Source organism: Novosphingobium sp., assembly GCF_965214355.1.
Taxonomy (GTDB): domain Bacteria; phylum Pseudomonadota; class Alphaproteobacteria; order Sphingomonadales; family Sphingomonadaceae; genus Novosphingobium.
Window position 1 is genome coordinate 1871687 of sequence record NZ_CBDCBI010000002.1, and the last position, 230686, is coordinate 2102372.

The following is a 230686-nucleotide window of genomic DNA, read 5'->3' on the forward strand; positions in this document are numbered from 1 at the left end:
CCCGCTGTTGCATGCCGTGTTCACCGCGCATCCGACATTTCTGCTGAACCCCGGCGATGCCGATGCCGTCGCCAGCGCGGCGCTGGCCGATGACCCACGCGCCGCGACCGTGTGCGCGGTGCCTGGGCCCGGGCCGCAGATCACGCTGGCCTATGAACATGCCGAGGCCATGGCCGCGATCGAGCGCGCCGGCGTCGCGCGCGATCGCATCACCATGCGGTTGCTGACGCATGCGCGGTCACGCTGGCCGGGGCGCTGGCTCGATTTCCAGCCGTTGCCGTTCCGGTTTGCGACCTGGGTCGGCTATGACATGGACGGGCGGACCGATATCGGCTGGAGCACGTCGATCCTGTTCCGGCTGCGCGAAAAAGCGCGCCGGTTGTCGAGCTATGCCGCGTGGCTGACGACGATCGATGCTGGTCATCCGCAATTGGCGGTGCTGCTCGCGGGGCGTGACCAGGCGGCCGCAATGGCCGACCTGTTCGATCAGCCGCTGACCGATCCGGCTGTCTTGTCCGATGTTGCCAACCGCATGACCGCCGATGATCCTGCGCGGCTGCTGTCGTTGCAACCGGTGATTGCGGCGCTGGCGTCCGACGCGCGCGGTACCCAGGGCGATGCCGCGATCGGCTATGCCGCGCTTGCCGCCGCGATGCGCGCCGATGGCCTCGGCATGGGCTGGGTGCATTTTCGGGTCAATTCGTCGCAATTGCACAATGCCCTGCGCCGGCGGATCGATCCCGACGGCACGCTCGATCTGGGCAGCCGCGGCGCGCTGTCGCGCCTGCGCGAACTGCTCGAGGCGGAACAGCCGTTGCGCATCAATTTCGGTGCGCTCGCGCTCGAGACCTCGACCGCGATGCGCCAGTTCCTCGTGATGGCGCAGATCCTGCACCATATCGATGCCGATGCGCCGATCCGCATGCTGATCGCCGAAAGCGAGCAGCCGCAGACCGTGCTGGCCGCGCTGTATTTTGCGCGGCTGTTCGGCATCGAGCGCAAGGTCGACGTCTCGCCGCTGTTCGAAACCGAAACCGCGCTCGAACACGGCGGCCGCTTTCTGGATGCGTTGCTGGCTGAGCCTGCCTACCAGGCTTATGCGCGGGTGCGCGGGCGGGTCTCGATCCAGACCGGATTTTCCGACGCGGGGCGGTTTCTGGGCCAGATCCCCGCCGCGCTTGCAATCGAGCGGTTGCAGGGGCGGCTGGCCGAAGCGATGCGCGCGCACGCGCTCACCGATGTTGCCGCGCTGGTCTTCAACACCCATGGCGAAAGCATGGGGCGCGGCGCGCATCCGTCGGGGTTTGTCGATCGGTTGTCATGGCCGCTCAGCCGCTGGGCGCGCAGCCGTTTCGTCCGCGCCGGCATTACCCTGGAGGCCGAAGTCACGTTTCAGGGCGGCGACGGTTATCTGTTTTTCCGCAACGACGATCTCGCGCTGGCGACGCTGACGCGCATTGCCGAGGCGCAGACCGCGCTGTCGGGCGAATACACGCGCGATCCGTTCTACGATCGCACCGATCGCAGTCTCGATTTCTACCGCTCGATCCGCCGGGTGCAGCGCGAATACCTGGGCAGCGCGACGTACGCGCGCGCTGTCACTGCATTCGGCCTGGGCATGCTGAAAGGCACCGGCAGCCGCGTGTCGCGGCGCCAGTCCGACATCAACGCCGACCGTTCGATGAGCCTGCGCCAGATTCGCGCGATCCCGCACAACGCGATCCTGCAACAGATCGGCTATGCCGTGAATGTGATCGCCGGCGCCGGCACGGCGGCGGGCGACGAAATCGAATCAATTGCCGATCTGCTGGCCAGTTCCGAGCGCGGCAACCAATTGGTGCGGTTGCTGCGCGCGGCCAATGGTATCGCGTCGATCAAGACCGTGGGTGCGTTCGGGGAGCTGTTCAATTCGGCCTATTGGGCGAGCCGTCCCTATCGCGGCACCGAAACCGCGCTGGAAACCGGATGCCTGGCGCTGGCCGAACATCTGACCAAGGACGACCGCGCCGGCGTATTCCGCCGGCTGGTTTCGCGGTTGCGCGTCGACTGGATGAAACTGCACCGGCTGCTGTCGATGGTGCCCGGTGCGCCGGTCGGGCGCGATGCCGCTGCGGACGATGCGCGGCGCACGATCGGCCTGTTGCAAGCCGTGCGCCTGACACTGCTGATGCATATGTTCCTGCGCGCGGTCCAGGTGCCGCCGTTTTCGCGCGCGAACGATATCAGCCGCGAGGATGTGCTGGAAATGGTGCTGTCGCTGCGCATCGACGATGCACTGGCGCAATTGCGCCGCGCCTACCCGGTCATCGAGCCCGATCTTGGCGATTTCCGCCTGGACGAGCCGAGCGATTATCCCGATGACAAGGCGGAAGACTACAGCGCGATCCGCACGCGGTTTATCGATCCGATCGAGCGCGCGCATGCGCTGAATATCCGCATTGCCGTGGCGATCGCGAATTATTTCGGCGCGCATGGATAAGGGAAGATGGCCTCAGGCAGCCAAGGGGCAAGGGCGCTTTTTTTCGTCTTCCCGGGCTTGACCCGGGATCCCGCTTTTTCGCGCCACGCACAATAAGCGGAACCCCGGGTCAAGCCCGGGGAGACGAAAATCGCAGAGACTACTTCGGCGCCAGGACCATCAGCATCTGGCGGCCTTCCATGCGGGGGAAGGCTTCGACTTTGGCCAGTTCCGCTACATCGTCCTGAACGCGGCGCAACAGGTTCATGCCCAGTTGCTGATGCGACAGTTCGCGACCGCGAAAACGCAGGGTGATCTTCACCTTGTCGCCATCTTCGATGAAGCGCGACACATTGCGCATCTTCACGTCATAGTCGTGATCGTCGATGTTGGGACGCATCTTGATCTCCTTGATCTCCTGCGTCTTCTGGCTCTTGCGCGCCAGGTTGGCCTTTTTCTGGGCCTCGTAGCGGAATTTGCCGACATCGAGATATTTGCACACGGGCGGATCAGCGTTCGGCGACACTTCCACGAGGTCGAGCCCGACTTCCGCAGCCTGGTCGATCGCTTCGCGCGTGTACATGATTCCAAGGTTTTCGCCGTTTTCGTCGATCACGCGCACTTTGGGCACATTGATCATCAGATTGAAGCGAGGCCCGCTCTTGACGGGGGGCGCCATCATGCGCCGGGGAGGGGGAGCTATGTTCAGTTCTCCGGTTGTGGATACGAATGGGTGAAATTAGGTCAGCGCTCATAACACATCGCGCCAACAGTTAAAGGGCGAAGCGTGTGTTCTGGCAATTCGTTCGCCCTAGCCCGGAAATGGTTATCAAACCGCGTAAATTCAAGCAGCGGCGCGCCACAGGGCGAACCGCGCGACGCGCCCGGCGGCAGGAATAAGCGCATCGCCAAACCGCGATGGCTCCAGCGCGGCGCGGATGACCGGCGCGCCCGCGTCGAGTCCCCCGGTCAGCGTGCCGAATGCGGGCAGCACCATGCGCGTTTCGCTGGCCACCACACAGGCGCGGGTGATCGCCCGCCCGCGCTGAACGACTCGCAGTTTCGGGTGGAAATGCCCGGACAGTTCGGGCCGTGTCTCACCGGGCCGCGCTTCGTGGCGCAGCACGACGCCAGCGACCGTGGTTTCGATCAGATGCGTGCCGGGCAGGGCCGGGCAATCGGGAGCGGACCCCTTGATATCGTGGTTGCCGGTGATCCAGACCCAGTCGGTTGCGCGAGTCAGCGCAGACAGCATGCCCGTGGCGTGATCGTCCAGCCGTTCGGGCCCTGCGGCATCATGAAAATTGTCGCCCAGGCAGAACACGCGGCGTGCCCCTGTCATGCGCAGCGCACAGGCCAGCCGTTCGAGCGTTTCGCGGCTGTCGTATGGTGGCAGCATCTGGCCGGTGCGTGCGTAGAAACTGGCCTTTTCCAGATGCAGATCGGCGACCAGCAGCGCGCGTTCCTCCGCCCAGTACAGCGCGCGCATGGCGTCACCACCGGTGCCGAGCGCAAACTCGTGATCGATAAAGCCGAACGGTGCGAACGAAACGGGAACCATGATCATCCCTTGCCGTATCGTCCGGGGCTTGGCAAGGCCCGAACCATGCAGGACCAAAACGCCCGAGCCCCGACATCCGCCGACCGCGCTGCGATCCCGACAAGCCTGCTTTGCAGAGCGGTGCGAACGTGATGGCGATTGCGCACGATCCCGGCACCGCGCCGTTGGGGCAAGGCTTTCATGCGATAGCGCCCGGCGATCTGGCAGCGGTGGTGACCGCATTGGAAATGCGCGAAATGCCCGCGGCGCTGCGCCGGCCGGGGATCGAGCCCGATGTGCCGCTGCAACTGGAACGCTGGACCGATTGTGCGCCCGAGCGGTATCGTCTGTTGTACAAGCGCGTCGGCGCGCCGTGGCTGTGGTGGTCGCGTCTGGCGCTCGATGATGCCGCGCTGATGGCGATTATCCACGATCCGGCCGTTGAACTGTACGCTGTCACCGATCGCGCGCGGATCGAGATCGGCATGCTCGAGCTGGATTTCCGCACGCCAGGCGCATGCGAAATCGCGTTTTTCGGGTTTGTGCCAAAGGCGACGGGGCATGGCTTCGGCAGGTGGCTGATGCGCCGCGCGCTGCAACGCGCGTGGACAGGTGCGGTCGAAAAGGTGTGGGTGCATACTTGTACGCTCGATGGCCCCGGCGCCGTGGCATTCTATGTAAGACAGGGTTTCGTGCCCCATTCGCGCTTCGTCGAGGTGTTTCGCGATCCGCGTGCGGCGGGGTTGCTGGGCGCCGATCTGGGCGCATTGCACCCGCTGATCGTCGACTGAACCAGCAGAATCCTTCCCGTGCCGGGGAGCATTTGTGGATTTATGCACCCTTTTTCCTTGCCCTCGGGCACGCTTGGCCCCCATCTTGGGTGACCATGTTGCGCCAGTACGAACTCGTCGAGCGTGTGCTCGCTTATGCCCCCGATGCGGACGAGGCGATGCTCAATCGCGCCTATGTCTATACCGTGCAGAAACACGGCACGCAGAAGCGCGCGAGCGGGGATCCGTATTTTTCGCATCCGGTCGAAGTCGCCGGCCTGATGACCGAGCTGAAGCTCGATCAGGAAACGATCATGACCGCGCTGCTGCACGACACGGTCGAGGACACGCTGGCCACGACCGAGGAAATCGAGCGGCTGTTTGGCCCCAATGTGGCGCGCATGGTCGACGGCGTGACCAAGCTTTCCAAAATCGAAACGATGACGGAAAACGAGCGCGCCGCCGAGAACTTGCGCAAGTTCCTGCTGGCGATGAGCGCGGATCTGCGTGTCCTGCTGGTCAAGCTGGCCGACCGACTGCACAATATGCGCACGCTCCATTTCATCCGCAGCGAGGACAAGCGCCGGCGCATTGCGCGCGAAACGATGGAAATCTATGCCCCGCTGGCGCAGCGCGTGGGCATGTACGAATACATGCGCGAGATGCAGTTGCTGGCGTTTCAGCAGCTCGAGCCCGATGGTTATGCGACGATAACCGGGCGGTTGGAGGCGATCCGCGCGGCGGGCGAGGGCCAGGTCGATGCCATCGCGCTGGAGATAAAGCAGGCGTTGGCGGGCAAGAACCTGCGCGTCGAAGTCGCCGGCCGCGAAAAGCACCCCTATTCGATCTGGAAGAAAATGGCCGAGCGCCATGTCTCGTTCGAACAGATCACCGACATCATGGCGTTTCGCGTGCTGACCGATGACGAAGACGCCTGTTACGTCGCGCTGGGCGTGTTGCACCGCACGTGGCAGATGATCCCGGGGCGATTCAAGGACTATATCTCGACGCCCAAGCGCAACGGGTACAAAAGCCTGCACACCACGCTGATCTACAACAATGCGATGCGTGTCGAAGTGCAGATCAAGACCGGCGACATGCACCAGACCAATGAATTCGGCCTGGCCGCGCATTGGGCGTACAAACAGAGCGGGGCGAAGCCCGACGGGCAAGTCGGCTGGTTGCGCGATCTGGTCGAAATCCTCGATGCCAGCAGCGATCCCGAAGAGCTGCTCGAAAACACCAAGATGGCGATGTATCAGGATCGCATCTTTGCCTTTACTCCGAAAGGCGCGCTGTTCCAGTTGCCCAAGGGCGCCACGCCGATCGATTTTGCCTTTGCGGTGCACACCAATCTGGGCGCCGTGGCGGTCGGGGCCAAGATCAACGGGCGGCATGTGCCGCTGCGCACGACGCTGAACAATGGCGATGTCGTCGAAATCATCCGCAGCCGCACGTCGGAGCCGCAATTGTCGTGGCTGTCGTTCGCCGTCACCGGCAAGGCGCGTGCGGCGATCCGCCGCGCCGTGCGGCAGAAGGAGCGCGCCGATATCGCTGCGACCGGGCGCAAGCTGTACGAGGAAATCATCGAGCGCCTGCCCGCCAAAGTCGGCAAGAAAATGCTGAGCGAAGGCATCCGCCGGCTGAAATTCAGCGGCGAGGACGAATTGATGATCGCGATCGGCCAGGCGCGCGTGACCGACCGGCAGGTCATGGAAGCGCTCGTGCCCGGCAGCGTCGCGCAATTGCCCGCAGGCGAAGACTGGCCGCAGGATGCCTGGCCGCGCCAGAGCCGTGCGATCGTGGTGCGCGGATTGTCGCCCGGCGCCGCATTCACGCTGGCGCCGTGTTGCCATCCGGTGCCCGGCGACCGGATCATCGGATTGCGGCGCCCGGGCATGGGGGTCGAAGTCCATGCGATCGATTGCCTCAAGCTGGCAGACGGGGTCGACGCCGACTGGATCGATCTGTCATGGGATACGCGGACCGATGGTGCGATTGGTCGCCTGCGCGCCGAACTGTATAACCGGCCGGGCACTTTGGCGGAAATGGCCGGCGTGTTTGCGCACAACCACGCCAATGTCGTAAACCTGGAAATGACCCAGCGCGAAAACCCGTTTCATACCTATATTGTCGACTTGGAAGTGCGTGATCTGGCGCATTTCACCCGGATCCTGACCGCGCTGCGCGGCAGCGATGCCATCGCGGATGCCGAACGGATCTAGGTTCCCGAAATACAGGTACTTAGTGCTGGTACGTACCCTTCTACCGAAACAGCTTAACGTCCCGGGGGTAAAACCCAAGCAATCGTTTGCGGCACCGGAAAGTTGAAAGATGTACACGGCCATGGACCACGAGAGTTCGTTTTCGGCGCTGACGGCGGATCATGGTGCGGACCGGGGCTGGCACATCAGCTTTCGCCTGACACCGGGCATGCGCTCGATGGGTTTCGATCCGCGTGACATGCTGGGTGCGCTGGCCGAAATGGGTGTGTGCCAGATTATCGGCCGCAACGAGCCGGCGCATATCCATGGCGATGCGGGCCTGCGCCCGATCGGGTGGGACATGGTGCTGGTCGGCAATACCACGCGCGCGGCGATAGAGGATGTGTTCCTGGGCATGCCCGCCGCCATGGAACTGGTGATCCAGCAGATTCACTAGCGCGTGCTGCATCGTAACGCGCAAATCCCAGCCATTACGGTATGCGGCGCACCGGCACCGGCACATTGCACGCATCGACACCGCCGGCCGGCGTGACAAAGAACGTGTCGCGCCTATTGGCGCGCGCTGCGGCGTAACGCGCAAATGCCTGGCCTTTGGTCGACAGCATCTGATACCCCGGCAGCCCCGGCACATCGCCGCCATTGCGCACGGCAATGATCGGCACGCGCTCGGCCGCGGTCTTGTAAAACCCGATTGGCCCGGTTCCGCGTGGCAGGCTGGACAGCCATTCGATCCCTTCGATCACGCGGCCGACCAGCGCGATATTGCGGTCGAGCTGGCGCGGTGCCTGGCCGATCACGGCATAAAGTTCCGCGCCGGTGCCAGTATCTGGCGGATTGTCGCGGCCGACACCGACCATGCCATAGCAATGCAATGGCCAGGCGTGATCCTTGTCCAGCCCCACCGCCCAGCCATCCACGATCCGCGTTTCGGGCGCATAGGCATCGTGGCCAAATGACGGCGCGGTGGCCGCGCTGGCCGGCAGGGCAAACCGGGCGGCAACGTACGCGGCCTGGCTGTTTTCGATCAGCCCTGCGGGCACGGGCCTGGCGTGCGCCTTGTCATCGCTGTTCGGGTCCCCCCATTGCGCGACGTAGTTGTCCTGCAACCGGTTCACGCTCGTCCCGTCCCACCAGTGCGCCGCGGCCAGCTTGCGGATATTGCCGATCCATCCTTGCGAAAACGGCGCGGGCAGCAACTGGATCACCACGCGGCGCGAATGTCCCGCCGCATCGGACGCCAGATCCATCACTATCAGATCGGACGGCGCAATCGCCACCCATTCGCCCGCAGGCGCCGCCGCCACGATTTCAGGCGGGGATAGCACGGGGGTATCCTGCGCGCGGCTTTCCTGCGCGCAGACCAGCAGCAGGCACGCGATCGGCAGGCGGGGGAGGGGCAGCCGGCAAAAACCGGACCGGGCGAAGCGCGTGGGCGAATATGACATTATCCCGTCATGCCACCGCCTGCGCCCTTGCGAAACCCCTGCCATGCCGCTAGTCGCGCCCTATTCCAGTGCATGCGGAGCGGTGGCCGAGTGGTCGAAGGCGCTCGCCTGGAAAGTGAGTATACGCCAAAAGCGTATCCAGGGTTCGAATCCCTGCCGCTCCGCCATTCAGTCTAAGTTTCTGATATGCAACGATAAATCATCTCAAAACGTGGCGCAATTCCGCCGTTTTTGCGGGTTTTTTTGCGACTCAGAGAATCAGTAAACCACCGCGGTAGGGGCCATTTTTCGGGCATATCTCTGGTGCCCTGGTCGGCACTACGGTTTGCAAATCACCGATTCCAAAGGGAAGGTTTGCGAAGTTGATATTTAAAAATATGCGACCTTACGCCCCGTCGGCCCGCGCTCAAAGATGGCTTGCGAGGGCTAGTCCCGGGCAAACTTCAGCGCCCTTTGGCACGGGCGTTAAGGCACGCCGATGTAACCTGCAGTTTATTATTTGAACCGGTCCCTCGTTGAACTGCGGCTGAGAGACTGCACCTGGGCCGTGTGGCCGGGTAGACCGTTAGGCGGCATTGCACCTAATTTTGGTCGTTCAAGCTGCCGAGCGCCGCTGCTGAAACCGCCCACTCCTAGCGACTGTCGTTAAGGCGCTGGGAATAGCCGCGTGTGGGACATTTCTGCCGGTCTGCGCCGCGACTGGGAACGTCGCGTTGCGCTGACACCGGCTATTCGTGGATTCGCCTAAGCCCTTTCTCATAGGTCCGGGCTGGTTGGACTTTCCCGAGATCTACTGTGGGATTGCGAAAGGGGAGAAGCTGCCCCTTTATCCACGCCCCACCAGCGTCACCAACGTGTCCCAAATGTTTGATCGGTTTCAGTGGTTGCATTTCAAAGCCCTACCGTTCGTCCATCTTCGCGATGCTTTTGCCGGAATGACGGGTGACGTCGGATTGAATCGGAGGTAGTTGTGAAGCAGAGAAAACAATACAACTGAATTGCGCCAGGGGGCTGCGTTGAAGATCTACGCCGTATCGATCGATAATTTCCGGGGCATCAGTTCTACGAAGCTGGTCCTGCCTGACCATGCCGTACTCATCGGCGACAATAACACGGGCAAATCCTCTGTCCTCGAAGCAATAGACCTTGCGCTGGGTCCGGATCGACTGAGCCGGCGCCCGCCAGTCGACGAGCATGATTTTTTCGAGGGCAATTATCTCGCTGTAGCTCCAGCGGCGCCCGAGGAAGGCGCTGAGCCGGTTGAGGGTGCGGACGCCCCCGGTGAGGCGCCGAAAATCACGGTTGAAGTCACCATTATTGGCCTGTCCGAAGAGCAGGAGGGCAGGTTTGGCGTGCATGTCGAATGGCTCAACGTCGCAACGGGCGATTTCTTCACCGATGCCAATCCGGCGGGCGTCGATGCTGTGGACATCAAGGCCGCGCTACGTGTCACCTTCATCGGCGCCTATGACCCGGACGAAGACGATTTTACCGGCAATACCTTCTATTCGCGCAGTCTGACCGAAGGCGACAAGCCCGAGCCCTTCTCAAAAAAGGACAAGCAACATTGCGGCTTCCTTTTCCTGCGCTCGCTGCGCACGGGGTCGCGCGCGCTCAGCCTGGAGCACGGCAGCCTCCTCGACATCATCCTACGCTTGAAGGAAATCCGGCCGCAGATGTGGGAAGGCACGATTGGTGCGCTCGCTGGCTTCGACGTCGCAAGCGATCCGGCGCTCGGCATTTCCGGCGTGCTAGACAGCATCGACAAGTCGCTGAAGAAATATGTGCCGCGCGAATGGGGCGTGAAGCCGCACCTCAAGGTGTCGAACCTGACGCGCGAGCACCTGCGCAAGGTCGTGACCGCCTTCATCGCGACAGGCGACGGTACTCACGCGGCGCCGTTCTTCCGGCAGGGCACCGGCACGATCAACATGCTGGTCCTGGCGATGCTGTCGCAGATCGCCGAGGACAAGCAGAACGTCATCTTCGCGATGGAGGAGGTCGAGACGGCCATCCCGCCCTACGCGCAGAAGCGGATCGTACACGAGCTGCGCAAGCTGGCAGCGCAGTCGATCGTCACGTCGCATTCGCCCTACGTCCTTGAGGAGTTCAAGCTGGACGAGACGGTGATCCTGTCACGGGACAATGCGGGCACACTGAGCCAGGCGCAGATCGCGTTGCCCGATAGCGTCAAGCACAAGCGCTATCGTCAGGAGTTTCGCACCCGCTTCTGCGAGGGCCTTCTGTCCCGCCGCGTGCTAATCGCGGAGGGGGCGACCGAGGCCAGCGCCTTCCCCGTGGCCGCGCGCCGGCTGTCCGAGCTTAATGCCGCGACCTATGCCTCGATCGAGGCGCTGGGCATCTGCATTATTGATGCAGGGACCGATTCGCAGATCGCCGACCTCGCGGGGCTATATAAGGGGCTTGGCAAGCGGACCTTCGGGCTATGCGACAAGCAGACCGATCCGGCGAAGGAGGCGATCGAAGCTCAGGTCGAGCGGCTCTTCATGCACGACGAAAAGGGGATCGAGGATCTGATCCTCAAGAATACGACCCAGGAGGCGCTCGAGCGGTTCTCGGACACGCTCGACTGGCCACCGCACGTTCTCGGCAAATATCCCGATCCCAAGGCCAATCTGATCCCGGCGCTCAAAGAGTATTTCGGTTGGGCCAAGGGCAATTGGGGCATCGCCGATTTTCTGGGTCAGTGTTCCGAGGCCGAGATTCCATCGTGGATCCGCGACGCGTGCATAACGCTGAAGGCCATCTGTGATCCGCCGCCCGCGCCCGTCGCGCCCCCGGCACCGCCAGTACAGCTAGCGCCTCCTGTCCCGCCGCCACCGCCAGCGCCGCCGGCTCCATCAGCTCCGCCCGCGCCTCTGGCCGGGAATGGTGGGCCGGCCGGCCTCGGGCCCGTTACTTAGAGGGCGCCATGATCGACCTAACGCTGGCGCAAAAGGAAGTTCTAACCGCAGAAGGGCCTCAACTCGTCGTCGGCGGTCCGGGCTCGGGCAAGACCACAGTGTCGATCCTGAAGGCGGCGAGGATCGCGCGTGAAAAACTGCGGCCCGGGCAGCGCATCCTTTTCCTGAGTTTCGCGCGCGCGACCGTCTCGCGCGTTTTCGAGGCGATCGACGAAGAGCGGTCATTCACCAAAGAGGAAAAGAAGCGGATCGAGGTCGATACCTATCACTCGTTCTTCTGGCGCATCCTCAAGGCCCACGGCTACCTGGTCGGGTTTCCGCGGCGGATGACGATCCTTACGCCGCCGAACGAAGCGATCGCGCTGTCGTCGATCCGCAGCGGCTTCAAGGCCCCGTCGAAGCTGTCGGACCAGGAAAAATCGCAGAAGGCGGCATTGGAAGTGGCCGAACGCATGCGGCTCGCGACTGAGGAAGGCAAGGTCTGCTTCGATCTGTTCGCCGAGCGCGTGGCCATCCTGCTGCACGGTTCGGTCAAGTTGCGCGAGCTCGTCTCGACCATGTACCCGTTCATCATTCTGGACGAATTTCAGGACACGAGCGCCGAGCAATGGCGCGCCGTCGAGGCGATCGGGAAGAGCAGCACGCTGATCGCGCTGGCCGATCCCGAGCAGCGCATCTTCGATTTCATCGGCGCCGATCCCGAGCGGCTGAACCACTTCAGGGCCGCGTTCACGCCGTCGGAGCACGACCTCGCCGGCGACAATCACCGCAGCAAGGGCACCGATATTGCCATTTTCGGCAATCATCTCCTCACGGGCAAGTTTCGCGACGAACCCTATCAGGGCGTGGAAGCCGAATGGTTCGCGTCGAACCCGGACCAGGCCTATGCCTCGCTTGTCGCTCAGGTGCTGAAGGCTCGGCAACGGCTCCTCGCGCTAGGCCAGCGCGATTGGTCGCTTGCGATCCTGGTCCCCACCAAGCGCATGACGCGTCTGGTGTCCGACAATCTGCGCGCGCCGTTCGGGAACGTGCCGCCGATCGCTCATACGGCGGCCGTCGATATGGAAGGGCCTATCCTGGCCGCCGAGGTGATCGCGTTCCTCCTGCAGCAGCGCAGTCATAATGGCTGCTTCGACGAGTTCGTCGACGTGCTTTGCAGCTTCTTCGACGGACGCGGCGGCGCGAAGCCGACGAAGGGCGACCTGGAGGAAGCCGGGCGGTTCAGGTCCGCGCTGGAAAAGTGGAACGGATGCCTTGCAAAGGGCAAGGCGACGTCGGCCAACAGCGTCCTGCAAGCGACGTTCGCCGTACACCAGGCTGCGAGCGCCTTGGTGCTGACCGGCCAGCCTGATGCTGACTGGACGGCGGTTCGCGCCGCCCTCGAGGCGGGTGGCTGCAAGCGGCTCGTGGAGGTTGCCCAGGAAGCCCGAAACGTTCGCCTGCTGGAACGGGGCATGCAGCTCCGTCAGAGCCTCTCGCAGGATTGGCGCGACACCGGCGCCTACAAGAACGCCCTTGCCATCACGCGTCAGTCATTCGTTCAGGAGCATTTCGCGACGGCGCATAAGCCTGAGTCAGGGGTTGTCGTGATGAACATGCACAAGGCAAAAGGTAAGCAGTTCGACGAGGTCATCATCTTTGAAGGCTGGCCGAAGCGGGCCAAAGGCGAGATCGTGGGTAACCCAGACCGGATCGCCGGCGGCAATGTGAACGCCGGCCGGATGACGCAGGCGCGCCAGAATTTCCGCGTTAGCGTGACCCGCGCGAAGATCCGAACGACAATCATGTCGCCCAAAGACGATGTCTGCGTCCTGCTGATCCCCGTGGAATAGAGTTGAGCGGTGAGCGCTGGCGATCTGAGTCCGGGTGGTGTCATGAGAGAACCCGAATGACAACTTTTGTTAGATTGCAACGTTTGCGCCGCTAGAAACAAACGTCGCAATTCGGTCGTAAGCAGCCGCAGCAAACAAACTCGCCAGCGTGCAGTGGTAAAGACCGAAACTGCGTTTGGAGAGTGCCATCGTAGTCGCAGTAATTCGGCCATCCGCTTATCCTCGTACGGAATGCAAAAAATATCTCTAATTTTCATAGACTTGTGCCGCACGCCTTGCGCGCGAAAGTGGCCGTATGATCGGCGCCGAAGCCCGGGCCAAGGGATTTAACGTGCTGCTGGCGGGCGGGGTCAATCTGGTGCGCGATCCTCGCGGCGGGCGCAATTTCGAATATCTGGGCGAAGATCCGCTGCTCGCCGGGCGCATGGTCGCCGCCTCCATCGGCGGTATCCAGTCGAACCGGATCATCGCCACGATCAAGCATTTTGCGCTCAACGATCAGGAAACCGGTCGTGCCACCGCCAGCGTCGATATGGACGAGGCAGCGATGCGCGAAAGCGACCTGCTGGCATTCCGCATTGGCATAACTGAAGGACGGCCCGGATCGGTGATGTGCGCCTACAACAAGGTCGGCGGGACATATGCCTGCGAGAACCGCTTCCTGCTGACCGATGTCTTGCGCCGCGACTGGGGTTATCGTGGCTATGTCATGTCGGACTGGGGCGCGGTGCATTCGACGGAAGCGCTCCACGCCGGGCTCGATCAGCAGTCGGGCGAAGGTATCGATGCCAAACGCTGGCTTTCCACAGAACTGCCCGCCGCGCTGGCCGAGCACCGGGTAACACCGGGCGATCTCGACACGGCAGTGAGCCGCATCCTGTGGTCGATCGAGGACAATCATCTGGGCAAGACCGGGCCGGTGCCGACCGCGATCGATTATGACGCCGATGCGAAAGTGGCGCTGGCTTCCGCACGCGAAGCGATCGTGCTGATGAAAAACGCGCATGATCTGCTGCCGCTGAAACCTGCGACCCGCTCAATTCTGGTGGTGGGCGGCCATGGTGACCTGGGTGTGCCATCGGGTGGCGGATCGAGCCAGGTGGTGCCGGTCGGCGGGTTTCGCAAAGTCGAATCCCTCAAGCAGGGTGCTGCCGCCATGTTCTCCCGCCGTGCCTGGGGCGGCGCAACGCCGGTCGATGGCTTGCGCGCTGCGTTCCCAGGGGCCGACATCCGCTACCTCGACGGCACCGATCCTGCCGCTGCTGCCAGTGTCGCACGTGCGGTCGATGCCGTGGTCGTGCTGGCGGAAAAATTCAGCACGGAGGCGCAGGACAACGCCGATCTTGGCCTTGGCGACGGGCAGGATGCGCTGATCGATGCGGTCGCAAGCGCCAATCCGCGCACGATCGTTGTGCTGGAAACGGGTAACGCCGTGGTCATGCCCTGGCTGGCGAAAGTGCCGGCGGTGTTGTCCGCCTGGTATGGCGGACAACGCGGCGGGACCGCCATCGGTGAGGTGATCGCCGGTACAGTCAACCCGTCGGGCCGGTTGCCCGTGACGTTCCCGCAATCGCTGGCGCAATTGCCACACCCGGTGCTTCCCGGATCGGACCTTCCGCCGCTCGGGGCAAAGGATCGGGTCGTCTATGGTGTCAATGCCAACAGCCCGCCGTTCACGATCACCTATCCCGAAGGTTCGGACGCGGGCTATCGCTGGTTCGACCGCAAGGGTGAGACACCGGTTTTCGCCTTTGGTGAAGGGCTGTCCTATACCCGGTTCGCCTATTCCGGCCTCAGCGTGCGCGGCGGCAAATCGCTAACCGTGCGGTTTACCGTTACCAACACCGGGTCGCGCCCGGGGGCCGATGTCCCGCAAATTTATGTCACCCTGGCGGGCAAGGCGCGGCGGTTGGTCGGTTGGGCCAAACCGCAACTGCAGCCGGGGGAAAGCCGCAGCATCACGCTGGTTGCCGACCCGCTTGTGCTGGCCAGTTTCGATACGGCCAGACAACGCTGGATCACTGCGCCGGGCACCATCCGGGTCGAACTTTCGCGCTCTGCGACCGATCCGGTACTGACCGCGCAGACCAGCCTGTCCGCCGCCAGCTATCGCCCCTGAAACCGGGCCCGCGAAAGGACCTGCCGTGAGGATCAATCGACGCGAAGCCATCGGGCTCGGGCTTGCCGGGACAGGCGCGGCAACCATGCCAGGCATGGCCCTGAGCCGGGCCGGGGTCGGGCCCGCGATTGTCCAGGCACAGGTCTGCGGGCTGGATACGCCGCTTGCTCTGGGCGATTTGACGCCGCGATTTTCGTGGGCGCTTGCGGGGCAGAGCGGCGCGCAAAGCACTTGGCGCGTTCGCGTGGCGCGCAACGCGCTGGATCTGGCTGCTGCGCGCAATCTGTTGTGGGATTCGGGCCGGGTGGCGTCGACCCAGTGTTTCGACATCGCCTATGGCGGTCCTGCGTTGCCCTCCCGCACGCAGGCGTTCTGGCAGGTCGAAGCGTGGACGGTACCCGGCCACGCTCCGTTGCGCAGCGGCGTAATGCGGTGGGAAACCGGCCTTGACCCAGCCGACTGGCACGCGGACTGGCTGGCCAGCGAAACGCAAACCGCCTCCATCGATCGGCTGGCCGGGCTTCACTGGATCACCGGCGCCGACAGCCAGAAGGCCGGCCAGGCGCGCGCCTTTCGCTGGACCATCGACTTGCCCAAGGCGGGCCCTGTCGAACTGTGCCTGTCCGGGCACGAAACGACCGGTGTCTGGATCAACGGAATGCCCGCGCCGCCACCGCGCGATGGCCCCGCACGCTGGACCGAAATGGCGGTGCGTCCCTTGAACCTGCCCGCCGGCCGAACCGTGGTGGCCGTTGCGGTGAACCGGCGCGTCGGATTTGGCGTGGCGCCCTGCATGCTCACCGCGCTTTTGCGCCACGGCGATGGTCTTGCGCAACGCCTGACGAGCGCGGATGCCGGTTGGAAAGTCGCGCTCGACGCGCCGCCGGGATGGCAGGCCGCCGACTTTGCCGACGCCGGCTGGGCCGATGCGGTTGCCGCGACCGGAAACCTTCCGATCGGGCAGCCCTGGCCGATCGCCCCTGCATCGCGCTTGCGCCGAAGCTTCGTGACATCGCGTACAGTGCGTTCGGCTCGGCTCCATGCCACCGCGCTTGGCGTCTATGACGCGATGATCAACGGCGTTCCGGTCGATGATCGCCGGCTGGCGCCTGAATTTACCGACCCCTCGCAGCGTATCTTGTACCAGACTTATGATGTGACGCACCTGATCCGGCAGGGTGCCAACATGATCGGGTTCGTCGTCGGCGATGGCTGGTACGGATCGCGGTTCAGTACCAGCGGCCGCTTTGCCTTTGGTCCAGCGCCGTGCCGCCTGCGCGCGCAGCTCGAACTGGAATTCGACGACGGCACCACCGCGATGATCGGTACGGGCGCGGACTGGCAAATCGCCGATTCCGAAATCCTCGCGCATTCGATCTATGACGGTGAAATCCACGATGCGCGGCGGGAACAGCCCGGCTGGGCGCTGCCTAGCGCCAGCGATGCCGGATGGCGCACTGCGGTCACTGTGGGTGCGCCGGCGATCGCGGTCGACCCGCAGCGCTGTCCCCCGATCCGGGTACGCCAGACGCTCGCCGCGCAGACGGTCCGCAGGATCGGTCCGGGGCATTTCGTGGTCGATTTCGGGCAGAATTTTGCCGGTGTGGCCCGCCTTTCGGTCGAGGCCGCCGCGGGCACGCGGATCGAACTGCGTTTTTCGGAATTGCTCCATGACGACGGCACCGTCGATCAGGCCAATTTGCGCACGGCGCGGGCGCGCGACATTTATATCGCCGCCGGGCGCGGGCGGGAAACCTGGGTGCCGCGCTTTACCTATCATGGCTTTCGCTATGTCGAAATCACCGGCGTTCCCGATGATCAGGCCGCGTGGCATGTCGATGGCCTGATGACCACGCAAGATCTGGCGATGACCGGCGAATTGCGGTGCGGCGATCCGGTCATTGCAAAGTTCTGGCGCAATTCGGTGTGGAGCCAGCAGGCGAATTTCCAGGGCCTGCCGACCGATTGCCCGCAGCGCGACGAACGGCTGGGCTGGATGGGCGATGCGGAAGTGTTCTGGCCGGCCGCCGCATGGAACATGGACGTTGCCGCTTACACCGCGCGGGTCATGGAAGACGTTCGCCACGGGCAAAGCGCCAAAGGCGCGTTTCCCGATTGTATCCCGCCGTTTGTCCCGACCTTGAAACTGTCGTCGCCGGGATGGGCCGATGCCGGGATCGTGCTGCCCCACACCGCCTGGATGCAATACGGCGACACCGGCGTGATCCGCGCGAACTGGGCCGCGATGGAAGCATATATGAACTGGATCGGGGCCGCCAACCCCGATCACCTGTGGCAGAAGAATCACGGCGCGGATTACGGCGATTGGCTGTCGGTCGATGCGCCGACGAGCAATCCCGGCGCGCCGACCACGCCCAAGGCGCTGGTCGCGACAGCCTTCTGGGCCGAAGACGCGCGCATGATGGCAGCGATGGCCACTGCCATCGGCGATCAAGCCGCAGCGGTGCGGTACCGCGATCTGTTTGCCGCGATTGCGGATGCCTTCCGGCGGGCCTACGTCGGCGCCGATGGCGCGGTCGGCAACGCCAGCCAGACCGGATATGTGCTCGCGATCCGCTTTGGCCTGCTGCCCGACGACCACCGGGCGCAGGCCGGGCAAGCGCTGGCGGCGGACATCACGCGGCGGGGCAATCACCTCTCGACCGGCTTTCTCGGCACGCCGCACATTCTCGACGCGCTGGCGATGTCGGGGCAGGAGGCCATGGCGATCACGCTGCTGTCGCAACGCAGCGCGCCGTCGTGGGGTTACATGGTCGACCATCGCGCCACATCGATGTGGGAACGCTGGGACAGCGACACCAGCGATCCTGGCATGAACAGCCGCAATCATTACGCCTTTGGCGCGATCGGCGCTTTCCTGTTTCGCCGCGTGGCCGGCATCGAGCCCGTGGCGCCGGGCTTTGCCCGCTTACGTATCGCCCCGATCATGGACCCGCGCCTGGGCAGCGGCGGAGCGACCTATCGCAGCGTGCGAGGAACGATCCGCACCGACTGGACCGCGCACGATGGTCGCTTTCGGCTGGATGTCGAACTGCCCGACGGCGTCAGCGCCGATGTCGCGCTGCCCCGCGGAATGGCGGCGCGGGCACAGCCAGGGCCCAATCGCTATTCCGGCGCGCTCTAATCAGGCAAAGATTTCCGCGCGGACCCAGTGATGCGAATTTTTCCCGTTTAAGTTTGACGGGAAATGCCGGTTATTACCCGCCATATCAGCAGTTTGCGCGGCACCGAATTGACCGGAATGCACCGTCCTGTGCCGAGTTCCCGCTTAATCGGCCTAAAAACGGGAATTCCGACCATAAACGGGAATTGGATGCGGAGAGCGGTTCGCGGATGACTGGATCCACCGCTCGGTTTAGGCAATATTTGGCCCAAAATAGCGGGCATTCTCTGCGGCCACTTGTTCGACTACGGAATGACCATTCGAGTCATGGTTTGCCGTGGCGTAGCAAACAGAAGATACGGCACATCGCACCGCCCTGTCAGGTGCAGGCCTTTCACGAAACTGGTCTGCAGTACAGGCGCGCCATTCGCTTTGCTCTGTCTGGCAAAGTCGCATTCCATGGCGCGGACGAATTTACCCTAGCATCGCGCGCCAACGCGTTACCGAAGCTCGGCGTCTACTTGTCACAATTCAACGCCAAGTTATTGCAAACCCATGAGCCTGTTGCACGCAAGTCGATCCAAAGACCAATCGGCCACGAAATATTGACTTGAAAGAGAAATGTTTTTCATCTCTTATCAAGAGACAGGTTCTGGATTCGTACCCGGAAACAGAACTCGCGATCTGTATCGCGCCAATTTGGGATATGCTGCGGGGACATCTTTGCAAAAGCTATAAGGGTAATAAATTGAGGAAATTCAATCGAAATCGATAGTGCAGTCTGTTCGTTCGGCCCAGTCGACGTTGAAACGGCATTTGATCATACCAATGGTGGGCGTTGGCAGTGATGGGTTGTGCCATGTCGGTTCTAATGGGGCGTTTTTATAAAATCATCAGCTTCAGACTGGATTTGGAAGCTGGTTTCAAAAAAACATTTCGGATGCAACGCAGGGGCGCAACTCGCTGGCGCAAGCCGTTAAAGGGGCTTGTCGCGGTAGCTACTTACTAAGCGGGGGCTTATGAATCGTACGGATAAATTTGTTTGCGCGGGCCTCTTTTCGGCGCTTGCGGTCGCGGTGCCGACGGCCAGGGCGCAAATCGCTCCTCCGCCGCCCGCAATCACCGCGCCGCAGGGTTCGTTGCCGACCAAGCAGGAAGCCAATCCGGATGTCCCGCAAGGTTCGCGCGAACGAGCGCGCGCAAGCGTGAACGAGAATGGCGGGTTCCAACCCGGCCCGTGTTCGATATCCGACTCGAATTTGAAGGTTTCGATCAGCCAGGTGCAGTTTACCGGATTGGGCGGCGGGAACGGTGAGCCGCTGGCGCCTGAAATTGTACGATTGCTGCAAGGGATCGGAAGCGAACTGGGCAAGCCCGGTGCGGCACCTGCAACCATCAAGCTCGTGTGCGAATTGCGCGATGAAGCGAATTTTAGGCTGCGTCGCGCGCGATACGTCGCAGCGGTCCAGATCCCGCAGCAGACCATCGACAATGGCGTGCTGCGGCTCGAGGTCATTTCGGGCAAGATTGTCGATGTTCATGTCCATGGCGATGCCGGGCCGTTTGAAAAACTGATCCTCAGCAAAATTGCGGCACTCAAGCGTCTGTCGCCGCTGAATGCGGCCGATGCGGAGCGCATATTGCTGGAAGCCAACGACATTCCCGGCCTGTCCATCCAGATGGGATTGTCGCCTGCGACGTACAATGCGAAACCTGGCGATCTGATCGGCGATATGAAAATCTCGTACCGTCGTTTCAGCGTGATCGGCAACGTTCAGAATTACAACAGTTCGCTGCTCGGACGCGAAACGGTCTACGCGCGGATCGAAGCCTACGATCTGCTGGGGCTGAACGACCGCGCCTATATTGCCGGGTCAACGACGTTCGATTTCAAGAAACAGCGCACGATCCAGGCGGGCGAAGACATCACGCTCGACGCTCAAGGCGATCACCTGTCGCTGGCCGGAACCGTTGCGGAATCGCGACCGGCGCTGCCCTCGCTCGATCTGCGCACGGTGTCTGAGATCGGCAGTGTTGCGGTCGATCATCCGCTGCTGCGGTCCTTGTCCGCCAATGCCAGGCTGACCGCCGGCTTTGAATTTGCGCAGCAGCGGACCAAGGTTTATCTGGCCGATGTCGGGACGCCGCTGAACCTCGACCGGGTTTCGACCTTTTTCATGCGCGTCGATGGCGACACGCGTTTTCTGCGTGCGGATGACAGCCGGCTGGCGCTGCTGTCCGGATCGCTGGAATTGCGCAAGGGCGCCGATATTTTCGGCGCGACGAAAAGCGGGCAAACGGTCGGCGGCTACAGCCCTTCGCGCTTCTACGGCAGTTCGGTGCCGTTCATCGTGCGCGGCAACATCTCGGGCGTGCTCGATATCGGCAGTTTTGTCGAACTGGCGAGCACGGCGCAGGGGCAATGGGCCAACCGCGAACTTCTCAATTACGATGAATTCGCACTGGGCAGCCTGACCATAGGACGCGGATACGACCCGGGCGCCAACACCGGCGACCGTGCGCTGGCCTCGGCGAACGAATTCCGGCTCAACAAGCCGCTGACACCGCGGACCACCGCGCAATTCTACGGGTTTTTCGACTGGGTTCATCTGTGGAATCTCGACCCGTTCACCACCGCGCCCAGCACGATCCAGCGCTCGGTCGGGGCGGGCGTGCGTCTGATCATGACCAGCGGCCTGAAGCTCGACTTCACGTATGCGCGCCCGCTCGATCCGCCGATCCTGGGGGTCAACAACAAGCAAACCGCGCCGGCGCGGTTCATGTTTTCGCTGACGGCGCAACTGTTTCCGTTCGGTATCAAGTTTTAAGCGCGGGTGTCTGACATGCTGAAACTGACCATAAGCTTTCGTCGCTCGCTTTCGTTCGGGACCGCGCTGGCCAGCAGCCTGATTGCGGCAAGCGTGGGCCTGGATGCGCATGCGGGAACAACGCTTCCGTCTGGCGGGACGATCGTCAACGCGCCCGGTCTCACAGGATCGCTGACCTACAACGGTGCCAATGCCGGTGGTGCGCCAGCAACGGCGGCCAATTCGACGGCCCTGAATGTCAAGACGAACGGAAATGCGGTCGTCACCTGGGATTCATACAATATCCCGACGAACCAGCTCGTGGCGTACACTGGCTGCACGACGGCATGCACCGTGGTCAACCAGATCAATTCGGCCAATGGCGCGTCGATGATTGCGGGGAAAATCGATGCGACCAATGCGGGCACGCCGGAAAACATCTGGCTGATCAATTCTGCCGGCATCACCTTTGGCAGTGGCTCTGTCTTCAGCGGTGGCAGCCTCGTTCTTTCGAGCCTCAATATCGCGGATCCGACTACGGCATTTGCGACGCCGCTCAACGTTCAATTCAGCGGCGGATTGGCGGGAAGTATAGTGCTGGAGGGCGCCAACGGTGGGGTGGCGGCAAGCAAGATAACCTCCAGCGGCCAAGTGCTGGTGGTGGGGCAGATGATTTCGCTCGGTGGAAGTCTGACGGCTACGGGAAATGTTGCGATCGTGGCCGGCTCCGATGTGACCGTCAAATCGGGTGTCGGCAGCCCGCTTTCGTATACAATCAACCAGGGCACCACCATTTCCGGTGGCGGGGTCAGTATCCTTGGCACGGTGCAGGGGTCTTCGGTGGCGGTCGGCGCCGTATCGCAGGCCACGGCGAACGACTTGCTGCTGCAGGTCAATTCAGGTGGCAGCCTGGTCGCGACGGCCACCAATGGCGTCGTGACGATTTCCACAACCAGCGACGGTACCAAAACGGGTACCGCCAATCCGTTTGACCAGATCCAGCTCGGCAGCACGGGACCGGCCGCCAGCGCGACCGCCACCGGTGGCTCGGTCAACATTTTCGGACCAACCGTTCTGGCGGCCGACACCAGCATCGCCACCAGCGGAACGGCCGCATTCAACGGGACGATCGACGGGACCTTTGGATTGACGGTCAATGGATCGGCCGCGTTCGGGAGCGCGGTCGGCGCGACCACGAAACTGGCCAGCCTGGCAGTCGCCGGAACAACGACGCTGAACGGCGCCGTGACGACAGCCGGCTTCCAGAAGTACCAGGGCGCGGTCACTCTGGGTGGCACGACCAGTCTGGCGACGACCAACAGCGATGTGACGTTCGGCGCGACAATCGACGGCGCCAATGCCCTGAACGTCGGCGCCGGAACCGGCACGATCACGCTGACCGGGCAGGCGGGACACCTTGCGCCGCTTGGTGCGGTCGCCCTGGCGGGCGGAGCGATTTCGCTCGCCGGGGTGGATGCCGCGTCGCTGATGTTGCCGATGAATGCAGCGTTGACGCTGAACGGTGGCAATTACACGATCGACACGACGCCGCCTTACAGATTCTATGCAGCCACCACCAACGGCACCCTGGTTCTGGGCCAGGCCACGACGTTTGATGCGATCAAATTGGCATCGGCGACTGCGCTCAACGGTAACGACGTCACGCTCGGAACGATTGACGGGCCCTCTGCCCTCTCGATCGAAAAAAATGCGACATTCAATGGCGCGATTGGCAGCGGCACAATGCTGGCGTCGCTCACCGTGACGGGCACAAGCGCGCTGAATGGCGGCGCCGTGACCACATCGGGCGCGCAGAATTACCAGGGCACGGCCACGTTGGGGGCCGCGACCAATCTGACCGGGTCGACTGTGACATTCGGCACGGCCGGCACATCGGTGAATTCGGTTCTCGAAGGCAATTACGGCCTGACGATCAACGCAAACGCCGTGTTCGATGGTCTGGTCGGCGACAGGGCCGCGCTCGCGCAAGTGATGGTCACCGGGACAACGCAATTCAATGCCACGCCCGCGCTGGCGCAATTGTCGTTCACCACGATGGGCGCGCAGAATTATGTGGGCGCGGTCACGTTGGGTGGGACGACCAGTCTGGCGACGACCAACAGCGCTGTAACATTCGGCGCAACGGTTGACGGCACGAATGCCCTGACCGTTGCCGCCGGGACGGGCACGGTCACATTGACCGGGCAAGCCGGCAAAATAACGCCGCTCGGCGCGGTCAGCCTGACGGGCGCGGCTATTGCGCTTGCCGGAGTCGATGCGGCGTCGCTGGCATTGCCGAGCAATGCCGCGTTGACGCTAAATGGCGGCGATTACACGATCGGCACGACGGCTTACAGTTTCAACGCAGTTTCGACCAACGGAACACTGGTCCTGGGCCAGGCGACGACGTTCGGTCCGATGACCATGACATCGGCGACTGCGCTGAACGGCAGCGATGTCACGCTTGGAATGGTCGACGGAGGCTACGCCCTGTCGATCGAAAAAAATGCGACGTTCAATGGTGCGATCGGCATGGGTGGGCCGCTTGCGTCGCTTACCGTGACGGGCACAAGCGCGCTGAACGGCGGCACGGTGGTTACATCGGGCGTTCAGGATTACCACGGCGCGGTCACGCTCGGTGCAACGACCGCGCTGTCGAGCACAGGCGCCACCAACAGCGGCATAACCTTTGGCTCTACGGTCAACACCGCCGGCGCGCTTTCGCCGGTTGCGCTTACCATCAATGCCGGCGACGGCATATTGAACACCGCGGCACAGGACGGTGTGGTCGATTTCAACGCGTCGGTGGGCGCGATCAATGCGCTCGAAAGTCTGCGCGTGACCGCCACCAACAGCGTGACCGACCATGGCGCAGGCGATGTCATCAAGACGACCGGGCTGATTTCGGTGGATGCGCCCGGTACAATCGCGCTTGCCGGGTTGTCGGCGGCCAACGCGACCAGCGACGTACTGATCGATCAGACCGTGATGGCACCCGGGCAAGTCACGGTTGCCGGCACCGTTACGGCGGGCCGCGATTACCTGGTCAGCGGGGCGAGTGTGCTGCTGGGCGGCGGTGCGCCGGCAGTCACGCAGAGCGCAGGCGGCAAAGTGACGATCATCGCGACGAGCGGCGACGTGACACAAGGCGCCGGGACGCTGACACTGAAGTCGGATATGACCGGTGCGGGGAATGCGCTGACGGTGACGGCAGGCGGGTCGGCCGGCGCGACCACCGGCAGCATCGCACTGGGCCAGACGTCGTTTTTCGGTGGCAGCTCGGGCACGACTGCTGCGGTGATGCTGTCGGCAGGCGCAGCGCCTGCTGCGGCAGGTTCGGTGCAGGACGTGGCGTTCAAGACTGTCACGGGCAAGTCGGCGACGGTGATTGCCGGGCGCGATATCGCGGGCACGGGCGTGATCACCAGCAACGGCGCAGCCAGCCTGACCGCAGGGCGCAATGCGGCGATCGACTCCGTTTCGGCGACCAACGGCAACGCCGTGATCAATGCGGTGGGCAATGTTACCGGCAATGCCGTCAGCAACGCGGCAGTGTCCGCGCTGACCGTACCGGCGGGTACCGACACGTTCGATGTGCAGGTCAACAACCTGACGGGCTACGGCCAGGGCACCGTCACATTGGGCACGGTCAACGCCAGCGGCAATATTGCGGTCCTGGCCACCGGCGCACCCGCCGGAACGGCTACGGTCGCCAACGGCACGGCCGCCAAGGGTAACTTTACGGTCACGGCCAGCGGCGCGGCGAGCGCCAGCGGGGTCGCGCTGGGTGACGGGACGACCACCGGCAACATCGTGGTGACATCGTCAACCGGCCTGGCCAGCGCGAACGGGACGTCGGTTGGGGGCATCTCGACTACAGGCATGGTCAGCGCCATGTCGACCAGCGGTGATGCGCTGGCCACCGGCACTGCCGGTACGTACATCAGTGCCGATGCGGCCTCTTCTGCCTCGGCCAGTGGACTTGCGGGCTATATTTCGGCAATTTCGCACCACGGCGATGCGTCGGCTTCAGGCACAGCCACGGCCGACTACATTCTGGCGCAAGGCGTCAGCAGCGCAACGATCACGACGGCCAACGCCGCGACTTTCGTCAAGGCGAATGCCAGCAATGGGCTTGCCACGGTCAGCGGCGATGTCACGGCCGGAACGGATTACCTGGTCAGCGGGACGAGTGTGCTACTGGGCGGCGGTGCTTCGGCAGTCACGCAAAAAGCGGGCGGCCTGGTGACGATCGGCGCGACCAGCGGCGACGTGACGCAAGGGTCCGGAACGCTGACTGTGCAATCGGATATGACCGGTGCGGGCAACGCGCTGACGGTGACGGCAGGCGGGTCGGCCGGCGCGACCACCGGCAGCATCGCACTGGGCCAGACGTCGTTTTTCGGTGGCAGCTCGGGCACGACCGCTACGGTGATGCTGTCGGCGGGCGCAGCGCCTGCTGCGGCAGGTTCGGTGCAGGACGTGGCGTTCAAGACTGTCACGGGCAAATCGGCGACGGTGATTGCCGGGCGCGATATCGCGGGCACGGGCGTGATCACCAGCAACGGCGCGGTCAGCCTGACCGCAGGGCGCAATGCGGCGATCGACTCCGTTTCGGCGACCAACGGCAACGCCGTGATCAATGCGGTGGGCAATGTTACCGGGAATGTCGGCAGCAGCGCGGCAGTGTCCGCGCTGACCGTACCGGCGGGTACCGACACGTTCGACGTACAGGTCAACAACCTGATGGGCTACGGCCAGGGCACCGTCACATTGGGCGCGGTCAACGCCAGCGGCAATATTGCGGTCCTGGCCACCGGCGCGCCCGCCGGAACGGCTACGGTCGCCAACGGCACGGCCGCCAAGGGTAACTTTACGGTCACGGCCAGCGGCGCGGCGAGCGCCAGCGGGATCGCGCTGGGTGACGGGACGACCACCGGCAACATCGTGGTGACATCGTCAACCGGCCTGGCCAGCGCGAACGGGACGTCGGTCGGGGGCATCTCGACCACGGGCATGGTCAAGGCGGCTTCGACCAGCGGCGACGCCATGGCCACCGGCACTGCGGGTGGTGAGATTTTTGCGACATCTCAATTCGGCAATGCCACGGCCACTGGCACCGCCGGCACCGCGATCACGGCCAATGCGGCGCTTACGGCAATCGCGCATGGCTTCGCCGCCACGGACATTTCTGCAACAGGCGGCGCCGCGAGCGCCTATGGTAATGCGGGCGGCTCCATTAATGCGCTGGCGGGCGGGACTGCCTTTGCCAGCGGTACGGCCGGAAGTCACATCTCGGCCATATCGCAGGCGGACGATGCAACGGCCTCTGGCACGGCCACGGCCGACTACATCCTGGCGCAAGGCGTCACCAGCGCAACGATCACGACGGCCAATGCCAAGACATATGTCAAGGCGAATGCCAGCAATGGGCTTGCCACGGTCAGCGGCGATGTCACGGCCGGAACGGATTACCTGGTCAGCGGCACGAATGTGCTGCTGGGCGGCGGTGCGCCGGCAGTCACGCAGAGCGCAGGCGGCAAAGTGACGATCATTGCGACGAGCGGCGATGTGACGCAAGGGTCCGGAACGCTGACACTGAAATCGGACACGACCAGCGCTGGCAACGCGCTGACTGTGACGGCAGGCGGGTCGGCCGGCGCGACCATGGGCAGCATCGCACTGGGCCAGACGTCGTTTTTCGGTGGCAGCTCGGGCACGACCGCTGCGGTGATGCTGTCGGCGGGCGCAGCGCCGGCAGCTGTAGGTTCGGTGCAGGACTTGGCGTTCAAGACTGTCACGGGCAAATCGGCGACGGTGATTGCGGGGCGCGACATTGCGGGCACGGGCGTGATCACCAGCAACGGCGCAGCCAGCCTGACCGCAGGGCGCAATGCGGCGATCGACAGCGTTTCGGCGACCAACGGCAACGCCGTGATCAATGCGGTGGGCAATGTTACCGGCAATGCCGTCAGCAGCGCGGCAGTGTCCGCGCTGACCGTACCGGCGGGTACCGACACGTTCGACGTACAGGTCAACAACCTGACGGGCTATGGCCAGGGCACCGTCACACTGGGCACGGTCAACGCCAGCGGCAATATTGCGGTCCTGGCCACCGGCGCACCCGCCGGAACGGCTACGGTCGCCAACGGCACGGCCGCCAAGGGTAACTTTACGGTCACAGCCACCGGTGCGGCGAGCGCCAGCGGGATCGCGCTGGGTGACGGGACGACCACCGGCAACATCGTGGTGACATCGTCAACCGGCCTGGCCAGCGCGAACGGGACGTCGGTTGGGGGCATCTCGACTACAGGCATGGTCAAGACGGCTTCGACCAGCGGCGACGCCATGGCCACCGGCACTGCGGGTGGTGAGATTTTTGCGACATCGCAATTCGGCAATGCCACGGCCACCGGCACCGCCGGGTCCGCGATCACGGCCAATGCGGCGCTTACTGCAATCGCGCATGGCGTCGCCACCACGGACATTTCTGCAACAGGCGGTGCCGCGAGCGCCGATGGTAATGCGGGCGGCTCCATCAATGCGCTGGCGGGCGGGACTGCCTTTGCCAGCGGTATGGCCGGAAGTCACATCTCGGCCATATCGCAGGCGGACGATGCAACGGCCTCTGGCACGGCCACGGCCGACTACATTCTGGCGCAAGGCGTCACCAGCGCAACGATCACGACGGCCAACGCCGCGACTTTCGTCAAGGCGAATGCCAGCAATGGGCTTGCCAGGGTCAGCGGCGATGTCACGGCCGGAACGGATTACCTGGTCAGCGGGACGAGTGTACTGCTGGGCGGTGGCGCTTCGGCAGTCACGCAAAAAGCGGGCGGCCTGGTGACGATTGCCGCGACGAGCGGCGACGTGACACAAGGCGCCGGAACGCTGACTCTGCAATCGGACACGAACAGCAGTGGCAAAGCGCTGACGGTGATGGCGGGCGGGTCGACAGGCGCGACAACGGGCAGCATTGCGCTGAAGAATACCGACTTTATCGGAGGAACGACAGGCGCGGTCATGCTGTCGGCCGGGATTGCTCCCGCGCAGGCAGGTTCGGTACAGGACGTCGCGTTCGGGACGATTGCGGGCGGGTCGGCGAACCTCATCGCCGGGCGCGATATCACGGGTCAGAGCGTCATTACGGGCGCAGGCGCGGCCAGCCTGACAGCAGGGCGCAATGCGACGATCGACACCGTGTCCGCGACCAACGGCAACGGCGTGATCAATGCGGTGGGCAACGTGGCCAACAACCTCGGCGGCGGGGTCACGATCTCGGCGCTGACTGTACCGGCGGGCCCTGGCGCTTTCGATGTGCAGGTCAACCAGCCGGCCGGATATGGCCAAGGCAACGTTACCTTGGGAACCGTTAAAGCCAGCGGCAATGTGCTGGTGTCGGCCACCGGCGCGCCTTCAGGAACCGTCACGGTCGCCAACGGCACGGCAGCCAACGGCAACTTTACGGTTATCGCCAGCGGCGCGGCAAACGCCAGCGGTGTGGCGCTGGGTGACGGGACGACCACCGGGAATTTCACCGTGACATCGTCGACAGGCCTTGCCACTGCGACCGGGACTTCGGTCGGCGGGGTGATGACTGCCGGCACGATCGGTGCCAATTCAACCAGCGGCGACGCGCTGGCGATCGGCATGGCCGGCAAAGCGATCACGGCGATGTCGCAATTGGGCAATGCCACGGCCACCGGCACTGCCGGCACCGCAATCATGGCCAATGCGGCGCTCACAGCGATCGCGACTGGCGGCGCCGGCACCAACATTTCGGCAACGGGCGGCGATGCGATGGCATCGGGCACGGCCACGTCCGGCTACATTCTGGCGCAAGGCTCCAACAGCGCGACGATCACGACGGCCAGTGCCGGGAGCTATGTCCAGGCAAACGCCAGCAACGGTGTCGCCACGGTCAGCGGCGCCATCACGGCCGGAACGGATTACCTGGTCAGCGGGGCGAGTGTGCTGCTGGGCGGTGGTGCTTCGGCAATCGCGCAGACCGCAGGCGGCAAAGTGGCGATTACCGCGACAAGCGGCGACGTGACGCAAGGGTCCGGAACGCTGGCATTGCAATCGGATATGACGGGCGCGGGCAACGCGCTGACGGTGACAGCGGGCGGTGTGTCAGGCGCGACCACGGGCAGCATCGCGCTGGGCCGCACGACGTTCGAGGGTGGTAGTGCAGGCAACACCGGCGCAGTGATCCTGTCGGCGGGGGCAGCGCCTGCTGCTGCGGGTTCGGTGCAGGACGTCACGTTCCTGACGATTGCGGGCAAGTCGGCAACGGTGACAGCCGGGCGCGACATTACGAGCGCAAGCGTAACCACCAGCGGTGGCGCGGCCAGCCTGACAGCAGGGCGCAATGTGACGATCGACAGCGTATCGGCAACCGGTGGCAACGCCGTGATCAATGCGGTGGGCAACGTGGCCAACAACCTCGGCGGCGGGGTGACGATCTCGGCGCTGACTGTACCGGCGGGCCCTGGCACTTTCGATGTGCAGGTCAACCAGCCGGCAGGCTATGGCCAGGGCACAGTCACCCTGGGCACTGTAAAGGCCAGTGGCAATGTGCTGGTGTCGGCCACCGGCGCGCCTGCAGGAACCGTCACGGTCGCCAACGGCACGGCAGCCAACGGGAACTTTACGGTCATGGCCAGCGGCGCGGCAAACGCCAGCGGTGTCGCGCTGGGTGACGGAACGACCACCGGGAATTTCACCGTGACATCGTCGACAGGCCTTGCCACTGCGACCGGGACTTCGGTCGGCGGCGTGATGACTGCCGGCACGATCGGTGCCAATTCAACCAGCGGCGACGCGCTGGCTACCGGCACGGCGGGCAAAGCGATCACGGCGATGTCGCAATTGGGCAATGCCACGGCCACCGGCACTGCCGGCACCGCAATCACTGCCAATGCGGCGCTCACAGCGATCGCGACTGGCGGCGCCGGCACCAACATTTCGGCAACGGGCGGCGATGCGATGGCGTCGGGCACGGCCACGTCCGGCTACATTCTGGCGCAAGGCTCCAACAGCGCGACGATCACGACGGCCAGTGCCGGGAGCTATGTCCAGGCAAACGCCAGCAACGGTGTCGCCACGGTCAGCGGCGCGATCACGGCCGGAACGGATTACCTGGTCAGCGGGACGAGTGTGCTGCTAGGCGGCGGTGCTTCGGCAGTCGCGCAGACCGCAGGCGGCAAAGTGGCGATTACCGCGACAAGCGGCGACGTGACGCAAGGGTCCGGAACGCTGGCATTGCAATCGGATATGACCGGCGCGGGCAACGCGCTGACGGTGACAGCGGGCGGGGCGTCAGGCGCGACCACGGGCAGCATCGCGCTGGGCCGCACGACGTTCGAGGGTGGCAGTGCAGGCAACACCGGCGCAGTGATCCTGTCGGCGGGGGCAGCGCCTGCTGCTGCGGGTTCGGTGCAGGACGTCACGTTCCTGACGATTGCGGGCAAGTCGGCAACCGTGACAGCCGGGCGCGACATTACGAGCGCAAGCGTAACCACCAGCGGTGGCGCGGCCAGCCTGACGGCGGGGCGCAATGCGACGATCGACAGCGTATCGGCAACCGGTGGCAACGCCGTGATCAATGCGGTGGGCAACGTGGCCAACAACCTCGGCGGCGGGGTCACGATCTCGGCGCTGACTGTACCGGCGGGCCCTGGCGCTTTCGATGTGCAGGTCAACCAGCCGGCCGGATATGGCCAGGGCACAGTCACCCTGGGCACTGTAAAAGCCAGTGGCAATGTGCTGGTGTCGGCCACCGGCGCGCCTGCAGGAACCGTCACGGTTGCGGACGGCACGGCAGCCAACGGGAACTTTACGGTCATGGCCAGCGGCGCGGCAAACGCCAGCGGTGTCGCGCTGGGTGACGGAACGACCACCGGGAATTTCACCGTGACATCGTCGACAGGCCTTGCCACTGCGACCGGGACCTCGGTCGGCGGGGTGATGACTGCCGGCACGCTCAGTGCCAGTTCAACCGGTGGCGATGCGCTGGCTACCGGCACGGCGGGCAAAGCGATCACGGCGATGTCGCAATCGGGCAATGCTACCGCCACCGGCACAGCCGGAACCGCGATCATGGCCAATGCGGCGCTTGCGGCAAGCGCGACGGGCGGCGCCGGCACCGACATTTCGGCAACAGGCGGCGCCGCGACCGCGAGTGGCACTGCGGGCGGCTTCATTGCGGCGCAGGCGGGCGGTACGGCCTCTGCCAGCGGTATGGCCGGAAGTCACATCTCGGCAATTTCGCAGGCAGGCGATGCGTCGACCTCGGGCACGGCCAAGACCGACTACATTCTGGCGCAAGGCGTCACCAGCGCCATGATCACGACGGCCAACGCCGGGACCTATGTCAAGGCGAACGCCAGCAACGGTGCGGCCACTGTCAATGGCGCAATCACGGCCGGAACGGACTACGTGGTCAGCGGGACGAGTGTGTTGCTCGGCGGTGCGTCGCCGGTGATGCAGACCGCGGGTGGCAAAGTGACGATTGCCGCGACGAGCGGCGACGTGACGCAAGGCGCTGGAACGCTGACACTGCAAGCGGACAAGAGCGCTGCAGGTAACACGCTTGCGGTGACAGCGGGCAGCGCGGCCGGGGCGACCACGGGCAGCATTGCGCTGGGCAACACCGATTTTATCGGAGGTGCTACAGGCGCGGTCATGCTGTCGGCCGGGACTGCTTCTGCGCAGCCAGGCTCGGTACAGGACGTCGCGTTCAAGACGATTGCGGGCGGATCGGTGGCGGTAACCGCCGGGCGCAATATCGCCGGACAGACCATAGTTTCCAGCGCAGGCCCGATTGCCGTCACCGCCGCCAATTCGGTCGCGCTGGCAGGATTGTCGGCGTCGGGCGCGACCGGCACGATCAATGTAAACGCGACCGGCGCGTCCGGCACGATTGCCGTGAGCGGTAAAACCACCACCCTGGGCACTGGCGATATCACTTTCGCCAGCACGGGCACCACGCAATTGAACAGTGTCAACTCTGGCGGCAAGATCGGCGTGAAGGCATCGTCGATGACGATCGCAGACACGGTTCAATCCACTGGCGACACCACGCTGACTGCAACCGACCTGGTGGCAGGGTCGGTCAAATTGAACAGCACGGTTTCTGCAGCGAATGTGACGGTTTCGTCCCCGGCAGTTACCTTTGGCGATACGGTCAAAGCGACGAACATCACGATCATCGACAGCAGCACGGCGGCCGGCTCCAAGATGGACCTGGGCGGGGGGTTCATCAGCGCGACCGACATTTCGACAAAGCTGCTGGCCACGCAGACCCTGACATTCGATGCCACTGCGGCCGGGACGGGCGGCATCATCAACGTAGGGGCATTTTCGCCCAATGGTTCGGTCAAAATGCTCAATATTTTTGGGCTGGGCAGCATCTTCGTCAACGGAAAGATCGCCGGGCAGTCGCTGGCAGCATTGCAGATCGGCGGCACATCGCCATCGGCACCGGCCGATAACACCGGTCTTGCGAAATTGGTGTCGATCCAGACCGCGCTCGACGGTTCGGGCGGCGCAATCGATATCGGCGGCGGCGCGCTGACCTTGAACGCGCAGACGATCGGCGCGGGCGTGACACCAGGGTTTGGGCATGCGCTCGGCTTGGATCAGGGCTCGAGCCTGACACCGTCGCAAGCCGCGACAGCGGCGGCGGCGATGGTCAACAACCCCAACTCCGCGCTCTACTATTCGGTCGATGGGGGCACCAATCCCTACCAGACCAAAGCCGCGACCTATATCACTGCCGGCACGCTGACGGTGAACTACGCGAATTTTGCACTGTTTCAGAACACCGGCATACCGGGACTGAATTCGGGCGTGGCGTTGTCGAGCGCAAAATCCGGCGCATTGACGCTGACGGGGATCGGTTCGGCGCCCGCCGGACCGTTTGAGGTATTTGGCACGATCAACGGTGTCAGCGGTGTTTCGACCGCGCTGTTGGGGTCATCGATCCTGTCGAAAAATGTCTCGCCGGGGACGGCACGCGTCAACGGCTGCATCATCGGGTCGAGCGCCAGCTGTCTGAACCCGGGCGTGCTCGATGCGGTGCTCAACATCGTCGATCCCGAACGTGTCTCGATCCTTTATGCCAATACCGATTTCCAGATATCGTTCGACTCCCTGATCGGCACCAACAACGACGTGCTGTTCAATGACTTCGACATTCTGGGAGTCGGGGACCTAGTTGGCCCGTTGCCCGACAGCACGCCGCCGATATGCGGCGCGGACAAGCGGACGAACTGCGCGCAAACCACCGGGGATGCACACCAATGACCAAGGCGTTACTCACCACTGTGTCAGTTATTGTGCTGATTGCAGGTGGCAGCCCGGCCTTTGCGCGGCAGCCCGATGTGCCCGACCATGTCGAATTGGGACGCAATGGCAAGGGCGATGCGTGCGTCGCCAATCGCCTGTGGCAGGATCCCGCTTCGCCCGATATCTTTACGGTCAGTCTGGCGATGACGTGCCGCGGCGGAACGGCCAGCCGCAATGTCGCGATCGTGCGGCGTGCGCGCGCTGCTAACGCAGCCGCTATCCGCAAATTCCTGACATGCGGGGCAGCAACCGATTTTACCGTATCGGGTCTCGGCACCGTTCATGCCCGGCAATGCTTTGATCGCCAGCTTGATTATCCGACCGTCGAGACATCGTTTGAACATAGCGGCTATATCTATTCGGCCAGCGCGATAGCGCCCGCCCAGGTCCCCGCGGAACAGGCGCTGCGGCTGTTGGCAAGCAAAAACTTGGCTGTGGAGACCAACCGGACTGCGGCACTGAAACCGCAAGTCGATGTCGGCACGCTCGCTGCCGCGCCGCCACAAGCGGTGCAGGTGGCAGTGGTAGGTGCCAATTCCGCAGAAGCGCTAGGCATTGGTCTGCGCGACATCCGCGCCGGGCTGTATCCCGAATCGTCGCGTATCCTGAACGATGCGCTCAGCCGGTTGCAACCCGATGCGCCGATCGCGACCCGTGTCGAATTGCTGTTGCTCGCCGGACTCGCCGATTCCAACCTCGGATATTTCGACGCGGCAGAAACCCGCTTTGCGATGGTACAAAATCTGCTCGACGCCAACCCCAAGCTGGCAAATGCTGCCGTGCTCGGGCGTGAACGTACGACGTACATCGCACTTGATCGGCTGAACCAGCAGAAATATGACGAGGCTTTGGCCAAGCTTGATAGCCTGACGATCCACGCCAACACCGATCAACCACTGCAGGACCTGGCGCGCATCAGCGAGATGAACAAGGTCATCGCGACAAACCGCCGTCATATCGAGGGGTCGACCGAGGCTCCCGACGGCAATGCGCTGTCGCAACTGGTGATTGATGGCCAGGTGAATTGGGCGCGCGCGGTCGTGCTGCTCAACAAGGGTAAACCGGACGAAGCGCAAAAGGCGCTTGATCAGGCCACCAACGATGTAAATCTGCTGATCCAGGAACGGATCGACAAGCAACCGATCCTGTGGCTCCAGGCCCGTATCGAGCGCGAGCGCGCGCGCGTGCTGCTGGCGACCGGCGATCGTGCCGGCGCACTGAAAGCCGTCGACGCGGCGATAGCCACGCTCCAGCTGGCGCAATCCTCGGGCGAGGTCGGACCTGTCATGATCGAAGCGGAGTTCGAAAGGGCGGCGATTACTGCGATGGCGCCATCCGGCAAGGACGACGCTATTCGTCGATTTGGCGAGGCGATGAAGGACCTGAGTGCAACCGATTCCCAGGGTGCGGTGCTGCCATCGTCGATCGAGAAATATCTTGATCTGCTGATCGATGATTTTCAGGCCAATCCGGCGGGGTCAGCGCCCGAGCAGTTTTTCAAAGCGGTACAATTGATCGGCAATCCCGCAATAGCGCGACAATTCATCGCATTGCAGACCGCAGTCGCGGCCTCGCCGGCCCTGGCTTCAAAATTCCAGGACGTGCAGGATCTCGAGCACGAGATCACGCGGATCCGCTACGAAGCGATAAGCGTGGAGGCGACCGCGCCCAAGACAGCCGCGGAACTGAATGAGCAGCGGGATGGTCTGGAAAAGAAACTGGTCATTCTGCAGACCGAGTTGCTGAAGGATCAGGCGTATAGCGCGGTCAATGATGCCCCTGCGACGATCAAGGACATTCAAGGGGTGCTCCAGCCGGGCGAAGCATATTTCAAGCTGGCGCGGGTGCATGACACGCTGTTCGGGGTGTTCATCGATCAGCAGGGGGCGGTGATCTACAAAGCGACCCGGCCTGCAAAAACGCTCGAACAACTGGCGACGCTGGTGCGCACGTCGATCGATGGTGACGAGCATCAGCTCAAACGTTTCGCCGTGGGCGCGGCCAACGCGCTGTTTCAACTGTTGACCGGGCCGATCACGGACCGTCTGCTGTCGGCAAAATCGCTGATTGTCGATCCTGCAGGGCCGCTGCAACAGGTCCCGATCACGGTACTGGTAGCCGACAAGGCCAGCGTCGCCGCATTTCTGGTCTCGAGCAAAAAGGATATTTACGACTACAGCAGGGTCGATTTCATCGCGCGGCGCATGGCGGTATCCGTGGCGTTGTCGCCGCGTTCGCTGATCGTCGCGCGCAGCCTGTCGAAATCCTCGGCGCCCTTGCCGTTCATGGGTTTTGCCCAGCATCAGCCAGCTCCGCTGGAAGCGCAAGTGGGTGACCAGCTGGTCAGCGTCGGCAGCGATTGCCTGGTCGAACGCAAGGCCATTGCCGAACTGACCCGGGAACTGGCTCCGATCAACGCAAGCGAGCTGGATCGTGCCGGCGCAGCGCTGGGCCTGGCCGAAGTGCCCAAGCTGACCGGCGCGGCATTTACCGATGTCGCAGTCATGAATGCGACCAACCTCAACCAATTTCAGGTCCTGCATTTTGCAACCCATGGCGCGACCGAAGGCCAATGGGGTTGCAAGTCTTCGCCTCCCGGCCTCGTGACCAGCCTGGGCGGCCCGCCATCAGCCGCGTTCCTGTCGTTCGACGAAATTGCCCGGCTCAAGCTCGATGCCAATCTGGTCGTGCTGTCGGCGTGCAACACTGCGGCGGGGATCAGTATCAGCCAGGCGCGCGCGACGGGTCGCGAGGACGCGGGCGCTTCGCTCGAAGGCCTGGTCCGTGCGTTTCTTGCCGCCAATGCGCGCGCAGTGATGTCGACGTACTGGCCGATTTCGAATGCGGGCGAAAGCGAACAGCTGATGGTCGATTTTTACCGTTCGGCGCGCACGTCGACGATCGGCGATGCCTTGCGCGTGGCGCAGACTGCGATCCTGTCGAACCCGGCAACTTCCCACCCGTTCCGCTGGGGCGCGTTCTTTATCGTCGGCGATGCACAGAAACCGCTGCTGACGGGTACGGCGCGTTCTGGTCTGGCGTTCGCTGGCGCAGATTTCTCGAACCAAAAGCAAAATGGAATGTAACCATCGGATTTTCGCTTCAAATTCTACGCATCATTGCAGATAGGGTCAGCGGATCAGTTGCCATGCACGATCGATTTTGCCGAGTTTCAGCTGCGCTCCTGAGCCCCTGGCGCCCGGCCGCTGCTTACGCAGCCATGGGTGACCATCAGAGCCCAGAAGCATGAGCAGGCGGCGCTCGCAGCACAACACAGGTTGCGGCGGAGGCAAATTCGGAACTGGTTCAGGAGGATCGCTTCGAATAGCGTTCGCAATCTGGGCTTTCTGTACCGCTACGGGAATGGAGGGAAAGGCCAGGGCCAAGTCAGCAAACTTGGCGCTGGAGGCATGTTCGATCCAGTCTGCGTCCGCAGCAAAGTAGGCCTTTACAAGATCGCGTACAAACGCAGCGGCATCGTTCAGCGCTTCGGCTGGCGTGGACCAAGTCGCGCAGCGGCCCCAAGACCATTGCAAGGGACCAAAGTCCGCCTGGAAATCGCGCGCGAGCATGGCCTGTCCAGGCGTACCATTCCAATCGAGCCTCACGAGCTCTTGCCCTGCATTCGAGAAGAAGCCGTCTCCTTCATCAAAACGCGCAATCCGTATGACGACCTTCGCCGCTGACGGTTGGTGTTCGGGGACGGCCATCACCCTTGCTGCCAGCCGGTTCGTGCCGCGGATTATGTAGTCGGGGACGGGAATGAACGCTTGGCCGGACCCTCCGGGCAGGCCGACTATTGCCACAGGAATATCATTCAGCCGTATATCGGCTGCCGCTCCCTTGGTATCGACCTCCAGCGCGTATAGGCCCAGGCCGGGTGGTTTGACGGTCATAAGTCCCACGCTCCGCCGTGCGAGATTTCGAACGGGTATTTCCAAGGGTCACACCAGCCGATCAGATAGGCTTCGACGATGCCGCCAATCGGATCAAGCGTCAGCGTCCACGTCCACTTTGGATTTTCAGCCATAATATCCGCGAGTTTGTTTTCCGTCGACAAACGTCCTGAACAATTTCCGCTGACGGAAACATGCGCCAGATTGCAATAAAGAACCGTGACTTTGCCCAGAAGGGAAGACGTGCCGGCAAAGGATCCCTGCATTTTCAGTTTGGTGTCGCGCCAGCTTGCCAACTCATCTGTGAAGATGTTGGGCGACGAGTATTCCGCACCAAGCGAAATGCTGGCGGTTGGGCTGAACATGATTTCAATGGTTGCGCCTGTTCCTACAACCCGCTTTCCGATAACTGCGCCAAGCGACCCGCTGATCTCCAGCGCCTTGGCGTTCATCTCGATATCGAAACACCGCGGCAGCGCGCGCCACCGCGCACCCTTGTAATGCTCATCGCTCGACAATTTGAAGCCGATGAAAAGCTCTACCTGAGACAGGGTAATGTCGATTTTGGCGATCGGTGCGACAACGCTTGGCGAATACGTCCGCAAGAAACTTAGTGCATTGGTCAGGCCTTCCAAAGTGCGCTGGGCTCGCCGCAGATTTGTAATCGCTTTTTTGACGGTCTCGTAAACCTCACCCGCCTCAATTTCTTCGTCAAACAGAACAATATTGAGCGAAAATGGAGAGGTTTCCATTTCCTCCTTGGCTTCTAGCCGGTGCTGCATCTCGGTTAACTCTTGTCGTGCCGAATGCAGTTTTACTTTATGGCCGGTAATTTTTTTGCCGCCGGTTGGACGCTTTCGTTCAAGCCTGGCATTGTTTGCCTGTATAGCGGTGATCCGGGCCTCGATAGCTTTTTCATCTGTGTTTTCGAGATAGTCTTCCTGGCTCTTCATGTACTTATCAGAGTATTTGTCGGCCGACGTCCAGCCAAACCCGAATGAAAATCCTTCAAAGGCAAGTTTTATTCCGGTCGTTCCCGACGGGAACGCTGTGACCAGCGCCGACAGGTTTGTGGTCGCAGGCCCCTTTGTGGTCACGCCACAGGACCCGGCGCCAATTACATAGGGATTACCCAACACTTTGGGGTTCAGGCCGCTGGTCACAAACTTCCAGATGTTCTTAAGACTGGCCTTTGATTTCGACTTGATCGGCAATGCAAAGGTCGCACCCTTCAATTCGACCGGCTTATCATCGATTTGCAAGGACGAGGCCGAATGCGCAAGGTCGCCGCAGTGCGCGCTCCAGGATGAAGCGACATGCAGAGTGGTAGTGCTTGACCCCGACGTTTTGGCCTTTGCCAGGGCCATGCGCTTTTCATGTTCCGCATCGACTTTGGCACCAGGAACTTTGGCTGATCCAACGCCCGCATCGCTGGTGGGGGCAATCACTTCAATCACCAGATCGTAAGTTGCCAATTGCGACCGGATCGGGTCGGGCACCTTGTCGGTAATCGGCAAATCGCGCGGACGCCGGCTTGGAGCGGCGCCGGCCGCCTTGATAGTCTCGAACACCAGCGTTTCTTCGGCTTTGTCAGTCGCGCCGGGTTCCGCGATCTGCACCTTGAGGTTCAGGACATCGCAAGGTTTTTTGGGGCGAACGGTTGCGGGTTTGACGGGCTGGTCCTTGAAGGGGCACTGAAAAACGATATCTTTGGGGCCGATCGATGGCGAAAAATTCGGCAGCGGCGGCAGTGGGGAAGCCGTGTTCGCGTCGCTGACCGACATATCGGGCGGCGCGCAAGGATCGTCACTGCTCACGGACGTTCGCCATGTAGCGCATAATAAATCTGAAATACCTTCAAGGGGCCCGCAGTCTGAGGATCGCGAACCAGATCGTCGACATGCTTTGGTCGGCCTGCGCGATCAACTGGTGCCAGCAAGAGCGTAAATTCGGCGATATCGCTATCTGTGGAGATACCTGCGGCAAGCGCCTCGTCTACATAATTTCGCGCGACCTCGAGCGAACCGAGCGCTGGCGCCACAGCAAGAATTTGCGCGGCAAGCCGCTCAGTTTGCGTCGTTTCAAACTGCTTCATAACTTGATCGCTGACTCGCAGCACTGTCTTATCAACCTTTCAGTTTTCGAACACAGGGTTGGAAAGATGAGAAAAGTGTACCCTGCCCTATATTACTTTGAGAGGTCTAGCCGGGGACGCATGCCTGTCAAGGCTATAGGCACTAGAGCGGTTTCGTGACGCTTTTGCATGCTGGAAGAATTGTGATGATTGCCTAACGCGGATTCTTGTAGTTTAAGGCGCTTGGACCGATCGAGCCTTAACTACTCAGAAAGTGCCATGCCCCCAGCCGCCCGCCTTACCGACATGCACGCTTGTCCGATGATTACCGGCGTGGCGCCACATGTGGGTGGGCCAATCCTGCCGCCATGCGAAGCGACCGTACTGACAGGCGGACTGCCGCAGGCGCGCGTCGGCGACATGCTCACGTGCGTCGGACCTCCGGATGTGATAGCGATGGGATCGTTAACAGTGCTGGTCGGCGGTCAGCCGGCAGCGCGAATGGGCGATCTTACCGCGCATGGTGGATCGATCATCCTCGGCTTGCCGACAGTTATGATTGGCGATGCCGGTTCGGGCACGGTGGCTGCGACAAGCTTTGCCGAAGCGCAGGCCAGCATGGGGCCAGTTGGCATCGAAGGACCTGCCGGCGATCAGGCAGAGACAGCCAAAGCCATGATTGCCGCAGGCTGGAAGGGCATGGCATTTTGCGAGCAGTGCCAGAAGTTTGTGGCTGCCAATGGCTAGCCGTGGTCCGGCGTGGTACGCCATTATTGACGGGTCGCGCGATCCGCGGCTCGAGGCGCTGGTCGGCGGTTGCCGCGATCATATCTGCCTGTTCAAGGGACGGCTCGATCCACAATTGAGCCAGGTCGCGCCCTGGCTTGTGCGGATCCACGAGAGCGAACCTTTGCTCGGCACCTGGCAACAGCATGGGCGCGGGTTGGCGTGGGGAATGATGGTCTATTCGTCGGCTTCGCTGGTCGATCTGCAACGGTTCTTTCGCCGGTTTCTCCAGGCACGGCTGCCCGATGGCATGGTCGCGCTGTTCCGGTTTTACGATCCGCGCGTGTTCAACACCTATATCCGCGCGGCACTGCCCGAAGAGCGCGCACCCTGGTTTGCCCAGGTGCAGCAATATGCGGTCGAATCCGCTGATGGCACTGCATTGCATCAATACCGGCTGAGCGAAGGACACCTGTGGGATGGCAATAGCGCAATCGGATAAACGGTCACCAGCGCCGGGCCTGGCAGCGGCATTTCCCTGGCTGATCCTGGCAGGCGGCCTGACGGCGGCGATCGGCTGGGTGCTGTTTGGCCAGAAACTTGGCGACACGATCGTGATCGTCGATCCTGGCGCGGCGATGGCGGTCTATTATCTGCTGCTGTTCCTGCCGCTGATCGCGCTGGCGCTGCTGCTGGGCATTGTCGGTGGGCAGAATGTGATCCGCATCGGCCGCGATGCCGGACGCTGGGCCGGGGCCGGGGTGGCGCTGGGGCTGATCGGACTCATGCTTACGCTCGGGCTGTCGTGGTTGAACGGCAGCGTGGCGTGGGGATCGGTCGCGCGTGCGGGTGTGGGCGGATTGGTGCTGGGGTCCGGCCTGACGCTGATCCAGGTTGCGGCGGAGGAAATCCTGTTTCGCGGCTGGTTGCAACCCGCGTTGATTGCCCGCATCGGGCCGCCGGCGGGGATCGCGGTGGGGGCGGTGCTGTTCGCCGCGTTTCATCTGACCGCCGCCGCGATGGGCCCCGTGGCCCTGGTCAACATCACGCTCGCCGGCATATGGTTCGGCGTGCTCGCGCTTCGCAGTGGGGGTGTGCTGGCGCCCTTGGCGGCGCATTTTGCGTGGAACGTGACCGAGGACATCGTGCTGGGGATGACGCCAAACCCGGGCACAGGCCCGCTGGGATCGCTGTTAGACCTAGATCTGGTCGGCGGGCCGTGGTGGGGGGCGCAGGCCGATGGGCTCAATTCCAGCATCGGTACGACCGTGGTCCTGATTGCGCTGGTGGTGCCGTTTGCCTGGCGCTGGCGCTATCGCGCCTGATCGGCGCGGGCGACATCGACACGGTTGCGCTGTGCGATAAATGCAGCGAGCGCCGCTCCGTCGAGTCGCTGGCGCTTGCTGTCGTCGGCGGGAATGCCCATCGGATCGACCGGTTGCCCCTGCATATGCACTTCGAAATGCAGGTGCGGGCCGGTGGAGCGCCCGGTGGTGCCGATTTCGCCGATCTTCTGACCCTGCGAGACATGCGCGCCCTTTTCCACGCCGGGCATGAACATGCTCTGGTGCAGATAATAGGTTTCCATGTTGTCGCTGTGTTGCACGATCGTCAGGTTGCCGTTGGGACCTTTCATCGCCGCCCATTCGACCGTGCCGTCTTTCGCGGCAAAGATAGGCGTGCCGGTCGGTGCGGCAAAATCGGTGCCTTTGTGCATCTTGTTGAATTTCAGCACCGGGTGAAACCGCATGCCGAACCCGGACGTGATTCGCGCCCCGTCGACCGGCGTGCGCATCAGCCCGCGCTTGGTCGATGCGCCATTCCCGTCGTACCAGCCGGTTTCGCCCCCCGGCGCCTGAAACCGGTATAACGCCAGGCTTTTTTCGTGGGTCGTCAGCGATCCATAGACCAGTTGCGGCAGGCCGACCGGATTGCCCTGGGCGTCGGTGGCCTGGCGATAGGCCACTTCGAATGTGTCACCGGGCGAGATTTGCGAGGCAATGTTGAAATCGTACGAAAATGCGTTGATGAATTCGGGGATCAGCGTGTCCTGCAGCCCCGCCGCGAGCGCCGACGAATAGAAACTGGTCGAATCGAGTTCGCCGCGCAGCACTTTGATCTGCTGGCTCAATTGCGCCGCAACATGCTGGCCGGCAAATGCGCCCGACGGATCGCGGTTGATGACCACGCCCGATCCGTCGGGCAGCGAGGCCTGCAACCGGTTCAGGTCCGCGCCGGACCCGCTGTGCACCAGTTCGAACATCGCGCGCACTTCGCCTTGGCCGGGCAGCAACTGGCCGGCCTGGGCGCCGACGCGCGCGGCTTCGTCATGCGGGACGCCATTGGCAATCAGCGCACCCGCGATATCGCCGGTTCCTGACAGCACCATGCGCAGCACGATCGCCGATGATGCGGGCGCAGCGGAGGCCGTAGTGGCGGCTGCCTGTGCCGGCGTCGGGGCGGGTTGCCGGGTCGACCATGCGGCCGCGCCGCCCGCAATCAGCAGACCCCCCGCAACGCCCAGCGGAAACCAGGAAAAGCGGGATGGGTCGGACGGCACGGCGGGTGCCGTGCTGCTTGCAAACACCGCAGTCTTGCCGGCAGAAGCGGCCGCGTCTTTTGCGACGTCGTCCCACGCCTGCGGCAACGATGTGGCAATGCCCTGCGGATCGAGGATCGGTCCCGATGTCGGTGTAACCGCCGAACCCGAGGGCTGCGGGGCAGGCTGTTGCGGCTGCGAAGACGTCGGTGGTTTTCGCCAGCTTCGAGGATCGAAAGTTGGCTCGTCCATATTTACCCCCGCAAATAAGTGGGTCTTGTCACAAACAAGCCCCAAGATCGCTATAACGTTGCTTTCGGATCATGTGAAGTTGTGCTTAAAACACATTGAACTGGCTTTGGGGGATTTAGATGGCGGGGGCGAATCGCGTAGCGTGGCGCGAGGGGCAATTTCTGCGGCCTCAGCATTTTCAGCAAGCCGATCGGTCGATCGACTGGCGGCTGAATTTGCGCGTAGGATTGGTGCGCCCCTATGCGTGGGGACTGTCGGAAATCGTTATTGATGAGGATCTTGCAAGTCTTGGAAAGTTTACCGTCGTGCGTGCGCGCGGTACTTTGCCCGACGGTACGCCGTTTTCGATTCCCGACGATTTGCCGCCACCGCCCCCGCTCGATCTACCCGAAGATACCCGCGATGCGATCATCTACCTGACATTGCCCCCGGCGCAGGCCGGCGCGCAGGAATTCGGCGAGGCCGAGAGTGCCGGGCTGGAGATCCGCTTTGTCGTAAGCGAAAGCGATGTTCCCGATTGTTTTTCGGAAGATCGAACAGCCGAGCCGGTCGAACTGGCGCGGCCCAATTTGCGCTTTGGCGTCACGCGCGATCAGACTTACGGGCGGGTGTTGTGCGGCCTTGCAAAAGTGCGCGAAGTGCAGGCCAAGCGGGTGATGTTCGACGACCGCTATATCCCGCCGTCGCAGGACATCGCCGCTGCCCGGCCACTGAAGCACGGCCTGATCGACATTCTGGGCCGGTGCGACCAGCGCGCCGATGAACTGGCGATGCGCGCGGTCGAGGCGACCGATGGCGGATCGGAGACATTCGCATCGTTCCTCCTGCTCCAGGCGATCAATCGCTGGATTCCGGTGCTGCGCCACCTCGACAGTCTGCCCAATGTGCATCCCGAGCGCATGTTCGAGCAATTGGCCAGCCTCGCCGGCGAAATTGCCACGCTCGCCCGGCCCGAGCGCAAGGCGCCGCCGTTGCCGCCGTACGACCATGAGGATCTGCGCGGGTCGTTTGCGCCGCTTTTCGATTTGCTGCAGTCGATGCTGTCGGCAGGGATCAGCAGTTCGGCGCGGCAATTGCCATTGGTACAGGCCGGTCCGGGCGCCTGGGTCTCCACGATTACCGATCGCAATCTGTACCAGCATGGGTATTTTTACCTTGCGGTGCGAGCTGCAGCATCGACCGACGAAGTGCGGCAGCTGTTTCCTTCGGTCGCCAAACTCGGCGCGGTCGAAAAAATGCGGCAGATCGTCGACGCAGCGCTGCCCGGCGTGCCCTTGCGTCACACGCCGACGCCGCCGCCGCAATTGCGGGTGATGCCCGGCTATATCTATTTCGAACTCGATCGCGGCGTTGCCGAATGGAGCGACTTTGCGACGGCGACGGCGATGGGGCTGCACGTGGCGGGTGACTGGCCGCGATTGCAGATGGAATTGTGGTGCGTGAAAGGACCGGCACGGTGAGCGGCGACGGAAATTCCGATAACGGCAACCGGACGGTGTTCCGTCCTTCGCCGCTGTCCGGCGGGCGGCCGGCTACGCCTGGCGGTGCGCCCCAGACGCCGCCGGCCGCGCCCGCGGCCGGCGGCTTCGGCGCACCACCGCCGGGATTTGGTGCGGCCCTGCCGATTGCGCCGGGGTTCGCGCCGGCGCAACCGGGTTTTGGCGCTCCACCCGCGCAACCGGCTTATCAAACGCCGCCCGCAGCATTTGGCGTTGCGCCTGCGTATGCGCCGCCCGGTGCCGGGCAGCCGGGCGGGACGGTGCTGAACGATGACGATATCCCGCTCGCCGCGCTGCCACCCGACACGCGTGAGCCGCTGGTGACCGAGGCGGGGCCGATCCTGGCGCTGGCGGCCAGCGTGCGATCGGGGCGGGCCCAGATTGCGATGCCCGATTTTCACACACGTGCGACCGAACTGATCGCAGCCTATGATCGCGCCATCGCGGCGATTTATCCCGAGGAGCTGCGCCTGCGCGCGCGGTATGCACTATGCGCGACGGTCGATGATATTGCGCAGAACCTGCCCAACATCGGCCAGGATGGCGCCGAATGGGCGCGCCGCAGCCTTGTCGTCTATTTCTTCCGCGAAAACATCGGGGGTGACAGGTTCTGGCAGCTGACCGACGAATTGCTAGCGCGGCCCGGGCAGAATGCCGCCGCGATCGAACTGTTCGTCGCGTGTCTGGCGGCGGGTTTCGAGGGTCGCATGCGCGTGATGCCCGACGGGCGCGCGCGGCTGCAGCAGGTCATGGCCAATCTGTATGCTGCGCTCGATCACCCGCGTTCGCAATCGGCGACCGTGCTGTCGCCGCAGTGGGAGGGCACGCAGGCGCCCCTGGTCAAAGTCGGGCTGTGGAACCGCGTAGCTTTGGCTGCGGCCGTCGCCGCCGCTTTGCTGCTGATCATCTACATCGGGTTGCGAATGATGCTGATGGCGTCGGGCGGCGATGCCTGGACTGCGACCCAGGCCCTGACTCCCGATCAGCCATTGCGACTGTCGCGGGTGGGCACGCCGCCCCCGACGCCGCCGCCCAGCCAGCAACTGGGCAGCCTGCAGCAATTCCTGAAACCCGAAATCGACCAGAAACTGGTCGTCGTCGAACAGGATGCGACGTCGGTGCGGGTGCGCACCACCGTCGGCCAGTTGTTTCAGTCCGCGTCCGATCAGCTCGAACCCGGTCGGTCGGAACTGTTTCAACGTATCGGCCGCGCGGTGGAAAGCCAGCCCGGCGCAGTCACGGTCGAAGGTCATTCGGACAGCGACCGCATCGCCAACGTGACATTTCCCGACAACATCGCGCTGTCGAAGGCGCGCGCGCAGACGGTGGCGACGATTCTGCAAAGCGTGTTGTCCAATCCGGGCCGGATCACGGTCGTCGGCTATGGCGACACCCGGCCAATCGCGTCGAACGACCAGCCGGATGGCAAGGCGCTGAACCGGCGCGTCGAAATCGTCATCCCGCGTCACCAGTGATCGCCCCAAACTTTTAGGACGACGGATCGTGAAGAGAATTTTCGGCAACTGGTGGGTGTTGACCGGCCTGATCGTGGCGTTGCTTCTGCTGGTGTTTTGCGTTGGTCTGCCTCTGGTGGTGCTGGGCCTGGCGCCGCTGTATGTGCGGCTGTTGCTGGGGCTGGTCATTGTTGGCGTATGGGCGCTGCTGGGCACGTTGCGCGTGTTGCGCGCGCGCAAGGCGGCGGCGGCGATCGAGGCGGAACTGGCCGCACCCTCGGCCGGTGACGCCGAAAGCGCCGCCGTGGCAGGCCGCATGGCCGAGGCGCTGGCGGCGCTGAAAGGCAGCTCCGGCGGGCGGCGAGACTATCTGTATAATCGTCCCTGGTATGTCATCATCGGCCCGCCAGGGGCGGGCAAGACCACTGCATTGCTCAATTCGGGCTTGCGCTTTCCGCTGGCGGACCAATCGGTCAAGGGTGTGGGCGGTACGCGCAATCTCGATTTCTGGTTCGCCGACGAGGCGGCGCTGGTCGATACGGCGGGGCGTTATGCCACGCAGGATTCGGATGCTTCGGTCGATGCCAAGGGCTGGCAGAGCTTTCTGTCGATGATGAAGAAGCATCGCCCGCGCTCGCCGATCAACGGGGTGATCGTTGCGCTGGGGGTGGACGAACTGATGCGCGCCGATCGCGCCGGTCTCGACCGGCACGCGGCGCTCGTGCGGCGCCGGCTCGGCGAAGTACGCGCCACGCTCGAAGTGGCGGTGCCGGTCTATCTGCTGCTGACCAAAGCCGACCTTCTCGCCGGCTTCGTCGAATATTACGGCGATCTCGATGTCGAAGGGCGCCGCGCGGTGCTCGGCGCCACATTGCCGCTGACCAAAACGCAACCGCGCATCGAAGATGTGCTGACCTCGTTCGATGCGATGGTCACCAGCCAAGGCGCGCGTCAGGCGAAGCGCCTGTTCGACGAGGCCGATCAGACAAGGCGCGGCCTGATCCTGGGCTTTCCGACCCAGCTGGCGGCGTTGCGCAACCGGCTGGCCCGGTTTGTCGACGGCGCGTTCATTGCCGGTGACAAGCCGCCCGCGACATTGCGCGGATATTATTTTGCCAGCGGGGTGCAGCAGGGCGCGCCGCTCGACCGCATTCTGTCGGGCGTCGCACAAGTCTATCAGGGGAGCGCACCAGCGGCTGCGAGCGGCTCGGGGCGGACCTATTTCCTCAACCGGTTGCTGACCGAAGTGATTTTTCCCGAGGCGGGGCTGGTCCAGGCCGATCCCGCCGCGCGCAAGCGGCAACAGCGCCGGATGATGATGGGCGTGGCGGGCGTCGCTGCTGCATCGGCGCTCGTGCTCGTCGCCTGGGCAGTCAGCTTTACGCGCAACCATGCGTTTCAGTCGGCACTGAACAGCAGCGCGGTGCAGGCGGCGCAGCAGATACATCAGACCGGTGATGACCTGGTCGAAGCGCGCGCGTCCGATCCCGATCTCGAACAATCGCTCAACGTGTTGAACACGCTACGCAATCTGCCGCAGGGTTATGCCGAACAGGCGGCGGGCGAGCCGGGCCTGACAATGCGCTTTGGGCTCTATCAGTCGGGTCTGGCGGCGCAGTCGGTCGAGGCTTATCGCGGCGGTCTGCGCCGGATCATGCTGCCACGCCTGTTGCTGCGGCTGGAACAGTTCATGGCCGGCCACAATGGCGATCCGCTGTCGCTGTACCAGGCGCTCAAGGTCTACCTGATGCTCGGCGACCAGGGCCCGATGGATACGGCCACGGTCAAGCAATGGGTGACGTCCGATTGGGCCAATCAGCAGTTTCCCGGCGCCGACCGCCAGATCGAGCGCAAGCAATTGGGCGAACACCTGGCCGCGCTGCTCGAGGGCGGGGACCTCAATATCGCCTGGGCCGGGCAAAAGGCGCCACTCGATGGCACGGTGATCGCCAGCGCGCGCGCCGCACTCGCGACACTCAGTCTGGCCGATCGTGCCTATGCGGTGCTGCGGCAGAAAGCGATCGGCAGCGGCGCGCCGTGGCAGGCCGATGCGGCGATTTCGGCTGGCGATGCGCAGGCTTTCGCCAACGGCCCGCTCGTCTTGCAGATGCAGGTGCCGTATTTTTACACCCGTGCGGGATATGATGAGGCCTATCTACCGGGCCTTGCGACCGTCGCCGAAGACATGCGCAAGGATATCTGGGTGATGGGTGATGCCGCCGGGACCGCCGGGGTGCAGGAACAGATGTCGCAGATCCGCCCCGGCGTCGCCGCGCTCTATGCCAAGGACTACATTGCTGCATGGGACAAAGTGGCGACGGTGCCGCAGCCGGCGAACTATTTCGCCGATCCTGCAGCAATGGGCGCGTTTGCCAAGGCGCCTTCGCCGCTCAAGGTGCTGCTGCTCGAATTGCGCAAGAACACGACATTCACAGGCGGGGCGCAGGCCGCGCAAGGCATGCTGGCCGCGCGTATATCGGCATCGAAAGTGGGCAAATTCGAGAAACTGCTGCCCTCGGGCGGGGGCGGGATGGACGCCAGCGCGCAGATCACCAACTATTTCAAACCGCTGCAGGACTATGTCGGCGACGGCAAGACTCCGGCTCCGCTCGATACCTTCATCGACGCGATCAAGCAGAACAGCGTCGCCGTTGCGTCCGCCAAGGCGGCAGGCGGCGGGCTGGGCGCGACCACTGCGCAAGGCGCGATGGCGACGGCGCAAGGGACGCTGGCCGGCGCCACGGTCGGTGCGCCGCCCCAGATGCAGGGCTTTGTCGCGGCGGCCGCAACGGGGGGCAAGACCGCATCGAACACGGCAGCACAGGGCGCGATCACCGAAGCCTATGCCAAGACGGTGCTGCCCGATTGCACCAGCGCGACGCAGGACAAGTATCCGTTCGTCGGCACATCGGCGGTCAATGCCTCGCTGATCGATGTGCAGCGCGTGTTCGGTATGGGTGGAAGCTTCGACGCATTTGCCCAGCAACGCGTGTTGCCGCTGCTCGATCGCAGCGGCCCGGTCTGGCGTTGGAGCGCGACCGACCCGACCGCCGCCAATCTGAGCCCGTCGAGCCCCGATGAATTCCATAAGGCGGCGGATCTGCGCGATACTCTGGTGGGCGGGATCACGGTCAAATTTGCCGCCAAGGGATTTGGCGGCGGCGTCGATGCGGTCGTGCTGACCGTGGGCGCGGCGACATACCGGTTCGATTCGATCAGCAGCACCGATCAGGCTGTCACCTGGTCCGCGCAAGGCAACGTGCCGCGCGCGATGGTCGAATTCTATGCCGCGGGCGCAAAAGTGGCGACAATTTCGGAAGACGGCCCATGGGCACTGTTCCGCCTGATGGACGCGGCGCACAAGGAAAATGCCGGGCCCCAGACGATTACCGCCACATTCGGCAGCGCGGCCCGCACCGCCGTCTTCAAGATCACGCTGCCCGGCGACAGCAACCCGTTTGGCCGAGGAGGCGTATGGAGCTTTCGGTGTCCGACCGCCCTTTAGGACGGTGGCTGTTCGGCAAATTGCCAAGCCACGGCGATTTTGTTTCACGCGGACTGTCGCACGATCTGCGTGATGCGTTCGATGTCTGGCTGTCGGCGGAATTGCGCGATGCGCAGGACCTGTTTGGCGCCGCGTTCGACGACCGTTATTTCGCCGCGCCGGCCTGGATGTTTGTCGATTGCGACGGCGCCGGGCGGTGGAGCGGCGGGGCGCTGTGTGCGTCGGTGGATGCGGTCGGGCGCATGTTTCCGGTCATCGCAGGCGCCCCAGCCAATGATGCGCACGATGCCGCGATCGCGGCGGCGGCAAGTATCGAATTGCTGTTTGCAACATTTTCAAACACATGGAGTGCCGATCAGATGATCGCAGCGCAAGCCGAGGCAACTGGTGGCCCACCCCCTGCACCGTGGCAGACCGAGCGCGCCGCCTGGGCGTTGATCGGCGAGAGCGGCCCGCCGATCGTCATGCCGGGCCGCTATCCGCGCGGGGTCATAGCGCGGATGATCGAGGTTGCCGCATGATCGGGCCCTATCGCACCGAGGCCGGGTCGAGCACGCACAAGGGGCTGGTCCGCTCGGCCAACGAAGACAGCCTGGCGAGCGTCGCGGCCCATGGCGTCTGGTTGGTCGCTGATGGCATGGGCGGACATGCGCACGGCCAGTTCGCCTCCCAGACGATCGCCGATGTGGTCAGCGGCGCAGTGCCGCTGATCGACCCGCAGGCGCCGTGGGAAGGCGTTGCGCAGGCAGTGCACGAAGCCAATCGCCAGATTTTTCTGCGCTCGGGCGAACTCGGGCAGCAGATGGGCTCGACGGTGGTCGCGCTCGTGCTGCACGATGCGGAATTCGTCGTGTTGTGGGCAGGCGACAGCCGCGCCTATCTGTTGCGCGGGGGTGATCTGATCCGCCTGACGCGTGACCATACCCAGGTCGAACAGATGGTCGAACGCGGAATGCTGACCCCCGATGAGGCCGAAGACCATCCGATGAAACACGTTCTGGCGCGCGCAGTTGGGGTTCAGGAAACGCTCGAACTCGACGCCATTCGTGATTTCGTGGCAGCCAACGATCTGTATCTGTTGTGCAGCGACGGGCTGTATGGCGTGGTCGACGATACCGCGATCACGGCTTTGCTACGCGAACACGGCGTACATGCCGCCGATCATCTGGTCGCGGCCGCGCTGGCCGCTGGCGGGCCCGACAACGTCACGGTCACGCTGGTCGCGGTCAATGAGCCCACTTTGCTGATATTGGATGGAATGGCACGATGAGCGGCGATGAAGACAACCTGCCGCCCGCAGAGCCGGATCGCACGGTGTTCAGCCCGTCGACCGGCATTTCGCCGGCGCCTGTGCCCGCACCGGCGCCAAGCGCTCCTTCCGTCGATCCGGTTTCCGAGCCGCCGGTGTCCGTGCCTGTGGGCGGCACGATGACGTCGTTCAAGCCCACGGGCGAACCGCGCCGGATCCAGGTTGGCGACGTGCTCAATCATATCTTCGAAGTGCGGCGGTTCATTGCGCGTGGCGGCATGGGCGAAGTGTTTGAAGGGGTGAATGTCAATTCCGACGAGCGCGTCGCGATCAAGGGCATTCTGCCGCATCTGGCCGCCGACCCTGCGGTCCAGGAAATGTTTCGCAAGGAAGCGCGCACCTTGACGCGGCTGAGCCATCCCGCGCTCGTGCAATACCGCGTGCTGGCGCAGGAGCCGCAGATCGGCGCGTTTTACATTGCGGCCGAATACATCGACGGGCCGAATTTGTCGGACCAGTTGCGCGAGATCAAGGCGACCCCGGCCGAACTGGCGATGCTGACAAAGCGCCTGGCCGAAGGGCTGGCGGCGGCGCATCAGCTGGGCGCGATCCATCGCGATATTTCGCCCGACAACGTGATGCTGGAAAATGGCCGGCTCGACCGGGCCAAGATCATCGATTTCGGCATTGCCAAGGATTTGACCCCGGGCAGCGCGACCATCGTCGGAGATGGCTTTGCGGGCAAGCTGAACTATGTCGCGCCCGAACAACTGGGCGATTTCAATCGTGAAGTCGGGGCCTGGACCGATGTCTACAGCCTGGGCCTGACCATTCTCGCGGTCGCGCAGAACAAGGATGTCGATCTGGGCGGCAGCTTTGTCGATGCGGTCGACAAGCGCCGCAAAGGGCCGGATCTCTCTGCGATCCCGGCTGAATTGCGCCCGATATTTGCGCGCATGCTCGAACCCGATCCGGCAAAGCGCGTGCGTTCGATGGAAGATGTGGTCGAATTGCTGGCGGGACGCACGATTGCGCCGCCTGTTGCGACCAAGCCGGTACGCCAGCCAAAAACACCCAAAGCCTTAAAGGAGCCAAAGGCTGCCAAGCCGACAAAACCACCCGTGGCGACTGGCGCCTGGCAGAAACCGGCGATCATCGGTGGCGGCGTGGCCGCGGCGTTGGTGGCGGCGATGGGCGTCTGGCACCTGGCCGCAGGCTCGGGCGCGCACGCGCCCGCCGCCGCCAACGTCGCACCGACGGCGGGGCCGGGCACTGGCGGTGCACCGGTCAATCCGGTGGCAACGGCGCGTGCCGCGATTGCGGCAGGGTTGGGGTCGGTGCAGTGCAGTTGGCTCGATCTCGGCAATGTCGAAGCCAGTGGCAGCAGCGCGCAACTGGCGTTCACGGGTGTTGCCGGCCGTCCGGCCGACGCGCAGGCGGCGATTTCGCGCTTGCTTGTGGCCAAAGGGCTCCAGGCTGCCTCGATCGATTTCAGCAATGTCTCGCTGCTCGATCCGCGCGATTGCGGCGCGATGGACGCATTCAGCCAGATCCGCGCGCCAGGTGTGCCCCATATTCGCGCGTTGCAGCCACGTTATGTCATGGCCAAATTGCAGGGCGACAGTGCGGGCGCCGATGCAGGCAAAATGGGCACCCAGGTCGTCGTCGATTTCGACGTGAAGGATTTGCCCGATGATTTTTCGATTGTCGGCCTGGAGCCCGATGGGGCGATGAGCCAGCTTTCGACAAGCCGCAATTCCGCCGAGTTCAAGGATCCGAGGGCTTTTCATGTGCAACCCTCTGGTACGGTTCGGCTGACGATTAATGTCACGCATTCCGGCACGTCGGGCTTTTTGCTGCTGACCGGCAAAGGCCCGTTCGATGCGGCGTTGTTGAACACGCATGATATGCCGCCCGGGCCTGATTGGCCGGCCCGGTTTCTGGCCAAGGCACGTCAGCAAGGATGGCACGCAGAATGGGTCTGGGTGCAATCCGTTGCCGGAACCGGCTGACTGCAGGCGTCAGCGGCGCGCTGTCGCCTCTTCATAGGCGATGCGGAATTCCTTGGCGAACATGTCCATGAACGCTTCGTCCGACCCTATGGCGACGCCCTGGAATTCCTTTTCGTACGCGGCCCACAGCGCGGCATCGCGCGCGCCGGGCATGATCTTGCGCAGGAAGCCGCCGCTTTCGGCGCGCGCGCGGATCGCACTGGGTGAAAACCGATCGAGCGTGGCGCGCAACGCGCCCTGCATCGCGCGCAATGTCGCCACCTGGTGTGCCTGCAGGTCGCGGAACGCGTCCTCAATGGCGCGTTCGGTGGTCATGAAACCGCGTTGCGCGGGATTGAGCATCTGAACCAGCGCCTGGTCGGGTGTCCGCGCGAACTTCAAGGGATTGTTGCCATCGAATTCGAGATTGGTGCCGGACGCACCGAGCTGGCTTTTGGCGCGCGCGCGCGCTTCGAGCATGACCACCAGCCCGGCCACCAATTGTCGCAGCATCGCCCCGACCTGGGCGCCAAGTTCGGCGTCGCCGACCGTGATGCGGTCGGGCTCGATCCCGGCGGCCGCCAGTAACGCGGCGCTCTGGCCCGTTCCCGCAGCCGGCGCCGGAGACGGCGCAGACGCAACTGTCGCGGGTTGTGCCATGGGTGGCGCGGTTTGTTCAGCGAATGCAGGCGTTTGAGAAGGGGCGAGGGCAGGCGCCGGGTCCGGCGCTGCAAATGCGAATGAGGGCGCAGGTATTGGGGGTGCGGCCGCAGCGGGAAATCCGGACGATGGCACGCTGCCGAATGATGCCACTGGTGGCGGGCTGTTGCTCTGGCCGAATCCGCCGCGCGCCCAGTCGACGACATTGCTTTGCGCGAATTTGCCCCACAGATCATCGCCGGTCGGCGGGGGTGGCGCAGATTGCGGGCTGGACCAGTCCGAGGCCGGTTGCGACGGGGGCGGGGGCGTCGCGACCTGGTTCCACGGCGATGCAGCGGGTTCGCTGACAGGCGTGACGGCAGGCGCAGCCCAGCTTTGCGACATCGGTCCGCCGCCCGATATTGCTGCCTGATCAGGCGGGCGACCCCAAGCCGACGCGCTGGTAGACGGCGCCGCATCGTGGGCATTGCCCGCTGCGCCCCATCCCTGCCACTGCGGTTCGACCGGTGCGGCATTGCGCTGGGCTGCTGCGGTGGCGCTGGCTTCATCGAGCGCGGCGGCCACTTCGTATTGCCCCACGACGAACACATCGCCCGATCGGACCACGTGGGGTGCCGACAACCGGTTCGCCTGGCCATAGAGGAACGTGCCATTGGTGCTATGGTCGACGAGTTCATACACATCGCCGGAAAAGCGCACTTCACAATGGCGCGACGAGACGTGCAGCGTCGGATCGGGGAGGCACCAGTCGGACGTCGCGGCGCGCCCGATGATCGCGCCGCGCCGATCGAGGACCAGCGACAGCGCCGAGCCATTGGCCAACTGGCCGACATTACGAATGGTCAAAGTCAATGGCACGCTGGCATCCTATCGCGGGCTGCAGATGTCTGCAAAGCTTAAACGCCGCGCGCGATGGCGTCACCCAGTACCAACGCCTGATCGAGCGCCCGCCCTGCATCGGGCAGGGCATGCGCCCCGCCCAGCACGGCGCCCGCCACCAGCGCGGCACAGGTTTCGGGCGGAGGCTGAACCGGCGGCAATTCGGGCGGCGCGATCGACCCACCCGACATCATCACTGCATGCGCCAGACTGCGAGCGGGGCTGTTGCGCCGGGTCGCATCAGCCAGATCGCCCGCGTGGCGGCGCAATTCGTCCGACGGCTGATCGATCCAGCGCAGCACCGCAACCATGAGCGGATCATGCCGATCGGCGATGCCCGCTTCGAGCAGAATTTGCGCGCCCCACACCGCGCATTCGTAGCGGGGCAGCGCATAGGCGACGAAAAACACGGCATCGGCGCGCCGGCCCTGCCGGACGAGATCGGCAAAGCGCAAGTGCGGCGGCAGGCGATCGGATTCATCGGGGCTGGAATCGGGGTTGATCTTGCGCGCGATCTGGCCGGAATCGCTCCATATCGAGCGCAGCCATGGCTGCGTGGCCTCGGCCGGGGCAAGAGCAGTTGTCGACATTGTGTGCGGCTCCGCCATCAGCAGTTGATCTTGACCATCGTGCCTTGCGCCGTAAGCACGCCACTGGCCTGGACTGTCGTCATCGCACCGCTCATCTGGGCGGTCGCGCTGCCGCTGACGTCAAGCTGGACGGTCGAAATGGTGACCCCGCTCGGTGTGATCTCGACCATGCTCTGGCCGCACTGCAGCGTGATCTTGGCGTTGGCGGTCATGCTGATCTTGCCGTCAACCTGCACAGTAAGGTCGCCCGAGACGGTGAGATTGTCCTTGCCCGAGATTGTGACCTTGCGATCGCCCGATACGTTTACGGTTTCGTTGATTTTGACCGTTTCGACCCGGCTGCCCTTGATCGTGATGCTTTCGTCCTGCTCAACCGTTTCGGTTCGGTTCTTGCCAATCTTGATGACTTCGTTCTCGCCGACTTCTTCGTTGCGATTCTTGCCGACGTAGATATCGACGTCCTTGCCGACCTTGTGCGTTTCGTTGTGGCGCACGCGCGAATTGAAATCGCGTTCGGCGTGCACGAAAAACTCCTCAGCGCCGGTCTTGTCCTCAAAGCGGATTTCGTTGGCGCCCGGCGCGCCGGTGTCGAGCGCGACGGAATCGGGCAATTGCGACCCGGTATCCTGCTTGTAGGTTTTCGACCGCCACAACGCCCGCGTCTTGTTGTCGGGCAGGCCGTAAATCGGCATCTGCGCGGCATTGAACACCCGGCCGACGACGATCGGCCGGTCGGGATTGCCATTAATGAAATCGACCAGCACCTCGTGGCCGATACGCGGGATTACGATATTGCCCAGCCCTCCGGTTTGCGACACCCGGATCCAGCAACTGCTTTTCTCGTTCTTCTGGCCGATCCGGTCCCAGTGGAACTGCACTTTGACGCGACCATATTTGTCGACGTAGATCTCTTCGCCGGCGGGACCCACCACCACGGCGGTTTCGGGCCCGCGTGCGACGGGTCGGGGTGTGGTCTGCGGCGCGCGGAATTTGGTACTGGCCGGGATCACGGTGAAATGGGTGTCGGTGCTGCCCCCGCCGGTGCTGCTGCGATAGGTTTCGGACGCCAGGCTGCTGTGCGCCGCGATCACCAGATATTCGCCGTTGAACCGGTTCACCGGGTGTTTGGCGAGATTGAATTTCTGGCCGGTCTGCAAGGCGGTACAGCCGGTCGACCCGTCAAAGCGCACGCGCTGTGCCCGGCGCGATTCGAGCTGATAGGTGCTCAGCTTCTTGCCCTCGTCGTCGGTGTAATAGCGGCCCGGCCAGGTATAGATTTCGATCGCGTCATCGACATGCGCGGCATTGTCCGAATAACTCACTTCGTGACGCTGTGACGGTGTCTGGAAGTCATAATCGCGCGCGGTTGCCTTCGCCTGGGCGCCGGAGCTCAAAAATTCCTGCCAATCGCTGACGTAATTTGCGTTACCGTCGCGCTGCAGCGACCCGGCATTGCCCATCGAACCGCCAAAAGCATTGAATTCGAGCGAGGAGATCGTGCACATTTCGTGCGAATTGGACGAGCTGCAGATGACGAGCACATGATCGGACTGATCGTGACGATAGAAGTAATACATGCCGTGCTCTTCAAGCAGGCGGCACACGAAGGCGAAATCGCTTTCGCCAAATTGAACGCAATATTTCATCACGCGGTTGGCGCCTGAGTCCGACTGTACTTTGACGTCATAGGTGATCTTGGTGCGGCCCAGCACATCTTTGACGATATCGAGCACCGTCATGTCCTGAAAGATCCGGAAATCGCTGCTCTGGCTATGAAAGAACGCGCGTGGCTGCAGCGTCAGGCGGTAATGATAGGACTGGCCCCGCCAGCTGTGCGTGCCGGTAGTGGCCTCGCCGATCATATGTCCGTCGGTGATGATGCCGTGGAAATAGCGCATGTGCGCGCCATCACGCAGGCCCTCGACCAGCGCAGGTTTGCCCAGGTGCGGCAAAAGGTCAAATTCTCCGAGCGTTGACAGCAAATCGACCGAAAACACGAACGGCTGGCTCAGCCCTTCGCTGGCCTCGAGCCCCGCCAATGTCAGCTGTTCGCCGTCGATACTGACCGTGAGCCGCGAATCGCGCTGTCCCCCAGCTGCCAATTGATCGGATAAATCGGCCAAAGTTTACGCCCCCAATCGACAATCAAGCCCGCTATCTGCGTTAGCTATTGAAAAAAAACTATAAATCAAAAATGCAACAAAGCACTGTCCGAAATGAATCGGTTGCTACCGGATCACCTTGGGCCTATACAGGATATGACTGAAAACATGCAAATATCCCAATGGGAAAATTTGGCTAATTTAATGGATACTTACGCGCCTGCTATGACGTGTCTTTGAAGTGGGGGTCGGGGAAATGTCGCGCTTGTGTGCTATTGCTTTTCGGACAGTGTTGCGGCCCATTGCGCTTGCACCATTGCCGCTTTTGCTTGCGCCCGCCGCAGCATTTGCGGCACCTCCGCCGAGTCCCGAACAACTGGTATGCGACCTGACCGGTGAATGCGGTAACCAGGCCAGTGCCCAGCCCGCGCAGGATAGGCCCGAAACGCGTGGTTTTTCAATTGCGCGCAGCAGTGCGCCGGCAAAGTCCGCTGCGACGCAGTTGGCCCCGGTCGCCGCAAGAACCGCGGCGCCGGCGCATGCTGTTCGCATGGCCACGTCGCATGCCGATCCGGCCGCGCCGGCCAAGCTTGCGCCGCGATTTGGTGTGGGTCACACGCAGTTTTCGCTCGATTTCATGTCGGGATCGTCGGATTTGTCAGACGCCGACAAACAGGCCGCCGACAAGTTTTCGGTGGCGCTCGCGAATCCGGCGCTTGCGGGCAAGCATTTTCTGATCGGTGGACACACCAGTGCGATCGGTTCGCGCGCGTCCAATCTCGATCTGTCGCAGCGCCGGGCGCAGGCCGTGGTCGACTATCTGGCCGCCAAGGGGGCCGATCGGTCGCTGTTTACCGTCAAGGGGTTTGGTTTCGACCAGCCTTTGCCCGGGACCAGCCCATCCTCTGCGACGAACCGGCGGGTTGACGTGACGAAGCTCGATTAATCGGGCATAGTTTGTGCGTCTTGACATTGATCAGCTTGTTGCGCCGTTAAGCGATGAGGCTCCTTCGGGGCCCGATCTCATATACGACCCGATGCGGCAGGAAATCGATTCCGCGTTCGAACGTCCGGACGATGCCGCGGGCGACGACGCGGTTTTACCCGACTGGCGTGCGACGATCAGGCTGATTGTCGATCAGTCGCACAAAACGCGGGACATGACGCTCGCGGTCTATCTTTTGCGCGCGGCGACGCTGGCGGGTGATACCGAACTGGTTGTCGATAGCGCGCAATGGTTGGCCCGTCTGGTCGAGGAGCGCTGGGACGACGTCCATCCGCAACTCGACGAGGTCGGGTTTACCGGACGCAAGGCGCTGTGCGAATCGCTGACGCGTGTTGGCGAATTCCTCAACCCGCTGTTGCGGGTGCCGCTGTTGGCGCATCCGCGGCTTGGCAAATATACCGGGGCGGATTTTGATCGGTTCCACAGTCAGGGCGCCGCCGCCGATGGCTATGGAATGTTTCGCGAATTGATCAAAGTCTCCGATCCGGCCGAGTTGCAGGCGGTGCTCGGCCAGGTCGATGCGATCCGCGCCAGTATTGCTGCGCTGGATGCCGTATTGGTTGCGCATGCCGGTAATGAGACCGCGACCAATTTCAAATCGACGTACGAGACGATCGACAAAATCCGCCGCGCTTTCGCGGCTTTTGTGCCGGGCGCGCATCAGATCGAGCCGGTCGAGGCAGCGACGGGAACAAGCGAAATCATCGGCGGGGGATATGGTACTGCGCACAGCGGCGCGCCCGGAAGCATCGCATCGCGCGATGATGTCGCACGAACGCTCGATGCTTTGACGATTTACTTTGACAAGTTCGAACCATCAAGTCCTATTCCGCTGCTGTTGCGCCGTGCGCGGGACTGGATCGGGCGTGATTTCTTGATGGTGCTGGAGGATATTGCGCCGGGCAGCCTCGATGATGCGAAGCGTGTTTTGATAAACCAGCGCAGTACCGAAGCGGTAGCGGGGGAGTTTGGCGGTAACCAGGCACCTGCAAACAGTCCATCGAGCGATTGGTAGGGGTCAGGCGGCGGTTTGCGCGGGGCAAGGCGGCCAGGGTGTTTGCAGGTGCGTTTGGGTAGCGGGTTCAACAGGGGTGCAATCCGGTCAGCCGGTGTTCCCTTCAGGAGGTGATTATGTCGACTAAAAGTGGCCAGCGCTTCATCAAGGAAAACCGCGCACCTCGCGTTCATATCGAATACGAAGTCGAAACATTCGGCTCGCTGCAGAAAGTCGAACTGCCGTTTGTCATGGGCGTGCTGTCGGATCTTTCGGGCAAGAGCCATGTCGAGAAAAAAGCACTCGGCGAACGCGACTTTGTCGAATTCGACATGGACAATTTCGATCAGCGCATGGCCGCGATTGCGCCGCGCGCGGCGTTCAATGTCGACAACACGCTGTCGGGCGACGGCAAGATGTCGGTCGATCTCAATTTCAAGACAATCGATGATTTTTCACCGGGTGCGGTTGCCAAGAATGTGCCCGCGCTCGCCAGCCTGCTCGAACAGCGTCAGCAGTTGAACGACCTGATGCTGTATATGGACGGCAAGGACGGCGCGCAGGAGCTGCTCGACAAGTTGCTCAAGGATCCGGACCTGATGAAGGCGGTGATCGCAGCCAAGCCGGGCAAAGCTGCCGAAGCCGAAGAAGGCGCGTAATCACGCACAATCCGATTTGGCCATCGTGATCGGTGGCACAGCAAGATGGGGGCAATTTTATGGCCAATGAGCAATTGCAGACCGCCGGCGGGGCAACCGAGACGAGTTTTGCGACCGACGATTTCGCGGCATTGCTGAAAAAGGAATTCAAGCCCAACGACGCGGTTCGCGCCACCCGGATCGAAAGCGCGGTCGCGACGCTGGCCCAGCAGGCGCTGGCTGACACCACGATCGTGGGCAACGACGTGTTCGGCACGCTTGACGCGATCCGCTCGGCGATTGACAAGAAACTGACCGATCAGGTCAACGCGATCATCCACCACGACGATTTCCAGAAGCTTGAGAGCGCATGGCGCGGGCTCAGCTATATGGTGATGAACACGTCGACCGGAAAAAATCTCAAGATCCGGGTGATGAATGTCGCCAAGGACGAATGCCGCAAGATGTTCCGGCAATACCGCGATGCGGCCTGGGACCAGAGCCCGCTGTTCAAACGCATTTATGAATCCGAATTCGGTCAGCTCGGCGGCCAGCCGTACGGCTCGTTCGTGTGCGATTACTATTTCGATCATTCAGCGCCCGACCTCGAGGTGATGAAAGGGCTCAGCAAGATTGCCGCGGCCTCGCATGCACCGATGATTGCCGCCGCGGCGCCGGGGTTGATGGGCATGGAAAGCTGGGAAGAGCTGTCCAATCCACGCGACCTGGGCAAATTGTTCGACGCGACCGACTATGCCGCGTGGCGGACGTTCCGTGATTCCACCGACAGCCGGTATATGGCTTTGACAATGCCGCGCTTCCTGGGTCGCCAGACGTATGGTGCCAAGACCGAGCCGGTCGAGGAATTCGATTTCGAAGAAGATACACGCGGCGCGCACGACAAGCATCTTTGGGTCAATTCGGCCTATGCAATGGGTGTGCGCATTACCGAGGCGTTTTCGACGTACGGCTGGGTCACGCGCATTCGCGGCGTGGAATCGGGCGGCACGGTCGAAAATCTGCCGACCGCGATGTTCCCGACCGACGACGGCGGGATCGATATGAAATGCCCCACCGAAATCGCGATCTCCGACCGGCGTGAGGCCGAACTGTCGTCGTCGGGGCTGATGGCGTTGATCCATCGCAAGAATACCGACCAGGCGACCTTTATCGGTGGGCAGACGTTGCATCGTCCCAAAGGCTATATCGACGCCGATGCCACTGCGAATGCGAACCTGTCGGCGCGTCTGCCGTATATTTTCGCCAGCTGCCGGTTTGCGCATTACCTGAAATGCATGGTGCGTGACTGGGTCGGCGGGACACGTTCGGCCGAACAGATTTCGAAGGATCTGAACAGCTGGGTCCACCAGTATGTCGATGGCCAGCCGGATTCTTCGAGTGAGGAAACCAAGGCCCGGCAACCCTTGAAGGCGGCCAGTGTCGAGGTCGTGCCGGACGAGGAAAATCCGGGGTTCTACAAGGGCAAATTCCTGTTCGTGCCGCATTACCAGATGGAAGGCATGGACGTTTCGCTGAGCATGGTTTCACGGTTGCCAAAGGCCGCCGGATAAAACCCGTATTACTCGTCCTATCAACCAAAACATCAAAGCAGGAGCTGAACCGTGGGCACCAATGTAGACATGTTCTTGAAAATAGATGGTATTTCCGGTGAGTCGCAGGATAGCGCTCACAAAGGTGAAATTGAAATCGACAGCTTTACCTGGGGAGTTTCCAACATCGGCACCGCGTCGAGCGGCAGCGGCCTGGGTTCGGGCAAAGCTTCGTTCCAGGATTTTACGGTGATCAAAAACGCGGACGCAGCGACCCCGGTGCTGATGCAGAATTGTGCCACCGGTACGCATATCAAGAATGCGGTGCTGACCATTCGCAAGGCGGGCGGCAAGAAGCTCGAATACTACAAGGTCAAATTCACCGACTTGCTCATTTCCAGTTTTTCGAACGCCGGATCGGGGGACAACTCGGTCCCGATCGAAAGCATCAGCATCAATTATACGAAAATTCAGATCGCCTATACCCAACAACAACAGGATGGTTCGGGCGGCGCAGTGTCCAACGGCGGTTATGATCTGAAAGCCGGTACGACTATCTGACCGGATTGACTGCTGCGCCATGACCGACGCCGATACTCTGTTGCGTGAAGGCGATCTCGACGGTGCCCGCCAGGCACTTGTCGGGATCGTCCGCACGCAACCATCGAACCAGCAGGCGCGGATGTTCCTGTTCCAGCTTTTGGCGATTGCCGGCGAATGGGACAAGGCCCACAGCCAATTGCAGGCCCTGGCGCAACTCAGTGCCGAGGCGCAGATGCTGGCCGTGGCGTATGGTCAGGCGATCGCTGCGGAAAAGCAGCGCGCGGCGATTTTTGCAGGTGCCGCGCCGATGCCACTGCTGCGTGGCGAAGGCACATGGGCACAGGACCTTGCACAGTCGATTACCGCGCTGGCCAAAGGCGATATTGCGCAAGCCGACGATTTGCGCCTGGCCGCTTTCGATGCCGCGCCCGATAACCCTGGGGGCTGCAATGGCGACCGCTTTGACTGGATAGCCGATGCGGACACGCGGTTTGGGCCTGCGATCGAGATTATCATGGGCGGGCGTTATGGCCTGATCGGGTTCGACCAGATCGCCGCGATCCGCAGCAAAGGTCCCCGCGATTTGCGCGATACCGTGTGGTACCCGGTCGAAGTGTTCATGCGCCAGGGCCAGTCGGCGGCGGCAATGCTGCCCGCGCGTTACCCCGGCAGCGAAACGGCCGACAGCGCGTTGCGCCTGGCGCGCTCGACCGACTGGATTGAATGCGATTGGGGGCAACAGGGGCTGGGCCAGCATGTGTGGACAGTGTCCGGGGGCGCTGACTGCGGCATTCTGGAAATCCGCGACCTCGTGTTCGACTGATGGCGCAACCGGCGGGGCGGGGGCGCCTGAATCCGACAATCTTTGATAAATTGGTCAGCGGCAACGTGGTTTCGGGCACGGCCGCGGGCAACGGTGCGCCGAGCGGTGAAAAAGCCACGACCCTGACCACGTTTTCAGAACACGAGATCGACCGGTTCAACGAGTCCGGGCTGCGCGCCAGCGTCAAGCGTGAGCTTGCCTGGTTGCTGAACACAACCAATCTGGGCGCTGCGATCGATCTCGAACCCTATCCGCACGTCAAGACCAGTGTGCTCAATTACGGGGTGCCCGATCTGGCGGGCAAATCGATTACACGCAGGCTGGTGATGCAGCGCGCGCGCGATATCCGCAAGGCGGTGCAGACGTTCGAGCCGCGTTTCGCCGAGAACAGCCTGACGATCGATGTGTCGGATTCGATCGAGCGTGAAAATGCAGTCACGTTCGTGATCCAGGGCAATATCGGTTCGGCGCTGCAGGCGATACCGGTCAAATTGCGGACCGATGTCGAAAGCGACACCGCCGCCGTTACAGTGCGGGACTGACCGGATGGACCCGCGTTTCCTGCGATTTTACAACGAAGAGCTCGCCTATCTTCGTGAAAGCGCGCGCGAATTCGGTGAAGAACATGAGGCCGTCGCATCGCGCCTCGGCCTGAAAACGCCGACCGACCCCGATCCTTATGTCGAACGCCTGCTGGAGGGCGTGGCGTTTCTGGGCGCGCGCGTGCAATTGAAACTGGCGGACCAGTACCCTGAATTTACCCAGCATCTGCTTGCGGCGGTGCAGCCGCATTATCTCGCGCCGATGCCATCGATCTGCGTCGCCGCGTTCGAACCCAAGGAGAACGACCCGGCGCTGGCGACCGGCCACGTGATGCCGCGCGGCACGCCACTGACCGCGATTGCGGCGCAACAAGGCAATGCGCCGGTAATTTTCACGACAGGCCATGCCGTGACACTGTACCCGCTGAAAATCACCGAGGCCGAATTCCTGGGATCGCGCGCGGCGGTGGCCAGTTTCGTGGCGACGTCAAATCTGCGCGCCGAATGCGGCCTGCGCCTGCGTTTTGAATCCACCGGAGGCATGGCGCTCGATACGCTCGATATCGACAGCGTGCCGATTTATCTGGACGGTTCCGAAGACATTCCCGGAGAATTGTACCGTCAGATGATCGGCGAAACGGTCGCCGCATTTGCCCGGCCAGCCGCCTCTGCCTCGGCGCGTGCGATCGAATTGCCCATGCCCGAACAAGTCGGCTTCGCGGATGACGAGGCGCTGCTCCCGCCCGAACAGCGTTCGTTTCGCGGCTATCGCCTGCTGGCCGAGTTTTTCGCCTGCCCCGAACGGTTTCTGTTTGTCCGGCTGGGCGGGCTGCGCAAGGCATTCGCTGCGGCAAAAGGGGGACCGTGCGATATCGTCCTGCTGTTTTCGCGCGCCGCGCCGGTGCTGACAGGCGCGGTTGCACCCGCCAATTTCCGCCTGTTCGCGACGCCCGCGATCAATCTTTTCGAAAAACAGCTGGGGCGCGTCGCGGTCAATGCCACCGATCACGAGTTCCATGTCGTGCCCGACCGCACGCGGCCGCTCGATTTCGAAGTGTTTCGCGTGCTTGAGATCGAGGCGCATTTGCGCGACGAGCTCCACCCGCGTCCGGTCGCGCCGCTCTACGCGCTGGGAGCGCTGCTGTACGATTGGCGCGAGGCACTGTTCTTTGCGCCGCGCCTGACCATGCGCCGGCTCTCGACCAAGGCGCAACGCTTGATGCGCCGCAATGACTATATCGGCACCGAGATGTATATCGCGCTGACCGCACCGGGCAATCCCGAGCGGCTGGACGCGATCAAGGAGCTCGCGATCAAGGCGCTGGTCACCAACCGGGACCTGCCGTCGGAATTGACGTTTCGCGGCGCCGAGCATTTCAGTGTTCCGGGCGGCCCGGTGCGCGGCGTGACCGTTTTGCGCAGCCCGACGCGGCCGCGCCCGCCGATGGGACTGGCCGATGGCGCGTGGCGGGTAATCGCGCACCTGACGCCGAATTATGCCTCGCTTGCGCCCGAAGATGGCGATGATCCGTCGATGCTGCGCGATCATCTGGCGCTGTACGGGCGGCAGGACGACGCGGGCATGCGGCGCCAGATCGACGGCATCAGCGCGGTCAGTTCGCGACCGGTGATGCGGCGCATCCCGGGCCGGGGCCAGATGGCCGTGGCCCGGGGCAGCCGCATCCGCCTGGTGCTGGATGAAGGCTCGTATCACAAAGGGCAGCTGTTTCTGTTTTCGGCGGTGGTCGAGCGGTTTCTCGCCGAATTCACCACGATCAACAGTTTTACCGAGACTATCGTCGAAACCCGCGGAGAGGGAGTGGTGATGCAATGGCCGGCACGGATCGGGCGCAAGTCGACGATCTGATCGACTGGACCGCGCTCGCCGCAAAGCTGCCCGAAGCGGGGCTGTTTGCGGTCGTGCGCCATATCGAAGCGCGGCGCGCCGAGCTCCCGCGTCTGGGCGCCGCGCGTCTGCCGTCGCAAAATGTTGTCGACCTCGCGCAACAACCGGCGATGGGTTTTGTCGGCGGGACACTGGCGTCGATCGAGCCGCATCACGGTCGCCACCAGTTGCGCGGGTTCTGGCTCGGGCTGACCGGGCCGATGGGGCCACTGCCCTCGCACATGACCGAATATGCGTGCCATGAACGGCGCCATGCCGCCCAGACGCCCTATAGCGACTGGCTCGACGTGCTGGCGGGCCGCATGCTGCAACTGTTCTACCGCGCATGGGCTGATTCACAGCCGGCGGCACAGGCTGACCGTCCCGATGGGGACAAGTTTGCGGGGTGGGTCGGCATGCTTACGGGTGCTTCGGCCGGCGCACGCGACGATCAGGACTTTTTTACGCGCGCGCGCGCGCACTATGCCCCGGTGTTTGCGGGATCGCGCAGTGCGGTGGCGATCGAGGACGCGTTGTCGCATCTGTTGCGCCAGCCGGTGCGGGTGTTCGAATATATCCCCAAGTGGCGCAGTTTCGAAGCCGAAGACCGCACGTGCCTGTCGCGCAAATTCGTGACGCTGGGCCGCGACGCGGTGCTTGGCCGGCGCGTGTTCAGCGCAGCCGACGCTTTCCGGGTGGTGGTGCGCGCGCGCAATTTCGCCGATTACCGGTCAATGCTGCCGGGCGGTACGCGCTTTGCCGTCGCCGCCGAAGCGATCGAGGCGTTCAAGCCGACGCATCTGGAATGGGACCTGTGCGTCGAAGTTGACGATCGAGACGCGCCGGCGGTTCGGCTCGACGGCTCGGTCCGGCTCGGCTGGTCGAGTTGGGTCAAGCGCCCGGCGCATGGCGTCGGACAATTCATTCGCGCCGACGCGCATCTTCGCAAATCGAGTCTTGGAAAAAGGAAACCGGCAGTATGACCGAGATCAGCCGCAGCGCCCTGTTCGGGCGGCTCAACCAGACATCGCTCAAGGCGGTCGAAACCGCGACCGGGTTTTGCAAGATGCGCGGTAACCCTTACGTCGAACTGGTCCACTGGCTTCACGTGCTGGTGCAGGATCCGCAAAACGACGTGGCCGCCATCCGCACGGCGTTCGGTCTCGACGACGAGGCCCTGGCGCGCAATATCGTGGCGACGCTCGACAGCCTGCCGCGCGGAGCCACCGCGATTTCCGATTTCTCGCCGTTGATCGAGGAAACGATCGAAAAGGGCTGGCTTTACGCGTCGCTGCAATTCGGTGCAGGTCGCATCCGGACCGGGCATCTGCTGTATGGCATGCTCAAGACCGCCACTCTGAAGAATGCGCTGTTTGCGATCAGCGGCGAATTCCGCAAGGTGCAAGTCGAGAAACTGGGCGATGAGTTTGAATCGCTGTGCGCAAGTTCGCATGAAACCACGCAAGTCGATGCGGGCAGCGGGGGTGGCGGCGGCGCTGGCGGTGACGGCGCTGCGCCCGTTGCCGAAGGCGAGGCGCTCGTCAAATTTTCGGTCGATCTGACCCAGGCTGCGCGCGATGGCAAAATCGACCGGATCATCGGCCGCGATGCGGAAATCCGACAGGTGATCGATATCCTGCTGCGCCGCAGGCAGAATAACCCGATCCTAGTGGGCGAGGCGGGTGTCGGCAAAACCGCCGTGGTCGAAGGTTTTGCAAAGCGGATCGTCGACGGCGATGTTCCGCCGGTGCTGCTGGGCGTGACCTTGCGCAGTCTCGATATCGGGCTGATGCAGGCGGGCGCCAGCATGAAGGGTGAGTTCGAAAAGCGACTGCGACAGGTGATCGATGAAGTCGAGGCTAGCCCGACCCCGATCATCCTGTTCATCGACGAGGCGCATACGCTGATCGGCGCGGGCGGGCAGGCGGGCACCGGCGATGCGGCCAATCTGTTGAAACCGGCGCTGGCGCGCGGATTGCTGCGCACGGTTGCGGCGACCACGTATGCCGAATATCGCCAGTATTTCGAAAAGGATCCGGCACTCACCCGGCGGTTTCAGACGGTCGATGTGGGCGAACCTGATACCGACAAGGCGATTGCGATGTTGCGATCGGTGGCGCCGATGATGGAGCGCCATCACGCGATCGTGGTGTTGGACGAAGCGGTCGAAGCCGCGGTCAAGTTGTCGCAGCGGTATGTGCCGGCGCGCCAGTTGCCCGACAAGGCGGTCAGCCTGCTCGATACGGCCGGAGCGCGGGTCGCGGTGTCGCAGCATGCGACGCCCGCCCAGGTCGAGGATCGGCGGCGCAAGCTGGAACTGCTGGAATTCGAACGCGACGTGGCGGCGCGCGAGGCGGGCGGCCAATATACCAGCGGCGACAAACTGCCCAAACTGGACGAAGCGATCGCAGAGGCCCGCGCGGCGGTGGACGAAATCACGGCCAAGTGGGATGCGGAAAAGGCTGCGCTCGTCGGCGTGATTGCGGCACGCGATGCCTTGGCGCAGGCGCGAACCGCAGCGGCGGATGGAGAGGTACCGGGCGAAGCCGAACTGAAAGGCAATCTGGCCACCGCCATCGCCACGATGTCGCACACGCAGGGCGATGCGCCGATGGTGTTTGCCGTGGTCGATCAGGATGCGGTGGCAGCGGTGGTCGGCGACTGGACCGGCATCCCGATGGGTCGCATGGTCAAGAACGAGATCGAAAGCGTATTGACGATTGCCGATCAGTTGAAAGCGCGTGTGATCGGCCAGGATCACGCGATGGACGCGATCGCCAAGCGCATCCAGACGAGCCGCGCCAAACTGGACAATCCGAACAAACCCGTCGGCGTGTTCATGCTGTGCGGCCCATCGGGCGTGGGCAAGACCGAAACCGCGATGGTGCTGTCCGAGCTACTGTTTTCGGGCGATGACAGCCTGATCGTGATCAACATGAGCGAGTTCCAGGAGGCGCACACCGTCTCGACGCTGAAAGGTGCGCCGGCCGGCTATGTCGGGTATGGCCAGGGCGGGGTGCTGACCGAAGCCGTGCGGCGCCGGCCGTATTCGGTGGTGCTGCTCGATGAAGTGGAAAAAGCGCATTCCGATGTCCACGAGATGTTTTTCCAGGTTTTCGACAAAGGGTTCATGAACGATGCCGAAGGGCGCTACATCGATTTCAAGAACACACTGATCCTGCTGACCAGCAATGTCGGCACCGACCTCATCATGACGATGAGCGAGGACGAGGAGATGAAGCCGGAAGCAGAGCCGCTGGCACAGGCACTGCGGCCCGAACTGCTCAAGGTGTTTCCGCCCGCATTGCTGGGGCGGCTGAATGTCCTGCCGTACTATCCGTTGTCGCCCACGATGCTGAAAGGCATCGTGCGTATCCAGTTGAACCGCATCGTGAAACGCGTCGCCGAAAGCCACGCAATCACGCTGACTTATGGCGAGGATGTGGTCGATCACATTGTCGAACGTTGCAATGAAAGCGCAAGCGGCGGGCGCATGATCGACAACATCCTGACCAATTCAATGCTGCCCGACCTGTCGATCGAATTGCTGGGGCGGCAGATGAATGGTGATGAGGTCAAGACGATTGCGGTACGCGCCGATGGGGATCGATTTGCTTACGAATTTGCATGATCAGCGGGTCGGTCGCGCTGGTTTCGGTTAATTCCGAAAGAGTTCACGCGGCGGTGCATTGGGGCCATCGGAAATAGCCTGCACTTGCCAGGTCGATGCTGGACTGATCAGATCAGCGGTCTCGAGCGCTGCTATCAGATCAGTCCAGGAAGGGTCGCCCATTGCCATCTCCGCTTTGCCTCCATCGACGAATTCCATTGAGAGAACGATGATATCGCCAACAAACGCGTCGCGGTGGAAAAGCGTGGCGCGTTTCAAGTGCGCCAAGGCATGACGATGCTGCAATGTTTCACCAGAATATACGCAAACATGGCCGTTCGCTACGACCGTGCGCGGTCTGCGCGCCTTCAAGCGATCGATGATCAACCTGTTGATCCGATTAACGAAGCTCATGGCCGTCGCCACCGAATTGTCGTTACGTAATCATATAACGCTTCTCCACCCTGCGAACCCGCCCAAGCGCCGATTGCACCCAAACCCAGACCGCCGCCGATACCGCCAACAAAACATGCCCCCGCTTCGGTTACCTCGCCGGCAATCGGGAGGACCAGCGAAGGTGAGGCGATCACTGCCGCCGTTGCGCAGCCCGCCCAAGCGCCGCCCCATCCGCCAACGGAACCACCCGCCAACGCACCGCCTTCACGCGATGCCACGCGTGCGCGCTGCTCAGGAGGCGCTTCCACGATGACAACAACGGTCAGGACAAGGCTCAAGACGATCATCCCACGACCGGCCATGCGCATGTTGACCGTCAAGCGGTCGACGATCTCATTTGTCTTCCCTACGCTGCGCAAGATGGCTTCATTGCTGCCTTTTCGCGCGATCAGGGCCTCGTAATCCGGCAGTTCATCGATCGGTTTTTTTATTTCCGAGTATAACTTGCCCATTGGACTCAAGGGCTTGCGTGCGTCTCTGACCAATGCATTGCGCTGATCGATGAGTGCGCGGGCTTCCGGTTCCGATATGTTACCGCGTTGCAAAAGCTGTTTGGCCTGCTTGGTGAACACAGAGTTTGATGTCTGGTATATTGCGCGTTGATACGCGTCCCAATCAAGATTTGTCCCCACCCCAATAGTTGCGCTAGACACTGTCTGCATTGCCGGGCTGTATAGGAACTGACGGTCATCCTGTTGGGCGGAGGCCATGCGTTTTTCCTCGTTCAGGAGAATTCATCGACGAACGTTTGTCTTTACCCGTGTCGCGTCCTCGTGCCAAACTGTTCCGACGCTTTGGCTGAGGCGGGCAGATAGAGACAATTCACTGGTGTGACGTCTATCGCTGGCGACGATATAGTCGCTATTTAGGGTGACTGCATGCTGTTGCAGCAAGTATCCTTGGAGTCGCCATGACCACCCCTTACGACAACGTCGCTTACCCATCGGCGGTCCATGCCATCACGCATCCCGAACGTCTGGGCGTCGCGGCTCGGTTGGCGGGGCTCCATCCGGCGACAATGAACAGGGCGCGCGTGCTGGAAATCGGCGGGGGCGATTGCCTGGGGCTGATCGCGTTCGCGGCGGCTTATCCGGACAGCGTGTGCCATGGCTTTGACCTGGCCCCCAGCACAATTGCGCGGGGGCGGGTCATCGCCGGCGCCGCCTGTCCCAATGTCACGCTCGCAGTGGCCGACATCATGACCGCGCACGAAGTCTATGCACCCGCCTCGTTCGACTATGTGATTGCGCATGGCGTTTATGCCTGGGTCCCGGCGCCGGTGCGGGCCGCGCTGATGACGCTGATCGCGCATGTGCTGGCGCCGCATGGCGTGGCGCTGGTCAGTTACAATGCGCTGCCTGGGGGACATATCCGGCAGATGCTGCGTGAAATGGTGCTGCATATGGTCGACGGCATCACCGATCCGGAGGAGCGCATCGGCCAGGCTCGCGCGTTTCTGAAAGCGTATGCGCGGCCCCGCGACGATGACGATCCACTGCAGGCGGGGTTGCGGTTGCAGGCTGCGTCGATGGCCGAGCGGCCTCCTACAGTGCTGATCCATGATGAAATGGGCGATTGCTTCGCGCCGCAATCGCTGTCGCAAGTGGTTGATGCGGCGAACCGTGCAGGATTGCGGTTCTTGACCGATGGCGGTCGCGATCGCCTGCTCCATGGCTTTCTCGACCACGGGGCAGGGCCCAGCGACGATCCCGATCGCGACGTTTTGGCCGCCGCGCAAGTATACGACTATGCCAATTTGACGTTCTTTAGATCAACCTTGCTGGTGCGGGCCGATGCCCCGATCGATCGCCGGCTCGATCCTGCGCGGCTCGACGGGTTATGGGCGAGTGCCGCATTCAACGCGCTTGGCGGGAAAGAATTTTCGGCCGGTGACGATCAGTTTACGATTGACGATCCGGATTTTGCCGGCCGGATGCGTGATCTCGCCGAAGTTGCGCCGGCGCGCCTGCCGGTCAGCGATCTGGCGACTTCGCCCGAACAGGCGATGGCGCTGATCGATCTTGTGCGCGAATGGTATGCCCACCTGCATTTCGGTCCGGCGCCTTACGCAATTGCTCCCGGGGAACGCCCCTGCACGAGCGCACTGGTCCGCCAGACCTTGGCGCGGGGCGAGGATCTGGTGGTGACGCTGGCGCACCGCATGCTGCACATCGACAAGCCCGCGCTGGCGGCGCTGTTGCTTGCGGCGGATGGCACCCGCTCGATCGAAGAGATCTGCGCGATGAGCCACGGTATTGCTTCAGCCGAGGTACGTCCGGCTCTGGCGAAGGCTGGCGGTCTCGGCTTGCTGATCGCCTGATCGTTGCGAGCGGGGCGCCAAGCGTTCATATGTACAGGCGGCCTTGCGGCATCGGGCTGGGGAATCCCGGCTGGTCGTATTTCGGGTCAGTCGCAATCTATCCGGCGGTCCACACCTTCGCGAAAAGTTCAAGTCTGGTTCTTTGAAAACAAAATGATACTTCTGATCCCAAAGGCACTTCCAATGCCAAGCCAGGATCGAGAAGCCTTATGAACGCTAGCCCCTTTTCCAATCCGTCACGGGTGTTCGAGGATCTCGCACAGGCGCGTAAACAGCCCGGTCTTACCTGGAGCGAGGTGATGAAACGTTGGGTCGTGTCACGCCACGACGATATCGTGACAGCCTTGCACGACCCCGCCACGTTTTCGTCCCGTCCGACGGTGCCGGATATGCCAAATCACGTTCTTGAAGCGTTCTCGGGCAAGGTTCCGCTGCGTGGCACGTTGATCGGCCATGACAATCCGATCCACGACCGGCTCCGTGCTGCGGTCAACACGTTCTTCATGCCACGTCGCATCGCACGTTTCGAAAGCTGGATCGAGGCGCAGGCCCATGCCTTGATCGACGCGTTCTACGAAGAAGGCGAGGTGGACTTCCGCGCTCGCTTCTCTTCGCCGCTTCCGCTCAAGGTCATCAGTCACATCGTGGGCCTCGATCCGGATCGGTCGGATGTGTATTTCAAGGCGCTGCAGTTCTTTTCGTCGCCGGGCCCCGAGAAGCTCCAACCGCTAATCGATTTCCATGACGAGGCGATGGCTGCGATCGAGGCACGTCGCTATCGGCGTCATGATGATCTGATGAGCCACGTCTGGAATCTGCGGGATTCGGGCGAGGCCGAGATGGACGATTTCGAGATGCTGTCGCTGTTCCCCGGGCTGATGCTTGCGGGTCACGAGACGTCGGCGAACCTGATTGTGATGGCGCTGACCCACATGCTCGCCCGGCCGGGCGTCTACGAGACCGCACAGGCCGGCAACGCGTCGCGGTCGCGCGCGATCGAGGAAGCGCTTCGTTTCGAAGCGCCGATCACGGGCATGCCGCGCCGTGTGACCTGTCCGGTCAATCTGGGCGGCACGGAGCTGAAGCCCGGCGATGAGGTATTCCTCGCCTATGCGTCCGGGAACAGGGATCCGCAATATTACGAACGGCCCGATGAGTTCGACGTGGAGCGCAGCGGAACGCAGCAGCACATCGGTTTTGCACAGGGCATTCATGCATGCCTGGGGGCCCCGCTCGCGCGACTTCTGCTGAAGGTGGAAATGCGGGTCATCGCTGATCGGCTGCCCAATTTGCGGTTTGGCAAGGCGTATGAGGACAGGCAATATCTGCCGGTGCGCGAGGTTCGCGCTCTGGTCGATACGCCGTTCGCCTGGGACGTGACCGACGAGGGTCGGGCCAAGGCGGGACGGCACCCCAAGCCGTCCGAGATCGGCAACGACGACGGGGGGATGCGTGGCCATGTCATAGCGCGGCGCAAAGTCGCGACCGACGTCGTGGAGATCGTCCTGGCTGCCGACGCAGGCGCTCTGCCGGCATGGACACCGGGCGCCCATGCCGAAATCGAGTTGCCCAACAGCGTGATCCGGCAATATTCCCTGACCGGTGAGCAGACCGATAATGGGCAGTGGACGGTTGCGGTTCTACGGGAGGCCGATGGTCGCGGTGGATCCCGGCTTATGCATGACGATTTGCCTGTCGGTTCGAAGATCAGAGTGAGGCCGCCCCGCAATCACTTTCCGCTCTCCGGCGAGGGGCCGGTATTGCTGATCGCGGGCGGCATCGGAATCACGCCGATGATCCCCATGCTGGCTGCGGCAGAAGCGCGTGGCAGACATGCTGAGCTTCTCTACCTTGGCAAATCCCGGGACGGCATGGCCTATGCCAGTGAGGCCCAGGCGCGTGGACAGGATCGTGTGACGGTGTGGCCTGCGCAGGAAAAGGGGCGGTTTGACCTAGCTGCGCGGTTGTCGACAGTGTCATCGGACACGACCGTCTATTGTTGCGGACCCGAGCGCCTGATCCAAGCCGTCGAGCAGGCATGCGAAAAATTCGGTCTTACCTGCCGGGTCGAGCGTTTTGTTCCCGCCCGGTTCGACGACAGCACGAACGAGCCGTTCGAGATCGAGCTTCGCTCAACCGGTGAAGTGCTGCCGGTTGGAGCCGGCGAGACGATCCTGTCGGTCCTCGGACGCCGTGGGATCTTTGTTCAGTCCACGTGCCAACAAGGCACCTGCGGCACGTGCGAGGTTGGCGTCGTTGAAGGCGATATCCTCCATCGGGATTCGGTCCTCACAAAAGAAGAGCGCGCCGCCGATGATACCATCATGGTGTGCGTATCCCGCTGTGCCGGGAAGCGGCTGGTTCTCAAACTGTGATTACGCAATAGGTTCGCCGCCTGTCTGGCAGGGCAATTGCCGGACGTGTATTTGGATAACTGCCGTCTTCTCTTGCCTGATTTATTGGGCAGAAAATTGGTCTGATGTTCGCCAATACTGGTTGATCGAACGCGTCTTTGCAGAGCCAGGTCATAGTACAAATAGACCAGAATTTTTCCGCACAAATACCAGGAACATCCCTTCATCCGATCGGTTTAACCGTTCAAGCGGATTGGGTGGCTGCAATCCGCTGTGAATTGCATTCTGCATGAACATTTCTTTGGTTATCTTTAAAGGAAATTATTGTGAACAAAGACGAATTTCAGGGCGGGGCTCGTTATGCCGGCGGCAAAGTCGAAAAGGCAGTGGGCGACGCTGTTGATAGCCGCAGCTGGACCGTCGACGGTGTCGTGGACCAGGTTGCCGGCGGAGCGCAGCATACCCTTGGCCGGGTAAAGTCGATTGCCGCAGACGCGATCGATAGCGCGCCGGAGCTGGCCGACGAAGCGCGCGACCGGCTGAAAGCCGCTGGCGGTCAGGTGGTCGATTCGGTCAAGCAAGGCAGCCAGGCGGCAGTGCAGACCGTGCAGGATCAGCCTGTAATCTGGGCCATCGCTGCGGCAGCGGTCGGTTATGGCCTGGCCTGGTTTATCCATGGTCGTCGCGATTGATAATCGTTGTGGGGCGTCGTGCAAATCCCTGCGCGAAAGCGCTGATCTGCGTCGTTTGCGCCAGATCATCGTCGGTATTGACGAAGGTGTGATTCGATCGATCCGGATCAGAGCATGCTGTGGGCGAACGACGCCGCCTTGGCCATGCACGGCGTGAACGAGCGGTGCCAATTGCGCTATCGCAACAACCACGTCGTCAAGGCGGACCCCACTCCGATCGAACGCGTCGTTGCGGGCGATTGCTTCCGATACGCGGACCTGCCACATTTCATCCGGCCGGGTCGTCCGCCAGTTCGATCCAGACCGGCGCATGATCGCTCGATTTCTCCCAGCCGCGCACATGCCTGTCGACCTGGGCATCGGTCAGGCGCGCGGACAGCGCGGGGCTGAGCAGCATGTGATCGAGGCGCAGACCCGCATTGCGCTGATAGGCGTTCCGGAAATAGTCCCAGAAGGTGTAGATCGTCTCGTCTGGATGGATCGTGCGTAGCGCATCGGTCCAGCCCTGATCGATCAGCCGCGCGAATGCGGCGCGGACTTCGGGCGCAAACAGCGCATCGTCGGTCCAGCGCTCGGACTTGTAGACGTCCTTGGCGGTCGGCATGACATTGAAATCGCCGGCCAGGATTACGGGAAGTCCGGTCTCCACAAGGCCGGCGGCGTGGGCGATCAGACGATCGAACCACGCCATCTTGTAATCGAATTTGGGGCCGGGCCGGGGGTTGCCATTGGGCAGGTACAGCCCGGCGATCAGCACGCCGTTGACCGCAGCCTCGATATAACGGCTCTGTGGCGGATCCTGGCCGATGCCGGGTTCGCCGGGCAATCCGCGCCGTGTCTCGTGGATTTCGCCGACCCGGCTGAGGATCGCCACGCCATTCCAGCTTTTCTGGCCGTGCCAGATTGCCTGGTAGCCAAGATCCTCGATCGGGCCTCGCGGGAATTTGTCCTGCGGCGCCTTCAGTTCCTGCAAAATGACGACATCGGGTGCGCTTTCGCGCAGCCAGCGCGTCAGCACCGGCAGGCGGCCGTTGACGCCGTTTACGTTGTAGGTGGCGATCTTCATTGCGCGGGCTCGGTCGCGCGGGCAAAGCGATAGCTGGTCTGTTCGAAGTGCAGCGCGCGGAAAAATCCGTGTGCATTGTTCACTTCGATGTCGCTCAGCGCTTCGAAGCGGGTACAGCCGCTTTTGCGCAGCGCGGCTGCGGCGCCCTCGACAAGGGCGGTGCCGATGCCCTTGCGGCGGTGCGGTTCGGCGACGTGAAGCAGCGTCAGGCGGCCGACCGGGCCATGCTGGAGCGTGGCGATCATGACAAAGGCGCAGCAGCCGATGGCATCGCCGCGTTCGGCGATGACCACGCCGCCGCCGGCTTTGAACATCGCAGCCAGATTGCGTGCCAGTGTTGCCTGGTCGAGTTTGACGCCGGGCATGTCGCGCAACAAAGGTGCGAGCAAGACCGCATCCGCCGGTTTTGCCGGGCGGATGATCGTTTCGGGCTCGGGCGCCGGCGCTGGCGGCTCGGGCGTCGCTGGCAATTTGGCGGCAGGCCGGGATTTTGGCGCGGATTTGGCATCGCGTGGGGGCGCATGATCCCGCTTGCTTCTGGCCGGCGTGCTTCGGGCCGAGGCTTTCCACGTGCCGATGGCATCGCCGCGCAAATAGCCCTCGATGTCGGCAGGCGATGATTCAAGGCCGTTCGCGCCGATCCCCAGCAGCGGTTTTCCGCCACCATCGGTCAGGCCATATTTACCGTAGTCGCCCGAGCCGGGCTTGCGCCGGCGCGACCTGACGAGTTTGAGACCGCGATGTTCGGCCATGTCGTGCAGGGTTTCGTCGCTTGTCGCTTGGGCCATGATGAAAGAACCCGCGATTGTTGCGCCGGTTCCCGAGCGGGGACGGCCGAATCCGGAACATCATCCGGTTTCGTCGGTTTCGATAAACAGGCTGAAAACTTGAAGCGGCAGCGGGCGCTCTTGCGGTGAGCACCGTGCACCCGGTTCAAAGGTTTGAAAACCGAAGCTGTTCGTCACTTAATGGAGGGATATCAAAATGCTTTATACTATCGCAATTGTGCTGTTGGTCTTGTGGGTACTCGGCTTTGTGGTCGTGCCGGTCGGCGGGGGTCTTATTCACATCCTGCTCGTCATCGCGGTGATCGTGCTCCTGTTCCAGCTGATCAGCGGCCGACGCGCAGTTTAAACTCCAGATATTGAACGTGGGGCGATGGCTGCGGCTGTCGCCCCTGTCATTGCCGGCCCGGCCCCCGGAACGATGATAGGTCGTTCAACAGCGGTCGATACGTTGGTCGAGCGCAAGCGCAAGGTGGTCGATCATCGCGCGCAGCCGGGCATTGAGCAGCGGTGTGGGCGGATGCATGGCAAAGATTGCGGCATCGTGCGATCCGGCAAAAATCGGCAACACGCGGACCAGCGCGCCCGATTTCAACGCGGGAGCGACATCCCACAGCGATCGCAGCGCGATGCCACAGCCATCCAGCGCGAGTTCGCGAACGAGTTCGCTCGAATTGGTCCGCACGTGGCTGATCCCGTCGTGGACTGTGCTGCCGCCGGGGCCGGCGAGATGCCAGGGCAATTGCCCGTCGGCGGCGAGCAGGCGGTGGCCGCGCAAGTCGGCCAGTGTAGCGGGCACGCCATTGCTTGCGAGATACGCGGGCGACGCGCACAGCACGCGCCCGCTGGTGGCAAGACGATGCCCGACCAGGCTGACCGGCACATTGGCGGTCACGCGGATCGCCAGGTCGTAATCGCTGGCAAGCAGATCGACGAACTGGTCGGTCAGGTCGAGCGTCAGGTCGATCTGCGGATGCTGCAACAGGAAAGCGGGGAGGCAAGGCGCAAGGTGCATGCGGCCAAACGATGTCGGCGCGGTCATGCGCAAGCGGCCGGCGATCGACGTGCCGCGCCCGGCAATGCGGTCCTCGACCGCTTGCAGCATCCCGCGTGTCTGGTTCAAGGTATCGTGCAAATCGCGCCCGGCCTCGGTCAGCGCGAGCCGCCGCGTGGTGCGATGGAGCAGGCGCACGCCCAGCCGATCCTCCAGCCGCGTCAGCCGTTTCGACAGGCTGGCGGGCGACAGTCGCAGCGCGCGGGCGGCCGCCGACAGGCTGCCGGCGGAGAGAACTTGCAGGAAACTGTCATAGTCGGGATCGAACATTGTTAACCTGGGAGCAAAGGTGCGTTGACCTTTTTCGCTCTACCGATGAAGTGCGCGAGACGCTAGACCCGCCATACTGGTCATCCCGGCCTTGGTCCGGGATCCATTTTGCGCCGGCGCTATGACGAGGCGTGTCGGGAAACGGGAGCGGATTATGGCGTATGTCGGCAAAGGTGCGTTGCAGGTTGCAGACGAGCTCGCGCGGTTTATCGATGGCGATGTGCTGCCCGGCACAGGTGTTTCGGCCGACGCGTTCTGGGGTGGCGCCAGTGCGATTTTTGCCCGGTTTGCGCCGATCAACCGGGACCTTCTGGCAAAGCGTGACGCGCTGCAGGCCACGATCGATACCTGGCACAAGCAGCGCGCGGGCAAGCCGACAGGCAGCGCCGAATACATCACGTTGCTGACCAACATTGGTTATCTCGTTCCCGAGCCCGCGCCGTTTTCAGTCGATCCGGCCCATGTCGATACCGAATTGTGCGCGATGGCCGGGCCGCAACTGGTTGTGCCGGTGCTCAACGCGCGATTTCTGCTCAATGCCGCCAATGCGCGGTGGGGCAGCCTGTACGATGCGCTGTATGGCACCGATGCCATTCCCGGCGCTATGCAGGGCAGGGGTTATGATCCGGAACGAGGGGGCCAGGTCATCGCCTGGGCCAAGGCGTTTCTCGATGCGGCGGTGCCGCTTGCGACGGGATCGTGGGCGCAATGGCCGGGCGGCGCGCCCGATCTTGCCGATCCGGCGCAACTGGTCGGCCATGCCGGCGACAATCTGCTTTTTCGTCACAACGGCCTGCATATCGAGGTCGTGATCGACCCGTCGCATCCGATCGGCAAGACCGATCCGGCAGGGATGGCCGATGTCATCCTTGAATCCGCGGTGTCGACGATCTGCGATTTCGAGGATTCGATCGCGGCGGTGGATGCGCAGGACAAAGTTGCGGCCTATCGCAACTGGCTGGGCGTGATGAAGGGCGATCTGGCCGAGACGTTCGACAAGGGCGGTACCGCGATCACGCGGCGGCTGAATGCCGATCGCGCCTATGTTGCGCCAGATGGCGTGCCGTTCACGCTGCATGGGCGGTCGCTGTTGCTGGTGCGCAATGTCGGGCATCTGATGACGACGCCGGCAGTGCTGCTGGCCGATGGCCGCGAGGCGCCCGAGGGCATTCTGGATGCGATCGTGACTGCGACGATTGCGCTGCACGATCTGCGCCGCGATGGGGGGGTAAGGAACAGTCGGACCGGATCGGTCTATATCGTCAAGCCAAAGATGCACGGGCCGCAAGAGGCCGCGATGGCCAACGACCTGTTCGATGCGGTCGAGGATATGCTCGGCCTTGCGCGGTATACGCTGAAAATCGGGGTGATGGACGAAGAACGCCGCACTTCGGCCAATCTGGCCGCATGCATCCATGCGGTGCGCCACCGGATCATGTTCATCAACACCGGGTTCCTCGATCGCACCGGCGACGAGATCCACACTTCGATGCAGGCAGGCGCGATGCTGCGCAAGGGCGACATGAAGACGACGCCCTGGATCAAGGCGTATGAAGACCGCAATGTCCAGATCGGGTTGGCCTGCGGGCTGTCGGGCAAGGCGCAGATCGGCAAGGGCATGTGGGCAATGCCCGATCGCATGGCGGACATGCTGGCGCAGAAAATCGGCCATCCGCAGACCGGCGCCAACACCGCCTGGGTGCCCTCACCGACTGCGGCGACGCTGCATGCCACGCATTATCATGCGGTGGATGTGTTTGCGCGTCAGGCGGAGCGGCGCGCCGAGCCTGTCGCCGATCTGGCCGCGCTGCTGACGATCCCGCTGGCGGCCGGGCACAACTGGTCTGCCGAGGAGATCGAGGCCGAGCTCGACAACAATGCGCAAGGGCTGATGGGCTATGTCGTGCGCTGGATCGACCAGGGCGTCGGCTGTTCCAAAGTGCCCGATTTCAACGATATCGGCCTGATGGAAGACCGCGCGACGTTGCGCATTTCGAGCCAGCATCTCGCCAACTGGCTGTTGCACGGGGTGGCAAGTGCGCAGCAGGTCGATGCCGCGCTGCTGCGCATGGCGGCCAAAGTCGATGCGCAGAACGCCGGCGATCCGCTGTACCGGCCAATGGCGTCGGACCCTGCGGGCAGCCTGGCGTTTCAGGCGGCGCGCGCGCTGGTGTTCGACGGGGTGGCACAGCCGAGCGGGTATACCGAGCCGCTGTTGCACGCCTGGCGGGCGCGGGTGAAGGCGGCGGAGTAAACGAGCCACTCATGAGCAAGAACCACCGCAATAAGGTGTGTGGGCGCCGCACGCTGTGGCATATACGATCGGCACCCCAACAGAAAGCAGCGCCGATGCAAGACCTGTCAGACCTCGTCGGCCCGCTGACCACCTTGCGGCGCGATATCCACGCGCATCCCGAACTGGGTTTTGCCGAATTCCGCACGGCGGCGCGCATCGCCCAAGTGCTGACGGACGCCGGCCTCGATGTCCACGAAGCGATCGGCGGCACGGGCGTAGTCGGGGTGCTGCGCGTGGGCGAGGGCACGCGCTGCGTGGGATTGCGCGCCGATATGGATGCGCTGCCGTTCGACGAACAGACGGGGCTGCCCTGGGCGAGCCGGACGCCGGGCAGCTTTCACGGCTGCGGCCATGATGGCCATGTCGCGATGCTGCTTGGCGCGGCGCAAGTCATGGCCAAAGCGCGCGATATTTCGGGCACGGTCAATTTCATCTTCCAGCCGGCCGAAGAGGGCGGCGGCGGCGCGCGGGTGATGATCGAGGACGGTTTGTTCGATCGTTTCCCCTGCGACCGGGTCTATGCGCTGCACAACTGGCCCTCGCTGCCCGCCGGCACGATCGCCACGCGGGCCGGGCCGATCATGGGTGCGGCGGACAAGTTCCGGATCGTCGTAACGGGCAGGGGCGGGCATGCCGCCTTGCCGCATGAAACGACCGACGCAGTGCTCGCGGCCGCGCACCTGGTGCAACAGTTGAACACGATCGTATCACGTAATGTCGCTTCGTCATCGGCGGCGGTGTTGTCGGTGACGATGATCCATGGCGGCGATGTGCACAATGTCATCCCCGCCAATGTCGGCGTGACCGGCACCGTGCGCACGTTCGATCCGGTGGTGCAGGACCGCATCGAGGAGCGCATCCGCCAGATTGCGCAAGGGATCGCGACCAGCTTCGAAGTCGCGTGTACGGTCGATTACGGCCGGTATTATCCCGCGACGATCAACGACGCCGCTGCCGCCGAAGATGCGCTGGCCGTGGCCGCGACCGTCGGCACGGCGCTGCGCGCGCCGGAGCCGGCGGCTACATCGGAAGATTTTTCGTTCATGCTGCAACAACGACCCGGCGCGTATATCTGGCTGGGCCAGGGCAAGGGCAACGATCCCGCGCCACTGCACAATCCGCATTATGATTTCAACGACGATGTCCTCGAAACCGGTGTCCGCCTGCATGTCGCATTGGCAAAGAATTGGCTGGGCCGGGAACTAGGTCTGGGGCTGGCCGCTTGATCGCGCAGCATTAATTTGCGGCGGAACTGGACGAGGGCTTTGCAAAGGACTATGTACCGAACGGTATGGAAAGCGAACTGACTTTGGAAGCTGCCGAATGCGTCGCGCCGTCACGTGGGCGTCCCCGGCAATTCTGTGCGGATGCCGCGCTGGCTGCCGCGCTGAAGGTGTTTTGGACACGCGGGTACGAAGGTGCCTCCATGGCCGAGCTGACCGAGGCGATGGGAATTACCAAGCCCAGCCTCTACGCCTGTTTCGGCAACAAGGAATCGCTGTTTTCCAAGGCATTGGATTTGTACGAGCGCGACAAGCTGGCCTATGTCCACACCGCGCTGGACGCGCCGACTGCCAAGGGCGTGGCGGAGCGTTTCCTGAAAGGCGCGCTCGCGCTGCAGACCGGTAGCGGCGATCCACGCGGGTGCATGGGTGTGATCAGCGTGGTGGCCTGTGCCAACTTTGCGGAATCGATTCGCCAGGACGTGATGGCGCGCCGTGTCTCGTCGGACCAGGCGATCGTCGCGCGGTTCGTTCGTGCCAAGGCTGAGGGCGATCTGCCCGACACGGTCACCCCGGAGGCGCTGGCGGCATACCTGTCGGCGATGATGCAGGGTCTCAGCGTGCAGGCCGGTGCGGGCATGAAGCCCGACCAATTGACGCAGCTGGTTGATACCACGCTGGCGCTGTGGCCCGGCCGCTAAAGGCGGTTGAGGCTCCCGCCGCCGGAGGCGGCATTCAGCGCTTGTTAAATTATATTACCAATCGGTACAGAAACTGGTTGACGACATCGGACTGACTTTCTATACCGCTTGGTATTGAATGTGTCCGGGCAACTGCAGCCCACTCGCAGACCGATCAGCGCGTTTTAATCCCGCGCGCTGACGCCCCGGCACATTCGAGACTTTTCGGTGGCAGGCAAAGTCTGCGCCGAGAGCGGCTTGCCGCCTGTCGCGTCCCTGGCGGAGCGATCGGTCGGTTCAGGCTGAGACCGACCCTCGTTTGCCGCGCGTTCCGCCTCCGTCCCCCCCGGAAAGGCAGGATCGGCGGCAAACAGGGTCGGTCAATCTGGAAGAGGCGCATCTTGTATTCACCCGGCCGGATTTTCCGGTCCGGCGCGCCTTTTGGTGTGCCTTCTATTCGCTATTTTCGGAGTTGCCCTGATGGATATGCGCACCACCATCGAAACGGATACGCGCCCCGCCGCGGAATTGCGGCCAGCCAGGCGTGCTGGCTCGCAAAGCCAGATCGCGATCGGCGTGCTGGTGCTGGCTGCGGTCGGTGCTCTTGGCTGGACCGCGCTGGTGCGCTCTCCGGCCAAGGCTATCGTTCCGCCGCCGGCGACGGTGGGCGTTGCGGCGCCGCTGGTCGCGCCGGTTGTCGAGTGGGACGATTTCGTCGGCCGGTTCGCGCCGAGCCAGTCGATCGAGGTGCGCCCGCGCGTCGCCGGGCAGGTGACCGCGCTGCATTTCCACGACGGCGATATCGTGCAAAAGGGCCAGGTGCTGTTCACGATCGACCCGCGGCCCTATCGCGCCGCGCTGGCCGAAGCCGCCGCCAATGTTGCATCGGCGCGCAGCGCACTGGTGCTGGCCAGGTCGGACTTGGCGCGGGTTTCGCGCCTTACCGGTGACGAAGCGGTTTCGGCAGGCGAAGTCGATGGTTTGCGCGCGCATGTCCAGGCCGCCGAGGCCGCGCTGGCCGGCGCCCAGGCCCGCGAGCGCACCCGCGCGCTCGATATGGAATGGACGCAGGTCCGCGCGCCGATCACCGGACGGATTTCCGACCGCCGGGCCGACGTCGGCAATCTGGTGGCGGCCGGCGAAGGCGCCAATGCCACGCTGCTGACAACGATCAACGCGCTCGATCCGATCTATTTCAGCTTCGATTCGTCCGAAGCGCTGTTCCTGAAGGCGCAGCGTGAAAAGGCGGCGCATGGCGCTTCGCCCGTGGTCGAGATCAAGTTGCAGGACGAGCCCGGCTATGCCTGGCACGGCCGGCTCGATTTTACCGACAACGGCCTCGATCCGCATTCAGGCACGATCCGCGGCCGTGCGGTGATCGCCAATCCCAAGCTGTTCCTGACGCCCGGCCTGTTCGGCAATATGCGGCTGTCGGGCGGCGGTACGGTCCAGGCGCTGCTCGTGCCCGATGAAGCCGTTCAGTCCGACCAGGCGCGCAAGACGCTGCTGGTGGTCGGCACTGACGGCACGGTCGTGGCGAAACCGGTGGTGCTGGGCCCTGTCGTGCGGGGCCTGCGCGTGATCCGCAGCGGACTGTTGCCGGGGGACAAGGTGGTGGTGACCAATGTTCAGGCGGCGATGCCCGGCGCGCATGTCGTGGTCCGCTCCGCGCCGATTTCGCCGCAGACCGTTTCGGCTGATGCGGGTGCGTCCGGTGCGTCCGCGCCGACTGCAGCCCAGGTGACGTTCGTACACTAACCGTTTTTTCCCGATCCGACCTTTTCAACCGGCGCGCCTGCGCCCGGGGGATGGGCCGCGCTCTCTTTCCGTTGGGAACCTTTCATGCGTCTGTCCCGCTTTTTTATCGATCGGCCGATCTTTGCCGCCGTGATCGCAGTGATCATCACGATCATCGGTGCGCTGGCGTTTGTCGGCCTGCCGATCTCGCAATATCCCGAGATCGTGCCGCCCACGGTGACCGTGTCGGCGCAATACCCCGGCGCGTCGGCCGAAACCGTGGCGACGACCGTCGCCGCGCCGATCGAGCAGGAAATCAACGGCGTCGACAACATGCTGTACATGAGCAGCCAGTCGACCGGTGACGGCAACCTGAAAATCACCGCCACCTTCAAGATCGGCACCAATCTCGATACCGCGCAAGTGCTGGTGCAGAACCGCGTCGCGGTCGCCGTGCCGCGCCTGCCTGACGAAGTGCAGCGGCTGGGCGTGGTCACGCGCAAGACCAGCCCCGACTTCCTGATGGTGGTCAATCTGCAATCGCCGAGCGGCAATCTGAAACGCGATTACCTGTCCAACTATGCGCTGACCCAGGTCAAGGATCGGCTGTCGCGGCTCGACGGCGTGGGCGATGTGACGCTGTTCGGATCGCGCGATTATGCCATGCGCATCTGGATCGATCCGGGCCGCGCCGCGTCGCTCAATCTGACCGCAGGCGAAATCGTGGCTGCGTTGCGCGCGCAGAACGTCCAGGTTTCATCGGGCGCGCTCGGCGCGCCGCCGATCGCCAAAGGCGACGCGTTCCAGCTCGGTGTGGAAATGCAGGGGCGCCTGACCACGCCCGACCAGTTTGCCGATATCGTCATCCGTACCGATGCCGACGGGCACCAGGTGCGCGTGCGCGATGTCGCGCGGGTCGAACTGGGTGCGCAGGACTATGGCACCAACACCTATCTGTCGAACCAGCCCACGGTCGTGATCGCGGTGCTGCAACGCCCTGGATCAAACGCGCTCCAGGCCGCCGCGCATGTCAAGGCGGAGATGGATACGCTGTCGAAGTCGTTTCCCAAGGGCATGGAATATTCGGTGATCTACAACCCCACCGAATTCATCAGCCAGTCGATCGATGCAGTCTATCACACGCTGGGCGAAGCGATCCTGCTGGTCGTGCTCGTGATCCTGGTGTTTCTTCAAAACTGGCGCGCTGCGGTAATTCCGATCATCGCCATCCCGGTGTCGCTGCTCGGCGCGGCGATCATGTTGCTGGCGCTGGGCTATTCGCTGAACAATCTTTCGCTGTTCGGCATGGTGCTGGCCATCGGCATCGTCGTCGATGACGCGATCGTCGTCGTCGAAAACGTCGAACGCAATATCGGCCTGGGTCAGACCCCGTTGCAGGCCGCGCGTTCGTCGATGGACGAAGTTGCCACTGCGCTGGTGGCGATCGTGCTGGTGCTGTGCGCGGTGTTCGTGCCCACGCTGTTCATCACCGGCTTGTCCGGCGCGTTCTACAAGCAGTTTGCGGTCACGATCTCGACCGCGACGGTCGTCTCGCTGGTGCTCAGTCTGACGCTGTCGCCGGCGATGGCCGCGCTGTTGCTGAAGCCGCATGCGCATGGCGTCGCCGACGATTTGTCGGTGCCGCGTTGGCGCCGGATGCTCGCGGGCGCTGCCGACCGGTTCAACGCCGGGTTTAAACGGTTGAGCGATGGCTATGCCAATCTGACCCGGCGGCTGCTGGCGGCGCCAAAGCGCGTGTTTGCGGTCTATGCCGCGCTGATCGTGGCGACGGTCGCCTTGTTCTGGGTCACGCCGAGCGGGTTTATTCCAGCGCAGGACCAGGGCTATTTCCTGGCGGTCGTGCAATTGCCGGCCGGCGCTTCGCTCGAGCGCACAGATGCGGCGACGCGCGAGGTTGCGGCAAAGATCCTGCCGATCAAGGGCTTGCGCGGGGCAGTGATGTTTGCCGGGTTCCACGGGCCGTCGCAGACGGTGGCGCCCAATTCCGCCGCGATCTATTTCCCGTTCAAGACGTTCGACGAACGCCGTGCAGAGGGTGCAACATACCAAGGCATCATGGCGCAGGCGCAGGCGGCTGTCGCAGGCTACGACAAGGCGCGTATCCTGATCCTGCCGCCCCCCGTCATTCAGGGGATCGGCCAGGGCGGCGCGTTCATGTACATGCTGCAGGATCATGAAGGGCGCGGCTATGGCGCACTGAACGATCAGGCGACCGCGTTGATCGCCAAGGCGCGGGCAACCGGCGAATTCAAGCAGATCTACACGCTGTTCGATGTCGGCACGCCGCGTATTTTTGCCGATGTCGACCGCCGCAAGGCCGATCTGCTGGGCGTGCCGCCCGAACGCGTGTTCGAAGCGATGCAGGTCTATCTGGGTTCGGCCTTCGTCAACGATTTCAACCTGCTTGGCCGTACCTACCGGGTCACCGCGCAGGCCGATCAGGACCATCGCGAAACCACGGCCGACATTGCCAACCTGAAGACACGGTCGAACACCGGACAGATGGTGCCGATCGGGTCGGTCGCGACGTTCCGCGATACGACCGGGCCCTATCGCGTGGTGCGGTACAACCTGCAACCGGCGATCGAGATCGCAGGTGACCCGGCGCCGGGTATATCGTCGGGCCGATCGCTGACGACGATCGAAAAGCTGGCGGATACGACGCTGGCGCCCGGATACGGTGGTGACTGGACCGATATCGCGTTTCAGCAGCGGCACGCGGGCAATACCGCAGGCGTCGTGTTTGCGATGGCGGTGGTGTTCGTGTTCCTGGTGCTGGCCGCGCAATACGAAAGCCTGATGCTGCCGCTGGCGATCGTGCTGATCGTGCCGATGTGCCTGTTTGCAGCGATGCTGGGCGTCAATCTGCGCGGGATGGACAACAATATCCTCACGCAGATCGGGCTTGTCGTGTTGATCGCGCTTGCCGCCAAGAATGCCATTCTGGTCGTCGAATTCGCCAAGCAGGCCGAGGACGAGCAGGGCATGAGCCCGGTCGAGGCCGCGATCCATGCGGCACGTACCCGGTTGCGGCCGATCCTGATGACCAGCCTGGCGTTCATCCTGGGCGCGGTACCGCTGGTGACCGCGACCGGGGCAGGGGCCGAACTGCGCCAGGCGCTGGGCACCGCGGTGTTCTTCGGCATGGCCGGGGTTACGGCATTCGGCCTGCTGTTCACGCCCTCGTTCTACGTCTTGTCCCGGCGCCTGAGCGGACGGAATTCGGGCCGATCGCGCCCGGGCCATCACGCCGCATCGCTGATGCCGGCGGAATAGGAACCATGATGATGACCAGATATTTCGTTCCGTTGCTGCTGGCAACGTCGTTGCTGACAGCATGTGCCGTGGGGCCGAACTATGTGCGGCCCCACACCGCGCTGTCTGCCGCCGCGCCGTTCATCGGTGCCGAAAACACGGCGGTTACCCGCGAAGCGGTGATCGACAAGTGGTGGATGATGTACAACGATCCGGTGCTGGACCGCGTGGTCGCCGATGCGATTGCTGCCAACACCGACATTCGCGTCGCCGCTGCGCGGGTCGATCATGCGCGCGCGCTGTTGCGCGATGCGAAATCGAACCGCCTGCCGACCACGGGCATCAATGTCTCGGTGCAGCGCGAACGCCTGCCGAGCTCGCAAGTGTTCCCCGGCGAAGGCCGGGAGCAGACGGTCTATGACGGCGGGCTGTCGCTATCATACGAGGTCGATCTGTTCGGCCGGGTCAGCCGCGGGATCGAGGCGGCGCATGGCGATGCCGCTGCGGCGCAGGCCGATGCCGATGGCGTGCGCGCGGCGGTGATCGCCGACACTGTGCGCGCGTATCTGGATATCACGACCAGCGCCGAGCAGTTGAAAGTGGCGCAGGACACGGTGACTCTGCTCGATACGTCAGTGCGGATCACGTCGGCGCGGTTCGATGTCGGACGGTCGGACCGGCTGGATGTGCTGCGCGTGATGGCGCTGCGCGACCAACAGGCCGCGCTGGTGCCGCAGATCCTGGCCGACCGGCGTGCGGCCCTGCTGCGTCTGGCGACGCTGACCGGGCGCGCGCCGGCCGATCTGCCTGCCGACCTTGCGTTGCAGGTGATCACGCCGCAGCCCGCCGCGCCGATCCCGGTGGGCGATGGCGCCGCGCTGATCGCCCGTCGCCCCGACGTGCGCGCAGCCGAGCGGCGGCTGGCGGCGGATTCCGCGCGAATCGGTGTGGCCACGGCCGAGCTGTATCCGCATATCAGCCTGGGCGGGTCGATCGGGTCGACCGCGCTTGGCGGCCAGAATGTGCTGGGCGACGGCGCCTCGCGGTGGGCGCTGGGGCCGCTGATCAGCTGGACCTTTCCCAATTTCAGTGCGGCGCGCGCGCGGATCGCGGCGGCGCGCGCCGATGATGCGGCCTCGCTGGCCCAATTCGACGGCACCGTGCTGATCGCGCTGGAGGAAACCGAGCGGGCGTTGACCCGGTACGCCCGCCTGCGCGAACGGATCGAGATCCTGACGCGCACCCGCGACGAAGCCCAGCGCGCCGCGCGCATCACGCTGGCCCGTCAGCGCGAGGGCCGGATCGACTTCCTGACCGTGCTCGATGCCCAGCGCACGCTGGCGTCGGCCGAAACCGACCTCGTCACCGCCCGTCGCGACGCCAGCTTTGCGCAAGTGGACCTGTTCCGCGCGCTTGGCGGTGGCTGGGCCAGAACATAACCAGAGAGGAGAACACCGATGGATATTCGTGCCGCATATGACTGGAGCCGGGTCATCGACTGGCTCGACAGCGATATCACCGCCTACACGATCAAGCACGCGATCGGATTCGTGATCGTGTGGTGGCTGGCGCGACGCTGGTTGCGTGCATCAGCTGTGGAGACGGCGCCCGCCCTGGCCACAACGAACCTGACAAGCGCAAGAGCGATCGCATCGGTGATGGCACCCGGATGCGCGCGCGCCAGGCAAATCGCGGCGATCGGCGATGCCGAAAAGGGCAGGCGGAGCGATTGCCCATGCGCGACCGCCAATGCGAACACGGTCCATGCCGACACGCAATGTGTAGCGTGGTCGGCCTGAATCAAAGCTGTTCGATGCTCATCGCGAGATCGCTTTGTTTGAACGGTTTGGTCAGGCGTTGCATGTCGGGCGAAATACCGTCGACGTCGGCATAGCCCGAAATGATCAGCACGCGCGTGCCCGGGCTGCGCTGGCGGATCGTGATGGCAAGATCGGTGCCGGTCATTCCCGGCATCAGATGGTCGGTCACCAGCAGTTCGATCACGCCAAGCTGATCGAGTTTCGACAGCGCATCTTCGGCCGATGCCGCCTCGATCACCTGATAGCCCAGCTCGATCAGCATGTCGGCGGTGCTGGAGCGCACGAGCGCTTCGTCATCGACGAGCAGCGCGGTGCCGCGCTCGACCGCGGGGCCAGTCGGCAGCGCGATTGGCGCGACCCGATCGGGCATTGCAGATGTGACGGGCAGCCACAGATGGATCGTCGTGCCTGCACCCGGCGCGCTTTCGATCGTCAGTCCGCCACCCAGCTGCGCCGCAAGGCCGTGCACCATCGACAGGCCGAGCCCGGTGCCCTGGCCCACGCCCTTGGTGGTGAAAAACGGCTCGATCGCTTTCGCCTGGGTCTTTGCATCCATGCCAAGGCCGGTGTCGGCAATCTGCAAATGGATATAATCGCCTGCAGCCAGATCGGCATGATCGCTGCCACGCACATGGTCTTCCGATGCGCTGATCGTCAGCTTGCCGCCATCGGGCATCGCGTCGCGGGCATTCACCGCCAAGTTGAGCAGCGCCATTTCGATCTGGTTCGCATCGGCATGCGCGCAGGGCAACAGGGGGTCGATGTCAATCGCCAGCCCGATGCGCGGCCCGCATGTGCTTGTCAGCAGCCCTGCCAGATTGCGCACCAGCATGCCCAGATCGATGGCGGTCGCCTGCAATGGCTGGCGCCGCGCAAACGCCAGCAGGCGCTGCACCAGGGTTCGCGCACGTTCGGCAGACTGGATCGCGCCATCGATCAGGCGGCGTTCGCGATCGCCGCCGACGCCGCGGCGTTGCAGAATGTCGAGACTGCCCACGATCGGAGTCAGCAGGTTGTTGAAATCGTGCGCCACACCGCCGGTTAGCTGGCCCATCGATTCAAGCTTTTGCGACTGGCGGAGCGCTGCCTGGGTCTGTTCCAGTGCGCTCGTTCGCTCGATAACCCGTTGTTCCAGCGTCTCGTTGAGCGCCAGCAGCCGCTCCTCGCTTTCGCGCAAGGCCATTTCCATCTTTCGCCGCTCGGAAATGTCGTTGAACAGCACTGCGACTTGCCCGCCGCCGGGTTCACCGACTGGAAAGGCATAGACATCGACCCAGACATCGCCAAGCGCTGCAGCATGGTCTTCCAGTCGTGCGGACTGGCGCGTTTGCGCGACCTTGCCATAGACGTCCAACCAGTGTTGCGACGGCGTTGCCACCATCGACCGGAATGTGCGGCCCGGCACGACGCTCATCCCGGTCTGGCGCTCGAACGCGGGGTTGGCCTCGTTGAAAACATAGTCGATGGCACGGCCATCGGTATCGAAGATCATCGTGATGATGCAAAACCCGGCTTCGATCGATTCGAACAGCGATCGGTACTTGGTCGCGCCGCGATGCAGATCTTCGAGCCGCGCACGCGCGTCGTATTGCCGCCGCCGCCCGCGCAGAGCCGATTGCGCGAGGCTGACCAGCGACGTGGGATGGAACGGCCGTTCCAGGAACGACACATTGCCCAAAGTGTCCAGAAATCGTTTGGCCGCCGGATTGCGTTCGAGACCGCCGCCCTTTTGCGTGAGCAATATGAATGGAAAATCAGACCATTCGGCCTGCACCGAAAGCCACTGGACGAGCGGTTGCAGATTGACGGTGCGCAGCGCTTCCTCGGTCACGACGGCAAGGCCCGCCCCTGCCGCAACGCCTGCAACAAGTGCGGGAAAGTCTGCGCATGCCACGGCGTTGAGGCCCGCCTCTGCCAGCAGGGCGGATGCGATCATTGAGTCGCGGCCGCCCGGTGCCAGGATCAGGGCGCGTTCGGAAAAATCGGGAATCACGGGGCCCCGGTTTCCAGCAGCGCTCCCGCACCTGTATTGCTGTCGCCCAACGACCCGTTGCCGCTGAATTCGGGGATGCCGCGCAAGATACCCTGGAAACCGATCAGCGGTTCACCGATGCGGAACCCGTTCTGGCCGATCTTGAACTCGCGGATGGTTGCCTCATGGGGCCCGGTCCGTTTCTTGATGACGGAAATGGCGCGGCGCACATGACCTGTCGCTTCAAAATACCGCAGCATGACCACGGTGTCGGCTAGATAGGTCACATCGACTGTGCTTTGCATGTCGCCAATCAGGCCATGTTGCGCCACGGTCAAAAACGTGGTCGTGCCCTGCCGGTTGAGATACTGAAGCAATTCGTGCATATGCAGGACCAGCGCGTTTTCCTGGGGCATCGCGGCCTGGTATCCGTTCAGGCTGTCGACGACGATCGTATGCACGCCGTGATGTTCGACGGATGTGCGCACACGTTCGGAAAATTCGCCCGGAGACAATTCTGCGGCATCGACCTGTTCGATAAACAGGCTTTTGCGATCCACCATCGCCTGCATGTCGATGCCAAGTTTCAGCGCGCGCTTGAACAGGATGCCGATTTCTTCATCGAAGACGAACATCGCGGCGCGTTCGCCGCGTGCAATCGCTGCTGCAACAAATGTCAGGCTCAGCAGAGATTTGCCGGTGCCCGCAGGGCCCAGGATGAGCACGCTCGATCCCCGCTCGATGCCGCCACCCAGCAGCGCGTCGAGCGGCGCTAGTCCGCTACACACCACATCCTGAACAAATTGCGATTTGTGCTCGGCCGAGACCAGCCGCGGAAACGCACGCACGCCGCCGGTGTCGATGGCAAAATCGTGGTAGCCACCGCGATAGCGCATACCGCGATATTTCGTCACACGCAGCCGACGGCGTTCCGCGCCATAGTTCGGCGCCAGTTCCTCCAGCCGGATTACCCCATGGGCGACACTGTGCACGGTCTTGTCCTGCGCGTCGGCGGTCAGATCATCAAGCATCAGCACGGTAACATGCTTGGTTGAAAAGAACTGCTTGAGCGCCAGGATCTGCCGGCGATAGCGCAGCGAGCTTTGCGCCAGCAGCCGGATTTCGGACAGGCTGTCGATAACCACGCGATCGGGTTGGACTTGTTCGAACGCCTCGAGAATGCCGCTGATGGTCTCGCCCAATTCAAGATCAGAAGAATAGAGCAGGCTTTGTTCGTGATCATTCAGCATGGTTTCCGACGGTACCAGCTCGAAAATGGTCAGCGCGTCAATATTCCATCCATGCGAACGGGCGGTGTCCAGCATTTCCTTCTTGCTCTCGGACAAGGTCACATAAAGGCACGCTTCACCGCGTGTCTTGCCCTCGAGCAAAAACTGGGTTGCGATCGTGGTCTTGCCGGTGCCGGGGCTGCCTTCGAGCAGGAACACATTCCCACGGGACAAGCCACCGCCGAGAATATCATCCAGGCCGCATACCCCGGTCATCGCCAGATCGGTCATTGGTTCGGTCACGGTGTGGTTCTCATGCAAAAGACTTTTGAACGTCTAGGAGCTTTCAATGCGCTATATAGCGGTGTGTTCCTTACCCTTTGGGACGGCGGCGGTTACGCGGATGCCCGAATATGATCGATGAACGCACGCAATGTCGCAGGAACCAGACGCCGCCCCGGATAATACAGATATGGCCCCGAAAACATCTGCCACCAGGGTTTCAGCACCGGTACGAGCGTGCCGTCGTGCAGATGGGGCGCCAGCCACTCCTCGAACAGATGCACGATGCCGTTACCTGCGACGGCGGCCGCGACGGCCAGGTCCATGGCGCCGCCAGGACCGACGATCAACGGGCCTTTGGGATCGACAAAGATCACTTCGCCATCGTGTTCGAATTCCCAATCGGGCATTGCGCCGCTGCGAAACCGGCCGCGCAGGCAGGCGTGGTCCAGCAGGTCGCGCGGGTGCTCGGGCGTGCCATGCGCGGCCAGGTAGGCAGGCGCAGCAGCGGTCGCCATGCGCTGGTGGCGGGGCCCTGTCGGCACCGCAATCATGTCGGCCTCCAGCCGTTCTTCATAGCGCATGCCCGCATCGCAGCCTTGCGCCAGAACATCGACAAAGCTGTCTTCGGCCGTGATCTCGACGCGGATATCGGGATAGGCGGCCATGAAACCGGGCAGGATCGCGGGCAGCACCAGCCGCGCAACACTGATCGGCACATTCAGCCGCAGCGTGCCCGAGGGGCGGTCGCGAAACGTGTTGACCACGTCGATCGCCGCGTCGACTTCGCGCAAGGCAGGGCCCAGCCGTTCGAGCAATTGCGCGCCTGCCTCGGTCGGCGTGACCGACCGGGTCGAGCGATTGAGCAGCCGCACGCCCAGGTCGGTTTCTAGCCGCCGGATCGCTTCGCTCAGCGTCGATGCGCTTTGCCGCCCCTTGCGCGCCGCCTCGCGGAATCCACCCGCCGTGGCCACCGCGAGCAGGGCGTTCAGATCGCTCAATTCGGGCTTGCGTGTTTCCATCGTGCGAATTTCCGTACAACCTGTGTGGATACCATGGCCTTATCATACACGCAGGTTTGTCCTAAATCATCGTTCAGACGCTTGTTCAGGAGTTTACCGCATGACCGACATCACAACCTATCCCATGGGCGACCGTACTGTACGGCGGATCGGCTATGGCGCGATGCAACTGGCAGGCCCCGGCGTGTTTGGCCCGCCGCGCGATCACGATGCGGCGCTGGCGGTGTTGCGCGCGGCGGTCGCTGCCGGGGTCAACCATATCGACACCAGCGATTTCTATGGCCCGCACGTCACCAACCGGCTGATCCGGGAGGCGCTGGCACCGTATCCCGACGATCTGGTGCTTGTGACCAAGCTGGGCGCACGGCGCGGCGATGATGCCAGCTGGATCCCCGCGCAATCGGCCGACGACCTGCGCCGGGGGCTGGAGGACAATCTGCGCCATCTCGGGCTCGACGCGATGGAAGTGGTCAACATGCGCTTCATGGGCGATGGGCACGGGCCCACGGACGAGCCGGTCGAACCGCAAATGCGCGCACTGGCCGAAATGCAGCGCGAGGGCCTGATCCGGCACATCGGGATCAGCACGGTGACAGCCGCGCAAGTCGCGGCCGCGCAGCAGATCTGCCCGATCGTGTGTGTGCAGAACCAGTACAATATCGTCCATCGCGGCGATGACACGCTGATCGACAGCTTGGCCGAACAGGGCATCGCCTATGTGCCGTATTTCCCGCTGGGCGGGTTTTCGCCACTGCAGTCGGACCGGTTGCAGGCGGTTGCGACGCGCCTGGCGGCCAGCCCGATGCAAGTTGCGCAAGCCTGGCTGCTGCGCCGCAGCCCGAATATCCTGCTGATCCCGGGCACGTCATCGCTGGCGCATCTCGAACAGAACCTTGCAGTCGCGTCGCTGGTCCTCGACGACAACGCTATGGCTGAATTGAATGCGATCGGTCGGGTTGCCTGATCCTATCGGCACAGGCGCCACTCGCTCATGCGTCATCCCGGATCAAGTCCGGGATGACGAGGATGACGGGGTGGCGCGCTTATCCGGCGTTTGCGGGTATCTGTCCGCGATCGTAATCCAGCACCGCCTGCAACAGCACATTGGCGCCGCGTTCCGCATCGGCCGGCGTGATGTTCTCCGCGACATTGTGGCTCAGCCCGTTTTCGCACGGGATAAAGATCATGCCGGTGGGCGCCACACGCGCGGTATAGACCGAATCGTGCCCCGCGCCCGACAGCATCGCCCGGTGCGAATATCCCAGCCGCTGCGTCGCGGCGCTGATCGCACCCAGCACGCCGGGGTCGAACGACACCGGCGGTGACGACCAGATCAGGTTGAGCGTCATGCCCACGCGCAACTGCGATTGCAGGGCGGACATGGCGTTGCGCAGCTTGGCTTCCAGCTGGTCGAGCCCGGCCACGTCCGGGTGACGCAGGTCGACGGTCATCCGCACTTCGCCAGGCGCGGTGTTGCGCGATCCGGGATAGGCCTGGAACAGCCCGATCGTTGCCAGGGAGGCGCCGGGATCGGACCGGCCTATCTCATCGACCGCGATGGCCAGCCGCGCCGCGGCATGCAGCGCGTCGCGGCGCAGCGCCATCGGCGTGGTGCCCGCATGGCAGGTCTGGCCCTTGACCACGACATCGAACCAGCGAATGCCCTGGACTCCGCTGACGACGCCGATCTCGAGCGCTTCGGCCTCGAGCACCGGGCCTTGTTCGATATGCAGTTCGAAATGCGCCGCGAGCGCATGCCCGCCTGGCGTCTCGTCGCCGGCAAAGCCCGATTGTGCCAGCGCCTCGCCCATGGTCACGCCGTCGCGGTCGGTCTGGGCCAGCGCGTAATCGAGCGTGAACACGCCGGCGAATACGCCCGATGCGACCATTGCCGGCGCGAACCGCGCCCCTTCCTCGTTGGTCCAGTTGATGATTTCGATCGGATGGCGCGTGGTGGTGCCGCTGGCCTGCACTGTGCGCGCAACTTCCAGTCCCGCCAGGACGCCCAGAATGCCGTCGAACCGGCCACCAGTGGGTTGGGTGTCGAGATGGCTGCCGATCGCGATCGGGGGCAGGGCGGCGTCGCTGCCGGGCAGGCGCGCATATTGCGTGCCGATGCGGTCTGTCGTGACGGTCATGCCGATGGCCTGGCACGCTTGGGCAAACCAGCGGCGCATCGCCGCGTCTTCGTCCGACAACGTCAGCCGGCACAGCCCGGGGCGATCGGGCGCGGGGCCGGCAATCGCGCCGTACTGTGCGGTTTCGGCCAGCGTCGCCCACAGGCGTGCGCCGTCGATACGCAAGTCCTGCGTCATCGCAGCGGCTCGCGCTTGAGCGGCATCGTCATGCAATGGATGCTGCCACCACCGCGCGCAAACACGTCGAGCGGCGGGTCGATCACGGTCACTCCGCGTGCGCGCAATTCGGCGTTGATCCGCACGCTGTGCGCCGGCGAAATCACGCGGTTTTCGCCCAGCGCGAGCAGGTTGCAACTCATCGCCATGACTTCGGGATACGTCGCGTGGACGATCTCGATCCCGTGTGCGGTCAGGAATGCAGCGAAATCGTCACCCAGCACATCGGTGCAGGCGACGGCTATGTTGTCAGTGGCCATACAGTACAGAACGTCGAGATGAAGGAAATGTTCGGGAAATTCTTCGGTGCGTGTGGTCCAGCCGGCGTCTTTGAACCAGCCGGTGAACTGCGCGGCGCCCGCGCGATTGGTGCGCACCCCCGAATGCCCGACGATCAGCAGGCCGGGGCGCACGATATGAATATCGCCGCCCTCGACCACGCCTTCGCTGGCAAAGCGGTGAAATCCGCCGGCAGCGAGATGAAAATCGAGCACCGCGCTGTATTCGCCGCGCCGCTGCGGCAATGCCAGTTGCGTGAGCACCGGGCCCCACGGCGTGGTCTGGCTCGAATCGCGGGTATAGACCTGGTACGGATGGGCGCCGGTGGGTTTGAGGAAATGCAGGTTGACCCCGGCCGTGCCCAGCGCCTCGGTCAGGCCGTCCCACTGGCGCAGCATCGCCGCGCGATCGAATTGCGCAGACGAGGCCAGGGTCGAGACTGCGACTGCGTTGGTTTCCATCCAGTGGTAGTGGTCAGGCGGGCATAACAGCACATCGGTCAATACGCCCGTTTCCGAATCCACAGTCCACTGCATCGTTCACTCCCGCTCGAAGACCAGCGACTATAGCGACGGGTCTGGCGGATGCAGTATCTTTCGTGGGCTAGTGGACTTTGGCCGAGAATTGCCCGCACGCGCGCATGCCGTTGGTCAGGCGGTCATGCGCCAGGCACAGGCCGTCACGCCCGCGCACTGCCGCCTGCGCCGAAGACATGACCGCCAGCCCGCCCATTTCGCGCTCGATCACGCGGGGATCGGTGCAGAAGTGGGCGCAGGGCGCGCACGGCTGATCAGCCACCCAGATGCTGCCAATAGCTGCCGAACACATAGACCGACAACACGTAGCCGAGCACGACATTGACCGCGACACCGGCGGAAAACGCCAGCAGCGGCTTCGACCCGGCGCGCGCAAGCTGATCGAACCGCGTCGTCAGCCCGATGCTAAAAAAGCAGAAGATGAACGCCCAGGTGCGCATATCCTTGATCGGGCCGACAAACGCCGGGATTGCGACCTTGTTGTACGCGGTCAGCGTCAGCCCCGCCGTCACCACCGACACGATCGCCGAGGCCGCCAGGAACCCGATCACGAATTTGGGAAAGCGGCGCCAGATTTCGCTGACGTCGGGCGCACCCGTGCCAGGCTGATCGCGCCAGCGCGTGGTTGCGACAACCGCAAGCGCCACCGCCCAGATGCCGATCCATACATCACGGCCAAGCACTTTCATCAGCGTGAATGCCTGCAACGCCTGGTCGGCGGTGCCGGTGATCCCGGGAACTTTGCCCGCAAGTCCGCCATAGGCCTGCGCCGCGGCAATGCCCGCCGCATCGGCAAATTCCGACGTGCCGATCCATGCGCCCGCGACGCCTGTCGGCAACAGCAGCCCGCGCGATACCAGTGGCAGCACGAATATCATCACGATCGCCCACAACACGACCGCCGAGATCGTTACCGAGGCGTTTTCCCGCTTGGCGCCGACCGCGCCCGCAATCGCGATTGCCGCCGATACGCCGCACACCGCGCCGCCGACGCCCAATGTGGCGGCAAACCGGCGATCGAGCCCGAGGCGTACCGCGATGAAATAGATCACGGCAAACGTGACGATCGACACGACCGCCGCCTGGCCCACCGCGACCGGCCCGGCGAGCACGATCAGCGTCAGCGGCACGGTCGCGCCGAGCAGCACGATGCCGACCTTTACATACATTTCGCCGCGCAGCCCCGCCGCGAAACGCGCCGGCACCCCGACGGTGTTGGCAACCAGCAGCCCCAGAAACAGCGCGACCAGCGGCGGTTCGAGATTGTACGCAACCGCCTTGTCCCATTGCCCGAGCACGAAAATCACATAGGCCGCCAGATAGAGCGGCACGAACGCAACCAGAAAGTCGCGCAGCCGGTAGCCCAGCGCCGACAACGCACCGCCGAACACCGCCGCCCAGAACACGAATTGTGCAAGGTAGCGGGGATAATTGGTCGCCAGGTCGGCGGTGACTTCGCCAAGGCTTTTCCAGCGGGGAGGCAGCACTGCGAGCCAGCGCAGCGACAGGCCGAGGTGCGACAGCACCAGCGCGGCGATGACGATGCCAAGGCCGATACCGACGGCCCACCAGTCTTCGTTGCCGGGCCTGACGGTCTGGCCGGGCGATGGGCTTGGTGCTGTGTCGGCCATGGTACGCTCCCGCGAATGCAGCACGCCCCCGTGCTGCCTTTGCGGGGGAATACTCAACCAGGTTTATTGAGTAAAGCCGGCGTTAGGTATCACGGACTAAAGCTGAGGTTGGCCGAACGTGCCTTCGTCGAACCCCTTCCTTGGTGTGCGGGCGGGCCGAACCGCGGCGTTTCACCCTGCGCCTTCCCCGACATAGATCGCGCCCCAGGCAGGCAGATGCGCGGGATCGGCGCCGTTGACCGAATACAACACGTCTCCGGCCGGGCTGGCATGATCATGCGCCGCCGCGCCGATGTTGAACGCGCAATGGATGGTATGGCCGTTGTGGCGGCGGGTAAACGACAGCAGATTGCCAAGAACACGGATATCGACGATCGCGCCCAGGCGCAGCGCCATATGCGTCTGGCGCAGCGCCAGCATATGCCGGGTGTGCGCCAGCATCGCGTCGGGATCGTGCTCCTGCGCAGAGACGGCGCGCGCGATATTGCCGGCGGACAGCGGCAGCCAGGGTCGCCCGGTGGTAAACCCGCCATGCGGCGCATCGGCATCCCACGGCATGGGCGTGCGCACGCCGTCGCGGCCCAATGTCTGCGGCCAGTTGGCGATCGCCTCGGGATCCTTCAGCATTTCGAACGGGATTTCGTCCTGCAACAGGCCCAGTTCCTGCCCCTGGTAGATAAAGATATTGCCGCGCAGCGCGCCCAGCAGCGCGATCACCATGCGCCCGAACGGCCCGCGATCTTCGCCCCCGGCCCAGCGCGACAGGCAGCGCGGGGCATCGTGGTTTTCGAATGCCCAGCTCGGCCAGCCCTCTCCAAGACCTACGCCCAGGCCATCGCCGCCCGCGTCACCCGCCCAATTGCGCAACGACGATGCGACGATCGCGGCGCTGAGCGTTGGCGCATACAGGAAATCGAAGCCATAGGCGCTCGACAGGCGCCGCGTGCCGGCGGTGTAGGCCTTCATCAGCGGCAGCGGATCGTCGCCGCCGACTTCGGCGACCGAAAACACCGCGCCGAATTCGTCGCACACACTGCGGATGCGCTCGACGAACCCGACGACATCGGGATGGCCCTGGCTGTGCTGCTTGATCTGGAAATCGAACGGTCGGGTGCGCGGCTTGTCATCGGTCGCGGGCGGATTGTCGGTGAAATCCGGGTCGAACATCGCATGGTTGAGCGCGTCGAAGCGAAACCCGTCGACACCACGCATCAGCCAGAACCGCACGACATCGAGCAGCGCATCCTGGACCACCGGCAGATGCACATTCAACTGCGGCTGTTCGGCAAGGAACTGGTGATAGTAATATTGCGCGCGGCGGCCGTCCCATGTCCACGCCGGGCCGCCGAACACCGATTGCCAGTTGTTGGGCGGGGTGCCGTCGGACTTTGCGTCGCGCCAGACGTACCAATCCGAATGATCGCCGCTGTGGCCCGAGCGGCTGTTGGCGAACCAGGGATGCTTGTCGGACGTATGCGCAAACACCAGATCGATCGTGACTCGCAGGCCCAGGTCGTGCGCGCGCGCGACCAGCGCGTCGAAATCGGCCAGCGTCCCGAAGATCGGATCGACATCGCGGTAATCGGCGACGTCGTAGCCGTAGTCGACCATCGGACTGGTGAAAAACGGCGAGATCCACACCGCATCGACACCCAGCCGCGCGACGTGATCGAGATGCGCGGTAATCCCCGGCAGATCGCCGATGCCATCGCCATTGCTGTCGGCAAAACTGCGCGGATACACCTGGTACACCGCCGCGCCGCGCCACCATTCGCCGCCGGCGATTATCTCTGCGTCACTCATGTTTGTCCGGGCCTTCCGCAAATGCGCGTGCAAATCACAGGTCGGGCGGGGGCAGGTCAAGCGCCAATCGGGGGGTTGGCCGTTCGAGGCGTTTTAAGGCGTGATGCAGTTTCGCCTGCTTTTGACGCAAGCATGAATGATCCAACGCCCCCACCACACGTCACCCCGGACTTGATCCGGGGTCCCGCTGCCTTTGCGACGGTGCATGCGGTTGCAACGTCAGCGTAAAAGGGAAGCGGGATCCCGGGTCAAGCCCGGGATGACGAGAAAGCGGGAGGATGATGTGATGTTCAGGGGCGACGCATGATCAATGCACTGCGGGTGCAGGACAGCACTTCCTCGCCGCGCTGATTGGTCAGCCAGTGGCGGAACGTGACGACGCCCGCGGTGGGCCGCGAGCGGCTTTCACGCGCGTCGATCACTTCGCTGTGGCAGGTCAGCGTGTCGCCGATGAATGTCGGTTTGGGGGTGACGATCTTGTCGAAACCCAGATTGGCGACGAGTGTGCCGACCGTCGTGTCACTCACCGACAGGCCGATGCACAGCGCAAAGGTGAAAGTCGAATTGACCAGGATCTGGCCGAATTCGCTGGTGCGCGCGGTTTCGGCATCGAGGTGCAGCGGTTGCATGTTGTGAGTCATCGCCGAAAACAGCAGGTTGTCGGTCTCGGTCACGGTGCGGCTGGGCTGATGCGCAAGGCGCGTGCCGATCGTCCACTCTTCGAAGAACCGCCCGGTCATGCCGCATCATCCTTTTCGATCCGGACCAGCACCGCTTCGGCGCCCACCTGCTGCCCGGCCCGCACCGGCAATTCGGCGACGGTGCCCACCACAGGGCTCTTGATCGCCTGTTCCATCTTCATCGCTTCGAGTGTCAGCAGCGTCTGCCCTTTGGCCACGTGGTCGCCAATCGCGACCATGACCGAGGTGACGAGCCCCGGCATCGGCGCGATGATGGCGCCCGCGCCATCTTCGGCACCGGCGGCGGCCGGGCGCCAGGGGGTGATCAGCCAGGTTGCGCCGCTTTCGCTTGCCAGGATGCCGCGCGACGTCGGCGTGATCGATCCGCTGCCGGCACCGCCCAGCATGACCGCATGCACCGTTTCGCCATCATCGAGCCGCAATTCGACCGGCACCGGCGGCGCATTCAGCCGCCAGCCGGCGAGATGCGGCGCGGGCCCTGCATCGGCTGCGCCATAAAATTGCTGCGCGATATTCTGGAGCAGCGGATGGCCCGGAACCGGACGCGCAGCCCAGTCATCGCCGCGCCGCCCGACCAGCCCGGTGTCGAGATGCCCGGCGACGACCGCGTCATCGGCAAGCGCATGCGCCAGAAACGAGGCATTGGTGCGCACCGGCCAGCATTCGACCGCGCCAGCCATGGCAGACAGCCCGGCAAACGCCTGGTCGCGCGTTTCGGCATGGTTGATCAATTTAGCGAGCATCGGGTCGTAATACGGGCTGACCGCGTCGCCTTGTTCGACGCCGCTGTCGACGCGCCCGGTTTGCGGCAGGCGCAAATGATCGAGCCGCCCGATGCTGGGCAAGAACCCGGCCGCAGGATCTTCGGCGTACAGCCGCGCCTCGACCGCATGACCGGTCGATGTAATCTGCTCCTGCGTCAGCGGCAACGGCTCGCCGCTGGCCACGCGCAATTGCCATTCCACAAGGTCGATGCCGGTGATCGCTTCGGTCACCGGGTGTTCGACTTGCAGGCGGGTGTTCATTTCCATGAACCAGATGCGATCGGCATCGAGCGGGCCCGAGCCGTCGGCAATGAATTCGATCGTGCCGGCGCCGCGATAGTTGACCGCCGCTGCCGCGCGCACCGCCGCCGCGCACAGGCGTCCGCGCGTTGTCGCGTCCATGCCGGGGGCAGGGGCTTCCTCGATCACTTTCTGGTGGCGACGTTGCAGCGAACAATCGCGTTCGAACAGGTGCACGACCGACCCAAGCGCATCGCCGAACACCTGCACTTCGATATGGCGCGGCGAGGCGATGTATTTTTCGATCAGCACATGCGCATTGCCGAACGCGTTGCGCGCTTCGCGCTGGCACGAGGCCAGCGCCTCGGCGAACTCCGCCGCAGCGGAGACCAGCCGCATGCCTTTGCCGCCCCCGCCGGCGACCGCCTTGATCAGCACCGGATACCCGATTTTCGCCGCTTCCTCCGCCAGCAGTGCAGGGGTCTGGTCTTCGCCCATGTAGCCTGGCGTGACCGGAACGCCGGCGGCGATCATCAGGCGCTTGGCCGCGTCCTTCAGGCCCATCGCGGTGATGCTGGCGGGATCGGGGCCGACCCAGACGAGCCCGGCCTCGATCACGCTTTGCGCAAAGGCGGCGTTTTCCGACAGGAAGCCATAGCCGGGGTGGATTGCCTCTGCGCCGCTTTCGCGCGCAGCGGCCAGGATGCGTGATCCCGCGAGATAGGATTCGCCTGGCCGCGCGGGCCCGATCGCGACGGCGGTGTCGGCCATCCGCACATGGAGTGCCTTGGCATCGGCTTCGGAATAGACCGCGATCGTGCGCACACCCAGGCGTCGCGCGGTGCGGATGACGCGGCAGGCGATTTCGCCGCGATTGGCGATCAGGACAGAACGGATCATCGCATCACATCCGGAACACGCCGAACTGCGCGTGTTCGGGTATGGGGGTTTCAAGACAAGCAGCGAGCGACAGGCCGATGACATCGCGGGTCTGCACCGGATCGATGATGCCGTCATCCCACAGCCGCGCCGAGGCGAAGTACGGATTGCCTTCGGTTTCGAAGGTGTCGCGGATCGGGGCCTTGAACGCTTCGGCCTGTTCGGGCGTCCAGGTCGCGGCGTCGCGGTGGACGGTGGCAAGAACGCTTGCCGCCTGTTCGCCGCCCATCACCGAGATACGCGAATTGGGCCAGGTGAACAGGAAGCGCGGATCGTACGCCCGCCCGCACATGCCGTAATTGCCCGCGCCGAACGATCCGCCGATCAGCACGGTGATCTTGGGCACGCTGGCGGTGGCGACGGCGGTGACCAGCTTGGCCCCGTCGCGCGCGATCCCTTCGGCCTCGTACTTGCCGCCGACCATGAACCCGGTCACGTTCTGCAGGAACAGCAGCGGGATCTTGCGCTGGCACGCCAGCTCGATGAAATGTGCGCCCTTCAGCGCGCTTTGTGAAAACAGCACGCCGTTGTTGGCCAGGATCGCGACAGGCATGCCGTGGATATGCGCAAAGCCGGCGATCAGCGTGGTGCCGTACAGCGCCTTGAATTCGTGGAACTCGCTGCCGTCGACGATCCGCGCGATGATTTCGCGCGCGTCGAAGCCTTCGCGCAGGGTTTCGGGGATCAGGCCGTAAAGGTCGTCTGCCGGGTAGAGCGGGTCCTTTGCCGGCTGGCGATTGACCGCGGCGGCTTGCGATGGGGGCAGGGTGCCGACGATATCGCGCAGGATCGCCAGCGCGTGATCGTCATTGGCCGCCAGGTGATCGACCACGCCCGATTTGCGCGCATGCAGGTCGCCGCCGCCCAGGTCCTCGGCACTGATGTCTTCGCCAGTCGCGGCTTTCACCAAGGGCGGCCCGGCCAGGAAGATCGTGCCCTGGTTGCGCACGATCACGCTCTCGTCGCTCATTGCCGGCACATAGGCGCCGCCGGCGGTGCAACTGCCCATCACGCAGGCGATCTGCGCAATGCCTTGCGCCGACATCTGCGCCTGGTTGAAAAAGATCCGCCCGAAATGATCGCGGTCGGGAAAGACCTCGGCCTGGTGCGGCAGGTTCGCCCCGCCGGAATCGACCAGATACAGGCACGGCAGGCGGTTTTCGGCGGCGATCGCCTGCGCGCGCAGGTGTTTCTTGACCGTCATCGGATAATACGTGCCGCCCTTGACCGTGGCGTCGTTGGCCACGATCATCACCTGGCGCCCCGCCACCCGCCCGATCGCGGTGATCAGGCCCGCGCCCGGCACTTCGTCGTCATACAGCCCGAACGCCGCCATCTGTCCCAGTTCGAGCAGCGACGAGCCCGGATCGAGCAGGCGCTCGACCCGGGCACGGGGCAGCAATTTGCCCCGCGCAACATGGCGCTCGCGCGATTTCGCCCCGCCGCCCTGGGCGATCTGCGCGACACGGTCGCGCAATTGCGCCGCCAGCGCGCGGTTGTGCGCATCGCGCGCCACGACTTCTGGCGCCAGGCGATCCAGAACCGTTCCGATAATGCTCACAAAATCCTCCCCGAAACGGGGAGGGGGACCACGCGAAGCGTGGTGGAGGGGCGGTGCCGCAAGGGATTCCCCTCCGATGGCGCGCCGTTCACACCGTGCCCCACATCACCCGCGCGCCATGACGCACCGCCACTGCACATCCCATCAAATATTTTGCCCAAGGCGAGGCCCCTCCACTGCTGCTTCGCGCGGTCCCCCTCCCCGTTCCGGGGAGGCTATCATGATCTTGCGCCAATCAGTTCGCGGCCGATCAGCATGCGGCGGATTTCATTGGTGCCGGCGCCGATGTCCAGCAATTTGGCATCGCGCAAAAACCGCTCGACCGGCCAGTCGCGGGTATAGCCCGCGCCGCCCAGCGCCTGCACCGCTTCGCCGGCGGTGCGGAACGCATTTTCGCTGGCCAGCAGGATCGCGCCCGCCGCATCGAACCGCGTCGTGCGGCCCCGGTCGCAGGCGCGTGCCACCGCGTAGACATAAGCGCGCGCCGACTGCAGCGCGACATACATATCGGCGACTTTGGCCTGGATCAGCTGAAACGTGCCGATCGGCGCGCCGAACTGCCGCCGTTCGCGCACATAAGGAATGACGGTATCGAGGCATGCCTGCATGATGCCCAGTTGCAGCCCCGCCAGCACCACGCGTTCGTAGTCGAGCCCGCTCATCAGCACGCCGACCCCGCCGTGCAGCGGGCCCATCACCGCATCGTCCGGCACGAAGCAGTCGTCGAACACCAGCTCGGCCGTCGGCGATCCGCGCATGCCCATCTTGTCGATTTTTTGCCCGATGGAAAATCCGGCAAAGCCTTTTTCGATCAGGAATGCGGTGATCCCGCGCGATCCGCCGTCGGGCGCGGTCTTGGCATAGACCACCAGCGTATCGGCGACCGAGCCGTTGGTGATCCAGTATTTGGTGCCGTTCAGCCGGAACCCGCCGGGCACCGCATCGGCGCGCAGCTTCATGCTGACGACATCGCTGCCCGAGCCGGCTTCAGACATCGCCAGCGCGCCGACATGGTCGCCCGCGATCAGTTTGGGCAGGTATTTTGCTTTTTGTTCGGGCGAACCCCAGCGGCGGATCTGGTTGACGCACAAGTTCGAATGCGTGCCATATGACAGCCCGACGCTGGCGCTGGCGCGGCTGATTTCCTCGACCGCGATCACATGATCGAGATAGCCCAGGCCGAGGCCGCCGTCTTCTTCGGCGACGGTCAGCCCGTGCAGCCCCAGCGCGCCCATCTCGGGCCACAAGTCGCGCGGAAACCGGTCGTCCCGATCGACCTCTGCCGCGATCGGCGCAATGCGTTCGTCAGCAAAGCGCGCGATGGTTTCGCGCAACATCTCGGTCTGTTCGGACAGGCCGAAGTCGAATTCGGGCGTGGCGCGCATGGCATCCTCTGGGTTCGATTTGCCCGGAGGGTATCGCATCGCGGATTGCACAGGAAATTGAAAGTGGGCGCGATGTCATATAGGTTTCATCTATGATCAAACGTCATCACATCCGCCAGTTCCTCGGCGTCGCCGATGCCGGCAGCTTCGTCCAGGCTGCGGCGCGGCTGCATATCACCCAGCCGTCGCTGTCGGCGGGGATTGCCGAGCTCGAGCGATTGGTCGGCACGCGGCTGTTTGTGCGCAACCGCCGGCTGGTGCGATTGACCGAGGCGGGCGGGACGTTCCTGCCGATTGCGCGCGATCTGGAGCGGGGGTTTCGCGCGGCCGACAGTTTCGGCCGGGGGGTGGTGCCCGATTGGCCGACATTGCGGCTGGGCACGATCCGCACGATCGCTGCGGGCGATCTGCGGCGCGTGGTCGAGCCGTTGCTGGGCGCTTATGGCGTCGAAGTGATCGAGGGGAGCGACCACGATCTGCGCGGCAATCTGGCCAATGGGCGGATTGCGTGTGCGCTGACGCTGCTGCGCGATGGCGAAGGGGCGCCGTTGTGGGAGGAACCGTATCGCATGTTCGTGCCGGCAGGACACCGGCTGGCACAAGCGGGCGAGGTCGCACCCGAGGACCTGGCCAGCGAGATCATGATCGCGCGGCGCGCGTGCGAAGTGCTGGAAGACACCAGCCGGTTTTTCACATCGGCAGGCGTTCGTCCGCGTTTCGCGCTGCGCAGTGAGAGCGACGAGCGATGCATGGCGATGGTCGCAGCCGGGTTGGGGATTACGACCGCACCAGTGTCGCTGGAGATTGCCGGCACAGTGGCGATCGATGTTGCGGGATATGCATTCAGCCGCAGGATCGGCCTGTTGTGCGACCCCGCGTTGGCGCAGGATCTCGCGACGCGAGGGCTGTTCGATGGGCCCATTGGCAAGGTACGTTAACCGCACTTCTTTCTCGCCGCCCGTTCAGGGGAGGGGCTGCAGGTCGCGATTGTTGCGACAATTTCATGCAAGCCTTGCACCGGGCGGCCAAGTGGTGTTCGACGCTGGCGGCATCCGGTCTGCGGATTCGCGCGTAATTCCTTTATGAGTGCTATCCCCGCCGTGACCGAAACGCCTTCCAATTCGTACGCCCCCAATTTGTACGACCGTCGCCTGGTGCTCCGGCACATGGGCACCGCCGGCGCTGTGGCGCTCGCATTGGCCGAAGGGGTGGGGGCATTGCCCGAAACGGCGCGGGGCGCGTCGGCGGCGCAGTTCGTTTCGCGCCGCCCGGCGCCCGCCGACCGGCGTTTCACCAGCCCGGCGGTCGAAGCCGAGATCGCGCGCGTCACCAAAAAGATCGGCGATCCCGAGCTCGCGTGGCTGTTTGCCAATTGCTATCCCAACACGCTCGACACCACAGTCGAGGTCGGGATGCGGGGCGGACGTCCCGACACTTTTGTGCTGACTGGCGATATCCCGGCGATGTGGCTGCGCGACAGCTCGGCACAAGTGTGGGGCTATCTGCCGCTCGCCAAATCCGATGCGGCGCTGCAACGGCTGTATCGCGGCCTGATCGGCCGTCATGCACGGTCGGTGCTGATCGATCCGTATGCCAATGCGTTTGCGCGCGATCCGGGTGCGAAATCGCCGCTGTTCTGGACCGCGCAGGACCAGACCGTGATGAAACCCGGTGTGGCGGAGCGCAAATGGGAAATTGATTCGCTGTGCCATGTCGTGCGGCTGGCGCGCGGCTATTGGCATGTGACCGGCGATACCACGCCGTTCGACGCCGAATGGCACCGTGCCGCGCAGCTGATCGTCGCGACCTTGCGCGCCGAACAGCGCAAGGACGGCACCAGCCCGTACCGGTTTCAACGATCAAGCCCCAACCCCTACGACACGGTGATGCTGGGCGGAATGGGCGCGCCAACGCGCAAGATCGGGCTGATCCATTCGATGTTCCGCCCGTCGGACGATGCCTGCGTCTTTCCGTTCCTGATTTCGGCGAACCTGTTTGCGGTACGCGCCTTGCGCTGGCTGGCGGAACTGGCCGGAAAGGTGTTGAACGATGCGGCGTTGGCGCAGGACGCCCTGGCACTGGCCAAGGAGGTCGAAACCGCGCTGGCCGAATTCGGCCGCATCGGCAAGGATGACGACGCGGTATGGGCTTATGAAGTCGACGGGTTTGGCAACACGCTGTTCATGGACGATGCCAATGCGCCCAGCCTGTCGTCGCTGGCCTATCTTGATTGCGTGCCGCGGTATGACCCGCTGTTTCGCCGTACCGAGGACCGCTGCTGGAGCGCGGCCAATCCGTATTTCTTTTCGAACGGCGGCCATTCCGGGATCGGCGGGCCGCACGAAGGGCTGGACATGATCTGGCCGATGTCGCTGATGATACGCGCGCTGTCTACCGACATGCCGAGCGTGGCGGCGGGGTGCATCGCACAGTTGAAAACCAGCCACGCCGGCACGGGTTTCATGCACGAAGCGTTCGAGGCAGGCAATCCGACGCATTACACCCGGCCGTGGTTCGCCTGGGCGAACGGGCTGTTCGGCGAATTGGTGATCAACCTGGCACGGCGCATGCCGCGTGTGCTGGCCGCGCCTTCGCCCTTGCGGCCGGGGTAAATCCTCTCCCTTTGGGGAGAATGTGTTGGCTTGCCCGCGATTTTGAAGCGGGTTAGGTGGCACGCACAACACTGTAAAAGGCATAACGCAATGGCCGGCATGACCAGGTTCGATTGGAGCGATCCGTTTTTCCTCGACGGGCAATTGACCGAGGAAGAGCGGATGATCCGCGATGCGGCCAAGGCCTATGCGCAGGACAAGCTGGCACCGCGCGTCATCTCGGCCTGGTCGGACGAGCGGATGGATGCCGAGATCTTTCTGGAAATGGGCGCGCTGGGTTTGCTCGGGCCCACGGTGCCCGAGGTCTATGGCGGGGTCGGCGCGTCCTATGTGTCCTATGGCCTGGTCGCGCGCGAGATCGAGACGATCGACAGCGGCTATCGCAGCATGATGAGCGTGCAGTCGAGCCTCGTGATGTTTCCGATCCTGACCTTCGGCTCGGAAGAGCAGAAGCACAAATACCTGCCGGGCCTGGCCAAAGGCGAGCTGATCGGCTGTTTCGGGCTGACCGAGCCCGACGCGGGATCGGACCCGGGCGGGATGACTACGCGCGCGGTGAAAACCGATGGCGGCTACCGTATTTCGGGCGCGAAGACGTGGATTTCCAACGCGCCTATCGCCGATGTGTTTGTCGTGTGGGCCAAATCCGATGCGCATGGCGGCGCCATCAGGGGCTTTATCCTGGAAAAGGGCATGAAGGGGCTGGTCGCGCCCAAGATCGGCGGCAAGCTGTCGCTGCGCACGTCGATCACCGGCATGATCCAGATGGACGATGTCGAAGTGGGCGAAGATGCGCTGCTGCCGCATGTCGAGGGGCTGAAAGGCCCGTTCGGCTGCCTCAATCGCGCGCGTTATGGCATTTCGTGGGGCGCCCTGGGTGCGGCGGAATTCTGCCTGCATGCGGCGCGGCAATACGGGCTCGATCGCAAGCAGTTCGGGCGGCCACTCGCTGCGACGCAATTGTACCAGAAGAAACTGGCCGACATGATGGCCGATATCGCGCTGGGCCTGCAGGCATCGTTGCGCGTCGGGCGGTTGATGGACGAAGGCCAGTTTGCGCCCGAGATGGTTTCGATCGTCAAGCGCAACAATGTCGGCAAGGCGCTCGAAATTGCGCGCGCGTCACGCGACATGCACGGCGGCAACGGCATTTCGGCGGAATACCAGGTGATGCGGCATCTCGCCAATCTGGAAACGGTGAACACCTATGAGGGCACGCACGATGTCCATGCGCTGATCATGGGCCGCGCGATTACCGGAATCGCCGCGTTCTGACGATCAGGGCCACCCTTTTTGGCGTAGTGTAATTAATGTCTATACATATTAGACCGGCCGTGTCAGGTTTTCCGCAGTGATGTGACAGTGGGGAATGCGGCAGGCGTGACCGGGGGCGACAGGACGATTGTACGCGCCGGTGCCCTGGTTGCGGTGCCCTGGGCCAATGGCGGCGGGGTGACTCGGATCATTGCGGAGCGGCCGGGCGCCTTCCGGCTAAGCCTGGCGACGATTGCCGATGCTGGACCGTTCTCGCTGTTCCCCGGGTTTACGCGCGTTTTTGCGCTTGTGTCGGGCCGGGTCGACCTGACCGGGCAGAGTGGCACACTCGATGCGCGCTCGGCACCGGTGATGTTTTCGGGCGATGAGCCCATGGCAGCCGCGCTGCCGGACGGGACAGCGCTGGCGCTCAATCTGATGGTGCCGGATGGCGCGCCGCGCCTGGCGATGGTGCGCCATAGCGGCGACGGACATCACGATGCGTTGGCGATTTTTGCCTGCGCGCCGGTCGTCGTCGATGGCACAGTCGCGCTGGACATCCACGATACCATGGTGTGCAATGGCGTGGTGCGCGTCGCAGGTTGCGCGCTGGTGGTGGTGCGATGATCAGGCTGGGGGTGATTGCGGCATTGCTGGCAATGGCGGCAGGGCTGGCGCTGGCCGGGTGTCACGCATCCGCGCCCGGCGGCGAACGCGAGCTCGTGATCGGCACCGAAGGGCTGTATCCGCCATGGAATTTCACCCGCGCCGATGGGCAACTGGCGGGGTACGAGCCCGACTACCTGCGCGTGTTGTGCGCGCGGGTGCACCGCCGCTGCCGGATGGTGGCAATGGATTGGGACGGCATGGTCGGCGCGCTGCAGACCGGCAAGATCGACCTGATCGCAGACGCGGTGCAAGTTACCGCCGAACGCGCCAATGTGCTGTGGTTTACCCGGCCTTATGCCGTCACCACCGGGGTCATCGCCACGTTGCGCGACGGGCCTATGGCCACGATGGCCGACACCGGTGCGCTCATGGATTTCGACCGTAAGGGCCCTGCGCTCGATGCGGCGATCGGCCGGTTGCGCGGCGGCCTGGCGGGCAAGGTGATCGGCGTACAGATGGCGGGCACGTTCGACAATTTCCTTAACCAGTCAATCGGGTCCGGCGCGAAGACAGGCGTAACGCTGCGGTATTATCGCACGATGGGCGAGCGCGATCTCGATCTGCTCAATGGGCGCATCGACGCCACGCTGGAGGATGAATCCTATCTGCGCCCGCTGACGCAGACCCGCGATGGCGCCGCGCTGGTGCTGACAGGGCCGCGCATGATTGGCGGGTCGATGGGGCGGGGCGAAGCGCTGGCGTTTCGCCCCGGTGACAAGGCGTTGCACGACGCGTTCGATGGCGCGATCGCCTCGACGCTGGCCGATGGCACCGCACGGCGGCTGGGGCTGAAATGGTTCCGCATGGATGCGACGCCCAAATGATCGACAGCAATCTCTCGCTTGCCGTACTGATCGGCTTTGGCCCCGATGGCTGGGGCTGGGCGCTGTTGGCGGGCGCAGTGCTGACATTGTCGGTGGCGCTGGCGGCGATGGCGATCGGGGCGGTGCTGGGCGGGGTCCTGGCGGCGATGGCGGCATCGCGGAGGCCGTGGTTGATGCGGATCGCGGCGACATACGGCCTTGTGCTGCGCGGCGTGCCCGAATTGCTGGTGGTGTTGCTGTTGTATTTCGGCACGCCGGAATTGATGGCCGCCGTCGCTGCGTTGCTGGGTCTGTCGGCGCCGGGATCGCCGCCCGCGTTCCTGACCGGCAGTATCGCGATCGGGCTGGTGTCGGCGGCATACCAGGCCGAGGTGTTCCGCGGCGGCATGCTGGCGGTGCCGCCAGGGCAAATCGAGGCGGCAATGGCGGCCGGAATGGGGCCTGCAACGCGGTTGCGCCGGGTGATCCTGCCGCAAGTGCTGCACCATGTGCTGCCGCCGCTGGGCAATATCTGGCAGTTCAATCTGAAGGATTCGGCGCTGGTGTCGATCACCGGGCTGGCGGAACTGATGCGCGTCAGCCTGGTCGCGGCGGGATCGACGCGGCGGCCGTTCGTGTTTTTTGCCGCCGCGATGGCGCTGTATCTGGTGATGACGAGCGCGAGCTCGGCGCTGTTTCGTTTGCTTGAACGGCGCGGCGCGCGGTGGGCGAGACGGTGATGGGTATGGGCATGCGCGCCGCCCCAACCCAGTTCGTCGCCCCGGACTTGATCCGGGGTTGTGCTTCTTCCTCGGACGTCGCGCAAAAGAAGCCTTGTCCCGGATCAAGTCCGGGACGACGAGTGGGGTGGGGTTTGTCCGCCATCGCCGGACGATTGGGTGAGGCGCGCGTCCAATATGCGGCCGCAATCTGATGGACTTCTTCGTCACCACCGCGCTGGGCCTGATTGCCGCCATTCCCGTCACGCTGCTGTTGTTCGTCGCCAGCGCGATAGGGGCAAGCGTGATCGCCGCCGGGCTCGTCGCGGCGCAGCAATCGCGCGCAACGCGCCCGATCGCGCAGGCGTGGATATTCGTGTTTCGCGGTACGCCGCTGCTGTTGCAGATATTCATGGTCTATTACGGGCTCGCCGCATTGGGGCCCGTCCGCCATGGATGGCTGTGGCCGGCATTTCGTGAACCGTTGTTTTGCGCGTGGCTGGCGATGACGTGTTGTTGTTCGGCCTATATCGCCGAAGTGTTGCGCGGCGCGTTGAATGCCATCCCCACCGGGCAGATCGAGGCGGCGCTGGCGTGCGGGATGAACCCGGCCGTGCGTTTGCGCCGCGTGATCGTGCCGCAGATGCTGCGGCTGGCGCTTCCTGCCTATGGCAACGAGCTGGTGATGATGATCAAGTCGACCTCGCTCGCCAGCTCGATCACGGTGCTCGATGTGACGGGCGTCGCCAGCCAGGTCATCGCCCACTCGTATCGCACGCTCGAGGTTTTTTGCCTCGCAGCGGGGGTTTATCTTGCGATGACCGCCGCGTTGACTGCGCTGTTGCGGCGTATCGAACGCAGCCTTGCGCCCGCTGGTTCCAGGAGAGCATGATGACGGCACCCGTTTTGCACGCGCGCGGCATAACCAAGAGCTTTGGGCCCCGCGCCGTGTTGAAAGGCATCGATCTCGACGCGCATCGCGGCGATGTCGTGTCGATCCTGGGTGGCAGCGGTTCGGGCAAAAGCACGTTCCTGCGCTGTCTCAACCTGCTCGAAATGCCCGACGCGGGCACGATCGAGATCGCCGGCATCCGGGCACCGCTGACGCATGATCGGCATGGGCGGGCGCGGATCGACAACCCGAGGGCGCTGGGCGTGCTGCGGTCCAAAACCGCAATGGTGTTCCAGGGTTTCAACCTTTGGTCGCATATGACCGTGCTCGACAATATCGTTGCCGCACCGGTGCATGTGCACGGGCTTGCGCGTGCGGCGGCGATCGAGCGTGCGCATGCCTTGCTGGAAAAGGTCGGCATGACCGGGTTTGCCACGCATTGGCCGGCGCAATTGTCGGGCGGGCAGCAGCAGCGGGTGGCGATCGCCCGGGCGCTGGCGACCGACCCGGATCTGATGCTGTTCGACGAGCCGACATCGGCGCTCGATCCCGAGCGGGTGCGCGAAGTGCTCGATCTGATGCGCGCGCTGGCGGACGAAGGACGCACGATGCTGATCGTCACGCACGAAATGGCCTTTGCGCGCGATGTGTCGAGCACGGTCGTGCATGTGCGCGACGGCGTGATTGAATCGATGGGGCCGCCGGGGGTGATGTTCGGCGCGGATGCAACGCCGGTGTTTCGCGGGTTCTTGTCAGCTTGATCTGATTTGCCCAACAAAGCTTCGTCATTCCCGCGAACGCGGGAATCCAGAGGTTGCGTCGATGACGTGGCGTTGGCGCGCGACTGCAACGTGAGACCTGGATTCCCGCGTTCGCGGGAATGACGAAGTTTTGTCGGGGAAGTCCGCTCTGTTTGGACGGTGACGGATATCGGAGGCCGATGCTGCATCAGGCGGGTAAGGGCAGCCCCGCGCGCACCAGATCGGCGCCCTGTTCGATCACTTCGTTCATCGGGCGATCGTCGGCGAACGGCGCGATTGCCGCACGCACATGCGCATGCAGCTTCGCAGTCGCCGGTGCGCGCGCATCGGGCGCCACGCCCAGATCATGCGCTTGCGCCGCAGCGGCCAGTTCGATGCCCAGGATCGTTTCGACATTGGCCACGATCGCCACCGCTTTCATGGCGGCGGCGGTCGGGTGCGACAGGTAGTCTTCCTGCAGCCCCGACGTTATGCCGCCGTCCAGGCTGGCGGGCGCGGCGAGGCGGCGATTTTCGCTGACGAGCGCGCTGGCGGTGTATTGCGCGATCATGAAGCCGCTCGATACGCCCGCTTCTGCCGCGAGAAATGGCGGCAGACCGCTGACGAGCGGATTGACCATGCGGTCGGTGCGGCGTTCGGACATCATCCCGATATGCGCGATCGCGATGCCCAGCGCGTCGAGCGCAATCGCCAGGCCGGTTGCGATCGCCTGCGCGGCGGAGCAGGCGCGCGGGGCCTCGGCGGTGCCCAGCATGACCGGGTTGTCGGTGACCGAGGCGAGTTCATCGTCGATCATGGTGCCGACATAGGCCAGCGCATCGCGCACACCGCCGTGGACTTGCGGGATCGAGCGCAAGCTGAGCGGGTCCTGCAACCGCGCGGCGCCCGACAGATGCGCGTTGCCCGCGAGCCATGCGTTCAGCGCGGCGCCGGTCTGCGCCACGCCGGCCGAGCGGCGCAGCGCCAGCACATCGGGCACAAACGCCGCCGGATTGCCGCCCAGGCATTCGAAGCTGAGCGCGGCAACGCCATCGGCGGCAAGAGCCGCGCGGGTTGCGCGCGCCCAGGCCACCGCGCCGAGCCCTGTCGCACACGGCGCGCCGTTCAGCAGGCTGAGGCCTTCCTTGGCATCGAGCACCAGCGGTGACAGGCCCGCGCGCGCCAGCGCCTGCGCGCCGGTCAGGCGTTGCCCCCCCTGATCCTGATCGCCGATCCGGGCATGGCCTTCGCCGATCAGCACCAGCGCGATATGCGCCATGTGCGTCAGGTATCCGACCGATCCGGCGCCGGGCACTTCGGGCACGATGCGGTGCGCCAGCAGCGCGAGCAGCGCCTCGACCACCGCGACGCGCACGCCCGAATGACCATGGGCGTGGTTGTTCGCCTGTGCAGCGATGATCGCGCGCACTTCGGCCTCTGACAAAGGCGCACCCACCCCGCAGGCATGGCTCATGACCAGCTGGCGCGACAGCCGGCGGTGCAGCGCCGGCTCGACCGCGCGGTCGAACAGCGCTCCGACGCCGGTGTTTACGCCATAGGCAGGTGTGCCGCGGCCCACGATCGCACGCACCAGGTCATGGGCTGCCGCAATCCGGCTGCGCGCCGCATCGCCCAGCACCAGCGGCGCGCCATGCGCCACGGCAGACAGCGCAGCGCCATCGAGCGGCCGGTCGAGCGTATAAGTCACAAGTGTCACCGGAATGCTCCACATGAATCAAAAACGGAATACCACCGCTAAAAAGGTGCCCGATAGACTTGTCAGCATCCCTCTTATGTATAGTCATATTAAAATTAGCCGCGTCGATGCAAGGAAGTTGTGCGGCGCGGCACATGTGCGACATGTTGCGATTGCCGGCCATGGCAACGCGGCGGCGCGGGGAAAATTTTCAGGAGGCCTGGTTTCATGAGGGATACCAACAACGTCGTGCCAAAAAAGGTCCTGCGCGATCTGATCCTGCTGACCGGTGCTTCGGCTGTTGCGCTGTTCGGCGCGCCGGTGCTGGCACAGACTGCCGACACGGCCCCGCAACCGGCCGATACCGCGCCGGCGGCCGGGTCGGGCGAAATCGTTGTGACGGCGCAGAAGCGTTCGGAAAGCATCCAGCATGTGCCGATCAGCATGCAGGCGCTCAGCCCGGCCGTGCTCGAACAGCACCAGGTCGCCTCGTTCGACGACTATGCCAAGCAGTTGCCCAGCGTGTCGTTCCAGTCGTTCGGCCCGGGGCAGAGCCAGCTGTTTTTCCGCGGCATCACGTCGGGCGGCGATGGCCTGGCCTTCGGCGCGCTGCCCACGAGCGGCGTTTACGTCGATGAAATTCCGGTCACGACGATCGGCGCGCTGCTCGACATGCATATCTATGACATGGCGCGTATCGAGGCACTGTCGGGCCCCCAGGGCACGCTGTTCGGCGCCAGTTCGCTGTCGGGCACGCTGCGCATGATCACCAACAAGCCGGTGCAGGACAAGACCGAGGGCAGCCTGGACCTGACCGGCGACAAATACGGCAAGGGCAATGCCGGCGGCACGATCGAGGGCATGATCAACCTGCCGGTGGCGCATGGCGTCGCGGTCCGCGCGGTCGGGTTCTACGAGCACCTGGGCGGGTATATCGACAACACGCCCAAGTCGCGGACATATGCCAACGTGTACAACACCAGCGACGGGCCGGAGGGCGGCACTGTAACCACAAGCGACCCCCTGACCGTCAACAACGGCAAGTATGTCAAGAACAACTTCAACGACGTGACGACATACGGCGGGCGCGTTGCGGTGGGGATCGACCTGGACAACGGCTGGAAAATTACGCCGCAGCTGATCGCGCAACATATGCACAGCAACGGCACGTTCCTCTACGACCCGGCGGTCGGCGATCTGCAGGTGCATGACTTCACGCCGGATTACGACACCGATCAGTGGCTGCAGGCAGCCCTGACGATCGAGGGCAAGATCGGCACCTGGGACGTGCTCTATTCGGGGGGGTATCTGGCGCGCAAGATCAATTCCGCTGCCGATTACAGCTATTATACCGTCGCCTATACCAATCTGCCCGGGTACACGCGCTTCACCGACAGCAGCGGAAACCAGATCGACCCGACGCAGCAGTTCAGTGTCTCGCAGAAACTGAGCAAGCACAACGAGGAACTGCGGATCAATTCCCCGGCGTCGTCGGTCGTGCGCGTGACCGCCGGGCTGTTCTTTGAAGAGCAGAAGAACCACAGCATCTACAACTACGCGGTCCCCGGTGCGGCAACGGCCAATTTCGCCAATTATGCCAACACCGTGAACGTGTATGGCGACGATCTGTTTCTGACCAACGCCAATATCACCGACCGCGACTATGCGGCCTATGCGCAGGGCAATTTCGACCTGACCTCGCATCTGACGCTGACCGGCGGTATTCGCGGATTCATCTACACCAACACGCTGACTGGATTTTCGGGTTATCCGTCATACGCGCCGCAGTGCACGTTCCCGCTCGCCACCCTCTATTCCTGCAGCAACAACGACAAGCGGTCGCACGGCTCGGGCGAGACTCACAAGGTCAACCTGACGTGGCAGATCGACACCGATCACATGCTGTATGCCACCTATTCGACCGGATTCCGCCCCGGCGGCAACAACCGCGACAAGGGTGCGCTGGTCGGCACGGTCTACCGGCCCGACACGCTGGACAATTTCGAATTCGGGTGGAAAACCAGCTGGCTGGATCACAAGATCCGCTGGAACGGGGCGGTCTATTACGAAAAGTGGAACAACCTGCAATATGCCGAACAGGCTGCGGGCGCGGGAATTACCAACATCATGAACGTGGGCGGTGCGCGCGTTTACGGGATCGAAAGCGATCTGCAGATCCGGCCAGTCGAGGGCCTGACATTGACGGCCTCTGGCGCGTACAACGATGCCGCACTGACCACCAATTTCGGCAACTTCGGTTTCGGCAACTACGCGCCGACCGGTACGCGCCTGCCGGTACAGCCGCGCTTCAAGGCCTCGGCCACCGCGCGTTATGAAATGCCGGTCGGGTCGGTCAATGCCTTTATCCAGGCGTCGGTCAACACCCAGACCAGTTCGAGCAGCCTGCTGGGCGTGATCGACGATACGGTGCTGGGCAACAGCCGGGGCTTTACCACCGCAGATTTCTCGATCGGCGGCAAGACGGGCAATTACACTTTCCAGCTGTTTATCCAGAACGCCTTCGATACGCGCGGATCGCTGTCGCACAACGCGCAGATCTCTCCGGCGGATTATGAAAACAACGCGGGGTTGCTGGGCAACAGCACGGCCGGGTACACGCGGACACTGCCGATCAAGCCGCAGTTCTTCGGCGTGAAGGTCGGCACGAAGTTCTGATGTGGCGGGCGCGGGGCTTTGCCTCCCGCTTGTTGCCTACCCCTCGTTCGTCACTCAGTCCTCGTTCGTAACTCAGGCCTCGTTCGTAACTCAGGCCTCGTTCGTCGTCCCGGACTTGATCCGGGACCAGGCTTCTTTTGGCGCAACGTTGGCGAAGAAGAAGCCTAAGCCCGGATCAAGTCCGGGCCGACGTGTTGGGTGGGGTGGGTAGGGTATAAAGGGCGGAGGGCGACGGCCGCGCTAGCTTGGCCCGAACCGCGCAATCAGCTCATAGCGATCCGCAACGAAATGCTGCCGCACGCGCGTCACCGTGTCGGGCCCGCGCCAGGTCAGGCGTTCGAGCATCAGGCAGGGTGCGCCGCGGGTAATGCCGAGCGCGCGGGCGATCGCGGGCGGCGCGGCGACGGCGCTGATGCGGTTTTCCGCTTCGGTCCAGGGGACGTGGGCGATCAGCCAGGATCCGGGCGGGGTTTGCGACAAGTCGGCATGGGCGATTTCGGGCACGAGGGTAAGGTTGATCAGGCGTTCCTCGTGCGCGAGGGGCAGGTCGTCGGCGTAGTGAATGCCGGCGATGTTGAGCACATTGCTGCGTGCGCCCAGCACGAGCGCGTCGGCGTGATCGGGGGCGATCAGCTTGCGGCTGACCAGCGACCAGCCATAGACCTGGCCGCGTGCGGCGATCGCGGCGGCCAGATCGGGAATATCGAGGACCATCGACTGCGCGCGGGGGCGCGCAACGAACGATCCGGCGCGTTTGCGACGATCGAGCATTCCGGTGGTGGCCAGGGCCGAAAGGGCCTTGTTTACCGTCATCCGGGCGCAGCCGTATTGCGCCATCAGCTCGGTTTCCTTGGGGATGCGGTCGCCGGGGCGGAGCTGGCCGCCCAGGATCGCGCCTTCGATTTCGGCACGGATGCGTTCGTGCAGGGGGATGGGCTTCATTCGAGCAATCCGGTGAGCGTGGCGCGATAGCGGCGGGTTATCGCTTCGCGCGCGTGATGACGTCCTTGCGTTACCAGCTTGGTGCCGTGGCGCCAGACGCAATCGATGGCAGTGCGGCCCGCCGCAAAGATCCAGCCGTCGATCAATGCGTCGCCCGAGCGGGCGAGCAGAGCGGGATGATCGCAGTTCAGCGTGACGATATCGGCGCTGTTTCCAACGGCAATGCCCGAGGGCGCGCCAAGCGCGCGTGCCCCGCCCGCGAGCGCGCCGGTGAAAAGCGCGGCGCCGGTGCTGGCGCCGGGCGCAGCCGCGAGCAGGTTGCGGCCACGATGGGTGAGGCGCTGGCCGTATTCGTAAAGGCGCAGTTCCTCGCTGGCATCGATCAGCACATTGGAATCGCTGCCGATGCCCCAGGCGCCGCCGGCGTAGCCGGGTGCGGGGAATACGCCGTCGCCCAGATTGGCCTCGGTGATCGGGCACAGCCCCGCGACGGCACCGCTTTGCGCGAGCAGGCGTGTTTCGGCAGGCGTCATGTGCGTGGCATGGACCAGGCACCAGCGGTGGTCGACAGGGGCATTGCTGAACAGCCATTCGACCGGGCGCGCGCCGCTCCAGGCGAGGCAGTCTTCGACTTCGCGGACCTGTTCGGCGATGTGGATGTGGATCGGCGCGGTGCCGGCCATGGCGACAAGGCCGGTCAGCTGTTCGGGGCTCGCAGCCCGCAGCGAATGCGGGGCGAGGCCGAGCACGGCGTCGGGCAAATGCGCGAGCGCGCGCCCGGCATTGTCGCGCAAAACTGCGAAACTGTCGAGATCGTGGAGGAACCGGCGTTGCCCCGCCGTGGCGGGTTGGCTGCCAAAACCGCCGTGGGCGTAGAATACCGGCAACAGCGTCAGCGCGATGCCGGTTTCGCCGGCGGCCTGCGCGATGGCGGCGCTCATGGCGGCGGGATCGGCGTAAGGCTCGCCAGTGGTGTCGCGATGGACATAGTGAAATTCGCCGACGCGGGTGAACCCGGTTTCAAGCATTTCGCTATAGGCGAGTGCGGCGATCGCGGCGAGATCGTCGGGGCCCATGCGTTCGACAAAGCGGTACATGACTTCGCGCCAGGTCCAGAAACTGTCGTCACTTTGCCCGCGCCGCTCGGCCAGGCCCGCCATCCCGCGCTGAAAGGCGTGACTGTGCAGGTTGGCCAGGCCGGGCAGGGCGATCGCATGGCGCTCATCGCCGGGCCGGGGCGCACTGTCGGTTTCGACTTGCGTTATCCGGCCCCCGGCGATCGTGACCCGAACGTTGCTGGCCCAACCCTGTGGCAGATAGGCCGTGGCAAAGTGCAGCGCCTGTGTCATGTGCGGGTCTTCCTTTCAGCCGGCGGTGCATTACGCACTTGCCGCGTTCAATATATGTCTATACATATTCGGGATAAGGGACAATGTTTCCAACGGGGTTTACCGATGTCCGGGTCATCAGCCATGCTTGAATGCGATACCGTGTGGACGGCCGCACGTCTGCTGCCAATGACCGATGTTGCGCAGCCGCTCGCTGTGATCGAAGACGCAGTGATCGCGGCATCGAATGGGCGGATAGTCTACGCCGGACCTGCGGCGGATGCACCGGCTTTTCAAGCGGCAAAAACGATCGATTGCGCGGGCCGTCTGGTTACGCCCGGGCTGATCGATTGCCATACGCACCTGGTTTATGGCGGCAATCGTGCGGGCGAGTTCGAAATGCGGCTTGCCGGCGCGCAGTATGAAGACATTGCCCGCGCCGGGGGCGGAATCGTCTCGACGATGCGCGCAACGCGCGGCGCAAGCGAGGCGGAACTGGTCGCGGCCAGCGCGCCACGCCTGGCCGAGTTGATCGCCGACGGCGTGACGACGGTCGAGATCAAATCGGGTTATGGCCTTGAATTGGCGGCGGAGCAGCGGATGTTGCGCGCGGCGCGGGCATTGGGCGAGCAGATGGGCGTCAGCGTGGCGACGACGTTCCTGGGCGCGCATGCGCTGCCGCCCGAATTTGCCGGGCGCGGCGATGACTATGTCGATCTGGTGATCGCAATGCTGCCGGTCCTTGCAGGCGAAGGCCTGGTCGACGCGGTCGATGCTTTTTGCGAAGGGATCGGGTTTTCACCGCACCAGGTGGAACGCGTGTTCATCGCGGCGCAGGCGCACGGATTGCGGGTGAAACTGCACGCCGAACAATTGTCGAACCTGCATGGCGCGGCGCTGGCCGCGCGGTATTGCGCGTTGTCGGCCGATCATCTCGAATACCTCGATGATGCGGGCATTGCGGCGATGGCTGCGTCGGGCACGGTCGCGACGGTTTTGCCGGGCGCGTATTATTTCACGCGCGAGCATCAATTGCCGCCGATCGCAGGCTTGCGCGCGGCGGGCGTACTGATCGCGCTGGCGACCGATTGCAACCCCGGCACCAGCCCGATGACGTCGCTGCTGCTGGCGATGAACATGGGCGCGACGCTGTTTCGGCTGACAGTCGCGGAATGCCTGATGGCGGTGACGGTCAATGCCGCGCGCGCCTTGGGGCGGTCGGATATCGGCGCGGTCGCGCCCAGGAACTGGGCCGATCTGGCGGTATGGGATGTGACGATGCCCGCCGAACTGGTCTATCGCATCGGGGCGCGGCCGCTCCATGCAAGGGTTTGGAGAGGTCAATGAGTATCCTGGTCCCGGGCAATGTCAGCCTGGCACAATGGCGCGCGATCTGGAACGGCGCCGACGTGCGGCTCGATCCGGCCAGCGCCCCCGCAATCGCCGAGAGCGCGGCAGCGGTCGCGCGCATCCTGGCCAAAGGCGCGCCGGTCTACGGTATCAACACCGGTTTCGGCAAATTGGCGAGCGTGCGGATCGAGGACGCAGACCTGGCGAAATTGCAGCGCAATATCGTGCTCAGCCATGCGGCCGGCACCGGTGCGCCCTCGCCGGTGGCAGTGGTGCGGCTGATGATGGCGCTGAAGCTTGCCAGCCTGGCGCAAGGCGCCAGCGGTGTGCAGCCGGGCACGGTCGCGCTGCTGGAGGCGCTGCTGGAGCGCGGCCTGACACCGGTTATTCCGTCGCAAGGCTCGGTCGGCGCGAGTGGCGATCTGGCGCCGTTGTCGCACATGACTGCCGCGATGATCGGCGTGGGCGATATCGACGTCGCTGGTGAACGGCTGCCGGCGATGGTCGCGCTCGAACGCGCGGGGCTGGCGCCGGTGGTACTTGGGCCCAAGGAAGGACTGGCGCTGCTCAATGGCACGCAGTTTTCGACCGCGAATGCGCTGGCCGGGCTGTTCGGCGCCGAGCGGCTGTTTCGCGCGGCGCTCGTCACGGGCGCGCTGTCGACCGAGGCGGCCAAGGGCACCGACACGCCGTTCGATCCGCGCATTCATGCGCTGCGTCGGCATGCCGGGCAGATCGAAACCGCAGCAGCCCTGCGCGACCTGATGGCGGGCAGCACAATCCGCGCGAGCCACCGCGAGGATGATCCGCGCGTGCAGGATCCGTATTGCCTCCGCTGCCAGCCGCAAGTGATGGGCGCGGTGCTGACCGTGTTGCGCCAGGCCGCGGCAACGCTGGAGGACGAAGCCAATGGCGTGACTGACAATCCGCTGATCTTTGCCGAATCCGACGAAGCGCTGTCGGGCGGCAATTTCCATGCCGAGCCGGTGGCCTTTGCCGCCGACATGATCGCGATCGCGGTGTGCGAAATCGGCTCGATCGCCGAACGGCGCGTGGCGATGCTGGTCGATCCGGCGCTGTCGGCCTTGCCGGCATTCCTGACACCGCATCCGGGGCTCAATTCGGGGTTCATGATCCCGCAAGTCACCGCCGCCGCGCTGGTGTCGGAAAACAAGCAGATGGCCTATCCCGCCAGCGTCGATTCGATTCCGACCAGCGCCAACCAGGAAGACCATGTTTCGATGGCCGCCCATGGCGCGCGGCGGCTGGCGGGCATGGTCGCAAATGCCGAGGCCGTCGTGGGCATCGAATTGCTGGCAGCGGTGCAGGGGTGCGAATTTCACCTGCCGCTGGCGTCGTCCCCGGCGCTGGAAGCGGCGCGAAAGGTGTTGCGCGATGTCGTGCCGCCGCTCGATGAAGACCGGCATTTCCACCCGGATATGGAAGCGGCCAATGCGATCGTGCGCGCCGGCACGCTGGCCGACGTCGTCGGGCGCCCCTTGCCGGGGGTGTGCGAATGAGCTGGCTGTCGGTCCACCGCGGCGAGGCGCCGCTGGTGATCGCGTTTCCGCATGGCGGGACCGATCTGGCGGGGTATGACGGGCAGTTCGCGTCGCCGTGGCTGGCCCGGCGCGATGCCGATTGGTGGATCGCCGAACTGTATGCGTTTGCGCGCGATCTGGGCGCGACCACGGTGACGACGTCGATCAGCCGCAGCGTGATCGACTGCAATCGCGATCCGTCGGGTGCGTCGCTCTATCCGGGCGCGGCGACGACCGAGCTGGTGCCGACGACGACATTCGATGGCGAGCCCTTGTATGCCGGTGCGGTGCCCGATGCTGCCGATATTGCTGCGCGGCGCACGGCGTATTTCGATCCGTACCATGCAGCGCTTGCCGCTGAGATCGAACGCCTGCGCGCCAGGCACCCGTGCATCGTGGTCTATGACGCGCATTCGATCCGCAGCCATATCCCGCGCCTGTTCGATGGCGAACTGCCGCAATTCAACATCGGCACCAACAGCGGAGCCAGTTGCGATCCTGCGCTGACCGCCGGCGTCGCGGCGCCGTGCGCCGCATCGGGGCTGGGCCATGTCGTCGATGGCCGCTTCAAGGGCGGATGGACGACGCGCCATCATGGTGACCCGCGGCGCGGCATTCATGCCGTGCAGATGGAGCTGGCCTTGCGCGGCTATGTCGCCGAACCCGCGCTTGTCGAGCCGGCAAACTGGCCTGCGCCGCTCGACCCCGCGCCCGTCATCGCCCCCACCTTGCGCAGCGTGATCGCTGCCGCACTCGCTTTTGCCAAATCCGGAGAGCCCGCATGAGCAACCGTCCAGAAAACACGCGCACCGACAACACCCGCGTCATCCGCCCCGCGACCGGCACCACGCTGACGGCCAAATCGTGGCTGACCGAGGCGCCGCTGCGGATGCTGATGAACAATCTGCACCCCGATGTCGCCGAACGGCCCGAGGAACTGGTCGTCTATGGCGGGATCGGCCGCGCCGCGCGCGACTGGGCCAGCTATGACAAGATCGTCGCCGCGCTGACCACGCTGGAGGATGACCAGACGCTGCTCGTGCAATCAGGCAAGCCGGTCGGCGTGTTCCGCACGCATGCCGATGCGCCGCGCGTGCTGATCGCCAATTCGAACCTCGTACCCAAATGGGCGACGTGGGAGCATTTCAACGAGCTCGATCGCAAGGGCCTGGCAATGTATGGCCAGATGACTGCGGGATCGTGGATCTATATCGGCACGCAGGGCATCGTGCAGGGTACGTACGAGACATTCGTCGAGATGGGCCGACGGCACTACAATGGCGACCTGGCAGGCAAATGGATCCTTACGGCAGGGCTTGGCGGCATGGGCGGCGCGCAACCGCTGGCGGCGGTGATGGCGGGCGCAAGCTGCCTGGCGATCGAATGCCAGGCCAGCCGGATCGAGATGCGCCTGCGCACCGGCTATCTCGATCGCAGCGCGGCGACGCTCGATGAAGCGATGGCGATTATCCACGAGGCTAATGCCGCAAAGACACCCGTCTCGGTAGGGCTGATCGGCAACGCGGCGGAAATCCTGCCCGAAATGCTCGCCAAAGGCATTCGCCCCGATATCCTGACCGACCAGACCAGCGCGCACGATCCGATCAATGGCTATCTGCCCGCCGGCTGGACTGTCGCCGAGTGGACGGAAAGGCGCGAGCGCGATCCTGAATCGGTCGCGATGGCGGCCAAGGAAAGCATGGCGCGCCATGTCGAGGCGATGCTGGCGTTCCAGGCGCTCGGCGTGCCGACGACCGATTATGGCAACAACATCCGCCAGATGGCGTTCGATGAAGGCGTGGCCGATGCGTTCGGATTTCCGGGGTTTGTTCCGGCCTATATCCGCCCGCTGTTCTGCCGTGGCATCGGCCCGTTCCGCTGGGCAGCGCTGTCGGGCGATCCCGAAGACATCTATCGCACCGATGCCAAGGTCAAGGAGCTGATCCCCGACAACCCCGCGCTGCACCGCTGGCTGGATATGGCGCGCGAAAAGATCCGGTTTCAGGGCATGCCCGCGCGCATCTGCTGGGTGGGCCTGGGTGATCGGCACCGTCTGGGACTGGCGTTCAACGACATGGTCGCGAGCGGCGAACTGAAGGCGCCGGTGGTGATCGGGCGCGATCATCTTGATTCCGGCTCGGTCGCCAGCCCGAACCGCGAGACCGAGGCGATGCTCGACGGATCTGACGCGGTGTCGGACTGGCCGCTGCTCAACGCCTTGCTCAATTGCGCGAGCGGCGCGACCTGGGTGTCGCTGCATCATGGCGGCGGCGTCGGCATGGGCTATTCGCAGCATTCGGGCATGGTCATCGTCGCCGACGGCACGCCCGAGGCGGCAAAGCGGCTGGAGCGCGTGCTATGGAACGACCCCGCGACCGGCGTGATGCGTCACGCCGATGCCGGGTATGACATCGCGCTCGATTGCGCGCGCGAACAGGGGCTGGATCTGCCGGGTATCCTGGGGTGAAGGCCTGCGCCGGATAGAGCACCCCCCGCTCGGCAAGCGCGGGGGGGCTCTGGATCGCGAAACCGTAAAGGTCTCAGTCTTTTGCGGCCGTTCCGGGCTCGGCCATCTTGCGGTGTTCTTCGGCCAGGATCGACGCCGGGGTCACATGCGCGACCGTGGCCTGGATCTTGTTCTTCCATCCCGAGACAATGTGCGCCTCGCCCTTCATCAGCGCATTCCACCCATCGCGCGCGACATCGGCGGGATCGCTCTTGTTGTCCGCCGCGCCCACACTGGTGTCGAGCATGTCGGCACGCGCAAAGAATTCGGTTTCGACAGGGCCCGGCATCAACGTGGTGATCGAAACGCCGTTGCTGTCTTTCAGCTCGTTGCGGATGGCATCGGCAAAACTGTCCACGAAAGCTTTCGACGCGTTGTAGACGGCCTGGAAACTGCCGGGGATGAAACCCGCGATGGAGCCGGTGATCAGCACCTTGCCCTCATTGCGATGCACCATGTCCTTGAGCACGGATTGCAGCAGATACAGCGTTCCGGTGATGTTGGTATCGATCACGCGGCGCCATTCGGCGACATCCTGATCGAGAAAGCCCCGGCCCAGGCCGCGCCCGGCGTTGGCGCACAGCACGTCGATCTTGCGCCCCTGCGTCGCGGCCAGCAACGCCTCGACGCCTTCGGTCGTGGACAGGTCGGCCTCGATCGATTGTACGTTGACGTCGAACTGTTCGAAATCGGCGGCGGCGGCATTGATCAGCGCTTCATCCGCCACGACCAGCAGGTCGTAGCCATTCTGGGCCGCCAGCGTGGCCAGTTCAAAACCGATGCCGGTCGAAGCGCCGGTGATGATTGCAAATTTTTCAGCCATGATAAATCCTATCGGGCAGGGGTGGTGGACAGGCTGGGTGCCTGCCCGGGCTTGAGCACGACTTTGGTGACTTCGTTCTGATGGTCATGGAACATCTTGTAGCCTTGCGGCGCTTCCTCGAGCGACAGCCGGTGGCTGATCAGGAACGTCGTATCGATCTTCTTGTCCATGATCGCGGCCAGCAGCGCCGGCATGTAATGCTGGACACTGGTCTGGCCGGTTTTCAGCGTCAGGCCTTTTTCCATGAACGCGCCGAGCGGGAATTTATCGACAAACCCGCCATAGACGGCGGGCATCGATACGCGTCCGCCCTTGCGACAGGCCAGGATCGCCTGGCGGATCGAATGCGTGCGATCGGTGCCGAGGAACGTCGAAGCCTTGATCTGGTCGATCACATTGTCGACAAAGAGCCCATGCGCTTCGAGGCCTACGGCATCGATCACCGCGTCGGGTCCTATGCCGCCGGTCATCTCCATCAGCGCCTCGTACGTCTTCGACACCTTGAAATTGATCGTTTCCGCGCCGAATTTTGCCGCCAGTTCCAGCCGGTGCGGAAAATGGTCGATCGCGATCACGCGCTGCGCGCCCAGCAGGAACGCCGATTGCACCGCAAACAGCCCGACCGGCCCGCAACCCCAGACGGCGACGGTATCACCCGGTTCGATCCCGGCGTTTTCCGCAGCCTGCCATCCGGTCGGCAGAATGTCGGACAGGAACAGCACATCATCGTCGTTCATCCCGTCGGGGATGACGATCGGGCCGACATCGGAATAGGGCACGCGCACATATTCCGCCTGGCCACCGGCATAGCCGCCGGTCAGGTGGCTGTATCCGAACAGGCCCGACATTGGCTGACCGTACAGCGCCTGGCCGATATCCTGGTTGTCGGCGGGGTTGCCGTTGTCGCAGGCGGAATACTGGTGCTTGCCACAATGATAGCAACTGCCGCAGGCGATCGTGAACGGCACGACGACGCGCTCGCCTTTTTTAAGCGTTGATTTGGGGCCGACCTCGACGACTTCGCCCATGAATTCATGGCCGAGAATATCGCCGGCTTTCATCGTCGGGATGTACCCGTCGTAAAGATGCAGGTCCGACCCGCAGATCGCGGTCGAGGTGATCTTGATGATCGCATCGCGGGGATTGAGGATCTCGGGATCGTCGACGGTGTCGACACGCACGTCATGTTTGCCGTGCCAGGTGAGCGCGCGCATCAGGCTTTCTCCGCTTCCAGTTGTTTGACGGTCCGGGCGTTGGTTGCAATTTCGCCCGTTTCCATCAGCTGTTTGAATCGGCGCAAGTCTCGCCGGGTCTGGATGGCAGGCTCGCGCTGGAACAGTTTGGCGATGATCTGGCCGATGACGCCGCCGGGCGGGTCATAGGCGATGGTCGCGGTCACGATCGTGCCGCGCGCGCCGGCATCGCGAAATTCGATCCGGCCCGAATTGCGGATGTCGGCGCCTTCGACCGATGCCCAGGCGATCAATTCGCCATCACGGTCTTCGGTTATATCGGCATCCCATTCGACGCTCCGGCCGCCGGGGGCGCGGACCACCCAGTGCGAGCGCGTGGCGGAGACCATCTCGATCCGCTCGACATTGTCCATGACGTCGGGAAGGCGGGAAAAATCGCGCCAGAACGCATAAAGCTCCGCACGCGGCCGGTTGATCGTCACCGATTTTCCGACGAGGGCGAAATCGTCAGGCGCGTTCAGGTCGGCCAGGCCCGGGGCAATGCCCTCATGCTGCTTGGCCGTGGTGGCGGGTGCGCTGTCTTCTTGGGTCATGGTGATACTCCACATGACTGCAATAGGGAAAAATCTGCCCGAACGATAAAATCGCCGAATACGGACGAAAAGCCCGTATTCGGTAATTTATGCGCGGTTTATTCAGGCGGCTTGCTTCATCAGTTCTTCCTTGCGCGCCGCCATTTCGGCACCGAGCGCCTTGAGATCGAGATCGGAATCCCGGCTTTCGGGGAACATCTCGCTCTCTTCTTCCTCGACGTGATGGTTGATGTATTCGCCCAGCACGGTCACTTTGGCATCGAACAGCCGATCGCCGGCCTTCATCGCCTTGATTTCGGCAATCAGCTGCTTGGCGCTGGCATGTTCGACTTCGGCCTCGTCCAGCAGATCGTCATCGTCGATCGCTTCGCGCGTCGCGGGATAATAGATCTCTTCCTCGATCTGGGTGTGAACGGTCAGCGCCAGGCAGATCTTGTCGGCCAGGGCCTGCTTTTCCGCGTCGTCTTCCAAGCTTTCATACTGCTTGAACCAGGTCTTTACCTCTTTGTGGTCATCCTTGAGCAGCTTGATCGCATCGATCGGCTTGGCCGCTGCACGCGCTGTCTTGCGGCCTGTCTTCGAGGCAGGCTTGCCAGGCTTGGCTGCGGTCTTCGCTTTGGCTTTGGGTTCGATCACAGGACGTCTCCGGGGCTGTCGGGGAATGAAGCCTGATGGGAGCAATGGGCGATCGTGACGGAAGTGCCGTCGTCGCGGCGCGATGTTAACCTGCATCAATACGATTGCGGATTTCGGTGCTCCGGCCGCAGCGCCATGGTGGCCCGACCCGGTCGGGTCAGGCGGATACCAGTTCGCGTGCGGAACTGGCGATGGCCGGCGCGGCGTCGATATAAAGGTACGCCGGATCGAACTGCGCCCGCAGCGCCAGTCTTTCAGGATCGGCAATTTCGACTCGCGACGAGCGAAACACACACAGGCGTTCCTGCCGCAGGTGGCGCAGCACGCGATTGACGTGCACCGTCGTCAGGCCGCAGATTTCGGCGAGGTCGGCCTGCGTGATGCCAAGCGCAAAGCGGGAGCCGTCGCTCAACCCCGCCGACACCAGCCGGGTGTTGATCTCGCACAGGAAATGCGCGACCCGCCCCACCGCATCGAGCCGACCCAGGCGAAACAGCCAGGCCCGATAGATCGCGGCATCGATCAATGTCGAAAACCACAATTTCTGGACGATGCCCGGCATGTCGTGAACGATCGTGTTCAATTCGGCGTGCGGCACGATGGCGATCGATGCGGCGGTCATGGTCGCGACATCATGATCCAGCACCTTGAGCGGGAAGGCATGCAGATCGACGAAATCGCCGGGCACATGCACCGCGACCAGCTGGCGCAGGCCTTCCCGGTCATCGATGTACCGCGACAGGAAGCCGTCGAGCAGCAATGTGCTGTAGTCGAGCGGATCGCCGGCGTGGACGATCGTGGTTCTGGGGCCGATCTGGCGCACCTCGCTGATCGCTTCTTCCAGCCTGGCACGTTCCTCGGGCTCGAGCCGGGCGCCGCGTCTGTGCCTGAGGAAACGTTCGGTAAGCATGGGTGTGCGGGTCCGTCCCTGACGAGCATCGAGGTTGCCTGGCAACCATAACGCCCGACAGGGTGGACCGTTGCGTGACGGCGAACAAAAATGACCATCGCGGAACGGGCCGGACATGCGCGGCCGGGCGATGGCGTGATGTCACATCGCGCCGGCGCCTTGCGCGATGACGGCAGCCTGCGCGGTCAATGTGCGGCCATCATCCAATGTGGCGGTCAGCGCGGCGGAATCGCCGGGTTTGATCGCGCCGTCGCCATCGAACAGCATGACGTGGAGGCCGCCGGGCGCGAACACGATCGCTTTGCCCGGTGTGATCGGCAAGCTCTCGACCGGACTCATCGTCATCGCGCCGCCTTCCATCCTGCTTTCGTGCAGTTCGGCGCGCGCAAAATGGGCGACCTTGACCGATACCAGCGCGCCGTGGGCGCCGGGGCCGGCGGTAAGGGTGAAATACGCGACCGCAGGTCGGCCGGGTACGGCGGGCAGTTGCACGCTGGCGTTCGACAGCGCGATCGGCGCGGTGGTGGCCACACTTGCTTCGGTTTGCGGGCCGGCATCACCGGTCGGCGCGCTCTGGCTATCGGGCGCTTTCGAACACCCTGCCAGCAACAGGACTGAAACAAACGCAACAAGACGGGCGGAAACGGGCATCGGCAGGCTTTCTCGATTGTATTTCGAAGGTGGCGTCATCTACGCTCTAACAACCCTTGTGCCAATGCAAATGGCACCTATATCCGGCGCATCTGAGCTGCGAGACGGTCGTTTGCCCGGCAGGGGGACGACCCAAAGGCGCGGTGTCGCGAATGATCAAGGAAGTGGGAAACAATGGCTAAAGTAATCGGTATTGATCTTGGTACGACCAACAGCTGCATCGCGGTGATGGATGGCGGCACGCCAAAGGTCATCGAAAATTCCGAAGGCGCGCGCACGACGCCGTCGATCGTGGCGTTTACCAAGGATGGCGAACGCCTGATCGGTCAGCCGGCCAAGCGCCAGGCCGTGACCAATCCCGACAACACGATTTTTGCGGTGAAGCGCCTGATCGGCCGCCGGTTCGAAGACCCGATGACGCAGAAGGATGCGGGCCTGGTTCCCTATGGGATCACCAAGGGCAAGAACGGCGATGCCTGGGTCAATGCGGGCGGTACGGATTACAGCCCGTCGCAGATCTCGGCCTATATCCTGCAGAAAATGAAGGAAACCGCCGAGAGCTATCTGGGCGAGACCGTCACGCAGGCGGTTATCACCGTTCCGGCGTACTTCAACGACGCACAGCGCCAGGCGACCAAGGATGCCGGGCAGATTGCGGGCCTTGAAGTGCTGCGCATCATCAACGAGCCGACTGCGGCAGCGCTGGCCTATGGCCTCGACAAGCAGGACGGCAAGACGATCGCGGTCTATGACCTTGGCGGCGGTACGTTCGATATCTCGGTGCTGGAGATCGGCGACGGCGTGTTCGAAGTGAAATCGACCAACGGCGACACGTTCCTGGGCGGCGAAGATTTCGACAACGTGATGGTCGAATATCTCGCCGACAAATTCAAGGCGCGCGAAGGCCTCGATCTCAGGACCGACAAGCTGGCATTGCAGCGTCTGAAGGAAGCATCGGAAAAGGCCAAGATCGAGCTGTCTTCGGCGCAGACCACGGAAGTCAACCTGCCGTTCATCACCGCCCGCATGGAAGGCGGCGCAACCACACCGCTGCATCTGGTGGAAACGGTGACACGGTCCGATCTGGAAAAGATGGTCAGCAAGCTGATCGAACGCACGCTGGAACCCTGCCGCAAGGCGATTGCCGATGCCGGCCTGACCGCCAAGGACATCGATGAAGTCGTGCTGGTGGGCGGTATGACCCGCATGCCGCGCGTGCGCGAAGTCGTGAAGGAGTTCTTTGGCAAGGAACCGCACACCGGCGTGAACCCCGACGAAGTTGTCGCCATGGGCGCGGCGATCCAGGCGGGCGTGTTGCAGGGTGATGTCAAGGACGTGCTGCTGCTCGACGTGACGCCATTGTCGCTGGGCATCGAAACGCTGGGCGGTGTCATGACCCGGATGATCGATCGCAACACGACGATCCCGACCAAGAAAGCGCAAGTGTTCTCGACTGCCGAAGACAATCAGCAGGCCGTGACGATCCGCGTGTTCCAGGGCGAGCGCGAAATGGCGGGGGACAACAAGATCCTCGGCCAGTTCGATCTGGTCGGCATTCCGGCTGCACGTCGCGGCGTGCCGCAGATCGAGGTTGCCTTCGACATCGATGCCAACGGCATCGTCAATGTGTCGGCCAAGGACAAGGGCACGGGCAAGGAGCAGCAGATCCGCATTCAGGCATCTGGCGGTTTGTCGGACAACGACATCGACCAGATGGTCCGTGATGCGGAAAAGTTCGCAGCCGAGGACAAGAAGCGCCGTGAATCCGCTGAAGCGCGCAACAATGCCGACAGCCTGGTCCATGCGACCGAGCGTCAGCTGGAAGAACATGGCGACAAAGTCGAGCCGGCGCTGAAGGAAGAAATCCAGGCGGCGGTAACCGAAGCCAAGGCGGCGATCGAAAGCGGCGATACCGACGCGATCAATGCCAAATCGCAGGCCCTGACCGAAAAGGCGATGAAGCTGGGCCAGGCGATCTACGAAAAGGAACAGGCTGGCGCCGCGTCGCCGGGTGCCGAGCATCCGAAGGCCGACGACGTGGTCGATGCCGAGTTCTCGGAAGTTGACGACAAGGCCTGATATTCGGGCATAAGTCTGACTTGAATTCGGCCCGCCGTTCGTATGCTTCAGCAGCGAACGGCGGGCCGCATACTATGACCGGGAACCCACGCGATGTCGGCCGAGATCGATTTTTACGAATTGCTGGAAGTCGAACGCACCGCGGACGACAAGATTATCAAGTCCTCGTATCGCCGGCTGGCGATGCGCTTTCACCCCGACAAGAATCCCGGCGATGCCGAGGCTGAAGCAAAGTTCAAGCAGATCAGCCATGCCTATGCCTGTCTGTCGGACCCGCAGAAACGCGCGGCCTATGACCGGTTTGGCCATGCCGCGTTTCAACAGGGCGGTGGCGGAAATGCCGGCGGACAAGGTGCCGAATTTGGCGATCTGGGCGATATTTTCGAGACGATTTTCGGCAATGCGTTTGGCGGCGGCGGTGGCCGGCAACAGGCGCGGCGCGGCGCCGATCTGCGCTATGACATGGAAATTTCGCTGGAAGACGCCTACCACGGCAAGACCACCGAGATCGCCGTCGAAGTGTCTCAGACATGCGAGCCCTGCGCCGGGTCGGGCGCTACGCCCGGAACCAAGGCGCGGCGTTGCAACACCTGCAACGGGCAGGGTAAAGTGCGCTCGCAGCAGGGCTTCTTCATGGTCGAGCGGGCATGCCCGACGTGCCACGGCCGCGGCGAAGTGATCGAAAGCCCGTGCCGTGCCTGTCGCGGCGAGGGCCGGGTCGACACGCCGCAGCGCCTGGAGGTGCAGGTCCCGCCGGGCGTCGACAATGGCACGCGCATTCGCCTGTCGGGCAAGGGCGAAGCGGGTCCGAATGGGTCGCCAGCGGGGGATTTGTATATTTTCCTGCATGTCGCGCGCCATGCCGTGTTCGAACGCGATGGCACCACATTGATGACCCGCGCGCCGATCAGTTTCACGATGGCGGCGCTGGGCGGCACGATCGAATTGCCGGGGCTCGATGGCTCGCGCAACGCGATCGACATTCCGGCGGGTATCCAGTCGGGCAAGCAATTGCGCAAGCGCGGCGCGGGCATGCCGGTGCTGCAGGGGCGCGGGCAGGGCGATCTGGTGGTCGAAATCCAGGTCGAGACCCCGACGAAAATGTCTGCGCGGCAGAAGGAATTGCTGCGCGAATTTCAGGGCAGCGAGACCGGGGACGAATGCCCGCAGTCGAAGGGCTTTTTCAACCGGATCAAGGACGCGTGGAACGATTTGACTGAATAGCGGGGCTTGCGCCGGAGATAAGACATGATCAGGCTTGGCAGATATTCGGGATTGGCTCTGGCGACGGCAATCGTGTTCGTCGCCGCACCCTCGTATGGGCAATCAGCAGAATCCCTGGCGTTTCTCAGAGATGTAAATGCGCGAATTGCTGCGCCGTCGCCCGATGCGATTGCAAGCTTGCTGAAAGACGGTTTCGAGAGAGGCCAGCAAAAGAATTCGCAGGTCTGCATTCCTGCGTCGATTGCGGTTTCGGATATCAAGCCAGCGACAGCCGATGCCGGTGTGTGGATTGCGATACGCAACAGCAAGATGGTAAACGCATGGACTGTTCGTGCAACGATGACTGGTTGTCCGGTCGGATCTGCCAATTACCTTGTCATCCGGTTTGCCGACGACAGTGCCGGACGGGCGGTATACCGTCCAATCGGTTTTTCGCGGGGCACGACCCACGCCGGATTTTCGATCAGCAAGGACGCCATGAACGCCGTAGTGGGCGGAATGGCGGGGGCTCTCACCAAAGCCAAGATAGACATAAAAACCTGCGGCGGGACTCTGATCGTCGGGCCGAGGGAAATCACGATGGATGGTGGTCTCGGTCCGGACATTTACGGGGTGCGGTTCCGCGGGGATTGGAAAGAGAAATGGCATTTTCAGGAATGTGGGCATGACGTGGCCGTTCCCGTTCATTTCATCGCGGACGGGCACGGCGGAGCGAATTTCGATGTGAATGCAAGCGACGTCGAATTGAAATAGGACCTGGATCAGGCTTCGATCGCAAAGGCTTGTTCCACCTCTGCCCTGATCCCCGGCACCAGCGTCGGATCGCTTATCAAACGCGGCTCTTCCTCTTCCAGTATCGCCAGAAACGCATCACGCTTGAACCTTGCGATCACTGCCTGGTCCAAAGCCGGTTCGACCGATGACGCGATGATGTCGATCACGCGTTCGGCGCCATGCAGCCGGCCCCACAGGTAGTCGTTTTCGCGGTACGCGCGGCTGAAGAACGCGCCGAAGTTGTAGAACCCCACGCCCTTCAGGCACGCCGCCGTACCCCCGCTGCGGATCGAGCGCGCGTCTTCGGGCGAGATCCGGTCGACCTTGATCGGGTCGAATTCTCCCAGACCGTTGCCTTCGCCGCCGCCCGCTCCGATACTGCTGTGCGACAGCGGCAGCATCGCGGTGTCGTACCAGACGAACCCGAGATAGGCGTGCAGGAACCGTCGGCGCAAAGTGCGGTCGAGCACGTGGAGTGCATCGACCATCATCGCATCGACTTCGACGTCGATCGTGGCAAGGTCGCGCCGCGCGGCGATCGCGGACAGCACGGCGCCCGGATCGGCCAGCACGACCTGCGCCGAATCTGCAAAGCCCGGCCCAAGCCCGCGTGCGGTTTCGCGCGACTGGTACAGCGCCTGCGCCTGATAGACGATCGTGCGCGCGGCTTCGCGGCCGGACCGGGCGCCCGGCTCTTCTTCGGCCCAGCCTTCGGTCAGGCGCCGCGCGAGCAGTTTCAACCGGCGGATGCGGTAGCCGATGTCGTGAGTGCGGAAGAACGCGATCGATTCGGGCGTTGCGCGGCCCCTGTCGGTGATCATCCGGTCCCGCCCGTTCTGCGCCAGATGCGCCGTGAGCACCTGGGCGATGCGATTTGCGGGCCCCGCATCGGGCGCAGCGGAGCAGATGGTGATGGCCAGATCGGCGATGATCGCGTCAAATTTGACGCGCGCATAGGCGTGATAGGCAAAGCCGGCGGCGGCTTCTGCGGCCTGCTGTGCCCGGGCGCGCCATGCTGTCAGTCGTGCGCGGCTCGGCGATTCGAACCACAGCGTGTGGCCGAACAACCGCGCCACTTGCGCCTCGATATCGGGGCGCAGCGTTTCGACGAGTGCGCGCAGGCGCTCGCGTTCGCGCGACTGGTGGGTGATGGTGTCGAGGTTGTCGCGGATCGGCTGCTCGCGCGGGATCGTCGACAGCGCGGCAAAGATCGTGGCGAAAAACCCGGGCGGCTTTGGCCGCACCTGCGTGGGCGCGATAGGGATCGGCAGCGCGGGATTGGGCTCGATGAACACGAACCGGCGGTCGACTTCGCGCCGCGCCGGGCGATCGCGCAAGGCGGTCATCGCTTCGGCAAACGGACGGTTGTTCAGCACCGCGCCATCGATCAGCGCGGCGTCATGCATGCTGCCTTCGCGCCAGCGTTCGGGCATGATCCGTTTGAGAAAAAGGTCACGGCCCGGCCATGGCCAGCCGCGTTCCTGGGCCAGCGCGTCGATTTCGCGAACATTGAGTGGCGGAAACGCGCCGGGGAAGCTGGCGGTCGCGCGTGCGGCCAGCACCAGTTCGGCCAGCGGTGCCAGTTTTGCGCCTGTATCGGTCGTGACATGAAACCCGATCGTCAGGCGGTGTTCGGTTTCTTCGACCAGCGGGGGGCTGTTCAGCACCAGCGCGGTGCGGTGCCCGGCCAGATCGGTGACGGTTACCACCAGGTCGAGCGGATGTCCCGGCGGCAACAGCGCGCCATCGGTGGTGTCTTCGTCGCGCACCTCCATCGCCGTCAGCGCATCGGCGAGCAAGCGCGAAAAGCCCAGGCCGCTGAACGGCGGCCTGAACCAGCGCGCGCGGATCAGGCGCGACACTTTGGCGCGCACTTCGGCGCGGGTGGCGCGCGACAGACGCGGATCGTCAAGCCCGGCATCGGGCGCGCGCAACGCCAGCCACACCACTGGCCAAGCCCAGATCTTGGCCAGCCGCCCCCAGGGCCGTGCTTCGGGCGCGATCAGTACGTCGCTGTCGGCGCATTTCAGCCATAGGGTGGTAAGGCCGTCGAGGCTTTGTCCGGTAATCAGGGCTTGCGCCAGAAACACCGCATTGATCCCGCCCGCGCTTGCCCCCGAGACGATGTCGGGCACGAACCGCAGCGCGAGCGCGCGCGACTGACCGATCGTATCGAGCATCGCGGCGTAGACGCCGGCCACGCCCGCAGGCACCGCTTCACCCGCGCGCCAGGCGCGGCTCGCGCGCGTGGCGTGCCAGATTTCCTTGGTCACGCCATGCATCGTGACCGCCAGGCTGATCCCGCCGGAACAGACCAGCGCGACCCGCAATTCTTTTTCCCGCATTGCGGCATTTTGCACGATCGGGCGGCCGATGGCCAGTGCCTAGTCGGTGACGTTGCGCAGGTTTGCCTGCGCGACGGGTGGCCGATAGTGTAAATCGCACCGACAAAGCCGGTGGCCGAGCGAAAAAACAGCCGCAATTCCAGCACTCACGACACGCAATGCATCGGTCGCCACTGTCAAATTTACCGACGCTTTACGCTTATGGGCGTACACGAAAATCCCGACACCGGACTGCAAAGGGCATCCGCGACGATGATCCGCCTGTTCAAACACTATATCCCCAATGCCGTGCTGTTGCTCGCGCTGTTCGACTTCGTGCTGCTGGTCACAGCGGGCGAGCTAGGCTGGATCGTGCGCGCGTGGCAACTGGGGATCACCGTCGGCGATATTCATGAACGCTGGGTGCCGCTGCTGATCTTTGCGGGCCTCGTGCAGACCGCGATGGTTGCGGTCGGCGTCTATGGCTCCGACGCGCTGCGGTCGATGCGCTATGCCGGCGCGCGGCTGCTGGTCGCGATCAGCCTGGGCATCATTGCGCTGTCGGCGGTCTATTTCATGCTGCCGTCGCACACATTGTGGCGGTCCAATCTGTTCTACGCGATGTTCATCGCAATCGCGCTGCTGCTGTCGATCCGCTTCCTGCTCAGCGGACTGCTTGGCACCGCGCCGTTTCGCCGCCGCATTCTGGTGCTGGGCGCGGGCGCGCGCGCGGACCGGTTGCGCAAGCTGGGCGATCGGCCCGAGGCGGGCTTTGTCATCGTCGGCTACGTCGGGATGAGCGCGGCGCCGCCGGTCATCGAGGAGGCGATCCACCGCGATGCGATCGCCAACCTGACGCGCTATGTCGACAATCTGGGCGTGAGCGAAGTCGTGCTGGCGCTGGAGGAACGGCGCAATGCGCTGCCGCTGAAGGATCTGTTGCGGATCAAGACCACCGGGGTTCACGTCAACGACTTCTCGACGTTTCTGGAACGCGAAACCGGCCGCGTCGATCTCGATACGGTCAATCCCAGCTGGCTGATCTTTTCCGACGGGTTTTCATCGGGGCAGATGGTGTCGAGCGCGATCAAGCGCATGTTCGATATCGTCGCCAGCCTGGCTTTGCTCGTGCTGGCACTGCCGCTGATCATCGTGTTTGCGATCCTGGTCAAGCTGGACAGCAAGGGTCCGGCGTTTTTCCGCCAAGTGCGCGTGGGCTTGTATGGGCAGGATTTCTCGCTGATCAAGTTGCGCTCGATGCGCCTCGATGCCGAGGCGGGCGGCGCGCAATGGGCGGCCAAGTCCGACCCGCGCGTCACGCGCATCGGCAAGATCATCCGCAAATTGCGCATCGACGAACTGCCGCAGGCATGGACCGTGCTCAAGGGCGAAATGAGCTTTGTCGGGCCCCGCCCCGAACGCCCCGAATTCGTGTCCGACCTTGAGGAAAAGCTGCCGTTCTATGCCGAGCGCCATATGGTCAAGCCAGGCATCACCGGCTGGGCGCAAGTCAATTATCCCTATGGTGCTTCGATCGAGGATTCGCGCCACAAGCTCGAATACGATCTGTATTACGCCAAGAACTACACCCCGTTCCTCGACCTTTTGATCCTGCTGCAAACCGTGCGGGTCGTGCTATGGAACGAGGGCGCGCGCTGAGCCAATGATCACCTGGGTTTCCACAGGCCGCTGGATGGATATGGTCGCGGCATTTGTCGCGATGCTGCTGGTCGTCTGGCTGATCGAGCGTCGGCGCCGCGGCAAGGGCAGTGGCCACGCAGATGTCGCAGCGGTTGCGCTGACCGCGTTGTGGTGCCTGCTGTGTTCGGTCTCCGGCGCGCAGAGTGTGGTGGCGACGCTGGGCGAGGTGGCGCGCAATCTGGCGTGGCTGCTGGTCGTGCTCAGGCTGTTTGCGCGCGACCATCGCGATGAAACGGTCAGCCCGGTGCGCCCGGTGCTGGCGGTGCTGGCGCTGGTCGAAACCTTTCAGCTGGCGCTGGTCGTGCTGGTTGTGCGCTTTGCCGATATTCCCGCGGCCGTGACGATGATCGGGCAGTTGTCCGATCTGTTTCACCTGTTGATGACGACCGGCGCGCTGGTGCTGGTGCACAACCTGTATGTCGGCGCGGTGGCGGGGCAACGCGGCGCGGTGCGGTGGAACTGCCTCGCGCTGGCGGTGCTGTGGGGCTATGATCTCAATTATTACACGATAGCGTATCTTGGCCATATGGTGCCTGACGAGCTGGTTGCGCTGCGCGCGCTGGCGCAGGGCGTGGCGGTGGTGATGATCGGCATTGCCGCACGCACCGGCGGCTCGCTGCGACTGTCGCCGTCGCGCACGGTGGCGTTTCAATCGCTCGTGCTGCTGGTCATCGGCATCTATCTGATCGTGATGGTCGGCGCGGCGCAGTCGGTCGCGTGGGCCGGCGGCAATGCCAGCGAGCTGGTGCAACTGGGCTTTGCCTTCGTTACCACCGTGGTGATCATCTCGCTGGTGCCCTCGGCGCGGTTGCGACGCTGGCTCAATGTGGTGCTGGCCAAGCATTTCTTTCAGCATCGCTATGACTACCGCGCCGAATGGCTGCGCTTTGCCCGGACGATCGGGCGGGTCGATGCCAATTCCCTGCCGCTGCATGCGCGCGTGATCCAGGCGGTCGCCGATATTACAGACAGCGCACGCGGGCTGCTGCTGGTGCCCGGCGAAGGCGGAACGCTGGTGCTTGCCGCGCAGTGGCAGTGGCCGACGATGGAACTTCCGGCGACTGCGATGGACCCGCGCGCGCTCGCGTTTCTGGAACGCACCGGGTTTATCGTCGATCTCGACCAGGTGCGCAAAGGAACCGATCACGCCGGCGAAGCCGCCTTGATGCCCGCGTGGATGATCGAGGAACAGGCAGTCTGGGTGCTGGTGCCGCTGCTCCATTTCGAGCGCCTGGTCGGCCTGGTCGTGCTTGGCCGCCCGGCGCTGGCGCGAGAGCTCGACTGGGAAGATTTCGATCTGCTGGGTGTCGTGGGGCAGCAACTGGCGAGTTTCCTGGCCGAACAGACGAGCCACGCGGCTTTGCTCGAAGCGAGCCGGTTTGACGAATTCAATCGTCGCATCGCGTTCGTGATGCACGATATCAAGAACCTGGCGAGCCAGCTGGCGCTGCTGGCGCGCAATGCCGAGCGCCATGCCGACAATCCGGCGTTTCGCGGCGATATGCTGGTGACCCTGCGCAATTCGGCGGACAAGCTCAATGCACTGATCGCACGCCTGTCGCGCTATGGCGCAGGGGCCGTGCCGGTCATCGAACCGGTCGATCTGGGCGACGTCGTGCGCACCGTGGCCGCGCGGTGCAACGTGGCGATCGGGCGCGAACAGGTCTTTGCGATCGATATCGAACCGTGCCGCGTGCTGGCTTCGCGCGAGACGCTGGACCAGGTGCTCAGCCATCTGGTGCAGAACGCGCTCGACGCCACCGACACCGCGCTGGGCGTGTTTCTGGGCACGCGGCTGTACCGCGACCACGAAGGGGCCTGGGGTGTGGTCGAAGTGGTCGACAGCGGATCGGGCATGAGCGCCGATTTCGTGCGCAACCGCCTGTTTACCCCGTTCGTATCGACCAAGCCCGGCGGGTTCGGGATCGGCGCGTTCGAGGCGCGCGAACTGATCACCGCGATGCGCGGCCGGATCGATGTCGAAAGCCGTGAAGGACTGGGCAGCCGGTTTACCGTGCGCCTGCCGCTGGCGCCCGCGCTCGACGTTCCTGACCTGTTACCAGCTTTGAAAGCAGCATCATGAGCTCGATCCAGCAATCGGCCGCCCACCAGGCAAAGTCGCTGCCAAAGCTGCTTATCGTCGAGGACGATCCGGGCCTGCAGGCGCAGTTGAAATGGGCCTATGAGGATTTCGAAGTGTTCGTCGCCGGCGATCGCCAGACTGCGATTGCGCTGTTGCGTTCGGAAGAGCCGGCGGTCGTCACGCTCGATCTTGGCCTGCCGCCGGATCCCGACGGGGTGAGCGAAGGGTTTGCCGTGCTCGACGAGATCATGGCGCTGAAGCCCGATACCAAGGTCATCGTCGCATCGGGCCATGGCGCGCGCGAATCCGCGCAGCGCGCGATCCAGCACGGCGCGTACGATTTCTATGCCAAGCCGGTCGATATCGACACGCTGGGCCTGATCGTGCGCCGCGCGCAGCATGTGGCAAAGCTGGAAACCGAAAATCGCCAGCTGGCGCAGCGTGCGCCGCAGGACAATCGCGTGCTTGGCCGCCTGATCACCGCCGCGCCCGAAATGATCAAGGTCGCGCGCACGATCGAGCGCGTCGCCAACACCAATGTGTCGGTCATGCTGCTGGGCGCAAGCGGCACCGGCAAGGAATTGCTGGCGCGCGGGCTGCACGAGGCATCAGGCCGCGCGCGGGGCGCGTTCGTGGCGATCAATTGCGCCGCGATCCCTGAAAACCTGCTGGAAAGCGAGCTGTTCGGCCACGAAAAGGGCGCGTTTACCGGCGCGGTCAAGATGACCGAGGGCAAGATCGAACAGGCCAGCGGCGGCACGCTGTTCCTCGACGAGGTCGGCGACATTCCCTTGCAGTTGCAGGTCAAGTTGCTGCGGTTCCTGCAGGAGCGCACGATCGAACGCATCGGCGGGCGCCGCGCGATCGAGGTGGATACGCGGATCGTTTGCGCCACGCACCAGAACCTGGAAGCGATGATTGCCGAGGCGCGGTTTCGCGAAGATCTGTATTATCGCCTCGCCGAAATCGTCATCCGCATCCCCGGCCTGTCCGAACGCGCGGGCGATGCGGCGCTGCTCGCGCGCGTATTCCTGACGCGCTATGCGGCGGAAATGAACCCGGCGGTCAAGGGTTTTGCCCCCGATGCGCTGGCCGCGATCGATGGCTGGGGCTGGCCGGGCAATGTCCGCGAGCTGGAAAACCGGCTGAAACGCGCGGTGATCATGGCCGACGGGCGGCTGGTGACGGCGGGCGATCTCGATCTGAGCGAGCCCGAACCCGAGGACCAGACGCTCAACCTGAAATCCGCGCGCGAGACGACCGACCGGCGGATGATCCGCCACGCGCTGTCGCGCAGCGAAGGCAATATCAGCAACACCGCGCGCCTGCTCGGGATCAGCCGGCCGACATTGTACGACTTGCTGAAGCAATATGATCTCCAGCATTGACGCTACTTTTTATGCCTCGTCCGCCCGTTCTTCGCGTCCCCGATGTCATTCCCGCGAACGCGGGAATTCAGGGGTTGCGTCGATGACGACACAAGGGCGCTCCTGCGACCCATGGGCGTGGATCCCCGCGTTCGCTGGGATGACGAAGGGTGGTGGGGCACCCGCATGAGACCGAAATTTGGGAAATTCGTCTTTGCCGCGCTCGCGCTGGCGGGCTCGGCGGTCAGTGCCGGCGATCCGGCGGTGTTTGCCGCGCGCCACGATGCCGACGAGATCGTCGGCAAGGATCCGCTCGCGGCCGAACTGCTGATCCGCAAGGCGATGGCGCGTACGCATGCCGACGATGCGCTGCGGCCCTGGCTGGCGGCGGCGCTGATGAAAAAGGGTGATCTGGTGGCCGCCACCGCCGCGCTTGATGCGGGCGGGTTTACGCCCGATGGCGCGGGTCTGGGCTGGCGCATCCGTGGCCAGATCGCGCTGATCGAAGGGCGCCTGCCGGCAGCTGCGACCGCGTTTGACCAGGCGCTGCGCTTTGCGCCCAACGATGCCGATTTGTGGGTGTCGATTGCCTCGTTGCGGTTTACCAGCGGGCAGCAGGTATTGGCGATTGCGGCGGCGGACCGTGCTGTCGCGCTCGATCCGCGCAATCCGGGCGCGCTGGCGCTGCGCGGGCTGCTGATCCGCGAACAATATGGCCTGGCCGCATCGCTGCCATGGTTCGAGGCCGCGTTGCAGGCCAATCCCGATCAGCCCGCGTTGCTCGATGACTATGCCTCGACACTGGGCGATATGGGGCAATACCGCGCGATGCTGATCGTCGCGCGCAAGCTGGCCGAAGTCGACCCCAAGAGCCAGCGGCCGCGCCTTATGGAGGCGGTGCTGGCCGCGCGCAGTGGACAGACCGATCTCGCGCGATCGATCCTGCAACGCACCGGCACGATGTTTCGCGAGATGCCCGCCGCGATGCTGCTGTCGGGGGTGCTCGAATACCGCGCGGGCAATTTCGACCTGTCGGTCGAAGTGCTGGAGCATCTGGTGCGCGTGCAGCCCGACAATATCGCCGCGCGCCCGGTGCTGGCGCGTGCGCTGGCGGCCAAGGGCGACTGGCGCCGGCTGGCCGATCTGTTCGACGGCGATGTCACGGCATCGCGCGCGGGTCCCGACCTGACCGCGCTGGTCGGGCAGGCCTGGCTGCACCTGGCCGCGCGCGAAAGTGGTGATCGCGCGAAGCAGGACCGCACGCGGGCGCAGGCACTGATGACGCTGGCTGCGACCACTCGGCGACAGGCGGCGGTGCCGCTGGCCAGCGATGGCACGCTGCCGGTGCTGGCGCAGCATTACGCCGAAAATCCGCAAGGCTCGGCCAATGCGGTGCCGTATATCCGCGCGCTGATTGCGGGCCATCAGGCCGATGCGGCGCAAGGCGTGGCGAACAAACTGCGCGACCAGAACACGGGCAATGCCGATGCGCGGATGCTGGCGGGCGATGTTCATATGGCGCACGGCGATGCGCGCGGCGCGCTGGCGGAATACACCAAGGCCGCCGCGATCCGGTTCAACGAAGCGGTGCTGGTGCGCATGGATGCCGGTTTGCGCAGCGTCGGACGCGGCGGGGATGCCGACGGCATGACATCGCGCTATCTGGCGCAAAACCCGCAAAGCGCAGTGGCGATGACGCTGCTGGCAGCGGGCTGGGCGGGCAATCCGGCGCGCAGCCGCGACCTGGCGGTGCTGCGCCGCGCGATGCTGGCGCGCGGTCTAGCCGGCGCGGCGTGACGCCAGCAGCGATAACCCGATCAGCACTGCGCCGACCAGCCCGGTAACGGTCTCGGGCACCGCGATCCGCGCCGAGGCGAGCATGATCGCGCCCAGCGCGATGATCGCCCAGAACGCGCCGTGTTCGAGATAGCGATATTCGCTCAGCGTGCCGTGCCGCACCAGCAGCAGCGTGATCGAGCGTACGAACATCGCGCCGACCGACAGCCCGAGCGCAATGATCACCATATTGTTCGACAGCGCAAACGCGCCGATCACCCCGTCGAAACTGAACGAACTGTCGAGCACATTGAGATAGACGAACCCGCCGAGCCCCGAGCGCACCATTGCGCCCGCCGCGCGGCGCGCCGCCTCCTGCGCTTCGAGCAAGGTCCCGATTGCCTCGACCGCGACATGCGCGATGATCCCGCCAAGCCCCGCCTCGACAAACACCAGGGCGGTCGCATGGGGCAGGGCGAGCGAAACCAGCATCAGCGTCGCCAGCACGATCGCGATGGCCAGCGCGCGGATCGGTGCGAGCGCCGCCAGCGCGCGCTCGATCCAGCCGACCCAGTGCACCGTCTTTGCGCTGTCGAGAAAGAAATCGAGCCCGACCAGCAGCAGGAACGCGCCGCCAAACCCGGCGATCGGAATATGCGCCCCGCTGACGATCGCCTCGTACCGCGCCGGCTGCGTCAACGACAGCGTGAGCGCGTCGATCGGCCCCAACCCCGCCGCCAGCGCGACGATCGCCAGCGGAAACACGATGCGCATGCCGAACACCGCGATCACCATGCCCCAGGTCAGAAACCGGCGTTGCCAGACTTCGTCCATATCGGCGAGCACCGCGGCGTTGACGACCGCATTGTCGAACGACAACGAGATTTCGAGCACCGCCAGCACGACAACGATCCACGCAAAGCTGGCGGTGGCGGCAATGGAATGCGTGTCGAACCAGCCGTACGCGAGCGCGGCGACCAGCGCGATGATGGTGAACACCAGGGACCCGGTGAATTGGCGCAGCAAATCGTATCTCCTGGAATTTACGCAGTCGCGCCGAATTTAACCCGATCGTCGTCCCGGACTTGATCCGGGATCCCGCTGCCTTGGCGACGTCGATGAGAAGAAGAAGCCTGACCCCGGATCAAGTCCGGGGCGACCTGTGGGGTGGGGTTGGCGCGCCGGTTTTGCGGCACGTTCGGGGTGGCGGTGGCACGGGCACTTTCAGATCTTGCGCGGTTGATAGGTCTGTTCAATGCCGGGGAATGTCCTTTGGCGCACGTCTTGGGCATAGCGCGCTGCCGCCGAGCCGATGGTTTCGGCGATGTTCTCGTACACTTTGACAAAGCGCGGTACGCGGTCGAACATGCCGAGCATGTCGTCGGTGACCAGCACCTGGCCATCGCATTGCGCCGACGCGCCGATGCCGATCGCAGGACACGCGATCGCCTGGGTGATGGCGATCGCGATCGGTTCGACCACGCCTTCGATCACCACCGCAAATGCGCCGGCGGTATCCAGCGCGCGGGCATCGGCCAGGATCGTTTCGGCTTCCGCGTCGCTGCGTCCGCGCGCGTTGTAGCCGCCCAGCACATTGACGGCCTGCGGGGTCAGCCCGACATGGCCCATCACCGGAATGCCCCGGCGGATCAGGAACGCGACGGTGGCCGCCATCGCTTCGCCGCCCTCCAGCTTGACCCCGGCGCACCCGGTTTCCTTCATGATCCGCGCGGCGCTGGCGAACGCGATTTCGGGCGAAGCCTCGTATGTGCCGAATGGCATGTCGACGATCACCGCGGCGTGATAGCTGCCGCGCACCACGGCGGCGCCATGCGCGATCATCATGTCCAGCGTCACCGGCACGCTCGATGCCAGGCCATAGATAACCTGACCCAGCGAATCCCCGACCAGCAGCAGATCGCAATGCGCATCGAGCAATTGCGCCTGCCGCGCGGTATACGCGGTCAGCATCACGATCGGCATCTGCGTCGTGCCATCGACCTTGCGCTGGCGCACTTCGGGCACGGTCAGTCGTTTCATCGGCGCGGGCGTCGGGTTTGCCCGGCTGGTCGATGTATCGAGCTGAAACGTCGTGGACATGGTCTTTTCCTGTGGGATTGCGATCCGGCTCACAGTGGTCGGGGGTTTTTGCATGGCGCACAAGGGCATTTGCGCATCCGCTTGACCAAAAAGCGCTTTGCCGCGCGCGTGCGTACGTCTAGCGTCGGTCAATTAACCTGGTTTCCGTTGCAACCAGGTCCGGCCAAGGCGTGCCCCAGGGTGGGTGGGCGCTGTTGTGGCCGGGCGATCTGCAATGGGCCACGGCGGGAGAAATCAATGTTTGGTCGCGTCAAATCACTCGACGCCATTCTAGCGACGGCCGAGAAAAAGTCGCTGCATCGTACACTCGGCGCATTCCAGTTGACCATGCTCGGCGTGGGCGCGGTGATCGGCACCGGCATCTTCGTACTGACCGCAGAGGCCGCGCAAAAGGCGGGGCCGGGCATGATGCTCAGCTTTGTCATCGCCGGGTTCGTCTGCGCAGTGGCGGCGCTGTGCTATGCCGAAATGGCCGCGATGGTCCCGGTTTCGGGATCGGCCTATACCTACAGCTATGCCGTGATGGGCGAGCTGGTCGCGTGGATGGTCGGCTGGGCGCTGATCCTGGAATACGCGATTGCGGCCGGTGCGGTTTCGGTCGGGTGGTCCGGCTATATGATCGGGTTTATCCAGAATACATTCCATGTCGTTGTCCCGCTGGCGTATATCCGCGGGCCGTTCGATGGCGGGATCATCAATATGCCGGCCATGGCGATCGCGGCGGTGATCACCTGGCTGCTGGTGCTGGGCACGAAGGAAAGCGCGACGGTCAATGCGGTGCTGGTGGCGATCAAGATCGCCGCGCTGACGCTGTTTGTCGCGCTGACGCTGCCGGTGATCCGCTCGGGCCATTTCACGCCGTTTGCGCCGGTCGGGTTTACCGGGATTTCGGGGGCTGCGGCGTCGATCTTTTTCGCTTACGTCGGGTTTGACGCGGTTTCCACTGCGGCCGAGGAAACCACCAATCCGCAGCGCAACATGCCGATCGGCCTGATCGGCAGCCTGGCGATCTGTACGGTGTTCTACATGTTGGTTGCCGCAGGGGTCATCGGCACGGTCGGCGCGCAGCCGATGTTCGGCCCGGGGCATGTCGCGCTCGAACCAGGCACGCCCGCGATGTCGCATGCGTGTTCGCTGATCCAGGACAACGCGGTCGTGTGTTCGAAGGAAGCACTGGCGTGGACGTTGCGCCAGGTCGGGCATCCGTTCGTGGGCTGGCTGGTCGGGGCTGCGGCGATCCTTGCGCTGCCATCGGTCATCCTGATGATGATGTTTGGCCAGACGCGCATTTTCTTCGTCATGAGCCGCGACGGGCTGTTGCCTGAATTCTTTTCCAAGGTGCACCCCAGATTTCACACCCCGTATGTGATCACGATTCTGACGGGCGTGTTCGTGGCATTGTTCGCGGCATTTTTTCCGGTCGGTTTGCTGGCAGATGTGTCCAATTCCGGGACATTGTTTGCGTTTGCCGCCGTGTCGATCGCGGTGATGGTCTTGCGCCGCACCGATGCCAACCGCGTCCGCCCATTCCGCACGCCGGGGGTATGGGTTATCGCGCCGATCTCGATCGCGGGCTGTATCTATCTGTTTTTCAGCCTTTCATTGGCAACGATGGAGCTGTTTGTGGGCTGGGCGGCAATCGGGCTGGTGGTCTATTACGCCTATAGCCGTAGCCGCAGCTATGTCGGACGCGGGATCACCGACGAATAAGCTTGTGCCGATTTGACACCGTGGTGGGCCGGAAACGCGGGGGCGTTTTCCGGCCCATTCCATATCCGCCTATTGCGCGATCGGAAAATGAGAACATAATAAGAACATGATCCGAATCGCCTCCTCTAAAATCCTCCCCGGAACGGGGAGGGGGACCGCGCGCAGCGTGGTGGAGGGGCGTTTCCCTACAGGCATCGCTCACGCAGACGTACTGAACGAAGCGCGCGAGTACGCGTCAGACAGGCCTGTCGTTGTTCCCTTGCGTCATGAGGCAACGCCCCTCCACCACGTCCCAAAGAAAGAGGGGCGCGGTCCCCCTCCCCGTTCCGGGGAGGATAACAGATGCCTGCACACCGAACTGTTCGCCTCGGCCGACGAGGCCGGCGGGGCCGCGCTGGCGCTGGCATTTGCGCATGTGCCTAATGACCATCGCCCGTGGCTGTGGGTGCAGGACAAGACCGCGATCCGCCTGTCGGGCCGGCCGTATCGTCCGGGCTTGCCCCGATCCTTGCGCCACCGGCTGATCCATGTCGCCGCCGACAAGGCGCAGGACGCGCTGTTTGCCATGGAAGAAGGGCTGCGCTGCCGCGACCTGGCATTCGTCATCGGCGAAATCGCGGGCAATCCGGCAGCGCTCGATTTTACCGCCTCGCGCCGGTTGAGCCTGGTTTCCACAAAGCATGGCGTGCCGCTGTGGCTGGTGCGGCTGGCGGCGCGCCACGATCTGGGCTCGGCACGGATGCGCTGGGACGTCGTCTCTGCGCCCAGTCCGCCGCCGCAATGGAATACCCAGGCGCCAGGCGATCCGCGCTGGCAGGCCGATCTGTTCCGCGCGCACACCTTTCAACCCGGTCAATGGATGCTTGGTCATGACGGACAGCACGAAGACTTGCGCGTCTTCACGCCGGATCATGGCGGTGTGGTTTCCGGCACTGCCGATCGATCGCTGGTGCCTGAACAACAGACGGCTTGAAAAGGGGCCGCCTGACGACGAACCCTTTGTGCTGGCCGGCGAAACCGCACATGGCCCGCGCATCACTGCCGTGTCCAGACCGGCGCGGCAGGCCGGCGCGCGTGTCGGCGTGCTGCTTGCCGATGCGCGCGCGGTCGCGCCCGGGCTGATCGTCTATCCGGCCGATCCGGCGGCCGACCGCGCCTTGCTCGAAACGCTGGCGCTGTGGGCGCAGCAATGGGGGCCGTGGTCTGCGCTCGACGCGCCCGATGGCCTGATCATCGATGTGACGGGCGTGCCGCATCTGTTCGGCGGCGAGACGGCGATGATGGCCGATGCGGGAACGCGCTTTGCCGCGCGCGGGCTGTCGGTGCGGCTGGGCATTGCGCCGACCGCCGGCGCGGCCTGGGCGATTGCGCATCATGGCGCCGATCATGGCACGCTGCCCCCCGATGCCGATCCGCTGGTGGCGCTGGCCGGTCTGCCGGTGGCGGCGCTGCGGCTTGACCAGCCGGTCGTGCTGCTGCTCGAACGGCTGGGGCTCAAGCGCATTGGCGATCTGGCGCAGGTCGGCCGCGCCGCGCTCGCGCGCCGGTTTCGCGACCGGCGCTCGCCAGTGGCCAATCCGTTGATCCGGCTGGATCAGATGGCCGGGCGCGTGCCCGAACCGATCCTGCCGGTGCAGGCCGTACCCGTGCCGATGGTCCAGCGCCGGCTGATGGAGCCGATCCGCCACCGCACGCTGCTCGACCGCGTGGTCGACGATCTGGCGACCGCGCTCGCACGCCTGCTGGAGGCAGGCGGGCAGGGCGCACGCCGGATCGAACTGGGCCTGTGGAAAGTCGATGGCGATGTGCTGGTGCGCCGGATCGAGCTGGCTGCGGCCACGCGCGATCCTGTGCATATCGCGCGGCTGTTTGCCGATCGGCTGGAGGATTGCGACGCCGGCTTCGGCTTCGAACTGGTGCGCCTGTCCGCGCCCTGGGCGCAGCCACTTGCGCTGACGCAGGATGACCTCGAGACAGCTGCGGCCACACACGGCACCAGCCTGGCGGCGTGTCTCGACCGGCTGACCGTGCGGCTGGGCAGCGACGCGGTCGCGATGCCGGTGCCGCGCGCCAGCCACATGCCCGAGCGTGCGCAACGCTGGGTGGCGCCCGATCCGGCATTGATCGTTCAGGAAGAGCTGGCGCTTCATCCGCGCCCGCTAAAACTGCTCGACCGCGCCGAGCCGATCGCGGTGATCTATGAAGCGCCCGATGGCCTGCCCCGCGTGTTCCGCTGGCGCGGCCACGTCCACGAGATCACCCGCGCTGCCGGCCCCGAACGCATCGCGCCCGAATGGTGGCGCGAAAAGGGCGGCGCACGGCTGCGCGACTATTACCGTATCGAAGACAGCAAAGGCCGCCGCTACTGGATTTTTCGTCGCGGATTGCCCGACGACGGGCGCGGCGGCATGCCCGAGTGGTTTCTGCAGGGGATGTGCGGGTAGGTACATCACCGCCCATAAACCTCCGACACCGATGCGATGCGTCATGCATCGACGCCCGGCACGATCTAGGCCTGTGCCATGGGCACCACAGCGAACAGACCCCGGATCGAATGGCTCGATATCGCCAGAGGCATGGGCATCGTGCTCGTCGTCGCCGGCCATGCCGAACGCGGGCTGGTCTCCGCAAACATCGCGCGCGCGCCGGTCTGGCATTGGTTCGACCTGGGGCTCTACACCTTTCACATGCCGCTGTTCATGCTGCTGGCCGGGCTGAACGTCACAGCATCGCTGCAACGCGGGCGCCGTGGGTTCCTGCAGTCCAAGGCCTGGACGATCGCGTGGCCTTATGTGCTGTGGTCGCTGGTGCAGGGCACTTTGCTGGTGCTGCTGTCGGGCATGACCAATGGCAAGGGGGACTGGTCGGCGCTGAGCAAGATCGGCTGGCAGCCGATTTCGCCATTCTGGTTCCTTTATGCGCTGATGATTTACATGGTGGTCGTCAGCTTTGTCGGTGTGCGCGCGCGTATCCTCGTGCCACTGGCGCTGGCCGGGATGATCGCCAGCCACTTTCTCGATGGCGATGCGATCGGGCATCAGATCTGTTATCAGGCGGTGTTTTTCGTGGCGGGCGCGCTGGGCGCATCGCGGATCAGGGCGCTGCCGGCCCATGCGCTGCTGCTCGCGCTATTTGCCGTGCTGTGGTGCGCCGCATTCGTGCTGATGCCGCACGGCGGGGCGACGCCGTATCTGAAACCCGCCGCCTTGCCTGCCGCCACCTGCGGCATCGCCTTCATGCTGGTGCTGGCGCGCATAGCGGCGGGCAGTGTGATGCAACCGCTGTTCCTGCGTCTCGGCCGCGCGTCGATGACAATCTACGTCATGCACATCCTGGGCACGGCCGGCGCGCGGATCGTGTTGACACGGCTGCATATCCCGCAACAGCCGCTCGTCTACTGGATCGCATGCACGGCGGTGGGGCTGGGCGTGCCTTTGCTCATTCACGAATTTCTCTCACGCCACGGCGGGCTGGCGCCGCTCGGCCTTGCTCCGCGCAAACGGCCGGCGCTGCGCTATGCCCCAACGGTAATCCGGCTGGCCTGAGCGGTTTTTCCGGCGGTCTCCCTTTTGGCCACTGGTATATGCGACGTTTGGAACATATATAGAACACATGACTCAGCTGACGACGATGGAAAAACTCGGGGTTCTGGCCGATGCGGCCAAATACGACGCCTCCTGCGCGTCATCGGGCACGAGCAAGCGCGACAGCCGAAACGGCAAAGGCATCGGATCGACCGAAGGCTCCGGCATCTGTCATGCCTATGCGCCAGATGGCCGGTGTATCTCGCTGCTGAAAATCCTGCTGACCAACCACTGCATTTTCGACTGCCATTACTGCATCAACCGCAAGAGCTCGAATGTGCGCCGCGCACGGTTTTCGCCGCAGGAGGTCGCCGACCTGACGCTGTCGTTCTATCGCCGCAATTATATCGAGGGCCTTTTTCTGTCATCGGGCATCATCAAGAGCTCCAGCCACACGATGGAACAGATGATCGAGGCGGCGCGGATCCTGCGCGAAGAACACCAGTTTCGCGGCTATATTCACCTCAAGACGATCCCCGAGGCCGATCCCGAACTGGTCCGCCGCGCCGGGTTGTTTGCCGATCGCGTGTCGATCAATGTCGAATTGCCCACCGTCGCCGGCCTGACCCGCCTGGCCCCCGACAAATCGGTGCCAGTGATCGAAGGCGCGATGAATGTGATCCAGGATGCGATTGTGGAAACGCGCGATGCCAAGCGCCATTTCCGCAACGCGCCGAAATTTGCGCCCGCGGGCCAGTCGACGCAGATGATCATCGGTGCCGATGCCGCCAGCGACGCCGATATCATCACGCGTTCGTCCGGGCTCTATGGCCGGTTTGGTTTGCGCCGCGTGTACTATTCGGCGTTCAGCCCGATCCCCGATGCCAGCGCGGTGCTGCCGCTCAAACGCCCACCGCTGATGCGCGAACACCGGCTATATCAATCCGACTGGCTGATGCGGTTTTACGGCTATCGCGCCGATGAAGTAAACGCCGCGGCCGATCCAGGCGGAATGCTGCCGCTCGATATCGATCCGAAACTGGCCTTCGCGCTGAAATTCCGCGACCGCTTTCCGGTCGATGTCAATCGTGCCGCGCGCGAAACGCTGCTGCGCGTGCCGGGGCTGGGCGTGCGCGCGGTTAATGCCATCCTGTCGGCGCGGCGCCTGCGCCTGCTGCGGCTCGAAGACATCGCGCGGCTGACCGTGTCGCTGATCAAGGTGCGCCCGTTCATCATCGCTGCCGACTGGCGCCCGGTGATGCTGGCCGACCGGGCAGATCTGCGCAGTGTGGTTGCACCGCGCGGGGGGGAGCAGCTTGAGCTGTTCGGGGCGTGAAGGGCAGAATCCTCCCCGGGACGGGGAGGGGGACCACGCGAAGCAGTGGTGGAGGGGCAGTGCCTCATGGCGATAACTTCGCGAAGACGCGCCAGGCAGACAGTGCATCATCGCGCGGTGTGCGTCGTGAGGCACCGCCCCTCCACCACCCTGCGGGCGGTCCCCCTCCCCGTGCCGGGGAGGATTTCTTGCAATGACCGCGCTCTATCGCGTGCCGATCGCGGCGCATGATGATTTCGAAGGCTGGCGCGACAGCGCGCGGCGGCTGATCCAGGCCGGCATTGCGCCCGACCGGGTGGGTTGGGCTCTGCCTGGCGCAGCGGCAGGCGATCTGTTCGATGCCGAAGTCGGCCCGCCGCCGCCGACGCCCGCCGGCACGCCGCCCGTGCGCGCCTCGCGCGGCTATATCGAACTGGCGCAAAGCGCAGCGCTCCACGCCGATCCGGCGCGGTTCGATCTGCTGTACCGGGTGTTGTGGCGCCTGCAATCGGCGCCCCGGCTGATGGAAGACCGCGCTGATCCCGATGTGCGCGCGATGGATGCGCTGGCCCGCGTGGTCCGGCGCGATATCCACAAGATGCGCGCATTCGTGCGGTTTCGCGTGATCGAATGCCCGGAGGTGGACCAGTATGTCGCGTGGTTCGAACCCGGGCACCATATCCTGGCGGCCAACGCGGGATTTTTCGTGCGCCGGTTTGCCGCGATGCGCTGGTCGATCCTTACGCCGCTGGGTGCGTTGCACTGGGATGGCGAAGTGCTGCACCAGGGCCCGCCGGCGAACCGCAGCGATGTGCCGGGTGGCGATCCGGCCGAGGACTTGTGGCGCACCTATTACGCCGCGATCTTCAACCCCGCGCGGCTGAAAGTCGATGCGATGGTCAAGGAAATGCCGCGGCGTTACTGGAAAAACCTGCCCGAGGCGGACCTGATCCCCGAACTGATCGCGCAGGCGCAGGCACGCGAAGCATCGATGATCGCGCTTGGCGGCGAAGAGATGGGCCGCCCGCCCGAAACGCTGGCGGCGCTGAATGACGCGGTATCGGCATGCCGGCGCTGCGCCATCGGCTGTAACGGCACGCGCGCGGTGCCGGGCGAGGGGGCATCGCCCGCCGCGCTGATGATCGTTGGCGAACAGCCGGGCGATACCGAGGAACGCACCGGGCGGCCGTTCGTCGGCCCCGCCGGGCAGGTGCTGCGCGATCACGCGCGGCGCGCCGGCATCGACCTGGCGACCGCGCGGCTGACCAATGCGGTGCGCCATTTCCGCCATACCCAGCAAGGCAAGCGGCGGCTGCATCAGACTCCGCAGGCGCGCGAAATCGATACCTGCCGCTGGTGGCTCGATGCGGAACGCGCGCTTGTTCGGCCCCGGCTGATCGTCGCGCTCGGCGCCAGCGCGGCGCGCGGCATCCTGGGGCGCACGGTCGGGGTGCAGCAGGAGCGCGGAAAACTGCTGCCGCTCGATCACGGCGCGCAATTGTTGATCACGACGCATCCCAGCTATCTGCTGCGGCTGGGCGATACGACGCGCGCCGAAGAGGAAGTGCGGTTTGCCGCCGATCTCGCTTTGGCCAAGCGGCACCTGGGCGAATGATCCGCGATGCCCGAAGCCGCGCTCACTCCTGCCCGCCGTCATGTCGCATCCGATGGCCCATCCGGTCCATTGGCCCGTGCGGATTTCGTCGAACTTGGTTTGATGAGCTGTTTCTCGTTTCTGCGCGGCGCGTCGGACCCGGTCGACCTCGTCACCGCCGCCCGCGCGTTGGGCTACGACGCTGTCGGGATTGCCGATGTCAATTCGATGGCCGGGGTGGTGCGGTTTCATGTCGAGGCGCTGGAACTCGGGTTGCGACCGGTCATCGGCTGCCGGATCGAAACGATCGAGGGACTGGCGTTCCTGGCATATCCGCATGACCGCGCGGGGTATGGGCGGCTGTGCCGCCTGATTTCGGCCGGGCGCATGGCGACGCCCGAGGGTGAGTGGCAGGAAAAAGGGCGATGCGACATCACGCTGGCGATGCTGGCGGCACACAGCGAAGGCATGACGCTGGTGCTGATCCCGCCGCGCGATCTGGATCAGGTCCTGACGATCACGATACCGGGCAACGTGATGCCGTTACCCACAGGTCATCCACGCCCGGCGCGCCTGTTGTCCACCGATATTGCCGGGATTATCGCCCATCTTGTCCACAGCCTGCGAGGTCTGCGCCATGTCGCGGCGGGGTATATCCATCGCGGCGATGATGTGGCGCGGATCAATGCGATCGACGCGATGGCGCGCAGCGCCGGCCTGACGATCCTGGCGACCAACGATGTCCTGTATGCCGAGGCAGCGCGGCGCCCGCTGCACGATGTGATGACCGCGATCCGCCACAAATGCACCGTTGCCAGTGCCGGCCACTGGCTGGAACCGAATTCCGAACGCCATCTGAAATCGCCCGAAGCGATGGCGCGGCTGTTCGATCGCTGGCCCCATGCGCTGGTCGCCGCGCGTGCGTTGGCCGATCGCTGCACCTTTGCGCTGATCGAGCTCAGCTATGAATATCCCGAGGAAATCTGCCCCCCGGGCCGCGACCCGCAAAGCTGGCTTGACGAACAGACGTGGATCGGCGCGAAGGGACGCTATCCCGCCGGCGTCCCCGAAAAAGTGGCAGAGACCTTGCGGCGCGAGCTCGCGCTGATCGCACAGCTGAATCTGCCGGCCTATTTCCTGACGATCAAGGACATCGTCGATTTCGCGCGGGGGCAAAACCCGCCGATCCTGTGCCAGGGGCGAGGCTCTGCAGCCAATTCGGCAGTGTGCTATTGCCTGGGCATCACCGCGGTCGATCCCGACAAGCACGCGCTGCTGTTCGACCGGTTCATTTCCGAAGAGCGCAAGGAACCGCCCGATATCGATGTCGATTTCGAACACGAACGGCGCGAAGAGGTCATCCAGTACATCTATCGCCGCTATGGCCGCCACCGCGCGGGCCTGTGCGCGACGGTCATCCACTATCGCCCGCGCATGGCGATCCGCGAAGTGGGCAAGGCAATGGGCCTGACCGAGGATGTGACCGGCGCGCTCGCGCGCACCGTCTGGGGCAGCTGGGGCACCGATCTGGCGGAAAACAATGTGGCGCAGGCCGGGCTCGATCTGTCCGACCCGCATTTGCGCCGGGTGATCCGGCTGGCCGAACAGATGATCGGCATGCCCCGCCATCTGTCGCAGCATGTCGGCGGGTTCATCCTGACGCGCGACTGGCTGATCGAAACCGTGCCCGTCGGCAATGGCGCGATGCCCGATCGCAGCTTTATCGAATGGGACAAGGATGACATCGACGCGCTGGGCATTCTGAAAGTCGATGTCCTGGCACTGGGGATGCTGACCTGCATCCGCAAATGCCTCGATCTGCTGGGCGCGCATCATGGCCGCGACCTGACCCTGGCGACGGTCCCGCGCGAGGATCCGGCGGTCTACGACATGTTGTGCCGGGGCGATTCGCTCGGCGTGTTCCAGGTCGAAAGCCGCGCGCAGATGAACATGCTGCCGCGCCTGCGTCCGCGCGAATTCTATGATCTGGTGGTGCAGGTCGCGATCGTGCGTCCCGGGCCCATCCAGGGTGACATGGTGCACCCCTATCTGAAACGGCGGCGCGGCGACGAGCCGGTCGTGATCCCCGCGCCCGATCCGCGCCACGGCCCGCCCGACGAGCTGACCTCGATCCTGGGGCGTACCTATGGCGTGCCGATTTTCCAGGAACAGGCGATGAAGATCGCGCTCGATGCGGCGAAATTCACAGGGCTGGAGGCCAACCAGCTGCGCAAGGCGATGGCGACATTCCGCAGCCGGGGCATGGTCGACGCGCTGGAAGAGCTGATGGTCGGGCGGATGATCGATCGCGGCTATGATCCCGATTTTGCCGGGCGCTGTTTCAACCAGATCAAGGGCTTTGGCGAATACGGCTTTCCCGAAAGCCACGCGGCCAGCTTTGCGCTGCTGGTCTATGTGTCTAGCTGGCTGAAATGCCATTACCCGGCGGCGTTTGCCTGCGGGTTGCTCAATTCGCAGCCGATGGGATTTTACGCGCCGGCGCAGATCGTGCGTGATGCGCGCGATCACGGCGTTGTCGTGCATGGCCCCGATGTCAACCACAGCGAATGGGATTGCACGCTGGAGGATGGCGGCACGGCGCTGCGGCTCGGGCTGCGGCAGATCGACGGGTTTTCCGAAATCCACGCGGTTGCTTTGATCGCCGCGCGCCAGCACGAGGGCGCATATGGCGATCTGGGCGATCTGCGCGCGCGGGCGGGGCTGTCGCCGGCGGTGATCGAGCGGCTGGCGGCGGCCGATGCGTTCGAATCGATCGGCATCTCGCGGCGCGAGGCGCTGTGGCACGCGCGCAGCCTGATCGCGGCGCCCGATCTGCCGCTGTTTGCCGCGATGGGCGCGCGCGACGAAGGCGCAGAAGCAGTGCGCACGCGCCTGCCGGTGATGCCCGCGAGCGAAGAGGTGGTGGCTGATTACCAGACCCTTCGCCTGTCGCTGAAGGCGCATCCGATGGCGTTTCTGCGCCCGCGCCTGGCCGAGCGCGGGTTTGTGCGCGCATGCGACCTGCGCGGCCGCAAGAGCCACGCGATGATCCATGTGGCCGGCGTCGTGCTGGTGCGCCAGCAACCGGGCAGCGCGAAGGGGGTGTGCTTCATCACGCTGGAGGATGAAACCGGGGTGATCAACCTGGTGATATGGCCCGATCTCAAGCAGAAACAGCGCAAGGTGGTGATGGGCGCGCGCCTGATGGAAGTGCGCGGCCGGGTCGAATACGACGAGGAAGTGGTGCATGTGATCGCCGCGCATATGACCGATGCCAGTGATGAACTGGCCCGGCTGTCGGATGAAACGTTCCGTCTGACGCTGGCGAATGCGGACCTGGTGGGCAGTTTGCATGCCGCGCCGTCGCACCGCCATCCGCGCGATGTGCGGGTTATTCCCAAGTCACGCGATTTTCATTGACGAGCGGGCAGGTGGGCCGACCAGGAGAGGCGGCTGAAGCGGCCTTGCCTATCCGACCTTTCAGTCGTCGTCCCGGACTTGATCCGGGACCAGGCTTTTTTGGGCGCAACAATGGAAACGAAGAAGAAGCCTAACCCCGGATCAAGTCCGGGCTGACGAGTGGGGTGGGGGCAGTGCGACGATGAGCGGTAGGGGCGACGATCACTTTTGGGCTAACCTAAGTCCGCAACCGCTCGATGCCTTGCGCCAGCGCCACATACAGCTTGCCCATGTCCGACGACAGCAGCGTCACGCCCAGCGCATTGCCGTCGCGCGTCGACAGCAACTGCCGCAGCATCGCTTCGAAATCATGGATGTAACGGTTCACATGCGCCTGGAATTCGCCATCGGTTTCATAATGCTGCTGCACCACGCGCGCATCGGATGCATCGAGCAGCGAGACCGCGCGGCGGGTGAAAATGCCGCGCTCGCCGCGCAGATACGAGGCCCACGCGCTTTCGGACACGTCGGATGACAGGATGCGCGCGATATCGATCGCGGTCGAATTGAGGCTTTCGGTGATCAGCGCGGTCCGTCTGGCGAAATCGCTGTCGACCTGTTCCTCGGCCTGTTCGCGCGCGCGGCCGACGCGGCTTTCCAGATTGCCCGCCAGTTCGTCGATCTTGGCCAGCTGGTCGCGCATCTGCACCGCGGTTTCGCGCGCGGAACTCGATGCACTGTCCATCGCCTCTTCCAGCCGCGCGATCAGCTGCGCGCCGCGCCCCTGCACGACTTTGGCCAGCGCCGCGCTCGTTTCCTCGCCAAACCGCGCGGCCAGGGCGCTGATCTGCGTGGCGGTCGTCTTGCTCAGATCCTCGCCCGCCTTGTGCGCGGCGGCCTCCAGCTCGGCGATCGCACCGGCCAGGCGCCGCTCGATCGATCCGCTCAGCGTATCGCTTTCGGCCTGTGCGCTGCGCAGGATGTCGCGGACATGCGCCAGGCGCCGTTCCTGTTCGGTGGCGCGCGCCAGCACGGTTTCGTTGATCGTGGTGATTTCGCCCAGCACGGTGCTCGCACGCGTGCCCGCACCGGCTATCGTCTCGGTCAGCACGCGCCCGGCATCGCCCGCCTGGTGGAGCGTGTCGCGCAAGGTATCCACGCGCGTTTCGATCCCGCCCAGCCCGGTCATCGCGTGGCTCAGCGCATCGGGGATGTGGGTGCGGGTGTGCCCGCTCGTCGCCTCGATCAGTTCGAGCAGGCGAACGGCCGAATCCGTCAGCAAGGCGATCGTCTCGTCGGTGCCCGCCAGCGCGCCGCGCGTGGCATTCAGGCGCGAGGTCAGCGTGGCCAGCGCCGCATCGACGATCGCGGCGGTGCGCGATCCTTCGTCGGCGGTGCTGTCGATAATCGTGGCGAAGCCGGCAACGCGTTCGGACAGCACGTCGCATGTCGCGGCCAGTTTCTCGATATTGTCGATCTGGCGCTGGCGCTGGGTATCGATCGTGTCGCCTGTCCGCACCAGCCGGGTGTCGATCGCATCGGCCATATCGGCGGCGGCAGCGGCCATCGCCGCGCGGCGCTGCCCGATCGCGCTGTCGATCGCGTCGAGCCGCGTCGCAAACCCGTCGGCGGTGGCATTCAGCGCGGCCTCGAGCGCATGGCGCCGCGCGGCCAGCGCTTCATCGACATGGCCCGCCTCGTCGACCAGCGTTCGGCCCAGCGCGCCAGCGCTTTCCTCGAACCGGCGCAGGCGATCGCGCGATGCGGCAACGAGGTCGTCATGATCGCGCCCGACTTCCTCGATCGCGCGCGCCAGCGACGCGGCGACTTTGCGCACATCGCCATCGAGCGCGGCAATCCGCGTGGCGAGCGCGCCCAGGCTGTCTTCCTCGGCGCGCGACAGCACTTCGCGCTGCCCGGCCAGTTCATGCGCCAAAGTTTCCGCGCGCGCGCGAATCCCGGCAAGCGCCGTAATTTCCTCGCGGTCGATACGCGCGCGCTGTGCTTCCAGCTCGTCGATCACTGCGCGCAGCCGTACTTCACCGGCGAGGCCAATCCGTTCAGTCGCCGACGCAAAGGCATCGAGCGCGGTATCGACTTGCGCCCGCACATCGTCGACCTTGCGCCCGCTGGCGGTGCCGAATTCGTTGAGCCGGTTGAACCCGTCGATCAGGTCGTCGAGGTGGCTCTCTGCCGTGCGCCCGGCATTGGCGATCGAATTGGCCGCATCCTTGGCCGAATTGCTGATCACCGGCAGATGCGCGCGCAGCGTTTCGATATTGTCGAGCGCCTTGGCCGCGACCACGCCGATATGGTCCATGTCGCGACTCTGGTCGGCAATCACGTCCTTCAGCGCTTCGGCCGATCCCGACAGGCGATCGACCGCGATCCGGCCCAGGCTTTCCAGATCGCGGCTTTGCGCCGCAATGAAATCGCGCGCCAGCGACAGTTCGACATTCATCGCGCGCAAACGATGATCGAGCTCGCGGCTTTCATCGGCCAGCGCGTGGATCACGACGGCATGGCGGCTTGCATCGCGCAAGGTCGTGCGTGCGATCAGCACGCCCACCAGCACCAGCATCACCGGCAATGTCCACCCGGCGACCATTTCGACCACCATTTCGGGCGTAACCCCGTGGCGAAGTCCGGCAGCCTTGCCCACGCCGAACAGCACCGTCCATGCAACGATCAACGCCGTGGCAAGCGCCGGAACGAGCCAGCGCAATCGGCCGACAGGCGCCTCATCGGCCATAGTGTCGTCGGCGAAATCATCATGCGCGGCAAGCGTGCGCGGAGCCCCAGTCTCGGCATGCTCGTCCGGCCCGCCATCGACCGGCCTGCCGTCGACCTCACTGCCGTCGAGCGCGATAATGCGTGATCCCCCGTTCATGAATGGGACACTATCACGCTTTGTGACCGAAGCGACAGTGTGCGCGTACGATTTTCCTGCGGTCTAACCCGGCGTTAATACTGATCGTGGCATAGCGTGCACCATGGCTTATCTGGGCGAAACGATCGACGCGCATCTGGTCGCGGCGCTGGGCGATGATCCTGCGCTGTTGCGCGAATTGCGCCGGGCGTTTCTCGACAGCGCGCTGTCTGCGCTCAATCTGCTCGAACGCGCACGCTGCGATGCCAACTGGCGCATGGCGGGCGAGCGCCTGAAGGGCCTTGCCGCGACATTTCACGGGGCGGAACTGGTCACGCTGGCCGAAGCCGCGATCGCCGGTGCGCCGGGCGATCCAACGGTGTTGCGCCGTATCCGCACCTTGCTCGCCGAAATCGATCCTGCGGCCTGATCGGATGATCTGACACGGCGGCTTGGCAGGTTGCCATGCTGCGCCTAGGGTCGCACTTGCGCGGGCGTGGGGTCATGCGGCTATCGGGAGATCGAGGTCCTTGCGGGTCGCATTGCTGTCACTGACTGATGCCATCGCGGGCGAACCATCCGGCGGCGCAGGCCTGCGCGGATATCTGACGATCGGCGGGCGATCGCTGGCGCGGCACCAGCTCGGGCTGGCCCTGGCACTGGGCTGTACCCGGATCATCGTGGTGACAGAGGCATTGACCGGCGAGGTCATTGCGCTGCAGCATGCGACGGAGGCTGGCGGAGCGCGGTTTCACGTTATTGCGCAACCCCATGCGCTGCTGCCGCTGATCACGGCCGAAGACGAACTGTTCGTGATGGCCGATGGCCTGCTTGTCCTGCCCGAGGCGGCGCTTGCACGGCTGGAAGAGGGCCCGGGCGTTCTCGCGCTGCCGGTCGAGGCCGGCACCGCCGCCGGTTTTGAACGGATCGACATCAACCACGCCTTCGCCGGAATGATCCGAATGCCCGGGCGGCTCGTCGCGGGGTTGGGCGAACTGCCGCCCGAATGGAACGCACATGCCGCGCTGTTGCGCCTGGCGGTGCAGGGCCGCGTGCCGCTGCGCCTGTTGCCCGAGGCGCTGCTCGGCGATGGCCGGTGGGTCATCGTGCGCAACGAGGATGAGGCGCATGCGGCCGAGCCGGTGTGGCTGCGGCTGCACACGCAAAGCGCGCATGTGCGCAGCCCGGGCGAATGGATCGCGGGGCAACTGGTGCACAGTGCCGGGCCGGCGCTGCTTCATGCCGGCACCCGGCCTTGGGTGGTGGCGATGGGCGGTGTGGTTGCGCTGTTGCTGGCTGTGGGGTCGGGCTGGTTCGGCTGGCCCACGGCGGGCTTCGTGCTGCTGGCGCTGGCCTGGGTGCTGGTGCGCGTGGCGGCGCTGATGACGCGGATCGAGCGACAATCGTTGCTCGAAACCGGCAAGACGCCGCCCACGGGTCTGATTTTCGAGCTGGCGATCGATGCCGCGTTTGTCCTGCTGGCGATCTGGCGCAGCGATCTGGCGCTGGTGCCGGGCGTGCCGTTCGGCGTAAGCTGGTTTCCGCCGGTAATCTTTATTCTGCTGCTGCATTTTACCCCGCGCGTCATGCCGCAGGGCCGCTGGGCGTGGTGGTTGCGCGATCGGCTGGTCACCGGGCTCGGTTTCGCGGTGGTCAGCGCCGTGCTGCCGTTCGATTATTGCCTGCGCGCGGTGATTCTCGCGCTGGTGGTATGGGCCATGGTCGTCACGCCCGAACATGGCGGCTCGGCTAACCCCGGGTTAACCACCCGCGAGTAAGCTGACGCGCATGGACCAGGCAGTATTTTCGGATAGCGACACGGGCGGGGAGACAGGCGGCGCGCTGGCAACAGCCGACCGGCGTCTTTCTGCTTGCGGTGAAACGCTGGAACGCATGGTCGTGACCGGGCCCAGCCGCCTGCTCGATGATGAAACGGTGGCGCGGGTGCGCGCGCTGACCGGCGATCTGGCGGCGCAACTGGCCGGCACAGACCGCGATCTGGCCAACGCGGTGCATGCGATGCTGGTGGGCAACCGCGCGATCCTGACGCATTGTCATGCACTTGCGGTCGAATGGCGTCTCGCCATGCGGCTGTCGGCGCGGCTGGCGCTCGATCCGGTGCTGCCGCCGCTGGTCCAGCGCCATTGCGCAACGATGATGGGCCTGATTGCGGCGCAGACGCGCTCGTTCGAGGCGACGCGGCGCATGCTTCTGGTAGCGGGAGATCTGCCGGCCGATCTGCAAAATCTTGCCTATGCGACTGTCCGTGCGGCGCGTGCCGATCATGCCCTGACGCACCTTGCCGACGCGCGCGCCGATGACAACGGTGGCCGGCTCGCATTGTTGCATCAGGCGGTCGCCGGGCTGGGCGAAGACCTCGATCACGCGCTGCGGGTCGATGAAGCGGGCGTCTCGCTGTTTTTTACCGCGCTGGCGATCGCCTCCGGGCATCCGCGCGAAACCGTCGTGCTGGCCACTGCCGAGGATGATCCTGTCCGGCTTGCGCTGTTGCTGTGCGCCACCGGGCTGCCGCGCGATGATGTCGCGCGGCAATTGCTGGCGTTGCGGCCCGATGCCGATATCGCGCTGGCCGATGCCGCACCCAATGCAGTGGCCGCCGAAGCGCTGCTGGGGGCCGTGCGATGAGCGCGATCGTCGCGGTAACGGGCCAATGCGATGCCGCCGATCGTCTGATCGAGGCGGACGAGGCGCTGGCCGGATTGCAGACACGCTGCGGCGGCGATCTGCCCGGCGTGCTGGCCGTGCCCGCATTGCTCGCGCTCGTGCGCCACACACGCGTATCGGGCGTGGCGCAATCGCGGATCATCGGCGCGCTCGATGATGGCAAGCCGGTCGGTTTTCTCGCCAGCGTCACGCCGGTCGCTGGCGGTACGCACATCGAGCTGAGCCAGTGGCGCCTGATGGGCGACGGCCTGCCCGATGCGGCACCGGCCGATGTGCTGTTGTACCAGACGGCGGCGCTTCACGCGCTGCTCGATACCGATCAGCGCGTGCTGTCGGTCGACCTGCGCGTGCCTGACAGTGCAATGGGCGATCGCGCTTTGGCCGACCTGGCCGCGCACTGGCGCGCCGATCGCGACAATGTCTGGTCGCGCAGCGTCGAACTGGTGGGCGTCGCGCATCGCCAGCCGTTGCACTGGCGCCTGATCGATGACACCGCGATCCGGATTCCGGGCTCGGCGCAGATGTGGCGTGCGCGGCTGTTGCCGCGCGGCGATGTCGGGTTCGACTTGCTGATCCTGCCTGATGCGATCGGCGATATAGCGGGGACTGCCGCGCCCAGGGCCGAACCCGAACAGAGCTGGTCGCGTATGATCGGCCGCGATCTCGCACCGGCGCTGCGCCAGCCGATCAATCGCATCGTCGCCAATGCCGAAACCATCCGCACCCGGCTCGCCGGGCCGCTGGTCGACGAATATGCCGGCTACGCTGCCGACATCGCCGAAGCAGGCCGGCACCTGCTCGCGCTTGTCGAAGACCTGGCCGATCTCGATGCCGTCGAGGCGCCCGAATTCAACCCTGCGCCCGACCGCATCGACCTGTCCGACTGTGGCCGCCGCGCGGCCGGCATCCTGGCCATGCGCGCCGCCGAACGCGGTATAACGCTGATTTCACCGAACGAGGATCATACCATTCCCGCAACGGGCGAATTCCGGCGCGTCCTGCAGATCCTGCTGAACCTGATCACCAATGCGATCCGTTACGGCCCCGAACGGTCTTCGGTGCAGATCGAAACCGGCGGCAATGCGCAGACCGCCTGGGTCGCAGTGAGCGACCAGGGTGCCGGGCTGAGCGCGGACCAGGCGGCGCACGTGTTCGACAAATTCGAGCGCCTGGGCCGCACCGGCGACGGCGGCAGCGGCCTGGGCCTGTACATTTCGCGCCGCCTGGCCCGCGCGATGGGCGGCGATCTGGTGGTGGCACAAGACGGCCCCGGCGCGCGGTTCGTGCTGACATTGCCGGGACGCGCAAACGCCTGACAACCGCCAGCGCCGGACACCCCTCCCCCAAGGGGAGGGGCTCAAGCAATCAGCGCTTGTCCATCGCCACGTAATCGCGCGCCGCGGCGCCCGTATACAGCTGACGCGGACGTCCGATCTTCTGGCCTGGATCGGAAATCATTTCATTCCATTGCGCCACCCAGCCGACCGTGCGCGCCAGGGCGAACAGCACGGTGAACATGGTGGTGGGGAAACCGATCGCCGACAGGATGATGCCCGAATAGAAATCGACGTTCGGAAACAGCTTCTTTTCCACGAAATACGGATCGTTGAGCGCAATTTCCTCGAGCCGCAGCGCGGTTTCGAACAACGGATCGGTGACTTTGAGCGCCTTGAACACTTCCTGCACGGTCGTCTGCATGACGGTCGCGCGCGGATCGTAGTTCTTATAGACGCGGTGGCCAAAGCCCATCAGGCGGAACGGGTCGTTCTTGTCCTTGGCACGATCGATATAATGCTGGATACGATCGGGAGTGCCGATTTCGCGCAGCATATTCAGCGCGGCCTCGTTGGCGCCGCCATGCGCCGGGCCCCACAGGCAGGCGATGCCGGCGGCCATGCACGCAAACGGATTGGCACCCGAAGACCCGGCAAGGCGCACGGTCGAGGTCGAGGCATTCTGTTCATGGTCGGCGTGCAGGATGAAAATGCGGTCCAGCGCGCGTTCGACTTCGGGCACCACTTCGTATTCTTCCGCCGGCACGCCAAAGGTCATGCGCAGGAAGTTGCCGGTGTAGGACAGGCGGTTGTCCGGATACATGAACGGCTGACCCAGCGAATACTTGTACGCCATTGCCGCCAGCGTGGGCATCTTCGCGATCAGGCGATGCGAGCTGATCGTGCGGTGCACGGGGTCGGCAATATCGGTCGAATCGTGATAAAACGCCGACAGCGCACCGACGACGCCGCACATGATCGCCATCGGGTGCGCATCGCGGCGGAAACCGCTGTAAAAACTGCTGAGCTGCTGATGGACCATCGTGTGGCGGGTGATCGTGCGCGAGAAATCGTCGAGTTCCGCCTGGCTGGGCAGTTCACCGTTCAGCAGCAGGTAGCTGACTTCCATGAAGCTCGAGTTTTCGGCGAGCTGCCCGATCGGATAGCCGCGATGCAGCAGTACGCCTTCGTCACCGTCGATATAGGTGATGGCGCTGTCGCAACTGGCGGTGCTGGTAAAACCGGGGTCATAGGTAAACGCGCCGGTCTGGCCATACAATTTGCGGATATCGATGACGTCGGGGCCGATCGTGCCGCTCAAGACCGGCATCGTCACGGTCTTGCCGGCGGCGTTCAGCGTAGCCTGGTTCTCGCTCACGTCTCAATCCTTCCTGTAAATCTGGCAATTCGTAATGAGATAACGCGTGGAAGGTGTCGGGGTTCTCATGGTCCTGACACCGCCGCATCCGCAATCGTCGCCTGGTCGCCAATCCGACCGAGCGTTTCATCGCGGCCGATCAGCACGAGCACGTCGAAAATACCCGGTGATGTGGTCTGGCCGGTCAGCGCCGCACGCAGCGGTTGCGCCAGCTTGCCCAGGCCCAGCCCGCGTTCGGTGGCCAGATCCTTCAGCGCAGCCTCGATCGCGTCGTGGGTCCAGTCGGTCAGTGCCGACAGGCGTTCATGCGCCTGTGCCAGCAATGCGCGGGCGTCGGGCGTCAACAGCGCTGCGGCCTTGGCATCGGGCTCGATCGGGCGCTTTGCAAACAGGAACCCTGCCGACTGCGCCAGTTCGTTCAGATCGGCGGCGCGCACTTTGAGCACGGGCATGGCCTGTTCGAGCAGAGCAATTTCGGTCTGGCCGAGGCGGCGCGCGACATCATCGGCCAGTCGCATATCATCGGCCAAGCGCAGATAATGCCCGTTGAGATTAAGCAGTTTTTTCAGATCGAACCGTGCCGCGCCCTTGTTGACGTCGGCGATGTCGAACCATGCGACTGCCTGTTCGCGGCTGATGATGTCGTCATCGCCGTGGCCCCAGCCGAGCCGCAACAGGTAGTTGATCACCGCCTCGGGCAGCATGCCGAGTTCGTCGCGATAGGCATCGACGCCCAGCGCGCCGTGACGTTTCGACAGCTTTGCGCCGTCGGCGCCGTGGATCAGCGGGATATGCGCATAAGCCGGGTCGGGCCAGGTGCCGTCGATTGCGTGCATCGCGCGGATCACGACCAGCTGGCGAAAGGCGTTGTTGATATGATCATCGCCGCGAATGACGTGGGTGACGCCCATGTCATGATCGTCGACGACCACCGCCAGCATGTAGGTCGGCGTACCGTCGCTGCGCAGGATCACGAAATCGTCGATTTCGCGGTTGCCGACGGTGATGCGCCCCTGGACCAGGTCTTCGATTACCGTCTCGCCGTCGCGCGGCGCCTTGGCGCGAACGACATACGCCTGATCGGCCGGCCAGGCCGCCGGATCGGCGTCGCGCCATTCGCTGTCGATGCGGAACGGGCGGCGTTCGGCCTGGGCGGCTTCGCGGCGGGCGGCAAGTTCGGCCTGGGTCAGGTAACAGCGATAGGCCTGGCCCGCATCGAGCAACTGGTGCGCGACTTGCGCATGACGATCGGAGCGCGCGAACTGCATCACCGGCGCTTCATCACCATCCAGCCCGAGCCATGACAGGCCGTCGAAAATCGCCTCGATCGCCGGCTCGGTCGAGCGTGCGCGATCGGTATCCTCGATCCGCAGCAGGTAAGTGCCGCCGTGATGGCGCGCAAACAGCCAATTGAACAGCGCGGTGCGTGCGCCGCCGATATGCAGATACCCGGTGGGAGAAGGAGCAAAACGGGTGACCACCGCGCGATTGCGGTCCGAAGCGGCAGAATTGGTCACAGTCGCGCTTGCCATTCCGGCCATAGTCCTATCACTGCGATGCCATGCCAGAACCGGCGCAAACCGCAAACCCGACCGCGACAGATCCGGACCTTTCGACAAGGCTCGGCAGGGGCAAGACTCGCGACATCCGGGGGCCGCGATGGCTTCGCAAACCCTGGCCCGCGCATTGGGACAGTTTCGATTACTTGTCCAGTGTGCAGCGCAATATCGAACGATTCCTGAGTGATCGGCCGCACGAGCGCGGGCCATGGCTGGTGGTGGCATTTGGCGCGGGAATCGCTGTGTGGATCATGCTGCCGGGGCCTTGGCAATGGGCCGCATTCCTGGCGTTGTGCGTTGCGGCCATGGCGTTGTCCGCGCTGATCGCCCAGGACGGCCGGGCGGACCATTGCCGCATGGCGATCATCGGGCTGAGCCTGATGGCCGCGGCAGGGTGTGCGACAATCTGGATGAAATCGTCGCTGGTCGGGCAGGTGCCATTGCCGGCCCGCGAAAACGTGATGATCGCGGGGCGGATCATCGACCGGCAGGACAATGGCGCGGCGGGGCGCGTGCGGCTGGTGCTAGCGGCGCGGATCGCCGGACGCGAGCAGCCTGCGCTGATCCAGGTCGATCTGCCTGACCAGCTCGATCAGCCCGGGCTCTCGCTCGGCGCGTCGATCGTGGCGCACGCGCGGCTGAGTCCGCCGGCGCCGCCGATGCTGCCCGGTGCGCGCGACTTCGCGTTTTCGGCATGGTTCGAAGGGCTGGTGGCGACAGGATCGATCAGCGGGCGGATCACAGTGCTGGCGCCGGGAAAAGCGCCGACATCGTTACGCGCAGTGCAAGCGGGTTTGCGCGATCATATCCTGGCGCATCTGGGCGGACCTGCGGGCGCGATCGCCGTGACACTGGCCACCGGCGACCGCGGCGCGATTGGGCGCGGTGATGCCGATGCGATGCGCGATGCGGGGTTTGCGCATTTGCTGGCGATCGGCGGTCTGCATGTCAGCGCGGTAATTGCCGCTGTGTATCTGCTGGTGTTTCGCGGCTTGGGGTTGGTGCCGTGGATTGCGCTGCGCGTGCGGCTGCCGCTGGTGGCGGCGCTGTGCGGTGCGCTGGCAGGCATCGGGTATTGCCTGCTGACCGGCGCGCAAGTGCCGACGGTGCGTGCGGTGGCGGGAGCGGTGCTGGTGCTGGGCGCGCTGGCGATCGGGCGCGATCCGCTGTCGATGCGGTTGCTGGCGGTAGCGGCGCTGGTTGTCCTGCTGATCTGGCCGGAATCCTTGATGGGCGCGAGTTTCCAGATGAGTTTCGGAGCGGTCGTTACGATAATAGCGATCCACGGCCTGGGATGGGCGCGCGAGTTCGGCGCGTGGCGCGACGAGGGGGTGCTGCACCGGCTGGCGCGGCGGCTGGTCATGCTGTTGCTGGGGGGGCTCGCGATCGAATTTGCCCTGATGCCGGTGGCGCTGTTCCACTTCCACCGCGCAGGGGTTTATGGCGCGCTGGCCAATCTGGTCGCAATCCCGCTGGTGACGGTGGTGACAATGCCATGCCTGGCGTTGGCGCTGGCGCTCGATACCGTGCACTGCGGCGGGCCGGTGTGGTGGGTTATCGGACGCTCGCTCGATCTGGTGCTGTGGATTGCGCATACCACTGCGGATATTCCGGGCGCAGTGACCACGCTGCCGGCGATGGCGGGCTGGGTCTATGCATTGTGGATTGCGGGCGCGCTATGGCTGGCGCTGTGGAGCGGGCGCGTGCGGGGATGGGGGCTGGTGCCGATCATTGCGGCCGTGATTGCGTGGTCGAGCGCGCGCCCGCCCGACATCCTCATTTCGGGCGACGGGCGGCATGTCGGGATAACAGGGCTGGGGCCCGACCTGGTCGTGTTCAGCCAGGGGCGCGGCGGTTTTGCGCGGGAGATAGTGTTGGAAACGGCGGGGATGTCGGGTGCCACACATGCGCTGGAGCAATGGCCGGGGACCCGCTGCTCGCATGATTTCTGTGCGCTGGCGATTGTGCGCGAACATCGCCGGACCGTGCTGCTGATCGCGCGCAGTCATCGGCGGGTCGAGGATAGTGCCTTGGCGCAGGCTTGCGCGCAAAGCGATCTGGTGATTGCGGATCACGCTTTGCCGGCAAGCTGCCGGCCGCGCCGTCTTCTGGCTGACGGTGCGATGCTTGCGCGGACGGGCGGTCTGACCATCGATCTGGCGAGCGGTGTGGTGCACACCGTGGCCAGCACCAGCGGACGGCATCCCTGGCTCGTGTGGCGGTGATCCGTATTCACAGGACCCGGCGCTTTTGCCGCGAGAGCAGGAAAGACGCACAACCCCGGATCAAGTCCGGGGTGACGGCGGCGAATGCTGGACCATTAGCCCCCAATCGCCGTCCCGGATATGATCCGGCCGATTACGCCTTGACGCGCGGGCGCCCAAGATAATCGCGCTTGCCGATCTGCATGCCCTTTGACCGAAGGATGTCATACGCAGTGACAGCGTGAAAATAGAGATTGGGTTGCGCAAACGACAACAGGAAGTCCTCGGCGACAAAATCCAGCACGAGCGCGCCGGCATCGAATCGCATGTCCTTGCCGACATAGCTGTTCAGATCTTCGGCATCGACAGCTTCAAGCGCTACGATCGTTCGACCGACCAGTTCGCGCAAGGCGACCATCGTCGCTGGCGGAGCAGAGCGGTCGGGATGAATCACCCCGGCTCGCAGAGCTTCGAGCGCGCCCAGTGAATGCGTGGTCGTTGCCCGGATCTGATAGGCAAACGGCAGCATGTCATCCGCCAGCCGGGCCTGGATCAGTTCGTCTGGAGCAAGGCCTGTTTCAGCGCAGAACGCCTCGGCTTTGTCCAGCAATCCGGAAATCGAGTGAAGGACCTGAAGCCACGCGGGTACGGTTGCGGAATAGAGCGTGATGGACATGATGATCTTTCTGACGGAGCCAGCGCCTTAATGATAGCGGCGCAGCAATCCGGCAAGCTTGCCCTGTACCTGGACTTCGCCAGCGGCATAGAATTGCGGTTCGTAGGCGGCATTGGCCGGATCGAGCCGCACACCGCCTTTTTCGCGGCGCAGGTATTTCAACGTCGCCTCTTCGCCGCGCACCAGCGCCACGACAATCTCGCCATCGCGGGCGACGTCGGTGCGGCGGATCAGCGCGAAATCGCCGTCGAGAATGCCCGCCTCGACCATCGAATCGCCCGAAACTTCGAGCGCGTAATGTTCGCCCGGGCCAAGCAGCGCGGCAGGGACCGGCAGCATCGCGTGGCCTTCCATCGCCTCGATCGGCATGCCTGCGGCAATGCGGCCATGCAGCGGCACTTCGATGACGTCGTTGGCGGGGCGCGGTGCCTCGATGCGAGGGAGCGCAATCGGCGCGGATTTGGGCACCAACACCGAAACCGGTGTGGCCGCGCGCGCGGCGCTGCGCGGGCTGGCCGTATCGGGCTCCCGGATCACTTCGAGCGCGCGGGCGCGGTTGGGCAGGCGGCGGATAAAGCCGCGTTCTTCCAGCGCCGAAATCAGCCGATGCACGCCCGATTTTGATTTCAAGTCGAGCGCTTCCTTCATTTCCTCAAACGAGGGAGAAATTCCGGAATCTTCCAAACGCACCTGGATGAACGACAACAGTTCATGCTGTTTTTTCGTCAGCATCGTCCGGTCTCCCGCTATGAGGCCCAACGCCCCGGAAACTGCCCACCATTTGGTGAACGAATGCGGAACGATTAGGCAACCAAGCGGGACAAGTCAAGCATTCTCAGGGCTTTCGGTCCATTTCCGCCTGGTCGTCAATCCAGCGCGGTCAGATAGACGGTAACCGGTGTTCCAGCAGGGACGGCATCGGCGCCTGCGGGACGCACGACCAGCGCATTGGCGCGGGCCAGCGGCGACAGCGCGCCGGAATCCTGCAGGCGATCGAGCGTCACGCCGGTGCCATCCCAAACCCCGCGCAGAAATTCCATGCGGCCGCCACCCCTGGCCATCGGCGTGGCCAGCGGGACCATGACCGGCACGGGCAGTACGCGGGTTGCGCCAAGGGCCGCACGCAACAGCGGCAGCAGAAACAGGAACCCTGTCACATAGGCCGCGGCCGGGTTGCCCGGCAGCCCGAGAATGACCTGGGCCCCGCGCTGTGCAATCAGCAACGGCTTGCCCGGCTTGATTGCCACGCGCCAGAAATCGGGTTCGATGCCCATCTTTGCGAGCGCGGGGCGGATCAGGTCGTGATCACCGATCGAAGCGCCGCCGCTGGTGACGATCACATCGGCATCGAGCGCAGCCTCGAACGCCGCAATCAATGCGTCGATGCGGTCGGGCACCGGCCCGATCCGCGTCGTTTCGACGGGCAGGCGCGCAGCAAGCGCGGCGAGCATCGGCCCATTGCTGGCGGGAATCTGGTGCCATGCGCGAACCGTTCCCGATCCCGCCAGTTCGTCGCCGCTGTCGATCACGGTCACGCGCAGCTTGCGGCGGACGGCCACGCGATCGTGCCCCGCCGCAATCGCCAGCCCGGTGGTGGCAGCATCGATGCGCCAGCCGGCCGGCAGGATGACGTCGCCCTCGCCGAAATCCATCGCGCGCGGACGAATATGACGCTCGGTCGGATCGGGCGCGGTGCCGTCGAGCAGCAGCGTATCGTTTTTGGCCGCACTATCCTCTTTCAGCAGGATCATGTCGGCGCCCCCGGGCAGGACCGCGCCGGTGCTGATCCGGACGGCCTCGCCTGTGCCCACAGTGCCGGCAAAAGGATGCCCGGCGGCGCTTTCCCCGATGATCCGCCACGGGCCGGGCAAATCGGTCGCGCGCATGCCGAACCCGTCCATTGCGGAAAGCGGGGCTGCGGGCTGGTCACGCCTTGCGGCGAGCGGCTCGGCCAGAAAATACCCCAGCGCCTGCGTGATGTCGCGGTGTTCGACGGAAATTTCGGGAGCCAGCGCAAGCAGCCGCGCCTGCGCTTGTGCGAGCGGTAGCGGAGGATCGCGCGCGATCATGCCGCCCGCCATGGTCCGGACTTGCCGCCGCGCTTTTCGATCAGGCGCACGGCGTCGATGACCATGCCCTTGTCGATCGCCTTGGCCATGTCGTAGATCGTCAACAGCGCGATCGAAACCGCGGTCATCGCCTCCATCTCGACCCCGGTCTTCGCGGTCAGCGAGGCGGAGGCAGTCACAACCACGCCCCGATCGTCGAGCGTGAAATCGATCGCGATCGCATCGAGCCCCAGCGGATGACACAGCGGGATCAATTCGGATGTGCGCTTGGCGGCCATGATCCCGGCGATGCGCGCGGTGGCGATTACATCGCCCTTGGGCACGGTGCCCTCGGCGATCGCGGCGCGCGCCTGCGCACTCATCGTAATGCGCCCGCCGGCGATCGCGGCACGGTGGGTCGGCGTTTTTGCGCCGACATCCACCATATGCGCCTGGCCATGTTCGTCGAGATGAGTCAGCCTGGTCATGCCGGCGTCCATGCCAGACCGCCGCGCGTTATGAAAGCGCCAGCGCAATGCCCGCTTGTGCATGCAGCGCGGTCGTGTCGAACAGCGGCACCGGGCTGTCGCCCGCGCCGACGAGCAACATGATCTCGGTACAGCCGAGCACGATCGCCTGCGCCCCGCGATCTGCCATGCGCTGCATGACGCCGCGATAAGTCTCGCGCGAGTTTGGCTCTATTCGTCCGGCAACGAGCTCGTCATAGATGATCGCGTGCACCAATGCACGGTCGGGTTCATCGGGTACGACCACGTCGAGCCCAAATCGTTCTGCCAGGCGGCGCGTGTAGAAATCCTGCTCCATCGTGAACCGCGTACCCAGCAGGCCGACCCGCGTCAGCCCTTTGTCAGCGATAGCCGCGCCGGTGGGGTCGGCGATATGGATCAGGCGAATTGCCGCCTTTGCTTCGATCGCGGGCGCGCATTTGTGCATCGTGTTGGTGCAGATCATCAATGCATCGGCGCCTGCCGCTTCGAGCTTCAATGCTGCGCCGACCATAAGCGCGGTCAATGTGTCCCAGTCGCCCGCCGTTTGCAGCGCGGCGATGTCGGCAAAATTGAAAGACCACACCAGCAGCTGCGCCGACGCCATCGGCCCGTTCGCATCGCGCACGCCCTGGTTGATCAACCGATAATATTCCGCGGTGCTTTCCCAGCTCATCCCGCCGATCAGGCCCAGTGTTTTCATGCGGTAATGCTAATCGGGAAATGTGGCCATTATGCGGCAAATCCGCCCGGAACCGGGGAGGTCACAGACCCGAAGGGGCTGACGGAGGGGTCTGGCCCCAGGCGCTGACCTGTCATGGTGCGACTATTCAGGCGTTTCCGCGTGGGGCAAGGCCCCTCCACCAGCTTCGCTGGTCCCCCTCCCCGTCTCGGGGAGGATCAGCTTGCGCGTCGCGGCTTCGATGTTGTCCTGTCGCATCAGGCTCTCGCCGACCAGGAATGTACGGACGCCGTGCTGCGCCAGGCGGAGGCAATCGGCGTGCGTGTTGATGCCGCTTTCGCCGACAACGAGTGCGCCTGTTGGTGCTAGAGGCGCGAGGCGTTCGGTTATCGCAAGATCGGTGACGAAGCGCTTGAGATCGCGATTGTTCACGCCGATCAGCCGCGATTGCAGCGCGTGGGCGCGCTCCATTTCGGCCTCGTTGTGCACTTCGACCAGCACGTCCATGTGGTGTTCGCGCGCGGCGGCCTCGATTTCGGCCATTTGCGTGTCATCAAGGGCGGCCACGATGATCAGGATCGCATCGGCACCGATCGCGCGCGCCTCTGCGCATTGCCACGGGTCGATCATGAAATCCTTGCGGATTACGGGCAAGTCGCAGGCGCCGCGCGCGGCGATCAGGTAGTCTTCATGGCCATGGAAATACGGTGCGTCGGTCAGCACCGACAGGCAGGCCGCGCCGCCTGCCTGATAGGCGCGCGCGTGATCGGCGGGATCAAAATCGGCGCGGATCAGGCCTTTTGACGGGCTGGCCTTCTTGATCTCCGCGATCAGCGCAAACCCTGTCGCGGCACGCGCACGCAGCGCCGCTTCGAACCCGCGCGGGGCAGTCTGTTCGCTGGCACGCGCAGTGAGCTCGGCGAGGCTGGTCATGGCCTTGCGCGCAATGACTTCCTCGCGCTTCGTGGCGCAGATTTCGGCGAGTTTATCGGTCATTTTGCATCCGTTACGGCAATCCAGCAATTCAGCAGCGCGTTGGCCAGGCCCTTGTCGATCGCTTCGGCGGCCTCTTCAACCCCGGCGTGCCAGTCGGTGACTTCACCTGCGACCATCAACGCGGCGGCGGCGTTGAACAGCACGGCGTCGCGATAGGCGCCGGTCTCGCCCAGCAACAGACGCCGTAGCGCCGCCGCATTGTGCATGGCATCGCCGCCGCCGATCGCGCCTGTCGGCGCAATCGGCAGGCCGGCATCGGCCGGCGCAATCCGCGTCATGTGCAGCGTATCACCCGCGACATCGGCAATCTCGTTGCCGCCGGCCAGGCTCAATTCGTCGAGGCCCTCGTCGCCCGACACGACAAATGCGCGGGTCGTACCGAGCCGCACCAGCGCGTCGCCATAGATCGGCACATAAGCCGGCCGCGCGATGCCGACCAGTTGCCGGGTCACCCCGGCAGGATTGGCGAGCGGACCCATCAGATTGAAAATCGTGCGTTCGCCGATTGCGCGGCGGATCGGCATGATCCGGCCGATCGCCGGGTGATGCCGCGCGGCGAACAGGAAACAGATGCCCAGATCGTGCAGCGTCGCCTCTGCGCTCTCGGCCGCGCGGTCGAGATTGAGCCCAAGCGCCTCCAGCGTGTCCGCAGCGCCGGCCTTGGAGCTGGCGGCGCGGTTGCCGTGCTTGGCCACGGGTACGCCGCAGGCCGCGACGACCAGGCTGACCGCGGTCGAGACGTTGAGCGTATGAAACCCGTCACCGCCTGTGCCGCAGACATCGATTGCGCCGTCGGGCGCGGTAATCGGGATCATCCGCGCGCGCATCGCCCGCGCGGCACCGGCGATTTCGGCTGCGGTTTCGCCGCGTCTGGCCAGAGCGATCAGGAACTGCGCGATCGCTTCATCGGCAAATCGTCCGTCGAGGATCGCGCCGAATGCGTGCTCGGCCTCATCCTCGGCCAGCGCTGCCGCGCCGACGTGGGGCAGGGCGGTCATATTGCAGCGAGTTCAGGCCCAGCAACGGGCAAGGCGAGCGGAGTGATGCCGCAAATGCTCAGGAAATTGGCAATCATCGCATGGCCATGCTGGGTCGCGATCGATTCGGGGTGAAACTGCACGCCGTGGATCGGCTTGGTCAGATGGCGGAAACCCATCACGTGCCCGTCGTCGGAGGTGGCGTTCACTGTCAGCACGGCGGGAATGTTCTCAACGATCAGCGAATGATAGCGCGTTGCGGTGACGGGCGAGGGGACGCCTGCAAAAACGCCGGTGCCATCGTGCGTCACCGGGCTGGTCTTGCCATGCATCAGCCCGCCGCGCACGACCTGGCCGCCGAAATACTGCCCGATCGACTGATGCCCCAGGCACACGCCGAGCAGAGGCAAGCCCGCATCGGCAGCGGCGCCGACCAGATCGAGGCTGATGCCCGCCTCATTGGGTGTGCACGGCCCCGGCGAGATCAGAAAACCGGTCGCGCCCGACGCTACCGCCTGCGCCGCGCTCAACGCATCGTTGCGCACGACATCGACCTTTGCGCCCAATTCCATCAGGTAATGGACCAGGTTCCAGGTGAAGCTGTCGTAGTTGTCGATGACGAGGATCATGGGCTGGTTCTTTCCATTAATTCCGGGCGACGATCAAGGGGGCGGCATCCCGATTCCAGCCGATTATGACCACTGGCCCATGCGCTTGGGCTGATGATCGACGATCTGATCTGAGCGTCGTTCGGCTCAACCCGCCAACTTCGCCTCATCGTCTTCCCGGATTTGATCCGGAAATACGACGAGGGCAGTGCAGCGACTATTGTCCGAACCGGGGCTCGCTGGCCACGCGGATCGCTTCGCGCGCGGCGGCGAACAAGGCGCCCGATTTGGCTTCGCATTCGCGGTGTTCGGATACCGGGTCGCTGTCGGCGACGATGCCGGCGCCGGCCTGGACGTGCATAACCCCGTCCTTGAGCACGGCGGTGCGCAGGACGATGCATGAATCGACCGAGCCGTCGGGCGCGAAATAGCCGACACCGCCGGCATAGGCGCCGCGCGTTTCGGGCTCGAGTTCGGCGATGATCTGGCACGCGCGCACTTTGGGCGCGCCGCTGACCGTGCCGGCGGGAAACCCGGCGAACAGGGCATCGACCGATGATGCGCGCGCGGTGTCGAGCCGGCCCACGACGTTCGAAACGATATGCATCACATGGCTATAGCGTTCGACATTGTAGCTTTCGGTCACGCGCACGGTGCCGGCCTGCGCCACGCGCCCGACATCGTTGCGGCCAAGGTCGAGCAGCATCAGGTGTTCGGCGCGTTCCTTGGGATCGGCGAGCAGGCTGGCTTCGTTGGCGCGGTCTTCTTCGGCGGTCTTGCCACGCGGGCGGGTGCCCGCGATGGGCCGGATGGTCACTTCGCCGTCGCGGATGCGCACGAGGATTTCAGGGCTTGATCCGATCAGCGCAAAACCTGGCATATCGAGGAAATACAGGAACGGCGACGGATTGATCCGACGCAGCGCGCGATACAGCGCCGAGGCGGGCAGCGGAAATGGTGCGGTAAACCGCTGGGCCAGCACGACCTGGAAGACGTCGCCGGCCTCGATGTAAGTCTTGGCCTTTGCCACCATCGCGCCATAGGCTTGCGGTGTCATCATCGCCTTGCGCGCCGGTTCGACCGGCGCACCGGCGAGGCGCGGCTCGGCGGGCAGCGGGCCATTCAGTCCGGCGAGCGCGGCGTCGATCCGCTCTGCAGCTTGCGCGATAGCCTGCGCCGGCTCGAGCATCGAGGCCCAGATCGGTGCGACCGCGAACAGTTCATCGCTCAGCCGGTCGAACACCAGGAGCACTGTCGGGCGCACGAACAGCATGTCGGGCAATTCGAGCGAACTGTCGGGCGCGCGCGGCAGTTTTTCGACCAGGCCGATCGTTTCGTAGCCAAAATAGCCGACCAGGCAGGCCAGCACCGGGGGCAAACCGGCGGGCACGTCGATCCGGCAACGATCGACCATCAGGCGCAGTTCGCGCAAGGCATCTCCCGCGAGCGGCACGAACGCCTGGCGGTCGGTCGCCCAGTCACGGTTGATTTCCGCCGCCGCGCCGCTTGCGCGAAACACCAGGTCCGGGGCGAGGCCGAGCAAGCTGTAGCGTCCGCGCACTTCGCCGCCCTGAACCGATTCAAGCAGGAAATCGCCGCGGCCTTCGTGCATCAGTTTCAGCGCAGCACCAACGGGCGTTTCGGTGTCGGCGATCAGCCGGCGCCACACCAGCGCAGGTTGCCCGGCCTGCAAGGCTTTCAGCGCGCCGGCGGCATTCTCGGGGGCTGCATCGGCAGCGACGTCGCTTAGCGCACCCGAAGCCATCACTGGCCCGCAGGCGCCGGCCCGCCGACCAGATTGCCGCGCACCGTGCGGATCGCGGTTTCATTGCGCTTCGATCCGATTTCGTGCGTGATCGCAGTGCGCAGCTGTTGCTCGTATTCGCGGCCGGTGGCCTTGCCCAGATCGCTCGACGCCTGGATCACCATCGGATCATTGGCCGCGATCGTGCCCGGCTCGATCGATGCCAGCGACAGCACCAGCCACCCGGCCTGGTTCGGCGCGGCCAGCTTCTTGGCACCCGGGTGCGTCATCGTGAACATCAGTGCGACGGGTGCAGGCACGCGCCCTTGCGCAGAGGCGACCTGTTCACGCGTGATCGCCAGGTGATCGACCGGCGCCAATGGCACGCCCAGCGCCTTGCCCGCAGCATCAAGCGGCGTGATCTTCGCCAGCGCGGCCAGGACTTTGTCCGCCGCCGCAGCCGCGCCATCGGCGCCCTGCTGGCGGGTCCAGTCGGCCGCAACCTGGGTCTTGATTTCGGCCAGCGGCGCGGGTGCCGCGCCACTGATCGCGCCGACGTCATAGACCGCAAAGCTTTCCCCGCCGGGCAACGCGGCGATCTGCGGCATGCCTTCGTGATCCATTGCAAACGCGGTCGCCAGCAGCGGCATCAATTGCGGCGGCAGCTTTGCGTCGGGCTTGCCCGGCTGCGAGCCGTCGGCGATCACCGGATCGGTCGTTTGCACAGTCAGTCCATACGTCTTGGCGACATCGGCCAGGCTGGTGCCACCCTCGACCTTTTCGCCGATCCGCGTCGCCATGTCGGTCAATGCGGCCTTGTGCCGTTCGGCCGTCAGCGCTGTCGCGATTTCGGCGCGCGCCTGGTCGAGTGTCTTGCCGGGTTTTTTGGTCACAGCATCGATACGCGCCACGACCCAGCCGAGGTCGCCCTTGGTGGGCACCATCGTCTGGCCCTGTGCGGTGGCAAACACGGCATCGGCGACCGGTTTGGAGCTGTCGATCGCGAATTTGTCATGCGTGGCATCGGTGATCTTGGCCGCGGACAGCCCTTTGGCTGCAGCTGCCGCCTCGATCGTCTTGCCGCCCTTGATCTCGGCGGCAAAGGCGGTTGCGGCCGCCTGTGTCGGCAGGATCACCTGCGTGACCGAGCGCAGTTCCGCCGGCGCATACAGCGCGGCGTTGGCCGCGTAACGCTTCTGGATATCGGCGTCGCTGGGGGTCGCCACTGTCTTGAGCGAAGCGCTGTCGATCACCGCATAGCGGATCGTGCGCCGTTCGGGCCGGTTGTAGCGCGCGATCTGCGTCTTGTAGAACGTGCCGATCTGCGCGTCGGTTGGCGCGGTTTTTGGCGCGAACGCGGCAGAGGGAATGAACAGCAGGTTGCCGGTGCGCTTTTCCTTGACCAACGCCGCATAGACTTGCGTGACGTTGGTGGGCATCATCGCACCTTCGTTGGCGCCGGCGAACACCAGGCGGCTCATCTGCCCTTTGGCGAGGTCGTCGCGCACCAATTTGTCGGTCAGTCCGCGCTGTGCCAGCAACTGGTTATAGGCTTCCTGGCTGAATTTGCCGTCCGGGCCCTGAAATGCAGCCAGCTTCGCGATCTCGCTATCGACCAGCCGGTCGCTGATCGCCACGCCGTATTTGCGGCCCCATTCCCAGCTGGCAGCACGATCGATCAGGCCGGTCAGCACTTCGTCGAAAGCGCCCTGCGCCAGGAAAGCCTTCATCGACAGTGTTGGCGAACGCTGGCGCTGGCTGTCGAACGAGGCGCGCACGGTCTTTTCGAGCTCGGCCGGCGCGATCGAGGTGCCACCCACTTTGGCTACGTAGTCCCCGTTCAGCAGATTGCCGCCGCTGATGCCGCTGACATCGGTACCGGCAAACGCGAGCACGATCAGAATGAGGAACACAAGGCCGACCACCGCGCCGATGCGCGATCTGGTCAGGGTACGGATAAAGTCGAGCATGACAGCCGATCGATAGCAGGAAAGTTGCAGGTGGCCTTAAAGTCTGATTCAATTTTCGCCAAGACTCGAATTGGGCGTTGCGGGATTTGCCGAAGGGCGCGCGATCGTTTCCCTGATAACGCCATTGCTGTTTTGCAATGCCCCTGTGCATTTGGTAGCGGCGCATTTGGTAGCGGCAATGACGCAGGCCGACTCCGCAGGACTTTTTTCGAGCATACGAATGCGGGCGCAGGCGCCCGAAACATGTAAGGCAAGACGAAACACATGGCGCAGCAACCCTACATCGTTGGCAACTGGAAGATGAACGGCAGCCGGGCCATGTTGGCCGAAGCGCGCGCGATCGATCGCGGCGCGCACCGCGTGACCACCGTGCAGGTCGCGCTGGCGCCGCCATTCCCGCTGATCGCGCTGCTGGCCGAGGAAGCGTCGGCGATCGGTGTCGGCGGGCAGGATTGCCATACTGCGATCAAAGGCGCGCATACCGGCGATGTCTCGGCAGCGATGCTGGCCGATATCGGTGCCGGTTTCGTGATCGTGGGGCATAGCGAACGCCGCCGCGATCACGATGAAACCGACGCGCTCGTGCGTGAAAAGGCACAGGCCGCGCTGGCGGCGGGCATCGGCGTGATCGTGTGCGTGGGCGAAACGCTGGCGGAACGCGACGGCGGCCATGCCGAAACAGTTGTCGGGCGCCAGGTGACAGGATCGCTGCCGTTGGGCGATGCCGCGATCGAGGCGGCGCTGCATGGCAATCTGTCGATCGCGTACGAGCCGGTATGGGCAATCGGCACCGGGCGCGTGGCCGCGGTGGCCGATGTGATCGCGATGCATGCCGCAATCGGCGCACGGGTGACCGATCTGCTGGGCGAGGCGGGCAGCAAAGTGCGCATCCTGTATGGCGGATCGGTCAATGGCGACAATGCTGCTGAACTGCTGGCTGCGCCGGGTGTTACCGGCGCACTGGTCGGCGGCGCCAGCCTTGCCGCCGAGACGTTTCTGGCGATCGTGGGCGCCGCAATCAAGGCGAACTCTTGAATCCGGATCCGGAGCCGGGGTTGCACTTGCACGACCCCGCGCTTAAGTGCGCACATTGTCCGGTCATGCGGAAACATCTTTCGGTCGAGGTACGATGACCTTTTTTCTTTTCCTTACCGTGGTTCAGGCGATCATTGCGGCTTTGCTGGTGACGGTAATCCTGATGCAGAAATCGGAAGGCGGCGGCCTTGGCGTCGGCAGCGGCCCGTCGGGCTTCATGTCGGCACGCGGCGCAGCCGATTTCATGACGCGCGCGACCAGCGTGCTGGCCACGCTGTTCGTCGGTCTGTCGGTCGTGCTGGCCACGCTGGCTGTCAACGCCACCGCGACGCACAAGATCGACACCTCGCTCAATCGCGCGGCCGCGCCGATCGATCCGCTGGCGGGTGTGCAGAACGGTGGGGGGGCACCGCCACAAGCGCCTGGTGCAACGCCAGTAGCGCCTGTATCGCCAGCTGCAACGGCGGCATCGCCAAGCGCAACGCCGGCATCATCCAGCGCAGCAGCGCCGGCACCGCGCAACCCGGCGCCTGCGCCTCAGCCTCACAACGCCGCGCCGGTTGTGCCAAAGGCCACGTCGGCACCACGCGTTGTCGCGCCGGTCCAGCCGAGCGCTGCACCCGCATCGCCGAGCCCTGCGCCGGCAGCGCCCAGCGCTGCGCCCGCGTCCACGCCGTCTGTTCCTTCGGGTGCTGCGACGAATTGACACTGTCCCGGTCGGCACGGCGTTTGCTACCGGGCTGATCATTGAGCGAATCGCAAGCGCGGCCATAACCGCCCCGTTCGCTGCGACTGAACTTTGTGCCGACGGATTCGGCCCGATCATTCATGACTTTTGGGGGTAAATGCGGATTGCGGGGGATATTCCCGCAAGTTCGCTTGCACCCCTGTAACCTTGGACATTAAGGCTCAACTCCCATGGCGCGGTACATATTTATCACCGGCGGCGTGGTCTCCTCGCTCGGCAAAGGTCTGATGGCGGCAAGCCTTGCGGCGCTGCTGCAGGCGCGCGGATATCGCGTGCGCATCCGCAAGTTCGACCCTTACCTGAACGTCGATCCCGGCACGATGAGCCCCTATCAGCACGGCGAAGTCTATGTGACCGACGACGGCGCCGAGACTGATCTCGACCTTGGCCATTACGAACGCTTTACCGGCGTTTCCGCGCGCCAGGCCGACAACATCACCTCGGGCCGCATCTATCGCGACATCATCATCCGCGAACGGCGCGGCGATTACCTGGGCGCCACAGTGCAGGTGATCCCGCATGTGACCGACGCGATTAAGGAATTCGCGCAGGCCGAAACCGACGATCTCGATTTCGTGTTGTGCGAAATCGGCGGTACGGTCGGCGATATCGAAGGCCTGCCGTTCATCGAGGCGCTGCGCCAGCTGCACAACGAAATGGGCCGCGAAGGTAGCTGTTTCGTCCACGTGACGCTGGTGCCCTACATCGCGGCAGCCGGCGAGCTGAAGACCAAGCCGACCCAGCATTCGGTGCGCGAGCTGACGGGCCTGGGCATCCAGCCCGACATCCTGCTGTGCCGCTGCGAAAAACCGCTGCCCGAAAGCGATCGCGCCAAGATCGCGCTGTTCTGCAATGTGCGCAAATCGGCGGTGATCCCCGCGCTCGATGCCAGCAGCATCTATTCGGTGCCGTTGCAATACCACCTCGAAGGGCTCGACAACGAAGTCCTGCGCCATTTCGGCCTGACCGCGCCCGAGCCCGGGCTCGACCGCTGGAAAGACATCATCGACCGCTTTCACAATCCCGAAGGCGAAGTGACGATCGGCGTCGTCGGCAAATACGTCGGCCTGCCCGATGCGTACAAATCCTTGAACGAGGCGCTCGTCCACGGGGGCTTGGCCAACAAGGTCAAAGTCAACATCCGCTGGATCGACGCCGAACTGTTTGAACAGGGCGATGCCGAAATCACCGCGCAGCTCGAACCGATGCACGGCATCCTCGTGCCCGGCGGCTTTGGCGAACGCGGCACCGAGGGCAAGATCGCCTCGGTCCGTTTCGCACGCGAACGCGGCGTGCCGTTCTTCGGCATTTGCCTGGGGATGCAGATGGCCTGCGTCGAAGGTGCGCGCAACACCGCCGGTATCGCCGGCGCCGGCTCGACCGAATTCGGTACGCCCGCCGACCCGGTCGTGGGCATCATCACCGAATGGATGACGCCCGAGGGCCTGCAAACCCGCGCCGAAGGCGGCGACCTTGGCGGGACGATGCGCCTGGGCGCCTATGAGGCGCAGCTCAGTGGCAACAGCCGCGTTGCGTCGGTCTATGGCGCCACCACGATCAGCGAACGCCACCGCCACCGCTACGAAGTCAACGCCGCCTACCGCGCCCCGCTCGAAGCCGGCGGCCTGGTGTTCTCGGGCATGTCACCCGACGGCCTGCTGCCCGAAATCGTCGAGCGTCCCGACCACCCGTGGTTCATCGGCGTGCAGTTCCACCCCGAACTAAAAAGCCGCCCGCTCGACCCGCACCCGCTGTTCAGAGATTTCATCAGCGCGGCGGTGAAACAGGCGCGGCTTGTGTAACTACGCGTTTTTTGTCGTCATTCCTGCGAACGCAGGAATCCAGTAGCGACGCCTCGATGCCACGCGAAATATCCCCGACGGTCTACCTGCTGGCCTCGCGCCGCAACGGCACGCTGTATGTAGGAGTCACGTCAAACCTGCTGCAACGCATCTCGCAACATCGCAACGGCCAGCCTGGCAGTTTCACTGCGGCTCATGATGTCAAAATGCTGGTCTGGTTTGAAGCGCATCCAACAATGGAATCCGCCATCTTACGAGAAAAGCGTCTTAAGGCGTGGAAACGCGGATGGAAACTCGACCTGATTGAAACGGTCAACCCCGACTGGCGCGATCTCGCAACGGATTATGGATTCGAACTGTTGCCCCTGGATTCCTGCGTTCGCAGGAATGACGAGTGAGGGGTTGAGTTTGTGAACACATTCGAAAAAAGGGCGGACCGTCGCCGATCCGCCCCGTCACTTTACACTACAACAGCAATTACGCCGCAGCGCTGGTACCGCCGTCGATCACCGCCAGCGGCTTCTGGCCACCGATCAGCACTTTCTTCGGCTTCATCGCCTCGGGCACTTCGCGCACCAGGTCGATCGAGAGCAGACCGTCGGCCAGTTCGGCATTGTCGACGCGCACGAAATCGGCCAGTTCAAACCGGCGTTCGAACCCGCGGTTGGCAATACCCACGTGCAGGAATTGCGCGACATCGGATTCGGGCTCGGCCCTGTTCCCTTTCACCACGAGCAGGTTCTGCTGCGCAGTGATGTCGATTTCGTCGGATTTGAATCCGGCGACGGCAAGCGTGATACGGTACTGGTCATTGCCGCGACGCTCGATGTTGAACGGAGGGTAATTGTCCCCGGTCTGTGCGCGCGCCTGGCGTTCCAGAAGGTCGAACAGACGATCGAAACCGACAGTGGTCCGACGGTAGGGGGTAAAATCAAGACTGGTCATGGCATATCCTCGCGTTAGAGCAATGTGCAGTTGCCGATGCGAACCCTTGTTTGGCGTCCACACCGACCATAGGTTGGATCATGCCCGGCTTGCGGCGCGTGATCCGATGCGTCATGTGTGGTGGCCGATCCTGAATTCAAGAGGAAAAAATGACAGAATCTGCGAGCCCCCACGTCGAAATCTACACCAAATGGGGCTGCCCCTATTGCTCGCGCGCCAAGGCGCTGTTCGAGCACAACGGCATTGCCTATGTCGAATACGACACCACGATGGGCGGCCCGAAACGCGCCGAAATGCAGGAGCGCGCTCCTGGCGCTAATACGGTGCCGCAGATTTTCATCGACGGTAAGCCGATCGGCGGCTGCGACGAGCTGATGGCGCTGAATGCCAAGGGTGAGCTGGCGGCCTTGCTCGGCAAATGAGCACGCCTTGTGTGAAAATTGCGCTGTTGCAGATGACCAGCGGCATCGATCCTGCCGCCAATGCCGCGACGATGGCCGACGCGGTGTCGCGCGCGGCGGGCGAGGGCGCAGCGATGCTGTTCACGCCGGAAATGGCCGGCTTGCTCGATCGCGATCGCAAGCGCGCGCGCGAACACATTGTGTTGGAGGCCGATTGCCCGACTTTGGCGACCTTGCGCGATGCGGCGGCGCAGGCAGGTATCTGGCTGCATGTCGGATCGTTGCCGGTGCTGGCGGACGGGGATGGCGAGGGCCGGTTCGCCAACCGCGCCTTCGTGATCGACCCCACCGGCGCAATCGTGGCGCGCTATGACAAGATCCACATGTTCGATGTCGACCTGGCCACCGGTGAAAGCTGGCGTGAATCCGCCGCCTACCGGCCGGGCGAACAGGTGGTGACAGTCGAATGCCCGGTCGGCAAACTCGGCCTGGCGATCTGCTACGACTTGCGCTTCCCCGCGCTGTTCAACGAATTGAGCGCACGCAAATGCGACGCGATCACGATCCCGGCGGCATTCACTGTGCCCACCGGCGTGCCGCACTGGCACGTGCTGCAACGCGCGCGCGCGATCGAATCCAGCGCGTATGTCATCTCGCCGGCACAGACCGGCGTCCACGCCGATGGCCGCGAAACCTACGGCCATTCGCTGGTGGTCGACCCCTGGGGGGAAGTCCTGCTCGACATGGGCACGTCGCCCGGATTGGGCTTTGCCATGCTCGATCGCGCGCGGACGGACGATGTGCGCCGCCAGGTCCCCAGCCTTGTCAACCGGCGCCCGATACCCCAACTGAGCGCATGATCGTTTTCGACCTCGAATGCAGGACCAACGGCCACCGTTTCGAAGGCTGGTTCGGATCATCCGATGATTTTGCCGAGCAGCAGGCACGCGGGCTGATCGCCTGCCCGATGTGCAACAGTGCCGACGTCGCCCGTGCGATCAGCGCGCCCAACATCGGCCGCAAATCCAATCAGCACACCGAGCCGGCACGCCAGACTGTTCTGCCCGCAGCGCCAACGCCTGCGCCCGCGCCAGCCGCCCATGCGAACACGCCGCTCCCTCCCCAAGCTGTCGCCGCGCTCAAAGCCATTGCGAAAATTCAGGCCGAAGCGCTGAAAACCTCGACATGGGTGGGCAAACGCTTTGCCGACAACGCCCGCGCGATGCACTACGGCGAAACCGACGCCGCCCCGATCCACGGCGAAGCGACGCCGCAAGAAGCGCAAGCCCTCCACGAGGAAGGCGTGTCCATCGCCCCGATCCTGTTCCCGATCGCTCCGCCCGAAGACCTGAACTGAACGTCCGCGCCGGTCGCTGCGAGCATTGCACCGCGCCGCCAACCGTCTTATGGAACGACCGGGGCGCCCGTAGCTCAGCAGGATAGAGCACCAGATTCCTAATCTGGGGGCCATGGGTTCGAATCCCGTCGGGCGCACCATTTCTTGGCGGGAGGGCTGGGCCCATTACGCAAAAGCCGGGTAAAGTTGCGGCCTTGGCAATAAAATCGGTATATTTGGACGAAAAATTGCGTATTCGGTATTCCGATGGGCAGGTTTAGCCCTGCCAGGAGCGTGAGGAGCCAACCTTGCGCACCATCGGGGTGAGGAGCAATGCCAATGAGCTGGACCAGACGATCGGTGCCATCGCGTCCCCGGGATCTGACGACGGCGGGAACGGCCTGATGGCGCAGGTCATCCCCGAAAGCGCCGACTATGTCATCATCGGCGGCGGATCGGCTGGCTGCGTGCTGGCCAACCGGCTGAGTGCCGACCCGCGCAACCAGGTCGTGATGCTGGAGGCGGGCGGGCGTAACACCGGCCTGCTGAACGTCATGCCGGCGGGTATGGCCACCTTGATGCGCGGCCCCAATGCCAGCAACTGGGCGTTTGAGTCCGAACCGGTCGAGGCACTGGGTGGACGGCGCATGTTCGTGCCGCGGGGCAAGGGCTGGGGCGGCTCGTCTTCGATCAACGGCATGCTGTATGTCCGTGGCAACGCGGCCGATTTCAACCAATGGGCGCAAATGGGCATGCGCGGTTGGGGCTATGACGATGTGCTGCCCTATTTTCGCAAGTCCGAGGACGGGCCCGATGGCGAAAATGCCTATCACGGCAGCGGCGGACCGTTGCATGTCCGCTTCGGGAAATCGCGCGAACCGATCTACCCCGCATTCATCGCGGCCGGCGTCGAGGCGGGTTACCCCGAAACATCCGATTTCAACGGTGCGGTACAGGATGGGGTTGGCCGCTATCAGGTCAATATCGAGGGCGGCAAACGTGCCGGCGCGCGGCGTGCATTCCTCGAACCCGCATTGTCCCGCCCCAACCTGGTCGCGGGCACGAATGTCCATGTGACCGCGATCGTGGTCGAGCAGGGCCGGGTCGTCGCGATCGACTATGCGCAGGGCAAGGACCGGGTGAAGCGGCGGATCGCGGTGAAAGGCGAGGTCGTGCTGTGTGCCGGTACTCTGCAATCACCCCAGATCCTGGGTCTTTCGGGCATCGGCGATCCCGAACGCCTGTCGGCGCTGGGCATACCACTGGTTGCCGCATTGCCCGGCGTCGGGCGCAATCTGCAGGATCATGTGGATATTGCGGTCACTTACACGTCGCGCCTGCCGTTGTTGTGGTCGCGGACCAAAGGTTTTCGCGCAGGCCTGATCGGCTTGCGCTACCTGCTGCGGCGCGACGGGCTCGGCGCCGAAAATTCGCTGGAATCGGGCGGATTTGTACGTAGCCGTCCCGAACTTGACCGGCCGGACCTGCAGATCCAGTTCATTCCGGGTGCGATGTTCAATCACGGGCAAAAGGGCATGCGCCCGTTCGACGGGTTTTCGATCGACATGATCGCGCTTCACCCCGAAAGTCGCGGCGAAGTGACGTTGCGTTCGGCAGACCCGTTCGATGCACCTGCCATCCATCCCAATCATCTCGCAACGCCCGGCGATATGGCCACGCTGCGAGCGGCGGTGCGGATCGCGCGTCACATTGGCGCGCAGCCTGCGCTTGCGCCCTGGCGCATCGATGAGGTCGATCCCGGGCCCGGCGTGACCGAGGATGCCATGGTCGATGCGTGGACACGCGATCATGCCGCGACAATCTTCCATCCCGTGGGCACCTGCCGGATGGGGGCCGCAGATGATCCGGGTGCTGTGGTCGACGCGGCGTTGCGCGTGCGCGGTGTCGACGGATTGCGGGTTGCCGATGCCTCGATCATGCCGACGATCGTCAGCGGCAACACCAACGCCGCGACCATGATGATTGCGGAGAAAGCCGCCGATCTGATTCTCCATGGACGGTGATCGGCACGAGCCCGGCTGCCGCATTGTGATGTTTATGGCTGGATTCCATGGCGCGCGCCAATCTCCAAGCCGAAGTCGTGCGGGAAAGCCCGTATTTGGGCATTACCCACAATGATGGCGTTCCGGCCAGCGCCCTTGGCAGCATAAAGCGCTTTGTCGGCAATCGCGAACAGGTCGTCTGCGTCATAGCAGTACGGATCTGGTGCAAACCCGATCCCTGCCGACGCACCCAGGACTAGGGTTTGGCCCTGCCATGCGATTGGCCGGGCAAGGCTTGCCAGCAACCGGGCAACCTGGGACTTGAGCGCAGGCGGTGAAGTGTCGGCGTGTGACAGCACAGCAAATTCGTCACCGCCGATGCGTGCGACGAGCGGCGCATCGGCAAATGCTGACGCCAGCCGCTGCCCGACCATTTTCAGGCAGGCATCACCGGCAGCATGACCGAATTGATCATTGATCTGCTTGAAATTGTCGAGATCGATCAAGAGTAGAGCACCGAGCGGGGTGACGCCCGGTTGCGCGCGCGAGCCGTTCAGGAAAAGGTCTTCGTACCGAGCCCGGTTCGCCAAGCCCGTCAGGGGATCACGCTCGGCAAGGCTGCGCAGCGCGTCCCATCGCTGCTTTTCGTCGGTAATATCCTGTTTCAGCCCGAACAGCCGCGAATGTCGTCCATTTTCGCGGACGACATCAGCGCGCAGCCGCATCCAGCGGCGCTGACCGTCGGGGCGTACGATCTGTGCCTCCATTTCGAACGGGCGTCCGTGCATGATTGCCTCGGCGCGCAACCGCTCCATGATTTCGCGCGATTGATCGTCGTAAAGCTTGACGATATCGCGTCGATCAACCCGATCGGTTTTGGCCAGGCCGAAGATATCATAGACACCCGGTGTCCAGGCGAGCGTGTTATCGGCCAGATCGCATGTCCACGCCCCGATGCCGGCCTGCACAAACGCCTGAGCAAAAAGCGCGTTGACATCACACTTCACGGCGGCGGCATCCTGCATGCCAATTACCTGATGCAGCATCGCATGCCCCTCAATTCCAGGGTCGTAGCCTATACCGGGGAAATCCTAACAAGCAGTAGCGTGAACGGCGCCATGCGGGACTCATGTCGTGTCGTAACGGTGGCTTTTGCTGCGCAGGAGCAAGCCTCCTCCGGCGCTATAAAGGGTGTGACCCCGCCGATCGACGCGGCGATTCTCGTGCAACAGCCATCAACTGACTGGGACAGGCCGCGACCAGGCGCGAGGGGAACGAAACCAGTGGCCCGTCTTTTTGCCCGTGAGCGGTTTATGCCTGGCGGCTTGTTCGTGAAAATGGGTGACCGGGACGAGGCACCGGTGGTGCGCTCGTCCGTGCGGGCGACCACGCAAAAAAGCTTGGCCTGTCTGATCCACTTACCATAATAACCGCCTGACCAGCGCCAATTCAAACGAAGTGAAAATTGGCACTGGTCAGGCTGGACGCAGTTACGCCGGTCAACCGGATGGTATCATTGGCATCGAGCGTGATCACCGTGTCCGAACCCTGCTGGGTGAGGTCGCCCGAGTTCAGCAGATAGCTGTAGTTCTGGAACGTGCTGGCACCGAGCTGGATCACGTCGCCAGAGCCGAATCCGATCACCGTATCCTGGCCGCCGATGCCGGGGGAGAACGCCAGGGTCTGGTTGCCGGCGTCGAGGCCGATACTGCTGTTGCCCGAAAGGTTTGCAGTGTTGCCGCTGTTCATGATCGTGGCTTGCGCGCTGACCAGGTCGATCGTGCCGCCCGAGCCCCATACCGTATCCCAGGTGCCGTTGGTACCCTGCAACGTCGCGACATTGCCGCTGCCGCCGCTGAAGCCGATCGTGTCGCCGCCGCCGGTGATCACGGCTTGCGCGCTGGTCAGGTCGACCGTTTCCCCGCCCGGTGCCCAGACCGTGTCGGCGGTGCCGCCGGTGGTATAGAGTCCGACGACGTTGCCCGAACCGCCGGCAAAGCTGATCGCGTTGCCGCCCCCGGTGATCGCCGCCTGCGCGCTGGTCATGTAGATGGTCTCGCCGCCTGGCGCCCAGACCGAATCCCACGTGCCGCCGGTGTTGTAGAGCCCGACGATGTTTCCGCTGCCGCCGGCAAAGCTGATCGTGTCGCCACCGCCGGCGACTGCCGCTTGTGCACTGGTCAGATAGATCGTCCCGCCACTGGGCGCATAGATCGAATCCCATGCGCCACCGGTGTTGTAGAGCCCCACAACATTGCCGGTGCCACCAGCGAAGCTGATGTTGTTGCCGCCGCCCGCGACCGCGGCCTGCGCGCTGGTCAGGTAGACCAGGTCGCCGCCGGGTGCGTAGACGCTGTCCCACGTGCCGCCGGTGTTGTACAATCCCACGACGTTGCCGGCGCCACCGGCAAAGCTGATTGCGGCGCCGCCGCCTGTCACGGCCGCCTGCGCATTGGTCAGGTAGACCGTGTCGCCGCTCGATGCCGTAACCGAGTCCCAGGTGCCGGCCGTGTCGTACAGCCCGACTGCATTGCCCGTGCCGCCGGTAAAGGCGATGGCATTGCCGCTGCCGATCAGCGCCGCCTGCGCGGACGACAGATTGAATGTGGCGCCCGAGCCGGTCACGCTGTCCCAGTTGTTGGCTGTGCCGGACAAGGCAAACGTCTGGCCGGCGTTCGCCAGCAGTGTATTGTTGCCACCGTTCAGCGCGACGGTGGTTGCGGACAAATTGACTGAGCCGTCGGCGAATTGGATGGTCTGGACACCGTTCAATTGCGCGACGCTGCCCGATGGGCCGAACAGCGCCACCCCGCTGGCGCTCTCGGTGATCGTGCTTGCGGCTTCATTGCCGGACGCCACGTATGTGGTCTGGCCATTGCCGCCGGTGACAGTGACCGGGTACGCGCCAGCATAGATCGTCGTGGTGCCGCTGCCGGTCTGGATGATCGTGTTGGCGGCATTCTGTGCGGCCAGATAGATCACGTCCGTGCCCGCGCCGCCGATGATCTTGGATACCGAGCCCCCGAACTTGCGCAGATCGAGCGTGTTGCCATTATCGGACAACACAAAGGTCAGCGCTGCGCCGGCATTGCCATAGGCCATGGGCGAGACGGTGCCGGCGTCGGTGATGGCAAAAGTGGTCAGCTGGGGGATATTGCCCAACGCCGTGTTGGCGATGCCGTTGATCCCGTCGGTGAAGGCGGCGAGCTGTTCTGTCGTCAGCTTGACCGTGGCGTTGGTCTCGAGGATCAGCGCCTGGACACCCGTCAGATGCGCGCCGGTCAGGTCGATGGTGTCGCCGGCAGAATTCCCGGAAAGCGTCAGCGCATTGTGCGCCGATGTGCCCGTGATCGTATCGGTAACCGCCGTCGTGGCGCCCGCCGCGTCGTTCATCGTGAGGTTGAACGTATCGGTACCCGCACCGCCGTCGAGCGTCGCGCCGGTTGCGTAAGCGTCGAGCGTGTCGTTGCCCGCAGATGCGATCAGCGTGCTGGTACCCGTGGCCGCAGCCTGCAGTGTCCAGCCGGGGCCATTGGGATTGACCGCTGCCTGGCTTGCATCGATCGTCTGCCCCGCGGTGGCCACGAAGACTGCGCCGATCGTGTAGGGATTGATCGGCCCGATAAGATCGGTGACCGTTCCCGGGCCGACGCTTGATTTGCCGGCCAGGCTGACATTCGTTACCCCAGCGACAGTGATGTCGCCGGAAAAATTGGTTATTTCGGCGAACTGCGCCGCGCTGATCGTGGCGGAGGTGATCGACGTTGCCGTCCTTTCCCATGCGGCAAGCGTCTGGATGTTGGTCAGGGTATCGCTGGTAAAATCCACGCTGTATCCGACAGGATTTTGATTGGACGTATTGAGCAAGATCTCGTTGCGTCCGGATCCGCCGTCGAACACCTGGCCAGCGGGAAAACCTGGACTGTTATTTATGTCCTCAGCAAACAGCACTATTGTATCGTTGCCCGTGCCGCCATAAAATTTGTTGAGCCCGGCACCAAGAAAATCAACATCGTTACCCGCGCCACCATAGACTGTATTGGCAAAATCTCCGACCGACACGACCTGGTCGGTGTCTGCCATCCAGATCGTTGCCGAAGTGCCTATGTCGGGATAAATGTTAAAGTACGCGACGTCTGAGGCCAGCGTAAATGCGCTCGTGCCGATGTTCGTTATCGAGTAGTTGGTGGTATAGTCGTTATAGAAATCTGGGTTCCCATCACCCACCACACCATACGATCCGTTGAAATATTTGATCGCTCCCATTTCGGTCGTACTGAGGAGGACGCCGTAATCGCCTTTCGTAAAGGTCGTGTCGTTGTCGGTGATTGCGGTGACGCCTACGATCGTCGCAGTGCTTAGGTCCACGGGAGTGGTCGGAGCATTGCCGGTGGCAACGGCAATCGCGTCCCTGTTTCCATCGCTGATAAACTTTGAATTCGCCGGGACCAGCGATGGGGACGAAATGGTGATCGTGTCCTGGTAGGGGCTGAAATAGAAAGTGCCGGGGGTGGTAGGCTGGAGACTGGCAGAAAGCGTATATGGAATATTGGCGACGTTGTCGCGGACCATAACGTCATATATGCCGGTTGTTGTAGCGGTAAACGTAGTTGTCACAGCCCCTGCGGAGGCGGCGTTCGAGCCCTCGAATTCAAGGGGCGTATCGCCGGCATCTGTAGCCGCATAGACCGCGAGCGTTACGCCCGGTGATAGCCCGCTTTCGCTGAAAGTGTAGGTGTCGCCCGCCACAAGCGAAATTGCGAACCAGTCCGCGTCGTCTTGGTTTTCTATCGAGGCATTGACCGATCCGCCTACCGTCAATGCGCCGGGGTTTGCCAGTGTGTAACTATCGACAGCATTGTTTGCGGCGATAGTATAAGCCACATTCGAGACGCCAGAACGTTCTGTAAGCTCTACCGCATAAGTCCCAGTTGTATCGGCAGTAAAATTGTAATTTATAACGCCGGTGCTCATCGTGACAGCTTCGACCGCATGGCCCAGATCGGATGCCTTTGCGAGCGGCTCGATGTTCAGGTAGGCTTCATTACCAAGGCCGCTCACAACAAAGTTGTAGGTATGGCCAGCTTGCAGGTTGATTTCAAACCAATTGGTATTGTTGGCACTTTCGATCGAAGCGTTGGTCGTCTTTCCGATGGTCAACGTGGTGGGGTTGGCGAGAGTATAACTGTTAGAAACCACTGTTGCAGTGAGGGTATAGGTGCGAAGCTGATTGTCCGAATTGTTGATTGATACATAATAAATTCCGGTTGTATCCGCGGTTAAGTTTTCGACAGCGTTCCCCGATCCGCTAGAAGCGTCCGCACCTGCGAAGTTCCCGGAAAAATCGTCTTCCGTAGTCGCCACCACTTCATCCGAATATGGCGCAAGACCTGCCACTGTAAAATCGTAGGTCGTGCCGGCGGTCAGTTCGACGGCAAAATATTGGGAGGTCGATGGCGTCCCGGTCGTCGCGGTCAGTGTCTGACCGACGATCAGCGTGCCTGGATTTGCCTGAGTATCTTGTGCCATCGCCGCATCTCCCAAACCATATCGCCGCGTCCCCTGACGACGCGAAGAGGGCGCACGCAGTAGGGTTTGCTCGGCAAGAATCTTTCGTCCGGCCGGACCATGCACAGCCGGGATGACGTTTGCAAGCCGTGGTCGTGCCGGATCAGACGTTTGTCGTCATTCGCCCGCGGGCGCGGTTATCGGCCCCAGATCCGGTAGCGGCCGATCCTTGTAGGCGCCGGACACTTTGGCCAGGTTCGCCCGGTGCGCATCGACATATGCCCACCACAGGCTGATGGTGCCGGCCTTGACCGCGTCGGCGATGTACGGCCCGATCGGCTGGGTCAGGTAATCGGGATCGTGCGCGTGTTCGACCATGCGGCGCAGATAGGCGCGGGTGGTGTCGATCAGGGCGAGGGGGTAGCCGCCCTTGGCAATGACATCGGGGTTGCCGTGGTTGGGATAGATGCGGTCAAAGCCCCATCCGCGCATGGCCAGCAGGTTGCGGTATTGGTCGGGAATGCTTGCGGGTTCCGAAATGAAGGTCACCGTGTCTTCCAGCGTGTCACCGGCCAGCAGCACGCGATCGCCAGGCAGATAGATCACCAACCCGTCGGCGGAATGGATCTGGACCGGACGCAATTCGACTGTGATGTCGCCGACGAAATAGGTCGTGTCGGCGGTGATCGTCAGGTTGGGGATCACCAGCGGGTCGATCGCCGGCGGGCCTTCGTCCCTGCCGCTTTCGATCGCGGCCTTGTGGGCGATCAGGGTCTGCCGGGTGCGGGCGGTCGCGATCCGGTCGCTGTCGGCATAGACGGCATTGCCGCCGACATGGTCGAGGTGCCAGTGGCTGTTGACCGTGACGAAATGGCGGATGCCCGCGCGCGTCAGATAATCGCGCACCCATTGCGCCTGTCGCACGCTGGGAAAGGTATCGTAGACCAGCGCGCGATCACCCTGGTGGATGACATAGGTCGCAACGCCGACGTTGTTGGCGCCGAAATCCGCCCAGTTGTGATCCGCCGGATCGACCTGCGCCTGTGGGGGGCGCCCGTCGTAGAAGCACCAAAGGTGATCGTTGATGGTGAAAACGCGCATGTTGATCGCGGCCGCGTGCGCCGCGGCGCCAGCGCATAGCAGGATCAGCAGAGCAGCGGTCCTGAGTGCCGGAATAATGTTCATGAAAACCCCAATGCTCGCATGCAACCCGAATGAGTTAATCGAACTTTCGTCATTATTTGGCCAATCCCGGGCTGCATGACCAAAAACCAGCAGGACACTGGCGCGGCCCCAGGCAATGCCTGCGCAACTCATCCGGTGCGAATGACGGTCAGGGATTGCCAAAAGCCGGACCCATGCGAGCAGGCGCACGAGCCTCGACAGGCGTTTTCGGCACTGGTGTGTTCGGAGATGGTGCCTGTGCCGGGCAAGCTTCTGCTTCGCTATCGTTCGGGTTGAATTTGAGCGTTACGCCATTCACCTGCAGATCATCGTGCGCCGGCCTGACCGATCGGGCGGCGCCTTTGCGCAGGGAGTCCATGATGCCTGAACAGTTTATGCGACCGATCGTACCGACGTTGCGCCATTGGCCATCGGTCCCGCGGCCGAATACCGGGATGAAGGGCGAAAACGCCACGTTCGCAGGCTTCGCTGATCTGCGCGTGAGTTTGCTGTTTTCAGCATCGTCCGAAGGTCCGCTGCTCCTGATTATCAGCAACGGAGACCCTTGTACCGCGCCCTTCCAGACAATGATGTCGCACGGGCTGCCATTACGCAAACAGTCGCTCGGGCCATACAATGCGCCATCGGCGATGTTCTTGGCAACGAAGTCTGCGGGTAGCGTTTCACCCTGAGGATAGACCGTAACATGCGACAGCGCCGGTTCCGTCGTGGCGGGATCGATGGTTTGCCGATAGCTTTTTTCGGCCGTCGCCTGCGCCTGGCGCGCGCGTGACGCGATGTCCGCATTGCGATCCGTGGTCATCACCGCAAGTGCATCGGTGCCATACCGACCGGCATCAAACCGCAGGAACTGATAGTCGAATTGCGATGAGGCAACGGCGCCCGATTTCAACCGCGCGACCTGGCTGTCGACCGCCAGCCGGCCCGGATCGGCCAGCGGCGAAAACAGAAGAACGAGTGTCGCCAGGATCGCCAGGCTGGCGATGACATTGATCTGCTCGAGCCGTTTGAGCCACGGCGTGCGCCCGACATTGGCCCAGGTGTACCCGACGCCATAGATCAACGCGATCAACCCGATCGCAAAGGATCGCACGCGCGCCGGAGTCCAGCCATGCTGCCCCACGCGCAGAATGATCGCGTAAGTGGCCAACAGCGTCAGGATCAGCATCATCGGCCCGGCAATCCGGCCTGCAACCCGGATCGGCAAGACGGGCAAATGCGCCGGATCGCCATCCTTGTAGGCGGCATTGACCAGCACGAGCGTCACCACAACCGCCCACAGCAGCATCGAAGCCGCAAAGCGCGTGCCCCACAACGGCGTCAGGCCGGTGAAGCCCAGCGCAACCAGAAACGCGCAGCCCAGTGCTACCACCAAAGGCAACAGCCATGACAGCAGCGTCAGGCCCAGATTGCGCATGCCGGTGACCAGCGCGGTGCGCACATCGGTGATCTGGACCGATGCCGCAAAAGCAATCGCCAGCGCGGGACAGCGGAACCAGTTGTGATCGATCATGCGGCCAAACCATTCGACGTGAATGAGATTGAACAAAGCGCTGCCAAGTTCCAGCACGCCCCACACCAGCAGCGTGAACACCAGCGAGATCACGAACTGGAACCCGCGCATCCAGCTGTCTTCGAAATGCGCGGCATATTCAGTAAACAGGCTGTGGCGGCGTGCGCGGTGTTCGATCAACTGGTTGACGATGAATGTGCCGAGGCCTGTGCAAAATATGAAACTGGCCGACGGCCAGATGCGCGGGGATGCACCGTTAAACGTATTATCGACCGGGTCGCTCCACATGTGATACCCGACCAGCGCAGCCAGCATTGTCGCCGCCGCCACGAGGTAGATCGCCAGGGGGCGGGCGCGCATCCGGCCGATTTCTGCGAGTGCCAACACCGGTATGAATGCGGCCAGCAGGCTCAGGCTGGCGAACCATATTGGATGCTGCTGTGACCACCACAATTGCGCCGCGGGCTTGCCCTGGATGTTCATGCGCCAGGTCGGGGCCGCCAGCTCAAGCAATAGCCAGGCCGCGATGCCTTGAGCAAACCCCACGGCGAGGCGGGTAATGCCTACCGTTGAAGCGCCATCGCTATCGCGGACATCGCCTTGATCGGCCATCAACAGTTCCCCGAATTTCAGGCGCGTCCTGCAATTCCCGTTACGCTATGGGGCCGCCCAACCCGTGTCAATGCGCGCGCCGTCGCTTGGCTAGGTGGCGTTGCGTATTCGCTGGGCCCACGCGGATTAACCATGCTCGCGTTAATCCCCACAGGTGCCCGATCGGTGATGCGGGCAGTATTCGGGGGTGCGTGGAATGGCGAAGTTTGATCGTGATGAACCGGTGATTTGGCTGCGCAAGGGCGGCGAGGCAGCGGGATCCCGGATCAAGTCCGTGGCGACGTTCGGGGCATGGGTTGCGCGTGAAGCCGCGCGGGTGGCGGCATGAGCGCGCCGATGCCTGCGGCGGCATTTGTGGCCGCTGCCGTCCAGCCAGATGGCGCCTGCGCGCCGCATGAGCTGGCGGGCCTGCTCGATCGCTATCCCGGTGTCACCATGCTCAGCCTCGATTGCTTCGACACGCTGTTGTGGCGCGACAGCCATGCGCCGACCGATGTGTTTGCCGCGCTGCCGGGTGTCCTGCCGTCGCAGCGCATGGCGGGCGAAAGCCGGGCGCGCCAGTTGGCAAAGGCGGCGCGGGGTGTGCTCGATGTGTCGCTCGACATGATTTACGGCGCGATCATGCCGCGTGCCGATACCCGCGCGCGAGGTCTTGCCATTGCCGCCGAGCTGGCTGCCGAGACGCGTCATTGTCATGCGTTTGCCCCGGTCGTGGCGCTGATGCGCGAGGCGCGGTGGCGCAAGATAAAAGTGATCATCGTGTCGGACACCTACTTCGATCAGCGGCAATTGCTGCAGCTGATCGGTGATGCGGCAGGCGCGGATGTCGCCGCGCTGATCGACCAGGTGTTCTGCTCGTCGAGTTTTGGCCGGCCCAAATCCGCAGGCCTGTACCAGGATGTGCTGGCGCGGGTGAAAGCGCGGCCGGACCAGATCCTGCATATCGGCGACAATCACAAGGCCGATGTCATCGGCGTGCGTCCGTTTGGCGTGCACACCGTGCATCTGGTGCAGTTCGAGCCCGACGTGGCCAAGCAATTGCGGATGGAAAGCACGATCGCGACGATGCTGTTCGGGGTCGGGCACGGCGTACTGACGCACCCGCAACCGCACCGCGCCGCGCTGGCGCTGGGGAGCCCGCAGGAAAGCAATCCTGCGCGCCGGCTGGGGCAGGGCGTGCTCGGGCCGTTGTTTTTCGGGTTTGACACCTGGTTGCGCCAGGAAGCGACCGTGCTGGCGAACGATGGCGGGCAAGTGCACTGGTTGTTCATGATGCGCGACGGGTTTCTGCCGATGCGCGTCCACCACGCGATCGGTGCGACCAACAGCGCGCATGATATCGAAATCAGCCGGCTGACCGCGACATTTGCCAGCATCACCGGCGATGCCGCGCTCATCCGGCTGCTGGCGGACCAGGCGCTGACGACGGCGCCGGCGCTGGGCCGGTTGCTGCGGCTCGACGATGCGACGGTCGAGCGGGTCTGCGGCACGCTGGCGCCGGTGCCCGCGCGCGCGGCGCTGGAGCAATGGTGCCTCGATCCGGCAAACCGCCGCCGGATCGTCGCCGATGCGCGCGCCCTGCGCGCACGCCTGATCGCGCATATTCGTCGCGCGGTCGATCCCGCGCCCGGCGATACGCTGATGCTGGTCGATCTGGGCTATAACGGGTCGGTGCAGAGCCTGATCGGGCCGGTGCTGGCCGCCGAATTGAAAGTCACTGTCGCGGGGCGCTATCTGTTGCTGCGCGAGACCGAAGTTTCGGGGCTCGACAAGCGCGGGCTGATCGACCAGCGGCATCTCGATCATGTCGCGCTCGATACGATGGTCGGCAATGTCGCGGTGCTGGAACAGCTGTCGACGACCGCGATCGGCTCGGTAATCGACTATGCCGATGATGGCACGCCGATCCGCGCGGCGAACAGTATCAAGCCGGGGCAGGGCGAAATCCGCGAACAGATCCAGGCAGGGTGTATCGATTTCCTGCGGCATCAGGGCGATGCGTCGATCCGCGCGGGTGTTGCGGACGATCATGACCGGCATTGGCGCGAGGCGTGTGCCGCGGCGATGACCCGGCTGATGTTCCTGCCGCTGCAATCCGAAATCGCCACGATCACCGCGTTCGAACACGATCTGAACCTGGGCTCCGACCAGACGGTCGCTCTGTTCGACAAGGCGGCTGCGCGGCGCGGGCTACGCCAGAAAGGATTGATCTATCAGAAGGGCACGCGGCGGATGTTTGTGCCGGCCGAACTGGCGGACGAAGGCATGCCGGTGCGGCTGGCCAATTTCGCGTCGATCCGGTTCGGATCGGAGATGACGTTCGGTGATGTCGGCGATGGCGGCGCGACGGTGCCGGTGGTGCTGGCCAAGCCCGAAGGCGAAGTGCAGGGGGTGTGTTCGGCGCGGCCGACGCACGACGGGTTTCATGCGGTGTGCATTCCGCTGGGACGTGAACGCTATCCGGTTGCGGTGCAGATCGGCGCGGCGGGGCATCATATCGAAGTCGAGACGATCATCGCGGTGCCGACGTGCGAATATCTGCATACCCGGCCCAACATGGCCTCGCGCGAAACGGCGGTGGCGCCGTTGCTCGACGGGATCGTCGAATATGCGCCGCGCTTGTGGCAGTGCCAGTCGGCCTATGCGTTTGCGCTGTTGCAGCCGCCGGCGATGAGCGATGTCGATGATCTGATGCTGGTGATGGTGTACCGGGTGCTGGGAGTTTGAGAGCGAGCGGGCGCCAAATCCTCCACCGGACGGGCTACGGCATTCACACACGTCGCGTGAGCGCCCAAAAAAGCAACCCCGCTCATCCTGAGCCTGTCGGCCGAAGGCCAGCGAAGCTAAGGACGCGCGCGACGCATGAATTTGCGCAGTTTTGTTCCCTGCTCGGCGGGCGTCAGCGCGTGTGCTTCGACAGGCTCAGCATGAGCGGATGTTGTTTGAAAACAGATGGTTAAAAGACTTGTGTGAACCCCGTAGCCGGGACGGGGAGGATTTACCGTCACTGTGCCTTGCGATGCTCCAGGATCAGGCCGTCCTGCTGCCCGCGCCAGAAGCCTTTCCACGTCGGATTGGTGCCGCCCTTGCTCATCGCGGCGTAATGCCCGCCGTCTTCGCCGGTCCAGCCGCCGGGGTCGGATGCGGGTGAGGGGACATCGAGATAGCTGCCTTTCGCGGTTTCACCCTTGACGTGGTCATCCAGGAACGCAGTGATGAAATGCGTTGCAATCGCGTTGATGCGCTCCTTGCGCCAGACCGCATCGGCAAACCAGCCCTGGTTCCAGATGCTGGTCAGCATTTCGGGCGGTGTCGGGTTGGTGCCGATGCTGTGCGCAGCGTTGACGAAGACCAGCATGTGGCGATCGGCGTGCGTCGCGCCGGCAAAGACCTGGGCTACGCCAGGGTCATAGCCGACCGTGCGGTCATGGCTGCCGACGATGACCAGCAAGGGCGCCGTCACGCCTTCGAGACCTGTGCCCCAGGCGTTCCACGGCGGGCCGCCGGCGGGCGAGATGGCCACGACCGCGCGCAGGCCCGGCACGACCAGTTTTGACGCAAGTTTGCCGGTATAATCCGCGACCAGCGAGGCCGGGTTTTTCATGACGGCGGCGCTTTTGGGATCGAGCCGGGCGCCTGCCACGGTCAGCACGCCGTATCCGCCCATCGAATACCCGACGAGCGCGATGCGCGACGGGTCGGTCAGTTTGCCCAGCCATCCGGCTTTCACCGCATTGATGCAATCGACGATATCGAGCGGGCGGGTCAGCAATGCGGCAGGGATCGTCGCCCGGTCCCAGATCGGTGGATCACGATGTTCGGGCGCGACCACGACATAGCCCTTGGTCGCCAGGTTTTCGGCCAGCCACGACAGCATGACCGGGTCGTTGTTATAGCCATGGCTGAGCACGATCAGCGGAAAATGCTCGCCTGCGGGCACCGCATCGGCATAGGCAATGCCGGGCACGGTAAACGCAGTCGTCAGCGGCACGGTGCCTTTTTCATTGGTCAGCGTGGCCGAATACGTAACCGGCGTTGCGCCCGGCTTGGCATGCGCGGGGTACCATACGCGCATCCGGATCACGCGATCGGCATGCACTTCGTGCCCGGCGACCAGCGAGGCCAGCGGGTCGAGCCGGTCGTGCACATCGAAGATCCGCATGGTCGTGCCGGCCGCATCGGGTCCGAGCGCCGCCAGTTCGGGCGCGTCGATCCCGGGTACGCTCGGTGGTTGGGCCATGGCCCCTCCGCCCGCGCAGACCGCACCGATCAGCGCGAGTGCGGCAACGCCAAGATGCTTCATGCCGCCACCCGCGCTTCCAGCTTGCGCTGCTGTTCGGCCAGTTCGGCAGGCAGATCGCCAAATTTTTCGAGATCGCGGCCATTGGCGGCGGCCTCTTCGCGCCAGGCGGCGGCATCGACCGTCATCAGTTCGGCAAAGGCTGCATCGCTGAGCGACAGCCCGGCCAGATCGAGATCGCCATCGAGCGGCACGCGCCCGATCACGCTGTCGCGCGCCTGTGCCTTGCCGTCGATACGGTCGACGATCCATTTGATCACGCGGATATTGTCGCCATAGCCGGGCCACAGGAATTTGCCCGCGGCGCTCTTGCGGAACCAGTTGACCAGGAACACGCGCGGCAGATTGACGCCGCCCTCGGGCGCGGTCTTGGCCAGGTTGATCCAGTGCGCGAAATAGCGGCCCATGTCATAGCCGCAGAACGGCAGCATCGCGAATGGATCGCGGCGCAGCGTGCCGATCCTGGTTTCCGCCGCTGCCGTCCCTTCGGATGCCAGGTTGGCGGCGAGATAGACGCCGTGGTCCCAATCGAACGCTTCGGTCACCAGCGGCACGTTGGTGGCGCGGCGGCCGCCGAACAGGATCGCGCTGATCGGCACGCCGGCAGGATCATCCCATTCTGGCGCGATCGACGGGCATTGGCCCGCAGGCACAGTAAAGCGCGCATTGGGGTGTGCGGCGAGCAGGCCGCTGGCCGGATCCCACGGCTGGCCGCGCCAATCGATCAGGCCTTCCGGCGGCGTATCGGTCATACCCTCCCACCAGACGTCGCCGTCGGCGGTAAGCGCGCAGTTCGTGAAAATCGTATCGTGCGTCAGCGTGTCGATCGCGTTGCGATTGGTATCAGGGCCGGTGCCGGGTGCAACACCGAAAAAGCCGGCTTCAGGATTGACCGCATACAACCGGCCATCGTCGCCAAGGCGCATCCACGCGATGTCATCGCCCACGGTTTCGACGACCCAGCCGGGCAGTGTCGATTGCAGCATCGCCATGTTGGTCTTGCCGCAGGCCGAGGGGAAGGCCGCGGCGATATAGCGTGCCTCGGCGGTGGGCGGCGTGACTTTTAGGATCAGCATATGTTCGGCCAGCCAGCCCTGGTCGCGCGCCATAACGCTGGCGATGCGCAGCGCCAGGCATTTCTTGCCGAGCAGCGCGTTGCCGCCATAGCCCGAACCGTACGACCAGATTTCGCGCGTTTCGGGATAGTGCACGATCCATTTGTCGTCGTTGCACGGCCACGACACGTCCGCTTCGCCCTGCGCGAGCGGTGCGCCGACCGAGTGGACACAAGGCACGAAGAACCCGTCTTCGCCCAGTTCCTGCAACGCCGCCGTGCCCATCCGCGCCATCGTGCGCATCGACAGCACGACATAGGCGCTGTCGGTAATTTCGACACCGATCACGCTGCCTTTGGACCCGAGCGGACCCATGCAGAACGGCACGACATACATCGTGCGCCCGGCCATCGCACCGGCAAACAGCCCCGCCATGGTGGCGCGGGTTTCGGCCGGATCGCGCCAGTTGTTGGTCGGGCCGGCATCGGCTTCGTGTTCGGAACAGATGAACGTGCGGCTTTCCACGCGGGCGACGTCGCGCGGATCGGACCGGGCGAGGAAGCTGCCGGGGCGCAGTTCGGGATTCAGCGGGATCAGCGTGCCGGCGGCGATCAGTTCGGCCGAAAGCCGGTCCCACTCTTCCTGCGATCCGTCACACCACACGACGGCGGCAGGTGTCGTCAGCGCGGCGATATCCGCGACCCAGGCGTTGAGCGCGCCATGGCGCGTGGGGCCGGCTGCAAAGCCTGCGGGCGTGGACAAGGTGGAAGCAATCTGATTCATCGTTCAGCCTCAACATACGTATGCACTCGCAGCAGAATCCTTGTGGGGGACACAGATTCCGGGAGCAATCAGACGCACGTTGCCGCGTCCTGAGGCCGGGCACAAGCCCCATGGCGCGCCCTTGCGGTCCTGATCGGCACAGGCGCGGCCGGCAGCGGTGCTGTTTCGCCACACATGTATCAGCAATACGACGCCAACAAGCCTGCGATATTGCGGATTTGTGAAAGCCCATTACACCACCGGGCAACACGAAATATCGCAGTGCCGCGAAAAACGCGGACTGCACTGCACAATGCCACTGGAGAGGCGCAACATGCGGGGGATCCATGCGTAAATCATTGAAATCGTCATTTGCCGCGTCAACGGCGCGCGCCGCTATCGTCGGCGCTTTCGCGCTTGCACTGCCGGGTATCGCGCGCGCCGATGCGCCTGCGCCTGCGCTCGACCCTGGCCCGGGCCCGGCACCTGTGGTCGGCGGCGGCGAAATTGTTGTAACCGCCACGCGCCGTAGCGAAAAAGCGCGCGATGTGCCGATTGCGGTCACGTCCATTTCGGGCGAGAAACTCGATGTGCTCAATTCGAGCGGCCTCGACATCCGTTTCCTGTCGTCGCGCACGCCCAGCCTGCAGATCGAAAGCTCGTTCGGCCGCACATTCCCGCGCTTCTACATCCGGGGTCTCGGCAATACCGATTTCGATCCCAATGCGGCCCAGCCGGTTTCGGTGGTCTATGATGATGTCGCGCTCGAAAGCCCGATGCTCAAAAGCTTTCCGGTGTTCGACCTGCAATCGGTCGAAGTGCTGCGCGGACCACAGGGTACGCTGTTTGGCCGCAATACGCCCGCTGGTGTGATCAAGCTCGATTCCGCCCGCCCCACCGACACGTTCGGCGGTTACGGCAGCATCGAATGGGGCTCGTACAACACGATCAATGGTGAGGCCGCGTTGAACGTGCCGCTGGGCGGCGGCTTTTCGTCGCGCTTTTCGGGCATTGTCCAGCACCGCGAAAACTGGGTGGCCAACACCAATTACGGCCAGCCCGGAAACGTCGCGCCCGCAGCGCTCGAAGGCTATACCGACATCGCCGGCCGCGCGCAGATTTCCTATGTCTCGCCCGACAGCAGCTTTCATGCGCTGGTGAACATCCATCTGCGCGGGCTGGAAGGCACGCCGCGCGTGTTCCGCGCCGGGCTGTTCCAGCAGGGCAGCAACCTGTTTTCGCCCGGGTTTACGCCGTCGCAGGCGAGCGTCGACGGCTTTACCAGCCAGTCGATGTCGCAATGGGGCACCAATCTCCATCTCGACAAGCATTTCGACGGGATCGGCACGCTGACCTCGATCAGCGCGTTCGAGCACGCGCGGGTGGAAAGCACCGGCGATATCGACGGCGGGTCGAACTACACCTATCCGCCGCTGGGCCTGAACAACGCGCTGTTTCCCGACAACACCGGCGGCGTGACCCGGCCCGACGAATACAGCCAGGAACTGCGGTTCGTGTCGGATGAATTCAGCGGCATTCGGGTGCAGGGCGGCGCTTATGCGTTCACCCAGAAGCTGACCTACAGCGAATTCGACTACATCACGCCGTACACGTTCCGGTCGCAGGACCTCGACCAGGATATCGAGCACAACGACCGCAACACCAATTTCGGCTTTTATGCGTCGGGCGAATACAAGACCGGCGCCTTGTCGCTGCGCGCGGGTGCCCGTTATTCACACGATTCCAAGCGCGATACGGTTTCGGGCTATTCGGGCGGGCTGAGCGCGAAATATGACACCGGCGCAAGGACGACCGCGCTCAATGGCAATGCCTATCGCACGCTGGCGCCGACGACCGCATCGGTCAAAGGCTCCGACACCACGTGGGATGCCAGCGCGACATATGCGGTGACCAGCAAGGTCAATCTGTATACCCGCGTGGCCACCGGTTATCTCGGCCCGGCAATCCAGGACCGCGTGACGTTCGGTTCGATCCAGAATGTCGCGGGCAAACAGACCACGCTTTCGGCCGAAGGCGGGATCAAGGGCACCGTGCTCGACGGCGCGGTCAATTTCGCGGTCGACGGATACTGGACACGCACGAAGAACATGACGCTGACCGCGGTCGGCGGAGTTGGCAATTCGGCGGCGCTGGTCACGGTGCCGCGCACGTATGGCAGCGGGGCCGAGGGCGAAATCGATATTCGGCCGTTGGCGGGGATGACGCTGTCGGCGAGCGGCAGCTACAACTTCACGGTCATGCGCGCGGGCGATGTGGCTATCCCGCCGTGCGGATCGGGCCAGTGCACGGTTACCGATCCGCTCGACAAATTCGGCAATGCCCTGATCGACGGCAATGCGTTGCCGCAGGCGCCGCGTTGGGTGGGCAATGTCAATTTCCACTATGACTGGCCATTGGCAAACGGCGGCAAGATGGGCTTCAACACCGATTGGGCCTATCGCAGTTCGATCAACTACTTCCTGTACACGGCCAAGGAATTCACCGGTCGTTCGTTGACCGAGGGCGGCATCAAGGTGAGCTATACGACGCCCACCGGCCTCGAATTTGCGCTGTTCGGGCGCAATATCCTCAACCAGATCCGCTCGATCAGCGCGATCGATTTCAACAACCTGACCGGCATGATCAACGACCCGCGCATCTGGGGCGGTTCGCTGCGCAAGAGGTTCTGACCCGCATTGCCTGTCTTGGCCCTTCCCCTGAGGGGAGGGGTTGGGGCAAGCCTGTGCAGTGTTCCTGCAAAAGTTGGCCGCCGCATTAACCGGTGTTTAGCGCATTTCGTTCATGGATACCTGCATCGTGTGAACGGGAGCGTTGGGTGGAAACGGGCATGAACGGGTATTCGAAAGTCACGGCACGGCCGCTGCGTGATGTGTCCGCTTTGTTCGGCCCTGCCCAGATGCGCCAGTTCCTGACCGGGACGATCGCGCGCTATCTCAGTTCCAGCATCGTCGCGCTGGGCGCCGACAGCGCCCTGTTCCTGATGCTGTTGCAATGCGGTGTTGCGCCGGCCATCGCGGCGGCAATCGGTTTTCTGTTTGGCACCATCGTGCACTGGCAGGTGTCGAGCCGGGTGATGTTTGCCGCGGGCGTGGCACCGGCGGGGCCGGAACGACGCATGCAGATGGCGCTGTTCCTGGGATCAGCCCTGGTCGGCCTGGTCCTGACCATCGGGATCGTCGGCCTTGGCGCCGCGCTGGCAATCGATCCGCGGCTGGCCAAGCTCGGCGCGGTCGCGGTCAGCTTTGTGACGTCATCGGGCCTGCGCCACGTGTTGATCTTTGGCAAACCGCAAGCCGCGTAATGACGGCGGCATCGCCTGAATCCGCACGCGGGCGCGAAACGCGCCTGTCGCTCGCGGCGCAGTTCGCTGCGCTGGCGTGCTATGCCGGGTGGGTCATCTGGGTGGGCAGCCATCACGAGGCCTGGTTCGACGAGATGCAGGCCTGGCTGCTGGCGCGCGACAATTCGTTCGGCACGCTGATCGGGTATTACGCCCGGTATGAGGGCACGCCGGGCTTGTGGCACGCGGTGCTGTGGGTTGCGACGCGGGTCGGCCTGCCGTTTTCGGATATCTGGATGCTGTCGGCGGTCTGCGCGTTCGGCGGCGCGGTGGTGGTGGTGCGTCATGCACCGTTTCCGCTGCCGCTGCGGCTGGGACTGCTGGCGACGTATTTCTTTGGCTATCAATACAGTGTCGTGGCGCGCGGGTATTGCTTCGATCTGTTGCTGGTGCCGATCGCGGCCACGCTGTTTGCCGATCGCGTGCGCCGGCCAATGGGGTATGCGCTGGTCGTCGGCGTGATCGCCAATATCAATGCGTTCAGCTTTCTGGCCGCCGGCTTGCTCGGGCTCGACCTGTTCGTGCGGCTGGCGCTGGCACGGCGGCTTAAACTGGTGCGGGGCCTGGGCGACTGGCGCGCCTGGGCTGCGCTGGCCATGGTCGGCGCGCTCGGGCTGTTTTCGCTGTGGACCGCGTGGCAGCCGGCGGACAACGGTTTCATGGCGCAAGTGTCGCGGATGAACCCGGTGGCGAGCGCGCTGGTGTTCGTCGCCAATGGGCTGTTCGATCGCGTGACGCCCTGGGCCAATACGCACCAGGGCGGGCTCGATGCGATCCTGGGCATGATACTGTCGTGGCTGTTGCTGGGCATGATGGCGCGGCTGGTGCTGGCGGGCCGGGATCGCGCGCTGATGCTGGTGATACCGGTGGCGCTGATCGTGTTTTCAGGCGCAGTGCTGGCCAGCAGCTGGCACGGCGGCGTGCTGTTCGTGTTCGTGCTGTTCGTTCTCTGGACGCAGTGGGGCAATCCGGTCACCCCGCAATTCCGCAAGGCGCTGCTCGCGCTGATCGCATTGCTCGAAGTCATGCAGGGTGTGCAGACGCTGCACAGCGGCCTGCCCGATGTGGCGGGCGACTATTCGGCCGGACGGCCGGCAGCGGCGGGCGTGATGGCCTGGCGCGCAGGCCATCCGGGCAAGGCGATCGTGGCCTTCGGCGGCCAGAGCTTCGAAACGCAGCCGTGGCTGCCGTACAATGTCTTTGCCAACTATCACGGCGGCGCGCCGCATCCGCAATTCGTTCGCTGGAACCGCGACGAGACCTGGCACGCGCTGCCCCATCCGCAGGAATGGGCCGACCTGATCGCGACACGCCCCGATGCCGTGCTCGCCGCGCATGTCTGGCTGCCCAAGGTGGTGCAAAGCGATCCGGCGGGCGCAGCTTGCCGTATGGGCTATGACCTGGTCCACGCCTATCCGGCAGCGATGATGTGGCGCGGGATCGCGGAGAACAACACGCTTTATCTACTGGAGCGCGCCGGTTCTGGGCCGTGTTACAAAGCTCCGGCAGCGTGACAAATTCGCCGCGAGTTTGAACGGCGGAAAGTGGAGGGAAGCGGACGTTAGCGATCCAGCGCTACGGACGCCAAACCGAAAGCGTGTAAGTCCCCCAAAATTCCCTGAACTTTGGCTTAGGTCCAAAATCCCCAGTCGGCGTAAAGCTTATATCCAAACGCATCCCGTCGCGCCACTTAGCCGAAAGACGAGTGATTTTCTTTCGATTGATGCCTGTGTACTGGTCAGAAAATATGAGCGCAGGTGAGACATCCTCGTTGCGTAGGCAATCGTAAATAAGCCAAGGAAATTTATCGATAAATTCGATTCCCACGGGCTCCGCTGCGGCAGTGCAAAAAGCACTTTGCGCACTGACATTCTTGGTTGCGCCGCAAGCAAAGGTCATTACCTTTTGCTTGAAAATGTTGATCCGCTGGGGACCAGCCCGCTCCGCCTCAGTTTTCAACCCATCAAGCGCCTGACAAAGAGTTGTCTCTGTCGCCAACACTGGCGACGAAATTAGGGCAAGCGTGGCAAGGAAGCAACGGGCAAACATTAATTGCAGCATCGCACGACGAGCCTATTCCTGCAAATGGAGGTTAGCTGCCGTAGCCGGATCGCGTCAGAAGCGCCGGTAACGAACCTTAAGGCCGGTATCTTTTGCCCATTGCGCGATGCACCCGATTGGCTTCTGCGGGCGATGTCGGTCGCTGCTTAAGGTTAGGCTGCTAAAATCTTCTGCTATCAGCACACCGTCGCCTGCAGGGCCGGAACCGTCTACATTGAATACGAACCCACAGTGTTTGTAAGCTCGCTGGAAATCGGCCCACCATACGGGATGGGCAGAGGCGGCGGAAAGAGCGGCGAATAACAGCAGCATCGCTCCACAATCGCTGAATTACGGAATGTCTGCAAGTGGGCGATTCCGGACGCTCAAGGTCCTTTCCTCTCGAAGTGGAATTTGTCCCCGACCCGGGCTCACCTCTTTTTTACGCGCCCGTCATCGATTGCACTGGCGCAATGCCCGCGCGATCCCCACACAGGGGCGATGTTGAAAACACCCGATACGCCCGGCGGCGATAGCATCGTTGCGATCACCGGCCTGCAAAAAACCTACAAAGGCGGCTTCACAGCACTCAAATCGGTCGATCTGACGATCCGCCGGGGCGAAATCTTTGCGCTGCTCGGCCCCAATGGCGCGGGCAAAACCACGCTGATCGGGATTGTGTGCGGGCTGATCCGCGCGACCGGCGGCACCGTCATCGCCGATGGCCACGATATCGCCACCGATTATCGCGCGGCGCGGGCCAAGATCGGGCTGGTGCCGCAGGAACTGGCGACCGACATGTTTGAAACCGTGTGGTCCACGGTCAATTTCAGCCGGGGCCTGTTCGGCAAGCCTGCCGATCCGGCGCATCTCGAACGCGTGCTGCGCGATCTGTCGTTGTGGGACAAGCGCGACAGCAAGATTGCGGCGCTGTCGGGCGGGATGAAGCGCCGTGTGCTGATCGCCAAGGCGCTGTCGCACGAGCCGTCGATCCTGTTTCTCGACGAGCCGACTGCCGGTGTCGATGTCGAACTGCGCCGCGACATGTGGCTGATGGTGCGCAAGTTGCGCGAAAGCGGCGTCACTATCATCCTGACCACGCATTATATCGAAGAGGCCGAGGAAATGGCTGACCGCATCGGCGTGATCAACCGCGGGGAAATCATCCTGATCGATGAAAAGACCGCGCTGATGGAAAAGCTGGGGCGGACGCGGGTGATTGTCGGGCTGGCCGATCGGCTTGCGGCGATTCCGGCCGGACTGGCCGACGAGCATCTGATATTGTCCGACGACGGCATGACGCTCACGCTGACATCGACCGGCGACAACCAGGGTACGCGCGCGGCGGCGGACTTCGTCAAGCGGCTGACCGCGGCCGGCATCGAATTCACGACGATCGAAACCGGGCGCTCGACGCTCGAAGATATCTTTATCGATCTGGTGGAGGACCGGGCATGAATATTTATGCAATCCGGGCGATCTATCTGTTCGAACTGGGCCGGTCGCTGCGCACGCTGTTCCAGAGCCTGGCATCGCCGGTGATTTCGACATCGCTGTATTTCGTCGTGTTCGGGTCGGCGATCGGGTCGCGGATGCATGCGATCGACGGGGTCAGCTATGGCGCGTTCATCGTGCCCGGGCTGATCATGCTGGCGGTGCTGACCGAAAGTACCGCCAACGCCTCGTTCGGGATATATATGCCGCGCTTTACCGGCACGGTGTATGAATTGCTGTCGGCGCCGGTTTCGGCGATCGAAGCGGTGATCGGCTATGTCGGCGCGGCAGCGACCAAGTCTGTCGTGCTGGGGCTGGTCATCGCGCTGACCGCGCGGCTGTTTGTGCCGTATGGCATCATCCATCCGTTCTGGGCGCTGGCGTTTCTCGTGCTGACGTCGGTCAGTTTCAGCCTGTTCGGGTTTATCCTGGGGTTATGGGCCGATGGCTTTGAAAAGCTGCAGGTCGTGCCGATGATGATCATCACGCCGCTGACGTTTCTGGGCGGGACGTTCTATTCGATCACGATGCTGCCAAAGGCGTGGCAGACGGTGTCGCTGTTCAATCCGATCGTCTATCTGGTCAACGGGTTTCGCTGGGCATTTTATGACCAGGCGGACGTCAGCCTGGTGTTCAGCGTGGGCATGATCGTCGGTTTCATGGCAGTGTGTCTTGGCATAATTGCGTGGATATTCAAGACCGGCTGGCGATTGCGCACCTGATCGGTTGCGCGACACCTTGGTGCAATTGCATCCGTATCGTCGACTGGAACGTTACTGTTGCATGGAGCCGGCTAACGTGCCGGACCTATGCAGGAGAAAATGTCCCATGCGCAAGTTTCACACGATCGCAGCGATTGCCGCGCTGGCTGTCGCCCAGTTGTCCGTCCCCGCATTTGCCGACCAGATGGTGGGCGGGGCAAACATGTCCGCGAAAATGAACATCGTTCAGAACGCGAGCAAATCCGCCGACCACACCACGCTGGTCGCCGCGGTCAAGGCTGCCGGCCTCGTCGATACGCTGAGCGGCATGGGTCCGTTCACGGTGTTCGCGCCGACCAACGAAGCCTTTGCCAAGCTGCCCGCCGGCACTGTCGACACGCTGCTGTTGCCTGAAAACAAGGCCAAGCTGGCCTCGATCCTGACGTATCATGTGGTGGCCGGCAAGATGACGGCCAAGGCGATCATGATGGCGATCAAGGCCGGCAACGGCACCGCGACGTTGACCACGGTGCAGGGCGAACCGCTGATGGCATCGCTGAAGAATGGTCATGTGATCCTGACAGATGCCAAGGGCGGCATGTCGATGGTGACGATCGCCGACGTCATGCAGTCGAACGGCGTGGTTCACGTCGTCGATACAGTGCTGATGCCGTAACAGTCTGAATTCCTCCCGCGAACGGGTGGAGTATGAAAAAAGGCCCGGCTGCGCAGGCAGTCGGGCCTTTTTGGGTCAGAAGTGGTGCGCTACGCCGGCCAGGACCTGAGCAGTGCCGCCGTGCGGCGCGATGCTCAACCAGGTTGGCGGGATCAATCCTCGATGCGGGTCGCGTCGTACTCGGCCGCCGAAATCCTTTTCCATGGATGGCCATGGCGTTTGCCGATCGTCACCCCGCAAAACCGGCACGTGCCGACATAATGCACGCCGCCGGCGCGTCGCACTTTGTTGCGGTTTGGTTCGTGGTTGCCAAGCATGCATGAAAACCGCGTCCGCAGACGCGCGATGAAACCGGTGTCGCGCTTGTCTGTGCGCGTCAGATGTTTTCCCGAACTCATGTTTGATGAATAGGCAGACTTTTGCTTGTGGGGAAGGGCGCGTTGTCCATTCCTGCGCAAAATTAATCAGGTGGGACTAGAAACCGACAGGATTGCAAACATTTGGCGGGTCGGTTCCAAAAATCGCGCAAGGCGCTTTACGCGCTGCGGTCAAAACGTGCAGCACCTGTTGTAGTTCATCGCGTGTAGAGAACGGTTCATCGTGCTGGGGTCAATTGCAGCGACGAAGTGATTGAATCCCTGTTGAATCTTGCGCGGCGATATGATTCGGTACTTTCAATGCGGCGCAAAAAGCAATCCATGCGGCTTCCCCGGGAAAGCCTGACCCAGACACTGGCGCTGATCGTGCTGCTCGTGCTTGGTGCGCTGGCGCTGGCGGGACCAAGCGGCGTACTGGCCTGGACCGAAAATGCGCATGCGCTCGATCACGACCAGCGTGAGATCGCCCGGCTGACCGCGCTGCGCGACCGGCTGCAAAATCGGGTGGCGCTGCTCGATCCGCGCCATGCCGATCCCGACCTGGTCGGCGAACTGTTGCGCCGCGACCTCAATGTCGCGCATCCCGACGAAGTGATCCTGCCGCGCAAATAACTTCGATAGCGATCATCGCGTGATCCGTATCGGGATCATGCATATCATCTCGCCTCACTCTTGGGTCATTGCGATACCGCAACCGAGTCCCTAACTCCCCCACAGCAAGCGGAGCCGGCGATATGCGATCTGCTTTTTGGGGGGAAGGGTCGAATACCGTCATGACTATCGTTACGCATGATTACGACGACGATGAAGCGCTGCTGGGCAAGCTGCCCGTGCCCGACGAAATTCAGGAAGCGATCCGCACGCTGATCCGCTGGTCTGGCGACGATCCTACGCGCGAAGGCCTGGTCGACACGCCCAAGCGGGTCGCGCGCGCCTGGAAGGAATATTGCCGGGGCTATGGCGAAAATCCGGCCATCCATCTGCGACGGCAATTCGAGGAAGTCGGCGGCTATCACGAGCTGGTGCTGTTGAAAAACATCCCGTTCCAATCGCATTGCGAACACCACATGGCGCCGATCACGGGCAAGGCCTCGATCGCCTATCTTCCGCGCGACAAGGTCGTCGGCATTTCAAAGCTGGCGCGCGTGCTGCATGGCTATGCCAGCCGGTTGCAGATCCAGGAGCGGTTGACCAGTGAAGTCGCGCAATGCATCTGGGACCATCTGAAACCCCACGGCGTCGCCGTGGTGATCGAGGCGCAGCATGGCTGCATGACCGGGCGCGGCGTGCGCACGGCGGGCGTTGGCATGGTGACCAGCCGGCTGATCGGACAATTCCTTGACGACAACCGCAGCCGCAAGGAAGTTCTGAGCCTGATGGGGTATTGATTCGACACGCGGTTATGGGGGGATACGCATGCGCAGGGTTCTGATTGGTGCGGCGCTGTCACTGGCGCCAGTGGTGGCACACGGGCAAGGCGCAGACGTACCCGCCGCGATCTGGCGCGATCCGCCGGCCGATGCGGCGCATCCGGCCAGGCTGGTCGTCCTGCATATCCCTTCCGGTGGGGTTGCGATCAACGCGGTGGCCTATCTTGCCTCTGGCGCGGGGCCGCATCCCACAGTGATCCTTTGCCACGGGTTGCCCGGGAACGAGAAAAATCTCGACGTGGCGCAGGCGTTTCGCCGAAAGGGGTGGAACGCGATCACGTTCAACTATCGCGGATCATGGGGCAGCCCGGGCGCATTTCATTTTGCGCAGAACCCGCAGGACCTGCACGCGGTGCTGGACTACGTGCGCATGCCGGTCCAGATCAAGGCGCTTGGAATCGATGCCGCAAAGCTGGCTGTTGTCGGCCACAGCATGGGCGGCTGGGTAACGGCGATGGACGGCGGCACCGAGCCCGGCGTTGTTGCACTGGCTATCGTCTCGGCGGCGAATATGGGTGACGTCGGCAAGATGTCGCATGCCGAACTGGTGCCGTTCATGCACGAAAACGACGAGACCTTGACGTCCAGCGACAGCGAGCTGGCTGGCGAACTGGGAATGCACGCTGCCGACTTCAATTTCGAAACGAAAGCGCCGTCGCTGGTGCATGTGCCGCTATTGGCCCTGACCGCCGATGATGGCCTGGCACCGATGAGTGATGCGCTGGTGGCCGCCGTGCGCAAGGCGGGCGGGACGCATGCGGAGGTCGCGCATGTCGCGACCGATCACAGCTGGTCCGACAGGCGGATCGATCTTGAAACGAGGTTGATCCGCTTTCTCCAGCCCTATCTGGGCTAACCGGCGTGTCATCGCGCTCCAAAGCCCCTTCCCTGGTGGGAAGGGGCATGGAGTTGTAAAATCAGAGGTGTTCGAGCACGTATTCGGCCGAGCTGACCTTGAAGTCGCCCGGTGCTTCGACGTGGAGCTGCTCGACCACACCATCGTTGATCACGGCGGCAAACCGCTGGCCACGCAGGCCCAGGCCAAAGCCCGTGCCGTCCATCGTCAGGCCCAGCGCCTTGGCCAGATCGCCATTGCCGTCTGCCAGCATGGTGATGTCGGGCGAACCGTTGGCCGCACCCCAGGCTTTCATCACGAACGGATCGTTGACTGCGGTGCAGGCGATCTCGTCGATGCCATGCGCCTTCAGTTCGGCAGCCTTTTCGACAAAGCCGGGCAGGTGCTTGGCCGAACAGGTCGGCGTGAACGCGCCGGGGACCGAAAACAGCACGACTTTCTTGCCGGCGAAATAATCGGTGGTCTGCACCGCTTCGGGGCCCTGTTCGGTGGCTTTGACCACTTTGATGTCGGGCACTTTGTCTCCAACTGCGATCGTCATGCGCTCGTTCCTTTGGTTGTCGGTCAGGCGCCTGGCACCTGCGCGCCAGATATAGGGGCGCGATGTGACAGCGCAACCACAGCGAGCACGATCTGTCATTGTCCCGTGTCGGGTGGGAATTAGATATAAAGATATCTTTATATTATCCTTCGATGGCGCTAAGGCGCGATCAACAGGGCCACCATTGTGGCCTCTCGTTGTTCATTTTGCCCCGGAGTTCTCACCGTGACCCAGCCTGATTACGTCATCGCCGATATTGCCCTGGCCGATTTCGGCCGCGCGGAAATCGCCATTGCCGAAACCGAAATGCCCGGCCTGATGGCCTTGCGCCGCGAATTCGGCGCAGCGCAGCCGCTCAAGGGTGCGCGCATCACCGGATCGTTGCACATGACGATCCAGACCGCCGTGCTGATCGAAACGCTGACCGCGCTGGGCGCCGATGTCCGCTGGGCGACGTGCAACATTTTCTCGACGCAGGACCATGCCGCCGCAGCGATTGCGGCCGCGGGCATTCCGGTGTTTGCGATCAAGGGCGAGACCCTGGCCGAATACTGGGACTATGTCGGCCGTATTTTCGACTGGGACCAGGGCAATGGGGAAACCACGAACCTGATCCTCGACGATGGTGGCGACGCGACGATGTTTGCGCTGTGGGGCGCGCGCCTCGAAGCGGGCGAAACGATGGGCGAGCCTGCCAATGCCGAGGAAATCGAATTCCAGCGCGCCTTGAAAGCCTTCATCAAGGCCAAGCCTGGCTACCTGACCGCGAGCGTCAGGGCGATCAAGGGCGTTTCGGAAGAAACCACGACCGGCGTCCACCGCCTTTACCACATCGCGAAAGAGGGCAAGCTGCCGTTCCCCGCGATCAATGTAAACGATTCGGTGACCAAGTCGAAGTTCGATAACCTGTATGGTTGCAAGGAATCGCTGGTCGACGCAATCCGCCGCGCGACCGACGTGATGCTGGCCGGCAAAGTTGCCTGCGTTGCCGGTTTTGGCGATGTCGGCAAAGGCTCGGCAGCATCGTTGCGCAACGGTGGCGCGCGCGTGATGGTGACCGAAATCGATCCGATCTGCGCGCTGCAGGCCGCGATGGAAGGCTATGAAGTCGTCACGATGGAAGACGCGGTGTCGCGTGCCGATATCTTCGTGACCGCGACCGGCAACGAAGACGTGATCACCGCCGACCACATGAAAGCGATGAAGCCTATGGCGATCGTGTGCAACATCGGGCATTTCGACAGCGAAATCCAGATCGCCGCCATGTCGAACTACAAATGGACCGAAGTGAAGCCCGGCACCGATCTGGTCGAATTTCCCGACGGCAAGCAGATCATCGTTCTGGCCAAGGGCCGCCTGGTCAACCTGGGCTGCGCCACCGGCCACCCCAGCTTCGTGATGTCGGCCAGCTTTACCAACCAGACGCTGGCGCAGATCGAGCTGTTCACCAAGGCCGACAGCTATGACAACAACGTCCACGTGCTGCCCAAGCATCTCGACGAAAAGGTCGCGGCGCTGCATCTGGAAAAGCTGGGCGTCAAGCTGACCACGCTGACGCCGCAGCAGGCGTCGTACATCGGCGTTTCTGCGGCCGGCCCGTTCAAGGCCGATCACTACCGCTATTGATTTGGGGGTGGGCTATCCGTCGACCCACTCGTCGTCCCGGGCTTGACCCGGGACCGCGCTTCCTTTTCGGCGCAGCGATCACGCGCGACCCGAAGATAGCACAATCCCGGGTCAAGCCCGGGATGACGCGTACGTGAGGGAGGGGCGGGCGCACCGTACCCGGAAAAAACAAAGGCGGCAGGAGGGTGACCTCCGCCGCCTTTGTCGTTTTCAATCGCGCAAAAATCAGTGGTGCTGCGGAACCTGGTGGTTCTGCGCGGCAACATTGGCCTTGTGCTTGTAATACGCGCGACCGGCGACACAGCCGCCGACAGCGCCGAGCACGGCGTGATGCCCGGCATAGTGGCCGGCAACGCCGCCGACCATGGCGCCGCGGATGCAGCCCTTGGCTTCGGCCTGGACCGGCGCCACGATCGTGGCCAGCGCGGCGGCAAATGCGAACGGAACAAATTTGACCATACCAACTACCCCTCTAACAGCGGACCGGGGTCCGACTGCGAATGAAGTAGCGATGCCGCGCGAGTGCGACAAGGGGGCACCCTAGTAATTGACGTTGACGGTCACCGTGTCGCTATAGCTGTCGGGTGTGACATTGGCGCTGGACAGTGTGGCATAGGCGGTGATCGTCTGCGTGGCGGCGGTGCCGGTGCCCGCCACGCCATTGCCCACGCTGCTCGCGGTGGCGGTGTTCCCCCACACCGGGCCGGTCGTGCTGACCGAGCGCAATTGGTACGCGGGGTGATCGGGGTTTCCGCCCGTGCCGGTCAACACGCCCGCGCCGGTGGTGCTGTTGTTCGACGGCGACAGGCCCAGGTAATAGGGCGTGGCCAGCGTGCAGTTGACCATGATCGTGGTGTTGCCCGATACCGACGATGCAGTGGCCAGCACCGCCCCCAGGCTGAGCGCAGTGCCGGCGATGACCGTGCAATTGCTCGGGACCATGGCGCTGGCGGTCAGGCTGGTGCTGGCGCCGGTAAACACCAGTACCAGAATGTTGTTGTAGGTCTGGTTGCACGTGCCCCCTTCGACGACGCCCAGGATCGTGCCGGAAAACGTCGCGTTGTATGTGCCCGATGCGGGCGCCTGGCCGCCGGGGATCGTGCCGTAGAACGGAATGCTGCCGGTTACGGTCGATCCGCCGAGCGATGCGGGCATCGTCACCGCGCCAGTGATCATGGTGGACGTGGTCCACGCCGTGGTGCGCGCCGAGTTGGTATAAAGGTTGAAATTCATCGAATAGGCGCCGCTGGTCATTTTCGGCGCGGCGGTCGTACCCGATCCGGGCGTGCCCAGCAGGCCGCACAGCGTGAAATTGTCACCGCCGATATCGCTGGAATTGCAGCTGTACGCTATCGATCCGGTACCGGTGCTCGACGTGCCGAACGCGATCGTCGCGCTGGTGACGCTGCATGTCACGCTGGCGTGCGCATTGCCCGGCAGCGCCAGGCACGCGATCGCCAGCGACAGCGCGAACAGCGCGACGAGCATCCGCGCCATCACACGCCGCCCTGGCACACGACCGTGCCCAGCCGCGTGATATCGCCGCGCGGGATCGTCGCGGGCAGCGTGAAATGGCAGGGCCGATCGGCCGTTTGCGCGGTGATCCGCGCGCCGGGCGGCGGATCTTCGATGTACAACTGCCCGTCGAACCCGATCGTCAGCGCGGGGCCGCCCGCCACGATCGCCGGTGTGCCGGTGGCGACCGCTTCGCCCGACGGCCGCACGACGGTCATGGTCATGCCTGAAAACTGCCGGATCGCAAAGTGCACCGCAACGCCCGCATTGGCCGCGGGCACGGCGTCGCGATCGATAGTTTCGACCTGGTACCCGTCGGGCAGGTTGGTCGGGTCGATACCCAGCGGATTGTGCTGATACGCGTTGAGATCGGCGACAAGCAGGCGGCCGTTGCCATCGGTCGTGCCGATCAGGCGGTTCTGAAACGTGACCGGGACATGCGCCAGGCCCTCGGTCGAGACCACGGCAAAGCTGTTGTTGATTCGGCGCCCGGCAAACACGGCGCCATCCATCAGCGCGATCGATCCGCTGTAGGCAAAATAGCCCTCGGTCTGACCGGCCCTGTGGACCGCGCCGAGCCGGGCATCGCCGGCAGAGCCCAGCCATTCGACCTCTGCTGCCCCACCTTTGCCGGTATCGTCCCACAGCGCGCCGGCTCTCCACCCGAACCCGCCGGCCAGATCGGGCGGCCGTTGCACGGTGGCATCGACCGCCGCGCCGCCTTGCGCCGCGCTGGCATCCACACTGACATGCGTCCGCGCGCCCGGCGTAAAGCTGAACGTCAGGAACGCATTGCGATCGCCCCGGCGCGAAAAATTCCGGTTGGCAGCGATATACAGCGACAGCCGCTGGCCGAGCGAGCGCGACCAGAACAGCCCGCCATAGCTGGCACTGGCCTGGCCCGCGATCTGCAGCCGTACCAGATTTGCACCGATGTTGCCGAACCTGGGGCTGGACCATCCGGCCTGAAACAGGTCGGCCGCGCGCGGTACGGCATTGCCGGGCGTCTGGCCCTGCCCCTGCCTATCGCCCTTCGCCAGCGTATCGCCCTGGACCGAAGCCAGATCGGCAAACGGCCCGAACGTGCGCTGGACCGAGGCGGCAACATGGAACCGATGCGCGGTCAGCGTATAACCGATCGCCAGCATCCTGCCCGATCCCGCACCGGTCCAGCTTTGGGCATAAGACGCCGCAACGACGCCGGCCTGGCCCAGCACCAGGACACCGCCGACACCCACGTTGGCAACGCCGGCATGCGCAAAGCCGCCGCTGGCCTCGCCATGCGCGGAAATCGTCATGCGGTCGGTCAGCCCGCGGCGCCAGCTGGCACTGGCCGCCGGCGTCTGCCAGTAACTGAACGACGACAGACCATAATTGCGCCGGATGAAACCCCCTTCAAGCGACCAGTCGTCGAGCCCCTGGCGCAGCACCAGCGGCGTTTCGTAGACCGGCATCGTGATCGCCGAAATCTGCCCCAGACTGTTGGTCAGCACCAGTTGCGCCGATCCAGCGCCATCGATGCGCGTGGGGCCGATGCCGATCTGGTAGGGGCCGGGCGGCACGCTGCCCGAAAAGCGGCGCATGCCGTCGACATAGACATCGGCGGTGGAGGGGAGCGTCGCCGATCCGTAGAACGCCGGGATCGGCACGGTGATGAAATAGGGTTGCAGCCCGAAATCGGTGCCGATCTGCAGCCCGCCGAGCCGGGTCGGCCGCGACCACGCGACCGACGATGTCACCGTGTCGCCGATGCGCAGACTCAGGCGCCGGCCGGGCATCGACACCGTCAGCGTCGTATCGAACCGCATGGCTTCGACCGTATGGGGCTGGTCCGCGCGATTGCTGACCGCGTCGATGCCTTGCGTGCTTTCGAAGTTTATCGTGCCGGCAAAGGCGCGAAAATCGATCAGCCCGCGCAGCGCGACGCCATAGCGGTCGAAACTCGTCTGCGTGTCGTAGTTCAGCAGGGCGCCGAGCGTCTTTTGCACCGGTGGGTTTGTCACTTCGCCGAAATTGAGCCGTGTCAGCGGGGCGTCGAGCTCGGTCACCGGCACAGTCAGGTCGAGCGATTGCTCGCCGGCATGATAGGCGACCAGCGCGCCAGGGACGCTGTCGAGCGGCACCAGGTCTGACCCGCCCGGCGGCGGCACCACGCCAATCGTGCGCAGCGTGCCGCGCGCGATCCAAAGCCGGCCAAGACTTTCGCGCAGTTCGACGATCCCGCGATCCTGCCCGTTCAGCGTAACGGTCAGCGCCAGCACCGCGACATCGGCCGTAACCGGCGCGGGCGACGCAGTAACCGGCAACGCTTCGGGCCGATCGGCATCGCTGTCGGCACGCGCAGGGTGCGCCGCCAGACACAGCGATGCCTCAGCGATCAACGGTGCCCAGCACCAGCGGTTGCGTGACGTGACTGCCATTGACTGCCAGTTCGAGAGTGATGGCGCCTGCCAGCGTGTCGGGCACGACCGGGAAGGTAAACGTGCGCGTCTGCCCGGGCAGGACATAGCCGAGCAGGCCCGGTGTCAGTTCGATCTGGACGCCAGTGGTGGTCACCAGGCGCACGCCGGCGAGTTGCGCATGCATCGCGCCCTGGTTGGAGACGATCAGCGCCACGCCCTTGTCCTGGCGGACCAGGTGCCAGCCGAGTTCGGGACGGATCCTGGCGCAGCCGCGCGCGGTGACGAACACCGGCAGCGAATAATGCAGCACATAGTGAAGCCCCGCGCCGGGCGCGGTGCCAGCGGGCGTGATCGGCGGCACTTCGTCGACCGACAGGCGATAGGCGTCTTCGCAGGTTTTGGGATTGGCCGCGACCAGACGCACGAGTTGCCGGCCATTGGTTTCGATCGCGGCCATCGGCGGGCTGGCGAGCAGGCCGTCGGTCGGGCTCAGCACATCGGATCGGCCATCCTGCGCCCATTGGTAGACGCGGATCTGCGATTGCAATGGCGTATCGCCCAGGTTCGACAGGAACAACGAGCCCGAACGCCCGGTGATCGTCACCGAAACGGGATCGACCTGCAATCCCGATGCAAGCGCCGGGCTTGCGGTCAGCCCGGATGCCAGCGCGATCGCAAGTCCGGCAAGGTCCCCGCGGTAGCGCATTCAGTAGTTCACGTTGACCGTGACGGTGTCGGAATAGCTGTCTGGCGTGTAGTTCATCGCAGGGACGGTGACATAGACGTTCAGCGATTGCGCAGCGCCCGTCCCGGTGCCCGCAACGCCATTGCCGACCGTGGTCGATGTTGCGGTGTTGCCCCAGACCGTGCCGCTGGGCCCGGCGGTGGAGGACAATTTATACGTGATCGTATCGGTGTTGCCGCTGATCGTTCCCGACAGGACGCCCGAACCGCCGGTGGCCGCGTTCGATGGGGCCAGGCCGATGTAATAAGGCGTGGTCTTGGTGCAGGTGACACTGATCGTGCTCGATCCGGTGGCGTTGGTCGTCGTCGCGGGCAAAGTGCCCAGCGCGATGTTCGACCCCGCCCCGGCAGTCACCGAACACACTTTCTGGACGGTCAGCGTGACCTGGAACGTCGCCGAGACCGTGGTGGCGGCCGCAGGCAGCGGTACGCAGCACAATCCAAGCGCAATTGCCGCCACGAAGCGGAAGCGGGTGGGCAGGACCATTGTTTCAACTCCAGTGAATTGCGATGTCGTTGCGTTGCGCGTCTGCCTTCGTTAAGGCCAAAATGCTGCCAAATTCGCGCAAAGCCCCCCTCGAAAACTACGTATCCCGATGGTCGTAAGTGGCGGAGCGCCCCGTTGTTTTGCGGGCTTTCACCAGGTGACGCGCGCGCCAGCGCAGCGCGGCAGTATCACGGTCGCGATTTACCAGATTTGTTCGTCATGCGCGGGGATGGCCGTTGTAATTCGGCAGAACCACCCCTAGCCACGGTGTGATGTTGTTGAACCAGGCCGCATGGACCCTGATCGGGCTGATACTGGCCGCGTGGACCGTTGCGGCGGCCTGGGCGGTGCTGTCGGCGCGGGCACGGCAACGCAAGGCCGAGGCCAGCGCGCGCCTGGCGCGGCGGCTGGCGCGGATGATCGACGACGCGCCGGCGCTGCCCATGGTGGTGCGCGCCGACGGGCGCATCGAAGGACCCGCGCGGCTGGCGGGGTGGTTCGGGTTCGATGCAATGCCGGGATACCTGTCGGAACTCGATGCCGGCGCGGATGGCACCGCGCCGCAGCGGCCGACAGGCCTCGACGAATATCAGCTGTCGCAATTGAGCGACGCCGTGCGACGCACGCAGAAGACCGCCGCGCCGTTCAGCCTGACGCTGGCGCTGGCTGGCACGGGCAAGGCGCTGGCGGTGCGCGGGCATCTGGCCGATCCGCAGATTTCGCCGGGCGGCGCCGCGCTCGTGTGGTTTTTCGATTTTACCCGCAGCGAAGAGGAGTTGCGCAGCCTGCGCGCCGAAACCGCCGCGGCGCGGGCCGATTTTGCCGGCTTGTCGGGCCTGATCGAGGCGGCACCACTGCCGATGTGGTTTCGCGGGCCCGATCTGGCGCTGCGGCTGGTCAATACTGCCTATGTGCGCGCGGTGGGCGGACGCAATGGCGGGGAGGTCGTGGCGGCGGGGACCGAACTGGTCGAGCCGGTCGATGGCACGACGCCTGCCGGTGTTGCCCGCATGGCGCTGGGCCGGGGGATGCCGATCGAACGCATGGTTTCGGCCACGATCGCCGGGCAACGCCGCGCGATGCGTGTGATCGACCTGCCGCTGGGCGATGACGGGGTTGCAGGCTATGCCGTCGATATCGAGGAAATGGAGGAGCTGACGCGGCAGTTCCGCCGGTTCCGGGGCGCGCAGCGGCAGATGCTCGACATCATGTCGGCCGCGATCGCGCAGTTCGACGAGCGGCGCAACCTGGTGTTCGTCAACCAGCCGTTTCTGCGGCTGTTCGGCATTCCCCAGTCGTTCGTCGTCGATACCCCGCCGTTCGATCGCGTGCTCGACCGGATGCGCGATGGCGGGCGCCTGCCCGAAGTGCGCGACTTTCCCGAATGGCGGCGCGAGCGGCAGGGCTGGTTCCTCAGCCGCGAGGCCAAGGACGAACCGTGGCACTTGTCCGACGGCACGCATTTGCGCGTGGTGGCGCAGCCGATGCCCGATGGCGGGCTGCTGATGATTTTCGAGGATCGCACCGAACAGCTGCAACTATCCGCGACGCGCGACACGCTGTTGCGCACGCGCACCGCGACATTCGACAATCTGTTCGAATCGCTGGCGGTGTTCGGCCCCGACAGCAAGTTGCAGCTGTGGAACCGCAGGTTTGCGGCCGACTGGGGCCTCGACGAGGACCTGCTGGCGACGCACCCGCGCGCCGATATCGTGCTGACGCAGATCGCAGCCAAATTGCGGCGGCCCGCGCAGATCGCAACGATTGCCCAGGTGATCGAGGCAGCCACGCTGGAACGCCGGCAGCAGACCGGGCGATTGGCGCTGGCCGACGGACGCTACCTGGCGTTTGCCGGCGTGCCGCTGCCCGATGGCAACGGCTTGCTGACTGTGCTGGATATTACCGACTCGCAGAAAGCCGAAACGATGCTGCGCGAGCGCAATGCCGCGCTGGTCGAGGCGAGCGCGGTGAAGACGCGGTTCATCGCCAACATGAGTTATGAATTCCGCACGCCGCTGACCTCGATCCGGGGCTTTGCCGAGATGCTGTCGGGCGGGCTGGCGGGCGATCTGCCCGAACAGGCGCGCGACTATGTCGATGCCATCCTGGTGTCGGTCGAGCGGCTGGGCGAACAGATCGAAACCGTGCTCGACCTGTCGCAGGGCGAGGCGGGGACTTTGCCCGTTGCGCGCGAGCCGGTGGCGATCTTTGGTTTGCTGACCGAGTTGGTGCAGGAGCGTGCCGACCGGATCGATGAGGCCGGGCTGACGGTCGATCTGCGCGGCAAGGCTTCGGTGGGTGCTGTTACCGGCGACGCGCGCCGCCTGCGCCGGGTGTTTGCGCATCTGCTCGACAATGCCATTGCCGCCACCCCGGCGGGCGGTAAAATCCTGATCGATTGCACGCGCCTGCCCAATCGCAAGGTGCAGGTCGTGGTGTCGGACAACGGGTGCGGCATGGAACCGGCGCATCTGGCGCGCGCGCTGGAAGGTCTGGCGATGGCGCCCGATGCACGCGGTGGGGGCAGCGGTGTCGGGCGGCGTACGGGTCTTGGGCTGCCGCTGGTGCGGCAACTGGTCGAGGCGCATGGCGGCACGATCGAACTGACGTCGGAGCCGGGTCAGGGAACCGCAGCGCACGTGATTCTGCCGTGATCGTCGACCTGCCCGATCTTGCCGCGACGCAGGCGCTCGCCGGGATCATCGCAGGGGCGCTTGTGCCGGGCGATGTGGTGGCGTTGCAGGGCGATCTGGGCGCGGGCAAGACGACGCTGGCGCGTGCGGTCATCGCCGCGCTCGGCCATCGCGGCGAAGTGCCGTCGCCGACATTCCAGATCATCGAGGTCTATGATCCTCCCGCTGTGCGCCTGCCCGTGGTGCATGCCGATTTCTATCGCCTGACGCATCCCGCAGAAGCCGGGGAGATCGGCCTTGACGATTATCGCGAGGGCGCGGCGCTGCTGGCCGAATGGCCCGATCACGCGGGCGGGTTTGGCCACGAACCCGCGTGCCTGACCATCCGCATCGAAATCATCGGAAATGTGCGGCGGGCCATTGTCGAGCCGGGGGCGGATTGGCTAAGGCGCGGGCTATGGCAATGAACATTCCCGACGGTGCCGCCGCGTTTCTGGCCAGCAAGGGCTGGGCCGGTGCCACTATCGATCCGTTGCCGGGCGATGCCTCGTTCCGGCGGTATTTTCGCGTGCACAAGGCCGATGGCCAAGGTTCCGGCAAGGCCGCAATGCTGATGCACGCGCCGCCTCCGCGCGAAGATCCCGAACCGTTTCTGCGCGCCGCACGCTGGCTCGACGACAATGCCTTGCGTCCGCCCCATATCCTGGGCGAGGATGTCGCCAGCGGGTTTGTCCTGCTGGAAGATTTCGGCGATGTGCGGATGCGCGAATATGTCGACGAATGGCCCGATGACGAGGCCGAAGTCTACCGCGTGGCAATCAGTGCGCTGGTCCAGATCCACCGCCTGCCGGCAGGGCCGTTCAACGATTACACGCTGAGCGAATACTTGCGCGAAACGCGCCTGTTTCTCGACTGGTACTGCCCTGCGCGCGGCCTTTATGTCGACGGGCGCACCTGGACGTCGGCATGGGAGGCAGTGCTCGCCCCGCTGATCCCGCGCCAGCGGCCGGGCGTGACGGTGCTGCGCGATTATCATGCCGAAAACATCATGCTGCTGGGCGGAGTCAATCGCCAGGGCCTGCTCGATTTTCAGGACGCATTGACCGGCCATCCGGCGTATGACCTGGTCTCGCTGCTGCAGGATGCGCGGCGCGACGTATCGCCCGAACTGGAAACCGCAATGTTTGATTATTATTGCGACCGGGTCGGCAGCAGCGGAATCGGGAAATTCGACAAGGCCCAGTTTGCCGCCGATTACGCGCGGCTCGGCGCGCAGCGCAACATCAAGATCGTCGGCATTTTCGTGCGATTGTGGAAGCGCGACGGAAAGCCGCGCTATCTCGACATGATCCCGCGCGTCTGGGCCGCGCTCGAGCGCGATCTGGCGCATCCGGCGCTGGGGCCGGTGGCGGCATGGTTCAATCAGCATATTCCGGCCGAACTGCGCGATCCGGCAGGTGTTCTTGGCGGGAAATTTGCCCAATGACCCGATCCGCGGCGGCGCTTGCCAGCGATGTCGCCCTGCTGCTGTCGGCGGGCATGGGCAAGCGCATGCGGCCGCTGACCGCGACCCGGCCCAAGCCGCTGGTGCGCGTCGCGGGCAAGGCGCTGATCGACTACAGCCTCGACAAGTTGACCGAGGCGGGGGTGACGCGCGCGGTCGTCAATGTGCATTTCATGGCCGATCAGTTGCAGGCGCATCTGGCCGGCCGACAGACGCCGGCGATCGCGATCTCGGACGAAACCGATGCGTTGCTCGAAACCGGCGGTGGCATGGTCCGCGCCACGCCCCTGATCGCCGCAGACCCGTTTTTCTGCCTCAACACCGATGTCATCTGGCTCGACGGACCGACCAACGCGTTCGCCGCGCTGAGCCAGGCGTGGGACCCTGCGAAAATGGACGCGCTGTTGCTGCTCGTCGGCCACAAGCAGGCCCACAACTATACCGGCATGGGCGATTTTCATCTGGATTCGGCCGGCAAGATCTCGCGGCGCAAGCCTGGCCGCGTGGCGCCGTTCATCTATACCGGCATCCAGATCGTGTCGCAGCGGCTGTTGCGCGAGGCACCCGATGGCGCGTTTTCAACCGGCGTCTTGTGGGACCGCGCGATCGACGAAGGCCGGCTTTATGGCCTGTCGCATACCGGCGAATGGTACGAAGTCGGCACGCCGGCGATGATCGCCCCGACCGAAGCCGCGCTGACCGGGCATTGATTTTGGAATACGCGAGCAACGCAAAACCTTTAACGCTCGCTCATCCTGAGCTAGTCGAAGGACGCGCGATACGCCTACCCCGGCCGCTACGTTGTCTTCGCCAGGCTCGAAGGTTGCGCGCGTCCTTCGACGGGCTCCGGATGAGCGGGATTGAGAGTGACGGGCACAAAAATCGCCAAAGTGGTGGTCCCGTCGAAATCCAACGCAATACCTGATGCCCGAACCCCGCACCCCCTCGATCTATTCCATCGCTGCGCATCGCGGGTTTGCCGATGCGCTCGTCGCCGGATTGATCCCGCGCTATCGCGAGGATAATTTCGGGCTCGCGCGCCTGACGCTGATGCTTCCCAGCCGCCGCACGGTGCTCACGGTGACCGAGGCGTTCGTCCGTGCCAGCGGCGGTGCGCTGATCCTGCCGCGCATGGTCGTTGTCGGCGATCTCGATCTCGACGAAACACTGGGCGCGGGCCTCGATCCGATCGGTGGTCCCGATATTGCCCCGGCGGTCGATCCGGTCGTGCGCCAGTTGATCCTGTCGCGGCTGTTGCGCGACGAAATGTCCGCGCAATCCGGCAACAGCGTACCGGGCGAGGCCGCGCTGCTGCGCCTCGCGCGCGGCGTAGGCGAAACGATCGACCGGTTGCTGATCGAGGATATCACACCCGAGCGCCTGCTCGATCCGGCGGTCATCGGCCTGGTCGGCGATCTGGCCGAACATTGGCAAAACGCGACGCTGGTGTTCGCGCGCCTGCTGGCGCGCTGGCAGGCAGAGCTTGCCGAGCGCGGCATGTGCGACGCGCCGGCGCGGCGCAATCATCTGTTGCGCGCGCTGGCCGCACGCTGGCGCGCCGCACCACCGCCGCATCCGGTGGTCGCGGCCGGTGTGACATCTGCGGCGCCTGCAGTGGCGGCCCTGTTGCGCGTAATTTCCGAGCTGCCCGGCGGCGCCGTGATCCTTCCCGATCTCGACCTGTCGCTGCATGACGACGTGTGGCAAGCGCTCGGCCATGCCGGTGCGCCCGCCGAAGACGGGCAGATTTTCGGCGCACAAGTTTTCGGCAGGGGCGACATCGTCACCCACCCGCAATACCATCTCAAACTGCTGCTCAACCGCATGGGCGTGGCGCGCGGCGAAGTGCAGCCGTGGCACCGCGCGGGCCTTGCCGCAGCACGCCCGGCACGCAGTCGCGCGATTTCCAACCTGTTCCTGCCGCCCGTCGCCAGCACCGCTTGGGCAACATTGCCAGCGCCCGACCGGTCCTTGAGCGGCGTACGCGTGATGGAATGCGCCAATCCGGCCGAAGAGGCGCTGGCCATCGCGATCCTCGTGCGCCGCGCACTCGAAGTCCCGGAACGCCGCGTTGCAGTGATTACCCCCGATCGCGGACTGGCCGAACGCGTGATCGGCGAACTGCAACGCTGGTCCATTGGCGCCGATGACAGCGCGGGTCGGGCGTTGCCGCAGACCGCCGCCGGGCGCGTGCTGTTGCTGCTGGCCGAAACCTGGGCCGAGCGTGCCGCGCCGGTGCCGCTGATCGCGCTGCTGGGCGCGCCGCTGGTGGCGGCGGGCGAGGGGCGGGCGAACTGGCTGGACCAGGTGCGCCGCCTCGATCTGGCGCTGCGCGGGCCACGCCCGGCGCCGGGCGTGACCGGATTGCGCGATCACCTCTCGGCCGCTCGGCGCCCCGATCCGCGCCTGATCGCATGGTGGGACGATGTCGCGCTGCTGCTCGCGCCAATGCTGGCCAGCGACGAACCCGTGCCGCTGGCGTACGCACTGGCCACGCTGGTCGAAACAGCCGAGGCGCTGTGCGGCGAGGGCTTGTGGGCGCAGGCCGACGGGCGCGCGCTCGCGACATTCGTCGAGGACTGGAGCGCGGCGGCGGGCGATCCGGCCCTGGCCGAAACGCTGGTCGATCCGGCCGAATTGCCTGCGTTGCTGCGCGATGCGCTCGACCAGGTGGCGGTGCGGCCGCCTTATGGCGGCCATTCGCGCCTGGCGATCTACGGCTTGCTCGAGGCGCGGATGAGCCGCGCCGACCTGGTGATCTGCGGTGGTCTGGTCGAAGGCACCTGGCCCGCCGCGCCCGCGACCGATCCGATGCTGGCGCCCGCCGTGTTGCGCGCGCTTGGCATTCCCGGCGCCGATTTCCGCATCGGCCTGGCCGCGCACGATTTCGCCGCCGCGCTTGGCGCGCCCGAAGTCGTGCTGAGCCATGCCTTGCGCGATGTGTCCGGGCCGGCCGTGCCTTCGCGGTTTCTGCTGCGCATTCGTGCGATGACCGATCACGCAGAGATTGAAACCGACGCGTTGTTGTGGGCGCGCGGGATCGACCGATCCGATCCCGTACCCTTTCACCCGCGTCCGCAGCCGATGCCGAGCGCGCAGCAGCGCCGCGTCGATATCGCCGCGACCGCGCTCGACCGCCTGCGCGGCGATCCCTATCAGTTTTACGCCAGCGCGATCCTGCGCCTGGCGTCGCTCGATGCGCTCGATGCCGATCCCAGCCCGGCCTGGCGCGGCACTGCCGTCCACGCGATCCTGGAGGCATGGCACAAGGCCGGGGCGCCACCGGGCGAGCTGGTACCGCTGGCCGAACGCGCCCTGGGCGAAATGAATGCGCATCCGCTGATGCGCGCGCTGTGGGCGCCGCGCCTGCTGGATGCGCTGTTGTGGATCGAGGAAGAGCAGGACCGCCTGCTGGGCGAGGGCCGCGAAGTGGCCGCGTTCGAGCGCTGGGGCGCCATCGAAATCCGCGGTGTAAAAATCAAGGGCCGTGCCGACCGCATCGATCGCCTGCCCGACGGCACACTGGCGATCGTCGATTACAAGACCGGCGGCCCGCCCAAGGCGCGCATGGTGCAGGAGGGGTTTGCGCTGCAACTCGGCCTGATCGGAATGATCGCGGCCGAAGGCGGCATCGCTGACCTGGCCGGGCTGCCCAACCGGTTCGAATACTGGTCGCTGGCGCGCCGCCGCGACGGCTCGGGCTTCGGCTGGGCCGAAGAACCGATCCTGGAAGGGCGCAAGCGCAGCGGCGTGCTGCGCGAGGATTTCCTGCCCGAGACGCGCCGTTATCTGCACGATGCGCTCGACAAATGGATACTGGGCAGTGAACCGTTCACCGCGCGGCTCAATCCCGATCTGCCGGGCTATACCGATTATGACCACGTGATGCGGCTCGACGAATGGCAGGGGCGCGACACATGAGCGGCGCAAGATCGCTTGGCGAGGAAGTGCGCCGGTTGCAGGGCAGCCAGATGGCCGCCGTCGCGCCCCATCGCACGGTCTGGCTGTCGGCGTCGGCGGGTACGGGCAAGACCCAGGTGCTGACCTCACGCGTGCTGCGGCTCCTGCTCGAGCCCGGCGTTTCGCCTGACCAGATCCTGTGCCTGACGTTTACCAAGGCCGGCGCGGCGGAAATGTCGACGCGTATCGGCGAAACGCTGGCCGACTGGGTGCGCATGGCCGAAACCGTGCTCGCCACGCACCTGCAGGCGATCGGCGCGCCGTTCGATCCCGCGACGCTGGCTCGCGCGCGCAGCCTGTTTGCCGCAGTGCTCGATTGCCCGGGCGGCGGGTTGCGGATCGAAACGCTGCACGCATTTGCGCAATGGTTGCTGTCGGCGTTTCCCGAAGAAGCCGGCCTGCGCCCCGGATCGCGCGCGATCGAGGATCGCGACCGCGATCTGCTTGTGCGCGACGTGCTCGTCGATCTGCTCGTGCGCGCCGAGGAACACGGCGACAGCGCGTTTATCGAGGCACTTGGCGCGCTCAGCTTGCGGATGGACGAAGCCGCGCTGACCCGGTTTCTGCTGCGTTGCGCCGGCGCCAGGGAGATGTGGATCGGCCCGGGCGCGTGGCAATCGCCGCTGCGACCGCGTATCAACCAGGTGCTCGGCCTGCCTGCCGATGCCGATCGGAACCTGCTGATCGCCTGTTTCGCCGACGATGCGTTGCCGATGCGCGATCTCGGTCATTGCGTGGAAACCTTGCGGCAGTGGAACACCAAATCGGCCATCACGATGATCGACACGATCACGCAATGGGTGGCCGCTTCGCCGGACATCCGCGCCGAAACCTGGCCGGCGATCACCAAGGCGCTGTTCACGCTCGAAGGCGAAGTGCGGCACCGCAAAAATCTCGACAAGATTGATCCGCACTATATCGACCACGCGCAGTCGGTGGGCGAAGCACTGGAGGAAACGCGCGAGATTTCCAGCGCGCTGGCTTTGGGTGATTTGCTCGAACCGGCGCTGGGCATCGGGCGCCGGTTTGCGCTGGCGTGGGACGAGGCCAAATCGCGCGAAGGGTTCATCGATTTCGACGACCAGATCCGCGCGGCCGCCGCGCTGCTGACCGAGCGCGCGCCGGCGGACTGGATCCGGTTCAAGCTCGATCGCCAGTTCGATCATGTGCTGGTGGACGAGGCGCAGGACACCAACCCCGCGCAATGGCGCATCGTGCTCAAGGGCCTGACCGGCGATTTTTTTACCGGCGAGGGCAAGCCGCGCGCGGCCGATACCCCGCGCACGCTGTTCGTAGTCGGCGATTACAAACAGGCGATCTTCCGGTTTCAGGGTACCGGTCCCGAACATTTCCAGGCCGCCAAGACCGAGGTCAAGGCGCAACTCGATGCGCTGGCCGATGCGGCCAACGATCCCGATCTGGGCCTGCTCGATCTGGGGCTGGGGCGCTCGTTCCGCAGCGCGCAGCCGGTGCTGGATTTTGTCGATGACGCGATCGCTGCGATCGGTCCGGCACGGTTTGGCCTGCCCGGTCCGCCAGATCCGCATGTCGGCCATGGCATTCCTGGCATGGTCGCGTTGTGGCAACCGGTCGGCCAGGACATTGCGGGCGACGATGATCTGTCCGAGGCGGCCGATACGGATACCGGCGGCGATGATGCCGTGCTGTCGGGCACCGAGCGCGAGCTCGCCAGCCGGATCGCGCGGCAGGTCAAGGACTGGCTGGACGACGGTTTTGCACTGAGCAAAGGCGGCACGCGGCGCGCGGCGCCCGGCGATATCATGGTGCTGGTGCGCAAACGCGGCGCGCTGGCCGCGCTGATCGTCGCGCGGCTCCACGCCGAGCGCGTGCCGGTCGCGGGTGTCGACCGATTGCGCCTGGGCGCGCCGCTGGCGGTGCGGGATCTGGTTGCGGCGATGCGCTTTGCGGTGCAGCCGGGTGATGATCTCAATCTGGCAGGGCTGCTGGTGTCGCCGCTGATCGGGTGGAGCCAGGACGATCTGCTGGCGCACGGCTATCGCCCGGCGGGCACCCGGCTGTGGGATCATCTGCGCGCGCAGGAAAACCCCGAGACCAACGCGAGCATGGCGAAATTGCGTGATCTTCTGGCGCGCGCCGATTTCAC

Annotated in this window: 167 protein-coding genes, 2 tRNA genes and 1 pseudogene (2 of these 170 cut by a window edge); 103 read left to right on the plus strand and 67 right to left on the minus strand. The window is 64.0% G+C overall.

What is annotated here, in order from left to right; all coding sequences use genetic code 11:
- Positions 1-2479, plus strand: the 3' portion of a protein-coding gene (locus ACOOE2_RS09110) for a phosphoenolpyruvate carboxylase (RefSeq protein ID WP_420382698.1). 305 nt of this gene lie to the left of the window's left edge; 2479 of the gene's 2784 nt are visible here — the last part of the coding sequence; the start codon falls outside the window, past its left edge; its stop codon occupies positions 2477-2479.
- 139 nt (positions 2480-2618) lie between these two features.
- On the opposite strand, the gene infC is transcribed toward ACOOE2_RS09110, so the two are convergent.
- The gene (infC, locus tag ACOOE2_RS09115; protein ID WP_420382699.1) at positions 2619-3140 is read right to left on the minus strand and encodes a translation initiation factor IF-3; all 522 of its coding nucleotides are present in this window, start codon (positions 3138-3140) and stop codon (positions 2619-2621) included.
- A gap of 162 nt (positions 3141-3302) precedes the next feature.
- Positions 3303-4019 (minus strand): ligase-associated DNA damage response endonuclease PdeM, encoded by a 717-nt coding sequence (gene pdeM, locus ACOOE2_RS09120; protein ID WP_420382700.1) that lies wholly within the window; start codon positions 4017-4019, stop codon positions 3303-3305.
- A gap of 131 nt (positions 4020-4150) precedes the next feature.
- On the opposite strand from pdeM, the gene ACOOE2_RS09125 reads away from it, so the two are divergent.
- From ACOOE2_RS09125 to ACOOE2_RS09135, 3 genes are all read left to right on the plus strand, one after another.
- Positions 4151-4789 (plus strand): GNAT family N-acetyltransferase, encoded by a 639-nt coding sequence (locus ACOOE2_RS09125; protein ID WP_420382701.1) that lies wholly within the window; start codon positions 4151-4153, stop codon positions 4787-4789.
- A 95-nt stretch (positions 4790-4884) separates the two neighbouring features.
- Positions 4885-6993, plus strand: a complete 2109-nt coding sequence (locus tag ACOOE2_RS09130; RefSeq protein WP_420384585.1) for a RelA/SpoT family protein — start codon at positions 4885-4887, stop codon at positions 6991-6993.
- Positions 6994-7102: 109 nt separating this feature from the next.
- A complete protein-coding gene (locus tag ACOOE2_RS09135) occupies positions 7103-7429 on the plus strand; it encodes a hypothetical protein (RefSeq protein WP_420382702.1) in 327 nt (108 codons plus the stop codon).
- Positions 7430-7463: 34 nt separating this feature from the next.
- On the opposite strand, the gene ACOOE2_RS09140 is transcribed toward ACOOE2_RS09135, so the two are convergent.
- Entirely contained in the window at positions 7464-8438 is a 975-nt protein-coding gene (locus tag ACOOE2_RS09140) for a peptidylprolyl isomerase (RefSeq protein ID WP_420382703.1), read from the minus strand.
- A gap of 76 nt (positions 8439-8514) precedes the next feature.
- Here ACOOE2_RS09140 and ACOOE2_RS09145 point away from each other — a divergent pair.
- The 9 genes and pseudogenes from ACOOE2_RS09145 (at position 8515) to ACOOE2_RS09185 (ending at position 36681) form a co-directional block, all read left to right on the plus strand.
- A tRNA-Ser gene (locus ACOOE2_RS09145) sits at positions 8515-8605 on the plus strand.
- An 849-nt stretch (positions 8606-9454) separates the two neighbouring features.
- The gene (locus ACOOE2_RS09150; RefSeq protein ID WP_420382704.1) at positions 9455-11362 is read left to right on the plus strand and encodes an ATP-dependent nuclease; all 1908 of its coding nucleotides are present in this window, start codon (positions 9455-9457) and stop codon (positions 11360-11362) included.
- An 8-nt stretch (positions 11363-11370) separates the two neighbouring features.
- The gene (locus ACOOE2_RS09155) at positions 11371-13194 is read left to right on the plus strand and encodes a UvrD-helicase domain-containing protein (protein WP_420382705.1); all 1824 of its coding nucleotides are present in this window, start codon (positions 11371-11373) and stop codon (positions 13192-13194) included.
- A 283-nt stretch (positions 13195-13477) separates the two neighbouring features.
- A pseudogene (locus tag ACOOE2_RS09160) lies at positions 13478-14893 on the plus strand (glycoside hydrolase family 3 protein); the annotation flags it as partial.
- A gap of 123 nt (positions 14894-15016) precedes the next feature.
- Entirely contained in the window at positions 15017-15313 is a 297-nt protein-coding gene (locus tag ACOOE2_RS09165) for a fibronectin type III-like domain-contianing protein (protein ID WP_420384586.1), read from the plus strand.
- Positions 15314-15338: 25 nt separating this feature from the next.
- Positions 15339-18458 (plus strand): family 78 glycoside hydrolase catalytic domain, encoded by a 3120-nt coding sequence (locus ACOOE2_RS09170; protein WP_420382706.1) that lies wholly within the window; start codon positions 15339-15341, stop codon positions 18456-18458.
- A 998-nt stretch (positions 18459-19456) separates the two neighbouring features.
- The gene (locus ACOOE2_RS09175) at positions 19457-21265 is read left to right on the plus strand and encodes a ShlB/FhaC/HecB family hemolysin secretion/activation protein (protein WP_420382707.1); all 1809 of its coding nucleotides are present in this window, start codon (positions 19457-19459) and stop codon (positions 21263-21265) included.
- A 15-nt stretch (positions 21266-21280) separates the two neighbouring features.
- Positions 21281-33553: a hypothetical protein gene (locus ACOOE2_RS09180; protein WP_420382708.1), complete on the plus strand. Its 12273-nt coding sequence runs from the start codon at positions 21281-21283 to the stop codon at positions 33551-33553.
- On the plus strand, positions 33550-36681 hold the full coding sequence (locus tag ACOOE2_RS09185; RefSeq protein WP_420382709.1) for a CHAT domain-containing protein: 3132 nt from the start codon (positions 33550-33552) through the stop codon (positions 36679-36681). Before ACOOE2_RS09180 ends, ACOOE2_RS09185 begins: the two co-directional genes overlap by 4 nt.
- 45 nt (positions 36682-36726) lie before the next feature.
- Here ACOOE2_RS09185 and ACOOE2_RS09190 read toward each other — a convergent pair whose 3' ends face one another.
- Genes ACOOE2_RS09190 through ACOOE2_RS09200 form a run of 3 tightly spaced genes read right to left on the minus strand, consistent with a single transcriptional unit; the run spans position 36727 to position 39586 of the window.
- Positions 36727-37491, minus strand: a complete 765-nt coding sequence (locus tag ACOOE2_RS09190; protein ID WP_420382710.1) for a hypothetical protein — start codon at positions 37489-37491, stop codon at positions 36727-36729.
- On the minus strand, positions 37488-39308 hold the full coding sequence (locus tag ACOOE2_RS09195) for a hypothetical protein (RefSeq protein WP_420382711.1): 1821 nt from the start codon (positions 39306-39308) through the stop codon (positions 37488-37490). The genes ACOOE2_RS09190 and ACOOE2_RS09195 overlap by 4 nt, the downstream gene beginning before the upstream one ends.
- Entirely contained in the window at positions 39305-39586 is a 282-nt protein-coding gene (locus ACOOE2_RS09200) for a hypothetical protein (protein WP_420382712.1), read from the minus strand. Before ACOOE2_RS09200 ends, ACOOE2_RS09195 begins: the two co-directional genes overlap by 4 nt.
- 258 nt (positions 39587-39844) lie before the next feature.
- On the opposite strand from ACOOE2_RS09200, the gene ACOOE2_RS09205 reads away from it, so the two are divergent.
- Genes ACOOE2_RS09205 through ACOOE2_RS09215 form a run of 3 tightly spaced genes read left to right on the plus strand, consistent with a single transcriptional unit; the run spans position 39845 to position 41616 of the window.
- Positions 39845-40312 (plus strand): PAAR domain-containing protein, encoded by a 468-nt coding sequence (locus tag ACOOE2_RS09205; protein ID WP_420382713.1) that lies wholly within the window; start codon positions 39845-39847, stop codon positions 40310-40312.
- A complete protein-coding gene (locus ACOOE2_RS09210; RefSeq protein ID WP_420382714.1) occupies positions 40305-40793 on the plus strand; it encodes a DUF4123 domain-containing protein in 489 nt (162 codons plus the stop codon). Before ACOOE2_RS09205 ends, ACOOE2_RS09210 begins: the two co-directional genes overlap by 8 nt.
- Positions 40771-41616: a CPBP family intramembrane glutamic endopeptidase gene (locus ACOOE2_RS09215; protein WP_420382715.1), complete on the plus strand. Its 846-nt coding sequence runs from the start codon at positions 40771-40773 to the stop codon at positions 41614-41616. The genes ACOOE2_RS09210 and ACOOE2_RS09215 overlap by 23 nt, the downstream gene beginning before the upstream one ends.
- Here ACOOE2_RS09215 and ACOOE2_RS09220 read toward each other — a convergent pair.
- Complete coding sequence (locus ACOOE2_RS09220; RefSeq protein WP_420382716.1) at positions 41604-43082, minus strand: M23 family metallopeptidase; 1479 nt, start codon at positions 43080-43082, stop codon at positions 41604-41606. The genes ACOOE2_RS09215 and ACOOE2_RS09220 overlap by 13 nt on opposite strands.
- A 119-nt stretch (positions 43083-43201) precedes the next feature.
- Here ACOOE2_RS09220 and tssK point away from each other — a divergent pair, with 119 nt between their 5' ends.
- From tssK to ACOOE2_RS09250, 6 genes are read left to right on the plus strand one after another with little or no spacing between them, the layout of a single operon-like run.
- Positions 43202-44542 carry a type VI secretion system baseplate subunit TssK gene (gene tssK, locus ACOOE2_RS09225; protein WP_420382717.1) on the plus strand — a complete coding sequence of 447 codons (1341 nt, stop codon included), beginning with the start codon at positions 43202-43204 and terminating at the stop codon, positions 44540-44542.
- A complete protein-coding gene (gene icmH / locus ACOOE2_RS09230) occupies positions 44539-46056 on the plus strand; it encodes a type IVB secretion system protein IcmH/DotU (RefSeq protein WP_420382718.1) in 1518 nt (505 codons plus the stop codon). Before tssK ends, icmH begins: the two co-directional genes overlap by 4 nt.
- A gap of 28 nt (positions 46057-46084) precedes the next feature.
- A complete protein-coding gene (gene tssM, locus ACOOE2_RS09235; RefSeq protein WP_420382719.1) occupies positions 46085-49540 on the plus strand; it encodes a type VI secretion system membrane subunit TssM in 3456 nt (1151 codons plus the stop codon).
- A complete protein-coding gene (tagF, locus tag ACOOE2_RS09240; protein WP_420382720.1) occupies positions 49522-50061 on the plus strand; it encodes a type VI secretion system-associated protein TagF in 540 nt (179 codons plus the stop codon). Before tssM ends, tagF begins: the two co-directional genes overlap by 19 nt.
- Positions 50058-50810, plus strand: a complete 753-nt coding sequence (locus tag ACOOE2_RS09245; RefSeq protein ID WP_420382721.1) for a PP2C family protein-serine/threonine phosphatase — start codon at positions 50058-50060, stop codon at positions 50808-50810. Before tagF ends, ACOOE2_RS09245 begins: the two co-directional genes overlap by 4 nt.
- Positions 50807-52801 (plus strand): serine/threonine-protein kinase, encoded by a 1995-nt coding sequence (locus ACOOE2_RS09250; protein ID WP_420382722.1) that lies wholly within the window; start codon positions 50807-50809, stop codon positions 52799-52801. Before ACOOE2_RS09245 ends, ACOOE2_RS09250 begins: the two co-directional genes overlap by 4 nt.
- A gap of 9 nt (positions 52802-52810) precedes the next feature.
- On the opposite strand, the gene tagH is transcribed toward ACOOE2_RS09250, so the two are convergent.
- From tagH to ACOOE2_RS09265, 3 genes are read right to left on the minus strand one after another with little or no spacing between them, the layout of a single operon-like run.
- Entirely contained in the window at positions 52811-54298 is a 1488-nt protein-coding gene (tagH, locus tag ACOOE2_RS09255; protein ID WP_420382723.1) for a type VI secretion system-associated FHA domain protein TagH, read from the minus strand.
- A gap of 38 nt (positions 54299-54336) precedes the next feature.
- Complete coding sequence (locus ACOOE2_RS09260) at positions 54337-54909, minus strand: DUF6931 family protein (protein WP_420382724.1); 573 nt, start codon at positions 54907-54909, stop codon at positions 54337-54339.
- 17 nt (positions 54910-54926) lie between these two features.
- A complete protein-coding gene (locus ACOOE2_RS09265; protein WP_420382725.1) occupies positions 54927-57032 on the minus strand; it encodes a type VI secretion system Vgr family protein in 2106 nt (701 codons plus the stop codon).
- A gap of 529 nt (positions 57033-57561) precedes the next feature.
- On the opposite strand from ACOOE2_RS09265, the gene ACOOE2_RS09270 reads away from it, so the two are divergent.
- From ACOOE2_RS09270 to tssH, 10 genes are all read left to right on the plus strand, one after another.
- Positions 57562-57957: an OmpA family protein gene (locus ACOOE2_RS09270; RefSeq protein WP_420382726.1), complete on the plus strand. Its 396-nt coding sequence runs from the start codon at positions 57562-57564 to the stop codon at positions 57955-57957.
- A gap of 13 nt (positions 57958-57970) precedes the next feature.
- Positions 57971-59032 carry an ImpA family type VI secretion system protein gene (locus ACOOE2_RS09275; protein WP_420382727.1) on the plus strand — a complete coding sequence of 354 codons (1062 nt, stop codon included), beginning with the start codon at positions 57971-57973 and terminating at the stop codon, positions 59030-59032.
- 116 nt (positions 59033-59148) lie between these two features.
- A complete protein-coding gene (gene tssB / locus ACOOE2_RS09280) occupies positions 59149-59670 on the plus strand; it encodes a type VI secretion system contractile sheath small subunit (protein ID WP_420382728.1) in 522 nt (173 codons plus the stop codon).
- A gap of 59 nt (positions 59671-59729) precedes the next feature.
- On the plus strand, positions 59730-61220 hold the full coding sequence (tssC, locus tag ACOOE2_RS09285) for a type VI secretion system contractile sheath large subunit (protein WP_420382729.1): 1491 nt from the start codon (positions 59730-59732) through the stop codon (positions 61218-61220).
- Positions 61221-61271: 51 nt separating this feature from the next.
- Positions 61272-61760 (plus strand): Hcp family type VI secretion system effector, encoded by a 489-nt coding sequence (locus tag ACOOE2_RS09290; protein WP_420382730.1) that lies wholly within the window; start codon positions 61272-61274, stop codon positions 61758-61760.
- A gap of 19 nt (positions 61761-61779) precedes the next feature.
- Entirely contained in the window at positions 61780-62565 is a 786-nt protein-coding gene (locus tag ACOOE2_RS09295; protein ID WP_420382731.1) for a type VI secretion system accessory protein TagJ, read from the plus strand.
- A gap of 50 nt (positions 62566-62615) precedes the next feature.
- Complete coding sequence (tssE, locus tag ACOOE2_RS09300) at positions 62616-63107, plus strand: type VI secretion system baseplate subunit TssE (protein ID WP_420382732.1); 492 nt, start codon at positions 62616-62618, stop codon at positions 63105-63107.
- A 4-nt stretch (positions 63108-63111) separates the two neighbouring features.
- A complete protein-coding gene (gene tssF, locus ACOOE2_RS09305; RefSeq protein WP_420382733.1) occupies positions 63112-64974 on the plus strand; it encodes a type VI secretion system baseplate subunit TssF in 1863 nt (620 codons plus the stop codon).
- Complete coding sequence (gene tssG / locus ACOOE2_RS09310) at positions 64938-65975, plus strand: type VI secretion system baseplate subunit TssG (RefSeq protein ID WP_420382734.1); 1038 nt, start codon at positions 64938-64940, stop codon at positions 65973-65975. The genes tssF and tssG overlap by 37 nt, the downstream gene beginning before the upstream one ends.
- Positions 65972-68623: a type VI secretion system ATPase TssH gene (gene tssH, locus ACOOE2_RS09315; protein ID WP_420382735.1), complete on the plus strand. Its 2652-nt coding sequence runs from the start codon at positions 65972-65974 to the stop codon at positions 68621-68623. Before tssG ends, tssH begins: the two co-directional genes overlap by 4 nt.
- Positions 68624-68650: 27 nt before the next feature.
- Here the strand turns inward: tssH and ACOOE2_RS09320 are convergent, their stop codons facing one another.
- Positions 68651-69016 carry a hypothetical protein gene (locus ACOOE2_RS09320; RefSeq protein ID WP_420382736.1) on the minus strand — a complete coding sequence of 122 codons (366 nt, stop codon included), beginning with the start codon at positions 69014-69016 and terminating at the stop codon, positions 68651-68653.
- Positions 69013-69768 carry a hypothetical protein gene (locus tag ACOOE2_RS09325; RefSeq protein ID WP_420382737.1) on the minus strand — a complete coding sequence of 252 codons (756 nt, stop codon included), beginning with the start codon at positions 69766-69768 and terminating at the stop codon, positions 69013-69015. Before ACOOE2_RS09325 ends, ACOOE2_RS09320 begins: the two co-directional genes overlap by 4 nt.
- 200 nt (positions 69769-69968) lie before the next feature.
- Here ACOOE2_RS09325 and ACOOE2_RS09330 point away from each other — a divergent pair, with 200 nt between their 5' ends.
- From ACOOE2_RS09330 to ACOOE2_RS09340, 3 genes are all read left to right on the plus strand, one after another.
- Positions 69969-71378, plus strand: a complete 1410-nt coding sequence (locus ACOOE2_RS09330; protein ID WP_420382738.1) for a methyltransferase domain-containing protein — start codon at positions 69969-69971, stop codon at positions 71376-71378.
- A 209-nt stretch (positions 71379-71587) separates the two neighbouring features.
- Positions 71588-73753, plus strand: coding sequence for a cytochrome P450 (locus ACOOE2_RS09335; protein ID WP_420382739.1), 2166 nt, complete (start codon positions 71588-71590; stop codon positions 73751-73753).
- Positions 73754-74058: 305 nt separating this feature from the next.
- Positions 74059-74424, plus strand: coding sequence for a CsbD family protein (locus tag ACOOE2_RS09340; RefSeq protein WP_420382740.1), 366 nt, complete (start codon positions 74059-74061; stop codon positions 74422-74424).
- A 268-nt stretch (positions 74425-74692) separates the two neighbouring features.
- On the opposite strand, the gene xth is transcribed toward ACOOE2_RS09340, so the two are convergent.
- On the minus strand, positions 74693-75490 hold the full coding sequence (gene xth / locus ACOOE2_RS09345) for an exodeoxyribonuclease III (protein ID WP_420382741.1): 798 nt from the start codon (positions 75488-75490) through the stop codon (positions 74693-74695).
- Entirely contained in the window at positions 75487-76278 is a 792-nt protein-coding gene (locus tag ACOOE2_RS09350) for a GNAT family N-acetyltransferase (protein ID WP_420382742.1), read from the minus strand. The genes xth and ACOOE2_RS09350 overlap by 4 nt, the downstream gene beginning before the upstream one ends.
- 196 nt (positions 76279-76474) lie before the next feature.
- Between ACOOE2_RS09350 and ACOOE2_RS09355 the strand changes: the two genes are divergently transcribed.
- Complete coding sequence (locus tag ACOOE2_RS09355) at positions 76475-76624, plus strand: lmo0937 family membrane protein (RefSeq protein WP_420382743.1); 150 nt, start codon at positions 76475-76477, stop codon at positions 76622-76624.
- Positions 76625-76708: 84 nt separating this feature from the next.
- On the opposite strand, the gene ACOOE2_RS09360 is transcribed toward ACOOE2_RS09355, so the two are convergent.
- Positions 76709-77599, minus strand: coding sequence for a LysR family transcriptional regulator (locus ACOOE2_RS09360; RefSeq protein ID WP_420382744.1), 891 nt, complete (start codon positions 77597-77599; stop codon positions 76709-76711).
- A gap of 154 nt (positions 77600-77753) precedes the next feature.
- On the opposite strand from ACOOE2_RS09360, the gene ACOOE2_RS09365 reads away from it, so the two are divergent.
- The 7 genes from ACOOE2_RS09365 (at position 77754) to ACOOE2_RS09395 (ending at position 88610) form a co-directional block, all read left to right on the plus strand.
- Positions 77754-79853 carry a malate synthase G gene (locus ACOOE2_RS09365; protein ID WP_420382745.1) on the plus strand — a complete coding sequence of 700 codons (2100 nt, stop codon included), beginning with the start codon at positions 77754-77756 and terminating at the stop codon, positions 79851-79853.
- Between the two features lie 95 nt (positions 79854-79948).
- The gene (locus ACOOE2_RS09370) at positions 79949-81121 is read left to right on the plus strand and encodes a M20 aminoacylase family protein (RefSeq protein ID WP_420382746.1); all 1173 of its coding nucleotides are present in this window, start codon (positions 79949-79951) and stop codon (positions 81119-81121) included.
- A 65-nt stretch (positions 81122-81186) separates the two neighbouring features.
- Entirely contained in the window at positions 81187-81819 is a 633-nt protein-coding gene (locus tag ACOOE2_RS09375; protein ID WP_420382747.1) for a TetR/AcrR family transcriptional regulator, read from the plus strand.
- 459 nt (positions 81820-82278) lie between these two features.
- Positions 82279-83556 carry an efflux RND transporter periplasmic adaptor subunit gene (locus tag ACOOE2_RS09380; RefSeq protein WP_420382748.1) on the plus strand — a complete coding sequence of 426 codons (1278 nt, stop codon included), beginning with the start codon at positions 82279-82281 and terminating at the stop codon, positions 83554-83556.
- A gap of 84 nt (positions 83557-83640) precedes the next feature.
- The gene (locus ACOOE2_RS09385) at positions 83641-86832 is read left to right on the plus strand and encodes an efflux RND transporter permease subunit (protein ID WP_420382749.1); all 3192 of its coding nucleotides are present in this window, start codon (positions 83641-83643) and stop codon (positions 86830-86832) included.
- 11 nt (positions 86833-86843) lie between these two features.
- Entirely contained in the window at positions 86844-88250 is a 1407-nt protein-coding gene (locus ACOOE2_RS09390; protein ID WP_420382750.1) for an efflux transporter outer membrane subunit, read from the plus strand.
- Positions 88251-88268: 18 nt separating this feature from the next.
- The gene (locus ACOOE2_RS09395) at positions 88269-88610 is read left to right on the plus strand and encodes a hypothetical protein (protein WP_420382751.1); all 342 of its coding nucleotides are present in this window, start codon (positions 88269-88271) and stop codon (positions 88608-88610) included.
- 1 nt (position 88611) lies between these two features.
- On the opposite strand, the gene ACOOE2_RS09400 is transcribed toward ACOOE2_RS09395, so the two are convergent.
- The 3 genes from ACOOE2_RS09400 to ACOOE2_RS09410 all read right to left on the minus strand — a co-directional run bounded on the left by ACOOE2_RS09400 (position 88612) and on the right by ACOOE2_RS09410 (position 93136).
- Positions 88612-90567: an ATP-binding protein gene (locus tag ACOOE2_RS09400; RefSeq protein WP_420382752.1), complete on the minus strand. Its 1956-nt coding sequence runs from the start codon at positions 90565-90567 to the stop codon at positions 88612-88614.
- 53 nt (positions 90568-90620) lie between these two features.
- Positions 90621-92123 carry an ATPase domain-containing protein gene (locus ACOOE2_RS09405; RefSeq protein ID WP_420384587.1) on the minus strand — a complete coding sequence of 501 codons (1503 nt, stop codon included), beginning with the start codon at positions 92121-92123 and terminating at the stop codon, positions 90621-90623.
- 104 nt (positions 92124-92227) lie between these two features.
- Entirely contained in the window at positions 92228-93136 is a 909-nt protein-coding gene (locus tag ACOOE2_RS09410; protein WP_420382753.1) for a LysR substrate-binding domain-containing protein, read from the minus strand.
- A 100-nt stretch (positions 93137-93236) separates the two neighbouring features.
- On the opposite strand from ACOOE2_RS09410, the gene ACOOE2_RS09415 reads away from it, so the two are divergent.
- The gene (locus ACOOE2_RS09415; RefSeq protein WP_420382754.1) at positions 93237-94100 is read left to right on the plus strand and encodes an oxidoreductase; all 864 of its coding nucleotides are present in this window, start codon (positions 93237-93239) and stop codon (positions 94098-94100) included.
- A gap of 79 nt (positions 94101-94179) precedes the next feature.
- Here the strand turns inward: ACOOE2_RS09415 and ACOOE2_RS09420 are convergent, their stop codons facing one another.
- The 9 genes from ACOOE2_RS09420 to ACOOE2_RS09460 form a co-directional block, all read right to left on the minus strand.
- Entirely contained in the window at positions 94180-95451 is a 1272-nt protein-coding gene (locus ACOOE2_RS09420) for a M20 family metallo-hydrolase (protein WP_420382755.1), read from the minus strand.
- Positions 95448-96305 carry a dimethylarginine dimethylaminohydrolase family protein gene (locus tag ACOOE2_RS09425; RefSeq protein WP_420382756.1) on the minus strand — a complete coding sequence of 286 codons (858 nt, stop codon included), beginning with the start codon at positions 96303-96305 and terminating at the stop codon, positions 95448-95450. The genes ACOOE2_RS09420 and ACOOE2_RS09425 overlap by 4 nt, the downstream gene beginning before the upstream one ends.
- A 67-nt stretch (positions 96306-96372) precedes the next feature.
- Positions 96373-96567, minus strand: coding sequence for a hypothetical protein (locus tag ACOOE2_RS09430; RefSeq protein WP_420382757.1), 195 nt, complete (start codon positions 96565-96567; stop codon positions 96373-96375).
- Positions 96560-97936: a YeiH family protein gene (locus tag ACOOE2_RS09435; RefSeq protein ID WP_420382758.1), complete on the minus strand. Its 1377-nt coding sequence runs from the start codon at positions 97934-97936 to the stop codon at positions 96560-96562. The genes ACOOE2_RS09430 and ACOOE2_RS09435 overlap by 8 nt, the downstream gene beginning before the upstream one ends.
- 171 nt (positions 97937-98107) lie before the next feature.
- On the minus strand, positions 98108-99739 hold the full coding sequence (locus tag ACOOE2_RS09440) for an alpha-amylase family glycosyl hydrolase (RefSeq protein WP_420382759.1): 1632 nt from the start codon (positions 99737-99739) through the stop codon (positions 98108-98110).
- Positions 99740-100029: 290 nt separating this feature from the next.
- Positions 100030-100479, minus strand: coding sequence for a MaoC family dehydratase (locus tag ACOOE2_RS09445; RefSeq protein ID WP_420382760.1), 450 nt, complete (start codon positions 100477-100479; stop codon positions 100030-100032).
- Positions 100476-102344, minus strand: a complete 1869-nt coding sequence (locus tag ACOOE2_RS09450; RefSeq protein ID WP_420382761.1) for an acetyl/propionyl/methylcrotonyl-CoA carboxylase subunit alpha — start codon at positions 102342-102344, stop codon at positions 100476-100478. Before ACOOE2_RS09450 ends, ACOOE2_RS09445 begins: the two co-directional genes overlap by 4 nt.
- 4 nt (positions 102345-102348) lie before the next feature.
- On the minus strand, positions 102349-103944 hold the full coding sequence (locus ACOOE2_RS09455) for a carboxyl transferase domain-containing protein (RefSeq protein ID WP_420382762.1): 1596 nt from the start codon (positions 103942-103944) through the stop codon (positions 102349-102351).
- A gap of 218 nt (positions 103945-104162) precedes the next feature.
- On the minus strand, positions 104163-105329 hold the full coding sequence (locus ACOOE2_RS09460) for an isovaleryl-CoA dehydrogenase (RefSeq protein WP_420384588.1): 1167 nt from the start codon (positions 105327-105329) through the stop codon (positions 104163-104165).
- Between the two features lie 92 nt (positions 105330-105421).
- On the opposite strand from ACOOE2_RS09460, the gene ACOOE2_RS09465 reads away from it, so the two are divergent.
- From ACOOE2_RS09465 to ACOOE2_RS09500, 8 genes are all read left to right on the plus strand, one after another.
- Positions 105422-106267: a LysR family transcriptional regulator gene (locus ACOOE2_RS09465; RefSeq protein ID WP_420382763.1), complete on the plus strand. Its 846-nt coding sequence runs from the start codon at positions 105422-105424 to the stop codon at positions 106265-106267.
- Positions 106268-106495: 228 nt separating this feature from the next.
- Positions 106496-107941 carry a glycoside hydrolase family 125 protein gene (locus ACOOE2_RS09470; protein ID WP_420384589.1) on the plus strand — a complete coding sequence of 482 codons (1446 nt, stop codon included), beginning with the start codon at positions 106496-106498 and terminating at the stop codon, positions 107939-107941.
- Between the two features lie 90 nt (positions 107942-108031).
- On the plus strand, positions 108032-109216 hold the full coding sequence (locus ACOOE2_RS09475; protein WP_420382764.1) for an acyl-CoA dehydrogenase: 1185 nt from the start codon (positions 108032-108034) through the stop codon (positions 109214-109216).
- 105 nt (positions 109217-109321) lie between these two features.
- Complete coding sequence (locus ACOOE2_RS09480; RefSeq protein WP_420382765.1) at positions 109322-109822, plus strand: HutD family protein; 501 nt, start codon at positions 109322-109324, stop codon at positions 109820-109822.
- Positions 109819-110688: a transporter substrate-binding domain-containing protein gene (locus ACOOE2_RS09485; protein WP_420382766.1), complete on the plus strand. Its 870-nt coding sequence runs from the start codon at positions 109819-109821 to the stop codon at positions 110686-110688. The genes ACOOE2_RS09480 and ACOOE2_RS09485 overlap by 4 nt, the downstream gene beginning before the upstream one ends.
- Complete coding sequence (locus tag ACOOE2_RS09490; protein WP_420382767.1) at positions 110685-111407, plus strand: ABC transporter permease; 723 nt, start codon at positions 110685-110687, stop codon at positions 111405-111407. The genes ACOOE2_RS09485 and ACOOE2_RS09490 overlap by 4 nt, the downstream gene beginning before the upstream one ends.
- Positions 111408-111600: 193 nt before the next feature.
- Positions 111601-112278 (plus strand): ABC transporter permease, encoded by a 678-nt coding sequence (locus ACOOE2_RS09495; RefSeq protein WP_420382768.1) that lies wholly within the window; start codon positions 111601-111603, stop codon positions 112276-112278.
- Positions 112278-113039 (plus strand): ATP-binding cassette domain-containing protein, encoded by a 762-nt coding sequence (locus ACOOE2_RS09500; RefSeq protein ID WP_420382769.1) that lies wholly within the window; start codon positions 112278-112280, stop codon positions 113037-113039. Before ACOOE2_RS09495 ends, ACOOE2_RS09500 begins: the two co-directional genes overlap by 1 nt.
- A 187-nt stretch (positions 113040-113226) precedes the next feature.
- On the opposite strand, the gene ACOOE2_RS09505 is transcribed toward ACOOE2_RS09500, so the two are convergent.
- Positions 113227-114735 (minus strand): HAL/PAL/TAL family ammonia-lyase, encoded by a 1509-nt coding sequence (locus ACOOE2_RS09505; protein WP_420382770.1) that lies wholly within the window; start codon positions 114733-114735, stop codon positions 113227-113229.
- A 207-nt stretch (positions 114736-114942) separates the two neighbouring features.
- Between ACOOE2_RS09505 and ACOOE2_RS09510 the strand changes: the two genes are divergently transcribed.
- A complete protein-coding gene (locus ACOOE2_RS09510) occupies positions 114943-117390 on the plus strand; it encodes a TonB-dependent receptor (RefSeq protein WP_420382771.1) in 2448 nt (815 codons plus the stop codon).
- 240 nt (positions 117391-117630) lie between these two features.
- Here the strand turns inward: ACOOE2_RS09510 and hutC are convergent, their stop codons facing one another.
- Together hutC and ACOOE2_RS09520 are read right to left on the minus strand one after the other, a co-directional pair.
- Positions 117631-118332: a histidine utilization repressor gene (gene hutC, locus ACOOE2_RS09515; protein WP_420382772.1), complete on the minus strand. Its 702-nt coding sequence runs from the start codon at positions 118330-118332 to the stop codon at positions 117631-117633.
- Positions 118329-119681, minus strand: coding sequence for a formimidoylglutamate deiminase (locus tag ACOOE2_RS09520; RefSeq protein WP_420382773.1), 1353 nt, complete (start codon positions 119679-119681; stop codon positions 118329-118331). The genes hutC and ACOOE2_RS09520 overlap by 4 nt, the downstream gene beginning before the upstream one ends.
- A 105-nt stretch (positions 119682-119786) precedes the next feature.
- On the opposite strand from ACOOE2_RS09520, the gene hutI reads away from it, so the two are divergent.
- Genes hutI through hutU form a run of 4 tightly spaced genes read left to right on the plus strand, consistent with a single transcriptional unit; the run spans position 119787 to position 125018 of the window.
- Positions 119787-121007 carry an imidazolonepropionase gene (gene hutI / locus ACOOE2_RS09525; protein ID WP_420382774.1) on the plus strand — a complete coding sequence of 407 codons (1221 nt, stop codon included), beginning with the start codon at positions 119787-119789 and terminating at the stop codon, positions 121005-121007.
- Positions 121004-122530 carry a histidine ammonia-lyase gene (gene hutH / locus ACOOE2_RS09530; RefSeq protein ID WP_420382775.1) on the plus strand — a complete coding sequence of 509 codons (1527 nt, stop codon included), beginning with the start codon at positions 121004-121006 and terminating at the stop codon, positions 122528-122530. The genes hutI and hutH overlap by 4 nt, the downstream gene beginning before the upstream one ends.
- Positions 122527-123336, plus strand: coding sequence for an N-formylglutamate deformylase (gene hutG / locus ACOOE2_RS09535; protein ID WP_420382776.1), 810 nt, complete (start codon positions 122527-122529; stop codon positions 123334-123336). The genes hutH and hutG overlap by 4 nt, the downstream gene beginning before the upstream one ends.
- Positions 123333-125018, plus strand: a complete 1686-nt coding sequence (gene hutU / locus ACOOE2_RS09540; RefSeq protein ID WP_420382777.1) for a urocanate hydratase — start codon at positions 123333-123335, stop codon at positions 125016-125018. Before hutG ends, hutU begins: the two co-directional genes overlap by 4 nt.
- A 73-nt stretch (positions 125019-125091) precedes the next feature.
- Here the strand turns inward: hutU and ACOOE2_RS09545 are convergent, their stop codons facing one another.
- The 6 genes from ACOOE2_RS09545 to ACOOE2_RS09570 all read right to left on the minus strand — a co-directional run bounded on the left by ACOOE2_RS09545 (position 125092) and on the right by ACOOE2_RS09570 (position 129863).
- A complete protein-coding gene (locus tag ACOOE2_RS09545) occupies positions 125092-125880 on the minus strand; it encodes an SDR family NAD(P)-dependent oxidoreductase (protein ID WP_420382778.1) in 789 nt (262 codons plus the stop codon).
- Positions 125881-125888: 8 nt separating this feature from the next.
- Complete coding sequence (locus tag ACOOE2_RS09550) at positions 125889-127094, minus strand: zinc-dependent alcohol dehydrogenase (RefSeq protein WP_420382779.1); 1206 nt, start codon at positions 127092-127094, stop codon at positions 125889-125891.
- Complete coding sequence (locus ACOOE2_RS09555; RefSeq protein ID WP_420382780.1) at positions 127094-127666, minus strand: SRPBCC family protein; 573 nt, start codon at positions 127664-127666, stop codon at positions 127094-127096. Before ACOOE2_RS09555 ends, ACOOE2_RS09550 begins: the two co-directional genes overlap by 1 nt.
- Positions 127667-127768: 102 nt before the next feature.
- Positions 127769-128302 (minus strand): hemerythrin domain-containing protein, encoded by a 534-nt coding sequence (locus ACOOE2_RS09560; RefSeq protein WP_420382781.1) that lies wholly within the window; start codon positions 128300-128302, stop codon positions 127769-127771.
- A gap of 157 nt (positions 128303-128459) precedes the next feature.
- Positions 128460-129212 (minus strand): Crp/Fnr family transcriptional regulator, encoded by a 753-nt coding sequence (locus ACOOE2_RS09565; protein WP_420382782.1) that lies wholly within the window; start codon positions 129210-129212, stop codon positions 128460-128462.
- 141 nt (positions 129213-129353) lie between these two features.
- On the minus strand, positions 129354-129863 hold the full coding sequence (locus tag ACOOE2_RS09570; protein WP_420382783.1) for a copper chaperone PCu(A)C: 510 nt from the start codon (positions 129861-129863) through the stop codon (positions 129354-129356).
- A 174-nt stretch (positions 129864-130037) separates the two neighbouring features.
- Between ACOOE2_RS09570 and dnaK the strand changes: the two genes are divergently transcribed.
- From dnaK to ACOOE2_RS09585, 3 genes are all read left to right on the plus strand, one after another.
- Complete coding sequence (gene dnaK / locus ACOOE2_RS09575; RefSeq protein ID WP_420382784.1) at positions 130038-131942, plus strand: molecular chaperone DnaK; 1905 nt, start codon at positions 130038-130040, stop codon at positions 131940-131942.
- Between the two features lie 93 nt (positions 131943-132035).
- The gene (gene dnaJ, locus ACOOE2_RS09580; RefSeq protein ID WP_420382785.1) at positions 132036-133166 is read left to right on the plus strand and encodes a molecular chaperone DnaJ; all 1131 of its coding nucleotides are present in this window, start codon (positions 132036-132038) and stop codon (positions 133164-133166) included.
- 24 nt (positions 133167-133190) lie between these two features.
- Positions 133191-133919 carry a hypothetical protein gene (locus ACOOE2_RS09585; protein WP_420382786.1) on the plus strand — a complete coding sequence of 243 codons (729 nt, stop codon included), beginning with the start codon at positions 133191-133193 and terminating at the stop codon, positions 133917-133919.
- 8 nt (positions 133920-133927) lie between these two features.
- On the opposite strand, the gene ACOOE2_RS09590 is transcribed toward ACOOE2_RS09585, so the two are convergent.
- On the minus strand, positions 133928-136285 hold the full coding sequence (locus ACOOE2_RS09590; RefSeq protein ID WP_420382787.1) for a patatin-like protein: 2358 nt from the start codon (positions 136283-136285) through the stop codon (positions 133928-133930).
- Positions 136286-136537: 252 nt separating this feature from the next.
- Between ACOOE2_RS09590 and ACOOE2_RS09595 the strand changes: the two genes are divergently transcribed.
- The 4 genes from ACOOE2_RS09595 (at position 136538) to ACOOE2_RS09610 (ending at position 143212) form a co-directional block, all read left to right on the plus strand.
- On the plus strand, positions 136538-137923 hold the full coding sequence (locus ACOOE2_RS09595) for a TIGR03013 family XrtA/PEP-CTERM system glycosyltransferase (RefSeq protein ID WP_420382788.1): 1386 nt from the start codon (positions 136538-136540) through the stop codon (positions 137921-137923).
- 34 nt (positions 137924-137957) lie between these two features.
- A complete protein-coding gene (gene prsK, locus ACOOE2_RS09600) occupies positions 137958-140048 on the plus strand; it encodes an XrtA/PEP-CTERM system histidine kinase PrsK (protein ID WP_420382789.1) in 2091 nt (696 codons plus the stop codon).
- Positions 140045-141436 carry a PEP-CTERM-box response regulator transcription factor gene (gene prsR / locus ACOOE2_RS09605; RefSeq protein ID WP_420382790.1) on the plus strand — a complete coding sequence of 464 codons (1392 nt, stop codon included), beginning with the start codon at positions 140045-140047 and terminating at the stop codon, positions 141434-141436. The genes prsK and prsR overlap by 4 nt, the downstream gene beginning before the upstream one ends.
- A gap of 165 nt (positions 141437-141601) precedes the next feature.
- Entirely contained in the window at positions 141602-143212 is a 1611-nt protein-coding gene (locus ACOOE2_RS09610; protein ID WP_420382791.1) for a tetratricopeptide repeat protein, read from the plus strand.
- Here ACOOE2_RS09610 and ACOOE2_RS09615 read toward each other — a convergent pair.
- A complete protein-coding gene (locus tag ACOOE2_RS09615; protein ID WP_420382792.1) occupies positions 143195-144217 on the minus strand; it encodes a DUF475 domain-containing protein in 1023 nt (340 codons plus the stop codon). The two genes, ACOOE2_RS09610 and ACOOE2_RS09615, sit on opposite strands and share 18 nt — an antisense overlap.
- Before the next feature lie 198 nt (positions 144218-144415).
- A complete protein-coding gene (gene panB / locus ACOOE2_RS09620; protein ID WP_420382793.1) occupies positions 144416-145291 on the minus strand; it encodes a 3-methyl-2-oxobutanoate hydroxymethyltransferase in 876 nt (291 codons plus the stop codon).
- A 237-nt stretch (positions 145292-145528) separates the two neighbouring features.
- Here panB and ACOOE2_RS09625 point away from each other — a divergent pair, with 237 nt between their 5' ends.
- The 7 genes from ACOOE2_RS09625 to ACOOE2_RS09655 all read left to right on the plus strand — a co-directional run bounded on the left by ACOOE2_RS09625 (position 145529) and on the right by ACOOE2_RS09655 (position 156854).
- Positions 145529-147001, plus strand: coding sequence for an amino acid permease (locus tag ACOOE2_RS09625; protein WP_420382794.1), 1473 nt, complete (start codon positions 145529-145531; stop codon positions 146999-147001).
- Positions 147002-147416: 415 nt separating this feature from the next.
- Complete coding sequence (locus ACOOE2_RS09630; protein ID WP_420382795.1) at positions 147417-147974, plus strand: hypothetical protein; 558 nt, start codon at positions 147417-147419, stop codon at positions 147972-147974.
- On the plus strand, positions 147871-149445 hold the full coding sequence (locus ACOOE2_RS09635) for a DUF6504 family protein (RefSeq protein WP_420382796.1): 1575 nt from the start codon (positions 147871-147873) through the stop codon (positions 149443-149445). Before ACOOE2_RS09630 ends, ACOOE2_RS09635 begins: the two co-directional genes overlap by 104 nt.
- A gap of 78 nt (positions 149446-149523) precedes the next feature.
- On the plus strand, positions 149524-150546 hold the full coding sequence (locus ACOOE2_RS09640) for an acyltransferase family protein (protein WP_420382797.1): 1023 nt from the start codon (positions 149524-149526) through the stop codon (positions 150544-150546).
- Positions 150547-150613: 67 nt separating this feature from the next.
- Entirely contained in the window at positions 150614-151861 is a 1248-nt protein-coding gene (locus tag ACOOE2_RS09645; RefSeq protein ID WP_420382798.1) for a putative DNA modification/repair radical SAM protein, read from the plus strand.
- A gap of 193 nt (positions 151862-152054) precedes the next feature.
- Positions 152055-153455, plus strand: coding sequence for a UdgX family uracil-DNA binding protein (locus tag ACOOE2_RS09650; protein ID WP_420382799.1), 1401 nt, complete (start codon positions 152055-152057; stop codon positions 153453-153455).
- A gap of 6 nt (positions 153456-153461) precedes the next feature.
- Positions 153462-156854 carry an error-prone DNA polymerase gene (locus ACOOE2_RS09655; RefSeq protein WP_420382800.1) on the plus strand — a complete coding sequence of 1131 codons (3393 nt, stop codon included), beginning with the start codon at positions 153462-153464 and terminating at the stop codon, positions 156852-156854.
- Between the two features lie 217 nt (positions 156855-157071).
- Here the strand turns inward: ACOOE2_RS09655 and ACOOE2_RS09660 are convergent, their stop codons facing one another.
- Positions 157072-159723: a hypothetical protein gene (locus ACOOE2_RS09660; protein ID WP_420382801.1), complete on the minus strand. Its 2652-nt coding sequence runs from the start codon at positions 159721-159723 to the stop codon at positions 157072-157074.
- Between the two features lie 103 nt (positions 159724-159826).
- Here ACOOE2_RS09660 and ACOOE2_RS09665 point away from each other — a divergent pair, with 103 nt between their 5' ends.
- The 4 genes from ACOOE2_RS09665 to ACOOE2_RS09680 all read left to right on the plus strand — a co-directional run bounded on the left by ACOOE2_RS09665 (position 159827) and on the right by ACOOE2_RS09680 (position 163703).
- On the plus strand, positions 159827-160132 hold the full coding sequence (locus ACOOE2_RS09665; RefSeq protein ID WP_420382802.1) for an Hpt domain-containing protein: 306 nt from the start codon (positions 159827-159829) through the stop codon (positions 160130-160132).
- A 112-nt stretch (positions 160133-160244) separates the two neighbouring features.
- A complete protein-coding gene (locus ACOOE2_RS09670; RefSeq protein WP_420382803.1) occupies positions 160245-161480 on the plus strand; it encodes a hypothetical protein in 1236 nt (411 codons plus the stop codon).
- A 10-nt stretch (positions 161481-161490) separates the two neighbouring features.
- Positions 161491-162348 carry a hypothetical protein gene (locus ACOOE2_RS09675; protein WP_420382804.1) on the plus strand — a complete coding sequence of 286 codons (858 nt, stop codon included), beginning with the start codon at positions 161491-161493 and terminating at the stop codon, positions 162346-162348.
- Positions 162345-163703 carry a sensor histidine kinase gene (locus ACOOE2_RS09680; protein WP_420382805.1) on the plus strand — a complete coding sequence of 453 codons (1359 nt, stop codon included), beginning with the start codon at positions 162345-162347 and terminating at the stop codon, positions 163701-163703. The genes ACOOE2_RS09675 and ACOOE2_RS09680 overlap by 4 nt, the downstream gene beginning before the upstream one ends.
- Before the next feature lie 49 nt (positions 163704-163752).
- Here ACOOE2_RS09680 and ACOOE2_RS09685 read toward each other — a convergent pair whose 3' ends face one another.
- Together ACOOE2_RS09685 and gltX are read right to left on the minus strand one after the other, a co-directional pair.
- Positions 163753-165039 (minus strand): citrate synthase, encoded by a 1287-nt coding sequence (locus tag ACOOE2_RS09685; RefSeq protein ID WP_420382806.1) that lies wholly within the window; start codon positions 165037-165039, stop codon positions 163753-163755.
- A 65-nt stretch (positions 165040-165104) separates the two neighbouring features.
- The gene (gltX, locus tag ACOOE2_RS09690) at positions 165105-166571 is read right to left on the minus strand and encodes a glutamate--tRNA ligase (RefSeq protein ID WP_420382807.1); all 1467 of its coding nucleotides are present in this window, start codon (positions 166569-166571) and stop codon (positions 165105-165107) included.
- A gap of 182 nt (positions 166572-166753) precedes the next feature.
- Here gltX and ACOOE2_RS09695 point away from each other — a divergent pair, with 182 nt between their 5' ends.
- Positions 166754-168823, plus strand: a complete 2070-nt coding sequence (locus ACOOE2_RS09695) for a ComEC/Rec2 family competence protein (RefSeq protein ID WP_420384590.1) — start codon at positions 166754-166756, stop codon at positions 168821-168823.
- A gap of 133 nt (positions 168824-168956) precedes the next feature.
- Here ACOOE2_RS09695 and ACOOE2_RS09700 read toward each other — a convergent pair whose 3' ends face one another.
- From ACOOE2_RS09700 to ACOOE2_RS09745, 10 genes are all read right to left on the minus strand, one after another.
- Positions 168957-169478, minus strand: a complete 522-nt coding sequence (locus tag ACOOE2_RS09700) for a DUF1993 domain-containing protein (protein WP_420382808.1) — start codon at positions 169476-169478, stop codon at positions 168957-168959.
- Positions 169479-169505: 27 nt separating this feature from the next.
- Positions 169506-170210 carry a transcriptional repressor LexA gene (lexA, locus tag ACOOE2_RS09705; protein ID WP_420382809.1) on the minus strand — a complete coding sequence of 235 codons (705 nt, stop codon included), beginning with the start codon at positions 170208-170210 and terminating at the stop codon, positions 169506-169508.
- Between the two features lie 134 nt (positions 170211-170344).
- Positions 170345-171547 (minus strand): molybdopterin molybdotransferase MoeA, encoded by a 1203-nt coding sequence (locus tag ACOOE2_RS09710; RefSeq protein ID WP_420382810.1) that lies wholly within the window; start codon positions 171545-171547, stop codon positions 170345-170347.
- The gene (moaC, locus tag ACOOE2_RS09715; RefSeq protein WP_420382811.1) at positions 171544-172014 is read right to left on the minus strand and encodes a cyclic pyranopterin monophosphate synthase MoaC; all 471 of its coding nucleotides are present in this window, start codon (positions 172012-172014) and stop codon (positions 171544-171546) included. Before moaC ends, ACOOE2_RS09710 begins: the two co-directional genes overlap by 4 nt.
- Before the next feature lie 28 nt (positions 172015-172042).
- Positions 172043-172735: an aspartate/glutamate racemase family protein gene (locus ACOOE2_RS09720; RefSeq protein ID WP_420382812.1), complete on the minus strand. Its 693-nt coding sequence runs from the start codon at positions 172733-172735 to the stop codon at positions 172043-172045.
- Positions 172736-172858: 123 nt separating this feature from the next.
- Positions 172859-173710: an indole-3-glycerol phosphate synthase TrpC gene (trpC, locus tag ACOOE2_RS09725; RefSeq protein ID WP_420382813.1), complete on the minus strand. Its 852-nt coding sequence runs from the start codon at positions 173708-173710 to the stop codon at positions 172859-172861.
- A complete protein-coding gene (gene trpD, locus ACOOE2_RS09730; protein ID WP_420382814.1) occupies positions 173707-174708 on the minus strand; it encodes an anthranilate phosphoribosyltransferase in 1002 nt (333 codons plus the stop codon). Before trpD ends, trpC begins: the two co-directional genes overlap by 4 nt.
- Positions 174705-175316 (minus strand): anthranilate synthase component II, encoded by a 612-nt coding sequence (locus ACOOE2_RS09735; RefSeq protein WP_420382815.1) that lies wholly within the window; start codon positions 175314-175316, stop codon positions 174705-174707. The genes trpD and ACOOE2_RS09735 overlap by 4 nt, the downstream gene beginning before the upstream one ends.
- 196 nt (positions 175317-175512) lie before the next feature.
- Complete coding sequence (locus tag ACOOE2_RS09740) at positions 175513-177060, minus strand: anthranilate synthase component I family protein (protein ID WP_420382816.1); 1548 nt, start codon at positions 177058-177060, stop codon at positions 175513-175515.
- Positions 177060-179009 carry a SurA N-terminal domain-containing protein gene (locus ACOOE2_RS09745; RefSeq protein WP_420382817.1) on the minus strand — a complete coding sequence of 650 codons (1950 nt, stop codon included), beginning with the start codon at positions 179007-179009 and terminating at the stop codon, positions 177060-177062. The genes ACOOE2_RS09740 and ACOOE2_RS09745 overlap by 1 nt, the downstream gene beginning before the upstream one ends.
- Positions 179010-179273: 264 nt before the next feature.
- Between ACOOE2_RS09745 and tpiA the strand changes: the two genes are divergently transcribed.
- The 4 genes from tpiA to ACOOE2_RS09765 all read left to right on the plus strand — a co-directional run bounded on the left by tpiA (position 179274) and on the right by ACOOE2_RS09765 (position 182992).
- The gene (gene tpiA / locus ACOOE2_RS09750) at positions 179274-180044 is read left to right on the plus strand and encodes a triose-phosphate isomerase (protein ID WP_420382818.1); all 771 of its coding nucleotides are present in this window, start codon (positions 179274-179276) and stop codon (positions 180042-180044) included.
- A 94-nt stretch (positions 180045-180138) separates the two neighbouring features.
- Positions 180139-180750 carry a preprotein translocase subunit SecG gene (gene secG, locus ACOOE2_RS09755; RefSeq protein ID WP_420382819.1) on the plus strand — a complete coding sequence of 204 codons (612 nt, stop codon included), beginning with the start codon at positions 180139-180141 and terminating at the stop codon, positions 180748-180750.
- A gap of 212 nt (positions 180751-180962) precedes the next feature.
- Positions 180963-182594, plus strand: coding sequence for a CTP synthase (locus ACOOE2_RS09760; protein WP_420382820.1), 1632 nt, complete (start codon positions 180963-180965; stop codon positions 182592-182594).
- A 56-nt stretch (positions 182595-182650) separates the two neighbouring features.
- Positions 182651-182992: a GIY-YIG nuclease family protein gene (locus ACOOE2_RS09765; protein ID WP_420382821.1), complete on the plus strand. Its 342-nt coding sequence runs from the start codon at positions 182651-182653 to the stop codon at positions 182990-182992.
- Positions 182993-183071: 79 nt separating this feature from the next.
- On the opposite strand, the gene ACOOE2_RS09770 is transcribed toward ACOOE2_RS09765, so the two are convergent.
- Positions 183072-183539, minus strand: a complete 468-nt coding sequence (locus tag ACOOE2_RS09770) for an Hsp20 family protein (RefSeq protein ID WP_420382822.1) — start codon at positions 183537-183539, stop codon at positions 183072-183074.
- A gap of 149 nt (positions 183540-183688) precedes the next feature.
- Here ACOOE2_RS09770 and grxC point away from each other — a divergent pair, with 149 nt between their 5' ends.
- From grxC to ACOOE2_RS09795, 5 genes are all read left to right on the plus strand, one after another.
- The gene (grxC, locus tag ACOOE2_RS09775; protein WP_420382823.1) at positions 183689-183961 is read left to right on the plus strand and encodes a glutaredoxin 3; all 273 of its coding nucleotides are present in this window, start codon (positions 183689-183691) and stop codon (positions 183959-183961) included.
- Complete coding sequence (locus tag ACOOE2_RS09780; protein WP_420382824.1) at positions 183958-184800, plus strand: carbon-nitrogen hydrolase family protein; 843 nt, start codon at positions 183958-183960, stop codon at positions 184798-184800. The genes grxC and ACOOE2_RS09780 overlap by 4 nt, the downstream gene beginning before the upstream one ends.
- Positions 184797-185297, plus strand: coding sequence for a DUF1178 family protein (locus ACOOE2_RS09785; RefSeq protein ID WP_420382825.1), 501 nt, complete (start codon positions 184797-184799; stop codon positions 185295-185297). The genes ACOOE2_RS09780 and ACOOE2_RS09785 overlap by 4 nt, the downstream gene beginning before the upstream one ends.
- 63 nt (positions 185298-185360) lie before the next feature.
- A tRNA-Arg gene (locus ACOOE2_RS09790) sits at positions 185361-185437 on the plus strand.
- 147 nt (positions 185438-185584) lie between these two features.
- Positions 185585-187300 carry a GMC family oxidoreductase gene (locus ACOOE2_RS09795; RefSeq protein ID WP_420382826.1) on the plus strand — a complete coding sequence of 572 codons (1716 nt, stop codon included), beginning with the start codon at positions 185585-185587 and terminating at the stop codon, positions 187298-187300.
- 32 nt (positions 187301-187332) lie between these two features.
- On the opposite strand, the gene ACOOE2_RS09800 is transcribed toward ACOOE2_RS09795, so the two are convergent.
- The 4 genes from ACOOE2_RS09800 to ACOOE2_RS09815 form a co-directional block, all read right to left on the minus strand.
- Positions 187333-188325 carry a diguanylate cyclase domain-containing protein gene (locus tag ACOOE2_RS09800; protein WP_420382827.1) on the minus strand — a complete coding sequence of 331 codons (993 nt, stop codon included), beginning with the start codon at positions 188323-188325 and terminating at the stop codon, positions 187333-187335.
- Between the two features lie 403 nt (positions 188326-188728).
- Complete coding sequence (locus tag ACOOE2_RS09805) at positions 188729-192808, minus strand: beta strand repeat-containing protein (RefSeq protein ID WP_420382828.1); 4080 nt, start codon at positions 192806-192808, stop codon at positions 188729-188731.
- A gap of 156 nt (positions 192809-192964) precedes the next feature.
- Complete coding sequence (locus ACOOE2_RS09810) at positions 192965-193972, minus strand: MBL fold metallo-hydrolase (protein WP_420382829.1); 1008 nt, start codon at positions 193970-193972, stop codon at positions 192965-192967.
- Positions 193973-194120: 148 nt separating this feature from the next.
- Entirely contained in the window at positions 194121-196097 is a 1977-nt protein-coding gene (locus ACOOE2_RS09815) for a hypothetical protein (RefSeq protein WP_420382830.1), read from the minus strand.
- 196 nt (positions 196098-196293) lie between these two features.
- On the opposite strand from ACOOE2_RS09815, the gene ACOOE2_RS09820 reads away from it, so the two are divergent.
- Positions 196294-196425 carry a hypothetical protein gene (locus ACOOE2_RS09820; RefSeq protein WP_420382831.1) on the plus strand — a complete coding sequence of 44 codons (132 nt, stop codon included), beginning with the start codon at positions 196294-196296 and terminating at the stop codon, positions 196423-196425.
- On the plus strand, positions 196422-198824 hold the full coding sequence (locus ACOOE2_RS09825; protein ID WP_420382832.1) for an HAD family hydrolase: 2403 nt from the start codon (positions 196422-196424) through the stop codon (positions 198822-198824). Before ACOOE2_RS09820 ends, ACOOE2_RS09825 begins: the two co-directional genes overlap by 4 nt.
- Positions 198825-199101: 277 nt before the next feature.
- Here the strand turns inward: ACOOE2_RS09825 and ACOOE2_RS09830 are convergent, their stop codons facing one another.
- Both ACOOE2_RS09830 and ACOOE2_RS09835 read right to left on the minus strand, forming a co-directional pair.
- Positions 199102-200400: an alpha/beta hydrolase family protein gene (locus ACOOE2_RS09830; RefSeq protein ID WP_420382833.1), complete on the minus strand. Its 1299-nt coding sequence runs from the start codon at positions 200398-200400 to the stop codon at positions 199102-199104.
- Complete coding sequence (locus tag ACOOE2_RS09835) at positions 200397-202235, minus strand: phosphoenolpyruvate carboxykinase (GTP) (protein WP_420382834.1); 1839 nt, start codon at positions 202233-202235, stop codon at positions 200397-200399. Before ACOOE2_RS09835 ends, ACOOE2_RS09830 begins: the two co-directional genes overlap by 4 nt.
- Before the next feature lie 326 nt (positions 202236-202561).
- On the opposite strand from ACOOE2_RS09835, the gene ACOOE2_RS09840 reads away from it, so the two are divergent.
- From ACOOE2_RS09840 to ACOOE2_RS09850, 3 genes are all read left to right on the plus strand, one after another.
- The gene (locus ACOOE2_RS09840; protein WP_420382835.1) at positions 202562-204904 is read left to right on the plus strand and encodes a TonB-dependent receptor; all 2343 of its coding nucleotides are present in this window, start codon (positions 202562-202564) and stop codon (positions 204902-204904) included.
- 158 nt (positions 204905-205062) lie between these two features.
- A complete protein-coding gene (locus ACOOE2_RS09845; RefSeq protein WP_420382836.1) occupies positions 205063-205536 on the plus strand; it encodes a GtrA family protein in 474 nt (157 codons plus the stop codon).
- On the plus strand, positions 205536-207089 hold the full coding sequence (locus ACOOE2_RS09850) for a hypothetical protein (RefSeq protein WP_420382837.1): 1554 nt from the start codon (positions 205536-205538) through the stop codon (positions 207087-207089). The genes ACOOE2_RS09845 and ACOOE2_RS09850 overlap by 1 nt, the downstream gene beginning before the upstream one ends.
- Positions 207090-207150: 61 nt before the next feature.
- Here the strand turns inward: ACOOE2_RS09850 and ACOOE2_RS09855 are convergent, their stop codons facing one another.
- Complete coding sequence (locus ACOOE2_RS09855; protein WP_420382838.1) at positions 207151-207636, minus strand: hypothetical protein; 486 nt, start codon at positions 207634-207636, stop codon at positions 207151-207153.
- A 480-nt stretch (positions 207637-208116) separates the two neighbouring features.
- Between ACOOE2_RS09855 and ACOOE2_RS09860 the strand changes: the two genes are divergently transcribed.
- The 3 genes from ACOOE2_RS09860 to ACOOE2_RS09870 all read left to right on the plus strand — a co-directional run bounded on the left by ACOOE2_RS09860 (position 208117) and on the right by ACOOE2_RS09870 (position 210486).
- On the plus strand, positions 208117-209073 hold the full coding sequence (locus ACOOE2_RS09860) for an ABC transporter ATP-binding protein (RefSeq protein WP_420382839.1): 957 nt from the start codon (positions 208117-208119) through the stop codon (positions 209071-209073).
- Positions 209070-209831 carry an ABC transporter permease gene (locus ACOOE2_RS09865; RefSeq protein WP_420382840.1) on the plus strand — a complete coding sequence of 254 codons (762 nt, stop codon included), beginning with the start codon at positions 209070-209072 and terminating at the stop codon, positions 209829-209831. Before ACOOE2_RS09860 ends, ACOOE2_RS09865 begins: the two co-directional genes overlap by 4 nt.
- 106 nt (positions 209832-209937) lie before the next feature.
- A complete protein-coding gene (locus ACOOE2_RS09870; protein WP_420382841.1) occupies positions 209938-210486 on the plus strand; it encodes a fasciclin domain-containing protein in 549 nt (182 codons plus the stop codon).
- 152 nt (positions 210487-210638) lie between these two features.
- On the opposite strand, the gene ACOOE2_RS09875 is transcribed toward ACOOE2_RS09870, so the two are convergent.
- Positions 210639-210884: a hypothetical protein gene (locus tag ACOOE2_RS09875; protein WP_420382842.1), complete on the minus strand. Its 246-nt coding sequence runs from the start codon at positions 210882-210884 to the stop codon at positions 210639-210641.
- 300 nt (positions 210885-211184) lie between these two features.
- Between ACOOE2_RS09875 and ACOOE2_RS09880 the strand changes: the two genes are divergently transcribed.
- From ACOOE2_RS09880 to ACOOE2_RS09890, 3 genes are all read left to right on the plus strand, one after another.
- The gene (locus tag ACOOE2_RS09880; protein ID WP_420382843.1) at positions 211185-211475 is read left to right on the plus strand and encodes an FtsB family cell division protein; all 291 of its coding nucleotides are present in this window, start codon (positions 211185-211187) and stop codon (positions 211473-211475) included.
- Between the two features lie 161 nt (positions 211476-211636).
- Positions 211637-212251, plus strand: coding sequence for a GTP cyclohydrolase I FolE (gene folE / locus ACOOE2_RS09885; protein WP_420382844.1), 615 nt, complete (start codon positions 211637-211639; stop codon positions 212249-212251).
- 28 nt (positions 212252-212279) lie between these two features.
- On the plus strand, positions 212280-213149 hold the full coding sequence (locus ACOOE2_RS09890; RefSeq protein ID WP_420382845.1) for an alpha/beta hydrolase family protein: 870 nt from the start codon (positions 212280-212282) through the stop codon (positions 213147-213149).
- Between the two features lie 61 nt (positions 213150-213210).
- On the opposite strand, the gene ACOOE2_RS09895 is transcribed toward ACOOE2_RS09890, so the two are convergent.
- Positions 213211-213690, minus strand: coding sequence for a peroxiredoxin (locus tag ACOOE2_RS09895; protein ID WP_420382846.1), 480 nt, complete (start codon positions 213688-213690; stop codon positions 213211-213213).
- Positions 213691-213915: 225 nt separating this feature from the next.
- Between ACOOE2_RS09895 and ahcY the strand changes: the two genes are divergently transcribed.
- Positions 213916-215316, plus strand: a complete 1401-nt coding sequence (gene ahcY / locus ACOOE2_RS09900) for an adenosylhomocysteinase (protein WP_420382847.1) — start codon at positions 213916-213918, stop codon at positions 215314-215316.
- Positions 215317-215541: 225 nt separating this feature from the next.
- Here the strand turns inward: ahcY and ACOOE2_RS09905 are convergent, their stop codons facing one another.
- From ACOOE2_RS09905 to ACOOE2_RS09925, 5 genes are all read right to left on the minus strand, one after another.
- Positions 215542-215775, minus strand: coding sequence for a hypothetical protein (locus tag ACOOE2_RS09905; RefSeq protein WP_420382848.1), 234 nt, complete (start codon positions 215773-215775; stop codon positions 215542-215544).
- A gap of 81 nt (positions 215776-215856) precedes the next feature.
- Positions 215857-216813 carry a spore coat protein U domain-containing protein gene (locus tag ACOOE2_RS09910; protein WP_420382849.1) on the minus strand — a complete coding sequence of 319 codons (957 nt, stop codon included), beginning with the start codon at positions 216811-216813 and terminating at the stop codon, positions 215857-215859.
- Entirely contained in the window at positions 216813-219251 is a 2439-nt protein-coding gene (locus ACOOE2_RS09915) for a fimbria/pilus outer membrane usher protein (RefSeq protein WP_420382850.1), read from the minus strand. Before ACOOE2_RS09915 ends, ACOOE2_RS09910 begins: the two co-directional genes overlap by 1 nt.
- On the minus strand, positions 219202-219939 hold the full coding sequence (locus ACOOE2_RS09920) for a molecular chaperone (RefSeq protein WP_420382851.1): 738 nt from the start codon (positions 219937-219939) through the stop codon (positions 219202-219204). Before ACOOE2_RS09920 ends, ACOOE2_RS09915 begins: the two co-directional genes overlap by 50 nt.
- The gene (locus ACOOE2_RS09925; RefSeq protein ID WP_420382852.1) at positions 219940-220464 is read right to left on the minus strand and encodes a spore coat U domain-containing protein; all 525 of its coding nucleotides are present in this window, start codon (positions 220462-220464) and stop codon (positions 219940-219942) included.
- Between the two features lie 272 nt (positions 220465-220736).
- Here ACOOE2_RS09925 and ACOOE2_RS09930 point away from each other — a divergent pair, with 272 nt between their 5' ends.
- From ACOOE2_RS09930 to addA, 6 genes are all read left to right on the plus strand, one after another.
- Complete coding sequence (locus tag ACOOE2_RS09930; protein WP_420382853.1) at positions 220737-223118, plus strand: PAS-domain containing protein; 2382 nt, start codon at positions 220737-220739, stop codon at positions 223116-223118.
- On the plus strand, positions 223115-223564 hold the full coding sequence (gene tsaE / locus ACOOE2_RS09935) for a tRNA (adenosine(37)-N6)-threonylcarbamoyltransferase complex ATPase subunit type 1 TsaE (RefSeq protein WP_420382854.1): 450 nt from the start codon (positions 223115-223117) through the stop codon (positions 223562-223564). The genes ACOOE2_RS09930 and tsaE overlap by 4 nt, the downstream gene beginning before the upstream one ends.
- Complete coding sequence (locus tag ACOOE2_RS09940) at positions 223555-224583, plus strand: aminoglycoside phosphotransferase family protein (protein WP_420382855.1); 1029 nt, start codon at positions 223555-223557, stop codon at positions 224581-224583. Before tsaE ends, ACOOE2_RS09940 begins: the two co-directional genes overlap by 10 nt.
- Positions 224580-225311, plus strand: coding sequence for a nucleotidyltransferase family protein (locus ACOOE2_RS09945; RefSeq protein WP_420382856.1), 732 nt, complete (start codon positions 224580-224582; stop codon positions 225309-225311). The genes ACOOE2_RS09940 and ACOOE2_RS09945 overlap by 4 nt, the downstream gene beginning before the upstream one ends.
- Before the next feature lie 214 nt (positions 225312-225525).
- Positions 225526-228522, plus strand: a complete 2997-nt coding sequence (gene addB, locus ACOOE2_RS09950) for a double-strand break repair protein AddB (protein WP_420382857.1) — start codon at positions 225526-225528, stop codon at positions 228520-228522.
- Positions 228519-230686, plus strand: the 5' portion of a protein-coding gene (addA, locus tag ACOOE2_RS09955; protein WP_420382858.1) for a double-strand break repair helicase AddA. Its footprint extends 1330 nt past the window's final position; only the first 2168 of its 3498 coding nucleotides appear in the window; it begins with the start codon at positions 228519-228521; its stop codon lies off the right edge, out of view. The genes addB and addA overlap by 4 nt, the downstream gene beginning before the upstream one ends.

Bases quoted from the DNA above. Each gene is read 5' to 3' on its own strand.
- ACOOE2_RS09260 (WP_420382724.1), bottom strand. From the start codon at position 54,909: ATGTCGACAACTGCTCTTGCCCCGGCCGAGGCCACGCAGCCATGGCTG.
- ACOOE2_RS09210 (WP_420382714.1), top strand. From the start codon at position 40,305: ATGGCTAGCCGTGGTCCGGCGTGGTACGCCATTATTGACGGGTCGCGC.
- ACOOE2_RS09590 (WP_420382787.1), bottom strand. From the start codon at position 136,285: ATGCGGGAAAAAGAATTGCGGGTCGCGCTGGTCTGTTCCGGCGGGATC.
- ACOOE2_RS09495 (WP_420382768.1), top strand. From the start codon at position 111,601: ATGGACTTCTTCGTCACCACCGCGCTGGGCCTGATTGCCGCCATTCCC.
- ACOOE2_RS09700 (WP_420382808.1), bottom strand. From the start codon at position 169,478: ATGTCCATCACGCTCTATTCCGCAACCGTACCCGCGTGGCTTCAGGTC.
- ACOOE2_RS09855 (WP_420382838.1), bottom strand. From the start codon at position 207,636: ATGCTGCAATTAATGTTTGCCCGTTGCTTCCTTGCCACGCTTGCCCTA.
- hutG (WP_420382776.1), top strand. From the start codon at position 122,527: ATGAGCTGGCTGTCGGTCCACCGCGGCGAGGCGCCGCTGGTGATCGCG.
- ACOOE2_RS09650 (WP_420382799.1), top strand. From the start codon at position 152,055: ATGACCGCGCTCTATCGCGTGCCGATCGCGGCGCATGATGATTTCGAA.
- ACOOE2_RS09830 (WP_420382833.1), bottom strand. From the start codon at position 200,400: ATGAAGCATCTTGGCGTTGCCGCACTCGCGCTGATCGGTGCGGTCTGC.
- secG (WP_420382819.1), top strand. From the start codon at position 180,139: ATGACCTTTTTTCTTTTCCTTACCGTGGTTCAGGCGATCATTGCGGCT.
- dnaJ (WP_420382785.1), top strand. From the start codon at position 132,036: ATGTCGGCCGAGATCGATTTTTACGAATTGCTGGAAGTCGAACGCACC.
- ACOOE2_RS09810 (WP_420382829.1), bottom strand. From the start codon at position 193,972: ATGAACATTATTCCGGCACTCAGGACCGCTGCTCTGCTGATCCTGCTA.
- ACOOE2_RS09410 (WP_420382753.1), bottom strand. From the start codon at position 93,136: ATGGAAACACGCAAGCCCGAATTGAGCGATCTGAACGCCCTGCTCGCG.
- trpD (WP_420382814.1), bottom strand. From the start codon at position 174,708: ATGACCGCCCTGCCCCACGTCGGCGCGGCAGCGCTGGCCGAGGATGAG.
- ACOOE2_RS09945 (WP_420382856.1), top strand. From the start codon at position 224,580: ATGACCCGATCCGCGGCGGCGCTTGCCAGCGATGTCGCCCTGCTGCTG.
- ACOOE2_RS09445 (WP_420382760.1), bottom strand. From the start codon at position 100,479: ATGACCGGGCGGTTCTTCGAAGAGTGGACGATCGGCACGCGCCTTGCG.
- ACOOE2_RS09890 (WP_420382845.1), top strand. From the start codon at position 212,280: ATGCGCAGGGTTCTGATTGGTGCGGCGCTGTCACTGGCGCCAGTGGTG.
- ACOOE2_RS09270 (WP_420382726.1), top strand. From the start codon at position 57,562: ATGGCCACGTCGCATGCCGATCCGGCCGCGCCGGCCAAGCTTGCGCCG.
- ACOOE2_RS09180 (WP_420382708.1), top strand. From the start codon at position 21,281: ATGCTGAAACTGACCATAAGCTTTCGTCGCTCGCTTTCGTTCGGGACC.
- ACOOE2_RS09550 (WP_420382779.1), bottom strand. From the start codon at position 127,094: ATGCGCGCGCTCACCTGGCACGGCAAACATGACGTGCGTGTCGACACC.
- gltX (WP_420382807.1), bottom strand. From the start codon at position 166,571: ATGGCAAGCGCGACTGTGACCAATTCTGCCGCTTCGGACCGCAATCGC.
- ACOOE2_RS09570 (WP_420382783.1), bottom strand. From the start codon at position 129,863: ATGCCCGTTTCCGCCCGTCTTGTTGCGTTTGTTTCAGTCCTGTTGCTG.
- ACOOE2_RS09375 (WP_420382747.1), top strand. From the start codon at position 81,187: ATGGAAAGCGAACTGACTTTGGAAGCTGCCGAATGCGTCGCGCCGTCA.
- ACOOE2_RS09470 (WP_420384589.1), top strand. From the start codon at position 106,496: ATGGGCACCGCCGGCGCTGTGGCGCTCGCATTGGCCGAAGGGGTGGGG.
- ACOOE2_RS09335 (WP_420382739.1), top strand. From the start codon at position 71,588: ATGAACGCTAGCCCCTTTTCCAATCCGTCACGGGTGTTCGAGGATCTC.
- ACOOE2_RS09595 (WP_420382788.1), top strand. From the start codon at position 136,538: ATGATCCGCCTGTTCAAACACTATATCCCCAATGCCGTGCTGTTGCTC.
- ACOOE2_RS09130 (WP_420384585.1), top strand. From the start codon at position 4,885: ATGTTGCGCCAGTACGAACTCGTCGAGCGTGTGCTCGCTTATGCCCCC.
- ACOOE2_RS09895 (WP_420382846.1), bottom strand. From the start codon at position 213,690: ATGACGATCGCAGTTGGAGACAAAGTGCCCGACATCAAAGTGGTCAAA.
- addB (WP_420382857.1), top strand. From the start codon at position 225,526: ATGCCCGAACCCCGCACCCCCTCGATCTATTCCATCGCTGCGCATCGC.
- ACOOE2_RS09355 (WP_420382743.1), top strand. From the start codon at position 76,475: ATGCTTTATACTATCGCAATTGTGCTGTTGGTCTTGTGGGTACTCGGC.
- tpiA (WP_420382818.1), top strand. From the start codon at position 179,274: ATGGCGCAGCAACCCTACATCGTTGGCAACTGGAAGATGAACGGCAGC.
- ACOOE2_RS09365 (WP_420382745.1), top strand. From the start codon at position 77,754: ATGGCGTATGTCGGCAAAGGTGCGTTGCAGGTTGCAGACGAGCTCGCG.
- ACOOE2_RS09250 (WP_420382722.1), top strand. From the start codon at position 50,807: ATGAGCGGCGATGAAGACAACCTGCCGCCCGCAGAGCCGGATCGCACG.
- ACOOE2_RS09135 (WP_420382702.1), top strand. From the start codon at position 7,103: ATGTACACGGCCATGGACCACGAGAGTTCGTTTTCGGCGCTGACGGCG.
- ACOOE2_RS09425 (WP_420382756.1), bottom strand. From the start codon at position 96,305: ATGCAGTGGACTGTGGATTCGGAAACGGGCGTATTGACCGATGTGCTG.
- ACOOE2_RS09295 (WP_420382731.1), top strand. From the start codon at position 61,780: ATGACCGACGCCGATACTCTGTTGCGTGAAGGCGATCTCGACGGTGCC.
- xth (WP_420382741.1), bottom strand. From the start codon at position 75,490: ATGAAGATCGCCACCTACAACGTAAACGGCGTCAACGGCCGCCTGCCG.
- ACOOE2_RS09500 (WP_420382769.1), top strand. From the start codon at position 112,278: ATGACGGCACCCGTTTTGCACGCGCGCGGCATAACCAAGAGCTTTGGG.
- panB (WP_420382793.1), bottom strand. From the start codon at position 145,291: ATGTCCACGACGTTTCAGCTCGATACATCGACCAGCCGGGCAAACCCG.
- tssC (WP_420382729.1), top strand. From the start codon at position 59,730: ATGGCCAATGAGCAATTGCAGACCGCCGGCGGGGCAACCGAGACGAGT.
- ACOOE2_RS09625 (WP_420382794.1), top strand. From the start codon at position 145,529: ATGTTTGGTCGCGTCAAATCACTCGACGCCATTCTAGCGACGGCCGAG.
- ACOOE2_RS09510 (WP_420382771.1), top strand. From the start codon at position 114,943: ATGAGGGATACCAACAACGTCGTGCCAAAAAAGGTCCTGCGCGATCTG.
- ACOOE2_RS09800 (WP_420382827.1), bottom strand. From the start codon at position 188,325: ATGCTGCATCAGGTAATTGGCATGCAGGATGCCGCCGCCGTGAAGTGT.
- ACOOE2_RS09870 (WP_420382841.1), top strand. From the start codon at position 209,938: ATGCGCAAGTTTCACACGATCGCAGCGATTGCCGCGCTGGCTGTCGCC.
- ACOOE2_RS09785 (WP_420382825.1), top strand. From the start codon at position 184,797: ATGATCGTTTTCGACCTCGAATGCAGGACCAACGGCCACCGTTTCGAA.
- ACOOE2_RS09420 (WP_420382755.1), bottom strand. From the start codon at position 95,451: ATGACGCAGGACTTGCGTATCGACGGCGCACGCCTGTGGGCGACGCTG.
- ACOOE2_RS09930 (WP_420382853.1), top strand. From the start codon at position 220,737: ATGTTGTTGAACCAGGCCGCATGGACCCTGATCGGGCTGATACTGGCC.
- grxC (WP_420382823.1), top strand. From the start codon at position 183,689: ATGACAGAATCTGCGAGCCCCCACGTCGAAATCTACACCAAATGGGGC.
- ACOOE2_RS09380 (WP_420382748.1), top strand. From the start codon at position 82,279: ATGGATATGCGCACCACCATCGAAACGGATACGCGCCCCGCCGCGGAA.
- ACOOE2_RS09565 (WP_420382782.1), bottom strand. From the start codon at position 129,212: ATGCTTACCGAACGTTTCCTCAGGCACAGACGCGGCGCCCGGCTCGAG.
- ACOOE2_RS09865 (WP_420382840.1), top strand. From the start codon at position 209,070: ATGAATATTTATGCAATCCGGGCGATCTATCTGTTCGAACTGGGCCGG.
- tssB (WP_420382728.1), top strand. From the start codon at position 59,149: ATGTCGACTAAAAGTGGCCAGCGCTTCATCAAGGAAAACCGCGCACCT.
- ACOOE2_RS09920 (WP_420382851.1), bottom strand. From the start codon at position 219,939: ATGCGCTACCGCGGGGACCTTGCCGGACTTGCGATCGCGCTGGCATCC.
- ACOOE2_RS09405 (WP_420384587.1), bottom strand. From the start codon at position 92,123: ATGACCGATCTGGCGATGACCGGGGTATGCGGCCTGGATGATATTCTC.
- ACOOE2_RS09765 (WP_420382821.1), top strand. From the start codon at position 182,651: ATGCCACGCGAAATATCCCCGACGGTCTACCTGCTGGCCTCGCGCCGC.
- ACOOE2_RS09780 (WP_420382824.1), top strand. From the start codon at position 183,958: ATGAGCACGCCTTGTGTGAAAATTGCGCTGTTGCAGATGACCAGCGGC.
- prsR (WP_420382790.1), top strand. From the start codon at position 140,045: ATGAGCTCGATCCAGCAATCGGCCGCCCACCAGGCAAAGTCGCTGCCA.
- ACOOE2_RS09460 (WP_420384588.1), bottom strand. From the start codon at position 105,329: ATGCGCGCCACGCCCGAATTCGACTTCGGCCTGTCCGAACAGACCGAG.
- ACOOE2_RS09125 (WP_420382701.1), top strand. From the start codon at position 4,151: ATGGCGATTGCGCACGATCCCGGCACCGCGCCGTTGGGGCAAGGCTTT.
- ACOOE2_RS09185 (WP_420382709.1), top strand. From the start codon at position 33,550: ATGACCAAGGCGTTACTCACCACTGTGTCAGTTATTGTGCTGATTGCA.
- ACOOE2_RS09390 (WP_420382750.1), top strand. From the start codon at position 86,844: ATGACCAGATATTTCGTTCCGTTGCTGCTGGCAACGTCGTTGCTGACA.
- ACOOE2_RS09655 (WP_420382800.1), top strand. From the start codon at position 153,462: ATGCCCGAAGCCGCGCTCACTCCTGCCCGCCGTCATGTCGCATCCGAT.
- hutH (WP_420382775.1), top strand. From the start codon at position 121,004: ATGAGTATCCTGGTCCCGGGCAATGTCAGCCTGGCACAATGGCGCGCG.
- ACOOE2_RS09435 (WP_420382758.1), bottom strand. From the start codon at position 97,936: ATGGCCGACACAGCACCAAGCCCATCGCCCGGCCAGACCGTCAGGCCC.
- ACOOE2_RS09475 (WP_420382764.1), top strand. From the start codon at position 108,032: ATGGCCGGCATGACCAGGTTCGATTGGAGCGATCCGTTTTTCCTCGAC.
- infC (WP_420382699.1), bottom strand. From the start codon at position 3,140: ATGATGGCGCCCCCCGTCAAGAGCGGGCCTCGCTTCAATCTGATGATC.
- ACOOE2_RS09850 (WP_420382837.1), top strand. From the start codon at position 205,536: ATGACGGCGGCATCGCCTGAATCCGCACGCGGGCGCGAAACGCGCCTG.
- ACOOE2_RS09860 (WP_420382839.1), top strand. From the start codon at position 208,117: ATGTTGAAAACACCCGATACGCCCGGCGGCGATAGCATCGTTGCGATC.
- ACOOE2_RS09880 (WP_420382843.1), top strand. From the start codon at position 211,185: ATGCGGCTTCCCCGGGAAAGCCTGACCCAGACACTGGCGCTGATCGTG.
- ACOOE2_RS09640 (WP_420382797.1), top strand. From the start codon at position 149,524: ATGGGCACCACAGCGAACAGACCCCGGATCGAATGGCTCGATATCGCC.
- prsK (WP_420382789.1), top strand. From the start codon at position 137,958: ATGGATATGGTCGCGGCATTTGTCGCGATGCTGCTGGTCGTCTGGCTG.
- ACOOE2_RS09660 (WP_420382801.1), bottom strand. From the start codon at position 159,723: ATGAACGGGGGATCACGCATTATCGCGCTCGACGGCAGTGAGGTCGAC.
- ACOOE2_RS09400 (WP_420382752.1), bottom strand. From the start codon at position 90,567: ATGATCGCATCCGCCCTGCTGGCAGAGGCGGGCCTCAACGCCGTGGCA.
- ACOOE2_RS09325 (WP_420382737.1), bottom strand. From the start codon at position 69,768: ATGGCCTCCGCCCAACAGGATGACCGTCAGTTCCTATACAGCCCGGCA.
- ACOOE2_RS09675 (WP_420382804.1), top strand. From the start codon at position 161,491: ATGGACCAGGCAGTATTTTCGGATAGCGACACGGGCGGGGAGACAGGC.
- ACOOE2_RS09840 (WP_420382835.1), top strand. From the start codon at position 202,562: ATGCGTAAATCATTGAAATCGTCATTTGCCGCGTCAACGGCGCGCGCC.
- ACOOE2_RS09745 (WP_420382817.1), bottom strand. From the start codon at position 179,009: ATGCTCGACTTTATCCGTACCCTGACCAGATCGCGCATCGGCGCGGTG.
- ACOOE2_RS09610 (WP_420382791.1), top strand. From the start codon at position 141,602: ATGAGACCGAAATTTGGGAAATTCGTCTTTGCCGCGCTCGCGCTGGCG.
- ACOOE2_RS09720 (WP_420382812.1), bottom strand. From the start codon at position 172,735: ATGAAAACACTGGGCCTGATCGGCGGGATGAGCTGGGAAAGCACCGCG.
- ACOOE2_RS09835 (WP_420382834.1), bottom strand. From the start codon at position 202,235: ATGAATCAGATTGCTTCCACCTTGTCCACGCCCGCAGGCTTTGCAGCC.
- ACOOE2_RS09710 (WP_420382810.1), bottom strand. From the start codon at position 171,547: ATGATCGCGCGCGATCCTCCGCTACCGCTCGCACAAGCGCAGGCGCGG.
- ACOOE2_RS09415 (WP_420382754.1), top strand. From the start codon at position 93,237: ATGACCGACATCACAACCTATCCCATGGGCGACCGTACTGTACGGCGG.
- ACOOE2_RS09395 (WP_420382751.1), top strand. From the start codon at position 88,269: ATGGATATTCGTGCCGCATATGACTGGAGCCGGGTCATCGACTGGCTC.
- ACOOE2_RS09875 (WP_420382842.1), bottom strand. From the start codon at position 210,884: ATGAGTTCGGGAAAACATCTGACGCGCACAGACAAGCGCGACACCGGT.
- ACOOE2_RS09190 (WP_420382710.1), bottom strand. From the start codon at position 37,491: ATGACCGTCAAACCACCCGGCCTGGGCCTATACGCGCTGGAGGTCGAT.
- ACOOE2_RS09905 (WP_420382848.1), bottom strand. From the start codon at position 215,775: ATGGTCAAATTTGTTCCGTTCGCATTTGCCGCCGCGCTGGCCACGATC.
- ACOOE2_RS09825 (WP_420382832.1), top strand. From the start codon at position 196,422: ATGAGCGCGCCGATGCCTGCGGCGGCATTTGTGGCCGCTGCCGTCCAG.
- ACOOE2_RS09350 (WP_420382742.1), bottom strand. From the start codon at position 76,278: ATGGCCCAAGCGACAAGCGACGAAACCCTGCACGACATGGCCGAACAT.
- ACOOE2_RS09845 (WP_420382836.1), top strand. From the start codon at position 205,063: ATGAACGGGTATTCGAAAGTCACGGCACGGCCGCTGCGTGATGTGTCC.
- ACOOE2_RS09760 (WP_420382820.1), top strand. From the start codon at position 180,963: ATGGCGCGGTACATATTTATCACCGGCGGCGTGGTCTCCTCGCTCGGC.
- ACOOE2_RS09585 (WP_420382786.1), top strand. From the start codon at position 133,191: ATGATCAGGCTTGGCAGATATTCGGGATTGGCTCTGGCGACGGCAATC.
- ACOOE2_RS09645 (WP_420382798.1), top strand. From the start codon at position 150,614: ATGACTCAGCTGACGACGATGGAAAAACTCGGGGTTCTGGCCGATGCG.
- ACOOE2_RS09320 (WP_420382736.1), bottom strand. From the start codon at position 69,016: ATGAGCTTCGTTAATCGGATCAACAGGTTGATCATCGATCGCTTGAAG.
- lexA (WP_420382809.1), bottom strand. From the start codon at position 170,210: ATGCTGACGAAAAAACAGCATGAACTGTTGTCGTTCATCCAGGTGCGT.
- ACOOE2_RS09450 (WP_420382761.1), bottom strand. From the start codon at position 102,344: ATGATCCGTTCTGTCCTGATCGCCAATCGCGGCGAAATCGCCTGCCGC.
- ACOOE2_RS09220 (WP_420382716.1), bottom strand. From the start codon at position 43,082: ATGGACGAGCCAACTTTCGATCCTCGAAGCTGGCGAAAACCACCGACG.
- ACOOE2_RS09925 (WP_420382852.1), bottom strand. From the start codon at position 220,464: ATGGTCCTGCCCACCCGCTTCCGCTTCGTGGCGGCAATTGCGCTTGGA.
- dnaK (WP_420382784.1), top strand. From the start codon at position 130,038: ATGGCTAAAGTAATCGGTATTGATCTTGGTACGACCAACAGCTGCATC.
- ACOOE2_RS09665 (WP_420382802.1), top strand. From the start codon at position 159,827: ATGGCTTATCTGGGCGAAACGATCGACGCGCATCTGGTCGCGGCGCTG.
- ACOOE2_RS09360 (WP_420382744.1), bottom strand. From the start codon at position 77,599: ATGTTCGATCCCGACTATGACAGTTTCCTGCAAGTTCTCTCCGCCGGC.
- ACOOE2_RS09485 (WP_420382766.1), top strand. From the start codon at position 109,819: ATGATCAGGCTGGGGGTGATTGCGGCATTGCTGGCAATGGCGGCAGGG.
- ACOOE2_RS09820 (WP_420382831.1), top strand. From the start codon at position 196,294: ATGGCGAAGTTTGATCGTGATGAACCGGTGATTTGGCTGCGCAAGGGC.
- ACOOE2_RS09465 (WP_420382763.1), top strand. From the start codon at position 105,422: ATGATCAAACGTCATCACATCCGCCAGTTCCTCGGCGTCGCCGATGCC.
- ACOOE2_RS09490 (WP_420382767.1), top strand. From the start codon at position 110,685: ATGATCGACAGCAATCTCTCGCTTGCCGTACTGATCGGCTTTGGCCCC.
- tssK (WP_420382717.1), top strand. From the start codon at position 43,202: ATGGCGGGGGCGAATCGCGTAGCGTGGCGCGAGGGGCAATTTCTGCGG.
- ACOOE2_RS09205 (WP_420382713.1), top strand. From the start codon at position 39,845: ATGCCCCCAGCCGCCCGCCTTACCGACATGCACGCTTGTCCGATGATT.
- tssH (WP_420382735.1), top strand. From the start codon at position 65,972: ATGACCGAGATCAGCCGCAGCGCCCTGTTCGGGCGGCTCAACCAGACA.
- ACOOE2_RS09155 (WP_420382705.1), top strand. From the start codon at position 11,371: ATGATCGACCTAACGCTGGCGCAAAAGGAAGTTCTAACCGCAGAAGGG.
- ACOOE2_RS09815 (WP_420382830.1), bottom strand. From the start codon at position 196,097: ATGGCCGATCAAGGCGATGTCCGCGATAGCGATGGCGCTTCAACGGTA.
- ACOOE2_RS09370 (WP_420382746.1), top strand. From the start codon at position 79,949: ATGCAAGACCTGTCAGACCTCGTCGGCCCGCTGACCACCTTGCGGCGC.
- ACOOE2_RS09910 (WP_420382849.1), bottom strand. From the start codon at position 216,813: ATGGCGCGGATGCTCGTCGCGCTGTTCGCGCTGTCGCTGGCGATCGCG.
- ACOOE2_RS09245 (WP_420382721.1), top strand. From the start codon at position 50,058: ATGATCGGGCCCTATCGCACCGAGGCCGGGTCGAGCACGCACAAGGGG.
- moaC (WP_420382811.1), bottom strand. From the start codon at position 172,014: ATGACCAGGCTGACTCATCTCGACGAACATGGCCAGGCGCATATGGTG.
- ACOOE2_RS09680 (WP_420382805.1), top strand. From the start codon at position 162,345: ATGAGCGCGATCGTCGCGGTAACGGGCCAATGCGATGCCGCCGATCGT.
- ACOOE2_RS09635 (WP_420382796.1), top strand. From the start codon at position 147,871: ATGACGGACAGCACGAAGACTTGCGCGTCTTCACGCCGGATCATGGCG.
- ACOOE2_RS09735 (WP_420382815.1), bottom strand. From the start codon at position 175,316: ATGATCCTCGTCATCGACAACTACGACAGCTTCACCTGGAACCTGGTC.
- ACOOE2_RS09555 (WP_420382780.1), bottom strand. From the start codon at position 127,666: ATGACCCAAGAAGACAGCGCACCCGCCACCACGGCCAAGCAGCATGAG.
- ACOOE2_RS09140 (WP_420382703.1), bottom strand. From the start codon at position 8,438: ATGTCATATTCGCCCACGCGCTTCGCCCGGTCCGGTTTTTGCCGGCTG.
- ACOOE2_RS09545 (WP_420382778.1), bottom strand. From the start codon at position 125,880: ATGGCTGAAAAATTTGCAATCATCACCGGCGCTTCGACCGGCATCGGT.
- ACOOE2_RS09440 (WP_420382759.1), bottom strand. From the start codon at position 99,739: ATGAGTGACGCAGAGATAATCGCCGGCGGCGAATGGTGGCGCGGCGCG.
- ACOOE2_RS09330 (WP_420382738.1), top strand. From the start codon at position 69,969: ATGACCACCCCTTACGACAACGTCGCTTACCCATCGGCGGTCCATGCC.
- ACOOE2_RS09200 (WP_420382712.1), bottom strand. From the start codon at position 39,586: ATGAAGCAGTTTGAAACGACGCAAACTGAGCGGCTTGCCGCGCAAATT.
- ACOOE2_RS09175 (WP_420382707.1), top strand. From the start codon at position 19,457: ATGAATCGTACGGATAAATTTGTTTGCGCGGGCCTCTTTTCGGCGCTT.
- ACOOE2_RS09520 (WP_420382773.1), bottom strand. From the start codon at position 119,681: ATGACACAGGCGCTGCACTTTGCCACGGCCTATCTGCCACAGGGTTGG.
- pdeM (WP_420382700.1), bottom strand. From the start codon at position 4,019: ATGGTTCCCGTTTCGTTCGCACCGTTCGGCTTTATCGATCACGAGTTT.
- ACOOE2_RS09805 (WP_420382828.1), bottom strand. From the start codon at position 192,808: ATGGCACAAGATACTCAGGCAAATCCAGGCACGCTGATCGTCGGTCAG.
- ACOOE2_RS09915 (WP_420382850.1), bottom strand. From the start codon at position 219,251: ATGGCAGTCACGTCACGCAACCGCTGGTGCTGGGCACCGTTGATCGCT.
- tssF (WP_420382733.1), top strand. From the start codon at position 63,112: ATGGACCCGCGTTTCCTGCGATTTTACAACGAAGAGCTCGCCTATCTT.
- ACOOE2_RS09385 (WP_420382749.1), top strand. From the start codon at position 83,641: ATGCGTCTGTCCCGCTTTTTTATCGATCGGCCGATCTTTGCCGCCGTG.
- hutU (WP_420382777.1), top strand. From the start codon at position 123,333: ATGAGCAACCGTCCAGAAAACACGCGCACCGACAACACCCGCGTCATC.
- ACOOE2_RS09940 (WP_420382855.1), top strand. From the start codon at position 223,555: ATGGCAATGAACATTCCCGACGGTGCCGCCGCGTTTCTGGCCAGCAAG.
- hutI (WP_420382774.1), top strand. From the start codon at position 119,787: ATGTCCGGGTCATCAGCCATGCTTGAATGCGATACCGTGTGGACGGCC.
- folE (WP_420382844.1), top strand. From the start codon at position 211,637: ATGACTATCGTTACGCATGATTACGACGACGATGAAGCGCTGCTGGGC.
- hutC (WP_420382772.1), bottom strand. From the start codon at position 118,332: ATGAAGCCCATCCCCCTGCACGAACGCATCCGTGCCGAAATCGAAGGC.
- ACOOE2_RS09740 (WP_420382816.1), bottom strand. From the start codon at position 177,060: ATGGCTTCGGGTGCGCTAAGCGACGTCGCTGCCGATGCAGCCCCCGAG.
- tssG (WP_420382734.1), top strand. From the start codon at position 64,938: ATGGCCGGCACGGATCGGGCGCAAGTCGACGATCTGATCGACTGGACC.
- trpC (WP_420382813.1), bottom strand. From the start codon at position 173,710: ATGACCGATAAACTCGCCGAAATCTGCGCCACGAAGCGCGAGGAAGTC.
- ACOOE2_RS09770 (WP_420382822.1), bottom strand. From the start codon at position 183,539: ATGACCAGTCTTGATTTTACCCCCTACCGTCGGACCACTGTCGGTTTC.
- ACOOE2_RS09215 (WP_420382715.1), top strand. From the start codon at position 40,771: ATGGCAATAGCGCAATCGGATAAACGGTCACCAGCGCCGGGCCTGGCA.